The following is a 185,945-nucleotide window of genomic DNA, read 5'->3' on the forward strand; positions in this document are numbered from 1 at the left end:
TATTGGTTTATCGCCTCTTTTATTGAGGATCATTTGCGCTTCCATGCGCAGCATTTGGTGAAGTAACGCCCGTCTGTCGCCCGGTGGCGTAACGCTTACCGGGCCAACAAAGGCTGTAGGCCGGGCGAACGCAGTGCCGCCCGGCAGTTTGCTATCAGAAGCGGTAATCCACCGCCACAAAGTAGCGTCGGCCGTCTTCGTTGTAGCTGTAATCGTCGCGGCTGAGATCTTTATCCAGCAGGTTCATCACCCCGGCACGCAGCTTAACGTTTTTTGTTGCCTGCCACCCGCCACCGGTATTCCAGATAACATACCCACCCGGCGTTGGGCCGTTGGTAGCAATCGCGCGCTTCTCACCGCTGTAGTTCGCCTGCATATAGAACGACCAGTCTTCACTTGCCTGCCAGTCCACTACGCCGTTAGCGGTGTGGAACGGCAGCTCAGACAGCGGTTTATTGCCGCCGTCGCTGATATCACGCCCGTCGTTATAGGTGTAGTTCAGCGTCACTTTCCAGTCTTCCGCCAGCGGGAATTTCAGCTCGGTTTCGAGGCCGCGAATCCGCGCCTTGTTGACGTTGTAATAGCTGAAAATTGGCTTGCCGTCGGGATTGAGTCCAACGAAGTTCGGGTAGTCTTTGGCCTGATTGACGTTCGCGGTACGGCTGACGCTGATCCGATCGTCGACGTCATTCTGGAAGGCGGTGATGCTGCCCTGCACGCCTTCCAGCCAGCCCTCTTCCCCGGCGTAATAAATGCCGAGCTCATAGCTTTCGCTGGTTTCGGGTTTCAGATCCGGGCTACCGACAATTTGGCAGGATCCGCGACAAGAATTCGTTGTCCAGTCCGGGCTGAGTTGCAGCAATGAAGGCGCTTTAAAGGCGTTCGCCCAGCCACCTTTGACGGTCACGGTATCGGTCGCGGAGTAGACCAGATACGCACGCGGGCTCCAGTGGTCGCCATAGGTCTGGTGCTCATCCATACGCACGCCAGTGGTCAGCGCCAGCGGTTCAAAGATGCGCCATTCGTCTTCAATAAACAGCGCGTACTGGCTGGCAGACGTGCTGCCGCTGCCCTTCAGGTTGACCGGATCTTCGAGCTTATCATGTCGCCATTCGCCGCCGACGGTGATCAGCTGATTAATCGCCCCCAGCGGGAGGACGTATTTACCATCAATGGAATTGCTTTCAGAGGTAATCACCCCGGCCTGTTCTGGATTTTTGTTATCGACTTTTTCGCCGTAGAACTTCAGCTCGCTGTTACCCACATCCCAGCGCCCGTTGTGGCTTAAGGAGTAGTTCTGGCGCTCGAGGCGGTTTTTATCCAGCGAATCAGAATCACGGTCCTGGCGGTCGAAACCGTAGCCTGCGGTGAAATCGTGATTGTCGTTCGGCGTCCAGGCGAACTCTACGTTACCGTCGCGGCTGGTATAGCCTTCGATGCGCGGTGATTCCCCGGTGCTGGAGGTAGAGGACTTTTGCTGCTCATCTTTTTCACGTTTGGACAGATTACCGTAGGCCTTCATGCCCAGTACGCCGTCAATCAGCGGACCGCTGGTGAAGAACTGGCCGTTGTAGGTATCGCCGCGATCGCGATGTTCCTGAAGGGTGGAATCAGCAGTCAGTGAGCCGTGCCATTTCTGGCCGATTTTTTTAGTGATGATGTTCACCACTCCGCCCAGCGCATCGGACCCGTACAGGGAAGACATCGGCCCGCGCACCACTTCGATACGTTCGATGGCATCCACCGGGATCCAGTTGAGGTCAAAATCGTTATGACGGAATACCGCATTGCGGGAGTTGACGCGCTTACCATCCACCAGAATCAGGGTGTAGCTGCTGTCGAGCCCACGCAGGCTGACGCCCTTGCGGTTATCACCTTCGTTGGTGAGCTGTACGCCCGGCACGTCCTGTAATACGTCTTTCAGATTCTGCACCGGACGGCGCTGAAGATCCTGCTGGGTGATCACGCTGATGCTGGCGGGCGCGTCTTTGACGCTTTGCTCCGTCGAGGCGGCTGTCACCACCATGGTTTCAGCATCACTGGCGGCGATTACCGGCAGCGCCAGCGTAAATGCGGATGCGCACAATCCGCCCCGAACAAGAGGATTTAACCTGAACATTTCCAATCTCCATGAGGTGAAACAACAACCAAATAAAAAAAGTGCAGATGTGGCTGGTCACCCTGGTCCGTGACGTCCTCGGACAAGATGCGGGGGAGTGGCTTCATCCTGAAAGTGCGAAGATGATAAAGAGAATGATAACAATTATCAATTCAATTGTGAGGAATTATGTCAAAAGGGTATAGCGCGGGCATACAAATAACCGTAGGACCGGTAAGCGTAGCGCCACCGGGCAAAAAAAACCCTCCGACTGGAGGGTTTCTCAAGGACAGTGCTTATTGCTTAAAGCGTTCCGGGAAGTGCATTTCGCTGTAACGTACAAAGCGAGTGCCTTTCGACAGTTTGTAGCCGAACCAGATAACCAGGAACAGCGGGATACCGATGTAGGTTGCCGCCACACCGCCCCAGTCGATGGTATCTTTCAGGAAAGCTTCATAGTTCTGGCCGAGCGTGATAATCAGACACAGAACAAACGCGAAGATTGGCCCCACCGGGAAGAAGCCCGAACGGTACGGCAGATTGTTCAGATCAAGCCCCTGCATCACGTAACCACGACGGAAACGGTAGTGGCTGATAGCAATCCCCAACCAGGCGATAAACCCGGTCATACCGGAGGTATTCAGCAGCCACAGGTAAACGGTCTGGTTACCAAACATCGAGGTCAGGAAGCACAGCCCCGCGACCACCGTGGTCGCATACAGCGCGTTACGCGGTACGCCACCTTTGGAAAGCTTAGAGAAAATACGCGGCGCTTTACCGTCACAGGCCAGGGTGTAGAGCATACGCGTTGAGGCATACATGCCGGAGTTACCCGCCGACAGAACCGCCGTCAGGATGACCGCATTCATCACCGCCGCAGCAGACAGCAGGCCAGCGTGCTGGAACACCAGGGTGAACGGGCTGACGGAAATGTCTTTCACGTCGTTACGCAGCAGGCTCGGATCGGTATAAGGAATGATCAGGCTGATAATCAGGATAGCGAACACATAGAACAGCAGAATACGCCAGAACACCTGACGCACCGCGCGGGGAATGTTCTTCTCGGGATCTTCAGATTCACCCGCCGCAATACCGATAAGTTCGGTGCCCTGGAAGGAGAAGCCGACAATCATCGCCACACCAATCATCGCCGCAAAGCCCCCGGCAAACGGCGCATCGCCCGTCGTCCAGTTGCTCCAACCTACCGGCTGTGCGCCTTTAAAGATGCCGAGGATCATCATCACACCAACGATGATAAAGATAATGACGGTGGTGACTTTAATCAGTGAGAACCAGTATTCCGCTTCACCAAAACCCTTCACCGAGATCCAGTTCAGCAGGAACATAATGCCCATGAACAGCGCACTCCAGATCCAGCCTGGGGTGTCCGGGAACCAGTAGTTCATCACCAGCTGCGCGGCGACGAGGTCAACGGCGATAGTCACCGCCCAGTTGTACCAGTAGTTCCAGCCCAGCGCGAAGCCGAAGCCTTCTTCAACATAGTTCTGGCCGTAGGTCGCAAACGAGCCCGACACCGGCATAAATGCTGCCAGTTCGCCGAGGCTTGTCATCAGGAAGTACACCATCAGACCGATAAGAATATAAGAAAGCAGTGCGCCGCCTGGGCCCGCCTGCGAAATCGTTGCCCCTGAGGCAACGAACAACCCTGTACCGATAGAACCGCCAATCGCGATCATCGTCAGGTGACGCGCCTTGAGTTCGCGGCGGAGCGCGGGCGCTTCTGTGGTTTTAGTTTCGGAAACCATAGGAAAATGCTGTCCTTCCAAAAAATGAGGCGCGATTGTAGCAGACGATCTGCGTTCCTTCCGGTGGAAATGCGCAGTTATAAGAGAGCTTCATGATGACGCGCAAATTATAAGTAAAGCCCTTATAGGGGCGCTTCGCCAGGTCGGTCAAATCTCGCAATAGCGTGAGAAACGCGACAGCGCATTAGAGAGATGTTTCTGCCGATGATGAATACGCCAGAGCATACGTGTCAGGCGCGGGAGCGGAACCTGCAACTCCACCAACGTGCCGCTGTCGAGCTGTTCGGCAATCACTCGCCGCGACAAACAGCTTATGCCTAAGCCGTGACGCACCGCGTGCTTGATGGCCTCGGAGTTGCCCAACTCCATGCCCATATGAAATTCCGGCAGATGCGACAGCAGAAGGTAATCGACGATTTCACGCGTACCCGACCCGCGCTCACGCAGGATCCACGGTGCTTCGGCGAGGCGGGCCAGCGTGACATCCCCGGTCAACAGGGACGATCCCGGGGCAGCAAACACCACCAGTTCGTCTTCCAGCCACGGCTCGGCGATAATTTCCGCGGCGTGGCACGGGCCTTCAATAAGCCCGATATCCACGCGAAAATCGCTCACCGCGTTGATCACGTCCTGGCTATTACCAACGCTTAACTCCAGCGGTAACGCCGGGAAATCCCGACGATAGCGGGCAATTATCTCCGGCAAAATGTAGTTCCCGATGGTGCTACTGGCGAACACGCGAATGTGGCCATTGTCTTCGCGAAACAGCTGTTCGATTTCGGTGGCCTGTTCAAGGGTGGCGAGCGCACGCGGATAAAGCAGGCGGCCATGTTCATTAACCACCAGTCTTTTACCGACCCGGTCGAAAAGCTGAACGCCCAACTGCCCTTCCAGATCGGTCAAGGCCGCGCTAACCGCCGACTGCGACAGTGACAGCATTTGCGAGGCCTGGGTCGTCGACCCGCTTTTCAAAACTTCGGCAAACACTTCCAGCTGGCGTAAGGTGATGTGCATAGAAGACTCTTGCTTATCGGATATATAGATTGATTATAAATATATAATCAATTTTAATTTTAAGCCACCGCGGCGTAACCTTTAACCCAGATAAAGGAGAAGGTTATGACAGCACTCACCCTCAACAGACACCGACATTCACTGGCGCATTTTGTCCCAGGCCTGGCGCTCACCGCCCTGATCACCGGCCTGGCGCTGTGGACCGGCAGCATTCCGGCCATTGCAGGCGCTGGATTTAGCGCCTTAACGATGGCTATCCTGCTCGGCATGGTGCTTGGCAATACGGTTTACCCCAAAATCTGGCAGCGCTGCGACGGCGGCGTTCTGTTCGCCAAACAGCATTTACTGCGTCTGGGCATTATTCTGTATGGCTTTCGCCTGACGTTTTCGCAAATTGCTGACGTCGGCTTCAGCGGAATTGCGATTGACGTCCTGACGCTCACCAGTACCTTTTTGCTGGCGACGTTCCTCGGTCAGAAAGTGTTTGGTCTGGATAAACACACCAGCTGGCTGATTGGCGCGGGGAGCAGCATTTGTGGCGCAGCGGCGGTTCTGGCTACCGAGCCCGTACTGAAAGCCGAATCCAGCAAAGTCACCGTGGCGGTAGCCACCGTGGTTATCTTCGGTACGATTGCGATTTTCCTCTATCCGGCGATGTACCCGGTGCTGGCCCACTGGTTCAGCCCGGAGACCTACGGCATTTATATTGGCTCCACGATGCATGAAGTAGCACAGGTTGTTGCCGCTGGTCATGCCATCAGCCCAGAAGCGGAAAACGCGGCGGTGATTGCCAAAATGCTGCGCGTAATGATGCTGGCACCGTTCCTGCTGATTCTGGCGGCGCGAGTGAAACAGCTGGCCCCTGCGGGCAGTGGAGAAAAGAGTAAAATCACCATTCCGTGGTTCGCTATCCTGTTCATCGTGGTGGCTATCTTCAACTCCTTCCACCTGCTGCCGAAAGCGGTTGTTGATATGCTGGTCACGCTGGATACCGTACTGCTGGCGATGGCGATGGCTGCTCTGGGCTTAACGACTCACGTTAGCGCCCTGAAAAAAGCGGGCGCGAAACCCCTGCTGATGGCGCTGGTATTGTTCGCTTGGCTTATCGTCGGCGGCGGCATGATTAACGTAGCCGTTCATGCCCTGATGGCATAAAGCACTGTATCCCCCTCCTGTTAACCCGCTATGATTAGCACTTGCTATGCACTTCCCCCGGCGGGTTTAACAGGAGTTTTTCTTATATGAAATACATCGGAGCACACGTCAGCGCCTCCGGCGGTGTCGCCAATGCCGCCATCCGCGCGGCTGAACTTGAAGCCACTGCATTTGCCCTGTTCACCAAGAACCAGCGCCAGTGGCGCGCGGCCCCGCTGACCAGCGACGTCATTGACGATTTCAAAGCCGCCTGCGAAAAATACCATTTCTCCCCGGCGCAAATCCTGCCGCACGACAGCTACCTGATTAACCTTGGTCACCCGGTAACTGACGCCCTGGAAAAATCCCGCGAAGCCTTTGTGGATGAACTCACCCGCTGCCAACAGTTAGGGCTGACGCTGCTGAATTTCCATCCGGGCAGCCATCTGATGCAAATCCCGGTCGACGAGTGTCTGGCGCGCATTGCCGAATCCATTAACATCGCGCTTGCCCAGACTGAAGGCGTGACTGCGGTGATTGAAAACACCGCCGGTCAGGGCAGCAATCTCGGCTTCGAGTTTGAGCATCTGGCGGCAATTATTGATGGCGTGGAAGACAAATCGCGCGTGGGGGTGTGTATCGATACCTGTCACGCCTTTGCGGCAGGCTATGACCTGCGCAGCGCGGAGGAGTGTGAAAAAACCTTCGCCGAATTTGAGCGCATCGTGGGCTTTAAATACCTGCGCGGGATGCACCTGAATGACGCCAAAAGCGCCTTCGGCAGCCGCGTTGACCGCCACCACAGCTTAGGTGAAGGAAATATCGGACACGATGCGTTCCGCTGGATCATGCAGGACAGCCGCTTCGACGGGATCCCGATGGTACTGGAAACCGTGAACCCCGATATCTGGGCTGAAGAAATCGCCTGGTTGAAAGCGCAGCAGACCGAAGAGGCTGCGGCATAAACGACAAAAGGGCCGACAATGTCGGCCCTTTTCTTTTAATCACTTACCGTTATGCCGCTTTCGCAACGGCTTCCGCTTCCGGGCGCTTCAGCACCGCGTAAGACAGACCTGCCACCAGCGTACCGACCACAATCGCCAACAGGTAGCCAAGCACCGGGGTGATTGCGCCAGGGATCAGCAGCACAAACAGACCGCCGTGTGGTGCCATCAGTTTCGCGCCCACCGCCATCGAGATGGCACCGGTGATCGCGCCGCCGACGATACAGCAAGGCAGAACACGCATTGGGTCGCGCGCCGCAAACGGGATAGCACCTTCGGTGATGAAGCACAGGCCGAGCACCAACGCCGCTTTCCCACCTTCCTGCTGCGCTTTGTCGAACTTACGACGCGCCACAAGGGTCGCCAGACCGAGTGCCAGCGGTGGCACCATACCTGCCGCCATAATCGCTGCCATTGGGGCATAAGTTTGCGTACTCAGCAGACCGACGCCAAAGGCATAAGCCGCTTTGTTCACCGGGCCACCCATGTCGGTACACATCATACCGCCGAGGATCGCACCCAGCAGAACCGCGTTGGCGGTGCCCATGGTTTGCAGCCAGTGGGTCAGACCTTCCAGAATACCCGCGACCGGTTTACCAATCAGGTAAATCATCCCCAGGCCGACAACCAGGCTTGAGAGCAGCGGGATAATCAGAATCGGCTTCAGCGCTTCCATGCTTGGCGGCAGCTTCAGTTTGGTACTGATCATCTTCGCCACGTAACCTGCAAGGAAACCCGCAATGATACCGCCGATAAAACCAGACCCGGTGCTGACTGCCAGCATACCGCCAATCAAACCCGGCGTCAGACCCGGACGGTCAGCAATCGAGAAAGCGATGTAACCGGCCAGCACGGGCACCATCAGGGCGAATGCGGAACCACCACCGATTTGCATCAGCGCCGCCGCCAGCGTGCCCTCTTCTTTAAAGGCTGTGATACCGAAGGCGAAAGACAGCGCGATACACAGACCGCCCGCTACCACCATCGGCAGCATGTACGACACGCCGGTCAGCAGGTGGCTGTAAGCTCCGCCGCCTTTTTTCTTACCTTCCTGCGCTGTCTGGACGTTACCTGACGGCTGGTACGGCTGAGCTTCCACTACCGCTTTATCCAGCTCCTGCGCGGTTTTCTTCAGCGCCAGACCGGTAGAAGTGCGGTACATCGGTTTACCCGCAAATTTCGCCAGGTCTACTTCGATGTCTGCCGCGACGATAACCAGGTCTGCTTCAGCCACTTCTTCCGGGGTGATGGCATTGCCAGCCCCGACGGAACCGCGGGTTTCAACCTTCACCCACCAGCCGCGTTTTTTGGCTTCGGTTTCGATGGCTTCAGCCGCCATAAAGGTGTGCGCCACACCGGTTGGACACGCGGTAACGGCCACGATGCGTTTGGCACCGCTTTTCGCTACCGGCGCAATTGACGCAGGGGTCACGTACGGTGCCGCGTGCGATTTGGCTTCACCAAGGAACAGTTCCGGGTGCGCCACCGCACGATTCACATCGCCGAGGTAAACCTGTTTGCCGTTCAGCGCGCTATCAGCGGGCAGCGCAGCGCCAAGAACAATCACCAGTTCAGCGTCGTTCGGGTTGTCGATAATCTCAAGACGGGCTTTTGCAGCCGCCGCGCCCAACAGGGTTTTCGCCATATAGGCGCGCGCCTGTCCGAGCCCGGAGTCGATAATCAGCAGCGTTTTCATTATGCCTCTCCTGCTGTCAATTGAAGGGTTGTAAGTCAACGCGCGCCATCATCGCGGCCAACTGGGTACGATCGGTAATGCCTACGTTACTCTGACTGACGGCCAGTGCGGCGACGGCGGTTGCCAGGCGTAAGGTATGTTCACTGGATTCACGCATCAGCAGGCCGTAAATCAGGCCGCCAACCATCGAATCTCCGGCACCAACGGTGCTGACCACTTCAACTGACGGTGGTTTTGCAATCCATTCGCCGGATGCGTTGACCCACAATGCGCCTTCGGCACCGAGTGAAATCACCACATGAGCAATGCCCTGTTCGCGCAGTGCGTGCGCGGCTTCAATCACGTCTTTCATTTCTGGCAGCTTGCGACCGGCCCAGATTTCCAGCTCGCGACGGTTCGGTTTCACCAGCCACGGCGCGGCTTTCAGACCCGCCACCAACGCTTCACGGCTGCTGTCGAAAATGATGCACGGGCACTGGCTGCGCAGACGCGTCATCCAGTCGGTGAACGCTTCCGGGCTGACGCCCGCAGGCAGACTGCCGCTGACGCAGACCATATCGAACTGGCCCAGCCAGGAGAGCGAATCGTTGACGAAACGTTCCCAATCGCCGGGGGTGACATCGAAACCGGAGAAGTTAAAGTCAGTCACTTCGCCATCTTTTTCCGTCAGTTTGACATTGATACGGGTTCGGCCCTGCACCACCTGGAAACGGTTGGCAATGCCCAGCTCGCTGAACAGCTGCTGGAAACCATCCTGGTTGTCTTTCCCCAGGAAGCCGCCGACGGTCACATCGATACCGAGATCTTTCAGCACCTTGGCAACGTTAATGCCCTTACCCGCCGCATGCAGACCGGTGGTACGCACCAGGTTCACTTCGCCACGTTCTACTTCCGGGGTAAACCCAACAAGATCATAGGCCGGATTGAGGGTGATTGTAGCTACACGTCTGCTCATTACGCGCCCTCCCCCAGACCGGAAGCGATGGCTTCACCAATCGCGTTGAGCGCTACCTGCGCGTCTTCGCCCTGGGCGGTGAAGCGCAGGCGATGGCCTTTCTTCACCCCGAGTGCAACCACTTTCATCAGGCTACGGCCATTGGCCGGTTTCCCGCTACCGTCGAGGTTAGTGACGGTAATTTCACTGTTAAATTGTTTGATAGTGTTCACCAGCATGGTGCCTGGACGGGCATGCAGCCCGTGTTCGTTACGGACCACAAACTCCGCGCTCAGCACGTCGGCTGCTGGCGCATCGTCGCTGGTCAGCAACGCTAATAGTGTGGCTGCATCGGCATTCAGCAAACTTTCAGCTTTATTATCAAGCAGCAGCGCGCTCAGACGACGCAGAACGGCAGTTGGCTGTTCATCGGCCATCGCGACGGTCAGCAGCATAGCCACTGACTGATCGTCAGCGCTAAACGGCGTCGCGGCCCGGCTAACGGCTACGGCACTTTTCAGGTTGCCTTCAGCACAGTCATTCAGCCAGATACCCTGACCCAGGTTCAGCGGCTTGTCGTTAATGACATGTGCCACAAATCCTGCATCGACGGCACCGGCTTCTTTCAGACGCCCGGCGTTAAGCGCCTGCAGCGTCACTAAATCACTTGCCGCAACGTCGAGCGTCAGGGTGTCGTTATCCAGTTTCAGCGCATCACTCTGCTTTTCGCCCATCAGCAGTGCTCGCAACTCTTCAGCGGTCGTCGCGGTTTTCAGCTGTTCAGCCACCGCGTCGTCGCTCAGCACGTGCGTCAGCTGACGCAGCAGGCCAAGGTGTTCATCAGAGCTGGCAGCAATACCGATTGCGACGTACGCCGTTTGACCTTCGCCCCAGGTCACGCCCTGCGGGAACTGATACACCTGAACGCCGGTCTTGAGCACCTGATCGCGGGTGTCGGTGGTGCCATGCGGGATGGCGATGCCGTTGCCAAGAAACGTCGAGGTCTGCTGCTCGCGAGCCAGCATACCGTCGACGTAACCGTTGGCCACATTGCCCGCGCTAACCAGCGCTGACGCGACCTGGCGAATCGCCTCTTCTTTATTCCCGGCCTGCTGACCGGGATGGATATCCTGAGTTGATAACTGGAACATGGTTCTCCTCTCGCTGAATTGAATCGTTTCAGCCATTATGAGAAAAAATACGTCACCTGCTTCCCGTAGGATGAAAAGATGACGCTGAAACGTTTCAATCAGTCTGGGTCAGCCCTGTATAATGCGCAAGAAATGTTTATTTTTGGATGTCAGAATTTAGAGCTACTGCACATTTCGTTATCAATCCCCCCTTTTTGCTGACGCGAGAATTGTCTTCAGCCGCTGCGTTCAGCACTTTTCAGCTGGAGTGATTCTTATTATGAAATGCCATTTTGATTTTTTGTGCAGAACTTGATGCATCCACTGTTTATTTCGTGGCAGCCAGCGTAAAATCCGGCCTCTTCCTGATTTCTGATAACCCAACATGTCTAACACTACCGTTATAGCCCCACGGCGGGGATTCGATCTGACCTCATCCGCCTTCCTGCTGGTCGCCTTCCTGACAGGCATTGCGGGCGCGTTGCAGACCCCGACGCTCAGTCTGTTTCTGACCAACGAAGTGCATGTCCGCCCGGCAATGGTCGGCTTCTTCTTTACCGGTAGCGCGGTTATCGGCATTCTGGTGAGCCAGTTTCTCGCTGGCCGTTCAGACCGTCAGGGCGATCGAAAATCGCTGATCGTCTTCTGCTGTGTGTTAGGCATGATGGCCTGCGTGCTGTTTGCCTGGAACCGCAACTATTTCATTCTGCTGTTTGTCGGCGTCTTCCTGAGCAGCTTCGGCTCGACTTCCAACCCCCAGATGTTTGCCCTTGCCCGTGAACACGCCGATAAAACAGGCCGTGAAGCGGTAATGTTCAGTTCGATTCTGCGTGCCCAGGTATCGCTGGCGTGGGTAATTGGTCCGCCGGTGGCGTATGCGTTAGCGATGGGGTTTGGCTTTACGACCATGTATCTTTCCGCCGCCGTGGCGTATGTCATCTGCGGGGTGATTGTGTGGTTATTCCTGCCGAGTATGCGCAAAGTGCGTCCGGCCGCAGGCACGCGCCTGGAGGCCCCGCGCACTAACCGTCGAGACGCACTGCTGCTGTTCGGCATCTGTACGCTAATGTGGGGCACCAACAGCCTGTACATCATTAATATGCCGCTGTTTATTATCGATGAACTGCACCTGCCAGAAAAACTCGCTGGGGTGATGATGGGTACCGCCGCCGGGCTGGAAATTCCCACCATGCTGATTGCCGGATATTACGCGAAGCGTTTTGGTAAGCGTTTTCTGATGCGCATTGCGGTGGTCGCCGGAATATTTTTCTACGTCGGGATGTTGACCGTTCACTCCCCTGCACTGCTGCTGGCGATGCAGCTGCTGAATGCGATTTATATCGGTATCCTCGCCGGAATTGGGATGCTCTATTTTCAGGATTTGATGCCCGGTCAGGCGGGAGCCGCAACCACGCTGTACAGCAACACCACGCGTGTAGGCTGGATAATCGCCGGTTCAATGGCAGGCGTGGTGGCAGAAATCTGGAGCTATCACGCGGTGTTCTGGATTGCGCTGGGGATGTGCATCATCACCACCTTCGGGCTGTGGCAGATTAAAGACGTTTAAGGGGTGGTGAGGACTTCGAGATTGATGAGATAGGTCATGGCCTGCTGTGACGAGGTGCCGCACATCTCGCCAGAAGGCTGGAGCCCGGCGCACACTTTGGGGCGCAACGGCGAGCCAAAGAGTTTGCAACGCAGCCGCTCGTCGAGCTGAATGCAAGGCGTGTTAGCAGGTTTGCCGTGGGGCATTCCCGGGATTGGGCTGGAAATCGAAGGCGCGGTACAACAGGCACCACAGTCCGGTCGGCAATCCATCTTTCACTCTCACATTTATCTGGAAACGCACCTTATCACCTTTTCACAAAACCAGCGAATTCCCCTTGCCTGAAAGCCCCGGCCCGAGTACTTTTACGCGATATTTTAGACTTCCCAGAAACAGGATTATTGCAATGCCAAGAGCGAATGAAATCAAAAAAGGTATGGTGCTGAATTACAACGGCAAACTGCTGATTGTAAAGAATATTGATATTCAGTCACCTAGCGCCCGTGGCGCAGCAACGTTGTACAAAATGCGCTTCGCCGATGTGCGTACCGGAATGAAGGTAGAAGAACGTTTTAAAGGTGACGATATTGTCGATACCGTGAGCCTGACCCGCCGTTTCGTGGACTTCTCGTACATCGATGGCAACGAATACGTGTTCATGGATAAAGAAGACTACACGCCGTACATCTTCACCAAAGATCAGATTGAAGAAGAGATCCAGTTCATTCCTGAAGGTGGGATGCCGGATATGCAGGTTCTGCTGTGGGATACCCAGCTGCTGGCGCTTGAGCTGCCGCAGACTGTGGATTTGGAAATCGTGGAAACGGCACCGGGCATCAAAGGCGCATCCGCCAGCTCCCGTACCAAGCCTGCCACCCTCACCACCGGCCTGGTCATTCAGGTGCCAGAATACCTGACTACCGGCGAGAAAATCCGCATTCACATCGAAGAATGCCGCTATATGGGCCGTGCTGATTAATTCTTAGTCAGAGCGCCCGGCGGCGTTGCGCTTGTCGGGCCTACGGTTCAGATTCCGTAGGCCCGATAAGCATCAGCGCCATCGGGCAAACCATTGATATTCTGACTCGTGATTACAGCAGCTCAGGATATTTGGTCATTTTCAGCGCCAGCTCAACGCCGCGCACTTCCGCCATCCCTTTCAGACGACCAATCGCCGAATAGCCCGGGTTGGTTTTCTTCTTCAGATCGTCCAGCATCTGATGCCCGTGGTCAGGACGGAATGGAATCGGACGCAGGTCACCCGCTTTCTTACGGCGAGACTCTTCAGACAGAATCGCGTCAACCACCGCCACCATATTCACGTCACCGTGCAGATGGGAACCTTCGTGGAAGGTTTTTGGATTGCCTTCGCGGCAGGTCGCGCGCAGGTGGGTGAAGTGAATGCGATCGCCAAAGGTTTCAATCATTTTCACCAGGTCGTTATCCGCGCGAACGCCGTAAGAGCCGGTACACATGGTGAAGCCGTTGTTAATGCTGTCGACGGTTTCTTTCAGCCACTGCATATCTTCAATGGTCGACACGATACGCGGCAGGCCGAGGATAGGACGCGGAGGATCGTCCGGGTGAACGGCCAGGCGCACGCCGACTTCTTCCGCCACCGGTACGATTGCACGCAGGAACACCGCCATGTTTTCACGTAGCGTCTCTTTGCTGATGTGATCATATTCAGCCAGACGCTGACGGAACTGGTCCAGGGTGTAACCCTCTTCCGCGCCCGGTAAACCGGCAATAATATTACGGGTCAGCTTTTCAATTTCTGCCGCGCTCATCGCCTTGAAATACGCCTGCGCCTGCTGCTGCTCTTCCGCGCTGTAATCCGCTTCAGCCCCCGGGCGCTTGAGGATATGCAGTTCAAATGCGGCGAAGGCAATCTGGTCGAAACGCAGAGCTTTGGAGCCGTCTGGCAGCTGGTACTCAAGGTCAGTACGCGTCCAGTCGAGGATCGGCATAAAGTTGTAGCAGACGGTATCAATCCCGCAGGCCGCCAGATTACGGATGCTCTGCTGGTAGTTAGTAATCCAGGTTTTGCAGTCGCCGGACTGGGTTTTAATCTCTTCGTGGACCGGGATACTTTCCACCACGGACCAGGTCAGCCCTTTTTCCGCGAGCAACGCCTGACGCGCTTTAATTTCATCCACCGGCCAGACCTGACCGTTCGGAATGTGGTGTAGCGCAGTGACTACGCCGGTTGCGCCAGCCTGGCGCACATCATCAAGAGAAACAGGATCTTTCGGTCCATACCAACGCCAGGTTTGTTCCATTGTCACACCCTCTTAAGTTGTTATACCAATAATGGAATGGCTAATGACGACTACCATACATGTTTCTGCAAAAGCGTCAAATTCCGCCCCGGCATTGATTGATCCAGCTCACATTCCCGGGATAAATACGGCACACCAATTCAATTTGCTGTCATATAACTTTACACTGCCAATTGTTAATTAATGGTTAAGCAGGTGTTTATATAATGAAGACGATCGCCACCGCCACGCTGCCCGACAACGTGCAATTCCCTCAGTATGACCGACAACAGCTTCGTTCGCGGATTGTCCATTTCGGCTTTGGCGCATTCCATCGGGCCCACCAGGCACTGCTGACGGATCGGGTACTGAATGCCAAAGGCGGTGACTGGGGTCTGTGCGAAATCAGCCTGTTTAGCGGCGATGTATTGATGAGCCAGCTGCGCGCCCAGAACCATCTGTATACGGTGCTGGAGAAAGGTGCGGACGGTAACCAGCCGATTATCATCGGGGCGGTGAATGAATGCCTGAATGCAAAACTCGATTCCCTGGCGGCGATCATTGAGAAATTCTGCGAGCCGCAGGTGGCGATTGTCTCTCTTACCATCACCGAGAAAGGCTACTGCATTGACCCGGCGACCGGTCGGCTGGATGTCACACAGCCGCGGATTGTTCACGATCTTGAGAACCCTTCTGAGCCGCATTCCGCGCCGGGAATACTGGTTGAAGCGTTACATCGTCGCCGCGAGCGCGGGCTCCCGCCTTTTACCGTTCTCTCCTGCGATAACATTCCTGACAACGGCCACGTAGTGAAAAATGCGGTATTGGGGATGGCCAATAAGCGTTCGCCCGAACTGGCACAATGGATAGCTGAACAGGTCAGTTTTCCGGGCACCATGGTCGACCGCATCGTTCCGGCGGCGACCGAAGAATCGTTGGCAGAAATTGCCGCAGCAACCGGAGTCGACGATCCGTGCGCCATCAGCTGCGAGCCGTTCATTCAGTGGGTGGTAGAAGACAACTTCGTGGCAGGTCGTCCGGAGTGGGAAATCGCGGGCGTACAAATGGTGAGTGACGTCCTGCCGTGGGAACAAATGAAGCTGCGGATGCTGAACGGCAGCCACTCATTCCTGGCCTATCTCGGTTATCTGGCCGGGTACGAACACATCAGCGATTGCATGCAGGATAGTGATTTCCGTCACGCCGCGCGTCGTCTGATGATGCAGGAGCAGGCCCCGACGCTGCGTATCACCGGGGTTGACCTCAACGCCTATGCCGACAGCCTGATCACGCGTTTCACTAACCCGGCGCTGAAACACCGCACCTGGCAAATCGCCATGGACGGCAGTCAGAAACTGCCTCAGCGCATGCTGGAAGGCATTCGGGTTCATCTGGAGCGCGACACCGACTGGTCGCTGCTGGCACTCGGCGTGGCAGGCTGGATGCGTTATGTCAGCGGCAAAGACGAACGTGGCAACCCTATTGACGTGCGCGATCCGCTGGCCGATAAAATACAGTCTCTTGTGGCCTCGAGCAGCGAAGCTGAGCGCGTGGCGGCCCTGCTCACGCTGAGCGAAATTTTCGGCAACGATCTGGCGCAGAACCCGCGTTTCGTCAGCCGTGTTCAACACGCCTGGCAGCAATTGACCGATCACGGGGCGCGTCAGGCAATCATTTCCACCCTGAATCTTTAGCACTTCCTGCTCTTTAGCGGACAGATCCCTTTTCTGTCCGTCTCAACACTTCTCTTTTCCGCCATTTTTCGCCAGGATATAACACACCTGTTACATTATTACAGTCGCTATTCTGGAGCCCACGTGACGCTAACAAACCTGATTACCGGCTTTCTCGGCAGCGGTAAAACGACTTCCATTCTCCACTTGCTGGCGAATAAACCGGCGGATGAAAAGTGGGCAGTGCTGGTCAATGAGTTCGGTGAAGTCGGAATTGACGGCGCATTGCTCGCCGACAGCGGCGCGCTGCTGAAAGAAATCCCCGGTGGCTGTATGTGCTGCGTGAATGGTTTGCCGATGCAGGTAGGACTCAATACCCTGCTTCGCCAGGGCAAACCGGACCGTCTGCTGATCGAACCGACGGGCCTGGGCCATCCGAAACAAATTCTCGATATCCTTACCGCGCCAGTATACGAGCCGTGGATCGACCTGCGCGCTACGCTTTGCGTCCTCGATCCTCGCCAGTTGCTTGATGAGAAAGTGGTCAGCAATGATAACTTTCGCGATCAGCTCGCGGCGGCTGACATCATCGTAACCAATAAAAACGACCGTGCGACCCCGGAAAGCCAGCAAGCGTTTACCGCCTGGTGGAACGCCTATGGCGGAGATCGACAGTTTGTCGACACCGCTCAGGGGGTTATCGACGGCACGCTTTTAGATTTACCCCGGCGTAATCTGGCCCCGCTACCGGTGAGTGCCGCACACGCCCACAGCCATCCGTCGAATAAGGGTCTGGCGGCATTGAGCCTGCCTGAGCATCAACGCTGGCGTCGCAGCATTAACAGCGGGCAGGGCTATCAAGCCTGCGGCTGGATTTTTGATGCTGACACGCAGTTCGACACCATTGGCCTGCTGGAATGGGCGCGTCTGGCCCCGGTTTCGCGGGTGAAAGGCGTAATGCGCATTGCCGAAGGGTTAGTCCGCATTAATCGGCAGAACGCCGACCTGCACATTGAGACACAGTCCGTTGCTCCGCCCGATAGCCGCATCGAACTGATTAATGATAGTGATACCGACTGGAATGCGCTGCAGTCCTCGCTGTTGAAGCTTCGTTTAAACTAACCTCGGTATGTTGCCGACGTTAATCCGATTTAAAGAATATGTGATGAAAACTCGAATTACTGGAATTTTACTGCTCAACATTGCCGGTCTGGCTCTTTTTTTTAGTTGGTTCTTACCTGCTAATCATGGCTTTTGGTACTCGCTGGACTCAGGGATTTTCCACTTCTTTAATCAGGGCCTGGCTGAGAGTCGCGCCTACGTATGGTTCCTGGCGGTCACCAACAACCGTGCCTTTGACGGCTGTTCGCTGCTGACAATGGGTAGCCTGATGCTCCATTTCTGGTTAAAGGAACAGCCTCAGGGACGTCGTCGAATTATTATTATCGGGTTGGTGATGCTGCTGGCCGCGGTGATTGTGAACCAGCTTGCTCAGCATTTAATGCCGGTCAAACGCGCCAGCCCGTCGCTATTTTTCCCTGATGTTTATCGGGTCAGCGATCTGTTGCATATTTCGACGAAAGACGCCTCAAAAGACAGTTTTCCTGGCGATCATGGAATGATGCTGCTGATATTTGCCACCTTTATGTGGCGATATTTTGGTCTAAAAGCATTTGCTATTGCCCTGCTTATTGTTGTGGTTTTTGCCTTCCCGCGGGTAATGATCGGCGCGCATTGGTTCACCGATATTGCGATAGGTTCGCTCACTGCCGTGCTGATTGGCATGCCGTGGATCCTCTTAACACCGCTGAGTGATAAGACGATCGCCCTGTTTGATCGCCATCTTCCGCAGGCATTCAACAAAAAATAAACAAGCTCCTAACCTAAATTAATCATTATCATCAGGGTTCGTTTTCGATCCCTGATGGCTCTCTGATGACGTAATATTGATTTTGGTGATGTGTCAGTCCTCAGAATCTGCTTGAGAATGAGATAATTGCCTATTTAACGCGCACTTTTACCCCTATTTTTGCCCATATCTGATTCCCCTCTTTGAACATCACAATTTCTTATAAAAAATCCCGGAAAAGCGCTAGCCAGCCCGGTTTCGATAGGGTAATCTCAATCTCGTTTTGCCCTTCCAGAGATAAATTATTCGGTTGGTAAATAAATTTGTGCGTCACTGCACATTTCTGAACATCACGAATTGTCTCATTGGCGGCAGGTATTTAGTCTCGTCACGGTTGGCATTTTTATAACGGTTTTTATCGTTAAGGACTTCAAGGGAAAATAAACAACATGGTCAAATCTCAACCATTTTTGAGATACATCCTGCGGGCAATACCCGCAGTCGCAGTAGCAGTTCTGCTTTCTGCATGTAGCACAACGAACACCGCAAATAATATGCATTCTGAGACGCATGCTGTGGGTAACGAAGATCCTTCGTCACTGCAAGCCTCTCAGGATGAATTTGAAACCATGGTGCGTAATCTTGATGTTAAGACACGCCTGATGGATCAGTATGCCAGCTGGAAAGGCGTACGTTACCGCCTCGGTGGTGAGACAAAACGTGGTATTGATTGCTCCGCATTCGTACAACGCACCTTCCGTGAACAGTTTGGAATGGATTTACCTCGCTCAACTTATGAGCAGCAGGAAATGGGTAAGTCGATTAAGCGCACGCAACTGCGTACCGGTGATTTAGTCCTGTTCCGCGCCGGGTCGACGGGTCGCCATGTCGGTATCTACATTGGCAATAACCAGTTTGTTCATGCTTCCACCAGCAGTGGTGTGACGATTTCCAACATGGATGAACCGTACTGGAACAAGCGCTACAACGAAGCGCGACGTGTTCTGAGCCGTTCCTGATGTTCCTCTTGCTGTTGGTTTTCCCTTGGCTGACAGCAAGAATAAAAAAAGCACTGCTCAGCAGTGCTTTTTTTTTCTGCATTATCGCCCGTGCCTGCCAGGATGGCTAAATAGACTATGCTGGAATGACGCAGCCCTGCGTTCCAAGGCATTGAATTATCGTTTCAAATATCACGGATAAAGACAGCTATGTTCACGCGCTACTTCTCGCTCGGTCGCAAGATCCTCTTCTCAAGCCTGTTGCTGGGAGTAGCGGTCGCCCTGCTGGCGGGCAGTGCTCAAATGATGATGTTCCATCATAAACGCGGCGAACAGTTCGATATCATCATTAATGATTTGCAAAAATACCTGAATGGCTATTTTGGCGATTTGCTGAATACCGTCGATAAGCTGCAACCTTTAACCGTAAGCCGCTGTGCGGACGTAGCCTCTGATCTGACCTCCCGAGCCGCCTTTAGTATCAACGTCCGGGCGTTTCTGTTGATCGACAACGGCAATGCGACCTGCTCTTCCGCCACCGGTGAAATGAACGTCCCGATGAAACAGTTGGTGCCGCAGTTGGATGTCAGCAAGGCACTGGACATTGCCATTCTGCCCGGCACGCCAATGCTGCCGCAACGGCCCGCATTTGCCCTGTGGGTGCGCAGCCCGCTGCTTGAGAACCGCGGGGTCTTTACCTCGATCAATGCCAGCCTGATGCCGTGGATCCTCTACTCCTCGCGCCAGAATCAGTTCAGCGGCATTGCGCTGGTTGCCAAAGGTACTGCGATCTCAACCTTCAGCCCAGAACCACAGCTGGCAAGCCAGATAAAGGGCCAACCAGTTCGCTCCGCTAAAATCGACGGAGTGCCAATGACGGTGAACGTCTACGGTGAAATCTGGTCCACGGTGAATCTGCAATTCTCCCTACTGATGGGCGTGATGTGTGGCCTACTCTCTGGCCTGCTTTGTTATTACGTTCTTAGCGTCCGCCTGCGGCCAGGCAAAGAAATTACCACCGCCATCAAGCGCAACCAGTTCTCCGTGGTGTACCAGCCGGTGGTTGACGCTGAAACCCTGCAAATCCGTGGCGTGGAAGCGTTAATGCGCTGGAAGCACCCGAGCGCCGGGGATATTCCGCCCGATGCGTTTATCAACTTCGCCGAAGCACAGCAGCTGATTGTACCGCTCACCCGCCATCTGTTTGAGCTTATCGCCAAAGACGCGCCGGTATTGCAAACGCTACTGCCGCCGGGGGCGAAGCTTGGGATCAACATCGCCCCAGCCCATCTACTGGCCGACAGTTTCCAGCAGGATCTGCGGGATCTCAGCGCCATGCTGCCGCCAAACTACTTCCAGCTGGTGCTGGAAATTACCGAGCGCGACATGCTGAACCAGCGGCTGGCGATGAAACTGTTTGAGTGGCTGCATCACGAAGGCTATGAAATTGCCATTGATGACTTCGGCACTGGACACAGTGCGCTGATTTATCTGGAGCGTTTCTCTTTCGACTACCTGAAAATCGACAGAGGTTTCGTCAACGCGATTGGCACTGAAACCGTGACCTCTCCGGTACTGGATGCGGTGCTGACGCTCGCCCGTAAAATGAGCCTGGTTACCGTGGCTGAAGGCGTTGAAACCCAGGAGCAGGCCAACTGGCTGCGCCAGCATGGGGTTAATTTCTTGCAAGGCTACTGGATAAGTCGTCCGCTGACGCTGGAAAAGCTGATCGAGGCCCACGCCAAACCCGAGAATTATTTCACAACCACCTGAACGTCACTTATCATTCAACAAGATGAGTGCTTTGTCCGAAGATGACCGTAGAAGGAACAGACATCGGTGATTGTTGTGCGCATGGGTTTATTGATGCTGGCACTGTTGACCCTGACGGCGCAGGCTGAAAACATCAAAGAGAGCTACGCGTTTGCCGTCATTGGCGAACCGAAGTACGCTTTCAACTTTACCCACTACGACTACGTGAATCCAGCGGCCCCGAAAGGCGGCGCGGTAACGTTGTCGGCCTTGGGCACCTTCGACAACTTCAACCGTTTTGCGCTGCGAGGCAATGCTGCCGTGCGCACCGAATCGCTGTATGACGCCTTGTTTACCACTTCGGACGACGAGCCCGGTAGCTATTATCCGCTGATAGCCGATATGGCTCGTTACGCCGATGATTTTTCCTGGGCAGAGGTGACGATTAATCCGCGCGCCCGTTTTCATGATGGCAGTCACGTCAAAGCAGAAGATGTCGCCTTCACGTTTCATAAATTCATGACCGAAGGGGTGCCGCAGTTTCGCCTGATCTACAAAGGCACCACCATTAAAGCCATCGCCCCGCTGACCGTGCGCATCCAACTGGCGAAGCCGAGCAAAGAAGATATGCTCAGTCTGTTCACACTGCCGGTAATGCCGGAAAAATTCTGGCGTAATCACAAGCTCAGCGACCCGCTCTCTGCCCCCCCGCTGGCCAACGGGCCGTATAAAATCACTACCTGGCGGATGGGCCAGTACGTGGTTTACTCCCGGGTGAAAGACTACTGGGCTGCCGATTTACCGGTGAACCGCGGGCGCTGGAATTTCGACACAATTCGCTACGACTACTACCTCGACGATAACGTGGCCTTCGAAGCCTTCAAGGCTGGCGCTTTTGATTTCCGAACCGAAGGCAGCCCGAAAAACTGGGCTACGCGCTATATCGGCAAAAACTTCAATAGCCGTTACATCGTCAAAGAGGAAGAGAAAAATGAATCTGCTCAGGACACCCGCTGGCTGACGTTCAATATTCAACGCCCGGTGTTTGCCGACCGAAAAGTACGGGAAGCCATCGGCCTGGCCTTTGATTTCGAATGGATGAATAAGGCGCTGTTCTATGGCGCATACAGCCGGACCAACAGCTATTTCCAGAACACCGAGTATGCCGCACGTGGTTATCCGGATGCGGATGAACTGGTGCTGTTGGGCCCGATGAAAAAGGATTTGCCGCCGGAGGTATTTGCCTCCATTTATGAGCCGCCTAAATCCAACGGCAACGGTTTTGACCGGGAAAACCTGCTGAGGGCCGATAAGCTGCTCACGGACGCGGGCTGGGTGCTCAAAGGCCAGCAGCGTGTCAACGCCAAAACCGGTAAGCCGCTGCAATTTGAGCTGCTGCTGCCTTCGGCAGGAAATAACCAGTGGGTCATGCCGTTTCAGCACAATTTACAGCGTCTCGGCGTGACCATGGATATTCGCCAGGTTGATATGTCGCAGGTCACCAACCGAATGCGTACCCGAGATTACGACATGATGCCGCGTCTGTGGCGGGCGATGCCGTGGCCGAGCGGCAGCGACTTGCAGATATCCTGGGCATCGGCGTACATCAATTCATCCTATAACGGTTCCGGTGTCAGCAGCCCGGTTATCGATAATCTGATTGCCCAGATGATCCAGTGGCAGGGAAATAAACAGAAACTTCTGCCGCTTGGACGGGCGCTGGACCGCGTGTTAACCTGGAATTTCTACCAATTGCCAATGTGGTATATGGCCTCGGACAGAATGGCCTACTGGAATAAATTCTCGCACCCGACGGTTCGCCCCGTCTATTCGCTGGGCTTTGAAAACTGGTGGTACGACGTGAACAAAGCGGCGAAACTGCCGGAAGCCCGGCGCTAAGGAGCAACCATGGGCGCTTACCTGATCCGCCGACTGCTATTGGTTATTCCAACGCTGTGGGCCATCATCACCATCAACTTTTTTATTGTGCAGGTTGCCCCCGGTGGCCCGGTCGACCAGGCCATTGCGGCAATTGAGTTTGGCAACAAAGGCAGTCTGCCAGGCAGCGGCGCAGAAGGTATGGGGGCGTCTCATGCGCGGACAGGGGTCGGAAATCTCAACGAAAGTCAATATCGCGGCGGACGTGGTCTTGACCCGGAAGTCATCGCCGAAATCACCCATCGCTACGGTTTTGATAAACCGATGCACGAGCGCTACTTCAACATGCTATGGGACTACGTACGCTTCGACTTTGGCGACAGCTTGTTCCGCAGTGCCTCGGTGCTACAGCTGATTAAAGAAAGCCTGCCGGTGTCGATTACCCTCGGGCTATGGAGCACGCTGATAATCTATCTGGTGTCGATTCCGTTGGGTATTCGTAAGGCCGTGAATAACGGCAGCCGGTTCGACATCTGGAGCAGCGCGTTCATCATCATCGGTTACGCTATCCCGGCATTCCTGTTCGCCATTGTGTTGATTGTGGTGTTCGCGGGCGGCAGTTATTACGACATCTTCCCGCTGCGAGGGCTGGTTTCTGCCAATTTCGACACCCTGCCGTGGTATCAAAAGATAACCGATTATCTATGGCACATTACGCTGCCGGTGCTGGCGACGGTGATTGGCGGGTTTGCCGCGCTGACGATGCTGACCAAAAACGCCTTCCTTGATGAAGTGCGCAAACAGTATGTGGTGACCGCCCGGGCCAAAGGTGTGAGCGAGAAAAATATCCTCTGGAAGCATATCTTCCGCAACGCGATGCTGCTGGTGATCGCCGGGTTCCCGGCCACTTTTATCAGTATGTTTTTCACCGGGTCATTGCTGATTGAAGTGATGTTCTCACTCAACGGTTTGGGCCTGCTGGGCTATGAAGCCACGGTCTCCCGCGATTATCCGGTGATGTTCGGCACCCTGTATATCTTCACCCTGATTGGCCTGCTGCTGAACATCATCAGCGATATCAGCTATACGCTGGTCGATCCGCGCATCGATTTTGAGGGCCGCTGATGCCACGTTTAAGCTCGGTCAATCAGGCCCGCTGGGCACGCTTTCGCCATAACCGCCGGGGATTCTGGTCGCTGGTACTGTTCCTGATTATTTTTGTCTGTAGCCTCTGTGCGGAACTGATCGCCAACGATCGGCCACTGATCGTGGAATACCACGGCGAAGTCTACTTCCCGGCGCTGAAAACCTACAGCGAGAAAGACTTTGGCGGCCAGTTTGCCACCGCCGCCGATTATCAGGACCCATGGCTGCAAAAACAGCTCAGCGAGCATGGTCACGTGCTGTGGGCCCCGATTCGTTTTGGTGCCAAGTCGATCAACTTTTCCACCGATCGCCCCTTCCCTTCGCCTCCTTCGGCGCAAAACTGGCTGGGCACCGATGCCAACGGCGGCGATGTGCTGGCCCGCATTCTGTACGGAACCCGAATTTCGCTGCTGTTCGGCCTGATGCTGACGCTGTGTTCCAGCGTGATGGGCGTGCTGGCAGGGGCGATTCAGGGCTACTACGGCGGCAAAATCGATCTCTGGGGCCAGCGCTTTATCGAGGTGTGGTCCGGGATGCCGACGCTTTTTTTAATCATCCTGCTTTCCAGCGTGATCCAGCCAAATTTCTGGTGGCTGCTGGCGATAACCGTGCTGTTTGGCTGGATGACGCTGGTCGGCGTGGTACGCGCGGAGTTTCTGCGTACCCGTAATTTCGATTACATCCGTGCAGCACAGGCGCTCGGCGTGGGTGATCGCGGCATTATCTTCCGCCATATGCTGCCTAACGCGATGGTCGCCACCCTGACGTTTCTGCCGTTTATTCTGTGCAGTTCGATTACCACCCTGACCTCGCTCGATTTTCTCGGCTTTGGTTTACCGCTCGGATCGCCGTCGCTGGGGGAACTGTTGTTGCAGGGTAAAAACAATCTGCAGGCCCCGTGGCTGGGCATCACCGCCTTCTTGTCCGTGGCGGTGTTGCTGTCGCTGCTGATTTTCATCGGTGAAGCCGTGCGCGACGCCTTCGACCCCAGCAAGGCGGTGTAACATGACGCAGCCATTATTATCGATTGATAATCTCTCCATCGCTTTCAGCGCCCGGGGCGAAGTGCGTCCCGTGGTCAGCGACTTGTCACTACAGGTTGAGGCCGGGGAAACACTGGCGCTGGTCGGCGAATCGGGCTCCGGCAAAAGCGTATCGGCGTTATCCATTTTACGCCTGCTGCCCACCCCGCCGGTGAGTTATCCTACCGGGGATATCCGCTTTCACGGTGAATCACTGCTCCATGCCGACGAGCGCGTGCTGCGTGGGATCCGCGGCAACCGTATTGCAATGATTTTCCAGGAGCCAATGGTCTCGCTCAATCCGTTGCACACCCTGGAAAAACAGCTGTATGAGGTGCTGTCCCTGCACCGGGGAATGCGCAAAGAGGCCGCCCGGGGGGAGATCCTCACCTGTCTGGATCGAGTGGGGATCCGCAATGCAGCTCGGCGTCTGAATGATTATCCGCATCAGCTTTCCGGCGGTGAGCGCCAGCGAGTAATGATTGCGATGGCGCTGCTGACGCGCCCGGAGCTGCTGATTGCCGATGAGCCGACCACCGCGCTCGACGTCTCGGTGCAGGCGCAAATCCTGCAACTTCTGCGCGAGTTACGTCAGGAGTTGAACATGGGCCTGCTGTTTATCACCCATAACCTGAGCATCGTGCGTAAGCTGGCCGATAATGTGGCGGTGATGCAGAGCGGACGCTGCGTGGAGCAAAATGCCGCCCCCGCGCTGTTCGCCAGCCCACAGCATCCTTACACCATCAAGCTGCTCGACAGCGAGCCGACGGGTGAACCAGTGCCACTGCCGCCGGAGAGCGTGCCGCTGTTACAGGTAGAAAATTTGCAGGTCGGCTTTCCTCAGCGGAAGGGCATTTTTCGTCGCATCGTTGCTGAAAACAAGGTAGTGAACAACATCATTTTTACCCTGAGAACGGGCGAAACGCTGGGTCTGGTGGGTGAATCTGGCTCGGGTAAAAGTACCACTGGCCTGGCGCTGCTACGCCTGATTGCGTCGGTGGGCGAGATAACGTTTGATGGGCATAAGATTCAGGGCCGCAGTAGAAAAGAGATGCTGCCTCTGCGTCACCGTATTCAGGTGGTGTTTCAGGACCCGAATTCCTCACTCAATCCGCGTCTGAACGTCCTGCAAATTATCGAGGAAGGCCTGCGGGTGCATCAGCCGACGTTGAGCAGTACGGCGCGGGAAGCCGAGGTGGTCAGGGTGATGAAAGAGGTGGGTCTCGACCCGGAAACGCGCTGGCGTTATCCGGCTGAGTTTTCCGGCGGCCAGCGTCAGCGCATCGCCATCGCTCGGGCGCTTATCCTCAAGCCACAGTTGATAGTGCTTGACGAACCGACCTCCTCGCTCGACCGTACCGTGCAGGCGCAGATCCTCGCCTTGCTGAAATCACTTCAGCAAAAACACCGACTGGCCTATATCTTCATCAGCCATGACCTGCACGTGGTGCGTTCGTTGTGCCATCAGGTGATTGTACTGCGTCAGGGAGAAGTGGTTGAGCAGGGAGAGTGTCAGCGCGTGTTCGCCGAACCAGCGCAGGAGTATACCCGTCAGCTGATCACGCTAAGCTGACGCTCAGAAAGGATTGTTACCCGAGAATGGCTCAGCGATAGCCACGCCGAAATTTTTCAACCGGCAGGTGGCCGCAAACTCGTCCTGCATGTTCACAAACAGGCACGGCTCGCCTTCACACTCCAGCACCGAACTTGGCAGTTCGATGTCGGTTAATGCCTGGCTTAGCTTCTGCATCACCGGCCAGGCGGTATCACCATCCGGGCTCAGTAATTTTAGTGCCACAAGGCAATCATCATCCGCGTTATCGTTTTGCGGAATCGGTTCAACTCTTGAACCCGCAAAACCGGCGGACCAGCGATAGCTCTGCGGCAGTCGGTGTACGATAGAGAGTTGGATTGTATTCACGTCTTTTTCCCCGGAAGCAAGATGCTTCACAAATATTCAAATCCATTTTAACACATCGTTGACAATTCGTCCTGCATCCAGCAAAGGCTACGTACGTTTTTATCGTCACTCGTATGCCGGAGCGGCATAACGGCGCTATATGTACCCGTTTCTGTGATCTAAAACAATCTTTTTGTCTACAACGCTGTGACTTTTTACACTAATTGATTTTACACAATTTAAACAAAGTCGAGCAGGAGAAAAAGCAGAGCGGTTGATATGCATCAAAAAGGGGCGTCGATACGCCCCTTTTTGATCGCCGCAGGCAGGTTATAGCGCTGTCTTGCGAGGTCGGCTAGCGTAGAGATAGAACAAAATGGAGCAAGTTGCACAAAACGCGATGGAAAACAGCATCGGCCAGGCGGTGGTAAAGGTAGCCATCGACAGGAGTGCGCCAACAATCGCGCCAATCCCAAAGCGGAACGTCCCCGCCAACGACGAGGCGGTGCCCGCCATGTGCGGAAATTCGTCGAGAATAACCGCCATCGCATTGGAGGAAACCATCGACACGCAGCCAACAAACGCCGCCACGCCCAGCACCAGCGACCAGAAGCCAACGCCGAACAGGGCGCAAACCACCATCCACGCCGCCATCGCAAGCTGGATCCACAGCCCGGCGCGGAACATATTCAGCGCTCCGACCCGGCGCACAAAGCGGCTATTGATAATGGTCATGATGAACAGGAACACGATATTCAGCGCAAAGTAGTAGCCGAAATGCTGCGGCGAAACATGGTTCAGTTCGATATAGACAAACGGTCCGGCGCTGAGGAAGGAGAACATCCCGGCAAAGCTGAAACCGCTCGCCAACATGTAGCTCAGCACCCGCTTGTGGCGGAACAGCGAGGCAAAGTTACCCATTGTGGTACGGATATGGAACTTCTGTCGGCGCTCCGGCGGTAGCGTTTCATCAATAAAGAAGAAGATCATGGTTGAGGCCAGCAGCGCGGCAATCGCGAGGATCCAGAAAATCGCATGCCAGCTGAACCAGACCAGTACCGCGCCACCGACCATCGGAGCCACCAGCGGCGCAATGGTCGTCACCAGCATGACGAAGGACATCATGCGGGAAAACTCTTCTTTCGGATAAATGTCGCGCATCAGGGCGTTAATCACTACGCTGGCTGCCGCTGCGGCCAGACCGTGGAAGAAGCGCATCACAATCAGCTGTTCAATACTTTGCGACAGCGCACAGGCCACCGCCGCAGCGGCGAATATCAGCGTGCCGCCGAGAATGACCGGTTTGCGACCGATGCTGTCGGCCATCGGGCCGTACAGCAGCTGACCGAGGGCAAAACCCAGGATATAGGTACTGAGCGTCATCTGCGCGCTGCCCGCCGGGACGCCGAACTGCGCAGAGATAACCGGCAGCGCCGGGAGATACATATCAATTGAAAGCGGCATCAGCATGGCTAATAAGCCAAGGATGAACACAATTCCCAGCGATGAGCGCTGCCTGGTAGTCACAAATTCACTCCTGAAGTTAGCGCGGCCCTAGCCCACGCTGGCGATTTCTTCTTCGGTCAGCACCCGGTATTCGCCCGGGGCCAAATCGTCATCCAGTTTAATCCCGCCGATTCGCTCGCGGTGCAGACCCACAACGCGGTTGCCCACTGCCGCAAACATGCGCTTCACCTGGTGATAGCGCCCTTCGCTGATGGTTAGCCGAACTTCGGTTGGGGTAATGACTTCCAGCTGCGCCGGTTTGGTCAACTCTTTCTCATTATGCAGTTGAACGCCGTGAGCGAATTGTTCTGCCGTGTCATCGGCAACCGGCGATTCCAGCGTGACCAGATAGGTCTTCTCACAATGGTGGCGCGGCGACGTAATGCGGTGCGACCACTGACCGTCGTCGGTCATCAGTACCAGGCCGGTGGTGTCGATATCGAGGCGTCCGGCGGCATGCAGCTTGTGTGCCACAGGCTCGTCGAGGAAATACAGCACCGTCGGGTGATCCGGGTCTTCCGTTGAGCACACATAACCCTGAGGCTTGTTGAGCATGAAGTAGCGCGGGCCGTTCTGCTGGGTCAACGGATTTCCGTCATATTCCACATCGTGTTCCGGCTGGAGCTGAAAAGCGGAGAGTTTGACAATCTCGCCGTCCACGGTAACGCGGCTGGCGCGGATCTCACGCCCGGCAATCGCACGGCTGACGCCGAGTTGCTGAGCGATAAACTTATCAAGTCGCATGAAGTATTTTTAGCCTGTTAGAGTGCGGTGTCGGGCGACGCCCGAAAATGAAGCAATATCAGGGTCCAAGTATAACGGCCCTGCTAAGCCACTCAAGCGAAAAGATTCATGGCATACTATTGGGGTGTAAATAATGACGCCTGAAATATGACCTTTACGCTTCGTCCCTATCAGCAGGAAGCGGTGGATGCCACCCTCTCCCACTTTCGTCAACATCAACAGCCTGCGGTGATTGTGCTGCCCACCGGCGCAGGCAAAAGTCTGGTGATAGCCGAGCTCGCGCGCCTGGCACGTGGCCGTGTGTTGGTACTTGCTCACGTCAAAGAATTAGTGGCACAGAACCACGCCAAATACCTGGCGCTGGGGCTTGAAGCCGATATCTATGCCGCGGGGCTGAAGCGCAAAGAGAGCCACGGTAAAGTGGTGTTTGGCAGCGTGCAGTCTGTGGCCCGCAATTTGAACCATTTCCAGGGCGAGTTTTCACTGCTGATTGTCGATGAATGCCATCGCATCAGCGACGATGATGACAGCCAGTACCAGCAAATCCTTGGCCACCTCAAAAAGGTAAACCCTCACTTACGTTTGCTTGGGCTAACCGCCACGCCGTTTCGTCTGGGCAAAGGCTGGATTTATCGCTTTCATTATCACGGCATGGTTCGCGGCGATGAAAAGGCGCTGTTCCGCGACTGTATTTACGAACTTCCGCTGCGCTACATGATCAAGCACGGCTTCCTGACGCCGCCGGAAAGGCTCGATATGCCGGTGGTGCAGTACGATTTCAGCCGCCTGCAGGTGCAGAGCAATGGCCTGTTTAGCGAAGCGGATCTCAACCACGAACTGAAAAAACAGCAGCGCGTGACGCCGCACATCATTAGCCAGATTGTTGAGTTCGCACAGAACCGCAAAGGGGTGATGATTTTTGCCTCCACCGTCGAGCACGCCAAAGAGATAACCGGGCTGTTACCCGCCGGAGATGCGGCGCTGATTACTGGCGAGACGCCGACTCCGGAGCGCGACCGATTGATTGAAGCCTTTAAAGCGCAGCAGTTTCGGTTTCTGGTCAACGTCGCGGTGCTGACCACCGGCTTTGATGCACCGCACGTCGACCTGATTGCAATTCTGCGTCCGACCGAATCCGTTAGCCTGTATCAGCAAATCGTTGGCCGTGGGCTGCGCCTGTCGCCGGGCAAGACCGATTGCCTGATTCTGGACTACGCCGGTAATCCGCATGACCTGTTCGCGCCGGAAGTCGGCGCGCCAAAAGGCAAAAGTGACAACGTCCCGGTGCAGGTTTTCTGCCCCTCCTGCGGCTTCGCCAATACCTTTTGGGGGAAGACCACCGCCGATGGCACGCTGATTGAACACTTTGGCCGCCGCTGTCAGGGCTGGTTTGAGGACGACGACGGCCATCGCGAGCAGTGTGATTTCCGCTTCCGCTTTAAAAATTGTCCGCAATGCAATGCTGAAAATGACATTGCCGCCCGTCGCTGTCGGGAATGTGACACGGTGCTGGTCGACCCGGACGATATGCTGAAAGCCGCGCTGAAGCTTAAAGACGCGCTGGTGCTACGCTGTAGCGGCATGACGCTTCAACACGGCGGCGATGAGAAAGGCCCTTGGCTGAAAGTGACCTATTACGATGAAGACGGGGCTGATGTGAGTGAGCGCTTCCGTCTGCAAACGCCCGCGCAGAAAACCGCGTTTGAACAGCTGTTTATGCGGCCACACACCCGCACGCCCGGCATTCCGCTGCGCTGGATAACCCCGGCGGATATCCTCGCCCAAGAGGTTTTGCTTCGTCATCCGGATTTTGTCGTCTCCCGTAAGAAAGGGCAATTCTGGCAGGTACGTGAAAAAGTCTTTGATTATGAAGGCCGTTTCCGTCGGGCCAATGCGCTGCGCTGAAGGCTTCCCACCAGGTGTACCTAAAGGGTTTCTTCATGCCTGGGATGTAGTTTCCATTGCCCCCGAGGGGATTGAGGGCTATAATCCCGCCCGCTTTTGCATGTGCAAAGCAGATCATTTGCCTGTTGCTGGGTCGCCTGTAACAGGATTACTAATAGAGAGATGTTCAATGTTTACTTTAAACGCAGAAGTACGTAAAGAGCAGGGTAAGGGTGCGAGCCGCCGCCTGCGTACAGCTAACCTGTTCCCGGCAATCGTCTACGGTGGCGACGCTGCCCCAGTAGCCCTGGAACTGGACCACGACAAAGTGTGGAACCTGCAGACTAAAGAAGGTTTCTACACCGAAGTCCTGACCATCGCTGTTGCTGGTGGTAAAGAAGAAAAAGTTAAAGTTCAGGCTGTTCAGCGTCACCCGTTCAAGCCAAAACTGACTCACATCGACTTCGTTCGCGCGTAATCGCTGACAAGTTGTAGAAAACCCCGCCTCGGCGGGGTTTTTTTATATCTGCATTATTTGCTGGTGCGACGCTGGAGCTGGTCGCGCAGATTCGGCGGTGTGCCTTTGATGGTCAACGTATCCGTGGCCGGATCCCAGAAAATACGCTCACCGAGCAGCATGGCATCGAAGTTGATCGTCAGCCCCCCGCCGCTTCCGGCGTATTTGGTTAGCTGACGCAGGGTGCTTCTGTCTGCCGGGAAGCTCTCTTCCAGCTCGTAGCCTTTGTCCGCGGTGAACTCGTGGAAACTAACCTCACTGACGCCCGACAGCTCTTTGGACAGCGACTCCAGCTCTATCTCTTCCCCTGCCTGCAGCTGTTCGTTGCAGTAGGTGTAGACCTGCTGACGCACGTTCTGACGCTCGGATTTATCGAGCTGCGCTTCGGCGGTGAAATCGTCAACGGCCTGTAACAACCCCCGGTTTTGCGCTTTCGCATTCAGCCCTTCGCTGGCCCCCAGGAAATCCATAAAGAAATCCGATACTTTGCGGCCAACCCGCCCTTTCAGGAAGGTCAGATAGCGGCTGGATTCCGGATTGGTTTCCCATTCGGTGAGATCAATACGCGCCACGATGTCGGCGTGATTGATGTCCAGATAGTGTGTTGAGCTGATATCCAGCTGCTCATTGACGCGCATACTGCTCAGGTTGTTGAGCACCGCCACCAGTAAATACTCGACAGCCAGATAGCGATAGTGGCAAAACAGCACGATGCCGCCGTCGGCAAACGGGTATTTTGCAAGCTCATCGCGCAGACGTCCGGTCGCCGCTCGGCTAAAGGCCAGGAAATCTTCCTCACCCTGACGATGCAGGCGCAGAGACTGGGCCAGTTCGCTTTCTTCGTTGAACATGCCATAGGCTTTGTTCTTCGCGCTGTAGACCCGATGCAGCTCAGCCATCATCTCTTCGACCGTTGCCGTCGGCTCCAGCAAAGTATCGCGCAGCACCACCTCAAGGTTATTTTCATCACGCTTGATCATCTGGTGCAGGGCAATCTGGTTGATATCCAGACTCATGTTAAACTCTCCTTTTAGACCGGGCGGTATTCAACCACCGCGGACGCAACTGTGTAAAGTCGAAAAAAAGCGGAAAAAAAGCTGCTGCTACGGTAATATGTTGCCCTTTCATGAACAAACAGATTCTGGATTTATGCCGCAAATCTCCCGCTACAGTGATGAACACGTTGAACAACTGCTGACTGAGCTTGCCAACGTGCTGGAAAAACACAAGACACCAACCGACCTTTCACTGATGGTGTTGGGCAATATGGTGACTAACCTGATTAACACAAGCGTCGCACCAGCCCAGCGCTCGGCGATTGCCCGCTCCTTTGCTCAGGCGCTGCAATCTTCTGTTAGCGACGATCCGGCGCACTAAGCACGAAGGAAGACGACAAACAGTATGGTGACTCATCGTCAGCCCTACCGAGAAAAAGTGTCCCAGATGGTCAGTTGGGGGCACTGGTTTGCCCTATTCAACATTCTTCTGGCCGCCGTTCTCGGTAGCCGTTATCTGTTTGTCGCCGACTGGCCGACGACGCTGTCGGGTCGCGTGTACTCGTACATCAGCCTCGTCGGACATTTCAGCTTTCTGGTTTTCGCCAGTTACCTGCTGATCCTCTTCCCGCTAACGTTTGTCGTTATGTCACAGCGGCTGATGCGGTTCCTGTCCGCAATCCTCGCCACCGTCGGCATGACGCTGTTGCTTATCGACAGCGAAGTCTTCACCCGTTTCCACTTGCACCTCAATCCGATTGTGTGGGAACTGGTCATCAACCCCGATCAGAACGAGATGGCCCGCGACTGGCAGCTGATGTTCATCAGTGTTCCGGTTATCCTGCTGATTGAAATGCTGTTCGCGACCTGGAGCTGGCAAAAGCTGCGTAGCCTCACCCGTCGTCGGCATTATGCGCGCCCGGTCGCCTGGTTCCTGTTTACCGCGTTTGTCGCAACCCATGTGATGTACATTTGGGCCGATGCTAATTTCTATCGTCCAATAACCATGCAGCGCGCCAACCTGCCGCTCTCTTATCCGATGACCGCCCGTCGCTTCCTTGAGAAACATGGCCTACTGGACGCGGAAGATTATCAGCGTCGTCTGGTAGAACAAGGTGACCCGGAAGCCGTTTCCGTGCAGTATCCGCTGAGCGATCTGCGCTACCGCGATATGGGCACCGGTCAGAACGTGTTGCTCATAACGGTAGACAGCCTGAATTACTCCCGCTTTGAGAAGCAGATGCCAGCGCTGAGCAGTTTTGCTCAGCAAAACCTTAACTTTACTCAGCACATGAGTGCCGGTAATGCCACAGACACCGGTATTTTCGGTCTGTTCTACGGGATTTCCCCAAGCTATATGGACGGCGTGCTCTCCGCGCGCGTGCCTGCCGCTCTGATTTCCGCGCTCAACCAGCAGGGTTATCAGTTGGGTCTGTTCTCGTCTGATGGCTTTAGCAGCCCGATGTATCGCCAGGCGCTACTGTCAGACTTCTCCCTTCCGCCGTCTAAATCACAGAAAGATGCGGACACCGCCAGCCAGTGGATCAACTGGCTGGGCAGCTACGCGCAGGAAGATAACCGCTGGTTCTCCTGGATTTCATTCAACGGCACCACCCTGGATGACAGCCAGAAACAAAACTTTACCCGTCGTTATACCCGTGCGGCAGCAGATGTGGATAACCAAATTGAGCGCGTGCTTACCGCGCTAAAAGCTTCTGGCAAGCTCGATAAAACAGTAGTCATTATCACCGCCGCGCACGGCGTTCCGCTGGATAAAGCCGGTGCCAAATTCGAGTGGTCACGCGGACAGCTTCAGGTACCGCTGGTCATTCACTGGCCGGGCACCCCGGCGCAGGAAATCACTACCCTGACCAACCACAAAGATGTGATGACCACGCTGATGCAGCGCCTGTTACACGTCAACACCCCAGCGAATGAATACTCACAGGGTCAGGATCTGTTTATTGCCCCACGTCGCCACAACTGGGTAACCGCCGCGAGCAACTCTGACCTGGCGATCACTACGCCGAGGGTCACCGTGGTACTCAACCATAACGGCAGCTACCGCACGTGGGATCGTGACGATCAGAAGGTCGAAGACGGGAAACCACAGCTAAGCCTGCTGTTGCAGGTGCTGACAGAAGAAAAACGTTTCATTGCCAACTGATTGGTTATTTATCAATCACCTGACGAGTACCGTCTTGCATTCGGCGTTGAAAACGGTAGTATTATTTCTCTGCATCGGCACGTAGCGCAGCCTGGTAGCGCATCGTCATGGGGTGGCGAGGGTCGAGAGTTCAAATCTCTCCGTGCCGACCAATTTAACGCTATAGATCAGGGGTTTAGCCTTGTTGGTTGAACCCCTATTCTACCCGCGTTTTTGTGTATACACAATGCCCGCTCCCATGCTTCCCCTGTTCCGTTATCCCTCACGTTTCAATTAACACAATGTGACATTCCTCACAAAAATAATTCGCCACCATGACGTGCAAGGCTTACGCCTAAGACGCGAACAACGGCTAAAGCCGTGCCAGCCCATACGGGCTTTTCGCTATGCTACTCAGGCTGCGCTACGTGCCGACGCTGAAGAAAACATCCCACTAGATCACATTTTTGGATATGATTTATCAAATGATTTTGTCCTAAGAGGATCTTATTTTGGACTTGAACACACTAAGTTATGAAGAACTTGATGCTCACGCGATGGAACGGCTTGTATTCGACGAAGAAGAGCTATCCCCTATCCTCAAAGGACATATTTTTATTGAAAAGGTCTTAGAAACTCTGATTTCTAAACATCTTGTTGATCCTAAAGCCCTGTTCAAAAACACTCGTTCATTCGAACTTAAGTTAGATTTAGCTTTGGCTATGGGTTTGATTGATACAAAACATTACTCAGCATTCAAGGCTATCAACAAGATAAGAAACAATTATGCTCACAAGCATGTTTACAAAGTAACACTTGAAGAACTTAGCGCTTTAAAATTTGATTGGGTTGAGATTCAAAACAAGGCTTTTAAAGTCGCTTGTAATCAGAGTGTTAGCGAAGGTGCAAGGTTAGCAACTATTTTCCTTTGCTGGAAAGCTATTAGGCTTATCAGTCAACCTAACGATCAGATTTAAAGGATAAAATCCTGTGATTGTGTATAAATACATTGATAGTGCTTCATTGGATCACTTCTTCAAAGATGGCTATATTTCTTTAAAATTTACACCGCACGGTGAATTTAATGATCCTTTCGAAAGCTATGGCTATTCACTCGATGATGAATCAATTGAATCGTTAACAATGCGGCATGTGATTAACTGCAATATTGCTTGCTTATGCTTATCGAAGAATCCGCTTAACGTCTTGATGTGGTCACATTATTCCGACAAGCATCAAGGTTTTGCTGTGGCAATCGACACTGAAAAGGCAGGTTTTGACGATGAATCAAAATGTTTAATCACTGCCCCACAAGGCGATATTGAATACTTAACGGAACGAAGAAAAAGCAAACTAAAAGTAAGCCAAGATAACGTCTATGACACGGATATCATAAGCAAATTATTACTCACTAAATCAATACATTGGCGTTATGAAGAAGAAATCAGAATAATAAAAAAGACTGAGTTTTTAGAAAGGCAAGGCGCTGTTTTAATTGATAAAGTAGTCAACTTAGATGCTGTCACAGAGATCTACATCGGAATTAACAACAAAAATTTTGACAATATAGTAAGAAATAACAAAGAGTTAGAGAGTTTAATTCTCAATAAGACAATAAAACTTTATCAATGTGATTTTAAGAAAAGCACTTGGGATCTAGATAAAGAAGATTACCATTACAGCACCCATCCACATGTGATGGAGAGAATGGAGGTTTTTGACTCTGCCGAAAAAATCTTAAGAGCGATGGAGCGAAATCACATAAACGACTGAAAATAAATATCATTTTATTCTTATAGGCGTTTTAGATCTATTTTGCTATTGATAAGCAGTGAATTCAGTTCAAGGAATTTACTGCTATATACTACCGACGAAACTATCGAGGCGTTTAAACGCTATTCGCAATTGTTCGTTTAACAGTGCATCTCTAATCCGCTCCTTCCCAAAATACTGTAACGCTCCGGGGTTATTCTCAATCCAAACTGCCGTGAGTCTATCTATGTACTTCGCTACGTCCTTTACATCCTTTTGTTTTACCATCGCATTACCTCCTTATAGATGATGTCTCTACGTACTTCCTGTGAAGCATAATCGCTGCATTAACTTGTTATTAACCTTTTGAATTTAGATGTTATTTCATAATCTCCGGTTTGCCTTGTAATCTGGAAACCATCAAATTTAAGTGTTTTGGCAAGTGACCGGCTCCCGCTTTGAATAAAAGGGTTATACAAGAAATAGTTACAGATTATTTACAAGCGATGACCTTTACCTAACTGTCGTACTTGTTCACTTGTCGCTGAGATTATTGGGCATCGGTAAGAATACAAGCGCCTTTTTTAAAGACCTGATTTGCATCCTTTTGTCCGTTATCTACCTTTACGTTAGATAGGCTGTATGTCCATTTGTCTAGTTTTTGAACATAGTTCATCATAATCCCACCGCCTTTGGTTATGTTGCCCTTGTCGTCTAGCTCATGGAATAGGTATGTTTGTTCTATTAATCCATCGTCGTTTGGCATTGAGCCATTTAGATATAATTCAACCCGTGAATGGTAGCCATATTGATCCTTCCACGTCGCGTAAAGGTGGCTACCCTTTTCCCCTTCCTTAGCGGGTTCTTTCTCCCAGCTAACAATAGTTTTGCCACATTTGAAAGCCCACATAGTAGGCGCTGCGCTTGCCATAGTTGTAATCGACGCAGTAAAGAGTGCAATTAATAAACTTTTCATTTCAATAAATCACAATTTTTATCGCTGTAGAGGATTGCCGCTTTACTGGTTAATTGCTTTTCGTAATCCTTCCACGGTTGTGACGGATTAGCCCCTTCCGTGTAATTCTCTCGAGCATTTACCTTCATGCTGTACCACAAAGCGCCCTTAACAAATTCAAAGGATGTGTGATAGTCATTAAGCAACATCCCCCAAATCATAGGGATCTTATCCCAAGCTTCTTTAGTTAATTCACCCTTTGCAAGGGACGCCAAGAAAGCATCTGATTCACGGTTAAAGCCATCGGCTTGAGCCTGTAGAACGTTGTTCGGCTGTTTGGCTTGCTGACCTAGTTGCGCACACTCAGCCAGCCTTACCGCTAAAGTACCGCGCTTAGCAATTTCTAAAGACTGTTCCTTGTTATAAGTTACTGGGGCGGCTTTAACACCAAAGGTGGCTACTACCGCTACAATGACCAATAATTTTTTCATTCGATTACTTTCCGGTATAAATCAAAATCAACCACTTTTCCTACATGGCGGTGTTGAAGTGTCACTGTGTCATTTTTAAACAATAATTGGATAGCTTCATTGTCTGCATTAACATTTGTTTCCCGATATAGCCCCGGCCCCACTTTCTCAACGACCCAATAAACTGAGTTGCTCCCATCTGGTAGAACACCCCAATACCTTAAGCGATTTTTAAACTTATCAGGGCCAACAACCAACGTTTCGAAACTGTATTTTGTATGCTCTGCTTTATAGGTTCCTTCTACGCCTTTAGCGTGTGCTATGGCACTGGTAGAGAGCAATACAAGGAGAACAAGTAACCGTTTCACTTGATAGCTTCCTTCAAAAGGTCGCAGTTTGCAGCGGCATATAATTTTTTAGCTGCCTGTTCTACGGTTTTCAGATCATTTAGGCCGGGCTGATCCCATAATAGAGCTTGCTGAGAGGCCACGTAGCTAGCGTAATCAATCAATATATCTTCCCGCTCCGCTACAGATCCCAAGGACTCAGTAGATTTGATGAACTCATTAGCCCCGGCCTTTAAGAAAAAATGTTCATCGCTGGGCTTGTGATCGTTCATATGCGACAAGTTAGAGTAGAAGCCGCAAGCTACATAGGCTTGTGCCTTAGTGCTATGCTGTGCTGCAACGTCAGCAGCATCAGTGGCGTTAGCCACGCCAGAAAAAGCAGTGACGCAACTTAATATAACTAAGAAAGACATAAGGGTTAATCGTTTCACTACGTATCGCTCTCTCTAATCAATTGTTTCACAAGTGATTGATATTAATTGATAAATTAGTTTTCTTTCGCATTGTTAAAGGATTCTTTGCTCTTAGCATCTGTATCTATCCATTTAGATGATTTTGAACTATAAACCCTTGAACCATCGAGAGAATAATATTTCACAAACACAGAGTTGATAAAACCTTGGTCGGCTAGCTCTTTGGCTTCCCACTCTGAGACAATGAAGTTATCAGAAAGGATGATTACATCTGTAATGCCTTGAACTCCTTTCCCATCAAGATGTGCGGCGTTTTTAGTCCAGCGGTTTGTGTATTCGCTGGCATACAGGGAAGTTAAGCCCTTCACTGTTCTAGCTCGTTTTGCATAATCTTCTATGTCAGGCATCCAAACTGCATCTTTCAGTTGTTCAGCGTGTTGCTTCGCATACTCCACATCTTGAGGGGTAGCATGAGGGCTGTTCTGTATGTCAGCTGCTGTCCAACGGTGCGAGGTCGCATAAAATGCAACGTCCTGAGCGTAGGCCATAAGATTAGCCTTACGGGCTACTTCTTGACGATGATCCTGATACTGGATGTAACCCACGATAGCGACACAAACCAGCACAACTAAACCAAATGCAATACCGATCCCTTTCCACGCTCTGCGGGGCAGTATCTTGATGATTATGATGATTAATAGCACTGCTACCAGAAAAAGCACAAAGCCCAACATACAAACCCCAATTCTTAAAAATGATTATTGCGTATGGTACAGATCCACGCTTACAAAACTCTAGAAAAAATCAAACTATCAGTAGTCAACTCATAGCCTAAAGGACTGATCTATCTTACTAGTCAGTAACCCTAGGGTTATAACCATATGAAAAAAATATAAAAATTTTCTGTTTAGGGGATCAATAAAACTTAGGCGGCCCAATGGGGTTTTTCGTATGGAGGGGCGGGGGTGTCTTTCCGGGGGCGCGGGATGGCACTCAGAAGCCTACGGCGTTGCAGTGTCTACGACACAGGGGGGATCTAAGAGACTGTTAAGCCTTGAGCAGACTACAGGCTAAGCATGGAGGCGCACCTACTATAAGTAGAACAAGCCCGAGATCTAATTAATGACAATGGCAACAGACATCAACAGTCAGTGATATTACCTTTATAAACAATATATTAGACAGTGCGTACACACATACGCAGAGTGTATCAACGCACCTAAGTGCTGGGCTTTGGAGCTATCTAATGTAACTATTTATCTTGATCATGAAGAGTTAACATCCACAGTAATAACGTTAACATCTATGCTCAGTGCATGACCGGAAACACGGTGCGTTTACCGTAGTAAATAACTATTGATAAATAACCCGTTAGAAACTTTGTCTACTCCGTAGCAAATTGTCTCTACAACTCTTATCAATGATGCAGTGAGGGATAACACTCCGTGAGGCTTGGCAACTCACGCGATCAAGAGGCATTTATGGTAGGGGATGGATTATAACTATTTAATTCTGAGTGAAAGGAATAACTATTAAATAGCCCCTATAAATAAGGGGCCATGTTTTTGTTCTTTAATCTCGAAAGGGGGTAGAGCCATATCTCAACGGGATGGTTACAGCTTTGCTATATGGCTCAATCAAGTAAATGAGCTATGTTTTCCGCTTTGATATGGGAATACCGGGAGAGCATAGTGATAGTCTTATGACCACTTACCGCCATTAGCTGAACCGTGCTTAATCCTTTCTCAGCGGCTCTAGTAATGGCTGAATGCCTCAAGCTATGGAAACACACGTTATACACTTTAGCCAATCGTGCAGCCCTTCTGAAAGCCTGTGTGACTGCATACGGTGTAAGAGTAAATAGCTTTGCGTGTTTGTCTCTGCCATCACAAAGTACACGGAGCATTTCACATGCTTTAGTAGACAATGGAACGCTACGCCCTTCCCCGTTCTTTGTCATATCGTCACTGAGTCGAATAATACGTTTATTCAGATCAACCATTGCAGGTGTAATAGCTAAGATCTCATTACGTCTCATAGCTGTTTCATAGGCAAGTTCAATGATCGGTTTACTCTTTTCACTGGCTAAACTAAGGATCATTTGTAGCTGTAGCGGTTCAACAATTACATCCCGTGGCTTTCCTGCTTCTGGAAGCTTCACACCCTTCACTACATCCGTGCAATCAATGCCTTTTTCATCATTGGCCCATCTAAGCAGACGGGATAATAACTGTAGCTCTAGGCGCACTGTAGAGCCGCTTACAACCCCTACCCTTTCATTCCTATATGCCAGCACATCCTCTTTAGTCAAAGTCTCAAGAGACTTACCACGCAATGTACGATTGATAACAACTAAACGAGAATAAGTAGCAACATAGCCGCCTCTTTTCTTTCCACCCCTTACCATGATTTCAGCCATGTACTGATCAGTGATACACGCAACAGTGTGAGCTTTTGGAGCGATTAAACTTTGCTCATACTCTCTTGCGGCTTGCTCACATTCAGCATAAGAATCACGGGTTATTGTCTTTTGGGGGAAGCCCTTAACACGAACTTGCGCATTAAACTTGCCCGATGGTAATTGACGGATTGTAGCCATTAAAAACACTCCTAGTAATGGCCAACTCCTTGAGATATAGTTAGTTAATCTGTCATGGGGTGGCGAGGGTCGAGAGTTCAAATCTCTCCGTGCCGACCAACATTCAATAAAAAAGCCAATCCTTGTCGATTGGCTTTTTTTTCTCTGCAAATACATGAGGTTTTATGCGCATCGGTATCGCCTTTCCTATCCTGTGTTTTGTCGTTGCGGTCGCTTTTTTGGCATGGTTTATCATTGGCGGTTACGCCACACCAGGCTCATAACATCGCCCTTAATACTCCTCTGGCAGCGTCTTATTGATTGACACCAGTTTGCCTTTTTCAACCGTGATGTAGCCGCCCTCTTTCAGGTCGGCCAGCACCCTGAACACATGCGTTCGCGACAGGTTAGTTCGCCGTATAATGAATGCCGCCAGCCCTTCGCGTTCGTTCTTGTGGGTCTGGCTACGATACAGATAACGAAATAGCATCGGTTTGATGGTTTGATAGCTGGTCAGCTGCTTTCGTTCGACATGCAGGTCGAGACTGAAGATAGTCATATAGATAAGAATTTTTGTCAGCTCAATGACGCGCTCCGGGCCTGAGTGAATAAAAATCCGATCGAAATCTGCCTCGGCTAATTTAATCACCACCAGCGGCGTCATACTGGTATATTCAAAATTGAGCAATGGGCAATAGCGTTCCATTAATCCAATTGGCATATATTCAATGGCGTTCCCCACAATTAAACTATTACCGGTTGCCGATATAGCTAATGAGCCTTCAACGATAAAATAGATGTACCCGTCTTCCAGTTCAAGCTTATGGCTAACCGGAAACACAAATCGCTCACCTTTCTCTGTAATATCAGTCAGATGACTATCAATCTTTAGCGTTCGGTAGTAACTGTGTAATTGCGAAAAATCCACGTAGCGCCTCTTTTATTATTTTTAAATTTCTCTGCTCATTTATATATTATAGCAGCAATCACTCGATGACATCTCCTGCACTCCCTTATGGGACTAGTCACGCCCAACATCCCCCCATAAAATAATGAACATCTTTTCGACAGTTCCGATTATCTCAAAAATCTTTTCTGGCACAACACTAAAGAGGCCATTTAATGAAACTCAATAAAATAGCAATGCATTTAGCGATTGCAGGAATGCTGACATCGTTGTCCATTCCTGTAATGGCGAACGTCATGCCGAAAGAGGCAACCGACGCAACGATGAAAGCCAATGATGCGCTTTACCAGAAACTGCCATTTGCCGATCAAACCGATTTCGAGAATGCACATAAAGGCTTTATTGCCGCGCTGCCGCAGGACATTATCAAAGGTGAAAAAGGTAACGTCATCTGGGATCCGGCGAAATATGCGTTCATTAAAGAAGGCGACAAAGCACCTGCGACCGTCAACCCAAGCCTGTGGCGTCAGTCCCAACTGATTAACATCGGCGGTTTGTTTAAAGTCACCGACGGTGTCTACCAGATTCGTAACCTCGATCTGTCGAACATGACCATTATCGAAGGTAAAGACGGCATTACGGTGGTCGATCCGCTGCTGTCGGAAGAACCTGCACGTGAAGCCCTGGATCTGTACTTCCAAAACCGCGGTAAAAAACCGGTTGTGGCTGTTGTCATCACGCACAGCCACGTTGACCACTACGGCGGCGTACGCGGCGTGGTTGACGAAGCCGATGTCAAATCGGGCAAAGTGAAAATCTATGCACCCGCCGGCTTTATGGAAGCGGCTGTAGATGAAAACATCATGGCCGGGACTGCCATGAGCCGTCGTGCCAGCTATATGTATGGCAATCTGCTGAAAGCAGAATCAACAGGTCAGGTAGGTGCGGGTCTGGGTACTACCACCTCTGCGGGTACGGTAACCCTGCTCCAGCCAACTAACTACATCACCCACACCGGGCAGGAAGAGGTTATCGATGGCCTGACCTACGATTTCATGATGGCTCCGGGTTCGGAAGCACCATCTGAAATGCTGTGGTATGTGAAAGAGAAGAAGATGATCGAAGCAGCGGAAGATATCACGCATACGCTGCACAACACCTACTCTCTGCGCGGCGCAAAAATCCGCGATCCGCTGGCATGGTCTAAATACATCAACGCCGCTATCGAGCGCTGGGGTAACGATGCGCAAGTGATCATCGCCCAGCACCACTGGCCAACCTGGGGTAACGACAACATTGTCAAGTTGATGAAAGGTCAGCGTGATATGTACCGTTATATCAACGACCAGACCCTGCGTATGGCGAATGAAGGCCTGACCCGCGATGAAATCGCAGCTAACTTCAAACTGCCGGAAACCCTGGAGAAAACCTGGGCCAGCCGCGGTTACTACGGCTCCGTCAGCCACGACGTGAAAGCCACCTATGTGTTCTATCTCGGTTGGTTTAATGGCAACCCGGCCACCCTGGACGAACTGCCACCGACTGAAGCGGCGAAGAAATACGTTGATTACATGGGCGGTGCCGACAATATCATGAGCAAAGCCAAAGACGATTATGCTCAGGGTAACTACCGTTGGGTAGCACAGGTGGTCAGCAAAGTCGTGTTCGCCGATCCAAACAACCAGGATGCCAAGAATCTGGAAGCGGATGCCCTTGAGCAGTTAGGCTACCAGGCTGAATCTGGCCCGTGGCGTAACTTCTATCTCACCGGCGCACAAGAATTGCGTAATGGCGTGATGAAAGGTGCAACTCCGAACACCGCCAGCCCGGATACCGTGCGTGCGATGACCCCGGAAATGTTCTTCGACTATATGGGCGTTCACCTGAACGGCATTAAGGCGGCCAACGCGAAAGCGCTGATCAACTTTGACTTCGGCGAACAAGGCAAATACAAAGTTGAACTGGAGAACGGCGTACTGAACCATACCGCCGATACTCAGGCACAAGATGCTGATACAACGATTTCCATGTCTCGCGATACGCTTAACCGTATTATCCTGAAACAGGAAACCGTGCAGCAGGCGAAAGCGAACGGTGATATGAAAATCACTGGCAACGCCGCTAAGCTGGATGAACTGATGAGTTACATGGACAAGTTCGACTTCTGGTTTAACATCGTCACACCATAACACCCCTTCCCTGCGGCGCTTCGTCGCAGGGATTTTTTTTCCCTTCCTCACTACCTTCCATCAGAACATATCACTGTCACTTATTAAAATATGGGTAAATTCTGCTTATCATTCAGCTCAGGAATGTTACGATCCGCCTGTTGCTAACTGATCAAAAGGATTAACAGTGAAAAACGCATCCAAACTTGCCGCCGCCGTATTCTCCCTGGCGTGTGTGTCCGCTAACGCCTTTGCGGCCAATACCCCACTGGAAAAAGTCGCGCCATATCCACAGGCGGAAAAAGGCATGAAGCGTCAGGTCATTACGCTACCGGAGCAGAAAGACGAGTCTGGTTACAAAGTGGAACTACTGATCGGTCAAACGCTGGAAGTCGACTGTAATCAGCACCGCCTGGGTGGCGAGCTGGAGAGCAAAACGCTTGAAGGTTGGGGCTACGACTACTACGTATTCGACAAAGTGACTTCGCCAATGTCGACCATGATGGCCTGCCCGGACGGCAAAAAAACAGAGAAGTTTGTGACGGCATATCTTGGCGACGATGCGATGGTACGCTACAACAGCAAGCTGCCGATTGTGGTTTATACCCCGGAAAATGTCGACGTCAAATACCGAATCTGGAAAGCGGAAGATACCGTGCAGAATGCCGAAAAACGCTAAGCCTGAAGACAAAAAAGTCCCGTAGACCGGGACTTTTTTATCATTACAGGGCGATGTCTGCCACAGGTTTGAGTTCCATTCGCGGGGTGGCCGTGAACTGAGGCGCAGGAACCGGGTCGACTGGGGTTTCAGCCTCGTAACGCAGACCTAACACTTCGCTGGTATGCGCCAGCGTCTGCTGAATCGCCTGCGGGTCACCGCTCAGACGGCTGCCGTAAGTCGGCACCACCGAGCGCAGTTTTTCCTGCCACGCCGCGCTGGTCACCTTCTCTTTAAAGACCTGCTCCAGCAAATGCAGCATGATAGGGGCCGCCGTAGATGCCCCCGGTGATGCGCCGAGCAGCGCCGCCACAGTGCCTTCATCATCGCTCACCACTTCGGTGCCCAGGCGCAATACGCCGCCTTTGTTCGCATCGCGCTTGATAATCTGTACTCGTTGCCCGGCCTGCCACAGCCGCCAGTCGCCTTTCTTCGCCAACGGATAGTATTCCTGCAACGCCGCCAGACGGTCTTTATCTTTCTGCATCACCTGACCGACCAGATACTTCACCAAATCGAAGTTATCGAGACCCACGTTAATCATCGGCAAGATATTCGATTTATGGGTTGAACCTAAAAGGTCCCACAGCGAACCATTTTTCAGGAATTTAGTGGAAAACGTCGCAAAGGGTCCGAACAGTACCGCGCGTTTCCCGTCGATAATACGGGTGTCGATATGCGGGACAGACATCGGTGGCGCACCGACCGACGCCTGGCCGTATACTTTCGCCAGATGGTGATTGACCACGTCCGGGTTTTCACACACCAGGAACTGACCACCTACCGGGAATCCGGCGTACTCTTTGGCCTGTGGAATGCCGGTCTGTTGCAGCAGTTTCAGCGCCGCGCCGCCTGCGCCGATGAAGATAAATTTCGCCCGGATGGTGCGGCGAATTTTGCGGTCATTAGCGTCACTAACCGTCACCGTCCAGCTATTATCGGCATTACGTTTGAAGCGGCGCACCACGGTATTGAGCTGTAATGAGAAATTGTCGTGGCGGCGCAGGCCCGCAATCAGTTGGCGGGTGATTTCCCCGTAGTTGACGTCGGTGCCAATTTCGGTGCGCGTCGCGGCCACTTTCTGCCGCGGGTCACGGCCTTCCATCACCAGCGGTGCCCACTTTTTGATTTGCTCAAGATCTTCGGAGTAACGCATTCCCTGGAACAGCGAGTTTTGCTGAAGTGCGGCATAGCGGGCGCGCAGGAAATTGACGTTATCTTCGCCCCACACAAAGCTCATGTGCGGCACGGTGTTGATGAAGGTTTTCGGCTGTTGCAATACGCCGCGAGTGACCTGATGCGCCCAGAACTGGCGCGAGATCTGAAAGGCTTCATTAATCTCGATAGCTTTGTCGATGCTGACAGAACCGTCCGCCTTTTGCGGGGTGTAGTTCAGTTCCATCAGGGCGGCATGGCCGGTACCCGCGTTGTTCCAGCCGTTGGAGCTTTCCTCGGCGACGCTCTCCATACGTTCGACCAGGGTAATAGACCAGTCTGGCTCCAGTTCCTGAAGCCAGGTTCCCAGCGTGGCGCTCATGATGCCACCGCCGATCAACAATACATCCGTCTCATGCTCGTTACGGGAGTTGGAGTGGTCTGCCAGAGGTTCAGCATGCAAACCAACCGCCTGTGAGCTGCGTACGGCCATCTTTTTAGTCATCGTAATGAGCCTTACTGTACTCGCGTTTTTTGTTTTAGCGCAGGTGAAACGATTCGGGGAAATCCACGTTATCACTGACGGTGAAAGATTTAAATATTGTTTAAAGTTTAAGTTCTGTTTTGATAACTGTTATAAAAATGTTTAATAATTGTGTCACGTAAATGAGTATTGGTACTGGCGAAATGTGACGCAACGCGGTAATATCGCCCGTTTTGTGACGCGACGCACATCACGCGCCTTATCGTAAACCGGTCATCTATAACCTGACTCTTTCTATGCCTGATACCTCTTCGACCTTAAATAATGCTGAACAAGGCACACTTGCGACCATTGTGCGTTCCCCCGCCCTTTTGCTGCGTGAATCGCTGGCAGGCGTGATTACCGCGCTGGCGCTCATTCCGGAAGTGATTTCCTTTTCGGTGATCGCAGGCGTAGACCCTAAGGTCAGCCTGATTGCCTCGGTGGTGCTGTGTCTGGCGATGTCGGTTTTAGGCGGGCGTCCGGCGATGGTCACGGCGGCAGCGGGCTCGGTGGCGCTGGTGATTGGCCCAATGGTGCATCAGCACGGGGTGGCGTATATCCTGCCTGCGGTGGTGATGGCGGGCGTCATCCAGATAGCTTTTGGCGTCTTCGGCATGGCGAAGCTGATGCGTTTCATCCCTCAGGCAGTAATGACCGGATTTGTAAACGCTCTGGGGATCCTGATTTTCTTCGCTCAGGTACCGCATTTCTGGAGTAAAAACCCACTTATTCTGGCGCTGTTTGCCGCCACGCTGCTGATTGTCCTGTGGGTGCCGAGGGTGATTAAGAGCATTCCTTCTCCGTTGATTGCTATCGTGCTACTGACGCTGTACACCGTGTTCAGCGGACAAATCCTTCCAACCGTCGGCGACGAAGGGTCGATGACCGGCGGTTTACCGGGCTTCACCCAGCTGCTGGTGCCGCTCAATCTGGAAACATTGCAAATCATCTGGCCCTGCGCGTTAAGCATCGCTTTCGTCGGGCTGATGGAATCGCTGCTGACGGCAAAACTGGTGGATGATCTCACCGTCACGCCATCGAATAAAGCGCGGGAAAGCGCCGGGCTCGGTATCGCCAACATACTTTCGGGTTTCTACGGCGGGATTGCCGGATGCGCGATGATCGGTCAGACCATCGTTAACGTTGAGATGGGTAAAGGCCGCAGTCGTGTTTCCACCCTGGTGGCCGGACTGGTGCTGTTACTGCTGGTAACCGGGCTGAGTAACGTGATGGCCAAAATTCCGATGGCGGTACTGGCCGGGATCATGGCGATTGTGGCGGTGAAAACCTTTAGCTGGCATAGCGTTCAACCCACGACGCTAAAACAGACGCCGTGGTCGGTCACGCTGGTCATGCTGGTGACGGTGGTTGCCACTGTCAGTACGGGGAATCTGGCGATTGGGGTGCTGGCCGGGGTTGTTGCCCTGGTGCTTATTCCAAAACGCATTCGCCGCCATCACGCGGCTAAAGCAGAAATATCGTCGCCAGACCCAGAAAAATAAAGAATCCGCCGGTGTCGGTGATGGCGGTAATCATCACGCTAGAACCGACTGCCGGATCGCGTCCTAACTTGGTCATGATCATCGGGATCAGCACCCCCATCAGCGATGCCACCAGCAGGTTGAGCACCATCGCCAGCATCATCACCCCGCCAAGGTGCGGATCGTCATACAGCCACCAGGTCACGCCGCCCATAATCCCGCCCCATACCAGGCCGTTAATCAGCGCCACGCCCATTTCACGTAAGATCAGGAACGAGAAGTTACCCGGCTGAATATGCTGCAGCGCCAGGGCACGGACGATCATGGTAATGGTCTGATTGCCAGTATTACCGCCGATCCCCGCGACAATGGGCATCAGCGAGGCCAGCGCCACCAACTGTGAAATGGTGTGCTCGAAGCCATCAATCACCCGGGAAGCAATAAACGCGGTGCAAAGATTGACCGCCAGCCAGCCCCAGCGTGTTTTTACCGCTTTGCTGACCGGGGCGAAGACATCCTGCTCGTTGCTCAAGCCACTCATCTGGCGAATGTCGTTATCGGTCTCTTCGTAGACCACATCAACAATCTCATCGATGGTCAGACGCCCGAGCAGTTTGCCTTCGGCATCTATCACCGGGGCGCTGAGTAAGTCGTCACGTTCAAAGGTACGCGCAACTTTTTCCGCATCTTCTTCAGGGTGGAAGGTGACCGGCTCCGCCTCCATCACCTCGTTAACCCGGCGCTGTGCCGGGTTGAGCAGAATGGTTTGCAACGCCAGTTCACCCAGCAGCGTTTTATCGCGGGTGGTGACAAACAGTTTGTCGGTGTTGCCCGGCATTTTCCCCAGCCGCCGCAGATAGCGTTGTACCGCCCCGAGCGTGACGTCCGGGCGAATGACGATCACCTCGAACTCCATGATCGCCCCCACGCTATCAGGGGCGTAATTCATCACCTGACGGACGCGGGCGCGTTCTTCCGCCGGAAGGGTGGCCAGCAGCCGACCGGTCAGGTTACGAGGAAGATGCTGAACCAGATAGATTTTTTCATCAATATCGAGGGTATCGAGCGCATCCAACAGCGCTTTGTCACTCATGCCCTCAATCAAATCTTCATAGACGCTTTCCGAGGCCTCCAGCAACACGTTGCCGCGTTTGCTGTCTTCCACCAGGCCCCAGAGCGCATGGCGTGCATCGGAAGGCAGCGCCTCGAGGGTATCGGCCAGATCGGGCGCGGGCAGATGCGCCACTAGCGCGCCGACTTCCGCGATGTCATCCGCCAGCTTCCCCGCGTCATATTGTTCGACCAGGGTCAGTTTGTTGGTCAACGCCGAGGTAATGGCTTTATCGGTGGTCAAGAGCCAGATTAGGCGCGCACGTTCCTGGTCGCGTAATTTGGCGCTGTTTTTATGAAACACGGACATCGGTTGGCAATCCTTAGGCAGTACGGGCCACCGCGTCGCGGGAAGCCGCATCGCGCTCGTCGCCTGTTAGCTCGCTGAGCTTGCCGTTGCGCATTTCCAGCAGGCGATCGGCGTGAATGAAGTAATGGTCATCGTGGCTGATGGCGAAGACGGTTTTGCCCATCTCCTGCATCAGCGGCAGTAGCACCTGATAAAACTCGCGACGGAAATGCGGGTCCTGATCGGCAGCCCACTCATCGAGCAAAATAATGTCTCGCTCTTCCGCCAGCGCCAACAGCAGCGCCACACGTTTTTTCTGCCCTTTCGACAGCTTGAGGTCGAGAATTTTACCGTTATCCAACTGCAGCTTGTGACCCATCTTCAGGTGTTCAAGCCATTTGGCAATCAGCTCCGGCTTCGCCTGCTGCCCTTCCGGCCCCAGCAGTCGGTCAAACAGCCAGACATCGGTAAACACCGCCGAGAAAAGCTTACGATAATCTTCCGGTTTTTCCACTGACAACGGTTGTCCGTCAAGGAGGATTTGTCCGGAAACGGGCTGATACAGCCCGGTAAGCAGCATCGCCAGGGTCGATTTCCCGCTGCCGTTGCCGCCAATCAGGAACACCAGTTCCCCACGTTTGAGGGTCAGATTGATAGGCCCGACGGCGAACGTTTTATCCTGATAGTGGAATTCTACGTCGCGCAGTTCCAGAGTTTGCCAGTGCGGATGCGCTTCCGGCTTTGGAAATGCCGCGCGGTACGGCGCAAGTGAAAATGTATTGAGTTTGTTGAACGCCACCTGTGCGCTGAGCAGCGTCGGCAGTGCACCCACGGCAGAGAGTAGCGGCGTGCGCAGGAACAACAGCGTCAGGGAATACGTCGCCGCGACGTTAGTATCCGCCCAGCCGAGACTGTTTGCCATCCAGAAGACCAGGCCAATCGCCCCGAGCATCATAATGTTCGACCAGTTCACCGCACTGAGATGATAGGTATCCGCCCGAACGATGTGATGGCGATACTCTTTGGCATCCGGAATGTACAGGTTATTGAAGATATGCTCCGCACGCTCGCGGTTGAGGGTAAGTTCTTTACGCCCTTCCAGCACCGTCTGGTAATCGTGATACAGCTTATCTTCCGTTTCGCGCAGGGTCGCCATGTGTTTATACACTCGCGCCACCAGCACAAAACCGCCCCAAATGGTCAACGCCATCCACAGGGCGGTGATCACCAGCATTTTGCCCGACAGGAAAAACAGATATGCCGCTGAACCAAAGGTCAGAATGATGCCCTGCACCAGTTCTGGCAAACGCACGAAGGCGATGGTGATGTTCCGAATGTCGCTAGTCAATCCGGCGAGCAGTGCGGCACTGCCCAACTTTTCCACCTGCTCAATGTGGGTGTCGAGGATCCGTTTGATAAATTCGCTGCGCAGGCGATAGACGAAGTGGTGGCCGAGAATGGTCAGCGCCAGCTGGGAACCCAGGGTAACCGCCATCAGCAGCAGCAGCAGGCCGAGGAATTCCGGCAACACCGCCAGCGAAACATCGACGCTTTCAATCAGGCGCATATTAATGAAGGTGATCAGGCCAATGCCAAGCGCGGCGCTCAGCAGACTCAGCGCCATCACGGCGATAAAGGGCCAGCGGTACTGCCGCCAGACCAGAAGAAGAAGTTGCATACAAATCATTCCGGACAGCCAAAACAGCCAGCAGTTTAAACGGCTCGGGCGCTACATCAAGAATAATTCTTATTTTTATTGCTGTTTCAGGTGTGACGGAAAGTCAGGTTGTAGCGAAAGGCACCGGTCACCGGATGATGCCCCTCTTTCAGCGGCTGAATGCCGTGATAGTACAGTCGGGATTCACCGCCCCATACCACCACGTCGCCGTGTTCCAGTAGCACCCGTTGCAGCGGATCGTTACGTTTCAGACCACCGAACTGGAACACTGCCGGAAGCCCAAGTGACACGGAGACAATCGGTTCCCGCAGCGCTTTTTCGTCTTTGTCCTGATGCAGCGACAGCTTCGCGCCCGGCGCATAACGGTTAATCAGGCATGCGTCAGGTTGAAAATGGTCGTATCCAGCTTCACGGGCACAGGCCTGGGCGAACGGCAAAAAGGCCGGCGGCATCGGCGGCCAGTGCTGCCCGGTATGCGGATCGACTCCGGCATACAGATAGCCGTGCATATCGGTTGTCCAGCCCACCGTCCCGCAGTTGGTCATCGCCACCGACATGGTATAACCGCCGGGGGTGACCATCTGGCGAAACGGCGATTGCGCTGACACGCTTGCAATGCCGGACAACAGAGCATCGGCTTCGGCCAGCGCACGTCGACGAAGGATAGTCGCCCCTGGCCCCAACGGTTCCTGCCAGGGCGGCGTATCAGCAAATAAATCGAGCATCGTTAAGGTTCCTGTTTCGCTTCGCGCTTGAGCAATTCGGCTTTACGCGCCTCGCCCCAGCGATAGCCCGACAGCGCCCCACTTTGCCGGACCACCCGATGACACGGGATTACCAGCGCCAGGGTATTGGCCGCGCAGGCATTGGCCACCGCGCGGGCTGCGTTGGGTTTATGGATACTGTCTGCCACCTGCTGATAGCTACGCGTTTCCCCGGCAGGAATATCACGCAGCGCCTGCCAGACCTGTTGCTGAAAGGCCGTGCCGCGAATATCCAGCGGTAGTTGCAGGGTCGAGCGCCGCCCGTCCAGCAATGCAATCACCTGCGCCACCTGCTGTTGGAACGCGTGATCCGCTTCTTCACGCTGCGCGTTGGGGAAAATCTGCGCCAGCTCAGCGATCAGCGCCGCATCACTATCGCCCGGTAACACAGCGCAAATCCCACGGGAGCTGGCTGCCACCAGACAGCGCCCGAGCACGCAGGATTGCAGGGTGAACCGCACCCGCTGGGTATCCCCCCCGCGACGATACTGTCTGGCAGTCATGCCCAGCGTGCTGTCCGCCTGACGATAATAGCTACTGCTGGCAGGAAAACCGGCAGCCAGCACCGCATTGGTTACCGTTTCACTGGCGGCCAGCGTCTCCCGCAGCTTACGGGCACGCCAGGCCTGCTGCCAGGCGCGGGGCGTCATCCCGGCTACGGATTTGAATAAGCGATGGAAATGATACGGACTGACCGCCACCGCCTGCGCCAGTTCGTCCAGCGTCAGGGTACGTTCCTGCTCGAGCAGACGGCAGGCTTCGGTGACTTTATCGATGCGTTGTTGCTGTGGGTCGGCTTTATCCGGCTGACAGCGTTTGCAGGGACGAAAACCCGCGGCCTGGGCGGCGCTGGCATCGGCATAAAAGCGGACATTCTGACGCAGGGCGTGGCGCGCCCGACAAGACGGGCGGCAAAAAATGCCAGTGGTCAGCACCGCAAAAACGAACTGACCGTCGGCATGGGCATCTCTGTCGAGCACCGCCTGCCAGCGGGACTCGTCATGTAGGGTGGGATTAGGTTTCATACACACTCCGGCTCTGTATTTAGGGTAGCCTGAGTCTGGCGCAGAAGGCAGCTAAAAAAACCGCCATTCTTGCTTTTTAATTTTTTCCGTTCACCAGGAAGGTTTCGAACTGCGGTGACATCCAGGTTTTAAAACCTTCGCCGTCTTTGATTATCATGTACACCGCCAGCCCCTGCTCACGCACCACTTCTTTTGCCTTCTCCGGGCCTAATACCATCAGTCCGGTATCCCAGCCGTCCGCTTCCAGCGCCGTCGGGGAGATGACCGTCACCGACACCAGTTTATGCTGGATAGGCGTCCCGGTTTGCGGATCGATAACGTGGGAAATACGCTTCCCGTCCAGCTCGTAATAGTTGCGATAGCTGCCCGAGGTGCTGATGCCGTGGCCGTTGATATCCACAATCGCCTGTACCGCATTTTCCTTGTCGGTCGGCTTCTGAATTGCCACGCGCCATGGTTGTCCATCGGCATTCATGCCACGGCTTGCCAGCGCGCCGCCTACCGAAACCAGATAGCGGGCAATCCCTTCCTGCTCCATTAAGCGCGCCAGATGATCGGCGGCATAACCTTCCCCGACGGTAGAGAGATCGACGTACAGATCGGGCAGATCTTTTTGCAGATACTGGCTGCCGGACTGGTTAATCACCCGCAGATGTTGCAGCCCGGTGCGAGCTTTGGCCTGATCGATCTGCGTCTGAGTCGGGGTTTTTACCGGCTGTTTATCCGGGCCGAATCCCCATAAATTGACCAGCGGGCCAACGGTGATGTCCATCGCCCCCTGCGTTTTCGCCCCGATACGTAACGATTCGGTGACGATATCCGCCATCGCTTCGCTGACCGGCCACGGCGCGGTACTGGTCGCACGGTTGAAACGCATCAACGCGGAATCATTTTTCCACGTGGAGAGCAGCTGATCGTCCCCGTCCAGCTGGCTTTGTACTTTCTGGCGCAGGGCGCTGGCTTTGTCGTTATCCAGATTAATGACGCTAACGCGCCAGAACGTCCCCATCGTCTTGCCTTCAAGCACGGTGACGGGCGCTTTTTGCGCGGTGGGAGTGGGTGTGCTGTTATCGCAGCCAGAAATGACGAGAGCGACGGCCATCAGTGCCGCGCGGAAGAAATTGATATCCATAAATAATGCCCCTCATGTTTGCGCGCAAGGGTACACCAATCAACGTAAACAGGGGATAAAAAAAGGGTCCCGAAGGACCCTTTTTTCAGCTTAACAGTCGATTAGAACTGGTAAACCAGACCCAGTGCTACGATGTCATCGGTAGAGATGCCAGCGTTACGGGTGAAGTTGTTTTCGTCCAGCAGGTTGATTTTGTAATCAACGTAGGTAGACATGTTTTTGTTGAAGTAGTAAGTCGCGCCAACATCAACATATTTCAGGATGTCCTGGTCGCCGTAACCGTTCTCGATATCCTTACCTTTAGACTGCAGGTAAGAAACGGACGGACGCAGACCGAAGTCGAACTGGTACTGGGCAACCACTTCGAAGTTCTGAGCTTTGTTAGCCCAGCCCAGAGAACCGATGCGGGTTGCATTGTAAGTCTGGGTGTACTGAGTTGCCAGGTAGACGTTGTTCGCGTCGTATTTCAGGCCACCGGTGTAGGTTTCAGCGCGATCGCCTTCACCATAAACAATGCCATTTGCGCCAGTAAATGCGTCGTTCTGAGCGGTAGTACGTTTGGAGCTGGATACTGCACCACCGATACCGAAGCCTTCGCCCAGATCGTAAGTTACAGAACCGCCGACGCCGTCGCCGTTCTGTTTCAGAGCGCCACGGCCGTTGGCAGTTGCGCCTTCGCCGCTTGTGCTACCGTTTTTACCCTGGTACTGGATAGCAAAGTTCAGGCCATCAACCAGACCGAAGAAGTCGGTGTTACGGTAGGTCGCGTAACCGTTACCACGCTGCTGCATGAAGTTGTCAGAACCGTAGGTGTCGCCGCCGAATTCTGGCAGAACGTCAGTCCAGGAAGTTACATCGTAAACAACGCCGTAGTTACGACCGTAGTCGAAAGAACCTGCGTCTTTAACACGGATACCTGCGAAAGCCACACGGGTCCAAGCCTGATCGGAAGAACCTTCTACGTTGTTCGCCTGAACGTTGTATTCCCACTGGCCGTAACCGGTGATTTGGTCATTAACCTGAGTTTCGCCTTTGAAGCCCAGACGAATGTAGGACTGGTCGCCGTCTGCGCCTTTGTCATCAGAGAAATAGTGCAGGCCGTCTACTTTACCGTACAGATCTAATTTGTTGCCGTCTTTGTTATAAATTTCAGCCGCATTTGCTGCGCCTGCTACCAGCAGAGCTGGTACCAGGAGGGACAGTACTTTAACTTTCATGTTATTAACCCTCTGTTATATGCCTTTTTATATGCCACTGCTTACTGATTAACCCTCAATCAGTCGGCAAACCCATTGTGCTGCAAAATCCAGAAATATCCAACAAGAAAATGATACGAGAACTTTTAAGATGTTTCAAATTACGCACAAGATGTTTCAACATGTAAATTCAGTGGAACTTTTTCATGCCACGAAAAGCTTAAAAATATAGCACCAAAAATCAAAAATAATAAAAAACACAATTAAATCAATGACGTGCCATCGTGTTTTGGTATAGCACTGAATGACAAAACAAAATCGTCGACAATCTCTAAAATAATCAGCGCTATCATCATTAACTTTATTTATTACCGTCATTCAGTTCTGAATGTCTGTTTACTCATATTTCTACCGGGTGCTTCGCATCCGGTTTTTTTTTACCTTTCTTTACGTAACAGAATTAGTTTTGTACTACCCTCCTGAAATTATAATGACTATTAATTAATCATCCTGACTGGCAAAACCCCCTGAACGTACTACTAATCCAATAATCTCTTGTTATTTCGTGCTATTCTCACGCTGTCTGGCGTAAATATTTGTACAGAAAATGTAACCATGTACATCTTTGTGTAGCCTGTGTGGAGATTGCTCAGAAAGGCAGCAAAGGCCCCGATAATGTGGAAATTAGCGCATTACCCTTTATACTGCCTGCTGGCGTAGCCTTGACAAACTGGATTACACACACGAATGAGTCATTCCGACACGACTTTCTCAACCAAGTTTTCCCTTATCCCTGGGAGCATTAACCGTTTCTTTCTGCTGCTAATCGTGGTGCTCTTAGTCACGATGGGGGTAATGATCCAAAGCGCAGTGAACGCCTGGCTTAAGGACAAAAGCTATCAGATAGTCGATATGACCCATGCTATCCACAAACGCATCGACACCTGGCGCTACGCTACCTGGCAGATTTATGACAACATCGCTGCGTCGGCCACCGCGTCGTCTGGCGGCGACGGCTTACAGGAAACGCGTCTGAAGCAGGATGTTTACTACCTGGAAAAACCGCGCCGTAAAACAGAAGCGCTGATCTTCGGCTCCCACGATGGGGCGACGCTCGACATGACGCAGAAAATGTCGAACTATCTCGATACGCTATGGGGTGCCGAAACCGTTCCGTGGTCGATGTACTACCTTAATGGTCAGGACAACAGCCTGATCCTTATCTCTACCCTGCCGCTAAAAGATTTATCCGCTGGATTCAAAGAGTCGAGCGTGGGCAGCATTGTCGATTCCCGCCGGGCAGAAATGCTCCAGCAGGCCAATACGCTGGATGAACGCGAAACCTTTTCTTCCCTGCGCCGACTCGCCTGGCAGAACGGGCATTACTTTACCCTGCGTACCACCTTTAATCAGCCGGGCCATCTGGCTACCGTGGTGGCCTTCGACTTACCGATTAACGATCTCATTCCACCGGGCATGACGCTTGATAGCTTCCGCCTGGAGCCAGACCCGTCGCAAAAGAATCTGCGCAGCCAGGATAAAGAAGCTGCCGACAGCGTGAGTATCAATTTCAACAGCTCGCGTATTGAGATTGCGTCTTCGTTAAATTCGACGGGGATGCGCCTGGTGTGGCAAGTGCCGTTCGGTTCGCTGCTACTTGATACGCTACAGAACATTTTGCTACCGCTGCTGCTCAACATTGGTCTGCTGGCGCTGGCGCTGTTTGGCTATAACACCTTCCGTCATTATTCCGGTCGTCGTCAGACCGATATCGCCTCACCGGCATCGGCGAACAACGAACTGCGCGCGCTGAAAGCAATTAATGAAGAGATTGTCTCGGTCCTGCCGCTTGGACTGCTGGTACATGACCAGGAATCTAATCGCACCGTTATCAGCAACAAAATCGCTGACCACCTGCTCCCGCACCTGAATTTGCAAAACATCACCAGCATGGCGGACCAGCATCAGGGCGTCATTCAGGCGACCATTAATAATGAACTTTACGAAATACGACAGTTCCGCAGCCAGGTGGCCCCACGCACCCAAATTTTCATTATTCGCGACCAGGATAAAGAAGTACTGGTGAACAAAAAACTCAAACAGGCGCAGCGTCTGTACGAGAAAAACCAGCAGGGTCGTATCGCGTTAATGAAAAATATGGGTGATGCGCTGAAACAACCGGCCATCACACTGGCAGAAGAAGCCGCCTCACTGCCGGGTGTCGAGCATCAACGACTCGCCCAGCACGCTGATACCCTCGTGCGTCTGATTGATGAAATCCAGTTGGCAAATATGCTGGAAGGCGACGGCTGGAAAGGGACTTCGGCCCTGTTCTCTATCCAGGATTTAATTGACGAAGTGGTGCCGGAAGTGTTGCCGGTTATTAAACGCAAAGGATTACAGCTGCTCATCAACAACCATCTGGCAGCCAGCGAGCAGCGTCATGGCGATCGTGAAGCGCTGAAACGCATCCTGCTGCTGCTGATCCAGTACTCCGTAACCACCACCCAGATTGGTAAAATCACGCTTGAGGTGTCCGAAGATGAATCTGCTGAAGACAGGTTGACCTTCCGCATTCTGGATACCGGTAACGGCGTATCGAACAGCGAAATCGACAATCTGCATTTCCCGTTCCTCAACGAGACCCAAGAGGACCGATTTGGTAAAGCCAATGCCCTCACCTTCTGGCTGAGCGATCAGCTGGCGCGTAAGCTCGGTGGTCATCTGAACATTAAAGCCCGCGAATCCCTGGGGACCCGTTACTCGCTGCATGTCAAAATGGCACCACGGGAGGAGGAAGTCGAGGCGGAAGAGAAGCTGCTTGATGAGGTGGTCGCGATGATAGACATTACCTCCAGCGAAGTGCGCAGCGTCGTGGTCAGACAACTGGAAAACTGGGGTGCGAGCTGTATTTCCCCGGATGAGCGCCTTACAAGTCAAGAATATGATCTGTTTTTGACAGATAATCCGTCTAATCTTACTGCGCCAGGCTTGCTTTTAAGCGATGATGAGCCCGGTGTCCGTAAAATTGGCCCCGGTCAGCTGCGGGTCAACTTCAATATCAGTAATGCCATGCAGGAAGCCGTGCTGCAACTTATAGAAGAACAACTGGCACACGGAGAGTTACTGGGAACACCTTCGGGTGTAAATGAGAACGCCGAGCTCCATGCCAGCGGTTATTATGCGCTGTTTGTTGATACGGTTCCGGATGATGTTAAGCGGTTGTATACTGAATCAGCGACAAAAGATTTTGCCGCGCTGGCGCAGACGGCGCATCGCCTCAAAGGGGTGTTTGCCATGCTTAATCTGGTACCCGGCAAGCAGTTATGTGAAACGCTGGAGCATCTCATTCGTGAGAAGGATGCCCCCGGCACAGAGAAATATATCAGCGACATTGACGCCTACGTCAAAAGCTTGATGTAGCAAGGTAGCCTAATACATGAACAATATGAACGTTATTATTGCCGATGATCATCCGATTGTACTGTTCGGTATTCGCAAATCACTTGAGCAAATCGAGTGGGTGAATGTCGTCGGCGAATTTGAAGACTCCACTGCGCTTATCAACAATCTGCCAAAACTTGACGCCCATGTGCTGATCACCGACCTCTCCATGCCTGGAGACAAATACGGTGATGGCATTACGCTGATCAAATACATTAAACGTCATTTCCCGGCTATTTCGATTATTGTTCTGACCATGAACAATAACCCGGCCATTCTGAGCGCCGTACTGGATCTGGATATTGAAGGGATTGTCCTGAAACAGGGTGCGCCAACCGATCTGCCTAAAGCCCTCGCGGCCTTACAGAAAGGGAAGAAATTTACCCCGGAAAGCGTTTCTCGCCTGCTGGAAAAAATCAGCGCGGGCGGTTACGGCGACAAACGTCTGTCACCGAAAGAGAGCGAAGTGCTGCGTCTGTTCGCAGAAGGTTTCCTGGTAACCGAAATTGCCAAGAAGCTCAACCGCAGCATCAAAACCATCAGTAGCCAGAAGAAGTCGGCGATGATGAAGCTGGGCGTTGAAAACGATATCGCCCTGCTGAACTACCTCTCATCTGTCACGCTGAGCGCGTCAGACAAAGACTAAGCAGTCCACTCCCCCGGCAGCCGCCGGGGGAAATCATTTTACTCCCTGGATTTTCTCACCCGCGCGGCATACACCGCCAGCGTCTGCTTCAGCACGTCCAGCGTCACCGGTTTCGACAGGCAACTGTCCATCCCTGATTCGATACAACGCTGTTTCTCTTCTGCCAGCGCATTCGCGGTCACCCCCACCACCGGCAGCGTCAGGCCAAGCTGTCGAATTCGCTGGGTCAGGCGATAACCGTCCATGTTAGGCATGTTGACGTCGCTGAGCACGATATCAATGTGGTTCTTACTCAGCACGTTCAGCGCATCCACGCCGTCGTTGGCGGTCTTACACTGATAACCCAACGATCCGAGCTGATCGGCCAACAGGCGGCGGTTGATAGGGTGATCGTCCACCACCAGAATCATCATGTCGTCATTGGCGGCAGCGGTATTTTCTGCCGATGGCAGCGCACCGTGGTTATCGCTATTGTCGACTTCAATACTGTAGATGCGACCCAGTAATGCCAGCAATTCATGCGGCGAGGCGACGCTGTGAATCCACTCGCCCGGCACGCGCTCCAGCGGAATGCCGATATGGCGACGGCAGAAAATGACAGCCCCGCGTCCAGCCCACGGCTGCGTAAGCTCATCATCGGAAATGAGCATATCGTCTGCGTCCGGCGTTTGCCCTTCATAGCGCAGCACCTCCACGCCGTGTCGCGTCAGCAGCGATTCGATAAACTGTGCCAGCGACGCATTGCGTACCGCCAACCAGCAGCGCTTGCCCGCCAGCCCTTCAATGGTCGCAGGTGTCAGATTTTGCGCGCCATACAGCGGAATCCGGATCGTGAACTGGCTGCCCATCCCCGGCTCGGTCTCCACCGAAATGTCGCCGTCCATCATGCTGACCAGCTTCTCGCAGATAGCCAAGCCCAGCCCGGTTCCCTGGAAGTTACGCTGCACGCCCGTGCCCACCTGGAAGAACGGGTCAAACAGGCGAACCACTTCTTTGGCGGGGATCCCCACGCCGGTATCGCGCACGGTGATGCTGAGATAGTTATCATCGCGACGCAGATGCAGAATGATGCAGCCAATATCGGTGAATTTGATGGCGTTGCTCAGTAGGTTAGAAATCACCTGCTGCAGACGCATCGGATCGCCCGACAGCTGCTGAGGTACATCGGGTTCGACGAAGCAATACAGTCCCAATTGCTTACGCACCACCAGCGGCAAATAGTTGGCGGTGATGTGGCTCATCACTTCTCGCGGGGAAAACTCACGCGGCTCAATTTTCAGCTGTTCAGATTCAATCTTCGAGAAATCGAGAATATCGCTGATGATTTTCAGCAGCAGGCTCGAGGAGTTATTCATCGCCGTCACCAGCCTGTCGACGCCCTTCGGCAGCTCTTTGGTCTGCAAGAGATCGAGGTTACCAATGATGCCGTACAGCGGGGTACGCAGCTCATGGCTCACGGTCGCCAGGAACATCGATTTCGACTGGCTCGCCTGCTCGGCGGCCTGCGCCATGTCCTGCAACGACTCTTCCATCTTCACGCGCGAGGACACATCCACCAGCACGCAGATAGCCACGTTCTCGTTCCGGTAGCGGGAATGCACAAAGCTGATTTGCAGATTAGTGTTGTTGCTGGTCAGCACATCGACGAAGTTGACCTGCTGGCCGCAGATTATTTGCGTTAAACGCTGTCGGTCTTCATGCGTCAGCATATTCAGGTAGTTGTGCGCCAGTTCGTTACTCAGAATGTTGGTCCCATCCTGGGTACGCAGGATACAAATCCCGACCGGGGCGGAGGCGACGATCTTACGGTTAAACTGTTCGTGCTCTTCCAGACGCTGGGCATCCGCTTCCGCAGGTAGGAAGATGCGACGCTCGTACAAGCGCGCCATGGTAAACAGAGCTACGCCGCTGAGAATGTTTAGCAGCACCGCGTTAAGAATAAGCATCCGGATGCGTTCCAGCACCAGATCGACCGGCACGGAATAGACAATGCTCAAGGAGGACGGTGGCAGGCTTTTCTTCAGCACCAGCTCACGGAAACCCGAGGTATAGCCAAACCACGCGCGCTCCTGCATCCACTGCGGGTCAATCTTAAGTTTGTTTTCCCCGCCGGTGAGCGCAATTAACGGCTGCCCTGACTCGTCGAGAATGGTGACGCCCATCGGCATCGTGCCCGGCGTGAAGAAGTTCTCCATCCGCACGGTCTGCTCGATGCCCAACAACGCCTGCAGACGATTCGCCAGATACACCGGCGTCAGGGCATAAAAATACCCTACGCCCGGACGCGGCCCCTGGCTTATCCAGAACAGATTGTTGCCGCGTTCATCCTGCGGTGCGTTGCGGTATTTCATGATCCGCTCGTGCAGGATTTTCAACGCCTGGTCGCGCTCCATCGGCATGTCGCGCAGGCCAAAGTTAGCCATGCACAGATTGTCGCTGCCGATCAGGAAAACCCGATTCAAATCGTAAGCCGCCGAGAAATTATCGCGCCAGTAGCGCATGAACCACGCCATCGACTCAAGCGAACCGCGCCAGGAATTGCTCAGCGCGCCGCAGTCGGAATCCTGGAACAGCGGCTCAAACTCCGGCACGTCGGTTTCGTCTCTCATCCCGCGTGAAGAAAGCACACCATTTTCTGCGGTCAACCGATTTTCAGCGATGTACTTCAGCTCTTTCATGACATCTGAGGTACGCTGAATATAACGCTGCGCCTGATCGTAGCTGAGATTAAACTCCTGACGGATCTCCGCTTCTTTGCTATGTAGCGCGTTGACGATGTAGAAAACGGACACAAAAGCGATAAGCAGCCAGAGCAACAGCGCCAGCGCCCGAAAAAGATAGCGAGAGACTTTCAGAGTCGTGCGAAAGGAGACAAGGTATTTCAACGTTTGGCCGTGTGCGTGCAAAAAGATGGGATTAAGGTAGCGGTAAATCACCACACCCGCAATATTCAAACAAAAAGGGCCAGTTTTCACTGGCCCTTTCACGATAACGTCAGGCGATTAATTCAGACGATTACTCGTCTGCATCATCGGCTGCGTCATCGGCAACATCGTCGTCAGACTCAGTTTCTGCGGCGATTTCATCTTCGCCTTCTGCGACGCTACCGTCGATAGCATCCAGCTCTTCTTCGTCAACCGGTTCAGCCACACGCTGCAGGCCCACTACATTTTCATCATCCGCAGTACGGATAAGGATAACGCCCTGGGTGTTACGACCGACCACGCTGACTTCCGACACACGGGTACGCACCAGCGTGCCGGCATCGGTGATCATCATAATCTGGTCGCTGTCCACAACCTGCACCGCGCCGACCACAGAACCGTTACGTTCGGTCACTTTGATCGAGATAACGCCCTGCGTGCCGCGTGACTTGGTTGGATATTCGGTTTCAGCCGTACGCTTCCCGTAGCCGTTCTGGGTCACGGTCAGAACCGCACCTTCACCGCGTGGGATAATAAGTGAAACAACCTTATCTTCACCCGCCAGCTTAATGCCGCGAACACCCGTTGCCGTACGGCCCATGGCACGCACTGCACTCTCTTTAAAGCGCACCACTTTACCGGCGGCAGAGAACAGCATCGCGTCATCGTTACCGTTGGTCAGGTCAACGCCAATCAGTTCATCGTCTTCTTTCAGGTTCACCGCGATGATCCCGGCAGAACGTGGACGGCTGAACTCAGTCAGCGCCGTTTTCTTAACGGTACCGCTGGCGGTCGCCATGAAGACGTTAACGCCCTCTTCGTATTCACGCACCGGCAGAATGGCGGTAATACGTTCGTTCGCTTCCAGCGGCAGCAGGTTGACGATTGGACGTCCACGCGCACCACGACTTGCTTCTGGCAGCTGATAAACCTTCATCCAGTACAGACGACCGCGGCTGGAGAACATCAGGATCGTGTCATGGGTGTTGGCCACCAGCAGGCGGTCGATAAAGTCTTCTTCTTTAATACGGGCAGCCGATTTACCTTTGCCGCCACGGCGCTGAGCTTCGTAATCGGTCAGCGGCTGGTATTTCACGTAGCCCTGGTGAGACAGGGTCACCACAACGTCTTCCTGATTGATCAGGTCTTCGATGTTGATGTCTGCGGTATTGGCAGTGATTTCGGTACGACGTGCGTCGCCGAACTGCTCGCGAACGAGTTCCAGTTCTTCACGAATCACTTCCATCAGACGGTCAGCGCTGCCCAGAATGTGCAACAGCTCAGCAATCTGCTCCAGCAGCTCTTTGTACTCGTCGAGCAGTTTTTCGTGCTCAAGGCCGGTCAGCTTCTGCAAACGCAGATCCAGAATCGCCTGAGCCTGCTGTTCAGTCAGGAAGTATTTCCCGTCGTGAATACCGTACTGCGGCTCCAGCCACTCAGGACGCGCGGCGTCATCGCCTGCACGTTCCAGCATCGCGGAAACGTTGCCGAGATCCCATGAACGGGCGATCAGGCCTGCTTTCGCTTCGGCAGGCGTTGGCGCACGACGGATCAGTTCGATAATCGGATCGATGTTCGCCAGCGCAATTGCCAGTGCTTCAAGGATGTGCGCCCGATCGCGGGCTTTACGCAGTTCGAAGATAGTACGACGCGTCACGACTTCGCGGCGGTGACGCACGAACGCAGAAAGAATGTCTTTCAGGTTCATGATCTTCGGCTGGCCATGGTGCAGAGCAACCATGTTGATACCGAAAGAGGTCTGCAGCTGAGTCTGGGAGTAGAGGTTGTTCAGCACCACTTCACCCACCGCATCGCGTTTGATTTCAATCACGATGCGCATCCCGTCTTTATCAGACTCGTCACGCAGCGCGCTGATACCTTCCACGCGTTTCTCTTTCACCAGCTCGGCGATTTTCTCGATCAGGCGCGCTTTGTTCACCTGATACGGAATTTCGTGGACGATGATGGTTTCACGACCGGTTTTCGCATCGGCTTCGACTTCCGCACGGGCGCGAATGTAGATTTTACCGCGACCGGTACGATAGGCTTCTTCAATGCCGCGACGGCCGTTGATGATAGCAGCGGTCGGGAAGTCTGGGCCCGGAATGTGTTCCATCAGCCCTTCTACAGTGATGTCTTCATCATCAATGTACGCCAGGCAGCCGTTAATGACTTCGGTGATGTTATGTGGCGGAATGTTCGTCGCCATGCCGACCGCAATACCCGACGAACCGTTAACCAGCAGGTTCGGGATCTTGGTTGGCATAACGTCTGGAATACGTTCGGTGCCGTCGTAGTTATCGACGAAATCAACGGTGTCTTTTTCCAGGTCGGCCATCAGTTCATGGGCGATTTTCGACATACGGATTTCCGTATAACGCATCGCTGCGGCGGAGTCGCCGTCTACTGAACCGAAGTTACCTTGGCCGTCGACCAGCATGTAACGCAGGGAGAATGGTTGCGCCATACGGACGATGGTGTCGTACACGGCGGTATCACCATGAGGGTGGTATTTACCGATGACGTCACCCACGACGCGGGCAGATTTTTTGTAGGCTTTATTCCAGTCATTGCCCAATACATTCATGGCGTAAAGTACGCGACGGTGTACCGGCTTGAGTCCATCTCGGACATCTGGCAGTGCACGGCCGACAATAACCGACATCGCGTAATCCAGATACGAGCTCTTTAGCTCTTCCTCAATGTTGACCGGTGTAATTTCTCTCGCAAGGTCGCTCATCTAACCGCTATCCCTCTACTGTTTCCCGGATTCAAAGGTCGCAAATTATAACACAGCCGACGTGATTGAGGTAAACCTATAGTACCTGCTCGGCGCTTTATTCGCGCCGGGGTGCTGATATACTCACAGGCCTGATGAAAAAAGGAGTCAATGCGCCCATGAATGCCGAAAAACCGCCGGTGGCTAACGTCGATCACGACGAAATCGCGAAATTCGAAGCTGTCGCCTCACGCTGGTGGGACCTGGAAGGAGAATTTAAACCGCTGCACCGTATCAACCCGCTGCGTTTAGGCTACATCGCCAACCGTTCCGACGGCCTGTTTGGTAAGAAAGTGCTCGACGTCGGCTGCGGCGGCGGGATCCTCGCCGAAAGCATGGCGCGTGAAGGGGCTAACGTTACCGGGTTGGATATGGGCTTTGAGCCTTTACAAGTGGCGCGCCTGCACGCCCTGGAGACCGGGATTCAGGTCGATTACGTCCAGGAAACCGTGGAAGACCACGCGGCGAAACACGCGCAGCAGTACGATGTCGTTACCTGCATGGAAATGCTCGAGCACGTTCCCGACCCACAGTCGGTGGTCAACGCCTGTGCGAAGCTGGTGAAACCGGGCGGTCAGGTGTTCTTCTCAACCATCAACCGGAACGGCAAAGCGTGGCTGATGGCGGTGGTGGGCGCGGAATATGTGCTGAAAATGGTGCCCAAAGGCACGCACGACGTGAAGAAATTCATCAAGCCCGCCGAACTGCTGGGCTGGGTCGATCAAACCTGTCTCCAGGAGCGCCACATCACCGGCCTGCACTACAATCCGGTCACTAACCATTTCAAACTCGCGCCGGGCGTTGATGTTAACTACATGTTGCATACAACGGCAAAAAACGTCTAACGTCATAGCTTATTCTTATAAAGTTTGCGCAGCATTGCGTTGCGCAAATCACCTTCCCGTTGAAGAAATCAGCACTCGATCAAATTTTCATTTTTTTTATTCGAATATTGACAATCTCGCCAGGCCTTACAAACCGTGGACTTAGCCTACGCTACCCTTTTGCAACCTTAAATTAACGTCAAAATCAACTCTTGTACTCAAATGAATCCTTACTAGAATACTCACCATATAGCGTTTCACTTATCGCACAACCCCTATATATAGTATTTATCCACAGAGTTAGTCACAACGACGTTCTGTGGATAAATGGGGGATATTTTTCTTTTCACGGACAGGTACAACTCACATGAATCAGAGTCTGATGGTGACTAAGCGTGATGGCGGGACTGAGAAAATCAATCTCGATAAAATTCATCGCGTGCTGGACTGGGCAGCCGAAGGGCTGAACAACGTTTCCATTTCTCAGGTTGAACTGCGCTCTCATATCCAGTTCTACGACGGCATCAAAACCTCTGATATCCACGAGACCATCATCAAGGCTGCCGCCGATTTAATCTCTCGCGAGGCACCTGATTACCAGTATCTGGCTGCACGCCTGGCGATTTTCCATCTGCGTAAGAAAGCGTATGGCCAGTTTGAGCCACCGGCGCTGTACAACCACGTTGTGAACATGGTTGAGCTGGGTAAATACGACAGTCATCTGCTGGAAGACTACACGGAAGAAGAGTTCAAGCAGATGGACGGTTTTATCGACCACTGGCGCGACATGAACTTCTCTTATGCCGCGGTAAAACAGCTGGAAGGTAAATACCTGGTTCAGAACCGCGTCACGGGCGAAATCTACGAGAGCGCCCAGTTCCTGTACATTCTGGTTGCCGCGTGCTTGTTCTCTAACTATCCGCGTGAAACCCGTCTGGATTACGTGAAGCGTTTTTATGACGCGGTATCGACCTTCAAGATTTCACTGCCGACGCCAATTATGTCCGGCGTGCGTACCCCGACCCGTCAGTTCAGCTCCTGCGTACTGATTGAGTGTGGCGACAGCCTCGACTCCATCAATGCCACCTCCAGCGCTATCGTGAAATACGTTTCCCAGCGCGCCGGGATCGGTATCAACGCCGGTCGCATCCGTGCGCTGGGTAGCCCAATCCGTGGCGGGGAAGCGTTCCACACCGGCTGTATCCCGTTCTACAAGCACTTCCAGACCGCGGTGAAATCCTGCTCTCAGGGTGGCGTTCGTGGCGGCGCGGCGACCCTGTTCTATCCGATGTGGCATCTGGAAGTCGAAAGCCTGCTGGTGCTGAAAAACAACCGTGGGACCGAAGCGAACCGCGTGCGTCATATGGACTACGGCGTTCAGATCAACAAACTGATGTACACCCGTCTGCTGAAAGGTGAAGACATCACCCTGTTCAGCCCGTCCGATGTGCCGGGCCTGTACGACGCGTTCTTCGCCGATCAGGACGAGTTTGAGCGTCTGTACGTGAAATACGAAAAAGACGACAGCATCCGTAAGCAGCGCATTAAAGCGGTTGAACTGTTCTCGCTGGTGATGCAGGAACGTGCCTCTACTGGCCGGATCTACATCCAGAACGTTGACCACTGCAACACCCACAGCCCGTTCGATCCGGTTGTGGCTCCGGTGCGCCAATCTAACCTGTGTCTGGAAATCGCGCTGCCGACCAAACCGCTGGACGACGTTAACGACGAAAACGGTGAAATTGCCCTGTGTACGCTGTCAGCGTTCAACCTCGGTGCTATCGACAGCCTCGATGACCTGGAAGAGCTGGCTATCCTCGCGGTACGTGCCCTGGATGCCCTGCTCGATTATCAGGATTACCCAATTCTGGCAGCCAAACGTGGCGCAATGGGCCGTCGTACCCTGGGTATTGGGGTGATTAACTTTGCTTACTATCTGGCGAAGAACGGCAAGCGTTACTCCGACGGCAGCGGCAACAACCTGACCCACAAAACGTTTGAAGCCATTCAGTACTACCTGCTGAAAGCCTCTAACGAGCTGGCGAAAGAGCAAGGCGCGTGCCCGTGGTTCAACGAAACCACCTACGCGAAAGGCGTGCTGCCAATCGACACCTATAAGAAAGACCTGGATGCGATTGTTAACGAGCCGCTGCATTACGACTGGGAAGGTCTGCGTGAATCTATCAAGACTCATGGCCTGCGTAACTCCACGCTGTCTGCCCTGATGCCGTCTGAGACCTCATCGCAGATCTCAAACGCCACCAACGGCATTGAGCCGCCGCGCGGTCACGTGAGCATCAAAGCGTCGAAAGACGGGATCCTGCGCCAGGTGGTGCCGGACTACGAAAAACTGCAGAACAGCTACGAGCTGCTGTGGGAAATGCCGAATAACGACGGCTACCTGCAATTGGTGGGGATCATGCAGAAGTTTATCGACCAGTCGATTTCTTCGAACACCAACTATGACCCGACGCGCTTCCCGTCAGGTAAAGTGCCGATGCAGCAACTGCTCAAAGACTTGCTCACCGCCTATAAATTTGGCGTGAAAACCCTGTACTATCACAACACCCGTGATGGCGCAGAAGATGCGCAGGACGACATGGCCCCGTCCATTCAGGACGACGGCTGCGAAAGCGGCGCATGTAAAATCTAAGCTAGTTGCCGGGTGGCGCTCTGCTTACCCGGCCTACGATTTTGTAGGCCCGGCCACGAACATGCCGCCGGGCAATAAAATCTCAACAGGACACATTCATGGCTTATACCACTTTTTCACAGACGAAAAATAACCAGCTGCTGGAACCGATGTTTTTCGGTCAGCCGGTCAACGTGGCACGCTACGATCAGCAAAAATATGACATCTTCGAAAAGCTGATTGAAAAGCAACTCTCCTTCTTCTGGCGTCCGGAAGAAGTTGACGTGTCCCGCGACCGTATCGACTATCAGGCGCTGCCTGACCATGAAAAGCACATTTTCATCAGCAACCTGAAGTACCAGACGCTGCTCGACTCCATTCAGGGACGTAGCCCGAACGTTGCGCTGCTGCCGCTGATTTCTATTCCAGAACTGGAAACCTGGGTGGAAACCTGGGCGTTTTCAGAAACCATTCACTCGCGCTCTTACACCCATATCATCCGTAACATCGTCAACGATCCGGCGACCGTGTTTGATGACATCGTGACCAACGAGCAAATCCAGAAGCGTGCTGAAGGGATCTCCCATTACTACGACTCGCTGATCGAACTGACCAGCTACTGGCATCTGCTGGGTGAAGGTACGCACCACGTTAACGGCAAAACCGTGACCGTGAACCTGCGTGAGTTGAAAAAGAAACTGTATCTGTGCCTGATGAGCGTCAACGCGCTGGAAGCGATTCGCTTCTACGTCAGCTTCGCCTGCTCGTTTGCGTTCGCTGAACGTAAGCTGATGGAAGGCAACGCCAAAATCATCCGCCTGATCGCCCGCGACGAAGCTCTACACCTGACCGGCACCCAGCACATGCTGAATCTGCTGCGCTCCGGCCAGGACGACCCGGAAATGGCGGAGATTGCCGAAGAGTGCAAACAGGAGTGCTATGACCTGTTCGTGCTGGCGGCGCAGCAGGAGAAAGAGTGGGCAGAATACCTGTTCCGCGACGGTTCGATGATTGGTCTGAACAAAGACATTCTGTGCCAGTACATTGAGTACATCACCAACATCCGTATGCAGGCGGTGGGCCTGGATCTGCCGTTCCAGACACGCTCTAACCCGATTCCGTGGATCAACACCTGGCTGGTGTCTGATAACGTCCAGGTGGCACCACAGGAAGTTGAAGTCAGCTCGTATCTGGTCGGTCAAATTGATTCCAATGTCGATGCCGACGACCTGAGCAACTTCCAGCTCTGATGGGCCGCGTGACCCTTCGTCTGACTGGCACCGAGTTAGTGTGCCAGGAAGAACACCCCTCGTTACTGGTAGCGCTGGAGTCGCATAACGTGGCGGTTGAATTTCAGTGCCGGGAAGGCTATTGCGGCTCCTGCCGCTGTCGACTGGTGTCCGGCCAGGTCGATTGGCTGACCGAGCCGCTGGCATTCATACAGCACGGTGAAATACTGCCCTGCTGCTGTCGCGCCAAAGGCGATATTGAAATCGAGATGTAATTGTCATTGCGAAACGCCCGGCGGCGCTGCGCTTGCACGGGCCGACGTGCCAAGTAGGCCCGGTAAGGCGTAGCCGCCACCGGGCGCTAAAACTCAACTCCCGCGTTTGGCCTGTATCTCCCGATGATGTTTGCGCTCGCCGACCATCACCACCAGCAGTAAAACCACCGCCAGAATGCTGCCGCCGATCATCACCATAAAGCCACCATCCCAGCCGAAGAAATCGACGGTATACCCGACGATGGCACTCGCCGCGACGGAACCGCCAAGATAACCAAACAGCCCGGTAAATCCGGCGGCTGTGCCGGCCGCTTTCTTCGGTGCCAGTTCCAGGGCGTGCAGACCAATCAGCATCACCGGACCGTAAATCAGGAAGCCGATAATAATCATACAGGCCATATCCACACCCGGATTACCCGGCGGATTGAGCCAGTAAACGATGGTCGCAATGGTTACCAGAATCATAAAGAATACCCCGGTCGCCCCGCGATTTCCCCGGAACACTTTGTCCGACATCCAGCCGCACAGCAGCGTGCCCGGGATCCCCGCATATTCATACAGGAAGTAGGCCCAGGATGATTTATCCAGCGCGAAATGCTTCACTTCTTTCAGATAGGTCGGGGACCAGTCGAGAATGCCGTAGCGCAGCAGATACACGAACACGTTGGCGACCGCGATATACCACAGTAGTTTATTCGGCAGCACGTACTGCATGAAAATCTGCTTAGCCGTCAGCTCTTCTTCGTTCTTCTCGCTATAGTCATCCGGGTAATCGTTTTTATACTCTTCAATTGGCGGCAAACCGCAGGACTGCGGGGTATCGCGCATCAGAGCAAAGGCAATAATCGCCACCAGGATCGCGCCAAACGCAGGCATATACAGCGCCGCGTGCCAGTCGTTAAACCACGCCATCCCCAGCAGGAACAGCAGCGGCGGCAAGCCACCGCCAACGTTATGCGCGCAGTTCCACACCGACACGATTCCGCCCCGCTCTTTCTGTGACCACCAGTGAACCATGGTGCGTCCGCACGGCGGCCAGCCCATACCCTGGAACCAACCGCAGACAAACAGCAGCCCGAACATAATCATGATGCTCGACGTCGCCCACGGCACAAAGCCCATAAACAGCATCACCACCGCCGCAAGGATCAGCCCGGCGGGTAAAAAGACGCGCGGATTCGAGCGGTCAGAGACCGAACCCATAATGAATTTTGAGAAACCGTAGGCGATGGAAATCCCCGACAGCGCGAAGCCCAAATCGCCGCGCGAGAACCCCTGTTCAATCAGATATGGCATGGCTAATGCGAAGTTTTTGCGCACCAGGTAGTACGCCGCATAGCCGAAGAAAATCCCCAGGAAAATTTGCCACCGCAAACGGCGATAGTGCGAATCGATCTGCGCATCCGGCACTCTCGCCGTGTGCGCGGCAGGTTTGAAAATACTGAGCATAGTCGCCTCCGTGACCATCATTATCAGGCGAGTCTCACCGGGGTGGTGCGCTCGCCATACTTATCTGCGGCTGGATGGTAGGCAAAGTGTTGGCCCTGTACTGTGAAATGTCGCACAAAATGTTACAGATTTATGACAGAGATTCCATTTTGAGCACGGAATCACGTTTCATTTTCGTTTTATGCTCGAATATGCTCGCAATCAAACAAACCACAGTCTTGTTGTGGCTTAATGGAATAAAACGAACATTGAGGGAATAGCATGACTCTTTCCACGGTCAGTGAAGCCGATGTGATAGTGATCGGCGGCGGTGCCACCGGTGCCGGGATAGCCCGCGACTGCGCCCGCCGCGGCCTGAAGGCCATTCTGGTTGAACGCGACGATATCGCCACTGGAGCCACGGGGCGCAATCATGGCCTGTTGCATAGCGGGGCACGTTATGCGGTTACCGATCCGGAATCTGCCCGCGAGTGCATCGCCGAAAACGCCATCCTGAAACGCATCGCCCGCCACTGCACCGACGCCACGGAAGGTCTGTTCATCACCCTACCGGAAGATTCGCTGGACTATCAGCACACCTTTATCGAGGCCTGCCTCGCGGCAAACATTGACGCTCAGCCACTGACCCGGGCGCAGGCGCTGGCGATGGAACCTGCGGTGAACCCGAATGTGATTGGCGCGGTAAAAGTGCCCGATGGTACCGTCGATCCTTTCCGTCTCACCGCGGCCAACATGCTGGATGCCCGCGAGCACGGGGCTGTCATCCGCACCGGCTGCGAAGTCACGGGGCTGATCCGTCAGGGCGAACGCGTCTGCGGCGTAAACGTCTGGGACCGCACACGGCAAACCAGCGAACAGCTTTATGCCCAGGTGGTGGTCAATGCGGGTGGGATCTGGGGGCAGCGCATCGCCGAATACGCCGAACTGAGCGTACGCATGTTCCCGGCCAAAGGATCGCTGCTCATTTTCGACCATCGCATTAACCAGCACGTGATTAACCGCTGCCGCAAACCGGCTGATGCCGACATTCTGGTGCCCGGTGATACGATTTCGCTGATCGGCACCACCTCCACGCACATTGATTATCGCGACATCGACTGCAACCGGGTGACGGCTGCCGAAGTGGATATTCTGCTGCGGGAAGGCGAAAAACTGGCCCCGGCAATCGCCACCAGCCGTATTCTGCGCGCCTACTGCGGGGTACGTCCGCTGGTTGCCAGCGAGGATGACCCGAGCGGGCGCAACGTCAGCCGTGGCATCGTACTGCTTGACCACGCCGCGCGCGATGGCCTGGAAGGGTTCATCACTATCACCGGTGGCAAGCTGATGACCTATCGTCTGATGGCTGAAATGGCCACCGACGCAGTGTGTCGCAAGCTGAACCACAACGCGCGCTGTACTACCGCTGAGACGCCGCTACCCGGCTCACAGGAACCGACTGAAAAATCACTGCATAAAATCATCTCCCTGCCCGCCCCGCTGCGCGGTTCGGCCATTTATCGTCATGGCGACAGAACCCCCGCCTGGCTCGGCGATTCGCGCCTGCACCGCAGCCTGGTTTGTGAATGCGAGGCGGTGACCGCCGGAGAAGTGCAGTACGCGGTCGAAAATCTGGCGGTGAAAAATCTGCTCGATTTGCGCCGTCGTATCCGCGTGGGCATGGGCACCTGTCAGGGAGAGCTGTGCGCCTGTCGCGCCGCCGCCCTGTTGCACCGCTATCAGGTTACGACCCCCGCGCAGTCGCTGAATCAACTGTCCGAATTTCTCAACGAGCGCTGGCAGGGCGTGCAGCCCATCGCCTGGGGCGATGCGTTACGCGAAAGCGAATTTACCCGCTGGGTATGGCAAGGGTTGTGCGGTCTGGAAAAGGAGCATCACGATGAAATTTGATACCGTCATCATCGGCGGCGGACTGGCGGGTTTACTCTGCGGGCTGTCACTCACCCGGCAAGGGTTACGCCCCGCCATTATCAGCCGGGGTCAGAGTGGGCTGCACTTCTCTTCCGGCTCGCTGGATTTGCTGGGCCACGCCACATCACAGACGCTGGACGCGGCGCTCGACACCTTGACCACAGAAGAACCTCTTCACCCTTACAGCCTGCTCGGTAAAAACGCGGTGCTCGACTACGCGCGTCAAACCGAAACGCTGCTGGCCGAGTGCGGAATCGCTATGCTGGGGCAGGTCAACCAGCCGCATCGGCGTATTACACCGATCGGCACCCTGCGTCAGGCGTGGCTCACGCCGCCGGATATCGCTCTCGCCCCGCAGCAAGGGGAACGGATTGCGGTGGTCGGTATCAGCGGATTTATCGATTTCCAGCCCCATCTGGTAGCCGCCTCTTTACGTCAGACCGGCGTCACCGTCGAGGCGCTGGAGATTGTGCTTCCGCAGCTGGATGTGCTGCGCGACAACGCCTCTGAATTCCGCTCGGTAAATCTGGCGCGGATGCTCGACGACGGTGAACAGTGGCGCAGCCTCCACGCAGCGCTGCTGCCGCTGGCCACTGACTACGACAGGCTGCTGCTGCCCGCCTGTTTCGGATTGCAGGATAACAGCCTGTGGCACTGGCTGAATGAAACCCTGCCCTGTGGGCTGGCGTTACTGCCCACCCTGCCGCCGTCGGTGCCGGGTATCCGACTGCATACGTTGCTGCAACGCCAGTTCGTAAAAAATGGCGGGGTGTGGCTGGCCGGAGACGCGGTAACAGACATTGCCCATGACGGGCAAAACATCAGCGCCATCTCTACTCGCAATCATGGCGATGTCCCGCTGCACACCCGTTTTGCGGTGCTGGCCAGCGGCAGCTTCTTTAGTAACGGGCTGATTGCCAGCCGGGAAGGCGTGTTCGAACCGCTGCTGGGGCTGGACGTGCTGCAATCTGCCCCACGCGAAAGCTGGACCCGGCGCGATTTCTTCGAACCGCAGCCGTGGCAGCGGTTTGGCGTGCAGACGGATACCTCCCTGCGCGCGCTACGTCACGGCAAACGCTTCGATAACCTGTTTGCCATTGGCGGTGTGCTGGGCGGTTTTGACGGCATTACGCAGGGCTGCGCCGGGGGCGTCAGCGCCGTCACCGCCCTGCATGTCGCCCGCCAGATTGCCGAACTCGCCGGAGGTCAGCCATGAGTGATACCCGTTTTGAAAGCTGCATCAAATGCACCGTCTGCACCACCGCCTGTCCGGTCAGCCGTGCGAACCCACGCTATCCTGGCCCGAAACAGGCCGGGCCGGACGGCGAACGTCTGCGTCTGAAAGACGGCGCGCTGTACGACGAGGCGCTAAAATACTGCATCAACTGCAAACGCTGTGAGGTTGCCTGCCCGTCAGACGTCAGGATCGGCGATATTATCCAGCGCGCCCGGGCGCAGTTCAGCCAGCAGAAACCGACCCTGCGCGATGCCATCCTCAGCCACACCGATTTAATGGGCAGCCTGTCGACGCCGTTCGCGCCGATCGTTAATGCCACCACCGGGCTGAAACCGGTTCGCCGCCTGCTCGACAGCGTGCTCAAAATCGACCATCGCCGCACCCTGCCGAAATACGGCTCGGGCACCTTCCGGCGCTGGTATCGCCAGGTGGCGAAGCAGCAGGCACAGTACCCCGAGCAGGTGGCGTTTTTCCACGGCTGCTATGTCAATTACAACAACCCGCAACTCGGCAAAGATTTGCTCAAGGTGCTCAACGCACTCGATATTGGCGTGCAACTGCTGGAAAAAGAGAAGTGCTGCGGCGTGCCGCTGATCGCCAACGGGTTTATCGACAAAGCGCGCAAACAGGCGCAGGTTAATACCGCCTCGCTGCGTAAAGCAGTGGTGGAAAAGCAGCTCCCGGCGATTGCCACCTCCTCCACCTGCGCCTTCACCCTGCGCGATGAATATCCGCATCTGCTGGACATCGATAACCACGATGTGCGCGACCATATCGAACTGGCCACCCGCTGGCTGTGGAAACAGCTGGATGGCGGAAAGTCGTTGCCGTTGCGCCGTCTGCCGCTGAAAGTGGTGTATCACACGCCCTGTCACATGGAAAAAATGGGCTGGGCAATTTATACCCTTGAACTGCTACGTCAAATCCCTGGGCTGGACGTGATGGTGCTGGACTCACAATGCTGCGGCATTGCCGGAACCTACGGTTTTAAAGCGGAAAACTACGATACGTCACAGGCGATAGGCGGCCCGCTGTTTCGTCAGATTGAAGACAGCGGCGCGGACCTGGTGATCACCGACTGCGAAACCTGCAAATGGCAAATCGAGATGTCCACAAGCAAACGCTGTGAACATCCGATCAGCCTGCTGGCGCAGGCGTTAATCATGCCAAACTAATCAGTAGCTGTTTTTCACGACGTATGCGGCTGGCGTGGCTTTGAACTGCGCCAGCCGCTGGTCAAGCGCCTCGGTATAAAGCATCGTATCCACCCCAACGGCGACAAAGTTTGCCCCCCATTGCAGGCAACGCTTCGCCATTTCCGGGTCAACGGCGAGGATCCCCGCCGCTTTTCCGGCCTTGCGGATCCGACCAATACTCTCCTCAATAATGCACTGTACCTCAGGATGCCCGGCGTTATCCGGAAAGCCTAACGAGGCCGAAAGATCGGCAGGCCCGATAAATACCCCGTCAATACCGTCCACTTCCAGAATCGCATCGAGGTTATCCAGCGCCGCTTTGGTTTCCACCTGAATCAGCACGCACAGTTCCTCGTTGGCCTGCGCCATATAGTTTTCGACGCGTCCCCAGCGGGCAGCCCGGGCAACGCTGGCTCCCACGCCGCGGACGCCCAGCGGCGGATAGCGGGTGGCGCTGACAATGTCGCGGGCCTGTGCCGCGCTTTCAACCATCGGGATCAGCAGCGTGCGGGTGCCGATATCCAGCACCTGTTTAATCAGGCTGCGATTATCGTCCACCGGACGGATAACCGGCTGGCTGGCGTAAGGGGCTATCGCCTGCAGCTGGTGGTACAAATCCTGCACGGTGTTGGGCGCATGCTCGCCATCAATCAGCAGCCAGTCATAGCCCGAGGTGGCGGCGATTTCCGCCATATACGCCGAGGTCGAACTCAGCCACAGGCCAATCTGCGTTTCCCCGCGCTGAAGTGCGGCTTTAAACGGGTTCGCTAAAATCGTGTTCATAGTCATCCTTTGCAGTCAATTAGGCAGTACGTTAATCAGGCAACCCGTCAGGCTGAGTGGCCGGGCGTGAAACATGCAGTGAAAAAATCAGCAGGGTCCCGACCATGGCGACCGCCGCCAGCGTCAGTAAGCCCGCCGAACTGCTGGCAAACAGTGTTTCAGCCTGTACGCGCAGAATAGGCGCTATAAACCCGCCCACCGCACCGAACAGGTTCACAAAACCGATCCCCGCCGCCAGTGCAGTGCCCGACAGCAGTTGTGTCGGCATGGTCCAGAACACCGGCTGTACGGCGATAAACCCCACCGCCGCGACGCACAGTGCCACGATGGCCAGCACCGGCGACACCAGGCCCGACACGCCGATGCCAATCGCCGCAGCCAGCAATGTCAGCGCCGCAACGTTGCGTCGTTCGCCGGTTTTGTCGGAATAGCGCGGAATAAGCCAGGTGCCAAACAGGGCGAAGACCCACGGGATAGCCGTCACCATCGAAGCATAAAAGCCCACTTTAGTCCCAAGCAGGGCCGCGACCTGGGTCGGCAGGAAGAAGATCAGGCCGTAGACCGCCACCTGAATGCAGAGATAAATCATCGCTAACTGCCACACCCGCCCGTTACGCAGCGCATCGCTAAGCCTGGAGGCGACCTTGTGTTCTTCTTCGCTGGCTAACTGCCGGACAAGCGCCTGCTTTTCTTCGGCGCTCAGGAAACGTGCCTTCTGCGCCGTATCGTCCAGCCAGAAGAAAGTGAAAATCCCTGCGCCGACAGCCAGCACGCCTTCGATTAAAAACATCCAGAACCAGCCGGGATGGCCGAGAAAACCGTGCATCTCCAGCAGCGCACCGGACAGCGGTGAGCCGAGCGTCAGCGCCAGCGGCGCGCCCATGTAAAACAGCCCCATGATGCTGGCGCGGTTGCGCTGTGGGAACCACTGGGAGGTGAGGTAAATCATGCCGGGGAAGAAGCCTGCCTCCGCCGCGCCCAACAGCGTACGTACCAGCAGAAATTTGGCTTCGGTGTCGGCCCACGCCATCGCGGCGGAGAGACCCCCCCACAATAATGTGGTGCCGCCAATCCAGTACCGGGCCCCGAACTTGCGCATCAGCAGGTTGGCCGGTACGCCGAGAAAGGCATACACCACGAAGAAGATCCCGGCCCCGAGCGCATATGCCTCGTTGCTCAAACCGGTATCCAGCTGATACGTCTCTTTCGCAAAGCCGATGTTTGAGCGATCGAGGAACGCCAGCACGTACAGTGCCAGCATGAACGGGATCAAACGCACGCGGTTTTTCTTCACCACGCGCTCAATCAGGGTGGTATTCATCGCATTATCCTCAGGAAACCTGCGCCACGACTCACCGTGACGCAGCGGTTTAGTGCTGGATGAGTGCCGGCTTAGTGGCTGTATGGACGGGTCAGGTGGCAGTCGCGATTCAGCTCCACGCCAAAGCCCGGTTTATCCAGCACGCTCTTGTGCATCCGACCGTTCACTGGCACCGGCTCATCAAGCAGGATCGGGTCAAACTGTGGACGCAGGGTCGAACAGTCCGGACTGGTCATCAGGAATTCGCTGAATGGGGTATTGGTGAAGGTGATAACGGCGTGGTGCGAGTAAACCGACGACCCGTGCGGCACCACCAGCTGTCCACGCGATTTAGCGATAGCGGCGATTTCCACCAGCGTCGTCAGGCCACCGCACCAGCCGACGTCCGGCTGCATGATGTCAATCCCGGTTTCCGCCAGAGTACGGAACGATTGCAGCGAGCCGTGATGTTCCCCGCTGGTAACCATCATTCCCGCCGGGGCGTTACGCTTCAACTCCCGATAGCCCTCGTACTGCTGTGGCGGCAGGCATTCTTCAATCCATTTCAGGTTGTACGGGGCGCAGGCGTGGGCCAGCTTTGTGGCATAGTTCACGTCCTGGCTCATCCAGCAGTCGAGCATCAGCCAGAAATCCGGGCCGCATTTTTCGCGATACTCGGCAACCATCGCCGCATCTTTGCGGATCCCCGCATCGCCATCATGCGGGCCAAAATGGGTAGGCATTTTACCGCCGATGAAGCCCATCTCCTTCGCCAGATCCGGACGGGCACCGGTGGCATAGAACTGAATCTCGTCTCGCACCGCGCCGCCCAGCAGTTTGTACACTGGCAGGCCGACAACTTTGCCGAACAGATCCCATAACGCCAGATCGATGCAGGAAATGGTGTTCATCACCAGGCCGCCAGAGCCGGAATAGTACATCGTGGCATTCATCATCTGGTCATGGATAAGCTTGATATCGCTCACACATTTGCCTTCGATAAAGCGGTTCAGGTGTTTCTCGACGATAAAGCAGCCCATTTCACCTGCGGTGGAAACTGCAAATCCGGTTTGCCCGTTTTCAGCCTCGACTTCCACCACTAAGGTGCCGAGCACGTTAATGCCGAACGACTGTCGGGACTGCTCATACTGTTTATATTTGCTCATTGGCGTGGCGATGTGATCGTCAATCCAGTGATCCGCGCCCTGGTCATGATAATCGCCGCCGCCAGCGCCTTTTTCTGCCGTGGCACCGCCCAGAAACCAGGCCCGGATATGTTTAATTTTCGGTAAGGTCATGATGTTCTCCTGTTATGAGGCTTGTTGTTGTTCAAAGGGGCTTTTCCAGCCCAACAGACGGGAAATGTCTTTCGCACAGGCAATCGCTTTCCCGGCGAGATAGTCGCGGTTGTCGTCGTTGATTTGCAGGCGCGTACCGACCACGGAAATAGCGGCCGTAAGCTGGTTGCTGGCGTTAAACACCGGGGCGGCTACGCAGCGTACATCGGGATAATCTTCGCCGTTATCGAAGCTCCAGCCGCGGGCACGAATGCGGGCCAGCTCTGTATGCAGACCGTCAGCAGTGGTGAGGGTCGTCGGGGTGGCCTGCTGCCAGTCGAGCGTGGAAACAACGGCCTCGCGGACGTTTTCCGGCTGCCAGGCCAGCAGGCATTTGCCTATCCCGGAGCGATATAACGACAGGCTTTTGCCTTCGTGCGAGCGCACGCTGATGGTCGAGGAGGATTCAATCTTGAGGATGTAATACGCGTTTTCGCCATCAATGATCCCGAGATGGCACAACAGGCCGCACTCGTCCATTAGCTGCGTCAGACGTGGACGCGCCAGTTCACGCAGGTCCATTTTCCCCAACGCCTGCCCGGCCAGCTCCACCAGCCGGGTCCACAGACAATAGTTATCGCGATTATCCATGCGCAAAAAACGCTGCTTCTTCAGTTCGCCGAGCAGCAGATAAGCGGTGCTTTTGGGAATAGCCAGCTCATCAATGATGGTGGCGGCGCTGCACGGGCCGATGCGCCCGATCAGGTCGAGAATTTGTATGGCGCGGGCAAGCGCCGGGACTTTGCTTGATTCCAACATACTGGACTCCAATCCTGAATACTGGAATCAGTGTTACGGCTGAGCCTCGGTCAAAGTGTGAACGCGGTCATAGTCCAAACGGTGTCCGCCCAGTTGAGCTTTTCCTGAACTAAATATGGGAGATAACGCACAGATTTTTTTAAGAGGAGTACAACCGGTTGGACAAAATGCGTGCCGGACGGGCTCCGGCACGCGGGGATGCAGAATTTAGGGCAGGAACAATGAATCGACGACATTCACCCAGCCGTGCCCGGTGGTCATCTCTTTCCCGTGCAGCCAACGACGCAGAAGGTTCAGGGCCATCATGGCGCAAACTTCCTGCCGTATGGCCAGACTGTGGCGTGAGGTGCTGAATTTCACCTGTAGCGCATGGGTGCCTTCCGGGGTCGAGAGCGCGAAGTTCAGACGATCCTGCTCCAGCCCACTGACGGCTAACGCCAGCCCGGCAAAGTGTTTCACCCGCCGTTCTGCGGTCCAGTGCGCGGTCTGCGCCAGGGTTTCCTCCTGACACGGCACCACTTCACTCGCCAGCAGCGGCGCGTTTTCGCGTCCCAGCTGTAACGCGATCAGTCCGGAAGTGAACTGCTCGCTAAGCGTGATGCTCAGGGTGCTTTCCTGTAGGGTGCGCGCAATTTGCGCCGCCAGCCCCTCGGTGCCTTCAAAAATCAGACTTTCGCCCGCGACCTTTTGCACTTCCGGCCACAGGGCGAGCATCGCGTCGCGTTCCGAGGCAGGCCCGGTCAGCTTGAGTTCAATTATCGGCATCGATGAGCGGTAGCCCATCGTGACACCCGGCGGCATAACCAGTGGGTCAAGCTGCTGCGCCAGGTCGCTTTCAGAACGGCCAAAGGTGGTTAAACGCAGGCATAGCGGCGGTTCGCTCAGGGCAAAACGCGCACGCAGACGCGGCAGGATCTGGTCGGTGACCATCACTTTGAATTCAGACGGCACGCCTGGGGTGAAAAACATCAGACAGCGATTAAGCTGAAGCGCGAATCCGCAGGCGGTGCCGACCGGGTTATCAATCATTTCCGCGCTGGCGGGGATTTCAGCCTGCTTGCGGTTGCTCGGGGCCATCACCCGACCACGTTCGCTAAAGAATTTCTCCATCTGGGTGAGCCATGCCTCATGCAGCACCAGCTCTTCCCCTTTGGCGGTGGCGGCGGCCAGCGCGCTGAGATCGTCACTGGTCGGCCCAAGGCCGCCGTTGACTATCAGAATATCGGCATGTTGACTGCGTTCGCGCAGGACCGACACCAGTGCATCGAGGCTATCGCCAACGGTATTGCGCCGGGTTAACGGCAATCCCTGGGTAAATAAGTAATCAGCAAGCCATGCCGCATTGGTGTCAATAATTTGCCCATGCAGCACTTCGTCACCGGTGGACAGCATCTCCACGTTTATCATCGTTTTCTCCTTACAAGAGGACGATTTACTATAGCGGAGGCGAGGGAGAAAAGGAAAACAGGCGCGACAGAATGCCGCGCCGGAGGATCAGAACGCGGCGCTTACACCAACGTACGGGCCGTCTGCAATGGTGTTGTCGCGGTTGCCATCTTTGCCCGCAAGGCTCAGATAGCGGTAACCCGCTTCGATGCTGATTGGACGCATGATAGTCCAGCGACCACCGGCGTTCGCTTCCTGATAGCTCTCTATGCCGCTGGAGAGCGAGTCCGGAGAGTAATAGTACTCGCCGAACAGACGGAAGCTGTCGCCAATCTGCCACTGCAGACCCCCACCCACCGCGGCGGCATAGCCTTCGTCGCCGTCATTGGGATTGGTGTAAATACCTTTCCCACCGACGGTGGCAATAAACGGCCCCAGCGGAATGTTCAGACCCAAACCAAGGCTGGCGGCGTCGCCGTCGTTATCACTGTGAGTCCAGTTACCGCTCATTGCCAGACCGGTAGATTCCGTTCCAAAACCGACGCCCAGGTTGGTGTAGTGTTCACCTGCCTGACCGCTGACGCTGATAGCGTTGGCGGCGGCAGACACAAACAGCAGTCCGGACAGACCTAACAAAATACCTTTTTTCATTTTTTACGTTCCAGCAAACACAAATTAATAAAAACTCCCGAAAACGGCTGAATTGTACTGCTGAACGCACAGGAATCAATGCACTATCAAAGTGAACTCCCACAGGATTGTAACCAGTTGCTACCTGAAATCGTTTTGAGGCGCAATTATTTCACCCACAGACGAATGCTGATCCTCGGCTTTGTGCTGGGAGAAATGCTGGAGCAAAACCTGCGCCGCGCGCTGACTATCAGCAACGGCAGCGTCGGTATCCTGTGGCAAAACGGGGTGGCGATAACGCGGCTGATACTGGCGAGAGTGGTTATCGTCATGCCTCTGGTGCTGCGCCTGATGCGCAAACGCCGTCAACGCAAAGCGGTGGTTGCAGCGAGTTAACCGCGCAGCGTGGCATTGACCCACGCCAGTAATGCCCGGCGGGAAATTTTTATCCCGCCGGTTTTCAGACTGGCGGGCAGCATTAACCAGCACACTGGTTGCTGAAAACGCGCCAGTTTGTCCTCTGCCCACTGTGGCATCTGCGTGACATCAAACCCGTCACTGCCTTCCACTACCGCCACCGGACGCTGACCAAACTCAGCGTCGTCCAGCGGCACAATAAAGATTTGTTCGACCTGCGGATGACGGCTAATCACCCGCTCCACTTGTTCCGGCTGAATGCCTTCCCCGCCGCAGAAAAACAGGTTATCCATTCTCCCCAACACCGTCAGACGCCCGTCGTGCAGTTCGCCACGATCGCGGGTGGGAAACCAGCCTTCGGCGTTAGTGAGCGGGGTCAGCGCACCGTTTCGCCAATAGCCAGCGGCCATGCTGTTTGCCCGCAGCCAGATTTCACCGTTGACGATTTTGACTTCCCGCCCCGGCAACGCACGGCCCACATCCGCTTCGCCGTCGGTTTCTTTGGCGCACACCGTCGAGGCAAATTCCGTCAGCCCGTAGCCGCAAAAGGTGCGGATCCCATGCGCACGGGATTGCTCCGCCAGCTCAACTGGGATCGCCGCTCCGCCGAGCAGCACCGAGTTGAGCGTCAGCGGTTCGCCGTCGTTCAGCAGTCGCCAGAGTTGCGTTGGCACCAGCGAGGCGTGGGTGCAGCCCGCCAGCATTTGCGCCAGCGGCAGGCGTTCACGCACCGTCAGCCGCGCACCGTTGTGCAGCCAGCGCCAGAGAATGCCCTGCCCGGAGACGTGAAACAGCGGCAACGACAGCAGCCAGTCGTCGGTGTCGCGGTAGGGAATTAGCGCCAGCACCCCTTCGGCGCTGGCCAGATGGGCAGCAAACGTATGCCCCGCCGCTTTCGGTAAACCGCTGGAGCCGGAGGTCAGGGTCAGGGTCGCCAGCTGCTCTGCCTGCCAGGCGACATCCGGGGCGTGTGCCGCTTGTTGCAAGGAGAGCGTCGTTAAATCGGCAAACGGTATGTCACCGCTTAGCAATACGGCATGACGCAACGAAAACTGTGGCAGTAGCGCCGCCACCAGCTCACGCGGCAGTTGAGGATTCACCGGTAGAACGCGCGCCCCACACTGCAACAGCGCCAGCCATGCCAGCAGGGTCTGCGGATGGTTGTACGCCCGGAGTAACACACCGTCGTCCGGGTGTACGTTCTGTGCGGCAAACCCAGCGGCCAGAGCGTCAACCCGCTGACACAGCTGCTGCCAGCTTAGCGTTTCGTCGCCCAGACGCAGCGCCTGGGCGAGCGGTCGCTCAGCGCACCAGTGCCGCCACGGATAATCAGCGAAAATCATACCAGCGGATCCAAACTCTCGCAGCTGAGGCACGGTAATTGACTGTTCGGCCAGCGGCGAATCAATTGTGCCTGCATCAGGTTCAGCGTATCCAGCCCCGGCAGGGTATCCGGCGTCAGCCACGCGGCAATTCGCGCCAGCTGTGTCAGGCCCAAACTGGATTCAATCGATGAGCTGATCACCGCCGTTATGCCCTGGGCATGCGCCGCCGCGACCTGTTCACGGACTTTTTGCAGGCTGCCAGTGAGCGTCGGTTTGATCACTACCGCCTTGACGCCAGGCTCAGCGGTAAAGGTGAAATCGGCTTCGCGCAGGCTTTCATCCCAGGCGATAGCTATCCCGGTTTGCTGGGCAAACGCGCGGGAGTCGTTCCGGGTCCGGCATGGCTCTTCGATAAAAGCGATGCGCGGGCGGTATTGAGGATCTACATATTTGGCGAACTGCTGCGCTTTCAGCGGCGTCCACGCCCGGTTGGCGTCGAGTCGCAGCTGTAAATCGGGAATGGCTTCCAACAGCAGGTTGACGACCATACCGTCGCGGACCGCTTCCCACAGCCCCACTTTCACCTTCGCCACCTTCTCGCCGGGCATCGCCTCAAGGACCGCAAACAGTTCGTCCGGGTCGCCGGTACACAGCGGGGCCGCACGATAATCCGCCGCCTGCGGTAATTCGTCGTGCAGCTCTGCCAGCGCACAGCTCAGGCCAAACGCGGCAGAAGGCAGCTGCGGCAGGTCGGGATTGCCACCGTCACGCCAGGCGTTGGCCCAGGCGAGAACCGCCGTCTGGGCCTGCTCCAGCGTTTCTTCGCTGAATCCTGGCAAGGGCGAAATCTCGCCCCAGCCTTCGGCATCGCCCTGGCGTAGCTGAACCAACAGCCCGTCGCGGGTTTTCAGTCGCCGCTCGCGCAGAACCACTCCCGCGTCCATGGGGATCTGCCAGCGATATACCTGGGCGTGTCGCATTATGGATTCCGTTTGAATTTGCTGAAATCAGGCTGACGCTTCTGGTTGAAGGCGTTGCGGCCTTCCTGCCCTTCTTCAGTCATGTAAAACAGCATGGTGGCATTGCCCGCCAGCTCCTGCAGACCGGCCTGACCATCGCAGTCAGCGTTGAGGGCTGCTTTCAGGCAGCGCAGTGCCATCGGGCTGTTTTCCAGCATTTCACGACACCAGCGCACGGTCTCTTTTTCCAGATCCGCCAGCGGTACCACGGTGTTGACCAGGCCCATATCCAGCGCCTGTTTAGCGTCGTACTGACGGCACAGGAACCAGATTTCACGCGCTTTCTTCTGCCCCACGATGCGGGCCATGTAGGATGCGCCCCAGCCGCCGTCGAAGGAGCCGACTTTCGGGCCGGTCTGGCCGAAAATAGCGTTGTCCGCGGCAATGGTCAGGTCACACATCATGTGCAGCACGTGACCACCGCCGATGGAATAGCCTGCCACCATGGCGACAACCGGTTTCGGGCAGGTGCGGATCTGACGCTGGAAATCCAGGACGTTCAGGTGATGAGTGCCCGCATCGTCCTGGTATCCGCCGTAATCGCCGCGCACTTTCTGATCGCCCCCGGCGCAGAAGGCTTTGTCACCTTCGCCGGTGAGAATAATCACCCCGACATTGTCGTCATAACGGGCATCCGCCAGCGCCTGAATCATCTCTTTGACCGTCAGCGGACGGAAGGCGTTGCGCACCTGTGGGCGATTGATGGTGATTTTGGCAATGCCGTCAGAGGATTTCTGATAACGAATATCTTCGAAACCTTCGGAGCAGTCCTGCCAGTCAACCGGGGCGTACAGCGTTTTTTCATCAGGGTAAATCATAATAAGTCCTGTCGTCAGTCGTTCAGAATTTGTGTCAGAAAACCGGCCACCGCCGCGGGGTTTTCCCGGTGAGCGTTGTGTCCGGCGTGAGGAATGAGGTGGCATGGCGCAGCCAGCTGCTCCGCGATAGCGCGGAATTTGGCATCACGTTCACCACACAGATACCAGAAAGCATAGTCTCTGGCAGGCGCGGTCAGCGCCGGGCGTAAATCAGGCTGCACCGCCAGAGACGTGGCGAGCAGCATATCCGCCAACTGTGGGCCGTTATTTTTCGTGCGTAGCGCCACCAGTTCATGGCGCTGGGCTTCGCTCAGTGAGGCGAACACCGGCTGGCGATACCAGGCGTCGAACACGTCCGTGAGAGATTCATGGCGAAAGCGCTGTGCCCATTGCGCATCGGATTGCTCGCGCGCCCGGCGGGCGGGTTCATCTTCCAGACCGGGATGCCCGCCTTCAACAATCAGTCCTTTCAAGCCGGGCATTTCCGTCTGGCTCGCCGCAAACATCGCCACGCGCCCACCCAGCGAATAGCCCACCAGCCAATATTTAAGGATGTTGTAACTATCCAGCGTAGCCTGCAGTTCCCGGCAGACATCTGTAAAACGGGTCACCGGGATCGCCGCCGATCCGCCGTGACCAGGCAGGTCGACATACAGTCGGGAGAACGCACCGAGCTGTTCGCCCACCGGCTGCCATTCCCGGCTATCACCCGAAAAGCCGTGCAGAAAAACCAGCCACGGCTGGTCAGTGTCCCCGCTTTGCGCCACGGCGTGCAGGGTCATAGCTGGCTGACCTCTGCCAGTAAATGCTGCAACGTCTGCGCCCCGTCAGTGTCGTTCACCACCAGTTCGATAACCGTGGTCACCGGCTGACGCCATGCGCCCCGCATCGCCTCGTCCAGTGCCGCCCAGTTTTCCGGGCGATGGTAATGCAGGCCGAACATCTTCGCGGCGTGTTCAAAATTGACGTTTTGCGGCATCAGATAGAAGCGTTCGCGTTCTTTCGCCGGGGTCGGTAGCAGGGAGAAAATCTGCCCGCCGTTGTTATTCACCACAATCAACACCAGCGGGGCCGAAACCTGACGCAGCAGCGCCAGACCATTAAGATCGTACAGCGCCGACAGGTCGCCGACGATCGCCAGCGTTGATTTCGCACTGCCGCGCTGGACGCCCGCAGCGGTTGAAATCAGCCCGTCGATACCGCTGGCCCCCCGGTTGCTGAACACCGGATATCCGGCGGGTAGCTGACCAAGCGCGTCAATCAGGCGCACCACTAAACTGTTGCCGACAAATAATTGGCCCTGATCGGGCAGGTAATCGCTGATGCGGTGGGCCAGTTGCGCTTCACCGAAGGTATCTCGCAGCACCTCGGTTTTCTGCCATGCCTGGCGGGACAGGTCTGGCACATCCACACACCAGCTTTGGCGCGGTTCAGCCGGATGTAAATCCAGCCACCTGTCGATGTGGCACACCAGCCGCCGACCACGATGATGGGCCGGGTCGAGCCGTCCGGGCAGATTATCCACCAGCCAATACTCATCCGGCTCGCAGCTGGCCTGCCATTGCAGGAGACGTTTCCCGGTCAGGTTGCTGCCGAGCTGGACCACGATTTGTGCCTGAGAAAGTTCGGTCACCGCTTTGGCGTTGCCGAGCCATAAATCCGCACACGGCAGCGGTTGACCGGTTTGCGACAGGACATCGCCAATCAGCGGCCAGCCGAGGTTTTTCGCCCATTCAGCCACTTTCTTGCCTTCCGCGGCGCTCATGCGCCCGGCCACCACCACCCCGCGTTTTTGTCGCCAGAAGAACCAGTCGCGCTGCGGTTCACTTTCCAGATGCAGGGCTTCGCGCAGCCATGGCTTGTCGCTTTGCCACCAGTTGCCCAGCGCCTGCTGCCAGTCGAGGCCGGTGTCGTCCATTTCGCCATACAGCGGTTCGGCAAACGGACAGTTGATATGCACCCCGCCGCTGTGCAGCTGGCCCAGCGCGTTGTCAATCGACGAGACCAGCCAGCGGGCCGGAATATCTTGACTCGGACGCGGGAGCGAAAGCGTTTGAGAAGGATGAGAGCTGAAGATGCCCGCCTGGCGAATGGCCTGATTAGCGCCGCAGTCGATCAGTTCCGGTGGGCGGTCAGCGGTCAGTAGGATCAGTTTTTCACCGGTCAGCCCGGCTTCAATCAGGGCGGGATAGAGATTTGCCACCGCAGTACCGGAGGTGACAATGACTGCCACCGGCTGTTGGCTCGCTTTTGCCAGCCCCAGCGCCAGGTGACCAAGGCCACGCTCGTCAAAATGGGTGTGAGCTATCAGGGCGCGGTTTTCAGCCGCCGCCAGCGTCAACGGGGTCGAACGCGACCCCGGCGCAATGCAGACGTGCTGCACGCCGTGGCGGGTTAATGCTTCAAGGATTACCGCCGCCCAGCGTCGGTTAAATGCGCTTACTGACATGATATTGTCCAGTATCAATTTTGCTGATTATTATAGATGAGTGATAGCGACAGGTTATTGATATGAGTCGGTTATCTGTTATTCGGAAAGCAGTAAAGAGCGTAGCCCCGCCGCTTTTTGGGTGATTTCCTGCCATTCCTGCTCAGGATCAGACCCTCGAACAATACCCGCCCCGGCATACAGCCGCGCGACCTCGCCGGTGACTTTCGCCGACCGCAGCGCTACGCAGAACTCACTCTGCGCCAGGCTGAGATAACCAGCAGAACCGGCGTACCATTCCCGGACGAAGGGCTCGTGATTTTCAATAAACCGACGCGCCTGTTCACGCGGTAATCCGGCGACTGCCGCCGTGGGCTGGAGTTGGGACAGGCAGCGTGTGTCGTCAGGTTTTTTCAGCTCGGCCAGGATACAGCGCCGTAGATGCTGCACCTTTCGCAGGCGAATGACCTGCGGGGGCAGCACTTCGAGGGCGTTGACGTCCTGCTGTAAACGCTGGCAGATGTCTTCCACCACCAGCAGATTTTCACGCTGGTTTTTATCATCGTGCATCAGCCAGTCGGCAAAATGTCGGGCCTGTTTTTCATCAGGATGGCTCGCCACCGTGCCCGCCAGCGCTTCCGTTTTAAGCTGGGTGCCCTGCCGCCGCCAAAGCCGTTCCGGGGTCGATCCCAGAAATGCGCTTTGCGCCCCGAAGGCCATCAGAAAGTGGTAGCAGTTGAGATTCACGCGACGGCTGGCGGCCATCATCGCTCCGGCGTGCAGCGGGGTGGCAAAACGTAAATCGGTGGCGCGGGCGAGGACCACCTTATCGAGCGCACCGCTCGCAATGGTGTCGGTGGCGGCGTCTATCAGCCCCACCCATCCCGCGTGGTCAGGGAAATGGCGCTCGCCTTTTAGCTCACCACTGAGGGTGGGCAACGTGCGTGAAGGCAGTAAGGTGGTTAAAAATTTGCTGGCCTGACGAGCATCCTCTTGCAGGGAAACGTCACTACTGAGCGTCAGGCGTAATGTTGCTTTCCCGGCATCGCGTCGCCATTCCAGACGCGGCAAAAACAGTTGTCCGTTTTCGGGTTCGAAGGCATTCAGCCCCCAAATACGCAAAGTCGGTTGATCCTGCAGGAGGAAAGCATTGGCCTGCGTCAGTGAAGTGAACTGTCGCACCGCCCCCAGGGCCGCGACTTCTTCATGACCGTTGCGATGTTGCCAATAAAATTGCGGGAATTGTGTCTGACTGCAAAGCCAGCTTAGAGGATCAAAGGCGTCATTCAGAGGGAAGGATGTATCGAAAATTCGCGAACCAGGCGCTTCAGGCATGTCATCGGACAGAAAACCCAACAGGTTTTCCAGCGCAGCGGTAATGGAATGCACGCGAACCTCCCTCAGATAAAAACCACAAATTATATACTCTACATAAATTCAAACAGCAGGAAGGCGGCAAATCTGCGAGTTCCCGGGAGCTTACATAGGTAAGTGACTGGGATGAGCAGACGTAGCCAACGCACATGCAACTTGAAGGATGACGAGTATAAAGGGTACTGCCTGAAAAATGCAGTACCCATGAGGAGGGAGCGGTTTTTATCGACGCGCTAACAGCAGACCCAGAACCAGCCCGACGGCAGCCCCGACGCCAATTCCCTGCCACGGTTTTTCGTGAACATAGTCGTCTGCACGATTCACCGCCTGTTTGGCGCGGTAGTAATAGGTGTCCGACGCCTGACTAACACGGGCCTGGACCTCCTGCAATGCCTGCTCAGCACGCAGCTTAAGCTCAATGTATTTCTGATCGGCCGGATCGCCTGAGGAGCTTAACACTTCTTCCAGAGTCTCACTTAGCAGGGCCAGATCGTCGTCGATACGTGATTCATAAGAATGATATGCCATCAGTTTTCTCCTTGGTTAAACCTGTCCGCTAACTATAGACAATGGTTTACGAGTTCGCTTCTCGCGCCATGCCGATATGTGGGATACCGTCTTCGTCATAAACGTCGGTGACCGGAGCAAAACCGAAGCGGGCATAGAACGGCTGGAGATGGGCCTGCGCGCCCAGGTACAACGCCTTCTGCGGCCAGTGTTGCAGGCAGCTGGCGAGGGTGTGTTCCATCAGCTGAACGCCGAGTTTTTCACCCCGAACCGCCTGGCTAACAATCACCCGACCGATAACCACTGGCTCAAATTCGGCCTCGCTTTTCAGAATCCTCGCATACGCGACCAGCTCGCCGTCGCGCCAGCCGAGGATGTGTCGGTTCTCGCCGACCAGGTCGTCGCCATCGACATCCTGATAAGCACAGCGCTGCTCCACCACAAATACCTCACAGCGCAATTGCAGTATCGCGTACAGCTGTTGAACGGTTAACTGGCTGTGATGAAGATCGTTCCACTGAATCATATTGTGCTCCGTTATACTGTCTTTTTTATTTAACGCTTTGAGGTGATTGCGTTATGGAATTGATTTTTCTCGGGACATCCGCAGGCGTACCCACCCGTCACCGTAATATGACGTCGATGGTCCTGAATTTGCAACAGCCAAACCTTTCGCAGATGTGGCTGTTTGACTGCGGGGAAGGCACGCAGCACCAGTTTCTGAAGACCAGCCATCATCCGGGCAAGCTGGATAAAATTTTTATTACCCATTTGCATGGCGATCATCTTTTCGGTTTGCCAGGTCTGCTGTGCAGCCGTTCGATGCAGGGGAATCCGTCGCCGTTGACGATTTATGGCCCGAAAGGCATTCGTGAGTTTGTTGAAACCGCCCTGCGCCTGAGCGGGTCGTGGACTGACTATCCGCTCAGCATCGAAGAAATCGGTCCCGGCGTGGTGTTTGACGACGGTTTTTTTAAGGTCAGCGCTTATCCGCTCAATCACCCGGTGGAATGTTATGGCTATCGCATTGACCAGCATGATAAGCCCGGCCCGCTCGATGCCGCCCGCCTGCTGGCCGATGGTATTAAAGCCGGGCCGCTGTTCCAGCAGCTAAAAAAAGGGCTGACGGTGGAAATGCCCGACGGGCGCAGGGTGAACGGTCAGGACTATCTTGGCCCCAGCACCCCGGGTATCAGCCTGGCCATTTTCGGCGATACCGCCCCCTGCCCGGCCGCGCTTGAGCTGGCAAAGGGTGTCGATGTGATGGTGCATGAAACCACGCTCGAACAGGAGATGGCAGAAAAAGCCAACAGCCGCGGGCACTCCTCCTCCGTTCAGGCCGCGCAGCTGGCCCGCGAGGCGAAGGTCGGCAAGCTCATCATTACCCACGTCAGTTCTCGCTATGACTGGCACGGCTGTCAGCGCCTGCTGGCCGAATGTCGCAGCGTGTTCGAGCCCTGCGAACTGGCAGAAGATTTCAGCGTGTTCCCTTTGGTTTAACTTTTAATGATATTTGCCGATAACAGAGTAAAGGCACGACCTGACTGTTTACTCTGAGGGCAAGATGGATAATTTCCAGAAAGATATCGACGACAGGGCCAATCTGACGCTGTCGAACCGCTTTGAACTGCTGCTGTTCCGCCTGGGAGCGTCGGCTGATGGTGACAAGTCCGAACTGTTCGGCATTAACGTGTTTAAACTGCGCGAAATCGTGCCGATGCCCTCGTTCACCAAACCGGCGGGCATTAAGGCTCCGGTGATGGGGATGGTGAATATTCGCGACCAGATTATCCCGGTGATTGACCTGCCGTCGGTGCTGGGGTGCAAAGCAGAAAGTGGGCTGAATATCCTGCTGATCACCGAATATGCCCGCAGCGTGCAGGCGTTTGCGGTGGAGTCAGTGGAGAACATCATTCGCCTCGACTGGACCCAGGTGCATACCGCAGAAAAAGCGGTGAACGGTCAGTACATCACCAGCATTGCCTGTCTGGATAATGAGCGAGACAGTAATAACCTGGCGATGGTTATTGACGTGGAGCAAATCCTGTATGACATCGTGCCAGCTGACCATGATTTGCACGCCACCCGCCTGACCGCGCCGAAGCAGCGCATCAAACCGGGTGCCACAGCGATTGTTGCTGAAGACTCGAAGGTCGCGCGGGCGATGCTGGAGAAAGGCCTCCAGGCGATGGAAATCCCGGCGAAAATGCATATCACCGGACTGCAGGCGTGGGAGACGATTGAAAAGCTGGCGAAAGAAGCGCTGAACGAAGGCGTGCCGGTGACCGATAAGATTGCGCTGGTGCTGACCGACCTTGAAATGCCCGAGATGGACGGCTTCACCCTGACGCGCAAAATCAAATCCGACCCGCGCCTGAAGGCAATCCCGGTGGTTATCCACTCGTCTTTGTCAGGCAACGCCAACGAAGATCATATCCGCAAAGTGAAAGCCGACGGCTACGTCGCCAAGTTCGAAATTAACGAGCTGTCATCAGTGATTAAGGAAGTGCTGGAGCGCGCCGACCGCCGCGAAGAGGGGCCGCTGATCAGTCGATTACAGTCGGTGTGATTTTTTAGCGGCCTGATACCCTCTCCCACAGGAGAGGGAGTACAAACAAAAACGGTAACCCTTGGGTTACCGTTTTTGTTTTACATCATTGGCATTGCCATCTGAACAATCGTTATCAGCGGCTGAGGATAGATACCGAGGATCAGCACCAGCAGTGCGGAAATCAGTACCACGATACCACCCGCGCTGTATTGCCAGTTTGATGGCGCATCGCGATTCAGCTGCTGTGGCGCTTCCAGATACAGACTTACCGCTACGCGCAGGTAGTAGTAGAGACCAATCGCGGAACCCACCACCACTGCCGCCGTCAGCCACCACAGGTGAGCCTGAACACCGACCGCCAGCACGTAGAACTTACCGATAAAGCCGAGCGTCATCGGGATACCGGCCAGAGACAGCATCATCACCGTCATAACGGCGGACAGGATCGGACGATGCCAGAACAACCCACGGTAGGAGTACAGAGAATCTGCATCCGGGCCACGGTACGGGCTCGACATCAGGCTGACCACGCCGAATGCGCCAAGGCTGCTGAACAGGTAACCGGCCAGATACACGCCAACGGTTTCCATGGACATCTTGCCACTGTGCAGCGCAATCAGTGCCACCAGCAGATAACCCAGGTGCGAGATGGAGGAGTAACCGAGCAGACGCTTGATATTGGTCTGGCTCAGGGCCATCAGGTTACCGAAGATGATGGAAACGAAGGCAATTACGCCCAGCACCACACGCACGGCTTCACTGTCGCCCACCGGGGCGTACAGGAACAGACGCATGACCACGCCAAAGATAGCGATTTTACTCGCGGTCGCCAGGAAGGTAGAGACCGGCGCAGGCGCACCCTGATACACGTCTGGCGTCCACAGGTGGAACGGCACCAGAGAAAGTTTAAAGCCGAGACCAACAATCATCAGACCCAGACCAGCCAGCAGCAGCGGCTCATGCAGCATGTTGTCGGCCAGTGCTTTACCCAGGGCCAGGAACGACAGGCTGCCGGAGTTCGCGTACACCAGCGCCATACCGAACAGCAGGAAGGAAGACGCTGCGGCAGACAGAATGGTGTATTTGATGCTGGCTTCCAGCGAGCGCTTCTGGCGGTAGGCATAACCAATGAGGCCGAACAGCGGCAGCGAGATAAGCTCGATCCCGAGGAACAGGGCCGCCATGTGGTTAGCGTTTGCCAGCAGAATGCCACCCAGGGCTGCAATCAGCACCAGCAGGTAGAACTCTTCTTTGTTGTCGTAGTAGCCCTCAAGCCACGGATAGGCAAAGGTACAGGTGGCGAGACTCGCCAGCAGCACCAGCCCGGTGTAAAGCATGGCATAACCATCGACGCGCATCAGCGGCGTCACGTCCATTGCACCCGCGTGACCTACGAACCAGAGCGACAGCAGGGCGACGTTCAGGCCGATAACCGACAGCGTGGCATTGAAGAAATGATTGCGTCGCCACGCAATGGAGAGCATCACAACCACCACCGTCAAGCCGACGATCAGCAGCGGTAGCAGTGCGATCAGTTGTTGTGGAGTTATTGTCATGGCGATTTACGGCCTTGTAGTAGAAACAGAATTAACAAACCACTGCTGGATATTGCCCATCGCAGCATGTGAGGTGTCGAGGATCGGCTGTGGGTAGAACCCGAGCAGAACCAGCAGCACCACTAACAGCAGGATGATAAACAGCTCGCGCAGCGACATCCCTGGCAGTTCTTTGGCCGCAATTTCGCTTTTCGCTTTACCGAAGTAAGCGCGATGCAGCATCGCCAGCGAGTAAACAGAGGCGAAGACCAGACCGAAGGTGGAAATCACGGTGATACCCGGCACTACGTGGAACGCGCCGAACAGGATCATGAATTCGCCGACGAAGTTACCGGTACCCGGCATCCCCAGCGTGGCCACTGCGAAGAACATCGACAGCGCAGGCAGCCATTTAATTTTGCTCCACAGGCCGCCCATCATACGCATGTCGCGGGTATGCAGACGCTCGTACAGCTGACCACACAGAATGAACAGACCCGCTGCGGACAGACCGTGCGCAATCATCTGAATCACTGCCCCCTGGTATGCCAGCTGGCTACCGGTGTAAATCGCGATCAGCACGAAGCCCATGTGCGACACGGAGGTGTAAGCAATCAGACGCTTGATGTCGTACTGAGTGAAGGCCATCCACGCGCCGTAGAAGATACCGATAACACCCAGCCACATGGCAATCGGTGCGAACTCGGCGGACGCGTTCGGGAACAGCGGCAGCGCGAAACGCAGCAGACCATAGGCTGCGGTTTTCAGCAAGATACCGGCCAGGTCAACCGAACCGGCGGTCGGTGCCTGGGAGTGCGCATCTGGCAGCCAGCCGTGCAGCGGAACCACCGGCATTTTCACCGCGAAGGCGATGAAGAAGCCAAGCATCAGCAGATATTCCACGTTGTGGGCCATCGGCGTTTTCAGCAGCTGCTCGTAGTTGAAGGTCCAGACGCCGGTCGCGTTGTAGTGTACGAACACCAGCGCCAGAATCGAAATCAACATCACCAGACCACTCGCCTGGGTATAGATGAAGAACTTGGTTGCCGCCGTGATACGCGTTTTACCGTCGGAGGCTTTGTGGCCCCACAGCGCGATCAGGAAGTACATCGGAACCAGCATCATCTCCCAGAAGAAGAAGAACAGGAACAGGTCGATGGCGAGGAACACGCCGATCACGCCGCCCAGGATCCACATCAGGTTGAGGTGGAAGAAGCCCTGGTATTTTTCAATTTCACGCCAGGAACAGAGCACTGCCAGCACGCCGAGCAGCCCGGTCAGCACCACCATCAGCAGCGACAGGCCGTCGATAGCGAGGTGAACCGTAATGCCAAAGCGTGGGATCCACGGCAGAATAAATTCAGACTGCCATTGCGGGATGCCAGCGGCTTGCGTCAGAGAATAACCGCCCTGCAACCACAGTTGCAGGGACAGGGCCAGCGTCAGTCCCATTGTAATCAGCGCAATCCAGCGCGGCATCTTCACGCCGAAGCGTTCGGTCTGCCAGCATAAGAAGCCGCCGATAAACGGGATTAGTATCAACCAGGGTAATAACATAGCTACGTATGTCCCTTATATTTACTCCTGCTCAGGCTATCTCGCTCGCCTGTACTTCAGGAACAGATTTTCAACGAATTCTAAAAATAACGTTGGGTCATTATGTCGGATGGCGACCTACGATTCTGTAGGCCCGGTAAGCGCAGCGCCACCGGGCAAAACAACCCCAATCCTCAAACTCAGCGCAACACCATCAGCAGCGCGAGTACAACCACCGCGCCAATGCTCATGGATGCCACATACCAGCGCAGATAACCGTTCTCGCTGACCAGCAAGCCTTTACCTGCAAAGCGGGAAAGAATGGCCGGGATATTCATCAGACTATTCAGCGGATCGCGTTTCAACAGCCACGCAATACCCAGATACGGTTTGACGAAAATCATGTCATACAGCCAGTCGAAGCCCCACGCGTTGTACCACCAGGTTCCGAGCAGACGGCCCGGCGCGCTGTTGGCAATCGCGGTAACCAGCGTACGTTTACCCAGCCACAGCCATGCGGCAATCAGAATGCCAGCAATCGCGACGATCCCGGAGGTAATTTCCAGCGTCAGCACGTGGCTATGTTCAAGTTCAGTGGTCTGCGGCAGGACGCCCTGCAACGGCGGCACAATCATCGCGCCCACAAAGGTGGACAGAATGAGCAGCACGATAAGCGGCAGGTGATGCGTAATCCCCTTCCCTGCGTGAGCATGAATCTGCTCTTTGCCGTGGAACACGATGAAGATCATGCGGAAGGTATACAGGGAAGTCATGAACGCCCCTACCAGACCCGCCACCATCAGATTGATGTGACCGTTCGCCATGGCTCCGGCAAGGATTTCATCTTTACTGAAGAAGCCTGCGGTAATCAGCGGCAGCGCAGACAGCGCGGCCCCCCCGACCAGGAAGCAGACATACACCAGCGGAATCGACTTACGCAGGCCGCCCATTTTGAAGATATTCTGCTCGTGATGGCACGCCAGGATAACCGAACCAGACGAGAGGAACAGCAGCGCTTTAAAGAACGCGTGCGTCATCAGATGGAAAATCGCTGCATCCCACGCCTGTACGCCCAGCGCCAGGAACATGTAACCAATCTGGCTCATGGTGGAGTAGGCAAGTACGCGTTTGATATCGGTTTGCACCAGCGCGGCAAAACCTGCCAGCACCAGGGTTACCGCCCCGATAATCCCCACCAGATGCAGAATTTCCGGCGTCATCAGGAACAGACCGTGAGTACGGGCAATCAGGTAGACACCCGCGGTGACCATGGTCGCGGCGTGGATCAGCGCTGAAACCGGCGTTGGGCCAGCCATTGCGTCCGCAAGCCAGGTCTGCAACGGCAGCTGTGCCGATTTACCGACCGCACCGCCCAACAGCATCAGCGTCGCCCAGGTCAACATGTTGTTGCCCGCTTCGAAGTGCTGAGGAGCCAGTTCAACCATTTCGCGGAAGTTCAGCGTGCCCAATTCGTTGTAGAGAATGAACAGCGCGAACGCGAGGAACACGTCACCGACACGGGTCACCACGAAGGCTTTCATCGCCGCAGCGCCATTCTTCGGATCGGTATAGTAGAAACCGATCAGCAGATAGGAGCACAGGCCTACGCCTTCCCAGCCCAGATACATCAGCAGCAGGTTATCACCCAGCACCAGCACCACCATGCTCGCGATGAACAGGTTGGTGTAGGCGAAGAAGCGGGAGTAACCCTCTTCCCCGCGCATATACCAGGAGGCGAACATGTGGATCAGGAAGCCAACACCGGTGACCACAGAGAGCATGGTCAGCGACAGGCCATCGAGCACCAGGTTAAAGCCAACGTTGAAATCACCGACCGACATCCAGTTCCACAGCGGAACGCTGACGGCCTGTTTGCCGTTGGCGAAGAAATCAGCGCCAACATAGGCGGTGACCAGCGCTGCTAAGCCGACAGACCCCATACCGATGGTAGCGGAAACGTTTTCCGACCAGCGGCCACGGGAGAAGGAGAGCAGCAGGAAGCCAATCAATGGCAAAATAATGGTTAAGGCAAGCATGTTCATCCACGCAACTCACTTACTGAATCGATGTTCAGGTTCTGGCGGCGACGGTGGAGCTGCAGCAGCAGCGCCAGGCCAATACTCGCCTCCGCAGCCGCGAGGCTGATAGCGAGGATATACATCACCTGACCGTCGGTCTGGCCCCAGTAGCTGCCCGCAACCACAAAGGCCAGCGCGGCGGCGTTAATCATGATTTCCAGACCGATCAACATAAACAGCATGTTGCGGCGGATAACCAGACAGGTCAGACCGAGAACGAAGAGGATCGCGGCGAGGATCAGTCCATGTGTTAAGGGGATCATGCTTGCTCCTCCGGTTTTCTTTTCGCGCTATCGTTCACACGGTTGCTCAGCACTTCCCCGGCACGATCTTCACGTCCCAGATGGAAGGCTACCACCAGGCCCGCCAGCAGCAGCATGGAGGCCAGCTCCACCGCCAGTACGTACGGACCAAACAGAGCGATACCCACTTCTTTCGCGCCGATGGCGTTGCCGTCGATGCCCTGGTCGCTAACGCCCAGGATACCGTAAACAATCACCGCCAGCAGAACCACGGACAGTACGCCAGGCCCAATCCACACCTGCGGCTTCAGCCACTGACGTTCCTGCTCGATTTCGGCTCCGCCCAGGTTGAGCATCATTACCACGAACACGAACAGCACCATGATGGCCCCAGCGTAGACGATTATCTCCAGCGCACCGGCGAAGTACGCGCCGAGCGAAAAGAACACCCCGGCAATCGCCAGCAGGGAGATAATCAGGTACAGCAGCGCATGCACCGGATTGGTGTGCGTGATGACCCGCAGCGTGGCCAGGATGGCGACCAGACCACAAATATAAAATGCGAATTCCATTGCCCCTCTCCTTACGGTAACAGGCTCTTGACGTCGATAGGCTTGGCTTCGTTCTCTGCTTCGCCCTTATCTTTGCCGTCGATTGCCATACCCGCCATCCGGTAGAAGTTATATTCCGGGTATTTGCCCGGACCGGAAATCAGCAGATCCTCTTTCTCGTACACCAGATCCTGACGCTTGTATTCACCCAGTTCGAAATCCGGGGTCAACTGAATCGCCGTGGTCGGGCACGCTTCTTCACACAGACCGCAGAAAATGCAGCGTGAGAAGTTAATGCGGAAAAACTCTGGATACCAGCGGCCATCTTTGGTCTCTGCTTTTTGCAAAGAGATACAACCAACCGGACAGGCTACCGCACACAGGTTACAGGCTACGCAACGCTCTTCCCCGTCCGGATCGCGCGTCAGCACGATACGGCCACGGTAGCGCGGCGGCAGATAAACCGGCTCTTCCGGATACATCTGCGTTTCGCGTTTGGCGAACGCATGCATCCCGATCATGCAGATACTGCGAACCTGGGTGCCAAAGCCCACTAATAATTCTTTTAAGGTCATGGTCTATTCGCCCCTTATTGCGCCTGCCAAAGAATGACAGCCGCCGTTACCAACAAGTTGATCAGCGTCAGCGGCAGGCAGACTTTCCAGCCGAAGGACATCACCTGGTCATAACGCGGACGCGGCAATGCAGCACGGATCAAAATGAACATCATCATGAAGAACGCGGTTTTCAGCGCGAACCAGATGAACGGTGGTAAGAACGGACCCTGCCAGCCACCGAAGAACAGCGTCACGATCAGCGCTGAAACGGTGACAATACCGATATATTCACCGACGAAGAACAGACCGAACTTCATGCCGGAATATTCAATGTGGTAACCGTCGGCCAGTTCCTGCTCCGCTTCCGGCTGGTCAAACGGGTGACGGTGACAAACCGCAACGCCCGCGATAGCGAAAGTGATGAAGCCGAAGAATTGCGGAATCACGTTCCACAGATGCGCCTGGTTATTGACGATATCGGTCATGTTGAAGGAGCCTGCCTGTGCTACGACGCCCATCAGCGACAGGCCGAGGAACACTTCGTAGCTCAGGGTCTGAGCAGACGCACGCATTGCGCCGAGCAGTGAGTATTTGTTGTTACTCGACCAGCCCGCGAACAGTACGGCATAAACCGCCAGGCCTGCCATCATCAGGAAGAACAGGATACCGATGTTGAGGTCAGCGACCACCCAGGTCGGACTGACCGGGACAATGGCGAACGACAGCAGCAAAGAGGTGAACGCGATTACCGGTGCAAGGGTAAAGATAACCTTGTCGGTAAATTTCGGAACCCAGTCCTCTTTGAAGAACATCTTGATCATGTCTGCCACCAGCTGGAGTGAACCACCCCAGCCTACGCGGTTCGGTCCATAACGGTTCTGGAACAGACCGAGCAGACGACGTTCACCAAAGCTCATGAACGCCCCGCAGGTGACAACCACCAGCAGAATAACAACCGCTTTCAGGATGCTTAACAGAATGTCGATAACATCCGGTGTTAACCAACTCATGCTTTCGCCTCCTGCAGATTTTCAATATGCGCACCCGCCAGTACTGGCGCAATACCTGGCATCCCCATTGGCAGACCGACCTGCCCTGCTGTCAGTGCGTCGGAAAGCACCAGCGGCAGGTTGAGGGTCTGACCGTCGTAGCTGATGGCCAACTGCGCACCCGCGTTAACGCCAAGCTTCGCAGCATCGGCCGGGTTAAGCTTGATGTACGGCTGAGGCATACGTTGCTGGAAGATAGGCGAACGCTGTGACAGTTCGTCACTCCCGAACAGGTGATAGTACGGTGCGATACGCCACTGACCGTCCTGCGCTTCGAAGCTCGCCGGAACATGGTCAAAGTAAGCCAGACCGTTTTCAGAGGCTTCAATCAGACGCACTCCCGGATCGCCGTTACGCAGATGTCCACCCACTTCCGCCTGGAACTTGTTCCATGCCTGCGGGGAGTTCCAGCCTGGAGCCCACGCAAATGGAATTTGCGACCGGGCGGCGGTTGGCTGGTTGTTCCCTTCCATTGAGAAGGCGAACATGGTGTCTTTATCCTGCGGCTGACGCGGTTCGTGTACGCTGATATTCGCGCGCATGGCGGTACGACCGCTGGAGCGAATAGGCGAACGGGCCAGCTTCTGACCACGAATACGGAACGAGGCATCCGGGGCCGCATCTTTGATGCCAGCCAGCTGCGGCAGCGCAGCCACGGCAGCGTCAATCACGTGATCCAGCTGCGTCCAGTCCACTTCACGGCTTTCCAGGGTGCTGTGCAGAGAGTGCAGCCAGCGCCAGCTTTCCAGCATGATGACGTTGCGGTCGTAGTAAGCCGGGTCGTAAACCTGGAAGAAACGCTGGGCGCGGCCTTCGTTGTTAATCACGGTGCCGTCGCTTTCCGCGAAGCTCGCGGCGGACAGCACCAGATGGGCTTTGTCCATGATAGCGGTACGCTGATGGTCGATAACCATCACCAGTGGCGCTTTAGACAGCGCAGCATCAACGCGGGCGGCAGAAGCGTGACGGTGCAGATCGTTTTCCAGCACCACTACCGCATCGGCAGAACCGCTTTCCAGTTCGTCAAGGGCTTCTTCCAGCGAGCCACCGCCAATCATGCCGAGGCCAACGCTGTTCACCGCGCGGGCAATCATGGTCACGCCGACGTCTGCGCCACGGCCCTTCAGGGCTTTGGCCACGTTGGCTGCGGCCTGAATGATTTCAGCGCTACCGGAGTTGGTGCCGGAAATAATCAGCGGTTTTTTCGCACCGGCCAGAGCCTGCACGATCACGTCCACTTTACCTTTCAGGTCATTGCTCAGGCCGTCTACCGCTGGGGCACTGTCATCCAGTGCATGGGCGATGGCGAAGCCTAAACGCGCCTGATCTTCTACCGGAGCGCAGTAGGTCCACGCCGCGATGTCGTCCAGACGCGTGTTGTCGACATTGGTCACGAACAGCGGATGTTTCGCACGCTGACCGATGTTGAGGATTGCCGCAATCTGCCAGTCAGCCACTTTCTGTGCCGCGGACATTTCACGTGCTTTCCCTTTCACCGCCTGGCGAACCGCCAGCGCAACGCGCGCGCCGGTCTGGGTGATGTCTTCCCCGAGAACCAGTACCGCATCATAAGATTCGATATCACGCAGCGCAGGGGTGTGAATCCCGCCTTCGCGCAACACTCTCAGGGCCAGCTGCAGACGTTCCTGCTCGCCTTTGGCGATACCGGTATAGAAGTTCTCTGCCCCGACCAGCTCACGCAGCGCGAAGTTGCTTTCCACGCTCGCACGCGGAGAACCGATGCCGATAACTTTCTTCGATTGGCGCAGAATATCGGCCGCGCCCTGCATCGCCTGTTCGGCGTTGAGGGTGATGTAGTCATCGCCACGACGTTGAACCGGCTGACGTGGACGGTCTTTCAGGTTCACGTAACCGTAACCGAAACGACCCCGGTCGCAGAGGAAGTAGTGGTTTACGGTCCCGTTGTAACGGTTTTCGATACGACGCAGTTCGCCGTAGCGCTCACCCGGACTGGTGTTACAACCCAGAGAACACTGCTGGCAGATGCTTGGCGCAAACTGCATATCCCACTTACGGTTATAGCGCTCGGAGTGGGTTTTGTCGGTGAAAACGCCGGTTGGGCAGATTTCAACGAGGTTACCGGAGAATTCGCTCTCCAGCGTGCCATCTTCCGGACGACCGAAGTAGACGTTGTCGTGCGCGCCGTACACACCCAAATCGGTGCCGTCAGCGTAATCTTTGTAGTAACGCACGCAGCGGTAGCAGGCGATGCAGCGGTTCATCTCGTGAGAGATGAACGGCCCCAGATCCTGATTGCGGTGGGTACGTTTAGTGAAACGATAGCGACGGAAGCTGTGACCGGTCATGACGGTCATATCCTGCAAGTGGCAGTTGCCGCCTTCTTCACAGACCGGACAGTCGTGCGGGTGGTTGGTCATCAACCATTCCACAACGCTTTCACGGAACTGTTTCGCTTCGTCGTCATCAATAGAGATAAAGGTGCCATCGGATGCCGGAGTCATACAGGACATCACCAGGCGGCCACGCGTGTCTTCCGCGTTTTGATATTGCTTCACCGCGCACTGGCGGCAGGCACCAACGCTTCCCAGCGCCGGATGCCAGCAAAAATAGGGAATATCAAGGCCATGAGAGAGGCAAGCCTGTAACAGGTTGTCCGCTCCGTTGACCTCGTATTCTTTGCCGTCTACATGAATCGTAGCCATTAGCGTGCTTCCAGTTGGCCCCATCGAAACGGGGCGTTAATCAAAATTCTTAGGTCGTTACCAGCGTGCTTTAAGCAGGTTAGGCTGAATACCACCAATCGCGTGGGTATTACTGCTCGGCTGCTTGATGCCTGCTTCGAATTCGTCGCGGAAATACTTAATCGCGCTCTGCAGCGGCTCGACCGCGCCTGGCGCATGCGCACAGAAGGTCTTGCCCGGCCCGAGGAATCGACACAGTTGCTCAAGTGTCTCGATATCGCCCGGCTGGCCTTCACCACGCTCGATAGCACGCAGAATTTTTACGCTCCACGGCAGACCATCACGGCAGGGCGTACACCAGCCGCAGGATTCGCGGGCGAAGAACTCTTCGAGGTTACGCACCAGACCCACCATGCCAATTTCATGGTCAACGGCCATCGCCAGCGCAGTACCCAGACGGCTACCCGCTTTGCCGATGCTTTCAAATTCCATCGGTAAGTCGAGGTGCGCTTCGGTCAGGAAGTCGGTCCCTGCCCCGCCCGGCTGCCAGGCTTTAAATTTAAAGCCATCGCGCATACCGCCCGCGTAATCTTCCAGAATTTCACGCGCGGTGGTGCCAAACGGCAGCTCCCAGACGCCTGGATTCTTCACGCGGCCAGAGAAGCCCATCAGCTTGGTGCCCGCATCTTTGCTTTTCGAGATGTTCTGGTACCACTCCACGCCGTTGGCGAGGATGGCCGGGACGTTGCACAGGGTTTCTACGTTGTTGACGCAGGTCGGCTTACCCCACACGCCGGAGCTCGCCGGGAACGGCGGCTTGGAACGCGGGTTGGCACGGCGGCCTTCAAGGGAGTTAATCAGCGCGGTTTCTTCCCCGCAGATGTAACGCCCTGCACCGGTGTGCACGATCAGTTCGAAGTCGAAACCGGAACCGAGAATGTTTTTCCCGAGCAGACCGGCTTCAGTCGCTTCGGCAATCGCACGACGCAGGTGAACCGCCGCTTCGATATATTCGCCACGCAGGAAGATGTAACCGCGATAGGCTTTCAGCGCGAACGCCGAAATCAGCATGCCCTCCACCAGCAGGTGCGGCAGCTGTTCCATCAGCAGGCGGTCTTTATAGGTGCCCGGCTCCATTTCATCGGCGTTACACAGCAGGTAACGGATGTTCATGGATTCGTCTTTCGGCATCAGGCTCCACTTCAAACCGGTAGAGAAGCCCGCGCCGCCACGGCCTTTCAGCCCGGCGTCTTTGACCTGATTGACGATGTCGTCAGGTGCCATGCCACCGAGCGCTTTACGCGCCCCGGCGTAGCCATTTTTCGCCTGATATTCGTCAAGCCAGACCGGCTGTTTATCCTCGCGCAGACGCCAGGTCAGCGGATGCGTCTCAGGAGTCAGGATAATATCTTTCATTATTTGTACTGCTCCAGCAGGTCAGGAATCGCTTCCGGCGTCAGATGGCTGTGAGTGTCCTCATCAATCATCATGGTCGGCCCCTTGTCGCAGTTGCCCAGACAGCAGGTTGGCAGCAGGGTGAATCGACCATCAAAAGTGGTCTGGCCCGGCTTGATATTCAGCTTCGCTTCGATAGCGGACTGAATGCCCTGATAACCCGTGATATGGCACACCACGCTGTCGCAGTAGCGGATCACGTGGCGACCTACCGGCTGACGGAAGATTTGGCTGTAGAACGTGGCCACGCCTTCGACATCGCTTGCCGGGATACCCAGCACGTCGGCGATGGCATAAATCGCCCCATCCGGCACCCAGCCGCGCTGTTTCTGAACAATCTTCAGCGCTTCAATGGACGCCGCACGCGGGTCTTCGTAGTGATGCTTTTCGTGCTCGATAGCGTCACGCTCGGCCGCACTCAGCTCAAAAGCCTCGGTTTGTGGTTGTTGATTCTCGTGCATAATTAGCGGTCCACATCTGACATAACAAAATCGATACTACCCAGATAAACGATCAGGTCGGATACCAGGCTTCCGCGGATCGCCGCCGGGATCTGCTGCAGGTGCGCATAGCTCGGCGTACGGATACGGGTGCGGTAGCTCATGGTGCTGCCGTCGCTTGTCAGGTAGTAACTGTTGATGCCCTTGGTCGCCTCAATCATCTGGAAGGATTCGTTGGCCGGCATAACCGGTCCCCAGGAAACCTGCAGGAAGTGAGTGATCAGGGTTTCGATATGCTGCAGCGTGCGCTCTTTCGGTGGCGGCGTGGTCAGCGGGTGATCCGCTTTGAACGGGCCTTCCGGCATGTTCTTCAGACACTGCTCAAGAATGCGCAGGCTCTGGCGCAGCTCTTCCACCTTCAGCATCACGCGGGTGTAGCAGTCGGATACACCACCGCCCACCGGGATTTCGAAGTCGAAGTTTTCATAACCAGAGTACGGACGCGCCTTACGGATATCGAAGTCGATCCCGGTAGCACGCAGGCCAGCCCCCGTGGTGCCCCACTCCAGCGCTTCTTTCGCGGTGTAAGCGGCAACGCCCTGAGAACGACCTTTCAGAATGGAGTTACGCAGCGCGGCTTTCTCGTAAGACGCCAGACGTTTCGGCATCCAGTCGAGGAATTCACGCAGCAGACGATCCCAGCCACGCGGCAGGTCGTGCGCGACGCCGCCGATGCGGAACCACGCCGGGTGCATACGGAAACCGGTGATCGCTTCGACCAGATCGTAGATTTTCTGACGGTCGGTAAAGGCGAAGAATACCGGCGTCATGGCACCGACGTCCTGAATGAAGGTCGAGATGTACAGCAGGTGGCTGTTGATACGGAACAGCTCAGAGAGCATGACGCGGATAACGTCGACGCGCTCAGGCACTTTAATGCCTGCCAGTTTTTCAACTGCCAGCACGTATGGCATTTCGTTCACGCAGCCGCCGAGATACTCGATACGGTCAGTGTACGGAATGTAGCTGTGCCAGGACTGACGCTCGCCCATTTTCTCAGCACCACGGTGGTGATAGCCGATATCAGGCACGCAGTCGACGATTTCTTCGCCATCCAGCTGCAGGATGATACGGAACGCACCGTGTGCGGATGGGTGGTTAGGACCGAGGTTGAGGAACATGAAGTCCTCGTTCTCGCTGCTGCGCTTCATGCCCCACTCTTCCGGCTTGAAGGTCAGTGCTTCCATCTCCAGATCCTGTTTAGCTTTGGTCAGCTCAAACGGATCGAATTCGGTGGCGCGCGCAGGGTAGTCTTTACGCAGCGGGTGCCCTTCCCAGGTATCCGGCATCATGATGCGACGCAGATTCGGGTGGCCCTGGATGTTGATGCCAAACATTTCCCAGGTTTCACGCTCATACCAGTTGGCGTTCGGGAAGAGTTTGGTCAGCGTCGGCACATTCAGATCGTTCTCAGACAACGCCACCTTGAGCATGATGTCGCGGTTGCGGTCGATAGAAATCAGATGGTAGAAAACGGAAAAATCCGCGGCGGGTAACCCGTCACGGTGAGTGCGCAGACGCTCGTCCATGCCGTGTAAATCAAACAGCATGACGTAAGGTTTCGGCAATTTCTTGAGGAAATCGACCACTTCCAGTAACTGTTCACGCTTAACCCAAACAACAGGTACCCCGGTGCGGGTCGGCTGAACGGTAAAGGCATCCGGCCCAAAACGGTTGCGCAGTTCGCCAATCACCGGGTCGTCGAGATGATCCCGGGTCTGCCATGCGGCGGCTTCATGCGCGGTTAAATCGGTCATATTGTTCACCATTGCAAAAGTTCCGTGGTGACTGTTGGGCGTGGCTCCGCGCTATTAATTTTGATATGCGAAGGCTTAGTCCACTGCCCACAGGCGCAAAGTTAAATCTCGTCGGGTGACCGCAGATTCGTCACAGCAATACGTTCGCCGCGTTTACGCTCGCGCTCAGATTGCATATTGGCGCGATACACGCCCTGATCGCCAACCACCCAGGAGAGCGGACGACGTTCTTTACCGATGGATTCCTGCAGCAGCATCAGAGCCTGCATGTAGGCTTCCGGACGCGGCGGGCAGCCAGGGATGTAAACATCGACCGGGATAAACTTATCGACGCCCTGCACAACAGAGTAAATGTCGTACATGCCGCCAGAGTTTGCACAGGCACCCATGGAAATAACCCACTTCGGCTCCAGCATCTGATCGTACAGGCGCTGAATAACCGGGGCCATTTTGGTGAAGCAGGTTCCTGCCACGACCATCAGATCGGCCTGACGCGGGGAAGCACGCAGTACCTCTGCGCCAAAACGCGCAACGTCATGCACCGCAGTGAATGACGTCACCATTTCAACGTAGCAGCAGGAAAGGCCGAAGTTGTAAGGCCAGATTGAGTTCTTGCGACCCCAGTTGACCATGTCATGCAGGGCATGCTCGAGCTTGCCCATGTACACGCTTTTGTTTACTTCCTGCTCAAGAGGGTCGGTTACGATCTCCTGTTTCTGCAGGGGGTAACGGTCGTTCTCACCGTTAGGATCTATGCGGGTGAGCGTATAATCCATCTTATTGCCTCGCTTTTACTGCGTATGACGATTAGTAGTACTGTCGGTTTCCGGGTTGACCAGCGTGCGACGGGAACGCGCAGGCGTCCAGTCCAGTGCGCCGATGCGGACGAGGTAAACCAGGCCTGCCAGTAACACTAAAATGAAAATTGCGGCTTCCACAAAGCCCACCCATCCGCTTTCGCGAATCGACGTAGACCATGCGTAAAGGTAAAGGGCTTCCACGTCGAAGATGACGAAGAACATGGCGACCAGGTAGAACTTCGCCGAGAGACGTAAGCGAGCTGTGCCCACAGAGTCGATACCCGACTCGAACGGGGTGTTCTTGCTACGCGCGCGTGCGCGACCGCCGAGATACCAACCGCCAACAAGCATCAGACAGCAGAGGCCGATGGCAATGATGAGAAATATAGCGAATGCCCAGTGATGAGCGATGACTTCAGTGGATGTTGACATACGCATTGCTTAACCAAAATAAGTAGCGCTGAACTCTGCTCTGGCAGGCAGATGAACGCCACATGATTCATGGGGAGGAATTAAAAAACCACAAAAAGTGTGCCACAAATAGGCTTAAACGTCTAAATGATGTGGTTTTTTACTCCTTTCTATAACCTTTTGTCAACTTTAACAAAAGTTTCCTCACATTAATTTACACCGAACACCTTTCATTAACATTAAATGCCCTTTAGCCTTTTCGACGCGAAAAAACAGTGAGGATTTACGGTTGGTGAATCGTGTCCGTCTGAGGCTTAAACACGAATTACCCTGCTATTTTGACAGGAATCGCCTGCGATTCCTCCCCCCATTGGGGAGTATTTTCTTGATCTGAGACACGCTTTTGTTAATTCACACTGAAAAACGGCAACAATACAGCCGTTTTTTTAACATTAGCAGGAAGTGGGAAGTTGTCAGGGTAAAGAAAGGCAAAATATGACGGGTTAAGATTAACTCATTGAAAAACAAAAATAATAGGCAGACTACCAATAAAGGTGATTGCTCTTTGTTCAAAAAAAAGGCCGCAGAGCATAATTTATGCATCAGCGGCCTTTTTTTACACTTACAAATTGTTACCAGATTGCGACAGCTTGCTTACTCTAAATCCTTCTCAGCAATAAGGGTATCGTCTCCCCCTTCGGAGGTATACACCCCGTACTGATACCAGGGATTATTGACACTGTCGAGAGACTGAAAAATGGCCTGCACCAGCTCATTCGAATTCTGGCTGTTGCACGTTAAGAGATACTCGGTGTCAGGCAATTGCGGTAAACCGTCACTTTTACCCAATACGCGCAGTTCGGGGCTCATCATCTCTACCGGTCGCGCCGTAACGCCTAATCCCGCTTTTACCGCCGCACGCACCGCAGAAAGCGTTGAGGCAACATAGGCCAGACGCCACGGTATATGCGCTGCATTCAGGGTATCAATAATCATGTCGCGGAATGGGCTGGGATCGTCGAGCAGCACCAACGGGACCGCTTCGCCAGGGGGCAGCAGGTAATCCGCCGCGCAATACCAGAGCGTTGGCGAGACGCGCAATGAAATCGATTCGAACTGCACCAGACGATGCGTGGTTAACACCAAATCCACTTCGCCGGTCTGGAGCATGTCACCCATTTCAGCATGACGTTTAACCCGGACATCAAGCGCCAGTTTCGGATACACCGAAGCGATGCGATTGAGCAGAAAAGGCAGGATCGTATCGGCAGATTCGTCAGACGAGCCGATAGTCAACATCCCCTGCAACGAGCTAAACATCAGCGAGGTACAGGCTTCATCATTGAAGCGTAAAATTTTACGGGCATAGCCCAACAGCTGAATACCGTGTTCGGTGAGCAGTTTATTACGCCCGTGACGAGCGAATAGCTCTTTGCCGACCAACTGTTCAAGTCGCTGCATTTGCTGGCTTACCGCCGACTGAGTCCGGCATACGGCAACCGCCGCAGCGGCAAAAGTGTTCAGATCAGCGACTGCAACGAACGTTCTCAGCAGATCGAGATCGAGATTTAATATCGGACGATTTGCGTTAATCATATTTATTCACTTACAGGTTGCTTGTGCTGACCTGCCCGGTTTTGCTTACACCTGAAAATGAGTTAATTATTTCAGGTGCTTTATGTGAGATCTTTCAAAAAAAACTGTTACTTTCATTCTGAGTTGATGAAGCACAGTCAGTAATAATGTCAAATTTGAAACAGGGTTCCGATCTGACAAAAATACAAGTAATAACAAAAGGTTATATTGTTTTAGCAAGCTAAATCATCACTTTACGCAAGATAGCTGAGCATGCTGTCCGGGGTATCCTACCGTAAAAACATTATACTTATAAGTGTTATTAAGCTTTATCTTACATAATTTTTTAATAGAAATTGGCTATTCTGGAATAAATTAACAAACAGAAGAGATAACTTTGCAATTAATGAAAAATTAGAATTGTTTAAATATGATTTCATTAACAAAACTTAACAATGCGTTCACAGTCAGCCGTAATAAGTATCATGCAAACGATAGCAGCAGGCGACCTTACAGCATCTCATTTTTCACCACACGACCCAATGAGCCAAACAGTAGAGTTGTCGGCCACAGAATTTACTTTAGTTAATAATTCACACTCAGCCATAAATAACGACATTTATCACCACACCTCATCACAAACATGGTGATTTAGGCAGACGAAGCGGCCCATTGCCAGACAAACAGATCGCATATTCATCATCTATTGTGCAAAATATTGTCCTGCCAACCCTTCAAAATACCCCGGATGGGGAGTACCTTATTCCGTGCTGACTTCCACGGCAGGGAGTGGCGAACTAGCGAAAAGGTCAAGATTCATGTCCCCCATCGAAAAATCCAGCAAATTAGAGAATGTCTGTTACGACATCCGTGGCCCGGTACTTAAAGAAGCTAAGCGTCTTGAAGAAGAAGGCAACAAGGTTCTTAAGCTGAACATTGGCAACCCTGCTCCGTTCGGTTTTGATGCGCCTGACGAAATTCTCGTCGATGTCATCCGCAATCTTCCAACCGCCCAAGGCTACTGCGATTCCAAAGGCCTGTATTCGGCACGCAAGGCCATCATGCAGCACTACCAGGCGCGTGAAATGCGCGACGTGACGGTGGAAGACATCTACATCGGCAACGGTGTGTCTGAGCTTATCGTCCAGGCAATGCAGGCGCTGCTTAACAGCGGCGATGAAATGCTGGTTCCGGCTCCGGATTACCCGCTGTGGACAGCGGCAGTCTCGCTCTCGAGCGGAAAAGCGGTGCATTATCTTTGTGATGAATCGGCTGGCTGGTTCCCTGACCTGGACGACATTCGCAGCAAAATCACCCCGCGCACCCGTGGGATTGTGATCATTAACCCGAATAACCCGACCGGCGCGGTGTACTCCAAAGAGCTGCTGCTGGAAATCGTCGAAATCGCTCGTCAGAACAACCTGATTATTTTTGCCGACGAAATCTACGACAAGATTCTGTATGACGAAGCCCAGCATCATTCGATTGCCGCCCTGGCTCCCGATCTGCTGACCGTCACCTTTAATGGCCTGTCCAAAACCTATCGCGTTGCGGGCTTCCGTCAGGGCTGGATGGTGCTGAACGGGCCGAAGAAACACGCAAAAGGCTATATCGAAGGTCTGGAAATGCTGGCCTCTATGCGTTTATGCGCCAACGTACCGGCTCAGCACGCGATCCAGACCGCACTCGGCGGCTATCAAAGCATCAGCGAATTTATCGCGCCGGGCGGACGGTTGTACGAACAGCGTAATCGCGCGTGGGAGCTGATCAACGACATTCCAGGCGTGAGCTGCGTGAAGCCGAACGGCGCGCTGTACATGTTCCCGAAGATCGACAGCAAGCGTTTTAACATTCACGACGACCAGAAAATGGTGCTCGATTTCCTGCTGCAAGAAAAAGTGCTGCTGGTTCAGGGCACGGCCTTCAACTGGCCATGGCCGGATCACGTGCGTATCGTTACCCTGCCTCGTCTGGATGACCTTGAAATGTCTATCTCACGCTTTGGCCGCTTCCTGTCGGGCTACCGCCAGGCCTAACGCCGCCGACCGCCGGGGTTTGCATCCGGCGGTCAACTCAGCGCACAATGGGTGACCTGCTGTTACGCACCAAGGAACCCCATGAGCCAGAGCCATTTCTTTGCCCACCTTTCCCGTCTAAAGTTAATCAACCGCTGGCCGCTGATGCGCAACGTGCGCACCGAGAACGTCTCCGAACACAGTTTGCAGGTGGCCATGGTCGCTCACGCCCTGGCGGCGATTAAAAACCGCAAGTTCAATGGTAACGTGAACGCGGAACGTATTGCCTTGCTGGCGATGTATCACGACGCTTCAGAAGTGCTGACCGGCGACCTGCCAACACCGGTGAAATATTTCAATTCGCAGATTGCCCAGGAATATAAAGCTATCGAAAAAATTGCTCAGCAGAAATTGGTTGATATGGTGCCGGAAGAACTGCGCGATATCTTTGCCCCGCTGATCGATGAGCATCAGTACAGCGAAGAAGAAAGGCTGCTGGTGAAACAGGCCGATGCGCTGTGTGCGTATCTGAAATGTCTGGAAGAGCTGTCGGCGGGAAACAACGAATTTCTGCTGGCAAAGGGACGACTGGAAAAAACCCTCGAATCACGTCGCAGCCCGGAGATGGATTATTTCATGCAGGTGTTTGTGCCAAGTTTCCAGCTGTCACTGGATGAGATAAGCCAGGACTCGCCGCTTTAACTTTTGAGCTGCCCGGCGGCGCGTCGCTTGCAGTGCCTAAACCTGTAGCGCTCGCATCGCCGGGGACACAAATTAAAACGGGAACAGCACCGGGATCAGCACCACGCACACCGCCATTACCAGCACGGTAAACGGCACGCCAATCTTCACGAAATCGCTGAAGGTGTATTTTCCTGGCCCTAGCACCAGGGTGTTCACCGGCGACGACACCGGGGTCATAAACGCAGCCGAAGCGGCCATGGCGACCATCATTGCGAACGGATATGGCGACACGCCCATTGATTTGGCGGCTGCCAGCGCGATCGGGGCCATCAGTACCGCAGTCGCCGTATTGGAAATAAACAGGCCAATCGTGGCGCACATCACGAACAGACAAATCAGCATCAGGTAAGGCCCCTGCGCGCCGCCGACTTCCATCAGCCCTTTCACCACCAAATCGACGCCACCGGTTTTTTGCAACGCATGTGCAAACGGCATCATCCCAACGATGAGAATAATACTCGGCCAGTGGATGGCTTTATAGGCACTTTCGGCATTGATACAGCGGAATTTGCCCATCAGCAGACAGGCAATAATGGCGGCAATCGGGTTAGGAATTTCATCGGTCAGCATCAGCGCCACCATCAGCACCAGGCAAAATATCGCATGGGGTGCCTGGCTATGGGCCGGGGAAGCGTCGTTAACTTCAATCGGCATGTTGAGCACCACGACATCACGCCCGCGCTGGGAAAGTAGCGCTATCTGCTTCCAGTTGCCGACCACCAGCAGGATGTCACCAAGCTCGATAGCCAAATCCACCACTGAACCCTCTACCGCTTTACCGTCGCGTTTCATCCCCACTACGTTCAGGCCAAAACGGCTGCGAAACTCCATTTCACGCACCGTTTTACCCACCAGCTCCGAATCAGGGATAAGCGATACCTCGGCCATTCCCACATCCAGCGCCTGATCGGAGAAATACTCTCCGCGCAGCACCATCGGCTCTAGCAACTGTTCACTACAGAACTGGCGCAGATCAACGTCTGCGGAAGACATATCAATCAACAGAACGTCACGCGCATGGAATTCCGAGACACCGTTCACGTTGACGATCACCCGACGAAAACGCCGCCAGCGCTCCACGCCTATCACGTTAGCACCGTACTTCTCGCGCAGCTTGAGATCGTCCAGACGCTGACCAATCAACGGTGAACCCGGGCGAATTGCCAGACGGCGCGCCCGGCCGTTCAGACGGTATTCTTTAATTAGATCGCGGAAGGTGCGACGCTTATCCGTCTTGAGCGGGTCTTCATTGCCCGGCAGCATAAAGCGCATCAGCAGCATGTAGCCGATCCCCAGCACCAGCACCACCAGACCAATCGGCGTCACGCTGAAAAAGCTGAATCCGTCGAGCCCTTCGCGCAACAGTTCGCTGTTAATAACCAGATTCGGCGGGGTGGCGACCAGAGTCATCATGCCGCTGATAAGCCCGGCAAAGCTCAACGGCATCATCAGTCGCGACGGCGAGGTGTTCATCCGCATACACACGCTCAGCACCACCGGAATGAAGATCGCGACCACGCCGGTCGAACTCATGAACGCCCCGAGCCCTGCCACCGTCAGCATCAGGAATACCAGCATTTTGATTTCGCTGTTACCCGCCACTTTGACCAGCCACGTGCCCATGCTGGTGGCGACCCCGGTGCGCACCAACCCGTCGCCGATGATAAATAGCGCGGCGATGAGGATAACGTTCGGATCGCTAAAGCCGGAAAAGGCTTCGCTTAAGGAGAGCGTGCCGCTAAGCACGAAGGCAACAATAACCAGCAAGGCGACGGCATCCATGCGCACTTTGCCAGTGGCAAACAGCAGCACTGCCACCGCCAGCAGGCACAGTACCCAAATCAGTTCACCGTTCATAACATGTCCTTGTCAGAAGAGAGAGTGAGTAGTCTGGCATAAAAAAGCCCCGCCGAAGCGAGGCTATATCATGCATTTAGTCTTTCAGGCGTACGGCAACATTCCCGTCAGGCTGCCGGGTGACGTCCAGCGCTTCCAGAGTGGTGAGCACGTAATCCGCCTCGTTCAGGCGCGGTGCATCGGCAGGAACGTTAACGGCGATGACATGACAGCCCGCCGCCAGACCCGACAACATGCCAGCAGCGGCATCTTCAACCACCGCACATTCCGCAGGGGCAAACCCTAAAAGCTTAGCCCCGAGCAGATACGCATCCGGCTCCGGCTTGCCGCGCTTGACCTGCTCGGCGGTCACAAACACTTTTGCTTCCGGCAAACCCGCCGCACGATGCCGGGCATGGGCGATAGGCACCGTACCCGAGGTCACAATAGCCCACGGGATCCCTGACTCATCCAGATGATTAAGCAGCGCGACGGCACCTGGCAAGGCGGTTACCCCTTCCAGATCCTGCGCTTCAACCTGCTCAAGCCAGGCAAATTCAGCCTGGATCTCTGCCTCGGTTTTAGTCGCGAGGAAGTGACGCAGCGAGGTAATCGCCTGTTTACCATGAATGAAATTCAGCACCTCGTCATGGCTCAGGTCATGGCGATCGGCCCAGCGACACCAGGAGCGCTCCACCACTGGCAGTGAATCGACCAGCGTCCCATCGAGGTCAAACAAAAAGCCTTTGCACTGCACGGCGGCCTCCATCAGGCGTTGATAATCTGATTAATTTCGTTGCTGCTCAGATGATACTGACGCGGGCATGCGTGCCATGCGCCCAGCATACGCTGGTATTTTTCCCACATTGGGGTCTGCGCGTTGAAGCCGTGGGTGCCCGCATCAAAATGGGTATAACGGCCTTCGGTGTTGACCATAAAGCGCACGTAGCCAAGATAACGAGCTTCCGTTGCAGCGTCGAAACCGAGGAAGGTGACACGGCGTTCATCAATGGTATTGGCGTCTTTCTGGTTGGTCCAGGACACGTGCAGAGCGTGGTACATCTCCATGATATCGATGATAGTGCGGCAGGTTTCTTCGGTCAGTTGGCCGAATTCGCGGTCCAGCTCGCGCATTTGCAGGCCATAGCCACGCTCGATGATGGTTTGCAGGCGGCGATAGCGCTCTGCGTTGTCGGGATCCATCATGGTCATCATTTTGTACTGATTAGACAAAATCAGACGTTGCGCGTTGGTCATTTCCATTTTTCGACTCCTGTTGCACTTACGGCAAGAAAAAAGAGGGCTTACAAACTGTATGCCCTCTTTTATATGCGTTTTTGATGGTTAATTACAAATCATCAAGGAAAGTTTTATCCAGTTGTTTGAAGGCGCGCTTAAGCGTGTCAGCTAATGCCTGATAATCCGGTTTGCCTTCCACCGGGGTCAGCGCCTGGCCGGACTCCTGCAATTTTCCGCGTACTTCATAGAACCAACTCAGAATGGTCGGCGGTAAAGGCGTCACCGAACGTTTACCAAGCCACCACATGCCCTGCATCGGCAGACTCAGCGCAAACAGCGCGGTCGCGACGGCTGGGCCAAGCTGGCCGCCAAGGGCGATTTGCCAGCACAGTGTAAATACTGCCAGCGGGGGCATAATGCGAATGGCATAGCGCGTGGCGCGGATCACGCGGTTCTCAACAAACACGGGAGCAAGGCGCTTTTCTAACGGCCACGTCTTAGCGTAATGCTGCCCACGGCCAAACAAACTCAAAAAGTTAACCGGGCGGTTCTCGGGTGTCGACATGGCGTTACCTCAACTTCACAGATAAAAAATCAAAATTTCGTGCAAAACAACAACTATGCATGACAACGTTCAAAACATTTTGGCAATAACGGCGGCATTCAGGTATCCTGTGCGGCCTGAGATGGGCGTAGACCCGTTCTCGTGATTCGTCAAATTATTGCACATTCTTCCATTGGATGAAAATTGTGCAAAACTGAATCCTGAAACACCCGATTTTTCTTCGTCATGCCAGAAAATGTATCAGGCATGATGTTAATCATAAATGTCAGCGTCATCATGCGCTACGCTCTTTGACTCACTGACGTTTTTTTAGCCACATAAGATTAATAGGTACTTCCATGTCGAGTAAGTTAGTACTGGTTCTGAACTGCGGTAGCTCCTCACTGAAATTCGCCGTTATTGATGCGGTAAACGGTGAAGAATACCTCTCTGGTTTAGCCGAATGTTTCCATCTCCCAGAAGCACGTATCAAGTGGAAAATGGATGGCGGCAAACAAGAAGCGGCTTTAGGTGCAGGCGCCGCTCACAGTGAAGCGCTTAACTTTATCGTTAACACTATTCTGGCACAAAAACCAGAACTGTCAGCCCAGCTGACTGCCATCGGCCACCGTGTTGTTCACGGCGGCGAGAAGTACACTGGCTCCGTGGTTATCGACGATTCCGTTATTCAGGGTATCAAAGATGCAGCCTCTTTTGCACCGCTGCACAACCCTGCGCACCTGATTGGTATCGCGGAAGCGCTGAAATCCTTCCCGAATCTGAAGGACAAAAACGTCGCTGTCTTCGACACCGCGTTCCATCAGACCATGCCAGAAGAATCATACCTGTATGCTCTCCCATACAGCCTGTACAAAGAACACGGCGTTCGTCGCTACGGCGCACACGGCACCAGCCACTTCTTCGTGACTCAGGAAGCCGCTAAAGTTCTGAACAAACCGGTTGAAGAACTGAACATCATCACTTGCCACTTGGGCAACGGTGGTTCCGTTTCTGCTATTCGTAACGGCGAATGTGTTGATACCTCCATGGGTCTGACCCCGCTGGAAGGCCTGGTAATGGGCACCCGTTCTGGTGACATCGATCCGGCTATCATCTTCCATCTGCACGACACCCTGGGCATGAGCGTTGATGCTATCAACAAAATGCTGACCAAAGAGTCTGGCCTGCTGGGCCTGACCGAAGTCACCAGCGACTGCCGTTATGTTGAAGACAACTACGAAACCAAAGCTGACGCTAAACGTGCAATGGACGTTTACTGCCACCGTCTGGCGAAATACATCGGTTCTTACACCGCGCTGATGGATGGTCGTCTGGACGCAGTCGTGTTCACCGGTGGTATCGGCGAAAACGCCGCAATGGTTCGCGAACTGTCCCTGAGTAAACTGGGCGTTCTGGGCTTCGACGTTGATCATGAGCGCAACCTGGCTGCCCGCTTCGGCAAGTCTGGCTTCATCAACAAAGAAGGCACCCGCCCTGCCCTGGTCATTCCGACCAATGAAGAATTGGTTATCGCACAAGACGCAGCTCGTCTGACTGCCTGATTCCACACCGCCAGCCTAGCTGGCGGTGCTGTTTTGTCACCCGCCAACCCTTGGCGGTAACGAAAGAGGATAAACCGTGTCCCGTACAATTATGCTGATCCCTACCGGAACCAGCGTCGGCCTGACCAGCGTCAGCCTTGGCGTTATCCGAGCTATGGAACGCAAAGGCGTTCGTCTGAGCGTCTTTAAGCCAATCGCGCAGCCGCGTGCTGGTGGCGATGCGCCAGACCAGACCACGACTATCGTCCGTGCTAACTCCAATCTGCCAGCGGCTGAACCGCTGAAGATGAGCCACGTTGAGTCTCTGCTCTCCAGCAACCAGAAAGACGTGCTGATGGAAGAGATCATCGCCAACTACCACGCTAACGCTCAGGATGCTGAAGTAGTGCTGGTTGAAGGCCTGGTCCCAACCCGTAAGCATCAGTTCGCGACCTCCCTGAACTACGAGATTGCCAAGACCCTGAACGCGGAAATCGTGTTCGTGATGTCTCAGGGCACCGACACTCAGGAACAGCTGAAAGAACGCATCGAACTGACCCGCAGCAGCTTCGGCGGCGCGAAAAACACCAACATCACCGGCGTTATCGTTAACAAACTGAACGCACCGGTTGATGATCAGGGCCGTACTCGTCCTGACCTGTCTGAAATTTTCGATGACTCTTCCCGTGCGAAAGTCGTGAAAATCGATCCGGCAGAACTCGCTGCCTCCAGCCCGCTGCCAATGCTCGGCGCGGTGCCATGGAGCTTCGACCTGATTGCGACCCGTGCCATCGACATGGCGCGTCACCTGAATGCCACCATCGTTAACGAAGGTGACATCAACACCCGTCGTGTGAAGTCTGTGACCTTCTGTGCGCGTAGCATTCCGCACATGCTGGAACACTTCCGTGCAGGTTCCCTGCTGGTGACCTCTGCTGACCGTCCTGACGTGCTGGTTGCCGCGTGCCTGGCAGCGATGAACGGCGTTGAGATCGGCGCTATTCTGCTGACCGGTGCTTACGAAATGGATGCACGCGTGAGCAAGCTGTGTGAACGTGCGTTTGCGACTGGCCTGCCGGTATTCATGGTAAACACCAACACCTGGCAGACCTCCCTCAGCCTGCAGAGCTTCAACCTTGAAGTGCCGGCTGACGACCACGCGCGTATCGAAAAAGTGCAGGAGTATGTGGCCAGCCACATCGATGCTAGTTGGATCGAGTCCCTGACCGCGACCTCCGAGCGCAGCCGTCGTCTGTCTCCGCCAGCCTTCCGCTACCAGCTGACCGAGCTGGCGCGTAAAGCCGGCAAACGCGTGGTTCTGCCAGAAGGCGACGAACCGCGTACCGTGAAAGCGGCTGCCATCTGTGCAGAACGCGGCATCGCAACCTGTGTGCTGCTGGGTAATCCAGAAGCCATTAACCGCGTTGCAGCAGACCAGGGTGTTGAACTGGGCGCTGGCATCGAAATCGTCGATCCTGATGTGGTACGTGAAAGCTACGTAGCTCGCCTGGTCGAACTGCGTAAGAGCAAGGGCATGACCGAAGCCGTCGCTCGCGAACAGCTGGAAGACAACGTCGTACTTGGCACTATGATGCTCGAGCAGGACGAAGTTGACGGTCTGGTTTCTGGCGCGGTTCACACCACTGCCAATACCATCCGTCCACCGCTGCAGCTGATCAAAACCGCACCGAACAGTTCGCTGGTTTCTTCTGTGTTCTTCATGCTGCTGCCGGAACAGGTTTACGTTTACGGTGACTGTGCGATCAACCCGGATCCGACCGCTGAACAGCTGGCCGAAATCGCTATCCAGTCTGCAGATTCTGCGGCTGCATTCGGTATCGACCCACGCGTGGCGATGCTCTCCTACTCCACCGGCACCTCCGGCCAGGGCAGCGACGTTGAGAAAGTGCGTGAAGCCACCCGTATCGCGCAGGAAAAACGTCCGGACCTGGTTATCGATGGCCCGCTGCAGTATGACGCCGCCGTGATGGCTGACGTTGCGAAATCCAAAGCGCCGAACTCGCCGGTTGCAGGTCGCGCTACCGTGTTCATCTTCCCTGATCTGAACACCGGTAACACCACCTACAAAGCGGTACAGCGTTCAGCAGACCTGATCTCCATCGGGCCAATGCTGCAAGGTATGCGCAAACCAGTGAACGACCTGTCTCGTGGCGCGCTGGTAGACGACATCGTCTACACCATCGCTCTGACCGCGATCCAGTCTTCCCAGCAGGATTAATCCTCGCGGGTTCACTGAAATGTTAAAGGCAGCCAAATGGCTGCCTTTTTTAATGACTAAATTTATAATGGCTAGCAATCATTCCAGCAGTTCTTTCGCCGCTTTGACTATCTCATCTGCCGTCAGGCCATATTCCTGTTGCAGGAAGTCCTGGGTGCCGACCTGACCGTAACGCTCCTTGACCCCCACGCGACGCATCGGCACCGGGCAGGTTTCAACCAAGACTTCTGCCACCGCAGAACCCAGCCCGTTATGGATGCTGTGGTTTTCGCAGGTGACAATACGCCCGGTTTTCTCGGCGTAGTTCTTCACCAGCATCCGGTCGATCGGTTTCAGGGTAAACATGTCGATCACCGCCGCGCTAACGCCTTCCCTTTCCAGCCGACGCGCCGCTTCCAGCGCTTCCGTCACCATGATCCCGTTGGCGATAAGCGTGATGTCGTCACCTTCGCGTAGCACGTTGCCTTTGCCAATGGTAAAAGTGGAGCCCGCCTGATATACCGTCGGGGCCTGTTTACGAATGGTACGCACCCAGTAAAACCCCTCAAGGTCGATCAGTTGGTTAAGGATGGCCTTAAACATGGTGGCATCAGTCACTTCAATCACCACCGAATTCGCCAGCCCGCGCACGATGCCCATATCCTCGAAGGACATATGCGTCCCGCCGTTGTGACAGGCAGTGACGCCCGCATCCGAGGCAATAACTTTGACGTTATTGCGCTGATAATCGAGCGACATAAACAGCTGGTCGAAGCAGCGACGGCTGGCGAACGCGGTAAATGTATGCACAAAGGGTTTGCGGCCGGTGAGCGACAGCCCGGCGGCGGTGCCAATCACATTCGCCTCCATGATCCCGCAGTTGATCACCTGCTGCGGGTATTTTTTCTGCACGCCGTCCATTGCCATCGAGCTCATTAAATCGGCTTCAAGGGCGATGATTTCGCTGCCAGCGTCAATCTGCTCCGCCACAAAACCGGCATAGACTTTACGCATCTCGATGGCGTCTTTTTCTCCGGCAGGTGCGACCTTAATCATGTGCGGCCTCCAGTTGGGCAATGGTATCGTTGAGAATGTGCTTCACATCATCCGTCAGGCGCAGGTGATGCGAGTTCCCCAGTTGTTCGAGGTACGGCACGCCCTGCCCTTTGATGCTGTCGAGAATAACCAGCCGGGGCCGGGCATCTGCCGCAGGCACAGGCTTCACCGCCGCCAGCAGACCGGGAATATCGTCTCCTTTCACCGTCACCACATCAAAACCAAACGCGGAGAATTTCGCCGGTAAATCGAACGCACAGATGATTTCATCCAACTCGCCGTCGAGTTGCTGTTTATTCCAGTCGACGAACACCGTCAGGTTATTCAGCTTATGGTGAGCGATAAACTGAAACGCCTCCCAACACTGCCCCTCGTTCAACTCGCCGTCGCCGACGATGCAGAACACCCGATTGCTGCGTCCGGCCAGCTTGTGCGAGAGCGCCATGCCCCCCGCGATAGAAATTCCCTGTCCCAGCGAACCGGTGGTGGCATCGACACCGCGCGTTTTTAGCCTGTCCGGGTGGCTCGGCAGCTTAGTGCCGTTCTGGTTAAGAGTGCCGAGTTCTTCCTGCGGGAAGTAGCCTTTAATCGCCAGAGTGCTGTACAACGCCGGGCCAGCGTGGCCTTTGGACAGCACAAAGTAGTCGCGCCCTTGCCAGTCCGGGTCGCCCGGGTCAATCCGCATGACATCGCCGTACAGCACCGCCAGGGTTTCCACCACCGACATACTGCCACCGTAGTGACCAAAGCCGAGGTCAGTCAGGGATTTGAGGGTCGCAACGCGAATATCGCGTGCCAGGCGGGTTATCTCTGCAACTGTTGTCATCATTTGGCTCCTGTATTTTGCGGTGAATCGTTACCGGCCACTTTGCCCTTGGCCAGATAGTTGAACAGCACCAGCAGCGCAAAAATCACCACGACCAGCCCGGTAATGGCCATTGGCGAGAGGAAGCGTGCCAGGTTGCCCAACACGATGCCTACCGCGCCGAAATCGGCATCCGAGAAGGTGGTATTGGCAAAGCCCAAAGCGCCAAGCACCGGGAGCAGTGAAACAGGCAGGAAGGTGATCAGCAGACCGTTCGCGAAGGCCCCCATCATCGCCCCGCGGCGTCCACCGGTGGCGTTACCGAACACACCCGCAGTTGCCCCGGTGAAGAAGTGCGGTACCACGCCAGGCAGGATAAGCACCCATTTGAACTGGCCACACAGGAACAGGCCAACCAGTCCGCCGAGGAAGCTGAACAGGAAGCCTATCAGCACGGCATTCGGGGCGTAGGGATACACCACCGGGCAGTCGAGGGCCGGGCGCGCGTTGGGCACCAGTTTTTCCGAGAAGCCGGTAAACGCCGGGACAATTTCGGCCAGAATCAGGCGCACGCCCTGCAGGATGATGAACACACCCGCCGCGAAGGTGATCGCCATAATGATGGCGTAGACCAGATAGTTTTGGCCGCCGCTGAACTGGGCTTCAACGTACTCCCGCCCCGCACACACCGCCATGATCAGGTAAATGATCATCATGGTCAGTGAAATCGAAATTGAACTGTCGCGCAGGAAGCTGAGATTTTTCGGCAAGTTCATCTCTTCGGTCGAGCGAGACCCCTTCCCGACCTTGCTGCCGATCCAGCCGGACAGCACATAGCCGAGGGTGCCGAAGTGACCGAAGGCAATATCATCGTTCCCGGTGATGCGTTTCATGTAGCGCTGCGCAATCGCCGGGAAAAAGGCCATGATAAGCCCGAGGATCAGCGACCCGGTAAAGACCAGACCGATGCCTTCAAAGCCCGCTACGGTGAGGATCACCCCAATCATGCATGCCATGTAGAAGGTGTGATGCCCGGTGAGGAAAATGTATTTCAGGCGTGTAAATCGTGCCACAACGATATTCGCTACCATGCCAAAGGCCATGATCAGCGCCGTGGCCGCCCCGTATTTCTCGAGCGCAATGGAAACTATCGCTTCGTTATTCGGGATGATGCCCTGAATGCTGAACGCGTGTTCAAACATCCCGCCTAACGGATTCAACGAACCGACCAATACACCCGCGCCACCGCCCAGCACAATAAAGCCCAGAATGGTTTTTACCGTGCCTTTAACGACATCTGAAAATGATTTTTTCTGTGCGACCAGTCCAATCAGTGCAATTAAACCCACCAGCACTGAAGGAACTTTTAAAATATCTACCACAAAGTTAAGCGTTTCGAGGATAAACATATCTGCCCCTCACTCAAAGTGGAGTCATGATTAACGGCTGGCGAAATAAGCGCTGAGCTTATTTTCCAGTTCATTGATGTCGATAATATTATTAATGACCACCAGTTGGTGGTCCGGCACGCTGGCGCTCAGGGCAATATCCTTTGCCATGACAAACAGGTCAGCCGCACCCGGCGTGGCTGATGACAGGTCCGAGTGCTCAACCTCCGCATCAATATTGAGCTTCTTGAGGACTTTTTTAATATTCATCTCGACCATAAAACTACTGCCGAGACCGGATCCGCAAATCGCCATAATTTTCATTATTGTCACCATTTTTTGGTAAAGTCAGCCCGCACTTTACCCGCAGGTAAAATGTCGGAGGTCAGGGGTAAAACGAAAAAAATCAGAAACGGGAAATTATATTTTTTATCTCCTCTCGGGTTTTCGCCTGGTGTAGCAACAGCATCTCTTCATCACTGGAAAATAACGCTGCCAGTGACGAGATCATTTCAATGTGACTGTGTTTATCCGGAGCTGCCAACATAATAATCAGATCAACCGGATCGTGCTCTTGCGAGCCAAAACTGACACCGTGTTGCAGCTTCAGTAATGAAAGTCCTAACCCTCTGGCCCCCTCTTCCGGTCTGGCATGGGGCATCGCAAGCCCGGGAGCCAACACGTAATACGGGCCCAGTTTGTGATGGCTTTCGATAATCGCCGTTACGTATTCCGGCCCTATCGTGTGCGCCTTCAGCAGCGGCTGAGCGCAGATTTCCAATGCCTGTGACCAGGTGTCGACCTGCTCCTGCAATAGGATGGTTTCCTCGTGGATCCATTGACTCAGCATGGTGTTCTCCAGCAATGGGGGGTGGACAAACTTTATGCAAGGTCCAGAGTACTGACTGTGATGATACTCACAAAGATAGCGCTACCAAAAAAGCAGGTAAGAGATTTGTGATAGCGCTATCAAAATGTGAACATCCTGTAATAACTCAGCAAAAGGAGGGATTTCCGGCGTATACTGCATGCACTTTCAAAACGAGATTTCAATCAGGAAGAAGCATGTCTCTGACCCGAAAACGTCGTAGCACCGGCAAAGTCACCCTCGCCGATGTGGCGCAGCTGGCTGGCGTGGGAACGATGACCGTTTCCCGGGCGTTGCGTACGCCGGAGCAGGTCTCCGATAAACTCCGGGAAAAGATTGAAGCGGCAGTTCAGACCCTGGGCTATATGCCCAATATGGCGGCGAGTGCGCTGGCTTCGGCGTCATCGTGGACCATCGGCATGGTGGTGCCGAGCCTGGCGGAAGCCGGTTGTTCAGAAATGTTTGCCGGGTTGCAGCAGGTATTGCAGCCTGCGGGCTATCAAATCATGCTGGCGGAATCACGCCATCATCTCGATCAGGAAGAGAAACTACTGGAGACGCTGCTGGCGTCTAACATCGCCGCCGCCATTCTGCTCAGCGTGGAGCATAGCGACACCGTACGGCAGTGGCTGGAAAACAGCGCCATTCCGGTGATGGAAATCGGGGCCAAGCGCACCGACCCGCTGGATATAAACATCGGGATTGATAACGTCGCGGCGATGTTTGAACTGACGCAAATGCTCATACAGCGCGGCTATCAGAATATCGGTCTGCTGTGCGCTAACCAGGAGCAATGGATTTTTCAGCAGCATTTGCAGGGCTGGTACAAAGCGATGCTGCGCCACCATATGTCGCCCAACCGGGTGATTAACGCCGCGGAACCGCCCACCTTTTCCACCGGCGCGGCACAACTGCCCGAGTTTTTACTGGCCTGGCCGGAACTGGATGCGCTGGTCTGCGTGTCGGATGAAATGGCGTGTGGTGCGCTGTATGAATGTCAGCGTCGGCGGATTAAAGTACCGGAGGATTTGGCGGTAGTGGGCTTTGGTGGCAGCGATGTGAGCCGGGTGTGCCAGCCACCGTTGACCACCATTTCTGTGCCGCATCGCCAGATTGGGATTGAAGCAGGCCGCGCGCTGCTGGCGCGTCTGAATGATGATGAATGGGAAGAAAACACCGCCATCGCCGCAAAACTGTGTTTGCGGGATAGCTGCTAAACCTTACTCGGTTTCTTCTTCTTTCGCTGATTCGTTGTTGGCATTGCGAGTCATCCACAGCGCCAGCGCTTTTAGGGAATCCGGGGTGAACTCATCGCAACGCGCGGTGATCTCTTCCGGTGTCAGCCAGCATACTTCACTGACCTCTTCTTCCTGCAACGCAAACGGTCCGTGAGAAACACAGCTAAAGAGGCTGCCCCACACGCGACAATGTTTGTCTTCGAAATAGAACTGACCGTGGTCAGCAAACGGCACGCCAGCAATCCCCAACTCTTCTTCCGCTTCACGACGGGCTGAATCAAGCAGCTGTTCATCGGACTGTACAACCCCACCCGCAGTGGCATCCAGCATACCCGGCATGAAGTCCTTGGTTTCTGTGCGACGTTGCACCAGAATTTTCCCCATACCGTCGTGAACCACAATGTAGGTCGCGCGATGACGCAAGCACTGCGCGCGCATTTGCTCGCGGCTTGACTGTGCGATGACCTCATTGTCTTCGTTGACGATGTCCACCCATTCTGTGCTTGCCAAGTTCTGCTCCACCATCAGAAAACCTTCTCTCTATAGCGCTCTCGCGGCGCGTTTACGGTTGTCGGGTAAATTACGGATTAATTGCAACCTCTGCAATAACCCGTTGATCATTGAGTGCTAAAACCCGCAATTTATTCCCCTCCATCATCCCGTAGCTGGCGCTAAAGCCCCCTTTTGGAATGCTGACGGAACCCGGGTTGAAGTGGAAGATATCACCTTTGCGTTCTGCAACCGGAATATGAGTATGACCATAAACCAGCACATCGCCAGCGGAAAGCGCAGGCAGGTTATCAGGGCCGAACAGATGCCCGTGGGTCAGGAACAGGCGCTGCTCTGCGGTTAATACCTGCTGCCACGGCGCAGTGATGGGGAAATGCAGCAGCATCTGGTCAACTTCACTGTCACAGTTGCCACGCACGGCAATAATCCGCTCTGCCAGCGTGTTTAATCGCTCCGCGACTTCAGCGGGGGCATAGCCTTCCGGCAACGCATTGCGCGGGCCATGATTAAGCACATCGCCCAAAATTACCAGATAACGTGCGCCACTCTGCGCAAACAACGACAGTACGCGTTCAACGGCGGGCAAAGACCCGTGAATATCTGACGCAAACATCAGTTTCATCAATCATTCCTCCACGATAAACCGCACTATCATAACGGATTATTACCGCCTGTTCAGCCAGCGTGTTTAGCGGAGAGCGCGATATAGCGCTGAACGGACGCACGCTGCCACTGGAAGGCGGCATAATCTGCGAGCGGTTCAGGAACATCATCCCCGTTCAGCACCAGTCGATTAAGCATTAATGCCAGGTCAGTATCAGCAATGGACCATTCACCAAACAGATTCGGCTTGCCGTGCGCCAGCAGCGCATTAGCGGTATCGAACAGTTTCGCGGCGGCTTTCTGCCCTTCAGCGCTGAGAGACGGTTTTTTCACGCCGCCGAACACCACATCGGTGGAACGTTCTTCCCGAATCGGCATTAAATCACTGCGCAGCCAGGCCTGGATCTGGCGGGCACGGGCACGCTTTTCAATATCATGCGGATAAAGACGCTCCCACTGCGGCGGAGCAAAACGCTCGTCCAGATATTCCGTAATGGCCGAGGATTCGCTCAACGCAAAAGCATCAACTTCCAGTAAAGGTACGCGGCGGGTAACGCCATACCCTTTCCAGTCGGTGTTGAGATGTTCACCCTGATTTAAATCGACACTTTTCAGGCTAAAAGCCAGCCCTTTTTCCTGCAATGCAACATACACGGACATCACGTACGGCGAGTAAAAATGGGCATCGGACCACAGCGTAATCACGGGACGAGTCATAGCTTCCTCAACGGTTTGCGGGTGAAAACCTCAACATATCGTGTCTGTGTCATACTGTCACTTGATGAAAACTCACACAATTGAACTAAGCACCTATACTCCAGAAGTCATGAAAATAGCCCAGGCCCAGGAGTTAAAATGATTGACCTCTATTATGCCCCTACCCCGAATGGCCATAAAATTACGCTGTTTCTGGAAGAAGCCCAGATGGCGTACCGCCTGATTCGCGTGGATATCAGCAAAGGCGATCAGTTCCGTCCTGAGTTCCTGAGTCTCTCACCGAATAATAAAATTCCAGCCATTGTCGATCATGTACCCGTCGACGGTGGTGCGCCGCTCAGTTTGTTTGAGTCGGGTGAAATCTTGCTGTATCTGGCGGAAAAGTCAGGAAAATTGCTCAGTGGTGAACTGCGCGAACGCCATGTCACGCTGCAATGGCTATTCTGGCAGGTCGGCGGTCTGGGCCCAATGCTGGGGCAAAACCATCATTTCAACCACTTTGCGCCACAGCCGGTACCGTATGCGATTGAACGTTATCAGGTTGAAACCCAACGCCTGTACCACGTACTGAATAAACGGCTGGAAATATGCCCGTGGCTTGGCGGCGAGCATTACAGCATTGCCGACATCGCCTGCTGGCCGTGGGTCAACGCCCATCAGCGCCAGCGCATTGACCTGCAAAATTTCCCAGCGGTGAAAAACTGGTTCGAACGTATTCGTCAGCGCCCGGCAACCGAACGCGCGATGCAGAAGGCCCACGCGAATTAAAACGACTTTGTTGTATTATGACTGGGATAACAACAAGGAGAAGCCTGCAATGTCCCAGCCAGATGCCATTATTCGTATTAAGAACCTGCGCCTGCGCACCTTTATCGGTATCAAAGAAGAAGAAATCGCTAACCGTCAGGATATCGTCGTTAACGTGGTTATCCACTATCCTGCGGAAAACGCGCGCAACAGTGAAGACATCAACGATGCGCTGAATTATCGCACCATCACCAAGTACATCATTCAGCATGTCGAGAATAACCGTTTCTCTTTGTTGGAAAAATTAACTCAGGATGTGCTCAACATCGCATGCGATCATCATTGGGTCACCTATGCTGAGGTAGAAATCGACAAACTTCACGCGCTGCGATACGCCGATTCGGTCTCAATGACCATGAGCTGGCGACGCTAGGCGCAACCCGGACGGAGGTTGCATGAAGATCCTGATTACCGGCGGTACTGGCCTGATTGGCCGTCATTTGATTCCACGTCTGCTTGAACTCGGCCACAGTATCATTGTGGTGACCCGCAGCCCGGAGAAAGCCCGCCAGCTGCTCGATGCCCGGGTTGAACTCTGGAAGGGGCTCAGCGAATGCAGCAATCTGGACGGTATCGATGCGGTGATCAATCTTGCGGGCGAACCCATCGCCGACAAACGCTGGACCAAAGAGCAAAAACAGCGTTTATGCAACAGCCGCTGGCAAATCACCCAGAAGCTAGTTGAACTTTTTGCCGCCAGCAGTCAGCCGCCAGGCGTATTCATTTCAGGCTCTGCGGCGGGCTACTATGGTGACCTCGGCGAAGTCGTTGTCACCGAAGATGAGCCGCCACACAACGAATTTACCCACAAACTTTGCGCCCGCTGGGAACAAATTGCCTGCGGGGCACAGAGCGACGCGACCCGCGTTTGCCTGCTGCGAACCGGAGTGGTGTTAGCCCCCAAAGGCGGGATCCTCGGGAAAATGGTGCCCCCGTTCAAACTCGGACTCGGTGGCCCAATTGGCAACGGCCGTCAGTATCTGGCGTGGATCCACATTGACGACATGGTTAACGGCATTCTTTGGCTGCTGGATAACGCTCTGCGCGGCCCATTCAACATGGTTTCACCTTATCCGGTTCGCAACGAACAGTTCGCCCATGCCCTGGGTCATGCGCTGCATCGCCCGGCGGTGTTACGCGCCCCGGCCACGGCGGTCAGGCTGTTGATGGGGGAATCATCGGTATTAGTGTTGGGCGGACAACGCGCGTTACCTAAGCGCCTGGAAGACGCTGGCTTCACTTTCCGCTGGTACGATCTCGAAGAAGCATTGGGTGACGTGCTGGCCTGATTCTGCTCGTTCTTATCGCCTTCATCCCCCTATTCCAGTGTAATCGTTGCAAACACACTGGAATACTGCTCGCATCCCTGAAATTCTCCTTTCATCTTTCTCGCCAGAACACCATTAACGGCTCGCGTCAGGCGTAATCTCTGCCTCTGCACAGCGATTGTTTTCTCGCATGCGACATGTTGACATCGGTCAACACCCCATTCATACTGCACAGGACATCGAATGATGAAGGAACATCCTGATAAACATATTCGGGCAGCTGTCCACTATGCCGTGTCACAAGGCTGGATTTTTACCTGCGGTGGAAACAGCTCGCATTGTTATGGACGGCTAAAATGCGGGATAGCAGAACATCATCAACATATGATGAGCGTATGGTCTACACCCCGATGCCCGCAGAATCACGCCCGCCAGATTGTCAGGAAAGTCGATAGCTGTACCCCACGGCAATCCTTGCTTAAAGAATGGCTGGTTGACTGAAATAAGGAACCCCTATGTCGCTTTTCAATTTTACTCTGACGCTGTCAGGCGTGACCTCAGATACCTCTGGTCTCGAAGATGCCTTGTTTGCCGCAGGCTGCGACGATGCTCTGGTGTGCTTTTACGGCACGGCGGTGTATCTCGAATTCGATCGTGAAAGTGAAAGCCTGGCCCAGGCCGTACTTTCTGCCATCAATGATATTGAAACCAGCGGGATCGGTGCCCGTGTCGAATCGGTTGACTCTACCCTCGTTGGGCTTAGCGATATCGCCGAGCTCACGGGTCTCACCCGCCAGGCCATTGCGTTGCTAAAAGACGGTGCCCGCGGTTCACGTCAATTTCCCGGTCCGGTTCAGCGCGTAAAAGGCAACTCCCCACTCTGGCACTGGCGTACCGTGATTGACTGGCTGGCAAGCGAAGGGCGTATTGCGGCTGATTCTTCACTTATCGCCAATGCTCATATTCTCGATAGCATGAATCTGGCTTTACAGCTCCGCTCGTCACTCGAAAAGAACACTGTGATGCACTATCTTCATCAGCTGGAGCAGCAGCACACCTCATCCCTCGCACAATGATGCCGGAGAAAGCATGCCCGTTTTGACCACCTCGCGCCTTACCCTGACATCGCTCTGTGAAAGCGATTGGCCCTGCTTTCTGGCGTTACGTACGCATCCGCAGGTCATGCGTTTTATGGGGGGATGCCTTCCCGAGCAGAGTCTTCGCCTGAAATTTAATTCGCGTCTTGCGGGCAACGTTTTCGCCATTCGGGAGAGTCAGGGAGAGTGCGTGGGTGATATCGGGCTGCAGGTGAGTCCACACAACCCGCAGGAAGCCGATATTGGCTATGCGCTGCTTCCGCAGGCGCAAGGCAAGGGATTCGCGCAGGAAGCGTTAACGGCGGTCTGTGATTATGGTTTTACGTCGCTGGGTCTGTTGGCGATTAATGCCTGGGTGCTGGCTGATAACATCGGTTCGGTGCGATTACTGGAAAAAAATGGATTTAAACGTGGGCAGGTGCTTGAGAAAGCTTTCGAGATAAACGGGGAGTTTTATGACGACTGGGTCTATCGACTGGAGCGCTAAACTCCCCCCGCCCCAAGGGCGAGGGGATTATCTTATTTCAGCGAGCCCTTGAGGAACTGCTGCAGACGGGCGCTCTTCGGATTGCCGAACACCTCATCTGGATGGCCTTCTTCTTCAATCAGCCCCTGATGCAGGAAAATGACGTGAGAAGACACACCGCGGGCAAAGCCCATTTCATGCGTAACCACCACCATCGTTTTCCCCTCTTCCGCCAGCTTCTGCATGATGCGCAGCACTTCGCCCACCAGCTCAGGATCCAGCGCAGAGGTTGGTTCATCGAACAGCAGCACCTCGGGTTCCATCGCCAGCGCACGAGCAATGGACACGCGCTGCTGTTGCCCACCGGACAGATGCACCGGATATTTGATTTGCTGCCGCTCATCAATCCCGACTTTCAGCAGGTACTTCACCGCCCGCTCGCGCGCTTCCTGTTTGCTGAGGCCCAGCACCTGAATCGGTGCTTCCATGACGTTTTCCAGCACCGTCATATGGCTCCACAGGTTGAAGTGCTGGAACACCATCGTTAAACGGGTGCGCAGCAGGCGCAGCTGATTTTTATCAGCCACTTTCAGCTGGCCGTCTTTATCCCGCACCAGGCCAATGTTTTGCCCGCTGACCACAATATTGCCTTCACTCGGTTTTTCGAGGAAGTTAATGCAACGCAGGAAGGTACTTTTCCCCGAGCCGGACGAGCCGATAATGCTGATAACATCACCGGCGTTGGCCTTCAGTGACACCCCTTTCAGCACTTCATGTTCGCCGTAGCGCTTGTGCAGGTCGATAACGTTTAATTTATTGTCAGGCATGATGTTCTCAGTGTGTCGAAGAGGGTTTCACATGTTGCAGCCAGCGTTTTTCCGCCTTGCGGAACAGGCTAATCAGCACATAAGAGATAATCAGATACAGCACCGCCGCAATCCCAAACGCGGTAAACGGCTGGTAAGTGGCAGAGTTGATATCACGGGCGATTTTCAGCAGATCCGGCACCGTGGCGGTAAACGCCAGCGCGGTTGAGTGCAGCATTAAAATCACCTCGTTGCTGTAGGCCGGAAGCGCGATACGCAGCGCCGAAGGTAAAATGATGCAGCGATAGAGCTTCACGCCTGAAAAACCGTAGGCGCGCGCGGCTTCAATTTCACCGGCCGGAACGGAACGAATCGCGCCGGCAAAGATTTCGGTGGTGTACGCACAGGTATTCAGCGTCAGCGCCAGCACCGTACAGTTCAAACCGCTGCGGAAAAAGGCATTCAGCAGTTCGGTCCCTTTGACGATTTCCAGCGTATACATCCCGGAATAGAACACCAGCAGCTGCACATACAACGGCGTGCCGCGAAAAATGTAGGTGAATAACCAAATCGGGAACTGCACGTATTTGTTGCTGGATACGCGACCAATCGCCAAAAACACCGCCAGAACGCCGCCCATCACCACCGAAGAGATCAACAGCCACAGGGTGATGGCCACGCCTGTAAAGCGGTAGCCGTCGGTCCACAGCAGGGACTTCCAGTATTCCTGAATAATCTCGATCACAGGTCAGCCCTCTTCACACCCACGGAATAACGACGCTCAAGCAGCAACAGCACCCCATTTGAGAGCGTCGTAAATACCAGATAAATCAGACCGCAGACGACAGCGAAGTAGAATGGCTCCCAGGTACTTTTCCCGGCAAGCTGCGTGGCCTTGACCACATCTTCCAGCCCTAACAGCGATACCAGGGCGGTCGCTTTCAGAATAACCTGCCAGTTATTGCCAATGCCCGGCAGCGCAAAACGCATCATCGCCGGAAACAGAATACGCACGAAAGTCTGACGAGAGGTAAATCCGTAAGCCGTGGCGGCTTCGATATGCCCTTTCGGTACGGCCATAAAAGCACCGCGGAAGGTCTCAGTGAAGTAAGCTCCATAGATAAAACCGAGGGTAATTATACCGGCGATCATCGGGTCGATATCAAACTGCGTCATCCCCAGAGCATCGGTAATGCTGTTGAGCGCAATTTGCAGACCGTAGAAAATCAGCAGCATCAGCACCAGATCCGGCACGCCACGGATCAACGTGGTGTAACCTTCAAAAATCAGCGCTAAGGCTCGATTGCCAGAGAGTTTACCCGCCGCACCGGCCAGGCCGATAAGCACCGCCAGCACCACGGAGCTGAGGGCCAGCTCAAGGGTGACCAGCGCGCCCTGAAAGATAACTTGCGAAAACCCGTACAGCATTGAGCCTGTCCTGTCTGTCCAACACCGCCAGCCCCGGGAACGACGGAACCGGCCAGTGTAAACGGCAATTATTCGCCGTATACGTTAAAGTCGAAATACTTCTTCGCCAGCTTGTCGTAGGTGCCGTCGGCACGCATTTCAGCAAAGGCTTTATTCAGGGCAACACGCAGTTCGTTATCCTCTTTACGCAGGCCCATACCGGTGCCTACGCCGAACAGTTTTTCATCCTTAATGGATGGGCCACCAAACTGATAATCTTTGCCGATAGGCTGCTTGAGGAAACCTTCGCTTGCCGCCACTTCATCCTGGAATGCAGCATCGATACGGCCTGCCGTCAGGTCAGAATAGATATTGTCCTGGCCCTGATAGGAGACGATTTCGATACCTTTCGGTGCCCAGTGCTCATTGCCGTAGGTTTCCTGCGTGGTGCCCTGCAGCACGCCCACGCGTTTGCCTTTGAGCGTGTTCAGGTCTGGCGTAACCGGGCTGCCTTTTTTAACCACCAGGCGGGAATCTGCGGCATAGAGTTTGTCAGTGAACGCTATCTGCTGCTGGCGTTTTTCCGTAATGGAGAGTGAGGACATGATGGCGTCGATTTTTTTCGCCTGTAGCGATGGGATCAGCGCATCCAGCGGGTTCTCGACAAAGGTACATTGCGCTTTAATACGCTTACACAGCTCTTTTGCGAGATCGATGTCAAAACCAATCAATTCCCCCTGCGCATTCTTGGATTCGAAGGGAGCATAAGTCGGATCTGTGCCAATACGTACTTTCTGCGGAATGGCTGCGAAAACCGTAGAAACGCTGGAAAGTACCAACGCAAGAGAAAGAGACAACGCCACTTTTTTCATAACTATCCTCAACAGACTGTCATTTAACGGGTATTCAGAAGTATCAGAACAGTTATCGTGCCACCTTTTATGCGGATAAGGCAAAAGGTTATCGCGGTTAATACGCACTTTTTTGCATCAATAATGCTTAACTATTCAGTTGCGCACCATAACGGTGCAACCATTGCACCAGCAAAAAGCATTATCGCGTAATGCCACACATGTATAGATAACTGCTCAGCCCGAAAGGCCCGGTTTCCCGGGCCCGTACAGTCTTAGTCACCGTAGACGTTAAAGTCGAAATACTTCTTCGCCATCTTGTCGTAGGTGCCGTCTTTACGCAGTGAGTCGAAAGCTTTGTCGAAGGCCGCTTTCAACTCGGTATCGTCTTTACGCAAGCCCACGCCGGTGCCGTCACCGAAGTATTTCTTGTCTTTGACAGACGGGCCCGCAAAGGCGAACTCTTTCCCTGCTGGCTGTTTCAGGAAACCTTCGCTGGCCGCGACTTCATCCTGGAATGCCGCATCAAGACGTCCGGCTGAGAGGTCAGAATAGATAAGATCCTGGTTCTGATAGGCCACCACGTCGATGCCTTTGGTACGCCAGTTGTCGTTGGCATAGGCTTCCTGAGTCGACCCCTGCAGCACGCCCACGTGTTTACCTTTCAGCGATTCCAGAGTCGGGACAATCGGTGAGCCTTTGCCGGCGATCAGGCGGGAATCTGCCGCATACAGCTTGGCGGAGAATCCGATTTCCTGTTGGCGTTTTTCAGTGATCGACAGTGAGGAGATGATGGCGTCAATTTTCTTCGCCTTCAGGGACGGGATCAGAGAGTCGAAATCGGTGCCCACCCAGGTACATTTCACCTGCATGCGCTTGCACATTTCGTTACCCAAATCGATATCAAAGCCAACGAAATCCCCTTTCGCATCCTTGGAGGAGAACGGCGCGTAAGTGGCGTCAGTACCGATACGAACAGTCTGCGGCAGCGCGGCAAATACGCTGGAAGCACTGCTTATCCCCAGCATTAAAGAGAGAGCCAGAACCGTCTTCTTCATACATTACCCTTAAGTGTCGTGATGCAGTTGCGTGTTATGTAATCTAGCGTGTTGTGTGGTGTTGCTGTCCAGCTCTGCACGTTTTATGCCACCTTAACGACTGCTCGAAAAAACAGCGTTAAATGTGTTAATGAATAGTTGCAGAGTTGTCTCAGGAATGAAAGATAACAGCTCTAACGGATAAACCGCAGCGCTAAACGGCGAAAAAGGAGATTAAATGTTGAGGATTTGATCGCGATTGCAAAATCGCCTGGCAGACGTACACGCACCAAAAAGATGCACTATCTTAGTGCGTCGATTACGCGCCCTGCCAGCGGGTAAACAGGTCTTCGGGCAACGTGATATCGAACTGGTCGAGGACGCGATTAACGGTCTGATTAATCACATCATCCAGCGTTTGTGGCCGGTGATAAAAGGCCGGAACCGGTGGCATGATAATCGCGCCAATTTCTGCCGCCTGCGTCATCAGACGCAAATGACCCAGATGCAGTGGCGTTTCACGTACGCATAACACCAGCGGGCGGCGCTCTTTTAACACCACGTCAGCCGCCCGGGTCAGCAGGCCATCGGTATAGCTGTGGACAATGCCGGAGAGCGTTTTGATTGAGCACGGCAGAATGGCCATCCCCGCCGTTTTAAACGAGCCTGAGGAAATATTGGCGGCGATATCGCGCGCGTCGTGGACCACATCGGCCAACGCCTGCACATCACGTAAAGAAAGGTCCGTTTCGAGGGCCAGCGTTTGACGCGCTGCCTGGCTCATGACCAGATGGGTTTCCACGCCGCCGACGTCACGCAGCACCTGCAACAGCCGTACGCCATAGATAGCGCCGCTGGCACCGGAAATTCCAACAATGAGTCGTTTCATGATTGTGCCCTGTCATCGTACTGGGGCTGACTTTGCCGTATTTCAGAGGGAGTTGCAAGGAAAGACGCCCTCTCGCAGCGAGAGGGCGTGAAGACGCTTAACCTTCGTTGTGCATCTCGAGGTTTTCAACTTCGTTCTGACGCGCCAGCGCTTTGCTGTCGTCGTTACGCAGGGTGTCGAGATAATCGAGGTACTGCTGGTTAACGTCTTTGGTGACGTACACCCCGTTAAAGACAGAGCATTCAAACTGCTGAATATCCGGGTTCTCGGCGCGGACCGCATCGATAAGATCGTTAAGATCCTGGAAGATAAGCCCGTCGGCACCGATTATCTGGCGGATCTCATCCACTTCACGACCGTGAGCGATAAGCTCGGTCGCGCTTGGCATATCGATCCCGTAGACGTTCGGGAAACGAATTTCCGGTGCAGCCGACGCCAGGTACACTTTCTTCGCCCCGGCTTCACGGGCCATCTCGATAATCTGCTCTGATGTCGTGCCGCGCACGATGGAGTCATCTACCAGCAGCACGTTTTTATCACGGAACTCAGCGCGGTTGGCGTTCAGCTTACGGCGCACCGATTTACGGCGCAGCTGCTGGCCCGGCATGATGAAGGTGCGGCCAACGTAGCGGTTCTTCACAAAGCCCTGACGATACGGCTTGTCGAGAATACGGGCGATTTCCAGCGCGATATCGCAGGAGGTTTCCGGGATCGGGATAACCACGTCGATGTCCAGGTCTTCCCATTCGCGGGCAATTTTCTCGCCGAGTTTGGTGCCCATGTTCACACGTGCGCTGTAAACCGAAATTTTATCGATAAACGAGTCCGGGCGCGCAAAGTAAACATATTCGAACAGGCACGGATTGCTCACCGGGTTGTCAGCACACTGACGGGTAAACAGCTGGCCTTTTTCGGTGATGTAAATCGCTTCACCAGGTGCTACGTCACGCAGGAATTCAAAGCCCAACGTATCAAGCGCCACGCTTTCAGAAGCCACCATGTATTCGGTGCGCCCATCGCCGATGTCACGCTTACCGAGTACCAGTGGACGAATGCCATTCGGGTCACGGAAGGCCACCATGCCGTGACCGATAATCATCGCCACACAGGCATACGCCCCGCGGATCAGGCGATTAGTGGCAGCAATGGCGGCAAAGATATTGTCAGCTTCCAGCGGATAATGGCGGAAGTTGTCCAGCTCGCTGGCAAAGATGTTGAGCAGGATTTCAGAATCGGAGGTGGTGTTGATATGGCGGCGCTTCTCTTCAAACAGCTTCTTGCGCAGCTCATGGGCGTTAGTCAAATTGCCGTTGTGCGCAAGGGTGATGCCATAAGGTGAGTTAACGTAGAAAGGCTGCGCCTCGGACGCGCTGGAGCTGCCAGCAGTAGGGTAGCGGACGTGGCCGATACCCATATTGCCCTGCAGACGCTGCATATGCACAGCGCCAAACACATCGCTCACCAGGCCGTTGGCTTTACGCAAACGGAAGCAGTTGTTTGCATCAATGGTGATGATGCCCGCGGCATCCTGCCCACGGTGCTGAAGCACCGTTAACGCGTCATAAATCGACTGGTTTACCGGCATAACACCGGCGATACCGACAATACCGCACATACGTCATTTTCCTCGTTCAGAACTCCCCAAAGCTTATGCTTTGGGCAAGAAACTTGACGAGCTTTGCAGATAGTCAAAAAACATCCGGATGACGACGCTGAACTGCGGGATAAGCTGTGACTTTTGCCAGTCATCGCTTTTCGAAAAGCCGGTGAAGGTATCGAGGAAGAACAGTATGGCGGCAACGATAAGCACTCCACGCAGCGCACCAAAACAGATCCCAAGCACCCTGTCGGTACCCGACAGGCCCGTCTTTTCAACCAGCGTACCGATAACATAGTTAACGATAGCACCGACGATTAGCGTCGCGACAAACAACAGCGCGATAGCTATCCCGTTTCGAACCAGTTCGTCTTCAAAGCCCGTAAACCAGACAGACAGATAAGTGTAGTAATGACTGGCAACAAAGAAAGCACAACCCCACGTTACCAGTGACAATGCTTCACGAACAAAGCCGCGGATGAGGCTTACCAAACAAGAAAAACCAATCACCGCAATAATGGCGTAATCAATCCAGACCATAGTTGTCCCACGATTTTACGCCCTGTCGTCCAGTTCGGGGCGCATTCTAACAGAAAAAGAAAACGTTTGCGTAGGGATTTCCTTTCCCCGCCCAAATAAAAATGGCGCTGAAAAAATGCTCAACGCCGGGTGGACTTTTGGCCTCTGAGGGCACTTTTCAGCCCATGTCGATTCTCATCGATTCGGTTCTCTACCCGACGTTGCGTCGGGTATTTAAAATGCTAGTTAGGGCTATAGCCCATCACCACGCCATTAAGACCAGACAACTGTTTCAGCTCGCCAAGCGAACCTTTCATCTTGTCTTTCGAGGCGTCTGGCCCCACCAGGATACGGGTGATTTTACCCTGTACCGGTGTGGAAGGGGCGGTAAATACCCGGTATCCCGCGCCGCGCAGTTTGCTAACAATTTCATTGACCTTGTCGGCGTTCTTCAACGCACCCAGTTGCACAACATACGCTTTGCCGGTTGGCACCGGTTTATCGTCGGCTACCGGTTTCTGTTGCGCTGGCGGCGCTTCAGACGCGGCGGCCAGCTGCGCGCTGGTGTTATCCCGCGGTGGTTTGGTCTGCGTCTGTACCTGCGGTTTCGGCGCTACCGGTTTTGGCTTCGGCTGCACCGGCGGCGGGACATCATCTATCCCATTCGCGCCGCTGTTCGCCGCATAACGCGACGCATCCAGCGACGGCGCAGCCGCATCACCCGCCCTGACCTCTTCCGCTGCACCTTCTGGCGGCTGGGAAGGCAGTGCCTGCGTCACCGCAGGCAGCATATCCGGCTCATCCTTATCGCCCGGTTTTGGCACCAGCGGAATAGCGGCAAACTCGTCCTGGTAATGCTTTTTCTGACCATCCAGCAGCCCCGGAAGCACAATGACTCCTAATGCCACCAGCGCAATGGTTCCGACTAAACGATTCTGAAACTTACTCGCCACCGGTTCTCCCCGCGTCCATCTCTTCCATTACATGGGCTACCGTGTGGAACGAACCACACACCAGCACCGTATCTTGTGAGCGGGCATCAGCCATCGCGGCGTGCCACGCCTGCGCTACAGTGGCATAGACTGCGCCGTCGCGCAAATGTTCCACCAGCTGTTCCGCCGTCGCGCCACGGGGGCCTTCCAGCGGGGCGCAATACCAGCTATCGACCACATCTGATAAACAAGCCAGGGTGCCAGCAATATCCTTATCATGAAGCATACCAATCACTGCCAGCGTGCGCCCGGTTGTAGGCTGTATTTTCAGACGTTCCGCCAGATAAGCCGCCGCATGGGGGTTGTGTGCCACATCAAGGATCAGCCGTGGCTGGTCGCTCACCACCTGGAAACGCCCCGGCAGCATCGCATTGGCAATGCCGTCGCGCAGAGCCTGCTCGCTGATAGCCAGCCCGCTGGCGCGCAACGCGGCCAGCGCCGTCGCCGCGTTTGGCTGTGGCACCTGCGGCAGCGGCAGATGGGTCAGCTCGCCCTGCGCATCGCGGAACTGCCAGCCGTTGTCGTTCACGTCGAACTGCCAGTCAACACCGCGACGCAACAGCACTGCGCCCTTCTCTTGCGCGACCTCAGCAATCGTCTGCGGCATATCCGGTTCACCGACCACCGCCGGTTTGCCAGCGCGAAACACGCCCGCTTTCTCGCGACCAATGCTTTCGCGATCGGGCCCCAGCCAGTCGGTATGATCCAGCGCGATGCTGGTCACCACCGCCACGTCCGCATCGACGATGTTCGTCGCGTCCAGACGGCCGCCAAGCCCCACTTCGAGGATAACCACGTCGAGCTGCGCCTGCTTAAACAGCCATAATGCAGACAGCGTACCGAATTCGAAATAGGTCAGGGAAATCTCGCCCCGGGCCTGTTCGATTTCAGCAAACGAGGCGGTGTGAGCCGTTTCAGCCAGCTCCCCCCCCTGCACACGTACGCGCTCAGTGTAACGGACCAGGTGCGGGGAGCTGTAAACACCGACCTTAAAACCTGCGGCTATCAGCACCGATTCGAGGGTTCGGCAGGTGGTGCCTTTGCCATTGGTTCCCGCCACGGTAAACACGAACGGAGCCGGTTTCAGGACGCCCATCCGCGCGGCGACCTCGCTTACGCGAGCCAGCCCCAAATCGATGGTTTTACTGTGCAGGTGTTCCAGATAAGAAAGCCACGCAGCAAGGGGCGACGTGGCGAGAGGAGTGAGTTCTTTTTCCATGATACCCGCGATAGTTAACGGTTAGCACAAGCAAAAAGGGCAGCGCCGTCTGGCCCTGCCCTTTGCATTATCAGGCCTCTGGTTCCTGATCCGGTACCGGCGGTACCACCACGGCTTCACGTGGTGCATCCGGGTTTGGTGCCGGGAGATTCATCAGCTTCGCCAGAATGCTGGCAAGCTTAAAGCGCATTTCCGGACGACGGACGATCATGTCGATCGCGCCTTTCTCGATCAGGAACTCACTGCGCTGGAAGCCCGGCGGCAGTTTTTCTCGCACGGTCTGCTCGATAACGCGTGGACCGGCAAAACCGATCAGCGCTTTCGGCTCAGCGATATTGAGATCGCCCAGCATGGCGAAGCTTGCGGAAACGCCACCCATGGTTGGGTCAGTCAGGACAGAAATGTACGGCAGACCGCGTTCCTGCATTTTCGCCAGCGCCGCAGAGGTTTTCGCCATCTGCATCAGCGACATCAGCGCTTCCTGCATACGTGCGCCGCCGGAGGCGGAGAAGCACACCATTGGGCAGTTATTTTCCAGTGCGTATTCAACGGCACGGACAAAGCGAGCGCCAACTACAGAACCCATTGAGCCACCCATGAAGGAGAACTCAAACGCAGCGGCCACGATCGGCGCGCCAAACAGAGTGCCTTTCATTACGACCAGCGCGTCTTTCTCGCCCGTTTCTTTCTGAGCAGAGGCCAGGCGATCTTTGTATTTCTTGGAGTCACGGAACTTCAGCAGATCTTTCGGCTCAAGCTCGCTACCCAGTTCCACCAGCGTACCTTCATCCATCAGGCTATGCAGGCGGTTACGCGCTGACATACGCATGTGGTGATCGCACTTCGGGCAAACCTCCAGGTTACGCTCCAGCTCGGCGCGATAGAGAACCTGTCCGCAGCTGTCACACTTGGTCCATACCCCTTCCGGAATACTCGCCTTGCGGGTGGGGGCTATGTTGCTTTTAATTCGTTCAATCCAGCTCATTGATAACCTTTCTGCCTGAACCTGGTCGATGCCAGTTTTTGCTGTAAGCGGCGAATAATGCCATTTTAAGGGCTTACAGACCATGAAATGTTGCACATTAAAACATAAGAGCCCTGAACATGGGATAAAAAAGTGGTCGAACCGGTGCCACTTTACGCCATTCTCAGGGCTTTTGCTTATTTTGCCTGCTTTGCTGCGGCGCGCTTATGGCGGATTATCTCGATAACGCCCGGCAGAACCGACAGCACGATGATCGCCACGATCAGCAGTTTCAGGTTTTCCTGCACAATCGGCAGGTCGCCGAACAGGTAACCCGCGTAGGTAAACAGCAGCACCCACAGCAGCGCGCCAATCACGTTATAGGCCGCGAAATGACGATAGGACATGTGCCCCATGCCCGCCACGAACGGTGCGAAGGTTCTGACGATCGGCACAAAGCGCGCGAGGATAATGGTTTTACCGCCGTGCTTTTCATAGAACTGGTGCGTTTTATCCAGATAGCTACGACGGAAGATTTTCGAGTTCGGATTGCTAAATAGCCGTTCGCCAAATACCCGCCCGATAGTGTAGTTCAATGCATCACCGACAATTGCCGCGATGACCATCAGCACCACCATCAGATGGACGTTCAGGTCGTTAGTCGGCAGCGCAGACAATGCCCCGGCAACAAACAGCAGCGAATCACCGGGCAGGAACGGCGTCACGACCAACCCTGTCTCACAGAACAGGATCAGGAACAGTATTGCGTAAACCCAGACACCGTACTGGGCGACCAGCTCAGCCAGATGCACATCAATATGCAAAATAAAATCAATCAGAAAGCGAATCAGATCCATAGTGACTTAACCTTAAGTGACTGCATTCAGTCCGCCAGAAACAGCGGACCCATAGGCGGCTTGGGAAGGTTGAACCTGTCCGGATAATCCACAGAGACCAGATACAACCCTTCCGCTTTTGCCGTCGCTGCCGCCAGCGTTCTGTCCTTCGCTGCCAGTAGCTCTGCAATCCAGCTCTCCGGCTGGTTTCCGGCACCTACTTCCATCAGGCTGCCCACAATATTCCGCACCATATGATGAACAAAAGCATTGGCTTTGATATCCACCACCACATAGGCACCGTAACGTTCGACGTTAATGTGCATCACGTTTCGCCACGGCGTGCGCGACTGGCACTGCACCGCACGAAACGAGGTAAAGTCATTCTCACCGAGCAGGCACTGCGCCGCACGCTGCATACGTTCTGCATCAAGCGCCTGGTGACAATGGGTTACGCCCTGGTTTAAGACCGCCGGACGAAGACGATGATTGTAAATCACGTAACGATAACGACGCGCGGTGGCACTGAAACGCGCGTGGAAATCGTCCGGCACAGCTTTCACCCAACGCACCGCGATGTCTCCAGGTAAATTCGCATTTACGCCGAGCGTCCACGCCGCGTCTTTGCGCAACGCACGCGTTTCAAAATGCACCACCTGGCCGGTGCCGTGTACGCCTGCGTCGGTACGCCCGGCGCAGTAGACGTGAATCGGCTCGTTCGCTACCTGCGACAGCGCCTTTTCCAGCTTTTCCTGCACGCTGCGCACTTCATTCTGCCGTTGCCAGCCGTAGTATTTGCTGCCGTCGTACTCAATGCCGAGCGCGATTTTAAAGACTGGCAGCGCTTCCACTTCAGACATCAGTACATATACTCCTGAACCAGTTTCTCAGCGATTTTCACCGCCATCAGTGCGCCGCCAAAACGGACGTTATCGGCCACGGACCAGAACTGGATTTGCTCCGGCATCCCATAATCGTTACGCACGCAGCCAATCGACAGATGCGCGCTACCGGAGGCATCGGCTACCTGTGTCGGGAACTCGCTTTCTTCCGACAGGGCAATGTCCTCGTTGCGGGTAAAGGCATCACGCGCCTCTTCCGCCGCCAGCGGACGCATCGCTTCGAAGCTCACCATCTGCGCATGACCGTAAAACACCGGTGCGCGAACGCACTGGGCCGAAATCATCAGGCCTTCGTCCTGCATAATCTTACGCGCCTGGTCGACGATACGGCGCTCTTCCGCCACGCTGCCTTCGCGGTCTGCCAGCATCGGCAGCATGTTAAAGGCCAGCTGACGACCAAAGAAATCGTCGTCGTCAATCGGAATGCCGTTGAGCAATTTGGCGCTTTGACCGGCCAGCGCATCCACCGCTTTCTTGCCTTGCGCAGAGGCTGCCATCAGGCAGGTGACGCCGATACGCGCCAGGCCGCCGTCGTCAATCAGTGGCTTCAGCGCGGTCAGCAGTTGGCTGGTCAGGCTGTCCGGCACTGCGACGATGTTACGGTTGCGATAATCTGCCAGCACGAACGGGTTCACATCAGGCACGACCAACGGTACGTCAGGCTCGAGGGCGAACAGGCCACTCATATCGATAACCAGACAGCCTGCGTTAGCGGCTTCTTCCGCCCAGGCCGCAGAGGCTTCGGCTCCGGCGGCAAAAAACGCTAACTGAACCTGGGTCCAGTCAAATTCTGCAACGTCCTGTACGCGAACGGTTTTGCCTTCGTAGCGCAGAGACTCGCCGGCGCTTTCGCTGCGCGCCAGGCCATAAATCTCTCCCACCGGGAACTGACGCTCTGCAAGAATTTCAAACAGGGCTTGACCTACGGCGCCCGTTGCGCCCAGTACGGCAATATTCCAGCCTTCAGACATGGTGGTTTACTCCAGAAATAAAAAATAGCCGCCCCGCCAGAGTATCTGGCCGGGCGTATTAAGAAGACATTAACGCGCTGCGTGATGAACGGCGTTGAATCCTAAATTTTTCAGTGTTTCAGCCGTCCGGGCATCGTCACACAGGACGTTTAACGAAGACCATTCGCGGCGCTCAAGATAGTTTTTACGCAGCTTGTCGAACTCGCCGGGGATCCCCGCCACTTTCCGCAGCGGCGCATCATCGCGGCGCACATCATACACCAAATGCACCAGCCTTTTTAGCGTCGCCTGATCCAGTTCACCGTGCAGGGTAATTCGGCCAAACTCCGGGGGGGGGAGCAGCGTCTCCAGCGCAACCTGATGACGTTGACCAATAAATTCACTATATGCCTCAAATACCTGGGTGGTTCCGCGCGCTTTCCCCTCCAGCGTATAGCCCGCAATATGCGCGGTGCCGACATCAACCAACGCCAACAGATCGGTATTCAGTTCTGGCTCGGGCTCCCAGACATCCAGCACCACGCGTAAATCCTGCCCCGTCTGCAAGCATTTGAGCAGTGCGGCGTTATCCACAACGGGTCCGCGACAGGCATTAATCAGAATAGTGCCAGGCTTGAGGCGTGAAATCAGCGCTTCATCGGCCAGATGTAGCGATTTGTACGGTCCATCCTTGAACAGCGGGGTGTGGAAGGTCAGCACATCGGCTTCCTGTACCAGTTCATCCAGGCTGCGGAAATCGCCTTCGTCGCCGTTATCCGCGCGTGGGGGATCGCACAGCAGGGTGCGAATACCCAGCGCTTCCAGACGTTTTTGTAACCGCCCCCCCACATTGCCGACGCCGACGATCCCGACCGTGCGGTCAGCCAGCGCAAAACCGTCACGCTCCGCGAGCATCAACAATGACGAGAAAACATACTCCACGACGGCAATTGCATTACAGCCGGGTGCGGCAGAAAAGCCGATCCCGGCCTGCTTCAACCATGCCTCATCGACGTGGTCAGTCCCCGCCGTCGCGGTGCCCACAAATTTAATGCCCTTCCCGGCCAGCAGCGCTTCATTCACTTTGGTGACCGAACGCACCATTAGCGCATCCGCATCATCAAGCTCATGCTGTGGAATCGGACGACCCGGAACGGCCTTCACATCACCCAGGCGGCTAAACAGCTCGCGGGCATAGGGCATATTTTCATCAACAAGGATTTTCACGATACAGTACCTGTCTGGAACGAGAGTTAACCGGGGAAGTGTGCCATAATCTCGCGGCCAGGAACACTGAGCCTTGAGAACACCGACCGACATTCAGGATTTATCATGACGCAACCTATTTCAGGTATGCCCGCCCGCCCTCCAGGGGAAACAGCGGTCACTAACAACATCGGCGAGCAACCCCTCTCCACCCAGCAACGCACCGTGCTCGAGCGGCTGATCACGCGCCTGGTCGCGCTGACATCGCAGCAGAGCGCCGGGGTGTGGGCCGGCATGAAGCACGATTTGGGTCTGAAGAATGATGCGCAGCTGCTCTCAAGGCATTTCCCGGCGGCGGAACAGAACCTGAATCAGCGTCTGGCTACCGCCGAGCAAAGCCAGGCGGTGCGCCAGGTGGTCTCGCAGCTGTCCGAGCTGTTGAGTCAGGGGAACAACCGTCAGGCTGTTAGCGATTATATCCGTCAGCAGTACGGTCAGACGGCGTTGAGCCAGCTCACGCCCGATCAGCTCAAAAACGTGCTGCATCTGCTGCAAAAAAATGAGCTGACTATTCCTCAGCCACAGCAGCGTCCCGCCACCGACCGGCCGCTCCAGCCTGCCGAACACAACACCCTGAATCAGATGGTGACCAAAGTGGCGGCCGCGACCGGTGACTCGAGCAAGATGATCTGGCAGTCGATGCTGGAACTGTCCGGCGTCAAAACCGGGGAGCTTATTCCGGCGAAACATTTCAGCCCGTTGATGACATGGCTGCAGGCGCGTCAAACGCTTAGCGACCAGAAAGCCCCCACGCTGAACACGTTGCAGGCCGCGCTAAAACAGCCGATGGAAACGCAGGAATTCAACGCCCTGCGCGATTATGCCCAGCAAACCTGGCAGGCCACGCCGCAAACGGTGCTCACCCCAGCCCAGGTGCAGGACTTATTGAATCAGGTGTTTCTGCGCCGCGTCGAGCGCTCGCAGGACACGCTGGATACCCGCTACGTGCAGCCTATTTTCAACCCGTTCACGCCGCTCATTGAGAACCTGAAGGCGATGTCGGCGCGACCGGGCCTGATGCTGATCGCGCTTATCGTGATCATGATTCTGGTGTGGATCGTGATTTAAGCCCGACGGAAAGAGAGTAGCGTCACCACAATCCCGGCGACGGCAGAAATCGCCCCGGCAAGAAAGACTGAAGAATAACCCCACGACGTGGCGAGCAGTCCGGCAAGCGGGGCCGTCACACCATATGAGATATCCTGAAACGCCGCATAGCCCCCAAGCGCCGTGCCACGCACCTGCTGCGGCACGCGCTTCACCACCTCAACCCCCAACGCCGGGAAGATAAGCGAACAGCCCGCCCCGGTGAGCGCCGCCCCTGCCAGCGCCACCCATGCACCGGGCGCTTGCCACAGCAGCACCAGCCCAACGGTTTCCACCAGCAGTGACACCGTGGCGACCTTCACGCCGCCGAAACGGTCCGGCATCCAGCCAAACAGAATACGCATCAGCACGAACGCGCCGCCAAACGCGGTCAGGGTAAAGCCCGCCATCGCCCAGCCGTGGCTCATGAAATAGAGCGAAACAAAGGTGCCGATAACCGCGAAGCCCACCCCCTGTAACGCCAGACCGAGGCCCGGTTTCCAGATAAGACCCACCACGCTCCACAGCGATGGACGCTCCCCCGGATGGGTGGCCACTTTCCGTACCGAGCCGTTAAACGCCCAGGCCAACAACGGCAGCACCATGGTGGTGCCCGCCAGCGCCGCAAAACCATAATGGCTATGGATGAATAAACCCAGCGGCGCTCCGGCCGCCAGTGCGCCATAAATCGCCATTCCGTTCCACGACATCACCTTGCCGGATCGCGTCGGGCCCACCAGCCCCATGCCCCAGGTCAGGGTGCCAGTCAGGAGCTGACTTTCGCCAAAGCCGAGGATCAGACGCCCAACAATCAGCAATGCGAACTTGCCTTCGACGCTTATTGGCAGCAGTGCCGCAAGCAGCCAGGCCGCACCCGCCACCCCACAGGCAAGCATCCCCTGCAATGCGGAGCGCTTTGCCCCGCGCTGATCCGCCAACCGCCCGGCATAGCCGCGCGTCAATACGGTCGCAAGAAACTGAATACCAACGGCAATGCCGACCATGGTATTGCCGTAACCCAGTTCGTTATGCACGAACAACGGGATAACCGGCAACGGCAGGCCAACCGTCATATAAGTGAGGAATACCGCGAAGGCGATACGAAACAGCGAGGTATTTGCTGATGAGGTTTTTACAGATCCATTAACTGTAGACATGTGTGACTCCATGACGAAAAAAAAGGAGCCTTTCGGCTCCTTTATATTCTACAAGAATTCGTTACGCTTTCAGCTTACGCATCACCAGCGTGGCGTTGGTGCCACCGAAGCCGAAGCTGTTGGACATCACGGTGGTCAGCTGACGCTCGGTCGGCTCGGTCACGATGTTCAGGCCTTCAGCCTTCTCGTCCATCTCGTCGATGTTAATGCTTGGTGCCACGAAACCGTGTTCCAGCATCAGCAGAGAATAGATAGCTTCCTGCACGCCTGCGGCACCCAGAGAGTGACCGGTCATCGCTTTAGTGGCGGAAATGGCTGGGGTATTGTCACCAAACACTTCACGAATCGCACCCAGCTCTTTCACGTCACCAACCGGGGTAGAAGTACCGTGGGAGTTCAGGTAGTCGATTGGGGTATCAACCCCGTCCATCGCCAGCTTCATGCAGCGCACTGCACCTTCGCCAGAAGGAGCAACCATGTCGGCACCATCAGAGGTTGCGCCGTAACCAACGACTTCAGCGTAGATGTGTGCGCCACGCGCCAGAGCATGTTCCAGCTCTTCTACTACCACCATACCGCCGCCGCCAGCGATAACGAAACCGTCACGGCTCGCATCGTAGGTACGGGACGCTTTGTCCGGCGTTTCGTTGTATTTGGTGGACAGTGCGCCCATCGCGTCGAACTCACAGGCCATTTCCCAGCACAGCTCTTCGCCGCCGCCAGCAAAAACAATGTCCTGTTTGCCGAGTTGAATTTGCTCAACCGCGCTGCCGATACAGTGCGCAGAAGTGGCACACGCGGAGCTGATGGAGTAGTTCACACCGTGAATTTTGAACGGAGTCGCGAGGCAGGCGGAAACCGCAGACGCCATCGCTTTGGTCACAACGTAAGGACCGACCGCTTTCAGGCCACGCGGGCTACGCATTGCGTCTGCGCCGAATACCTGAGATTTAGACGAACCACCGGAACCTGCAATCAGGCCCACGCGTGGGTTGTTTTGATAAACATCTTCTTTCAACCCAGCATCTTCTACCGCCTGCTGCATTGAGAGGAAAGCATAGATAGAGGCATCGTTCATGAAACGGACCACTTTACGGTCAATCAGACCGGTGGTGTCCAGTTTAACGTTACCCCATACGTGGCTACGCATACCAGAATCTTTGAATTCTTGAGAGAAAGTGATCCCCGAGCGTCCTTCACGCAGAGATTCCAGGACTTCCTGCTGGTTGTTACCGATGCTGGAAACGATGCCCAGGCCAGTAATCACTGCACGTTTCATTCAATACCTCTGTAAGTCATATACTATTTTTAAGTTTCGAGTGGCACAATAGCGTACACTTGTACGCTGAACAAGTCCGATCAGACAAATTAAGTATAAATTTGCGCCACCCGGCACACATCGCTAAGATCCCCGGACGCCTTGCATTGCGAGTAACTTACGTGAAACAAAACGCCATACAACCTGCCAACCTTGAATTTAACAATGAGGGTACACCTGTTTCCCGAGATTTTGATGATGTCTACTTTTCCAACGATAACGGGCTGGAAGAGACAAGATACGTTTTTCTGGGCGGAAACCGGTTACCTGAACGCTTTGCCTCTCATGACCGTTGCCATCTGGTGGTGGCCGAGAGCGGTTTTGGTACCGGATTGAATTTCCTCACGCTCTGGCAGGCCTTTAACGCGTTTCGCGACTCGCACCCTGACGCTACGCTGCAAAGATTACATTTCATCAGTTTTGAAAAATTCCCGTTGCGCCTGGCAGACCTTGTCCTGGCGCATCAGCATTGGCCGGAACTGGCCGAATTCGCCACGCAGTTACAGGCGCAATGGCCCCTGCCCTTCTCCGGCTGTCACCGTCTGCTGCTGGACGACGGTCGCGTCACGCTCGATTTATGGTTTGGCGATATCAATGAGTTGGTCGACACCCTTGATGACTCCCTGAATCAGCAAGTGGACGCCTGGTTCCTCGACGGTTTTGCGCCGGCCAAAAATCCCGATATGTGGACGCCAACGCTGTTTAACGCGATGGCCAGACTGGCCCGGCCCGGCAGCACAGTGGCGACCTTTACCTCCGCAGGTTTTGTGCGCCGTGGGCTGATAGACGCCGGTTTCGGTATTCAAAAAAGCAAAGGCTTTGGTCGCAAACGAGAAATGCTGACCGGGTATCGGGATGACTCTCATCCCGACCACGCCCGTGCCCCGTGGTTTGCCCGTACCGGCTCGGACCTGCGTGAAACGGCCATTATCGGCGGTGGAATTGCCAGCGCATTATTGGCCCTGGCCCTGCTGCGTCGCGGCTGGCAGGTGACGCTGTATTGCGCAGACAGCGCCCCGGCACAAGGCGCATCCGGCAACCGTCAGGGCGCGTTGTACCCGTTGCTCAGTGCTCACGATCCTGCCCTGACCCAGTTCTTCCCGGCGGCATTTACCTTTGCCCGCCGTCTGTATGATTCCCTGCCCGTCGAGTTTGATAGTGCCTGGTGCGGCGTGACGCAGTTGGGTTGGGATAAAAGAAGCAGCGATAAAATCGCCCGAATGCTTGACCTGGGGCTGCCTGCGGAAATTGCCATCGAAGTCGATGCCGCAGAGGTGGCTCGCAGCGCGGGTGTGGACACGGGCTGCGCGGGCATCCAGTACCCGCTTGGCGGCTGGTTGTGCCCGGCACAGCTCACCGCCGCAGTGATTGAATATGGCTGCCAGCATGGCCTGAAAGTGCACTGGAACCATCGCTGTGAAACGCTTGCTGCCCAGGACCACGGCTGGACGCTACATTTTGCCTCCGGCGAAACACAGAATCATGCCAATGTAGTGCTGGCCACGGGTCATCAACTCGCACATTTCGCCCAAACGGCAGAGTTGCCGGTCTCCGCGGTCGGCGGACAGGTCAGCCATATTCCCACTACGCCTGCGTTAGCAGAGCTGCGCCATGTGTTGTGCTATGACGGTTACCTGACACCGCAGAATCCGAATAATCAGCAGCACTGTATCGGAGCCAGTTACCATCGCGGGCAAACCGAGGTCGCCTACAGCGAAGAGGATCAGCGGAATAACCGCCAGCGTCTGATTGACTGTTTCCCGCAGGCCGACTGGGCGCAGGAAGTGGACGTGAGCCAGGGTGACGCGCGAGGCGGCATTCGCTGCGCCACCCGCGATCATTTACCGATGACGGGCAACGTGCCGGACTACCAGCAAACACTCGACACCTACGCCACGCTTGCTGAAAACAGCGAAAATGCAGCTGTTGCACCGGTACATAAGAACCTGTTTATGCTGGGCGGGCTGGGTTCTCGCGGCCTGTGTACTGCCCCGCTGACGGCGGAAATACTGGCCTCACAGATGAGCCACGAACCCCTGCCGCTGGATGCCTCGACGCTCGCCGCGCTTAACCCCAACCGCTTCTGGGTGCGCAAACTGCTGAAAGGGAAAGCGGTCGTTAAAGCAGATTGACGCGCTGCTGCGCCAGTTTCCGATACTGCAACGGCGTCTGGCGCATCATGCGTTTAAAGCAGGTAATGAAATAGGTCGCCTCCTGAAACCCCACTTTGGCGGCGATCGCATCAACACTCATTTCCGTCGTGCGCAGCAAATCACAACTGCGCTTCAATCGCCTCGTGAGCAGGTATTCATGAATGCTGCCGCCGGTCTGCTGGCGGAAGATGCGTGAGGTGTAGCTGCGTGAGAGTCCGATATCCCGAGCCAGATCCTCCAGTGAAAACTTCTCGCCGTAATGGACTTCCAGCCACTGCATGATTTGCGCCGAGGCGGTTTGCTGCTGCGGGACGCTGGTCGACGGCAACGCAGGTAATAGCGACATTATCTGCATCACCAAAAAAGCGACCTCGTCGACGGGATAGTGTTCCTTCGATTCAAGCGCGGCAAACTGCGCCAGCACGGTCTCCATATACGCCGCGTGTTCATTCAGATCGTACGCCTGAGCCGGGGCATGGCTGGCCGCTAAACGGGAAAACTGCGCCTGAAAGCGCGGAAACTGTTGCAGATTGCTCTCCACCGCCGACTGCTCGATGTGCATTGTGGAACGGTGATACTGGTTCTGTTCGCTGTCATCGACATGCACTTTGTGCAGACGAAACGGCGGGAAGATAAATAGCCTGCCGGGGCGCGCGGTGTAGTGCTGATTATCCACTACCACAATGCCGTAGCCCTGAGAAATAAAAAGAAACTCCACGCACTGATGCCAGTGGTAATACAGCGCGCTGGAACCCCACATCCGATTAAATGAGATCGCCTGCCGTTCGAGGGTGATCCTTTCCAGTAACTGCGAATCGCTCATTCCGCCACCATGACAACAGAATTAAATTTTTAGCCTACGGTTTGCAATTTATTGCCCTGCCTTTCATGAAAATCCAGCGAATTTAAAATAGCGGTTCAGTTTTGTGAAGCGGCTCACTCAGCGGCCGGGAAAAAAGCGGCTAGTCTTGGTTCGCCGCCTGCTTCTGGCGATAAAAAAGTCCCATAACAATAACGTTAATTTTCTCGTATCTGACGGGAGGACCTTGTGCAACCCGAACATATTACCTTTGAAAATCCCCTACAAAAACGAAGTGACCTCACCCTGTGGGTGAATGAAATACTCAATGCGGTCACGCCCTTTTTCAAAAATAACGCCAGCGGCATCGACCTGGCGAATTTCACGACCCATTACGGCCAGCGCATTGCCAATATGGAGGCCTTCTCCCGCTTATTATGGGGCGTCACACCTTTGCTGGCGGGCGGTCAGGAGCCGGAACAGCTGTCGCTCTATATTCAGGCCATCAAGAACGGCACCCACCCTGCGCACCCGGAATATTGGGGGGAAGTCGGTCCCAGCGATCAGCGGGTGGTGGAAATGGCGGCCTACGGACTGTTGCTCGCTCTCGCGCACAAACCGCTGCTGGCACACTTTAATGAGCAGGAAAAGCAGCATCTCTGGCAATGGCTGAAGCAAAGCGAAACGGCCACCATTCCGGACAACAACTGGCACTTCTTTCCAATTTTGGTGCAGGTTGGTTTCCATCACGCCGGACTGCCCGTCAATCACGAAGCGATTGAACGCCATTTTGCCGCCATGGAACGCTACTGGCTCGGTGACGGCTGGTACAGCGATGGCCCGGACCGCCCGCGTGATTACTACATTTCAATGGGCTTCCATTTCTACGGCCTGATCTACTCCCACCTGATGAAAGACATCGACCCCCAACGCTGTGCCACTCTGCGCGAGCGGGCCACGGTGTTTGCCGCTGATTTCATTCATTTCTTTGATGACGATGGGGCCGCGATTCCCTTCGGTCGCAGCCTGACTTACCGCTTTGCGCAGGCGGCGTTCTGGAGCGCCGCCGCCTTTGCCGGGTTGAACGTTTACTCTCCGGGGGTGATTAAAGGGCTGGTGCTGCGTCATCTGCGGTGGTGGATGCGTCAGCAACCGTTCGATCGCGACGGCGTGCTGAGCGTCGGTTACAGCTACCCGAATCTTGTCATGGCGGAAGACTACAACGCGCCGGGTTCACCGTACTGGGGCCTGAAAACGGTGCTGGTGCTGACGCTCGGCGAAAACAGCGACTTCTGGCAGGCCGAAGAAGAACCGCTTCCACCACGTCAGACGCCGCATTCCATCGCCAAAGCGGCACAGATTATCGTCCACCAGCCGCATCATTTATGGCTGCTGACCGCCGGGCAGCTAGAGCGGAATAACTTCGTCAATACCGAAGCGAAATACTGCAAATTTGCCTACTCCGCACGATTTGCCTTTACCGTCGAACGCGGACGTTTTGGCCTGCCACACGCTTCGCCGGACTCAATGCTGCTGCTCAGCGAAAAAGACAACTACTGGCGCGGTCGTCGGGAATGCCTGACGGTCAGCGTGAATGAGAACGTTATCTACAGCCGCTGGCAGCCGTGGCATGACGTCACCGTCGATAGCTGGCTGGTAGCCCTGGGCGACTGGCACGTTCGCGTGCATCACCTAGATACCGCCCGGGAACTGGACAGCACCGAAGGCGGCTTCAGTCTCTGTTTCCGTCCGCAACCGGAACAGCAGACCGCAAAAGGTATCAGCCATCTGAGCGGAGACAAAGACACCAGCATGATTGCCTGTCTGAGCCCACATCTACGTCAGGGCGAGGTGGTGCTGACCCCGCCGAACAGCAATCTGTTATTTGCCGACCGCGCCGCCGTGCCGGTGCTGCGCGGGGAACATTCCCCCGGCACGCATCTGCTGATCAGCGCCGTCTGGGCTGGCGATCCACAGGATTTCAACGCCGCCAGCGCCCCACAGGCCCGTCTGGATCAGGGTGTCGTTCTCCTGACATCGGCGACACATCACACTCACATCACCCTGACTGAACTGCCGTCAGACTGAGGAGAGCATCATGACCGCGACCACCCCGCGCAGTGCGCAAATCAAGATGAGCAGTTTTATCTTTCTCTACTTCTTCACCTGGTCATCCAGCTTCGGGCTTTACGCTCTGTGGCTAAGCCAGAAGGTCGGTCTGGACAGCATCACCATTGGCAGCGTCTTCGCCATCAACGGCGTGTTCGCGGTGATCATGAAGCCGGTTTACGGCTACATCATGGACAAAATCGGCATGAGCAAATGGCTGCTCTATTTTGTGTGTGCCGTGTCTGCGCTGATGGCCCCGTTCTTTATCGTGGTCTATCAGCCGTTATTGCTGAGCCACACCACCGTCGGGATTATTGTCGGCGCGCTGTATCTCAGTCTCGGCTGGTATGCTGGCGTAGCGGCATCGGAATCCTATGCTGACCGCTTTAGCCGCCTGTATAACCTCGAGTTTGGCAGGATCCGCATGTGGGGATCGCTGGGCTGGGCGCTGGCGGCATCCGTCTCTGGCGTACTGTTTAATCTGACACCGTTGGCGAACTTCCTCGTCAGCAGCGCCACCTCAGTGTTGATGCTGCTGGTGTTAATCAGCCTGAAAATCGGTGATGAGCAGCTGCGCAGTAACAATGTCATCTCTGAAAATAAAATCGTTTTTAGCGACGTCATTCTGCTGTTGAAAAACCGCAAATTCTGGATGTTCAGTCTGTATGTGGCGGGCGTGGCGTGGATGATGTTCATCGCCGAGCAGCAGTTCCCTCGCTACTTTGTTTCGTTCTTTGCTACCAAAGAACAGGGCAACGCCTGGTACGGTTACCTGAGCATGATTCAGTCCGGGACCGAATTCGTGATGATGATGTTCATCCCTGTCCTGGTTAACCGTTACGGGGCGAAAAAAGGGTTGTTACTCTGCGGTCTGGTGGTCGGCGCACGTCTGATCGCCTCCGGCCTGACGACTGACCCGCTGGCTATTTCGATTATCAAACCGTTGTACGGCATGGAAATCGCACTGTTGCTGGTGTCGGTATTCAAATACATCGCCGAGCATTTCCATAAAAAGGTGAACGCCACCATGTATCTGCTGGGCTATCAGGCGATGATTTACGTCGGCTCAGTGGTGGTCGCGCCACCGGCTGGCTACCTGTACGCCAAAATCGGGTTCGAGCAAACCTACCTGATGATGGGCTGCTGCGCCCTGTTCTTCACTCTGGTTTCCAGCTTCACCCTTTCACGCTGCCGCTCTGACCGCGATCCTCATCCCGAGGACGCCCAGACGCTGGACGCGGTATCCATTGCCCCTGCTAAAAGTCATTAAGGAGACGTTATGACCCGTTCCGTTGTTACTGAGCCGTTGCGCCCGGTTGAGCTGTACGCCATCGACCGGCCTGCGCTGCGTCAAAGTCTGGACGCCGCGCTGACCCGCATCACACAAAAACTGGATACCAATATTGCCGCATTTGGCGATAGCTTCCCGGGTGAAGCCTGTGAAAACGGCGTCTGGCCGCGCACTAAAAATGTCGAATGGACCACCAGTTTCTGGACCGGACAGCTGTGGCTGGCGTGGGAAATGACCGGTGAGGTTCGTTTCCGTGAAGCCGCAGAGCGCACTTTGCCCTCTTTCGCCGAACGCATCGAGCAGCGCATCGACACCGCCACGCACGATTTAGGCTTTCTGTATTCACTCTCCTGCGTCAGCGCCTGGCGGCTGACCGGAAATGAAGCCGCGCGTCAAAGCGCCCTTCAGGCAGCCGATGCCCTGATGGAGCGCTTTAACCCAACGGCGAAAATCATTCAGGCATGGGGCGATTTGAATGACCCTGAACAGCAGGGCCGCATGATAATCGACTGCAACATGAACCTGCCGCTGCTGTACTGGGCCAGTGAACAAACCGGCGACCCGTGCTATGCCGACGCCGCCACCGCGCACGTCGAACAGGCCGCGCGCTACATTGTGCGCGATGATGCGTCGACCTGGCACACCTACTATATGGATGTGGTCACCGGTGAGCCGCGTTTCGGTAATACCCATCAGGGGTATAGCGACACCTCCTGCTGGTCTCGCGGCCAGGCGTGGGGGATTTACGGTTTCCTGCTGAGTTATCTGCATACCGGCGACAGCAGCATGGTCGAACTTTCCCGCAGCCTGGCACACTACTTCCTCAACCGCCTGCCGGAAGATGAGGTCTGCCACTGGGATTTAGCCCTGCTCGGCACCGACGCGGTGCGCGACAGTTCCGCTGCCGCCATTGCCGCCTGTGGCTTGTTGGAATTGGTTAAAGCGCTGCCTACACTCGACCCGCATCGCGCACATTATGAAGAAATGGCGCTGCGTATCATGAAATCCCTGACCGACAACTATCTCGCTCGCGACGACGAAGCGTGCGAAGGCTTGCTCAAGCATTCGGTGTATCACATGGCGAGCGGCAAAGGCGTCGACCAGTGTTGCAGCTGGGGCGACTATTTCTATCTCGAAGCGATGGCCCGCCTGCGCCAGATTTGGCCGCTGTACTGGTAATAAAAAAGCCCCCGGTTGCGAAATCGGGGGCTTTTTCGTCGGGTGGCGCAGCGCTTACCCGACCTACATTTTTGGTCTCACTTGAATTTTGCCTGCTGGAACAGGGTGTCCCACATGCCGAGGACCAGCGCCTGATCGCGCGGGTTCAGTTCCCCGGCATGGATGGCTTTTTGCAGGCTCTGGGTCACTTTTTCGTAGACCGCTTCTGGAGAGTGATCGTCCCCTGCTTCCAGGTCTGCTACCGCGAGCGTCAGGTGGCCGCGCAGATAGCCGCTGGCAAACAGTTCATCGTCACTGGCGTGCTCTACCATGTCATCAATCAACGCCAGAATGCGCGATTCAAATTCTGCGATCATCTTCTTTCCTCAATTTAGATCTTCCGGCCAGGGGAAGTGTTCCGCCGTTAACGTCGGCGTTTGATAATAATCTTGTAATGCCGCGATGAAGCGCGCCGGACGTGCCGGGATCCCTTCTGCGAGATAGGTCATCACCTGCGCATGCACCCGACGCTGGAACACGATGCGGTCAGGCTCAACATCCCCTTCGAGATTGTCGCAGCTGACGTTGAACGGGAAACCCGCCGCGGCACAAAACAGCCAGTCAAACGCCTGGGGTTTGACTTCCACATCTTCGAACTGGCCCTGGGTTTTGGCATCCCGCCCATCCGGGCAATACCAGTAGCCAAAATCCACCAGCTTGCGGCGCTCGGCACCCGCAATGCACCAGTGCGAAATCTCATGCAGAGCGCTGGCATAAAAGCCATGCGCAAAGACGATGCGGTTGTACGGCACATCGGCATCAGCAGGAAGATAAATTGGTTCGTCCTCGCCTGAAATCAGACGGGTATTAAAATCATCAGCAAAGCAACTGTCGAAAATGTCGATCAGCTGCTGATAATGGTGTTGTTGTTGCATTAATGAATTCCCAACCACTGGAGGATCTCCGCCCCGTGACTGTCATAGAGAAGTTTTGCGCTCATTACCGCCGAAACGATGACGATCATCGGCCGGATCAGCGTTTGTCCTTTGCTGAGCACCAGTCGCGATCCCATTCGCGCCCCTAAAAATTGTCCTGCCATCATCACAAAACCGGTTCCCCAAATCACCTTGCCGCCGATGATAAACAGCAGCAAACCGCCGACGTTTGAGGTGGCGTTAAGCACTTTGGCGTGCGCGGTGGATTTGGCGAGATTAAAACCGGCCAGCGTCACAAACGCCAGCGCATAAAACGAGCCCGCACCGGGGCCGAAAAATCCGTCATAAAAGCCGACGCAGCCGCCTGACACCAGCGCAAACGGCAACCCGTGCAGGCGACGCTGACGGTCTTCCTCGCCAAGCTTTGGCATCAGCAGGAAATAGAGGCCAATGCCGATCACCAGCAGCGGCAGAATTTGACGCAGAATGTCTGACTGCACGTGCTGTACCAGCAGCGCGCCGCTCATCGAGCCAATAAAGGTCATCAGGATATTGAGCTTCTGGTCAGCCAGGCTGACCACTTTGCGCCGTATAAAATAGAGCGAGGACGATAGCGACCCACCGCAGGCCTGCAGTTTGTTAGTGGCCAGCGCATTTGCCGGTGACATCCCCACAGCCAGCAGCGCCGGGATGGTCAGCAGACCGCCGCCCCCGGCCAGGGAATCAATAAACCCGGCCAGCAGCGCGATAAAGAAAAGTGCCACCAGCAGCAGCGGTGACACCATAAATATCTCAGTGAAATGTTCCATCAGAGGACATGCTCATCCAGTAGCGCCTGGCAGGAAGGCGGCAACGGCGGTGGCGTCTTCTTCACAGGTTTGGTGGTTCCCGGTTTCGGTGGCTCAAACCAGCTTTGTAACTCAGCCCCACAGCCATCGCCTGCCGGGGGCGCGACCTGGTCTTCACACTCTACGCTCCCGGCCGGGCAGCGTAAACGCACGTGCATATGGGCGCGATGTTGGAACCACGGACGCACTTTTCGCAGCCAGTCGCGGTCGGTTCCCGCATCCAGGCACAGCTGCTGTTTAATCGCCGGGTTGACGAAAATACGCGTCACGTCGTTATCTTTGGCGGCCAGTTTAATCAGTGCGCTGATGTGCGGCGTCCACAGCGACGGCACCACACGCTTGCCATCAGCCGCCACCAGATCCAGCGCCTGCGGTTTAAGCAGCTGCGCAGAGGTCCAGCGGGTTTGTGGAAGTTGCAGGAAAATGTCGACGTCCAGCCCGGATTGATGGCTGGCGTGACCGCCGTTAAAGCGCCCGCCCGCAGGCATCCCCATATCGCCAATCAGCATCGTGCCAAGTCCCAGATTATGCACCTGGTTGCTTAGACGCTGAATGAACAGGACAAGGTCCGGATGACCGAAGTAGCGACGCTGATCGGTACGCATCACCTGATAGTTATCGGAACGCAACGGCAGCCCTTCCGCCCCGACGATACAGCCGTTGGCAAAGGCACCAATCGACTGCGCGGTACCCGGAATCGGCTGGGTGATTTTTTGCCACGGCGTGGCGGCGTGTCCCACGCTGCTAGCCAGCAAGGCCAGCAGCGCAATAACGGTTTTTTTCATTTTCCCGCATTTCCCTGGAGAGAACTACCAGCGAGGAAGCGTGGTGGTCACATCGGCATTTTGCGCACGCTGGCGCAGCAGATGATCCATCAGAACGATCGCCAGCATCGCTTCCGCGATAGGCACCGCGCGGATCCCAACACAGGGATCGTGACGGCCTTTGGTGATCATCTCGACTTCTTCGCCAAAACGATTGATGGTACGACCCGGTACGGTGATGCTGGAGGTCGGTTTCAGCGCCATGTGAGCAATGATTTGCTGTCCGCTACTGATCCCGCCCAGTACGCCACCGGCGTGGTTGCTCTGGAAACCGGCGTGGGTTATCTCATCCCGATTCTGACTGCCGCGCAGGCTGACAACGCCAAACCCGTCGCCAATCTCAACGCCTTTCACCGCATTGATGCTCATCAGCGCGTGAGCAATGTCTGCATCGAGACGGTCAAATACCGGCTCGCCGAGTCCCGGCGGTACGCCGTCAGCGACCACGGAGACCTTGGCTCCAATCGAGTCGCCTTCTTTTTTCAGGGCGCGCATCAGTTCGTCGAGCGCCTCGATTTTATCCGGATCCGGGCAAAAGAACGGGTTCTGTTCCACCTGCTCCCAGTCTTTGATTTCCAGTGGGATATCGCCCATTTGGGTCAAACAACCGCGGATAACAATGCCGAATTTCTGTGCCAGGTATTTCTTGGCAATCGCACCGGCGGCAACGCGCATCGCCGTTTCACGGGCAGAAGAACGACCGCCACCGCGATAGTCGCGCAGACCGTATTTTTGCTCGTAGGTGTAATCGGCATGACCCGGACGGAAAACGTCTTTAATGGCACTGTAATCCTGAGAGCGTTGATCGGTGTTCTCAATCAGCAGGCCAATGCTGGTGCCAGTGGTCACGCCTTCGAACACCCCAGAGAGGATTTTCACCTGGTCCGGTTCGCGGCGCTGGGTGGTATAGCGCGAAGTGCCAGGACGGCGACGGTCGAGGTCGTGCTGCAGATCCGCCTCCGTCAGAGGAATGCCCGGCGGCACACCGTCCACGATGCAGCCGAGGGCCACGCCGTGGGATTCGCCGAAGGTGGTTACGCGAAAGAGTTGTCCAATTGTGTTTCCGGCCATCACGGCTCCATCGTATTTTAATTAGTCTTTATAGATGCTGAAGTGTTCGCGGGCAGCCACAAGCTGCGCTTTGGTGAGCATAAAGACGCCGTCACCGCCGTTATCAAACTCAAGCCAGGTGAACGGAACGTCAGGATACTGCTCTATCAGATGTACCATGCTGTTACCGACTTCACAAATCAGAATGCCGTCGTCAGTCAGGTAATCCGGTGCGTTGCCCAGGATACGGCGTGTCAGTTTCAGGCCATCAGAACCGGATGCCAGACCCAGTTCCGGCTCGTGGCGATATTCGTTCGGCAGGTCGGCCATGTCTTCCGCGTCAACGTAAGGCGGATTGGTGACAATCAGGTCGTACTGCACTTTTGGCAGGTCGCGGAAGAGGTCGGAACGGATGGGGGTCACGTGATGGATAAGACCGTGCTCTTCGATGTTTTGCTCGGCTACGGCCAGCGCGTCGGCAGAGATATCCACGCCATCCACTTCCGCTTCCGGGAAGGCATAGGCGCAGGCGATGGCGATACAGCCACTGCCGGTACACATATCCAGAATATGCTCAGGCTGATGAGAAATCAGGCCGGAAAAACGGTTGTTGATAAGCTCACCAATCGGCGAGCGCGGCACCAGCACGCGTTCATCCACATAAAATTCGTGGCCGCAGAACCAGGCTTTGTTTGTCAGATAGGAGACCGGAATACGCTCGTTGACGCGGCGAATCACGCGCTCAACGATGCGATGTTTTTCACTGGAGGTCAGACGCGCGCTGCGCATGTCTTCAGGAATATCCAGCGGTAAATAGAGTGAAGGCAGCACCAGCTGAACGGCCTCGTCCCACGGGTTGTCCGTGCCATGACCGTACCAGATCCCCGCCGCGCTAAAGCGGCTGACTGACCAGCGCAACATATCCTGAATGGTATGCAGCTCATTGACTGCTTCATCGACAAAAATTTTATCCACTTTCCCCTCCAGGGCCCATCGCTGAAATTCGGCGGCTAGTTTGCCATGAAGACGCCGATAAATCAGCTTTCTTGCATCGCAGGATGGGAGAAATTGGCGTTTTCTCTGCCCGTGCGCCCCAAGAGTCGGGTAAACTGCCGCAAAGCGAAAATGAGAAGAGAAGATGAAGAAGAAAACCTCACTCAGCGACGAGGATCAGGCGCTGTTCCGTCAGCTGATGACCGGCACCCGCCAGATTAAGCAGGACACCATTGTCCATCGCCCGACGCGTAAGAAAGTCAGCGAAGTGCCGGTGAAGCGTTTGCTTCAGGAGCAGGTCGATAACAGCCACTATTTTTCCGATGAGTTTCAGCCGCTGCTGAATACTGAAGGCGCGATGAAATACGTGCGCCATGACGTCAGCCATTTTGAGGCCAAGAAGCTGCGTCGCGGTGATTATTCCCCGGAGCTGTTCCTCGATTTGCACGGGCTGACGCAGATGCAGGCGAAACAGGAGTTAGGCGCGCTGATTGCCGCCTGTCGTCGAGAACACGTGTTTTGTGCCTGTGTGATGCACGGGCATGGGAAGCATATATTGAAGCAGCAAACACCGCTGTGGCTGGCGCAGCACCCGCACGTGATGGCGTTTCATCAGGCACCGAAAGAGTACGGCGGAGATGCCGCGTTGCTGGTGTTGATCGAAGTGGAAGAGTGGCAGCCGCCGGAATTACCTTAACGCTAACTATTCAGCGTTAAAGGTGGCGGAAAAGAGACGGGGAAAAGTGGCGGGAAGCGCACGGCTCACCCGCCTCTCACTTAGATGGCTTTAGCCATCTTCAGATTGCACGGGCTCATTTGCCAGTTAAAATGGCCTTGCCCGCTGGCATCCAGCGTGACGTTGGCAATCGCGGATGTCGAGAACATTGGCGGTGTTTCGCCTGGGCAGAGCTCGGAAACCAGGTAGCCCACCAGCGGCAGGTGAGAAACCACCAGCGCAGAGGCAACACCTTCGTTTGCCAGCGCCTGTAGATAGGCGCTTACCAGCCCTACATCGCCGCACGGCGTGAGTTCCGGCAGGACATCGATCTCTTTTGGCAGGTTCATGCACTCCCCCACCACATCCAGCGTTTGTTCTGCTCGTAAGAACGGGCTGACCAGAACGCGCTCAATATCCACTTTTTGACCTTTCAGCCAGTTCGCCATTTGACGGGATTCATCGCAACCACAGGTAGTGAGTGGACGAACCGAGTCGCTGGCTGCATCGAGGGCAGCGTCGCCGTGACGCATGATAAAAACTTGCATATTGCACCGCTTTTGTTAACCAGAAGCACCGAAGTAAACCCAACGTAAGATAACGCCGCCTACTCAGTGGCCGGGCATTGTGCCTGATCCATTCGATGAATGAAACGCTGTTTTTTACCTTAATGGCGTAAGTATAGTCAATCTTTGTTTACAAAATAGCCATCCAGCAGCGTTAACCCATGTCAGGATTTACCTTTATTTGACCTCAACGTAACGTCTCAGTTTCATTTTCGGGCCAAAAGGCCAGGCCCTTTTCTGCCATCCTTGTTAGTGCATCACACGGCGTGAACCGTGGCCCAAATTGGGCGGCGAGGCGTTGCAGTATCGCCACGACTTCCCCCGCACCGAGGCTATCCATATAGCGGAACGGGCCGCCTAAAAACGGCGGAAAACCAATACCAAACACCGCCCCGATGTCGCCATCGCGGGCGCTACGAACAACCTGCTCATCAAAGCAACGTGCGGCTTCGTTCAGCATCATCATCACGCAGCGCTCGACAATCTGCTGGCCGGACAGCGTGCCCTTCTGCCCACGCCCAATAAGCGTATAAATTGCAGGGTCAGGCTGTTTTTTGCTTTTACGCCCTTTTGCGTCGTAAAGATAGAAACCACGACCATTTTTTCTGCCTTTGCGATCGTCATTCAAAATTGCGTTAATGATATTTGCAGGCGCACTAAAACGATCCCCATACGCGCTTTCCAGCACTGGAATAATTTTAGTCCCGGTATCAATTCCCACCTCATCCAAAAGTTGGATTGGCCCCACCGGGAAGCCAAATTGGGTCAACGCGCCATCAATCTGTTCAATGGATTCGCCTTCCGTCAGCAATCGTATCGCTTCATTAATATAAGGTGCCAGAATACGGTTGACGTAGAAGCCCGCTTTATCAGCCACCACGATCGGCGTTTTACCGAGCTGTTTCGCCAGCTTCACGGTGGTGGCAATGGTCGTTTCCGAGGTTGCCGCATGCGGGATCACTTCCACCAGCGGCATTTTTTCCACCGGGCTGAAGAAATGCAGGCCAATTACCTGCTCCGGACGCTGAGCCTGCGCGGCAATATCACTAATCGGTAACGACGAGGTGTTAGACGCAAAAATAGTGTGTGGGGCAAAATTCGCTTCCACGTCCGCCACCATCTGTTGTTTCAACGATAAATCTTCAAACACCGCTTCGATGACCACATCCCGATGCGAAAAACCGCGATAGTCAGTCGTGCCGGAAATCAACGCCAGTTGAGTGTCACGCTCACTCGATCGGATATGGCGGCGGCGCACCTTTTTATCAAGCAGCTCCCAGCTGTACTTCAACGCATGGTTAATGCCTTTGGCATTGATATCCTTTATACGTACCGGCAGTTTCGCCTTACTGGCGGTGACAAAGGCAATTCCGCCGCCCATCAGGCCGCCACCGATCACCGCGACAGAATGCAGCGGCTGCGGCTCGGCGCTGGCCGCCGGGTCCTTCTTCACCTCAGTACTGGCAAAGAAAATCGAGCGCAGGGCTTTGGACTGCGGAGTCATCGCCAGTTCGCCAAACGCCCGCGCTTCCGCCTCATACCCGCTGCTGCTGCCCTGCGACAGCCCGGTTTCCAGTACCTTCAAGATACGTCCGGTAGCCGGATAGTTGCCGTGCGTTTTCTGTTCGGTTTTTTTCGCCGCCATGCTGAATACCAGGCTACGTCCCAAAGGACCGGCCAGTATACGTTCGCGCACCGGCAGTCGACGGCTGGTCGGGCGCTCCTGCTTCGCCAGCTCAACGGCGGCCTCCAGCAGAATGGAGTGCGGGACCACATCGTCAACCAGCCCCACTTTTAAGGCCTGACGCGCCCGAAGCTGCTTGCCGCTAAGGATCATGTCCAGCGCGGTGCTGATCCCGACCAGGCGCGGTAAGCGTTGCGTGCCGCCCGATCCCGGTAACAGCCCGAGCTGCACCTCCGGTAAACCGAGCATCGTTTTGGCATCGTCGGAACAGATACGGCTATGACAGGCTAACGCCAGTTCCAGACCACCGCCAAGACAGGCTCCGTGAATCGCCGCCACAACGGGGATCGGTAGCGCATGGATTTCCGCCATGATCTGTTGCCCCTGACGCGCCAGGGCTTCGGCTTCCTGCGCCGTTTTGCATTCGCCGATCATGTTGATATCGGCCCCGGCAATAAAGTTATCCGGCTTGGCGGAGATAATCACCACCCCACGCAACGCTTTGTTTTCACGGATTTGCTTGAGGATAGCCCGCACCTGAACGCCAAACTCAGCTTTCAGGGTATTCATTTTTTCGCCGGGAACGTCAATCGTGATAACGGCCACGTTATCGAGGCGCTCAGTAAGGGTAAATGCAGATGTCGTTTCCATTATTCGGCCTCCAGAACCATCGCCGCGCCTAAACCACCCGCCGCGCAGGCGGTCACCAGACCGAAGCCACCGCCGCGACGACGCAGCTCGTTCAGCGTTTGGGTGATCATACGTGCGCCTGTCGCCGCGAAAGGGTGACCGTAGGCAATCGACCCACCGAGCACATTGAATTTACTGTCATCGACTTCACCGGTCGCATGGCTGCGCCCCAGCACGTCGCGGGCAAAACGCTCACTCGCCATCAGCTGCAGGTTCGACAACGTCTGGGCGGCAAAGGCTTCATGCATATCAAACAGGGTTAAGTCGGCCATCGTCAGCCCGGCGCGTTCCAACGCCAGCGGCGTCGACCACGCCGGACCCAGCAGCATATCCTGCCACACATCAATCGCGGTAAACGCATAGCTACGCAGATAGCCGAGCGGCTTGAGGCCCAGCTCTTTGGCGCGAGATTCGGTCATCAGGATAACCGCCGCAGCGCCATCGGTCAGAGGGGTGCTGTTGGCCGCCGTCACCGTGCCATGCTTACGATCGAACGCCGGGCGCAGTTTGGCGTAATCCGCCAGCGACGAATTGGTGCGCACATTGTTATCCTGCTCCAGCGGCTCACGGAACGGTGGCGCATAGGCCGTCATCACTTCGTCAGCCAGCTTGCCTTCAGCCCAGGCTTTCGCCGCATGCAGATGGGAACGATGCGCCAGCGCATCCTGCTGTTCGCGGGTGATGCCCCACGTTTTCGCCATTTGCTCTGCGGTGTCGCCCATACGCAAACCCGTGGAATATTCCGCCACCGCTGGCGGAACCGGGGCCAAATCTTTCAGCCGCAGACGCGAGAAGAGTTTGAGTTTCTGCCCCATCGTGCGGGCTTTGTTGGCATCCACCAGGGTGCGGGCCAGCGTTTTACTCACGCCTATCGGCAGAACGGAAGAAGAATCCGCGCCACCGGCAATTCCGGCGCGGATGGTGCCCGCCATCAGGCTTTCCGCCACGTTGGCGACCGCCTGAAAACTGGTCGCACAGGCGCGGCTGACGCTGTAGGCGTCGGTGTGCACGCTCATGCCGGTGCCGAGCACGATTTCACGGGCGATGTTGGGCGCTTCCGGCATTTGTACCACCTGGCCAAACACCAGTTGTTCGATGACTTCGGGGGGAATTTCGCTGCGAGCCAGCAATTCACCGACGACCATCTTGCCCAGATCGATCGCCGGAATACCGTGAAACGCCGTCGCCTGACGAGCAAAAGGCGTACGTAACCCGCTGACAATAGCAATACGATCGCCCTGACGGGTGATAAGCGGTAATGCCTTACTCATAACCTTCCCCTGATAATGTAAAAAAAGTGGTCTGACCTGATAACAGTCTTAACTAATTTTTTACATCCAGCCAATCAGGGAAGCCTAAAAGTGGGAGCCAAAACACACTGAGATAAAAAAGAAAATGCCCCTGCATGGCAGAGGCATTTGAGAGAAGGGATTAACGCAGACCGAGCTGGAAAATCAGCGTTTCGGCTTCACAGCTAAACACGAAATCAATATCCAGTTGAACGCCACCCTCTACCTCTTTAAAGGTTGGGGTAATAACGCAGGGTTCGGACTCCACGCCACGCGCTCTTTCAGTCAGCGCAGCCAGAGTTTCTTCAGCTTCAGCACGGTTAGCAAATACGCGGCTATAAGACGCGGTGCAATCGGTGTTGTCCATAATGGTGCCAACATCCATACAGCAGCAAACCGGGGTTTCATCAGCACTGCATTTACTCATGGTAGATATCCTCTGTAATTGCACCTGGGGTGCCAGACAAACAATGCGGCTATTTTACGCCCCTGCTGTCAGCCTCTCCAGTTGATATTAATTTGAACGGCCATAAGTGACCTAAATCACAATTAAAAATGATCTAAAACAAAAACCCCCCTTTCAAGGGAACTTTCCTGACCCCAATTTTGCCAAGCGGATCGCGTTTCTTAGATCACAATTGAAAAAACTTATAAACATACTTGCAACATCCCATCTGGTCAGACCTATACTCTCGGCACTGGTCTGATTTCTCTGACGTAACACAGACCCTACACTTCGCGCTTCTGTTACGGCATGTAACAAATTTTGCATAAAAATAACTCGATTGAGGTTATGGTCATGAGCCAAAAAACCCGTTTTACGAAATCTGCTCTCGCAGTTGCAGTGGCACTTGTTTCCTCTCAGGCCTGGTCAGCAGGCTTCCAGTTAAATGAATTTTCTGCCTCTGGTTTAGGCCGTGCTTATTCTGGTGAAGGCGCTATCGCCGACGATCCGGGTAACGCCAGCCGTAACCCAGCATTGATTATGATGTATGACCGCCCGCAATTTTCTGCCGGTGCTGTCTATATCGATCCGGACGTGAACATCTCCGGTAAATCGCCAACCGGTAAAAGTACCGATGCCGATAATATCGCCCCGGTTGCCTGGGTGCCGAACTTACACTTTGTCATGCCTCTTAACGAACAATTTGGTTGGGGGGCTTCCGTTACCTCTAACTATGGCCTGGCAACCGAATTTAACGATAGTTACGCCGCAGGTAGCATGGGGGGTAAAACTGACCTCACCACCGTTAACCTGAACCTGAGCGGTGCCTATCGCCTGAACAGCAACTGGAGCTTCGGCGTGGGCTTTGATGCGGTCTATGCGAAAGCCAAGATCGAGCGCTATGCCGGTGACTTAGGTCAGATTGTGGCAGGCTCTGGCGCACTGCCGCCTGCACTCGCCGGTCAGGTGGCACAGATCCCTGCTGATACCCAGATTGCGCACCTGAAGGGTGATGAATGGGGCTTCGGCTGGAACGCCGGTATCCTGTATGAACTGGATAAAAATAACCGTTACGGCTTTACCTACCGTTCCGAGGTCAAAATCGACTTCGACGGCGATTATAAGAGTAACCTGCCGTCGGCCTACAACCAGATCCTCGGCAACTTCGGCCTGCCGTTGGGCACCGATGGCAATACCACCAACGGTTCTCTGACGCTGAACCTGCCGGAAATGTGGGAACTGTCAGGCTACAACCGCGTTGCGCCGCAGTGGGCTATCCACTATAGCGCTACCTACACCAGCTGGAGCCAATTCCAGGAGCTGAAAGCCACTGGCAACAGCGGCGAAACCCTGTTCTATAAAGATGAAAGCTTTAAAGATGCATGGCGTCTGGCGCTGGGTACCACCTATTACTATGACGACAACTGGACCTTCCGTACCGGTATCGCCTTTGATGACAGCCCGGTTCCCGCCGATCACCGTTCTATCTCTATCCCGGATCAGGACCGTTTTTGGCTGAGCGCAGGGGCAACCTATGCGTTTAACCAGGATGCGTCTATCGACGTGGGGGCGTCCTACATGCATGGTCAGAACGTGACCATCGAAGAAGGTCCTTACACCTTCCGCTCTGAAGGTAAAGCGTGGCTGTTCGGCTCTAACTTCAACTACCGCTTCTGATAATTTCTTATCAGGCATAAAAAAAGGTGAGCGCGATGCTCACCTTTTTTATTTCCTCCCCCGATTACTGAGAGTCGATATCTTTCAGCTCGTCCTCGATTGCCTTGGCATTCGGGTTATCTTCCGTACTCAGCTTACCGCCGTTGGCAATAAAGTCATGCTGCTGGAAGTAGGCTTCACGCACGGTGATATACGGATCCGTCGACTGGCGCAGCAGGCCATCAGAATTCAGCAGTTGCGCACGGGTTTCAACCCCTTCGACCATCCATTTACCGATAGACATCGGCCAGGTTAGCCATGACAGCACCGGATAGAGGTCATCCGCCATGTCGCCAACATCTTCACGCACGGTGAAGCTGCCATAGAACGGCAATTGCAGATACGGGCCATAACCCACGCCATAATGCCCCATCGTGCTGCCGAAACGGTGCGGCTGAACACGCTGCAGTTTCTGATTCGCCAGACCCGCAACATCAATGAAACCACCCATCCCTAACACCGTGTTCAGGAAAAAGCGCGTGAAGTGAACCATCCCCTGATACGGGTCGCCCTGCAGGAACATGTTGACCATGATCGCCGGCTCTTCGAGGTTACTGGTGAAGTTGCCGATGCCGTTACGCGCAGGCTGCGGGACATAGTCTCGCCACGCCACAGCAACCGGACGAAGCACATACGGATCTAACACGTTGAAGTTGAAATCGTACATCGTACGGTTAAATCCTTCGAATGGATCCGAACGCCCCTCTGGCTGATCACCCGTGCTGGCGCATCCCACCAACAGCGTCGCGCTCAGCGCAAGCGCAGACAGGCGAAAATTCATAAATATCTCCCTGTAAAGAAATCACTGCTCTTACTGATTTTATACACATTTTGAAATAGACGTATCGCTATTCATGTCATAAGCCAAAATTAAGATTCTGGAGTGAGGAGCGGCCCGATAAAACCCGCTACGCTTTACCGAGGATCAACAGACTAAGGTAACGCGCCGGATGGACAATACAGACAAAGAGAAAATCGACAACCATACCGAAGAGTTGGAAGTCGAGAGTGATGAGAAGCAGCGCGGCGATAAGATCGAAGTCGATGAGGACCGCCTGCCTTCAAGGGCGATGGCCATTCATGAACATATTCGTCAGGATGGTGAAAAAGAGCTTGAGCGCGATGCAATGGCCCTGCTGTGGTCGGCGATTGCGGCCGGGCTGTCGATGGGAGCCTCGTTGCTGGCAAAAGGGATTTTCCACGTGCAGCTGGAAGGTGTGCCCGGCGGATTTCTGCTGGAGAACCTCGGTTATACCTTTGGTTTTATCATCGTGATTATGGCCCGCCAGCAGCTGTTTACCGAAAACACGGTCACTGCTGTTTTACCGGTGATGCAAAGCCCAACGGCGGGAAATTTTGCTCTGCTTATGCGGCTGTGGGGGGTGGTGTTATTGGGGAATATCATCGGCACCGGCGTCGCCGCCTGGGCCTTCGAATTCATGCCTATTTTTGATGAACCTACCCGCGATGCTTTCACCAAAATCGGCATGGACGTGATGAAAAACTCGCCCCTTGAGATGTTTGCCAACGCCATTATTTCCGGCTGGTTAATTGCCACGATGGTATGGATGTTCCCCGCCGCTGGTGCGGCCAAAATCGTGGTGATTATCCTGATGACCTGGCTGATTGCCCTGGGTGACACCACGCATATTGTGGTCGGCTCGGTGGAAATTCTCTATCTGGTGTTCGGCGGCACCCTGCAATGGCACGACTTCTTCTGGCCTTTCGCCCTGCCGACGCTGGCCGGGAACATCTGCGGTGGGACGTTTATTTTTGCCCTCATGAGCCACGCGCAAATCCGCAATGACATGAGCAATAAACGCAAAGCCGAGGCCAAAGCCAAAGCCCAGGAACAAGAAAAAGGTTAACTTAATGGGGGCGATGGCGACACTTTGAGCAGTCAGTTGGCTATGTGCTTAACGTGCCTGCCAAAAAACGCTATACTCGTGCCGCTTCGTCCCCTTAGTTAAATGGATATAACGAGCCCCTCCTAAGGGCTAGTTGCAGGTTCGATTCCTGCAGGGGACACCATGGTTCCCCTCCCCCGCTTAAAAACCAACATCCAAAACTAAATCAAGATTTAAATCTAAACCTCCGGTATGGCTTGTCGTCGCGTGTAGGATGGCGGGTTTTCGCTCATTGGCGGCCTGTTTGCCCCCTCCGGATTTCTATGTATACCAAAATACGTTCCTTATTCATTATTACCTTCGGGTTCCTTCCCGTGCTTGCCCTGGCCCAGGCAGGCACGGTCAAAACCAATCAAGAAAAGTCGGATGATGACCCGACTAAAGTCACCACCAAAGTCGGCGTGGCGTGGTCAGATAACTACGATATGGACGACAGCGATGTGCAATTTTCCGGATCTCTGGCGCTGGATGAAGCCCGGAAAATCAATGTCAAAATCAACAGTGATGCCAGTGAGTGGCGCGTCGGCGGCTCGTGGCTGTTTCCGATTGGTATTTTTAACTTTAACTTCGGTAAAAACGATCTCCCCAACGGGGCATCGCAAACCAACTATTCGTTGGGGACGTTTATTCCCCTGAGCTATTTCGGTTTCCAACCCGCAGGTTTCCAGTTCTTCCCTATGGCCGGATACTCCTACAACACCGGGGACACCTTTGGCTGTGATAAAGGTAAAAATAAAGCCTGCGCTCAGCCTGGTTTTAGCGGCTCTCCGTCTGAGGAAAACGGTTTTGACCTGATGGACACCTCGGGCAGCAGCGGTTATATCGGGCTCTTTATGCTGAAACCGTTGACCAGCAATTTGCGCTTACTCAGTGTGGCAGCGGGCTCTTATGGCTCGAAAAATGATGACGGTGATAATTACAAAGGCTATTTCGCCGGGGTAGGTCTGGGCTATTCCTTCGATAAGCACAACTCTGTCAGCGCCTTTACCTACATCCAGGACAACAACACCTACATCGCTGATGCCGATAAGCGTTTTAAAATCGCCTATAAATATCAGTTCTAACGCTCCTGTCTGAGTCTCACTGGCGGTCAGCACCTTGCTGCCCGCCCCCTCTTTTGTTTTAAAAACCCTATAATTTCAATGTGGTACTAACTGCCCGTTTTGGGGTTCATTTTGGCGTCGCTAAATCTGCATTTATTGCACAATGAAATTAATGTGTCGCCGTTTCACGACAGTCGTAAGTAACTAAAAATTAATAAAAAAATCATACTTGTCACCCTCCATTTTTAAGCGTACATTAGCGCCGTCTGTAGCACATGAAGCACAGAATTTTGAGGTGGTGCCGAAGGGTAAAACGGGACAAATCCCAATTTTATTCGAGGCGGTGTCAACTCTCTATACTCAGTCAGGATTGTTTTCATTTGGGCGTATCACGTAATACGCGGAGTGATGTGACGTGAAATATTTTATTATGGGCATCTCTTTTATGGTCATCGTCTGGGCAGGCACCTTCGCCCTGATGGTTTAACCCTGAGCTTGCAGTAAAAAAAACAGGAGCCAAATGGCTCCTGTTTTTGATCGTAGACTACCTGTCACTTATTAATTCGCAGGCAGTAAACCGTCGGCGCGGAACATCGCTTTGATGCCGCGGATGGCCTGGCGGATACGGTCGCGGTTCTCAATCAGGGCGAAGCGCACATGCGTGTCACCATAGTCGCCGAACCCAATCCCCGGCGAAACGCAGACTTTCGCTTCCTGGAGCATTTTCTTGGCAAATTCCAGTGACCCCATCGCCGCGTACTGCTCCGGGATTTTCGCCCACACGTACATCGACGCCTTCGGCATTTCTACCATCCATCCGGCTTCGTGCAGGCCTTTGACCAGCACATCACGACGACGCTTATACTGCTCGGCAATATCATGCACGCATTGCTGATCGCCTTCGAGGGCCGCTATCGCTGCGACCTGCAACGGAGTGAAGGTGCCGTAGTCGTGATAGCTTTTGATACGCGCCAGGGCGTTAACCAACACCGCGTTACCGACCATAAAACCGATACGCCAGCCTGCCATGTTGTAACTTTTAGACAGCGTGAAGAACTCTACCGCCACATCGCGAGCGCCGGGAACCTGCATGATTGACGGTGCTTTCCAGCCGTCAAATACGATATCGGCATAGGCCAGATCGTGGACCACCAGCACGTCGTAGCGTTTCGCCAGCGCGACTACTTTTTCAAAGAATTCCAGCTCCACGCACTGCGCGGTAGGATTCGATGGGAAGCCCAAAATCATCATTTTCGGTTTGGGGTAACTTTCGCGTATGGCACGTTCCAGCTCATTGAAGAAATCAACGCCTTCCACCAGCGGCACAGAACGAACCTGCGCCCCGGCAATCACTGCCCCATAAATATGGATGGGATAGCTTGGGTTTGGCACCAGCACGGTGTCGCCATGATCGAGCGTGGCCAGCATCAGGTGCGCCAGCCCTTCTTTAGAGCCGATGGTGACAATGGCTTCAGTTTCGGGGTCGATCTCCACCTCATAGCGCTCCTGATACCAGCGCGAAATCGCCCGGCGCAGGCGTGGAATGCCGCGTGAAGTGGAATAGCCGTGAGTGTCCGGGCGCTGGGCCACGGTACAGAGTTTTTCCACAATGTGGGGCGGTGTCGCGCCGTCAGGATTCCCCATGCTGAAATCGATGATATCTTCGCCGCGCCGACGCGCAGCCATCTTCAGTTCAGCGGTAATGTTGAATACGTAGGGGGGAAGCCTGTCAATACGCGTAAAACGGCGTTCAGGAGTGAACTCAGCCATAGATTCCTCGGATAACGTGAGCGCCCGGACCGTCCGAGCGACGTTGCCACCTGTGTGGCATGCTTTGAAAATAACCTGATTAATTTCCTGCTGTCGAGAGGCTGAGTGAAAAATAATCTCAGGACTTAAATGAGGAAGTGTTGACCGGAACAATAAAATTCACGCTGCCCGTTATCGATAATATTGTTGGCATTGCTTTACATAATGATATCAATTGATTTACTTGAAATCGTCGCCTTCACCTTTAATGCAGCTAATTTCAGCTCGGGGCAAGTAATCCCCTTTTAAAAGTGCGACTTTTCCCTGTTCCACATTACGCACGATAACTGGCTATCCCCCGCCAGGTTTTTTATCATATTACTTTCAGTGATACATACGGCGCACTCATGCACGACATCTTTAACATGCTGCTGGCGGTCTTTGACAGGGCTGCCCTGATGCTGATTTGCCTGTTTTTCCTTATCCGCATCCGCCTGTTCCGCGAGCTGCTGCATAAGTCGGCGCATACGCCGAAAGAGCTTCTGGCCGTCACCGCCATCTTCTCTCTGTTCGCGCTGTTCAGTACCTGGTCCGGAGTACACGTCGAAGGTTCTCTGGTCAACGTCCGCGTCATTGCGGTAATGTCCGGCGGCATTCTGTTCGGCCCTTGGGTCGGCGCTATCACCGGTTTGATTGCCGGGACGCACCGCTATCTGATCGACATTGGCGGCGTCACGGCGGTGCCATGCTTTATCACCAGCATTGTCGCCGGGCTGCTCTCAGGCTGGATCAACCGCAAAATCCCCAAAGCCCAGCACTGGCGCGTCGGCATTCTGGCCGGGATGCTGTGCGAAACGCTGACCATGATCCTCGTGGTGGTCTGGGCACCGACGGTCTCACTCGGGCTCGATATCGTGTCAAAAATCGGCGTGCCGATGATCCTCGGCAGCGTCTGCATTGGCTTTATCGTGCTGCTGGTTCGCAGCGTCGAAGGGGAAAAAGAGGCCATCGCCGCGCGGCAGGCTAAGCTGGCGCTGGAAATCGCCAATAAAACCCTGCCATTGTTCCGCAATGTGAACAGCGAATCTCTGCGTCAGGTGTGCGACATCATCCGCAAAGATATTCACGCCGATGCGGTGGCGATTACCGATAATGAGAAAGTGCTGGCCTACGTCGGCCTCGGCGAAAAAAATTACAAACTGAACGATTTGGGGATTAGCCCGCGTACTCGCCAGGCACTAAGCGACGGAAAAATCATTATCCGCAATGATGACGTGGCCTATCGCACGCCGGAGATCCACTCGATAATGATTATCCCGCTGTGGGAAAAGGGCGTGGTCACCGGCACGCTAAAAATCTATTACCGGCCCGCCCACCAGATTACCTCTTCGTTGCAGGAGATGGCGGTCGGCCTGTCGCAGATTATCTCCACTCAGCTGGAAGTGTCCCGCGCCGAACAGCTGCGGGAGATGGCAAATAAGGCAGAACTGCGGGCGCTGCAAAGCAAGATTAATCCCCATTTCTTGTTCAACGCGCTCAACGCCATTTCCTCGTCTATTCGCCTCAATCCAGACACCGCGCGGCAGCTGATTTTCAACCTGTCACGCTATCTGCGCTATAACATTGAATTGAAAGACGACGAGCAGATCGACATTCGCAAAGAGCTGTATCAAATCAAAGATTACATCGCCATCGAGCAGGCGCGGTTTGGCGATAAGCTGACGGTGATTTACGACATTGATGACGAAGTGAACTGCGTGATCCCGAGCCTGCTTATCCAGCCGCTGGTCGAAAACGCAATTGTCCACGGCATTCAGCCCTGTAAAGGCAAAGGCGTAGTCACGCTGAGCATCACTGAGAGCGGCAATCGGGTGCGGGTAAGCGTGCGCGATACCGGACACGGTATCGATCCGGCGGTGATCGCCCGCGTGGAAGCCAACGAAATGCCGGGCAATAAAATCGGCCTGCTTAACGTGCATCACCGCGTGACGCTCCTGTATGGCGAAGGCCTACATATTCGTCGGCTGGAGCCCGGCACCGAGATTGCGTTTTACGTACCGAATCGGCGCACGCCGGTTACGGCCACCGCTGGCCTGCTGTCATAAGGACGTTATATGAAAGTCATCATTGTTGAAGATGAAGTGCTGGCCCAGCAGGAGCTGACCTGGCTGATTAAAGCGCACAGTGAGATGGAGATTGTCGGCACCTTTGACGACGGGCTGGACGTGCTGAAATTCCTGCAACACAACCGGGTCGACGCCATTTTTCTCGACATCAATATTCCTTCGCTCGATGGCGTGCTGCTGGCGCAGAACATCAGCCAGTTCGCGCACAAACCGTTTATTGTGTTTATTACCGCGTGGAAAGAACATGCGGTGGAAGCGTTTGAGCTGGAAGCGTTTGATTACATCCTCAAGCCGTATCAGGAATCGAGAATTGAGACGATGCTGCACAAGCTGGAAAATGCCTGGCAACAGCAATCCGGGGCAGCCAGTAGCGCGGTTGCCCCGCAGCGTGAAAACGATACCATTAACCTGATTCGCGACGACAAGATTTTCGTCACCTCTATTCACGATATCTATTACGCGGAAGCGCACGAGAAGATGACCTTCGTGTATACCAAACGCGAGTCGTGGGTGATGCCGATGAATATCAGCGAATTTTGCAGCAAGCTTCCGGCAGCGCACTTCTTCCGCTGCCATCGTTCATACTGCGTCAACCTGAATAAAATTCGTGAGATAGAGCCGTGGTTCAATAACACCTACATCCTCCGACTACGGGATCTGGATTTTCAGGTGCCGGTAAGTCGGAGCAAGGTGAAAGAATTTCGCCAGCTCATGCATCTGTAAAAAAGGCGCAGAAGCGCCTTTTACATTTCAAAGGTTTTTCATCTTAAAGAACGTGGCCTAACGACTGACGCAGATGCGCTCCGGAACCAATCAGGCCCGGGTTGTCGTGTACGATCAGGTACACCGGAATGTCCTGCACGTAGGATTTGAAACGCCCTTTGTCCTCGAAGCCACCGCGGAAACCGGACGCTTTGAAGAAGTCTAAGAAGCGCGGCACGATGCCTCCGGCAATGTACACCCCGCCAAAGGTACCGAGGTTCAGCGCCAGGTTGCCACCGAATCGGCCAAGGATCACACAGAACAGCGACAGCGCCCGACGGCAGTCAGTGCAGGAGTCGTCCAGTGCGCGTTCGGTAATGTCTTTCGGTTGCAGATTCTCCGGCAGACGACCGTCAGATTTTACAATCGCACGATAAAGATACACCAGGCCCGGGCCCGAAAGCACACGCTCGGCGGAGACATGGCCCAATTCAGCACGCAACTCTTGCAGAATGATCCCTTCTTCTTCGCTGTTCGGCGCGAAATCGACGTGACCGCCCTCGCCCGGCAGGCTGACCCAACGTTTATCGACGTGAACCAGATGCGCCACGCCCAAGCCGGTGCCCGCGCCATACACGGCAATCGGTTTGCCTTCCACCGGATCGCGGCCGCCGAATTGAATCAGATGTTCTTTCTTCAACATCGGAATCGCCATCGATACGGCGGTAAAATCGTTAATAATTTCCAGATGCGTGAAGTTGAGATTTTTCTTCATCTCTTCGATGGAGAACGCCCAGGTGTGGTTGGTCATCGCCACCCAGTCGCCGGTAATCGGGCAGGCAATCGCGATGCAGCCCTCTTTAACATCCCGCTTTTGCTCATCCAGATAAACGCGCACCACCGCTTCAAGGCTTGGGTAATCCAGCCCGGAGTAGGTTTTGGCGTGGGAAATTTCGCCGCTGTCTAAATCGACCAGCGCCAGACGGGCATTGGTCCCGCCTACATCACCTGTTAATGCAAACTTTGTCATTCTGTTACTGCTCCGCTAAAGTCAGAATAAGTCTTTGGCACACTGTAAATTCATGGCGGCATAACAACAACGACCACGGTGGCAGTGCCCACAATTAATCGATCCCGGTCACACAATAACTTTACCGTTTCAGCACCATTTGCAATGCAGGTTTCGTCATTTGGCGGCAAAGTGTTGCGCGCTCAGAGTAAAAAGGAAATCACTATGCTCCATCCGCGAGCCAGAACCATGTTGCTGTTATCGGTTCCCGCCCTGATAATTGGTATTGCCTCCAGTCTGATTCTGGTGGTTGTGATGAAAATTGCCGCCGTAATGCAGCAGTTACTGTGGTCTACGCTACCTGGCAGTTTAGGGGTTAACGTCGACTCAAGCCCCTGGATAATCGGTATGCTGACCGCCACCGGTATTGCGGTGGGTTTAGTGATTCGATACAGCCCCGGCCACGCAGGCCCCGATCCGGCCTCCGAGCCGTTGATTGGTGCTCCGGTGCCCCCTTCCGCGCTGCCGGGCTTAATTCTGGCGCTGATTATTGGTCTGGCGGGCGGCGTGAGCCTTGGACCTGAACACCCGATTATGTCGGTCAACGTCGCCCTCGCGGTCGCCCTTGGGGCGCGGTTCTTCCCGCGCGTCGGCACCATGGACTGGACCATTCTGGCGGCATCAGGAACCATCGGCGCGCTGTTCGGTACCCCAATCGCCGCTGCGCTGATTTTCTCGCAGATGCTAAGCGGCAGCGACGATGTGCCCCTGTGGGATCGCCTGTTCGCCCCGCTAATTGCCGCCGCGTCCGGGGCGCTGACGACCAGCCTGTTCTTCCATCCGCAGTTTTCATTGCCCGTCGCCCAATATACCCATATGCGGCTGGTCGATATTTTCAGCGGGGCGGTGGTCGCCGCAATTGCCATTGCGGTGGGAATGGTGGCGGTCTGGTGCCTGCCGCGTCTGCATACGCTGATGCACAAGCTGAAACACCCGGTGCTTATTCTCGGTGCGGGCGGTTTTATGCTTGGCGTGCTCGGCGCATGTGGTGGGCCGATCACCTTGTTCAAAGGCCTGGATGAGATGCAGCAGTTGGCTTTCAGCCAGACGCTGGGCTCAACCGATTTTCTGTTTATTGCGGTAATGAAACTGGCGGCACTGGTGATTGCGGCCGCCAGTGGTTTTCGCGGTGGGCGCATTTTCCCGGCGGTGTTTGTCGCCGTGGCTCTTGGGCTGATGCTGCATGCGCACGTCGAAGCCGTACCTGAGGCTATTACCATTTCCTGCGCGATTATGGGGCTGGTGCTGGTAGTGACACGTGATGGCTGGCTGAGTCTGTTCATGGCCGCCGTGGTCGTGCCGGATAGCAACCTGCTGCCGCTGCTGTGCATCGTGATGTTGCCCGCCTGGCTCCTGCTGGCGGGCAAACCGGTGATGATGGCCAAACCCCCTCACGAATAATCGCTATTGCGCACTGTTGCGGGCTTCAAGCGCCTGGGTGACTGCCCGCAACAGGTCCGGTATTTCCAGCTTCGGCAAGACCACTTCCACAAAGCTCAGCCTCTCGCGACGGGAGGCCAACTCCAGCACTTCTCGCAGCTGAACCGTTTGTGTTACGCGCCAGCTCTGCGCCTGGCAGTCCAGATTCAGCGCCTGAGGCAACTGAGTCCAGTTCCACAGGGCGATATCGTTGTATCGCTGTTCTGGCCCATGAATCGCCCGTTCAACGGTGTAACCGTCATTATTTAACAGCAAAATCAACGGCGTCTGACCATCTCGCAGCATCGAGCCCAGTTCCTGAATCGTCAACTGCGCGGCTCCATCACCGACCACCAGCACCACGCGTCTCTCCGGGGCGGCGGTTTGTGCGCCAAACGCGGCGGGCAGCGTAAAGCCAATCGACCCCCACAGCGGCTGAACAATCAGCATGGCATCCGCTGGCAGAGTCAGAGAAGCCGCGCCAAACGCAGCTGTCCCCTGATCGGCCAGAATAATATCGCCCGGCAGGAGTGCCTCCTGGAGCACCTGCCAGAAACTCTCCTGGGTCAGTGTGGCGCTGTACTTGCCCGGAGCCACTTGCGACCGGGACGCGGGTTTTTTCCAGTCGGCAGACAATTCTGTGCAGAGCGATTGCAGCGCCCACGCGGCCTGCTCCATCGGCAGCCCGCTGAACCAGCGTTTGCCGACCCGAGCCGAGAATGGCTGTAGCTCAATGGTTTTTTCTAGCGGAATGGATTGGGTAAACCCGGCGGTAATGGTGTCGGTAAAGCGGGTACCGATACACAAAATGGCATCGGCATCTTCGATAGCGACGCGGGTGCTATCCAGGCTGGCGGCCCCACTGTAAGTGCCCGCATAGCCCGGTAGATGCTCATCAAAAAGCCCTTTCCCCATCAACAGCGTCGCAAATGCCAGCGGTTGGGAGGACACCCAGTTACGCAGCATCGGCTGTAGACCATAACGTTGGGCGAGAAAATCCGCCAGCATCGCCACGCGTTTGCACGGAGTCAGCATCTCCCGCGCCTCAGCGACAAACGCCGCCAGCGCATTCTCATCCACCTCAGCAGGCTGCACCGTAAGCGCGTTCACCGGAGCGATAGCCGGGGCTTTGGCGACATCCGCAGGCAGCATCAGATAAGCCGGGCGGCGCGCGGTGAGCATTTCCCGTAGGACGCGGTCGATCTCCTGGCAGGCATTGCTGGCGGTCAGTTTTGCACGGGCAACGCTCAGTGGAATGCTCATCTCAAAAAAATGGCCAAAATCACCGTCGCCCAGCGTGTGGTGTAACAGTTCCCCGCGCTGCTGGCTACCGGTTCCCGGGGCACCCACGATATGCAATACCGGAACATATTCGGCATAGCTCCCGGCCACCCCGTTCAGTGCACTCAGCTCCCCGACGCCGTAGGTTGTCAACAATGCACCCGCCCCATGAACCCGGGCGTAGCCATCCGCCGCATAGGCCGCATTTAATTCATTAGCACAGCCCACCCAGCACAGACTCGGATGGTCGATGACACTGTCGAGGAACTGCAAATTATAATCGCCCGGCACGCCGAACATATGGTCGATCCCGCACCCGGCAAGACGATCCACCAGATAATCCGCGATTGTGTAATTCGATTGCATAGCCATCGTCCTTTCGCCGCATAGATATTCTGAGTATTAGAGATGCGCGAAGTCTGTCCAGAAGGATAAGATTTTCTTTGTGGAAAGTAGGGTTTACAGCGTTAAAGAGTGTACGTCAAAGGCAACATTGATTAGTGTAAACGTATACACACCCTGTCCCTACTGGAGGTTTTGATGGTTTATCAGGCAAATCCGACGCGCTACGAGACGATGGAATATCATCGCTGTGGCCGAAGCGGACTCAAGCTCCCCGCCATTTCGCTGGGCCTTTGGCACAACTTCGGCGATGAAACGTTAGTGGAAACCAGCCGTCAATTGCTGCGCCATGCGTTCGATCTCGGGATCACCCATTTTGATCTCGCCAATAACTACGGCCCACCGCCGGGCTCAGCCGAGAGCCATTTTGGGCGCATTCTGCGCGAAGATTTTCTGCCGTATCGCGATGAGCTGATTATTTCCACTAAAGCGGGTTACACCATGTGGGACGGTCCCTACGGCGACTGGGGTTCACGAAAATACCTGGTGGCAAGCCTCGATCAGAGCCTGAAACGCATGGGGCTGGAGTATGTCGATATTTTCTATCATCACCGCCCTGACCCTGATACGCCGCTGGAAGAAACCATGCGCGCGCTGGATCACGTAGTGCGCCAGGGTAAAGCCCTGTATGTCGGGCTTTCCAATTATCCGGCCGATCGCGCACGTGAAGCATTGGCGATTTTGCAGGGTCTGGGTACGCCGTGCCTTATCCATCAGCCGAAATACTCGATGTTCGAACGTTGGGTTGAACAGGGCCTGACCGACCTGCTTCAGGAGCAAGGCGTCGGCGCGATTGCCTTCTCCCCGCTGGCTGGCGGACAGCTCACCGACCGTTATCTGAATGGGATCCCGGCTGATTCACGCGCTGCCAGCGGGAGCAAGTTCCTCAGCGCCGACAGCATCACCGAAGAGAAGCTCAATAAAGTGCGCCAGTTGCATGAGATTGCAAACTCGCGCGGTCAGAAATTGTCACAAATGGCGCTGGCCTGGGTATTGCGTAATGGCAAAATCACGTCGGTGTTGATTGGTGCCAGCAAGACCGCACAGCTTGACGACGCGGTAGGTATGTTGAGTCATCGTCAGTTCACGGAACAGGAAATTGCCGCCATCGACGCCATTCTGAACGGAACAAAATAACGCCATTTTTAGCAAAAAGTGCTGTGACCTGGGTTTTAGGAGTTGCTCCAATCCTACGCGGTTGTAACACCTCGTAAGATTGCGTTAACAGGCCCACTTAGGCCCCGATAGTGAGGAGAAACGCCATGTTCAGGTCACTGATTCTGGCTGCAGTATTACTGGCAAGTGCCCCAATGGTGGCGAATGCAGGCGAAATCACCCTGCTGCCATCGGTTAAATTACAAATTGGCGATCGCGACAATTACGGCAACTATTGGGACGGCGGCGGTTGGCGTGACCGCGACTACTGGCGTCGTAACTATGAATGGCGCGATTCGCGCTGGCATCGTCATGATAACGGCAGGCACCGCGGTTGGGATAAGCATAACGCCTATGAACGCGGTTACCGTGAAGGCTGGAACGATCGCGATGACCACCGTGGCGGTTGGGGTCGCGGTCCGGGCCGTGGCGGGCACGGACATGGCCACGGACACCATTAAAAAAGCAGCCTTCGGGCTGCTTTCTCATTGCTTGCTACACAACATAGCATAGCGCTTTACAACCCCAGCAATGTACCTACCAGCAGCCAGCCGTTCAACGCCACGACCAGTGCCACGATAACCCATCCCGTGCGTTTCACGAGTCGGGTATTCACCAGGTCGCCCATCAATTTTTTATCGCTGGTAAACAGCAGCAACGGCACCAGCGCCAGCGCAATACCAAAGCTGAGTAACACCTGGCTCATCACCAGTATTCGCGTGGGATCCAATCCGAGCAGGATAACCACAAACGAGGGCAGCATGGTTACCGCCCGACGAAACCACAGCGGAATGTGGAAACGGATAAAGCCCTGCATCACCACCTGCCCGGCCAGCGTCCCAACGACGGTTGACGACAGCCCGGCAGCCACCAGGCTCAGACCGAATATCGTGGCGGCGGCGTGGCTCAGCAATGGCTCGAGTGTCAGATAAGCCTGATCCAAATCGGCAATACCGGTATGGCCGTTGAAGTGAAACGCCGCCGCTGCGGTCGCCATCATCGCCAGATTAACAAACCCGGCAATGGTCATCGCCACCCCCACATCCCATTTTGTGGCACTGTAGCGTTCCTGCCGCGAGCCGCCATGAAGATGTTGGGTCAATGAGGAGTGCAGATAAATCACGTGCGGCATGATGGTGGCGCCGAGCACCCCCGCCGCAAGGAACACCGCTTCTGATGTCGGCAGAGAGGGAATAATCATCCCTTTAGCCAACGGCGCCAGCGCAGGTTGCGAGAAAATCAGCTCCACAATGTACGCCACCGCGACAAACAGCAGCAGACCGCCGATGACTTTCTCCAGCGGCTTCTGTCCACGGCTTTGCAACATCAGGATCAGGAAGGTCGCGACCCCGGTTAGCACCGCGCCCTGCAACAACGAAACGCCGAGAATGAGTTTGAAACCAATCGCCGCGCCAATGAATTCGGCCAGATCGGTCGCCATGGCGATAATTTCTGCCTGTACCCAATAGATCCACACCAGCGGGCGCGGATAGTGGTCACGAATTTGTTCGGCCAGGTTTTTGCCGGTGGCAATCCCCAGCTTGGCAGACAAGACCTGGATCAGCATCGCCATCAGGTTGGCCCAAACGACGACCCACAGCAGTTGATAGCCGTAACTGGCACCCGCCTGAATATTGGTAGCAAAGTTGCCCGGATCGATATAACCAATGGCAGCAATGAACGCAGGCCCCATTAATGCAAACCGCATCTTGCGCGCTGCGCGACTGCTGCTACTCTCAACGCGACTGTTTGTCATTTTCTGCCTCTGGAATATAGCCTTTGCTATGTTTCACTTTATCAAAATGAGAATGATTATCAAGTTCATTTAGTATGGTGATAATGATTTCTCTGATAGATGGAAACGATAGCTGCGGGTCAAGCAACAGCCATGTTATCGGGAAGAGTACCGTCAGGATGCTTTACCAGTCAGACTAGTACATTAACGCAACTTTTAACACCTTTACATAACATAACAGATTTGTATGGTTGATCACCTTTTTTGAGATTGCTCACAGGTTCTAACTATAGTGAGGCATGGATCTCGTTTTCTTTTATGTTGTTGCATAGAATGTGCACGGAAATTTAACCTGCCTCATATTTGGAGCAAATATGGACCGCGTTCTACACTTTGTCCTCGCGCTTGCCGTGGTTGCGATTCTGGCGTTGCTGGTCAGTCACAATCGTAAAGAGATCCGCATTCGCTATGTGATTCAATTGCTTGTTATTGAAGTCCTGCTGGCCTGGTTCTTCCTGAACTCAGATGTCGGCCTGGGATTTGTGAAAGGATTCTCCGAGATGTTCGAAAAACTTCTCGGATTTGCTAACGAAGGGACAAATTTCGTCTTCGGTAAAATGAACGATGAAGGCCTGGCATTCTTCTTCCTGAAAGTGCTGTGCCCGATTGTATTCATTTCCGCACTGATTGGTATTTTGCAGCACATCCGTATTCTGCCGATTGTGATTCGCGCAATTGGTACCGTGCTGTCTAAAGTCAACGGTATGGGTAAACTGGAGTCTTTCAACGCGGTTAGCTCCCTGATCCTCGGTCAGTCCGAAAACTTTATCGCCTATAAAGACATCCTCGGTAAGATGTCGCGCAACCGCATGTACACCATGGCGGCGACCGCAATGTCTACCGTATCGATGTCCATCGTCGGCGCGTACATGACCATGCTGGACCCAAAATATGTGGTTGCCGCACTGGTCCTGAACATGTTCAGCACCTTTATCGTTCTGTCACTCATCAACCCGTATCGCGTTGAGCAGAGTGAAGAGAATCTGCAGATGTCTAATCTGCACGAAGGTCAGAGCTTCTTTGAAATGCTGGGCGAGTACATTCTGGCAGGCTTCAAAGTGGCAATCATCGTTTCCGCTATGCTGATCGGCTTCATCGCCCTGATTGCTGCGCTGAACGCCCTGTTCTTCACGGTCACCAGCTGGTTTGGCCACGGTATCTCCTTCCAGGGGATCCTCGGCTACATCTTCTGGCCAGTGGCTTGGGTGATGGGCGTGCCTGCCAGCGAAGCATTGCAGGTCGGCAGTATTATGGCGACCAAAATGGTCTCTAACGAATTTGTTGCCATGATGGATCTGCAGAAAGTGGCCAGCACACTGTCTCCGCGTGCAGAAGGTATCCTGTCCATCTTCCTGGTTTCCTTCGCCAACTTCTCTTCTATCGGTATCATCGCCGGTGCGATTAAAGGTCTGAACGAAGAGCAGGGTAACGTGGTTTCACGCTTCGGCCTGAAACTGGTTTACGGTTCTACCCTGGTGAGCGTGCTGTCTGCGTCCATCGCGGCGCTGGTCCTGTAAAAAACGGTCAAAAAAGCCGGGCGATGCCCGGCTTTTTTATGCCCGCAGTTCCTCAATTGGACGCGGTTTACCTATCAAATACCCCTGCAAATAATTGACGCCCATTTTATACAGCAGCGTTCTTTGTTCCTCGGTTTCAACAAATTCTGCCACCAGGGTCAGATTTTTCACCCTCGCCAGATCGCAGATAGAATTGACGATCATCTTATCGACCGGGTCAGTGAGTATATCCCGCACAAAACAGCCATCGATTTTAACGATATCCGCTTCCAGCCGTTTCAGGCGCTCGTAGTTCGCATAGCCAGTGCCGAAATCATCAATCGCGATTTGGCAGCCATATTCCTGAAGGCGGCGAATATTCAACACGCTGATTTCCGAACCGGAAAATGCCTGCTGCTCGGTTATCTCAATGGTCACAAGCTTCGGCGAAATGTCATATTGGCTGAACAGCTCCAGAATTTTATTGGCACTCTCTTTTTGCATCAGGGTGAACGGCATCAGATTCACCGAGAAACGCTCACCGGGTAACGTTTTCATCTCCCGGAATAATGTCTCTACCACCAGCAGATCAAAACGCTTGCTGAGGTTGAATTGGGCGATAACCGGGATGAATTGATCAGGGGTAATAATCTCCCCATCCCAGACCATCCTGGCGAGGATCTCGTGATAACGATCACCGGACTGGCTGACTATTGGTTGGGCATACAGCCGCACCTCTCCTTCTGCCAGCGCCTTTTTCACCCGGTTGAGCTGCATTACGCGCTCGGTCGTATTGTCAGACACTGTCGCCAGGCTGTTATCGAGCGCCAGGACGCGTCGGGCACCGCAGGCCTGCTCTGAAAGCCAGCTCAACTGTCCCAGCGTGTGGTGTAGCGCTTCGCCCTCACCTTCTATCACGCCCCATGCAGCACCGAATTCCAAATCCAGGGCATCACCCTGCCAGCAAAATGGCTGACTATTAAGGTAATCAATAATATAGGCCAGACGAGCCGCCGCTTCCGAACCGTGGAGGACCAGTAGCAATTCACTGCCCGGAAGCTGGAAAAGTTTCTCCTCCGGGCCGAGCAACGGTTGCAGGCTGCGGGTGACCATCCGCTTGCAGTGAACGCGCATCATCATGCCGTAATGGCGGCTTAAAAATTCCAGATTATCCATGCGCAGACAGCACACGCTGACCCGAGGATATTGCACCAGATAGTTTTCAAACGCCCGCAGATTGGGCAAACCGGTCAGCGGATCCTGCCAGGCCTGATTATGCCATTTGCGCCTGATGGCATTACTCCGCGCCTGAATGTTTCCCATATACAGCAGACAAATGGTGATGGAGATTAGCACCGACAGCACAAACGCCAGCGCGAAAGCGTTGCTGACACCCTGTAAGAAGTTGCGGTTATACGCCACAAGGAAAAAGGCGCTGACGCCCCACATCAGACTCATGAGGGGGTAGCTAAAGCGATTGATAACAATGAAGAACAGAATAAAAATCAGCGGCACCAGGTAACCGGCAATGTAGCTCGATTGAAACGGTGCACAAAGCAGGATTAATAAAGCCGTCACTGCCAGCAGCCAGTTCACGGTGAACAGCCATCTCCCTTGGGCAAACACGGGCACAATATGACGCCGCCAGAAGCGGCGAGCATAACGGGGATTAAGCGCCATCCGGAGCAGGTAATAACAGGGCAGAGTAAATATCAGTGCGGCGCAAATCAGGCTCTGGATATCCACAATACTGTAGAGCACCGAGCCTGAGTCGAAAAATCCAGAAACCGAAACCGGAAAATGAAAATAGTGCCCGGCCAGATACATCGTGACCTTCAGCATCAGCGGGGCAAAAAACCCCGCCCAAAAAATTCTCGCGCCCATATGACGATTGGACAATCCGAAGCGCCAGCGCTTACCCAACGTCCAGCGGAGAATACCGCAGGCCAGCACAGGGGCAAACAGCTGGCAAAACAGCAGTATCGCAGACTGAAGCATGGGGAGCGGCTGCATCCACACATTGGTCAACATAAAGGCAATCAGCAGCGGCAGGATGGCCTGACGGCCTAACAGGAGCAGCATCGCCAGGGTAACACTCAACGGCAGCCAGGCCAGATAGATGGCATTACCATCAATCACGGTTGCTGGAGAGAGAAAACGAGCAAAGGGAATCGAGAAAAGGTTAAAGGTTAGTGCCAGCAGAAAGAGTTTGGCTGAGGCATTTATTTTCGACTTCATTATGATTGGAGGAACGTTCCGGCTGAGCACATGATAGCAACAGGGAAATATTATGTTTATTAATTGAGCGAAGCAAGTTCCCGAGAGAGAAAAGTCTCAGTGTTTATAAGGTATTTAACAAATTGTAGCGCATTGACGTCAATAAGAGGCTTGTTTACAAATTTGCAGGCTCAGAAAAGCAAAACCCCCGCCGAAGCGAGGGTTTGAATTTTGGTGGAGCTAAGCGGGATCGAACCGCTGACCTCTTGCATGCCATGCAAGCGCTCTCCCAGCTGAGCTATAGCCCCACAATGTTACGTCTTGTAACGTTACTTCACGTACCAAATCTGATGGGAGCAGAATTTGGTGGAGCTAAGCGGGATCGAACCGCTGACCTCTTGCATGCCATGCAAGCGC

Annotated in this window: 165 protein-coding genes, 3 tRNA genes and 1 pseudogene (1 of these 169 only partly in view); 65 read left to right on the top strand and 104 right to left on the bottom strand. The window is 54.8% G+C overall.

What is annotated here, in order from left to right; genetic code table 11:
- Positions 1 to 66, top strand: the end of a protein-coding gene (gene fghA / locus SIK69_RS12610) for an S-formylglutathione hydrolase (protein WP_319786219.1). The gene continues 771 nt to the left of window position 1, outside the view; the window shows 66 of its 837 coding nt (coding positions 772-837); the start codon falls outside the window, past its left edge; its stop codon occupies positions 64 to 66.
- 88 nt (positions 67 to 154) lie between these two features.
- Here fghA and cirA read toward each other — a convergent pair whose 3' ends face one another.
- From cirA to yieE, 3 genes are all read right to left on the bottom strand, one after another.
- Positions 155 to 2,119: a catecholate siderophore receptor CirA gene (gene cirA, locus SIK69_RS12615; protein ID WP_319628916.1), complete on the bottom strand. Its 1,965-nt coding sequence runs from the start codon at positions 2,117 to 2,119 to the stop codon at positions 155 to 157.
- Positions 2,120 to 2,394: 275 nt separating this feature from the next.
- Positions 2,395 to 3,864: an amino acid permease gene (locus SIK69_RS12620; protein ID WP_319628915.1), complete on the bottom strand. Its 1,470-nt coding sequence runs from the start codon at positions 3,862 to 3,864 to the stop codon at positions 2,395 to 2,397.
- 147 nt (positions 3,865 to 4,011) lie between these two features.
- Positions 4,012 to 4,878, bottom strand: coding sequence for a DNA-binding transcriptional regulator YeiE (gene yieE / locus SIK69_RS12625; RefSeq protein WP_319628914.1), 867 nt, complete (start codon positions 4,876 to 4,878; stop codon positions 4,012 to 4,014).
- Positions 4,879 to 4,983: 105 nt separating this feature from the next.
- On the opposite strand from yieE, the gene SIK69_RS12630 reads away from it, so the two are divergent.
- On the top strand, positions 4,984 to 6,033 hold the full coding sequence (locus tag SIK69_RS12630) for a YeiH family protein (protein WP_319786220.1): 1,050 nt from the start codon (positions 4,984 to 4,986) through the stop codon (positions 6,031 to 6,033).
- Positions 6,034 to 6,119: 86 nt separating this feature from the next.
- Positions 6,120 to 6,977, top strand: coding sequence for a deoxyribonuclease IV (gene nfo / locus SIK69_RS12635; RefSeq protein ID WP_319786221.1), 858 nt, complete (start codon positions 6,120 to 6,122; stop codon positions 6,975 to 6,977).
- A 49-nt stretch (positions 6,978 to 7,026) separates the two neighbouring features.
- On the opposite strand, the gene fruA is transcribed toward nfo, so the two are convergent.
- From fruA to fruB, 3 genes are read right to left on the bottom strand one after another with little or no spacing between them, the layout of a single operon-like run.
- Positions 7,027 to 8,712 carry a PTS fructose transporter subunit IIBC gene (gene fruA / locus SIK69_RS12640; RefSeq protein ID WP_319786222.1) on the bottom strand — a complete coding sequence of 562 codons (1,686 nt, stop codon included), beginning with the start codon at positions 8,710 to 8,712 and terminating at the stop codon, positions 7,027 to 7,029.
- Positions 8,713 to 8,728: 16 nt separating this feature from the next.
- A complete protein-coding gene (gene fruK / locus SIK69_RS12645; protein WP_319628910.1) occupies positions 8,729 to 9,667 on the bottom strand; it encodes a 1-phosphofructokinase in 939 nt (312 codons plus the stop codon).
- The gene (gene fruB, locus SIK69_RS12650; protein ID WP_319786223.1) at positions 9,667 to 10,797 is read right to left on the bottom strand and encodes a fused PTS fructose transporter subunit IIA/HPr protein; all 1,131 of its coding nucleotides are present in this window, start codon (positions 10,795 to 10,797) and stop codon (positions 9,667 to 9,669) included. Before fruB ends, fruK begins: the two co-directional genes overlap by 1 nt.
- Before the next feature lie 364 nt (positions 10,798 to 11,161).
- Between fruB and setB the strand changes: the two genes are divergently transcribed.
- Entirely contained in the window at positions 11,162 to 12,343 is a 1,182-nt protein-coding gene (setB, locus tag SIK69_RS12655; protein ID WP_319628908.1) for a sugar efflux transporter SetB, read from the top strand.
- Here setB and SIK69_RS12660 read toward each other — a convergent pair.
- The gene (locus SIK69_RS12660; protein WP_319628907.1) at positions 12,340 to 12,594 is read right to left on the bottom strand and encodes a YkgJ family cysteine cluster protein; all 255 of its coding nucleotides are present in this window, start codon (positions 12,592 to 12,594) and stop codon (positions 12,340 to 12,342) included. The genes setB and SIK69_RS12660 overlap by 4 nt on opposite strands.
- 134 nt (positions 12,595 to 12,728) lie before the next feature.
- Between SIK69_RS12660 and yeiP the strand changes: the two genes are divergently transcribed.
- Positions 12,729 to 13,301 (top strand): elongation factor P-like protein YeiP, encoded by a 573-nt coding sequence (gene yeiP / locus SIK69_RS12665; protein ID WP_319628906.1) that lies wholly within the window; start codon positions 12,729 to 12,731, stop codon positions 13,299 to 13,301.
- A 112-nt stretch (positions 13,302 to 13,413) separates the two neighbouring features.
- Here the strand turns inward: yeiP and uxuA are convergent, their stop codons facing one another.
- Positions 13,414 to 14,604 carry a mannonate dehydratase gene (gene uxuA / locus SIK69_RS12670; RefSeq protein ID WP_319786224.1) on the bottom strand — a complete coding sequence of 397 codons (1,191 nt, stop codon included), beginning with the start codon at positions 14,602 to 14,604 and terminating at the stop codon, positions 13,414 to 13,416.
- Positions 14,605 to 14,810: 206 nt separating this feature from the next.
- On the opposite strand from uxuA, the gene SIK69_RS12675 reads away from it, so the two are divergent.
- From SIK69_RS12675 to yejF, 9 genes are all read left to right on the top strand, one after another.
- Positions 14,811 to 16,277: a mannitol dehydrogenase family protein gene (locus tag SIK69_RS12675; RefSeq protein ID WP_319786225.1), complete on the top strand. Its 1,467-nt coding sequence runs from the start codon at positions 14,811 to 14,813 to the stop codon at positions 16,275 to 16,277.
- 123 nt (positions 16,278 to 16,400) lie between these two features.
- Entirely contained in the window at positions 16,401 to 17,378 is a 978-nt protein-coding gene (locus tag SIK69_RS12680; protein WP_319628903.1) for a CobW family GTP-binding protein, read from the top strand.
- Between the two features lie 43 nt (positions 17,379 to 17,421).
- Positions 17,422 to 18,126, top strand: coding sequence for a phosphatase PAP2 family protein (locus tag SIK69_RS12685; RefSeq protein ID WP_319786226.1), 705 nt, complete (start codon positions 17,422 to 17,424; stop codon positions 18,124 to 18,126).
- Between the two features lie 428 nt (positions 18,127 to 18,554).
- Positions 18,555 to 19,124 (top strand): bifunctional murein DD-endopeptidase/murein LD-carboxypeptidase, encoded by a 570-nt coding sequence (gene mepS, locus SIK69_RS12690; protein WP_319786227.1) that lies wholly within the window; start codon positions 18,555 to 18,557, stop codon positions 19,122 to 19,124.
- A 189-nt stretch (positions 19,125 to 19,313) separates the two neighbouring features.
- Positions 19,314 to 20,876, top strand: coding sequence for a cyclic di-3',5'-guanosine monophosphate phosphodiesterase PdeN (gene pdeN, locus SIK69_RS12695; protein WP_319628901.1), 1,563 nt, complete (start codon positions 19,314 to 19,316; stop codon positions 20,874 to 20,876).
- A 69-nt stretch (positions 20,877 to 20,945) separates the two neighbouring features.
- A complete protein-coding gene (locus tag SIK69_RS12700) occupies positions 20,946 to 22,754 on the top strand; it encodes an extracellular solute-binding protein (protein WP_319629014.1) in 1,809 nt (602 codons plus the stop codon).
- Positions 22,755 to 22,763: 9 nt separating this feature from the next.
- Positions 22,764 to 23,858, top strand: coding sequence for a microcin C ABC transporter permease YejB (locus tag SIK69_RS12705; RefSeq protein WP_319628900.1), 1,095 nt, complete (start codon positions 22,764 to 22,766; stop codon positions 23,856 to 23,858).
- On the top strand, positions 23,858 to 24,883 hold the full coding sequence (locus SIK69_RS12710) for a microcin C ABC transporter permease (RefSeq protein WP_319628899.1): 1,026 nt from the start codon (positions 23,858 to 23,860) through the stop codon (positions 24,881 to 24,883). The genes SIK69_RS12705 and SIK69_RS12710 overlap by 1 nt, the downstream gene beginning before the upstream one ends.
- 1 nt (position 24,884) lies before the next feature.
- On the top strand, positions 24,885 to 26,474 hold the full coding sequence (gene yejF, locus SIK69_RS12715; protein WP_319786228.1) for a microcin C ABC transporter ATP-binding protein YejF: 1,590 nt from the start codon (positions 24,885 to 24,887) through the stop codon (positions 26,472 to 26,474).
- Between the two features lie 3 nt (positions 26,475 to 26,477).
- On the opposite strand, the gene SIK69_RS12720 is transcribed toward yejF, so the two are convergent.
- The 3 genes from SIK69_RS12720 to rsuA all read right to left on the bottom strand — a co-directional run bounded on the left by SIK69_RS12720 (position 26,478) and on the right by rsuA (position 29,051).
- Positions 26,478 to 26,822, bottom strand: coding sequence for a YejG family protein (locus SIK69_RS12720; RefSeq protein ID WP_319628897.1), 345 nt, complete (start codon positions 26,820 to 26,822; stop codon positions 26,478 to 26,480).
- A 309-nt stretch (positions 26,823 to 27,131) separates the two neighbouring features.
- Positions 27,132 to 28,328: a Bcr/CflA family multidrug efflux MFS transporter gene (locus tag SIK69_RS12725; RefSeq protein ID WP_319628896.1), complete on the bottom strand. Its 1,197-nt coding sequence runs from the start codon at positions 28,326 to 28,328 to the stop codon at positions 27,132 to 27,134.
- A gap of 27 nt (positions 28,329 to 28,355) precedes the next feature.
- On the bottom strand, positions 28,356 to 29,051 hold the full coding sequence (gene rsuA / locus SIK69_RS12730) for a 16S rRNA pseudouridine(516) synthase RsuA (protein ID WP_319628895.1): 696 nt from the start codon (positions 29,049 to 29,051) through the stop codon (positions 28,356 to 28,358).
- A 147-nt stretch (positions 29,052 to 29,198) separates the two neighbouring features.
- On the opposite strand from rsuA, the gene radD reads away from it, so the two are divergent.
- Both radD and rplY read left to right on the top strand, forming a co-directional pair.
- Positions 29,199 to 30,956, top strand: coding sequence for a DNA repair helicase RadD (gene radD, locus SIK69_RS12735; RefSeq protein WP_319786229.1), 1,758 nt, complete (start codon positions 29,199 to 29,201; stop codon positions 30,954 to 30,956).
- 169 nt (positions 30,957 to 31,125) lie between these two features.
- A complete protein-coding gene (gene rplY, locus SIK69_RS12740) occupies positions 31,126 to 31,413 on the top strand; it encodes a 50S ribosomal protein L25 (protein ID WP_319628893.1) in 288 nt (95 codons plus the stop codon).
- A 53-nt stretch (positions 31,414 to 31,466) separates the two neighbouring features.
- Here rplY and yejK read toward each other — a convergent pair whose 3' ends face one another.
- Positions 31,467 to 32,468 carry a nucleoid-associated protein YejK gene (gene yejK, locus SIK69_RS12745; RefSeq protein ID WP_319628892.1) on the bottom strand — a complete coding sequence of 334 codons (1,002 nt, stop codon included), beginning with the start codon at positions 32,466 to 32,468 and terminating at the stop codon, positions 31,467 to 31,469.
- 133 nt (positions 32,469 to 32,601) lie between these two features.
- On the opposite strand from yejK, the gene SIK69_RS12750 reads away from it, so the two are divergent.
- The 5 genes from SIK69_RS12750 to SIK69_RS12770 all read left to right on the top strand — a co-directional run bounded on the left by SIK69_RS12750 (position 32,602) and on the right by SIK69_RS12770 (position 36,366).
- Positions 32,602 to 32,829, top strand: a complete 228-nt coding sequence (locus SIK69_RS12750) for a YejL family protein (RefSeq protein ID WP_319628891.1) — start codon at positions 32,602 to 32,604, stop codon at positions 32,827 to 32,829.
- A gap of 24 nt (positions 32,830 to 32,853) precedes the next feature.
- The gene (gene yejM, locus SIK69_RS12755; RefSeq protein WP_319786230.1) at positions 32,854 to 34,614 is read left to right on the top strand and encodes an LPS biosynthesis-modulating metalloenzyme YejM; all 1,761 of its coding nucleotides are present in this window, start codon (positions 32,854 to 32,856) and stop codon (positions 34,612 to 34,614) included.
- Between the two features lie 75 nt (positions 34,615 to 34,689).
- Positions 34,690 to 34,766 (top strand) — tRNA-Pro (locus tag SIK69_RS12760).
- A gap of 339 nt (positions 34,767 to 35,105) precedes the next feature.
- A complete protein-coding gene (locus SIK69_RS12765) occupies positions 35,106 to 35,570 on the top strand; it encodes a hypothetical protein (protein WP_319786231.1) in 465 nt (154 codons plus the stop codon).
- Positions 35,571 to 35,583: 13 nt separating this feature from the next.
- Complete coding sequence (locus SIK69_RS12770) at positions 35,584 to 36,366, top strand: DUF2971 domain-containing protein (protein WP_319786232.1); 783 nt, start codon at positions 35,584 to 35,586, stop codon at positions 36,364 to 36,366.
- 529 nt (positions 36,367 to 36,895) lie between these two features.
- Here SIK69_RS12770 and SIK69_RS12775 read toward each other — a convergent pair.
- The 6 genes from SIK69_RS12775 to SIK69_RS12800 all read right to left on the bottom strand — a co-directional run bounded on the left by SIK69_RS12775 (position 36,896) and on the right by SIK69_RS12800 (position 41,129).
- Positions 36,896 to 37,321 carry a hypothetical protein gene (locus tag SIK69_RS12775; protein WP_045364376.1) on the bottom strand — a complete coding sequence of 142 codons (426 nt, stop codon included), beginning with the start codon at positions 37,319 to 37,321 and terminating at the stop codon, positions 36,896 to 36,898.
- Positions 37,318 to 37,791, bottom strand: a complete 474-nt coding sequence (locus tag SIK69_RS12780) for a hypothetical protein (protein ID WP_045364379.1) — start codon at positions 37,789 to 37,791, stop codon at positions 37,318 to 37,320. The genes SIK69_RS12775 and SIK69_RS12780 overlap by 4 nt, the downstream gene beginning before the upstream one ends.
- Complete coding sequence (locus tag SIK69_RS12785; RefSeq protein WP_045364382.1) at positions 37,788 to 38,138, bottom strand: hypothetical protein; 351 nt, start codon at positions 38,136 to 38,138, stop codon at positions 37,788 to 37,790. Before SIK69_RS12785 ends, SIK69_RS12780 begins: the two co-directional genes overlap by 4 nt.
- A complete protein-coding gene (locus SIK69_RS12790) occupies positions 38,135 to 38,548 on the bottom strand; it encodes a hypothetical protein (protein ID WP_319786233.1) in 414 nt (137 codons plus the stop codon). Before SIK69_RS12790 ends, SIK69_RS12785 begins: the two co-directional genes overlap by 4 nt.
- A 56-nt stretch (positions 38,549 to 38,604) precedes the next feature.
- Entirely contained in the window at positions 38,605 to 39,264 is a 660-nt protein-coding gene (locus SIK69_RS12795) for a hypothetical protein (RefSeq protein ID WP_045364388.1), read from the bottom strand.
- An 899-nt stretch (positions 39,265 to 40,163) separates the two neighbouring features.
- Entirely contained in the window at positions 40,164 to 41,129 is a 966-nt protein-coding gene (locus SIK69_RS12800; protein WP_319786234.1) for a tyrosine-type recombinase/integrase, read from the bottom strand.
- A 164-nt stretch (positions 41,130 to 41,293) separates the two neighbouring features.
- Here SIK69_RS12800 and SIK69_RS12805 point away from each other — a divergent pair, with 164 nt between their 5' ends.
- Complete coding sequence (locus tag SIK69_RS12805) at positions 41,294 to 41,392, top strand: YoaK family small membrane protein (RefSeq protein ID WP_319628889.1); 99 nt, start codon at positions 41,294 to 41,296, stop codon at positions 41,390 to 41,392.
- An 8-nt stretch (positions 41,393 to 41,400) separates the two neighbouring features.
- Here the strand turns inward: SIK69_RS12805 and SIK69_RS12810 are convergent, their stop codons facing one another.
- The gene (locus SIK69_RS12810) at positions 41,401 to 42,036 is read right to left on the bottom strand and encodes a helix-turn-helix domain-containing protein (protein WP_319786235.1); all 636 of its coding nucleotides are present in this window, start codon (positions 42,034 to 42,036) and stop codon (positions 41,401 to 41,403) included.
- A gap of 194 nt (positions 42,037 to 42,230) precedes the next feature.
- Here SIK69_RS12810 and SIK69_RS12815 point away from each other — a divergent pair, with 194 nt between their 5' ends.
- Together SIK69_RS12815 and eco are read left to right on the top strand one after the other, a co-directional pair.
- On the top strand, positions 42,231 to 44,204 hold the full coding sequence (locus tag SIK69_RS12815; protein ID WP_319628887.1) for an alkyl/aryl-sulfatase: 1,974 nt from the start codon (positions 42,231 to 42,233) through the stop codon (positions 44,202 to 44,204).
- Positions 44,205 to 44,370: 166 nt separating this feature from the next.
- Entirely contained in the window at positions 44,371 to 44,862 is a 492-nt protein-coding gene (gene eco, locus SIK69_RS12820; protein ID WP_319786236.1) for a serine protease inhibitor ecotin, read from the top strand.
- 43 nt (positions 44,863 to 44,905) lie between these two features.
- Here eco and mqo read toward each other — a convergent pair whose 3' ends face one another.
- Positions 44,906 to 46,561, bottom strand: a complete 1,656-nt coding sequence (gene mqo, locus SIK69_RS12825; protein WP_319786237.1) for a malate dehydrogenase (quinone) — start codon at positions 46,559 to 46,561, stop codon at positions 44,906 to 44,908.
- Positions 46,562 to 46,836: 275 nt separating this feature from the next.
- On the opposite strand from mqo, the gene SIK69_RS12830 reads away from it, so the two are divergent.
- Entirely contained in the window at positions 46,837 to 48,084 is a 1,248-nt protein-coding gene (locus SIK69_RS12830) for a SulP family inorganic anion transporter (protein ID WP_319628884.1), read from the top strand.
- On the opposite strand, the gene mgtE is transcribed toward SIK69_RS12830, so the two are convergent.
- The 6 genes from mgtE to SIK69_RS12860 form a co-directional block, all read right to left on the bottom strand.
- Complete coding sequence (mgtE, locus tag SIK69_RS12835) at positions 48,047 to 49,483, bottom strand: magnesium transporter (RefSeq protein ID WP_319628883.1); 1,437 nt, start codon at positions 49,481 to 49,483, stop codon at positions 48,047 to 48,049. The two genes, SIK69_RS12830 and mgtE, sit on opposite strands and share 38 nt — an antisense overlap.
- 13 nt (positions 49,484 to 49,496) lie before the next feature.
- Entirely contained in the window at positions 49,497 to 51,140 is a 1,644-nt protein-coding gene (locus SIK69_RS12840; protein ID WP_319786238.1) for a multidrug ABC transporter permease/ATP-binding protein, read from the bottom strand.
- 86 nt (positions 51,141 to 51,226) lie between these two features.
- Entirely contained in the window at positions 51,227 to 51,865 is a 639-nt protein-coding gene (alkB, locus tag SIK69_RS12845) for a DNA oxidative demethylase AlkB (RefSeq protein ID WP_319786239.1), read from the bottom strand.
- 2 nt (positions 51,866 to 51,867) lie between these two features.
- On the bottom strand, positions 51,868 to 52,929 hold the full coding sequence (gene ada / locus SIK69_RS12850; protein WP_319786240.1) for a bifunctional DNA-binding transcriptional regulator/O6-methylguanine-DNA methyltransferase Ada: 1,062 nt from the start codon (positions 52,927 to 52,929) through the stop codon (positions 51,868 to 51,870).
- A gap of 76 nt (positions 52,930 to 53,005) precedes the next feature.
- Positions 53,006 to 54,061, bottom strand: a complete 1,056-nt coding sequence (gene apbE / locus SIK69_RS12855) for an FAD:protein FMN transferase ApbE (protein ID WP_319628879.1) — start codon at positions 54,059 to 54,061, stop codon at positions 53,006 to 53,008.
- Between the two features lie 101 nt (positions 54,062 to 54,162).
- Positions 54,163 to 55,278: a porin OmpC gene (locus tag SIK69_RS12860; protein WP_319786241.1), complete on the bottom strand. Its 1,116-nt coding sequence runs from the start codon at positions 55,276 to 55,278 to the stop codon at positions 54,163 to 54,165.
- Positions 55,279 to 56,004: 726 nt separating this feature from the next.
- Between SIK69_RS12860 and rcsD the strand changes: the two genes are divergently transcribed.
- Together rcsD and rcsB are read left to right on the top strand one after the other, a co-directional pair.
- Positions 56,005 to 58,680 (top strand): phosphotransferase RcsD, encoded by a 2,676-nt coding sequence (gene rcsD, locus SIK69_RS12865; protein WP_319786242.1) that lies wholly within the window; start codon positions 56,005 to 56,007, stop codon positions 58,678 to 58,680.
- 16 nt (positions 58,681 to 58,696) lie between these two features.
- Complete coding sequence (gene rcsB, locus SIK69_RS12870; RefSeq protein ID WP_319628876.1) at positions 58,697 to 59,347, top strand: response regulator transcription factor RcsB; 651 nt, start codon at positions 58,697 to 58,699, stop codon at positions 59,345 to 59,347.
- Between the two features lie 38 nt (positions 59,348 to 59,385).
- Here the strand turns inward: rcsB and rcsC are convergent, their stop codons facing one another.
- A complete protein-coding gene (gene rcsC / locus SIK69_RS12875; protein ID WP_319786284.1) occupies positions 59,386 to 62,232 on the bottom strand; it encodes a two-component system sensor histidine kinase RcsC in 2,847 nt (948 codons plus the stop codon).
- 130 nt (positions 62,233 to 62,362) lie between these two features.
- Entirely contained in the window at positions 62,363 to 65,011 is a 2,649-nt protein-coding gene (gyrA, locus tag SIK69_RS12880; protein ID WP_319628875.1) for a DNA topoisomerase (ATP-hydrolyzing) subunit A, read from the bottom strand.
- 158 nt (positions 65,012 to 65,169) lie between these two features.
- Between gyrA and ubiG the strand changes: the two genes are divergently transcribed.
- From ubiG to yfaE, 4 genes are all read left to right on the top strand, one after another.
- Positions 65,170 to 65,895: a bifunctional 2-polyprenyl-6-hydroxyphenol methylase/3-demethylubiquinol 3-O-methyltransferase UbiG gene (gene ubiG / locus SIK69_RS12885; protein ID WP_319786243.1), complete on the top strand. Its 726-nt coding sequence runs from the start codon at positions 65,170 to 65,172 to the stop codon at positions 65,893 to 65,895.
- 346 nt (positions 65,896 to 66,241) lie between these two features.
- Complete coding sequence (nrdA, locus tag SIK69_RS12890) at positions 66,242 to 68,527, top strand: class 1a ribonucleoside-diphosphate reductase subunit alpha (protein ID WP_319628873.1); 2,286 nt, start codon at positions 66,242 to 66,244, stop codon at positions 68,525 to 68,527.
- Positions 68,528 to 68,625: 98 nt separating this feature from the next.
- Entirely contained in the window at positions 68,626 to 69,756 is a 1,131-nt protein-coding gene (nrdB, locus tag SIK69_RS12895; protein ID WP_319628872.1) for a class Ia ribonucleoside-diphosphate reductase subunit beta, read from the top strand.
- Complete coding sequence (gene yfaE, locus SIK69_RS12900) at positions 69,756 to 70,010, top strand: class I ribonucleotide reductase maintenance protein YfaE (RefSeq protein WP_319628871.1); 255 nt, start codon at positions 69,756 to 69,758, stop codon at positions 70,008 to 70,010. Before nrdB ends, yfaE begins: the two co-directional genes overlap by 1 nt.
- A 93-nt stretch (positions 70,011 to 70,103) precedes the next feature.
- Here yfaE and glpT read toward each other — a convergent pair whose 3' ends face one another.
- A complete protein-coding gene (gene glpT / locus SIK69_RS12905; protein WP_319628870.1) occupies positions 70,104 to 71,459 on the bottom strand; it encodes a glycerol-3-phosphate transporter in 1,356 nt (451 codons plus the stop codon).
- A gap of 261 nt (positions 71,460 to 71,720) precedes the next feature.
- Here glpT and glpA point away from each other — a divergent pair, with 261 nt between their 5' ends.
- The 3 genes from glpA to glpC are packed head-to-tail and all read left to right on the top strand — an operon-like array spanning position 71,721 to position 75,782.
- A complete protein-coding gene (gene glpA, locus SIK69_RS12910; RefSeq protein ID WP_319786244.1) occupies positions 71,721 to 73,349 on the top strand; it encodes an anaerobic glycerol-3-phosphate dehydrogenase subunit A in 1,629 nt (542 codons plus the stop codon).
- Positions 73,339 to 74,586, top strand: a complete 1,248-nt coding sequence (gene glpB, locus SIK69_RS12915) for a glycerol-3-phosphate dehydrogenase subunit GlpB (protein ID WP_319786245.1) — start codon at positions 73,339 to 73,341, stop codon at positions 74,584 to 74,586. Before glpA ends, glpB begins: the two co-directional genes overlap by 11 nt.
- A complete protein-coding gene (glpC, locus tag SIK69_RS12920; RefSeq protein ID WP_319786246.1) occupies positions 74,583 to 75,782 on the top strand; it encodes an anaerobic glycerol-3-phosphate dehydrogenase subunit GlpC in 1,200 nt (399 codons plus the stop codon). The genes glpB and glpC overlap by 4 nt, the downstream gene beginning before the upstream one ends.
- Here glpC and yfaU read toward each other — a convergent pair whose 3' ends face one another.
- The 6 genes from yfaU to SIK69_RS12950 form a co-directional block, all read right to left on the bottom strand.
- Positions 75,783 to 76,586, bottom strand: a complete 804-nt coding sequence (gene yfaU, locus SIK69_RS12925) for a 2-keto-3-deoxy-L-rhamnonate aldolase (protein ID WP_319786247.1) — start codon at positions 76,584 to 76,586, stop codon at positions 75,783 to 75,785. It abuts the gene before it with no gap.
- A 31-nt stretch (positions 76,587 to 76,617) separates the two neighbouring features.
- Positions 76,618 to 77,907, bottom strand: coding sequence for an MFS transporter (locus tag SIK69_RS12930; RefSeq protein WP_319786248.1), 1,290 nt, complete (start codon positions 77,905 to 77,907; stop codon positions 76,618 to 76,620).
- Positions 77,908 to 77,978: 71 nt separating this feature from the next.
- Complete coding sequence (rhmD, locus tag SIK69_RS12935; protein ID WP_319628865.1) at positions 77,979 to 79,184, bottom strand: L-rhamnonate dehydratase; 1,206 nt, start codon at positions 79,182 to 79,184, stop codon at positions 77,979 to 77,981.
- Between the two features lie 12 nt (positions 79,185 to 79,196).
- Complete coding sequence (locus SIK69_RS12940; RefSeq protein WP_319628864.1) at positions 79,197 to 79,982, bottom strand: IclR family transcriptional regulator; 786 nt, start codon at positions 79,980 to 79,982, stop codon at positions 79,197 to 79,199.
- A gap of 207 nt (positions 79,983 to 80,189) precedes the next feature.
- Positions 80,190 to 81,389, bottom strand: a complete 1,200-nt coding sequence (locus SIK69_RS12945; RefSeq protein WP_319786249.1) for a nicotinamide mononucleotide deamidase-related protein YfaY — start codon at positions 81,387 to 81,389, stop codon at positions 80,190 to 80,192.
- Between the two features lie 87 nt (positions 81,390 to 81,476).
- Entirely contained in the window at positions 81,477 to 82,019 is a 543-nt protein-coding gene (locus SIK69_RS12950) for a YfaZ family outer membrane protein (protein ID WP_319628862.1), read from the bottom strand.
- A gap of 132 nt (positions 82,020 to 82,151) precedes the next feature.
- On the opposite strand from SIK69_RS12950, the pseudogene SIK69_RS12955 reads away from it, so the two are divergent.
- Positions 82,152 to 82,394, top strand: a pseudogene (locus SIK69_RS12955) (tripartite tricarboxylate transporter permease); the annotation flags it as partial.
- On the opposite strand, the gene menE reads toward SIK69_RS12955, so the two are convergent.
- The 8 genes from menE to SIK69_RS12995 all read right to left on the bottom strand — a co-directional run bounded on the left by menE (position 82,391) and on the right by SIK69_RS12995 (position 90,412).
- Positions 82,391 to 83,758 (bottom strand): o-succinylbenzoate--CoA ligase, encoded by a 1,368-nt coding sequence (gene menE, locus SIK69_RS12960; RefSeq protein WP_319786250.1) that lies wholly within the window; start codon positions 83,756 to 83,758, stop codon positions 82,391 to 82,393. The pseudogene SIK69_RS12955 and the gene menE overlap by 4 nt on opposite strands.
- A complete protein-coding gene (gene menC, locus SIK69_RS12965) occupies positions 83,755 to 84,720 on the bottom strand; it encodes an o-succinylbenzoate synthase (protein WP_319628860.1) in 966 nt (321 codons plus the stop codon). Before menC ends, menE begins: the two co-directional genes overlap by 4 nt.
- Complete coding sequence (menB, locus tag SIK69_RS12970) at positions 84,720 to 85,577, bottom strand: 1,4-dihydroxy-2-naphthoyl-CoA synthase (protein ID WP_319628859.1); 858 nt, start codon at positions 85,575 to 85,577, stop codon at positions 84,720 to 84,722. Before menB ends, menC begins: the two co-directional genes overlap by 1 nt.
- 14 nt (positions 85,578 to 85,591) lie before the next feature.
- A complete protein-coding gene (gene menH, locus SIK69_RS12975) occupies positions 85,592 to 86,359 on the bottom strand; it encodes a 2-succinyl-6-hydroxy-2,4-cyclohexadiene-1-carboxylate synthase (RefSeq protein WP_319628858.1) in 768 nt (255 codons plus the stop codon).
- Positions 86,356 to 88,026: a 2-succinyl-5-enolpyruvyl-6-hydroxy-3-cyclohexene-1-carboxylic-acid synthase gene (gene menD, locus SIK69_RS12980; protein ID WP_319628857.1), complete on the bottom strand. Its 1,671-nt coding sequence runs from the start codon at positions 88,024 to 88,026 to the stop codon at positions 86,356 to 86,358. The genes menH and menD overlap by 4 nt, the downstream gene beginning before the upstream one ends.
- A gap of 78 nt (positions 88,027 to 88,104) precedes the next feature.
- On the bottom strand, positions 88,105 to 89,394 hold the full coding sequence (gene menF, locus SIK69_RS12985) for an isochorismate synthase MenF (protein ID WP_319628856.1): 1,290 nt from the start codon (positions 89,392 to 89,394) through the stop codon (positions 88,105 to 88,107).
- A 207-nt stretch (positions 89,395 to 89,601) separates the two neighbouring features.
- Positions 89,602 to 89,907, bottom strand: a complete 306-nt coding sequence (gene elaB, locus SIK69_RS12990) for a stress response protein ElaB (protein ID WP_319628855.1) — start codon at positions 89,905 to 89,907, stop codon at positions 89,602 to 89,604.
- Between the two features lie 46 nt (positions 89,908 to 89,953).
- Positions 89,954 to 90,412 (bottom strand): GNAT family N-acetyltransferase, encoded by a 459-nt coding sequence (locus tag SIK69_RS12995; protein WP_319628854.1) that lies wholly within the window; start codon positions 90,410 to 90,412, stop codon positions 89,954 to 89,956.
- Between the two features lie 53 nt (positions 90,413 to 90,465).
- Between SIK69_RS12995 and rnz the strand changes: the two genes are divergently transcribed.
- Positions 90,466 to 91,386: a ribonuclease Z gene (rnz, locus tag SIK69_RS13000; protein ID WP_319628853.1), complete on the top strand. Its 921-nt coding sequence runs from the start codon at positions 90,466 to 90,468 to the stop codon at positions 91,384 to 91,386.
- A gap of 64 nt (positions 91,387 to 91,450) precedes the next feature.
- On the top strand, positions 91,451 to 92,455 hold the full coding sequence (locus SIK69_RS13005; protein WP_319628852.1) for a chemotaxis protein: 1,005 nt from the start codon (positions 91,451 to 91,453) through the stop codon (positions 92,453 to 92,455).
- An 80-nt stretch (positions 92,456 to 92,535) separates the two neighbouring features.
- On the opposite strand, the gene nuoN is transcribed toward SIK69_RS13005, so the two are convergent.
- The 14 genes from nuoN to lrhA form a co-directional block, all read right to left on the bottom strand.
- Positions 92,536 to 93,993: an NADH-quinone oxidoreductase subunit NuoN gene (gene nuoN, locus SIK69_RS13010; protein ID WP_319628851.1), complete on the bottom strand. Its 1,458-nt coding sequence runs from the start codon at positions 93,991 to 93,993 to the stop codon at positions 92,536 to 92,538.
- Positions 93,994 to 93,999: 6 nt separating this feature from the next.
- On the bottom strand, positions 94,000 to 95,529 hold the full coding sequence (nuoM, locus tag SIK69_RS13015) for an NADH-quinone oxidoreductase subunit M (RefSeq protein WP_319628850.1): 1,530 nt from the start codon (positions 95,527 to 95,529) through the stop codon (positions 94,000 to 94,002).
- A 179-nt stretch (positions 95,530 to 95,708) separates the two neighbouring features.
- Positions 95,709 to 97,550 carry an NADH-quinone oxidoreductase subunit L gene (gene nuoL / locus SIK69_RS13020; protein WP_319786251.1) on the bottom strand — a complete coding sequence of 614 codons (1,842 nt, stop codon included), beginning with the start codon at positions 97,548 to 97,550 and terminating at the stop codon, positions 95,709 to 95,711.
- A complete protein-coding gene (gene nuoK / locus SIK69_RS13025; protein ID WP_319628848.1) occupies positions 97,547 to 97,849 on the bottom strand; it encodes an NADH-quinone oxidoreductase subunit NuoK in 303 nt (100 codons plus the stop codon). The genes nuoL and nuoK overlap by 4 nt, the downstream gene beginning before the upstream one ends.
- Complete coding sequence (gene nuoJ, locus SIK69_RS13030; RefSeq protein WP_319628847.1) at positions 97,846 to 98,400, bottom strand: NADH-quinone oxidoreductase subunit J; 555 nt, start codon at positions 98,398 to 98,400, stop codon at positions 97,846 to 97,848. The genes nuoK and nuoJ overlap by 4 nt, the downstream gene beginning before the upstream one ends.
- A gap of 11 nt (positions 98,401 to 98,411) precedes the next feature.
- Complete coding sequence (gene nuoI / locus SIK69_RS13035) at positions 98,412 to 98,954, bottom strand: NADH-quinone oxidoreductase subunit NuoI (protein ID WP_015365590.1); 543 nt, start codon at positions 98,952 to 98,954, stop codon at positions 98,412 to 98,414.
- 14 nt (positions 98,955 to 98,968) lie between these two features.
- Positions 98,969 to 99,946: an NADH-quinone oxidoreductase subunit NuoH gene (gene nuoH, locus SIK69_RS13040; protein WP_319628846.1), complete on the bottom strand. Its 978-nt coding sequence runs from the start codon at positions 99,944 to 99,946 to the stop codon at positions 98,969 to 98,971.
- Complete coding sequence (gene nuoG, locus SIK69_RS13045) at positions 99,943 to 102,669, bottom strand: NADH-quinone oxidoreductase subunit NuoG (RefSeq protein ID WP_319786252.1); 2,727 nt, start codon at positions 102,667 to 102,669, stop codon at positions 99,943 to 99,945. The genes nuoH and nuoG overlap by 4 nt, the downstream gene beginning before the upstream one ends.
- 57 nt (positions 102,670 to 102,726) lie before the next feature.
- Positions 102,727 to 104,064, bottom strand: coding sequence for an NADH-quinone oxidoreductase subunit NuoF (gene nuoF / locus SIK69_RS13050; RefSeq protein ID WP_319628844.1), 1,338 nt, complete (start codon positions 104,062 to 104,064; stop codon positions 102,727 to 102,729).
- The gene (gene nuoE / locus SIK69_RS13055) at positions 104,064 to 104,564 is read right to left on the bottom strand and encodes an NADH-quinone oxidoreductase subunit NuoE (protein WP_319628843.1); all 501 of its coding nucleotides are present in this window, start codon (positions 104,562 to 104,564) and stop codon (positions 104,064 to 104,066) included. Before nuoE ends, nuoF begins: the two co-directional genes overlap by 1 nt.
- Before the next feature lie 2 nt (positions 104,565 to 104,566).
- On the bottom strand, positions 104,567 to 106,372 hold the full coding sequence (gene nuoC / locus SIK69_RS13060) for an NADH-quinone oxidoreductase subunit C/D (protein ID WP_319628842.1): 1,806 nt from the start codon (positions 106,370 to 106,372) through the stop codon (positions 104,567 to 104,569).
- An 89-nt stretch (positions 106,373 to 106,461) separates the two neighbouring features.
- Positions 106,462 to 107,136, bottom strand: coding sequence for an NADH-quinone oxidoreductase subunit NuoB (gene nuoB / locus SIK69_RS13065; RefSeq protein WP_052284914.1), 675 nt, complete (start codon positions 107,134 to 107,136; stop codon positions 106,462 to 106,464).
- Positions 107,137 to 107,151: 15 nt separating this feature from the next.
- The gene (nuoA, locus tag SIK69_RS13070; RefSeq protein WP_319628841.1) at positions 107,152 to 107,598 is read right to left on the bottom strand and encodes an NADH-quinone oxidoreductase subunit NuoA; all 447 of its coding nucleotides are present in this window, start codon (positions 107,596 to 107,598) and stop codon (positions 107,152 to 107,154) included.
- A 627-nt stretch (positions 107,599 to 108,225) separates the two neighbouring features.
- Positions 108,226 to 109,167: a transcriptional regulator LrhA gene (gene lrhA, locus SIK69_RS13075; protein WP_319628840.1), complete on the bottom strand. Its 942-nt coding sequence runs from the start codon at positions 109,165 to 109,167 to the stop codon at positions 108,226 to 108,228.
- Positions 109,168 to 109,964: 797 nt separating this feature from the next.
- On the opposite strand from lrhA, the gene alaA reads away from it, so the two are divergent.
- On the top strand, positions 109,965 to 111,182 hold the full coding sequence (alaA, locus tag SIK69_RS13080; protein ID WP_319786253.1) for an alanine transaminase AlaA: 1,218 nt from the start codon (positions 109,965 to 109,967) through the stop codon (positions 111,180 to 111,182).
- An 81-nt stretch (positions 111,183 to 111,263) separates the two neighbouring features.
- Complete coding sequence (gene yfbR / locus SIK69_RS13085; RefSeq protein WP_319628838.1) at positions 111,264 to 111,863, top strand: 5'-deoxynucleotidase; 600 nt, start codon at positions 111,264 to 111,266, stop codon at positions 111,861 to 111,863.
- 72 nt (positions 111,864 to 111,935) lie between these two features.
- Here yfbR and SIK69_RS13090 read toward each other — a convergent pair whose 3' ends face one another.
- From SIK69_RS13090 to yfbV, 4 genes are all read right to left on the bottom strand, one after another.
- A complete protein-coding gene (locus SIK69_RS13090; RefSeq protein WP_319786254.1) occupies positions 111,936 to 113,762 on the bottom strand; it encodes an SLC13 family permease in 1,827 nt (608 codons plus the stop codon).
- Between the two features lie 76 nt (positions 113,763 to 113,838).
- Positions 113,839 to 114,498: a sugar phosphatase gene (locus tag SIK69_RS13095; protein WP_319786255.1), complete on the bottom strand. Its 660-nt coding sequence runs from the start codon at positions 114,496 to 114,498 to the stop codon at positions 113,839 to 113,841.
- A gap of 11 nt (positions 114,499 to 114,509) precedes the next feature.
- Positions 114,510 to 115,004 carry a YfbU family protein gene (locus SIK69_RS13100; protein ID WP_319628835.1) on the bottom strand — a complete coding sequence of 165 codons (495 nt, stop codon included), beginning with the start codon at positions 115,002 to 115,004 and terminating at the stop codon, positions 114,510 to 114,512.
- A gap of 85 nt (positions 115,005 to 115,089) precedes the next feature.
- Entirely contained in the window at positions 115,090 to 115,545 is a 456-nt protein-coding gene (yfbV, locus tag SIK69_RS13105) for a terminus macrodomain insulation protein YfbV (RefSeq protein ID WP_319628834.1), read from the bottom strand.
- A 338-nt stretch (positions 115,546 to 115,883) separates the two neighbouring features.
- Between yfbV and ackA the strand changes: the two genes are divergently transcribed.
- Together ackA and pta are read left to right on the top strand one after the other, a co-directional pair.
- A complete protein-coding gene (gene ackA / locus SIK69_RS13110) occupies positions 115,884 to 117,086 on the top strand; it encodes an acetate kinase (protein ID WP_319628833.1) in 1,203 nt (400 codons plus the stop codon).
- A gap of 76 nt (positions 117,087 to 117,162) precedes the next feature.
- Complete coding sequence (gene pta / locus SIK69_RS13115; protein ID WP_319628832.1) at positions 117,163 to 119,304, top strand: phosphate acetyltransferase; 2,142 nt, start codon at positions 117,163 to 117,165, stop codon at positions 119,302 to 119,304.
- A gap of 78 nt (positions 119,305 to 119,382) precedes the next feature.
- Here the strand turns inward: pta and SIK69_RS13120 are convergent, their stop codons facing one another.
- The 5 genes from SIK69_RS13120 to SIK69_RS13140 all read right to left on the bottom strand — a co-directional run bounded on the left by SIK69_RS13120 (position 119,383) and on the right by SIK69_RS13140 (position 123,382).
- Positions 119,383 to 120,339: a transketolase family protein gene (locus SIK69_RS13120; protein ID WP_319628831.1), complete on the bottom strand. Its 957-nt coding sequence runs from the start codon at positions 120,337 to 120,339 to the stop codon at positions 119,383 to 119,385.
- Complete coding sequence (locus SIK69_RS13125; protein WP_319629011.1) at positions 120,332 to 121,165, bottom strand: transketolase; 834 nt, start codon at positions 121,163 to 121,165, stop codon at positions 120,332 to 120,334. Before SIK69_RS13125 ends, SIK69_RS13120 begins: the two co-directional genes overlap by 8 nt.
- Positions 121,165 to 122,553: a PTS ascorbate transporter subunit IIC gene (locus SIK69_RS13130; RefSeq protein ID WP_319786256.1), complete on the bottom strand. Its 1,389-nt coding sequence runs from the start codon at positions 122,551 to 122,553 to the stop codon at positions 121,165 to 121,167. Before SIK69_RS13130 ends, SIK69_RS13125 begins: the two co-directional genes overlap by 1 nt.
- 30 nt (positions 122,554 to 122,583) lie before the next feature.
- On the bottom strand, positions 122,584 to 122,856 hold the full coding sequence (locus SIK69_RS13135; protein WP_319628829.1) for a PTS sugar transporter subunit IIB: 273 nt from the start codon (positions 122,854 to 122,856) through the stop codon (positions 122,584 to 122,586).
- 82 nt (positions 122,857 to 122,938) lie between these two features.
- On the bottom strand, positions 122,939 to 123,382 hold the full coding sequence (locus SIK69_RS13140; protein WP_319786257.1) for a PTS sugar transporter subunit IIA: 444 nt from the start codon (positions 123,380 to 123,382) through the stop codon (positions 122,939 to 122,941).
- Positions 123,383 to 123,597: 215 nt separating this feature from the next.
- Between SIK69_RS13140 and SIK69_RS13145 the strand changes: the two genes are divergently transcribed.
- On the top strand, positions 123,598 to 124,617 hold the full coding sequence (locus tag SIK69_RS13145; RefSeq protein ID WP_319786258.1) for a LacI family DNA-binding transcriptional regulator: 1,020 nt from the start codon (positions 123,598 to 123,600) through the stop codon (positions 124,615 to 124,617).
- Positions 124,618 to 124,620: 3 nt separating this feature from the next.
- Here the strand turns inward: SIK69_RS13145 and yfcD are convergent, their stop codons facing one another.
- The 3 genes from yfcD to yfcF are packed head-to-tail and all read right to left on the bottom strand — an operon-like array spanning position 124,621 to position 126,468.
- Positions 124,621 to 125,163: an NUDIX hydrolase YfcD gene (gene yfcD / locus SIK69_RS13150; RefSeq protein ID WP_319628826.1), complete on the bottom strand. Its 543-nt coding sequence runs from the start codon at positions 125,161 to 125,163 to the stop codon at positions 124,621 to 124,623.
- A 55-nt stretch (positions 125,164 to 125,218) separates the two neighbouring features.
- On the bottom strand, positions 125,219 to 125,770 hold the full coding sequence (gene yfcE, locus SIK69_RS13155; protein ID WP_319628825.1) for a phosphodiesterase: 552 nt from the start codon (positions 125,768 to 125,770) through the stop codon (positions 125,219 to 125,221).
- A 53-nt stretch (positions 125,771 to 125,823) separates the two neighbouring features.
- The gene (gene yfcF, locus SIK69_RS13160; RefSeq protein ID WP_319628824.1) at positions 125,824 to 126,468 is read right to left on the bottom strand and encodes a glutathione transferase; all 645 of its coding nucleotides are present in this window, start codon (positions 126,466 to 126,468) and stop codon (positions 125,824 to 125,826) included.
- A 138-nt stretch (positions 126,469 to 126,606) separates the two neighbouring features.
- On the opposite strand from yfcF, the gene yfcG reads away from it, so the two are divergent.
- From yfcG to SIK69_RS13190, 6 genes are all read left to right on the top strand, one after another.
- Positions 126,607 to 127,236, top strand: coding sequence for a GSH-dependent disulfide bond oxidoreductase (gene yfcG, locus SIK69_RS13165; RefSeq protein ID WP_319628823.1), 630 nt, complete (start codon positions 126,607 to 126,609; stop codon positions 127,234 to 127,236).
- Positions 127,237 to 127,285: 49 nt separating this feature from the next.
- Positions 127,286 to 127,648, top strand: a complete 363-nt coding sequence (gene folX / locus SIK69_RS13170) for a dihydroneopterin triphosphate 2'-epimerase (protein ID WP_319786259.1) — start codon at positions 127,286 to 127,288, stop codon at positions 127,646 to 127,648.
- A 22-nt stretch (positions 127,649 to 127,670) separates the two neighbouring features.
- Positions 127,671 to 128,564, top strand: a complete 894-nt coding sequence (locus SIK69_RS13175) for a TIGR01777 family oxidoreductase (protein WP_319786260.1) — start codon at positions 127,671 to 127,673, stop codon at positions 128,562 to 128,564.
- 225 nt (positions 128,565 to 128,789) lie between these two features.
- Positions 128,790 to 129,044 (top strand): hypothetical protein, encoded by a 255-nt coding sequence (locus tag SIK69_RS13180; RefSeq protein WP_319786285.1) that lies wholly within the window; start codon positions 128,790 to 128,792, stop codon positions 129,042 to 129,044.
- A 14-nt stretch (positions 129,045 to 129,058) separates the two neighbouring features.
- Positions 129,059 to 129,619, top strand: coding sequence for a DNA-binding protein (locus SIK69_RS13185; protein ID WP_319786261.1), 561 nt, complete (start codon positions 129,059 to 129,061; stop codon positions 129,617 to 129,619).
- A 13-nt stretch (positions 129,620 to 129,632) separates the two neighbouring features.
- Positions 129,633 to 130,127, top strand: coding sequence for a GNAT family N-acetyltransferase (locus SIK69_RS13190; RefSeq protein WP_319628819.1), 495 nt, complete (start codon positions 129,633 to 129,635; stop codon positions 130,125 to 130,127).
- Positions 130,128 to 130,159: 32 nt separating this feature from the next.
- On the opposite strand, the gene hisP is transcribed toward SIK69_RS13190, so the two are convergent.
- The 15 genes from hisP to pdxB all read right to left on the bottom strand — a co-directional run bounded on the left by hisP (position 130,160) and on the right by pdxB (position 144,302).
- Positions 130,160 to 130,933 (bottom strand): histidine ABC transporter ATP-binding protein HisP, encoded by a 774-nt coding sequence (gene hisP / locus SIK69_RS13195; RefSeq protein ID WP_319786262.1) that lies wholly within the window; start codon positions 130,931 to 130,933, stop codon positions 130,160 to 130,162.
- Between the two features lie 7 nt (positions 130,934 to 130,940).
- Positions 130,941 to 131,657, bottom strand: coding sequence for an ABC transporter permease (locus tag SIK69_RS13200; protein WP_319628817.1), 717 nt, complete (start codon positions 131,655 to 131,657; stop codon positions 130,941 to 130,943).
- Positions 131,654 to 132,340: a histidine ABC transporter permease HisQ gene (locus tag SIK69_RS13205; RefSeq protein ID WP_319628816.1), complete on the bottom strand. Its 687-nt coding sequence runs from the start codon at positions 132,338 to 132,340 to the stop codon at positions 131,654 to 131,656. The genes SIK69_RS13200 and SIK69_RS13205 overlap by 4 nt, the downstream gene beginning before the upstream one ends.
- Positions 132,341 to 132,408: 68 nt before the next feature.
- Entirely contained in the window at positions 132,409 to 133,191 is a 783-nt protein-coding gene (hisJ, locus tag SIK69_RS13210; protein ID WP_319786263.1) for a histidine ABC transporter substrate-binding protein HisJ, read from the bottom strand.
- A 254-nt stretch (positions 133,192 to 133,445) separates the two neighbouring features.
- Positions 133,446 to 134,228 carry a lysine/arginine/ornithine ABC transporter substrate-binding protein ArgT gene (argT, locus tag SIK69_RS13215; protein WP_319786264.1) on the bottom strand — a complete coding sequence of 261 codons (783 nt, stop codon included), beginning with the start codon at positions 134,226 to 134,228 and terminating at the stop codon, positions 133,446 to 133,448.
- A 298-nt stretch (positions 134,229 to 134,526) separates the two neighbouring features.
- Positions 134,527 to 135,096: a UbiX family flavin prenyltransferase gene (locus tag SIK69_RS13220; protein ID WP_319628813.1), complete on the bottom strand. Its 570-nt coding sequence runs from the start codon at positions 135,094 to 135,096 to the stop codon at positions 134,527 to 134,529.
- Positions 135,097 to 135,193: 97 nt separating this feature from the next.
- Positions 135,194 to 136,711, bottom strand: coding sequence for an amidophosphoribosyltransferase (gene purF, locus SIK69_RS13225; protein ID WP_319628812.1), 1,518 nt, complete (start codon positions 136,709 to 136,711; stop codon positions 135,194 to 135,196).
- A gap of 33 nt (positions 136,712 to 136,744) precedes the next feature.
- Positions 136,745 to 137,233 (bottom strand): colicin V production protein, encoded by a 489-nt coding sequence (cvpA, locus tag SIK69_RS13230; RefSeq protein ID WP_097161729.1) that lies wholly within the window; start codon positions 137,231 to 137,233, stop codon positions 136,745 to 136,747.
- Between the two features lie 221 nt (positions 137,234 to 137,454).
- Positions 137,455 to 138,165, bottom strand: a complete 711-nt coding sequence (gene dedD, locus SIK69_RS13235) for a cell division protein DedD (RefSeq protein ID WP_319628811.1) — start codon at positions 138,163 to 138,165, stop codon at positions 137,455 to 137,457.
- On the bottom strand, positions 138,155 to 139,423 hold the full coding sequence (folC, locus tag SIK69_RS13240; RefSeq protein WP_319786265.1) for a bifunctional tetrahydrofolate synthase/dihydrofolate synthase: 1,269 nt from the start codon (positions 139,421 to 139,423) through the stop codon (positions 138,155 to 138,157). The genes dedD and folC overlap by 11 nt, the downstream gene beginning before the upstream one ends.
- A 70-nt stretch (positions 139,424 to 139,493) precedes the next feature.
- Positions 139,494 to 140,408 (bottom strand): acetyl-CoA carboxylase, carboxyltransferase subunit beta, encoded by a 915-nt coding sequence (accD, locus tag SIK69_RS13245; RefSeq protein ID WP_319628809.1) that lies wholly within the window; start codon positions 140,406 to 140,408, stop codon positions 139,494 to 139,496.
- A gap of 176 nt (positions 140,409 to 140,584) precedes the next feature.
- Positions 140,585 to 141,244, bottom strand: coding sequence for a DedA family protein (locus SIK69_RS13250; RefSeq protein WP_133460430.1), 660 nt, complete (start codon positions 141,242 to 141,244; stop codon positions 140,585 to 140,587).
- A 26-nt stretch (positions 141,245 to 141,270) separates the two neighbouring features.
- Positions 141,271 to 142,083, bottom strand: coding sequence for a tRNA pseudouridine(38-40) synthase TruA (gene truA / locus SIK69_RS13255; RefSeq protein WP_319786266.1), 813 nt, complete (start codon positions 142,081 to 142,083; stop codon positions 141,271 to 141,273).
- A complete protein-coding gene (locus SIK69_RS13260) occupies positions 142,083 to 143,096 on the bottom strand; it encodes an aspartate-semialdehyde dehydrogenase (protein WP_319628807.1) in 1,014 nt (337 codons plus the stop codon). The genes truA and SIK69_RS13260 overlap by 1 nt, the downstream gene beginning before the upstream one ends.
- 69 nt (positions 143,097 to 143,165) lie before the next feature.
- Entirely contained in the window at positions 143,166 to 144,302 is a 1,137-nt protein-coding gene (gene pdxB / locus SIK69_RS13265; RefSeq protein WP_319628806.1) for a 4-phosphoerythronate dehydrogenase PdxB, read from the bottom strand.
- Positions 144,303 to 144,407: 105 nt separating this feature from the next.
- Between pdxB and flk the strand changes: the two genes are divergently transcribed.
- The gene (gene flk / locus SIK69_RS13270; RefSeq protein WP_319628805.1) at positions 144,408 to 145,409 is read left to right on the top strand and encodes a flagella biosynthesis regulator Flk; all 1,002 of its coding nucleotides are present in this window, start codon (positions 144,408 to 144,410) and stop codon (positions 145,407 to 145,409) included.
- Here the strand turns inward: flk and SIK69_RS13275 are convergent.
- Together SIK69_RS13275 and fabB are read right to left on the bottom strand one after the other, a co-directional pair.
- Positions 145,406 to 146,584 (bottom strand): MFS transporter, encoded by a 1,179-nt coding sequence (locus tag SIK69_RS13275; RefSeq protein WP_319628804.1) that lies wholly within the window; start codon positions 146,582 to 146,584, stop codon positions 145,406 to 145,408. The genes flk and SIK69_RS13275 overlap by 4 nt on opposite strands.
- A gap of 61 nt (positions 146,585 to 146,645) precedes the next feature.
- Positions 146,646 to 147,863: a beta-ketoacyl-ACP synthase I gene (fabB, locus tag SIK69_RS13280; RefSeq protein ID WP_319628803.1), complete on the bottom strand. Its 1,218-nt coding sequence runs from the start codon at positions 147,861 to 147,863 to the stop codon at positions 146,646 to 146,648.
- 161 nt (positions 147,864 to 148,024) lie between these two features.
- Here fabB and mnmC point away from each other — a divergent pair, with 161 nt between their 5' ends.
- A complete protein-coding gene (gene mnmC / locus SIK69_RS13285) occupies positions 148,025 to 150,034 on the top strand; it encodes a bifunctional tRNA (5-methylaminomethyl-2-thiouridine)(34)-methyltransferase MnmC2/FAD-dependent 5-carboxymethylaminomethyl-2-thiouridine(34) oxidoreductase MnmC1 (RefSeq protein WP_319786267.1) in 2,010 nt (669 codons plus the stop codon).
- On the opposite strand, the gene SIK69_RS13290 is transcribed toward mnmC, so the two are convergent.
- Complete coding sequence (locus SIK69_RS13290; protein WP_319786268.1) at positions 150,021 to 150,878, bottom strand: AraC family transcriptional regulator; 858 nt, start codon at positions 150,876 to 150,878, stop codon at positions 150,021 to 150,023. The genes mnmC and SIK69_RS13290 overlap by 14 nt on opposite strands.
- Before the next feature lie 225 nt (positions 150,879 to 151,103).
- On the opposite strand from SIK69_RS13290, the gene SIK69_RS13295 reads away from it, so the two are divergent.
- From SIK69_RS13295 to SIK69_RS13305, 3 genes are read left to right on the top strand one after another with little or no spacing between them, the layout of a single operon-like run.
- Positions 151,104 to 152,942: a DUF2264 domain-containing protein gene (locus tag SIK69_RS13295; protein ID WP_319786269.1), complete on the top strand. Its 1,839-nt coding sequence runs from the start codon at positions 151,104 to 151,106 to the stop codon at positions 152,940 to 152,942.
- A 10-nt stretch (positions 152,943 to 152,952) separates the two neighbouring features.
- On the top strand, positions 152,953 to 154,233 hold the full coding sequence (locus tag SIK69_RS13300; RefSeq protein WP_374941338.1) for an oligosaccharide MFS transporter: 1,281 nt from the start codon (positions 152,953 to 152,955) through the stop codon (positions 154,231 to 154,233).
- Positions 154,234 to 154,242: 9 nt separating this feature from the next.
- Positions 154,243 to 155,433: a glycoside hydrolase family 88 protein gene (locus tag SIK69_RS13305; protein ID WP_319786270.1), complete on the top strand. Its 1,191-nt coding sequence runs from the start codon at positions 154,243 to 154,245 to the stop codon at positions 155,431 to 155,433.
- Positions 155,434 to 155,510: 77 nt separating this feature from the next.
- Here the strand turns inward: SIK69_RS13305 and SIK69_RS13310 are convergent, their stop codons facing one another.
- From SIK69_RS13310 to prmB, 6 genes are read right to left on the bottom strand one after another with little or no spacing between them, the layout of a single operon-like run.
- Positions 155,511 to 155,789 (bottom strand): YfcL family protein, encoded by a 279-nt coding sequence (locus SIK69_RS13310; RefSeq protein WP_319628798.1) that lies wholly within the window; start codon positions 155,787 to 155,789, stop codon positions 155,511 to 155,513.
- 9 nt (positions 155,790 to 155,798) lie between these two features.
- Complete coding sequence (locus SIK69_RS13315) at positions 155,799 to 156,347, bottom strand: elongation factor P hydroxylase (RefSeq protein ID WP_319628797.1); 549 nt, start codon at positions 156,345 to 156,347, stop codon at positions 155,799 to 155,801.
- On the bottom strand, positions 156,347 to 157,156 hold the full coding sequence (locus tag SIK69_RS13320; RefSeq protein ID WP_319628796.1) for a sulfite exporter TauE/SafE family protein: 810 nt from the start codon (positions 157,154 to 157,156) through the stop codon (positions 156,347 to 156,349). Before SIK69_RS13320 ends, SIK69_RS13315 begins: the two co-directional genes overlap by 1 nt.
- On the bottom strand, positions 157,156 to 157,980 hold the full coding sequence (mepA, locus tag SIK69_RS13325) for a penicillin-insensitive murein endopeptidase (RefSeq protein ID WP_319786271.1): 825 nt from the start codon (positions 157,978 to 157,980) through the stop codon (positions 157,156 to 157,158). Before mepA ends, SIK69_RS13320 begins: the two co-directional genes overlap by 1 nt.
- A 24-nt stretch (positions 157,981 to 158,004) precedes the next feature.
- Positions 158,005 to 159,090 carry a chorismate synthase gene (gene aroC, locus SIK69_RS13330; protein WP_319786272.1) on the bottom strand — a complete coding sequence of 362 codons (1,086 nt, stop codon included), beginning with the start codon at positions 159,088 to 159,090 and terminating at the stop codon, positions 158,005 to 158,007.
- Between the two features lie 21 nt (positions 159,091 to 159,111).
- Positions 159,112 to 160,044: a 50S ribosomal protein L3 N(5)-glutamine methyltransferase gene (prmB, locus tag SIK69_RS13335; RefSeq protein WP_319628793.1), complete on the bottom strand. Its 933-nt coding sequence runs from the start codon at positions 160,042 to 160,044 to the stop codon at positions 159,112 to 159,114.
- Between the two features lie 163 nt (positions 160,045 to 160,207).
- On the opposite strand from prmB, the gene smrB reads away from it, so the two are divergent.
- On the top strand, positions 160,208 to 160,759 hold the full coding sequence (gene smrB, locus SIK69_RS13340) for an endonuclease SmrB (protein ID WP_319628792.1): 552 nt from the start codon (positions 160,208 to 160,210) through the stop codon (positions 160,757 to 160,759).
- Between the two features lie 80 nt (positions 160,760 to 160,839).
- Here the strand turns inward: smrB and sixA are convergent, their stop codons facing one another.
- From sixA to SIK69_RS13360, 4 genes are all read right to left on the bottom strand, one after another.
- Positions 160,840 to 161,325 (bottom strand): phosphohistidine phosphatase SixA, encoded by a 486-nt coding sequence (gene sixA, locus SIK69_RS13345; protein ID WP_319628791.1) that lies wholly within the window; start codon positions 161,323 to 161,325, stop codon positions 160,840 to 160,842.
- A 205-nt stretch (positions 161,326 to 161,530) separates the two neighbouring features.
- Positions 161,531 to 163,678, bottom strand: coding sequence for a fatty acid oxidation complex subunit alpha FadJ (fadJ, locus tag SIK69_RS13350; protein ID WP_319786273.1), 2,148 nt, complete (start codon positions 163,676 to 163,678; stop codon positions 161,531 to 161,533).
- Positions 163,678 to 164,988, bottom strand: coding sequence for an acetyl-CoA C-acyltransferase FadI (gene fadI, locus SIK69_RS13355; protein WP_319786274.1), 1,311 nt, complete (start codon positions 164,986 to 164,988; stop codon positions 163,678 to 163,680). The genes fadJ and fadI overlap by 1 nt, the downstream gene beginning before the upstream one ends.
- A gap of 160 nt (positions 164,989 to 165,148) precedes the next feature.
- Positions 165,149 to 165,433 carry a YfcZ/YiiS family protein gene (locus tag SIK69_RS13360; protein WP_319628788.1) on the bottom strand — a complete coding sequence of 95 codons (285 nt, stop codon included), beginning with the start codon at positions 165,431 to 165,433 and terminating at the stop codon, positions 165,149 to 165,151.
- Positions 165,434 to 165,799: 366 nt separating this feature from the next.
- Here SIK69_RS13360 and fadL point away from each other — a divergent pair, with 366 nt between their 5' ends.
- Positions 165,800 to 167,128: a long-chain fatty acid transporter FadL gene (fadL, locus tag SIK69_RS13365; protein ID WP_510463472.1), complete on the top strand. Its 1,329-nt coding sequence runs from the start codon at positions 165,800 to 165,802 to the stop codon at positions 167,126 to 167,128.
- 64 nt (positions 167,129 to 167,192) lie between these two features.
- On the opposite strand, the gene mlaA is transcribed toward fadL, so the two are convergent.
- The gene (gene mlaA, locus SIK69_RS13370) at positions 167,193 to 167,948 is read right to left on the bottom strand and encodes a phospholipid-binding lipoprotein MlaA (RefSeq protein ID WP_319628786.1); all 756 of its coding nucleotides are present in this window, start codon (positions 167,946 to 167,948) and stop codon (positions 167,193 to 167,195) included.
- 169 nt (positions 167,949 to 168,117) lie between these two features.
- On the opposite strand from mlaA, the gene SIK69_RS13375 reads away from it, so the two are divergent.
- From SIK69_RS13375 to ypdK, 4 genes are all read left to right on the top strand, one after another.
- A complete protein-coding gene (locus SIK69_RS13375) occupies positions 168,118 to 169,035 on the top strand; it encodes a formate/nitrite transporter family protein (protein ID WP_319628785.1) in 918 nt (305 codons plus the stop codon).
- 88 nt (positions 169,036 to 169,123) lie between these two features.
- Positions 169,124 to 169,198: transfer RNA gene (locus SIK69_RS13380), tRNA-Arg, on the top strand.
- Positions 169,199 to 169,337: 139 nt separating this feature from the next.
- A complete protein-coding gene (locus SIK69_RS13385; RefSeq protein ID WP_319786275.1) occupies positions 169,338 to 170,138 on the top strand; it encodes a hypothetical protein in 801 nt (266 codons plus the stop codon).
- Positions 170,139 to 170,532: 394 nt separating this feature from the next.
- On the top strand, positions 170,533 to 170,604 hold the full coding sequence (ypdK, locus tag SIK69_RS13390; RefSeq protein ID WP_110509655.1) for a membrane protein YpdK: 72 nt from the start codon (positions 170,533 to 170,535) through the stop codon (positions 170,602 to 170,604).
- A gap of 71 nt (positions 170,605 to 170,675) precedes the next feature.
- On the opposite strand, the gene alaC is transcribed toward ypdK, so the two are convergent.
- On the bottom strand, positions 170,676 to 171,887 hold the full coding sequence (gene alaC / locus SIK69_RS13395; protein ID WP_319628783.1) for an alanine transaminase: 1,212 nt from the start codon (positions 171,885 to 171,887) through the stop codon (positions 170,676 to 170,678).
- A 386-nt stretch (positions 171,888 to 172,273) separates the two neighbouring features.
- Here alaC and SIK69_RS13400 point away from each other — a divergent pair, with 386 nt between their 5' ends.
- On the top strand, positions 172,274 to 173,971 hold the full coding sequence (locus SIK69_RS13400; protein ID WP_319628782.1) for a LytS/YhcK type 5TM receptor domain-containing protein: 1,698 nt from the start codon (positions 172,274 to 172,276) through the stop codon (positions 173,969 to 173,971).
- A gap of 9 nt (positions 173,972 to 173,980) precedes the next feature.
- Entirely contained in the window at positions 173,981 to 174,715 is a 735-nt protein-coding gene (locus SIK69_RS13405; protein WP_319628781.1) for a LytR/AlgR family response regulator transcription factor, read from the top strand.
- 43 nt (positions 174,716 to 174,758) lie between these two features.
- Here SIK69_RS13405 and glk read toward each other — a convergent pair whose 3' ends face one another.
- Positions 174,759 to 175,724: a glucokinase gene (gene glk, locus SIK69_RS13410; protein WP_319628780.1), complete on the bottom strand. Its 966-nt coding sequence runs from the start codon at positions 175,722 to 175,724 to the stop codon at positions 174,759 to 174,761.
- Positions 175,725 to 175,928: 204 nt separating this feature from the next.
- On the opposite strand from glk, the gene SIK69_RS13415 reads away from it, so the two are divergent.
- A complete protein-coding gene (locus SIK69_RS13415; RefSeq protein WP_319786276.1) occupies positions 175,929 to 177,164 on the top strand; it encodes an ion channel protein in 1,236 nt (411 codons plus the stop codon).
- 3 nt (positions 177,165 to 177,167) lie between these two features.
- Here the strand turns inward: SIK69_RS13415 and SIK69_RS13420 are convergent, their stop codons facing one another.
- Positions 177,168 to 178,829 (bottom strand): alpha-keto acid decarboxylase family protein, encoded by a 1,662-nt coding sequence (locus SIK69_RS13420; RefSeq protein ID WP_319786277.1) that lies wholly within the window; start codon positions 178,827 to 178,829, stop codon positions 177,168 to 177,170.
- Positions 178,830 to 179,003: 174 nt separating this feature from the next.
- On the opposite strand from SIK69_RS13420, the gene mgrA reads away from it, so the two are divergent.
- Positions 179,004 to 180,002 (top strand): L-glyceraldehyde 3-phosphate reductase, encoded by a 999-nt coding sequence (mgrA, locus tag SIK69_RS13425; RefSeq protein ID WP_319786278.1) that lies wholly within the window; start codon positions 179,004 to 179,006, stop codon positions 180,000 to 180,002.
- Between the two features lie 125 nt (positions 180,003 to 180,127).
- Positions 180,128 to 180,481, top strand: coding sequence for a DUF2502 domain-containing protein (locus SIK69_RS13430; RefSeq protein WP_319628776.1), 354 nt, complete (start codon positions 180,128 to 180,130; stop codon positions 180,479 to 180,481).
- Positions 180,482 to 180,537: 56 nt separating this feature from the next.
- On the opposite strand, the gene SIK69_RS13435 is transcribed toward SIK69_RS13430, so the two are convergent.
- Positions 180,538 to 181,776, bottom strand: a complete 1,239-nt coding sequence (locus tag SIK69_RS13435) for an Nramp family divalent metal transporter (protein ID WP_319628775.1) — start codon at positions 181,774 to 181,776, stop codon at positions 180,538 to 180,540.
- Positions 181,777 to 182,129: 353 nt separating this feature from the next.
- Here SIK69_RS13435 and SIK69_RS13440 point away from each other — a divergent pair, with 353 nt between their 5' ends.
- Entirely contained in the window at positions 182,130 to 183,332 is a 1,203-nt protein-coding gene (locus SIK69_RS13440) for a NupC/NupG family nucleoside CNT transporter (RefSeq protein WP_319786279.1), read from the top strand.
- A 36-nt stretch (positions 183,333 to 183,368) separates the two neighbouring features.
- Here the strand turns inward: SIK69_RS13440 and SIK69_RS13445 are convergent, their stop codons facing one another.
- Both SIK69_RS13445 and SIK69_RS13450 read right to left on the bottom strand, forming a co-directional pair.
- A complete protein-coding gene (locus SIK69_RS13445) occupies positions 183,369 to 185,549 on the bottom strand; it encodes an EAL domain-containing protein (RefSeq protein ID WP_319786280.1) in 2,181 nt (726 codons plus the stop codon).
- Positions 185,550 to 185,760: 211 nt separating this feature from the next.
- Positions 185,761 to 185,836: transfer RNA gene (locus SIK69_RS13450), tRNA-Ala, on the bottom strand.
- Between the last annotated feature and the right edge of the window lie 109 nt (positions 185,837 to 185,945).

Source organism: Scandinavium lactucae (genome assembly GCF_033843265.1).
Classification (GTDB): domain Bacteria; phylum Pseudomonadota; class Gammaproteobacteria; order Enterobacterales; family Enterobacteriaceae; genus Scandinavium; species Scandinavium lactucae.

Coding starts and splice junctions, on each gene's coding strand:
- cirA (WP_319628916.1), bottom strand. CDS start 2,119: ATGTTCAGGTTAAATCCTCTTGTTCGGGGCGGATTGTGCGCATCCGCA.
- SIK69_RS12620 (WP_319628915.1), bottom strand. CDS start 3,864: ATGGTTTCCGAAACTAAAACCACAGAAGCGCCCGCGCTCCGCCGCGAA.
- yieE (WP_319628914.1), bottom strand. CDS start 4,878: ATGCACATCACCTTACGCCAGCTGGAAGTGTTTGCCGAAGTTTTGAAA.
- SIK69_RS12630 (WP_319786220.1), top strand. CDS start 4,984: ATGACAGCACTCACCCTCAACAGACACCGACATTCACTGGCGCATTTT.
- nfo (WP_319786221.1), top strand. CDS start 6,120: ATGAAATACATCGGAGCACACGTCAGCGCCTCCGGCGGTGTCGCCAAT.
- fruA (WP_319786222.1), bottom strand. CDS start 8,712: ATGAAAACGCTGCTGATTATCGACTCCGGGCTCGGACAGGCGCGCGCC.
- fruK (WP_319628910.1), bottom strand. CDS start 9,667: ATGAGCAGACGTGTAGCTACAATCACCCTCAATCCGGCCTATGATCTT.
- fruB (WP_319786223.1), bottom strand. CDS start 10,797: ATGTTCCAGTTATCAACTCAGGATATCCATCCCGGTCAGCAGGCCGGG.
- setB (WP_319628908.1), top strand. CDS start 11,162: ATGTCTAACACTACCGTTATAGCCCCACGGCGGGGATTCGATCTGACC.
- SIK69_RS12660 (WP_319628907.1), bottom strand. CDS start 12,594: ATGGATTGCCGACCGGACTGTGGTGCCTGTTGTACCGCGCCTTCGATT.
- yeiP (WP_319628906.1), top strand. CDS start 12,729: ATGCCAAGAGCGAATGAAATCAAAAAAGGTATGGTGCTGAATTACAAC.
- uxuA (WP_319786224.1), bottom strand. CDS start 14,604: ATGGAACAAACCTGGCGTTGGTATGGACCGAAAGATCCTGTTTCTCTT.
- SIK69_RS12675 (WP_319786225.1), top strand. CDS start 14,811: ATGAAGACGATCGCCACCGCCACGCTGCCCGACAACGTGCAATTCCCT.
- SIK69_RS12685 (WP_319786226.1), top strand. CDS start 17,422: ATGAAAACTCGAATTACTGGAATTTTACTGCTCAACATTGCCGGTCTG.
- mepS (WP_319786227.1), top strand. CDS start 18,555: ATGGTCAAATCTCAACCATTTTTGAGATACATCCTGCGGGCAATACCC.
- pdeN (WP_319628901.1), top strand. CDS start 19,314: ATGTTCACGCGCTACTTCTCGCTCGGTCGCAAGATCCTCTTCTCAAGC.
- SIK69_RS12705 (WP_319628900.1), top strand. CDS start 22,764: ATGGGCGCTTACCTGATCCGCCGACTGCTATTGGTTATTCCAACGCTG.
- SIK69_RS12710 (WP_319628899.1), top strand. CDS start 23,858: ATGCCACGTTTAAGCTCGGTCAATCAGGCCCGCTGGGCACGCTTTCGC.
- yejF (WP_319786228.1), top strand. CDS start 24,885: ATGACGCAGCCATTATTATCGATTGATAATCTCTCCATCGCTTTCAGC.
- rsuA (WP_319628895.1), bottom strand. CDS start 29,051: ATGCGACTTGATAAGTTTATCGCTCAGCAACTCGGCGTCAGCCGTGCG.
- radD (WP_319786229.1), top strand. CDS start 29,199: ATGACCTTTACGCTTCGTCCCTATCAGCAGGAAGCGGTGGATGCCACC.
- rplY (WP_319628893.1), top strand. CDS start 31,126: ATGTTTACTTTAAACGCAGAAGTACGTAAAGAGCAGGGTAAGGGTGCG.
- yejK (WP_319628892.1), bottom strand. CDS start 32,468: ATGAGTCTGGATATCAACCAGATTGCCCTGCACCAGATGATCAAGCGT.
- SIK69_RS12750 (WP_319628891.1), top strand. CDS start 32,602: ATGCCGCAAATCTCCCGCTACAGTGATGAACACGTTGAACAACTGCTG.
- yejM (WP_319786230.1), top strand. CDS start 32,854: ATGGTGACTCATCGTCAGCCCTACCGAGAAAAAGTGTCCCAGATGGTC.
- SIK69_RS12775 (WP_045364376.1), bottom strand. CDS start 37,321: ATGAAAAGTTTATTAATTGCACTCTTTACTGCGTCGATTACAACTATG.
- SIK69_RS12780 (WP_045364379.1), bottom strand. CDS start 37,791: ATGAAAAAATTATTGGTCATTGTAGCGGTAGTAGCCACCTTTGGTGTT.
- SIK69_RS12795 (WP_045364388.1), bottom strand. CDS start 39,264: ATGTTGGGCTTTGTGCTTTTTCTGGTAGCAGTGCTATTAATCATCATA.
- SIK69_RS12800 (WP_319786234.1), bottom strand. CDS start 41,129: ATGGCTACAATCCGTCAATTACCATCGGGCAAGTTTAATGCGCAAGTT.
- SIK69_RS12805 (WP_319628889.1), top strand. CDS start 41,294: ATGCGCATCGGTATCGCCTTTCCTATCCTGTGTTTTGTCGTTGCGGTC.
- SIK69_RS12815 (WP_319628887.1), top strand. CDS start 42,231: ATGAAACTCAATAAAATAGCAATGCATTTAGCGATTGCAGGAATGCTG.
- mqo (WP_319786237.1), bottom strand. CDS start 46,561: ATGACTAAAAAGATGGCCGTACGCAGCTCACAGGCGGTTGGTTTGCAT.
- SIK69_RS12830 (WP_319628884.1), top strand. CDS start 46,837: ATGCCTGATACCTCTTCGACCTTAAATAATGCTGAACAAGGCACACTT.
- mgtE (WP_319628883.1), bottom strand. CDS start 49,483: ATGTCCGTGTTTCATAAAAACAGCGCCAAATTACGCGACCAGGAACGT.
- SIK69_RS12840 (WP_319786238.1), bottom strand. CDS start 51,140: ATGCAACTTCTTCTTCTGGTCTGGCGGCAGTACCGCTGGCCCTTTATC.
- alkB (WP_319786239.1), bottom strand. CDS start 51,865: ATGCTCGATTTATTTGCTGATACGCCGCCCTGGCAGGAACCGTTGGGG.
- ada (WP_319786240.1), bottom strand. CDS start 52,929: ATGAAACCTAATCCCACCCTACATGACGAGTCCCGCTGGCAGGCGGTG.
- apbE (WP_319628879.1), bottom strand. CDS start 54,061: ATGGATATCAATTTCTTCCGCGCGGCACTGATGGCCGTCGCTCTCGTC.
- SIK69_RS12860 (WP_319786241.1), bottom strand. CDS start 55,278: ATGAAAGTTAAAGTACTGTCCCTCCTGGTACCAGCTCTGCTGGTAGCA.
- rcsD (WP_319786242.1), top strand. CDS start 56,005: ATGAGTCATTCCGACACGACTTTCTCAACCAAGTTTTCCCTTATCCCT.
- rcsB (WP_319628876.1), top strand. CDS start 58,697: ATGAACAATATGAACGTTATTATTGCCGATGATCATCCGATTGTACTG.
- gyrA (WP_319628875.1), bottom strand. CDS start 65,011: ATGAGCGACCTTGCGAGAGAAATTACACCGGTCAACATTGAGGAAGAG.
- ubiG (WP_319786243.1), top strand. CDS start 65,170: ATGAATGCCGAAAAACCGCCGGTGGCTAACGTCGATCACGACGAAATC.
- nrdA (WP_319628873.1), top strand. CDS start 66,242: ATGAATCAGAGTCTGATGGTGACTAAGCGTGATGGCGGGACTGAGAAA.
- nrdB (WP_319628872.1), top strand. CDS start 68,626: ATGGCTTATACCACTTTTTCACAGACGAAAAATAACCAGCTGCTGGAA.
- yfaE (WP_319628871.1), top strand. CDS start 69,756: ATGGGCCGCGTGACCCTTCGTCTGACTGGCACCGAGTTAGTGTGCCAG.
- glpT (WP_319628870.1), bottom strand. CDS start 71,459: ATGCTCAGTATTTTCAAACCTGCCGCGCACACGGCGAGAGTGCCGGAT.
- glpA (WP_319786244.1), top strand. CDS start 71,721: ATGACTCTTTCCACGGTCAGTGAAGCCGATGTGATAGTGATCGGCGGC.
- glpB (WP_319786245.1), top strand. CDS start 73,339: ATGAAATTTGATACCGTCATCATCGGCGGCGGACTGGCGGGTTTACTC.
- glpC (WP_319786246.1), top strand. CDS start 74,583: ATGAGTGATACCCGTTTTGAAAGCTGCATCAAATGCACCGTCTGCACC.
- yfaU (WP_319786247.1), bottom strand. CDS start 76,586: ATGAACACGATTTTAGCGAACCCGTTTAAAGCCGCACTTCAGCGCGGG.
- SIK69_RS12930 (WP_319786248.1), bottom strand. CDS start 77,907: ATGAATACCACCCTGATTGAGCGCGTGGTGAAGAAAAACCGCGTGCGT.
- rhmD (WP_319628865.1), bottom strand. CDS start 79,184: ATGACCTTACCGAAAATTAAACATATCCGGGCCTGGTTTCTGGGCGGT.
- SIK69_RS12940 (WP_319628864.1), bottom strand. CDS start 79,982: ATGTTGGAATCAAGCAAAGTCCCGGCGCTTGCCCGCGCCATACAAATT.
- SIK69_RS12945 (WP_319786249.1), bottom strand. CDS start 81,389: ATGATAAACGTGGAGATGCTGTCCACCGGTGACGAAGTGCTGCATGGG.
- SIK69_RS12950 (WP_319628862.1), bottom strand. CDS start 82,019: ATGAAAAAAGGTATTTTGTTAGGTCTGTCCGGACTGCTGTTTGTGTCT.
- menE (WP_319786250.1), bottom strand. CDS start 83,758: ATGATTTTCGCTGATTATCCGTGGCGGCACTGGTGCGCTGAGCGACCG.
- menC (WP_319628860.1), bottom strand. CDS start 84,720: ATGCGACACGCCCAGGTATATCGCTGGCAGATCCCCATGGACGCGGGA.
- menB (WP_319628859.1), bottom strand. CDS start 85,577: ATGATTTACCCTGATGAAAAAACGCTGTACGCCCCGGTTGACTGGCAG.
- menH (WP_319628858.1), bottom strand. CDS start 86,359: ATGACCCTGCACGCCGTGGCGCAAAGCGGGGACACTGACCAGCCGTGG.
- menD (WP_319628857.1), bottom strand. CDS start 88,026: ATGTCAGTAAGCGCATTTAACCGACGCTGGGCGGCGGTAATCCTTGAA.
- elaB (WP_319628855.1), bottom strand. CDS start 89,907: ATGGCATATCATTCTTATGAATCACGTATCGACGACGATCTGGCCCTG.
- SIK69_RS12995 (WP_319628854.1), bottom strand. CDS start 90,412: ATGATTCAGTGGAACGATCTTCATCACAGCCAGTTAACCGTTCAACAG.
- rnz (WP_319628853.1), top strand. CDS start 90,466: ATGGAATTGATTTTTCTCGGGACATCCGCAGGCGTACCCACCCGTCAC.
- SIK69_RS13005 (WP_319628852.1), top strand. CDS start 91,451: ATGGATAATTTCCAGAAAGATATCGACGACAGGGCCAATCTGACGCTG.
- nuoN (WP_319628851.1), bottom strand. CDS start 93,993: ATGACAATAACTCCACAACAACTGATCGCACTGCTACCGCTGCTGATC.
- nuoM (WP_319628850.1), bottom strand. CDS start 95,529: ATGTTATTACCCTGGTTGATACTAATCCCGTTTATCGGCGGCTTCTTA.
- nuoL (WP_319786251.1), bottom strand. CDS start 97,550: ATGAACATGCTTGCCTTAACCATTATTTTGCCATTGATTGGCTTCCTG.
- nuoK (WP_319628848.1), bottom strand. CDS start 97,849: ATGATCCCCTTAACACATGGACTGATCCTCGCCGCGATCCTCTTCGTT.
- nuoJ (WP_319628847.1), bottom strand. CDS start 98,400: ATGGAATTCGCATTTTATATTTGTGGTCTGGTCGCCATCCTGGCCACG.
- nuoI (WP_015365590.1), bottom strand. CDS start 98,954: ATGACCTTAAAAGAATTATTAGTGGGCTTTGGCACCCAGGTTCGCAGT.
- nuoH (WP_319628846.1), bottom strand. CDS start 99,946: ATGAGTTGGTTAACACCGGATGTTATCGACATTCTGTTAAGCATCCTG.
- nuoG (WP_319786252.1), bottom strand. CDS start 102,669: ATGGCTACGATTCATGTAGACGGCAAAGAATACGAGGTCAACGGAGCG.
- nuoF (WP_319628844.1), bottom strand. CDS start 104,064: ATGAAAGATATTATCCTGACTCCTGAGACGCATCCGCTGACCTGGCGT.
- nuoE (WP_319628843.1), bottom strand. CDS start 104,564: ATGCACGAGAATCAACAACCACAAACCGAGGCTTTTGAGCTGAGTGCG.
- nuoC (WP_319628842.1), bottom strand. CDS start 106,372: ATGGTGAACAATATGACCGATTTAACCGCGCATGAAGCCGCCGCATGG.
- nuoB (WP_052284914.1), bottom strand. CDS start 107,136: ATGGATTATACGCTCACCCGCATAGATCCTAACGGTGAGAACGACCGT.
- nuoA (WP_319628841.1), bottom strand. CDS start 107,598: ATGCGTATGTCAACATCCACTGAAGTCATCGCTCATCACTGGGCATTC.
- lrhA (WP_319628840.1), bottom strand. CDS start 109,167: ATGATTAACGCAAATCGTCCGATATTAAATCTCGATCTCGATCTGCTG.
- alaA (WP_319786253.1), top strand. CDS start 109,965: ATGTCCCCCATCGAAAAATCCAGCAAATTAGAGAATGTCTGTTACGAC.
- yfbR (WP_319628838.1), top strand. CDS start 111,264: ATGAGCCAGAGCCATTTCTTTGCCCACCTTTCCCGTCTAAAGTTAATC.
- SIK69_RS13090 (WP_319786254.1), bottom strand. CDS start 113,762: ATGAACGGTGAACTGATTTGGGTACTGTGCCTGCTGGCGGTGGCAGTG.
- SIK69_RS13100 (WP_319628835.1), bottom strand. CDS start 115,004: ATGGAAATGACCAACGCGCAACGTCTGATTTTGTCTAATCAGTACAAA.
- yfbV (WP_319628834.1), bottom strand. CDS start 115,545: ATGTCGACACCCGAGAACCGCCCGGTTAACTTTTTGAGTTTGTTTGGC.
- ackA (WP_319628833.1), top strand. CDS start 115,884: ATGTCGAGTAAGTTAGTACTGGTTCTGAACTGCGGTAGCTCCTCACTG.
- SIK69_RS13120 (WP_319628831.1), bottom strand. CDS start 120,339: ATGATTAAGGTCGCACCTGCCGGAGAAAAAGACGCCATCGAGATGCGT.
- SIK69_RS13125 (WP_319629011.1), bottom strand. CDS start 121,165: ATGACAACAGTTGCAGAGATAACCCGCCTGGCACGCGATATTCGCGTT.
- SIK69_RS13130 (WP_319786256.1), bottom strand. CDS start 122,553: ATGTTTATCCTCGAAACGCTTAACTTTGTGGTAGATATTTTAAAAGTT.
- SIK69_RS13135 (WP_319628829.1), bottom strand. CDS start 122,856: ATGAAAATTATGGCGATTTGCGGATCCGGTCTCGGCAGTAGTTTTATG.
- SIK69_RS13140 (WP_319786257.1), bottom strand. CDS start 123,382: ATGCTGAGTCAATGGATCCACGAGGAAACCATCCTATTGCAGGAGCAG.
- SIK69_RS13145 (WP_319786258.1), top strand. CDS start 123,598: ATGTCTCTGACCCGAAAACGTCGTAGCACCGGCAAAGTCACCCTCGCC.
- yfcD (WP_319628826.1), bottom strand. CDS start 125,163: ATGGTGGAGCAGAACTTGGCAAGCACAGAATGGGTGGACATCGTCAAC.
- yfcE (WP_319628825.1), bottom strand. CDS start 125,770: ATGAAACTGATGTTTGCGTCAGATATTCACGGGTCTTTGCCCGCCGTT.
- yfcF (WP_319628824.1), bottom strand. CDS start 126,468: ATGACTCGTCCCGTGATTACGCTGTGGTCCGATGCCCATTTTTACTCG.
- yfcG (WP_319628823.1), top strand. CDS start 126,607: ATGATTGACCTCTATTATGCCCCTACCCCGAATGGCCATAAAATTACG.
- folX (WP_319786259.1), top strand. CDS start 127,286: ATGTCCCAGCCAGATGCCATTATTCGTATTAAGAACCTGCGCCTGCGC.
- SIK69_RS13175 (WP_319786260.1), top strand. CDS start 127,671: ATGAAGATCCTGATTACCGGCGGTACTGGCCTGATTGGCCGTCATTTG.
- SIK69_RS13180 (WP_319786285.1), top strand. CDS start 128,790: ATGAAGGAACATCCTGATAAACATATTCGGGCAGCTGTCCACTATGCC.
- SIK69_RS13185 (WP_319786261.1), top strand. CDS start 129,059: ATGTCGCTTTTCAATTTTACTCTGACGCTGTCAGGCGTGACCTCAGAT.
- SIK69_RS13190 (WP_319628819.1), top strand. CDS start 129,633: ATGCCCGTTTTGACCACCTCGCGCCTTACCCTGACATCGCTCTGTGAA.
- hisP (WP_319786262.1), bottom strand. CDS start 130,933: ATGCCTGACAATAAATTAAACGTTATCGACCTGCACAAGCGCTACGGC.
- SIK69_RS13205 (WP_319628816.1), bottom strand. CDS start 132,340: ATGCTGTACGGGTTTTCGCAAGTTATCTTTCAGGGCGCGCTGGTCACC.
- hisJ (WP_319786263.1), bottom strand. CDS start 133,191: ATGAAAAAAGTGGCGTTGTCTCTTTCTCTTGCGTTGGTACTTTCCAGC.
- argT (WP_319786264.1), bottom strand. CDS start 134,228: ATGAAGAAGACGGTTCTGGCTCTCTCTTTAATGCTGGGGATAAGCAGT.
- SIK69_RS13220 (WP_319628813.1), bottom strand. CDS start 135,096: ATGAAACGACTCATTGTTGGAATTTCCGGTGCCAGCGGCGCTATCTAT.
- purF (WP_319628812.1), bottom strand. CDS start 136,711: ATGTGCGGTATTGTCGGTATCGCCGGTGTTATGCCGGTAAACCAGTCG.
- cvpA (WP_097161729.1), bottom strand. CDS start 137,233: ATGGTCTGGATTGATTACGCCATTATTGCGGTGATTGGTTTTTCTTGT.
- folC (WP_319786265.1), bottom strand. CDS start 139,423: ATGGAAAAAGAACTCACTCCTCTCGCCACGTCGCCCCTTGCTGCGTGG.
- accD (WP_319628809.1), bottom strand. CDS start 140,408: ATGAGCTGGATTGAACGAATTAAAAGCAACATAGCCCCCACCCGCAAG.
- SIK69_RS13250 (WP_133460430.1), bottom strand. CDS start 141,244: ATGGATCTGATTCGCTTTCTGATTGATTTTATTTTGCATATTGATGTG.
- truA (WP_319786266.1), bottom strand. CDS start 142,083: ATGTCTGAAGTGGAAGCGCTGCCAGTCTTTAAAATCGCGCTCGGCATT.
- SIK69_RS13260 (WP_319628807.1), bottom strand. CDS start 143,096: ATGTCTGAAGGCTGGAATATTGCCGTACTGGGCGCAACGGGCGCCGTA.
- flk (WP_319628805.1), top strand. CDS start 144,408: ATGACGCAACCTATTTCAGGTATGCCCGCCCGCCCTCCAGGGGAAACA.
- SIK69_RS13275 (WP_319628804.1), bottom strand. CDS start 146,584: ATGTCTACAGTTAATGGATCTGTAAAAACCTCATCAGCAAATACCTCG.
- fabB (WP_319628803.1), bottom strand. CDS start 147,863: ATGAAACGTGCAGTGATTACTGGCCTGGGCATCGTTTCCAGCATCGGT.
- SIK69_RS13290 (WP_319786268.1), bottom strand. CDS start 150,878: ATGAGCGATTCGCAGTTACTGGAAAGGATCACCCTCGAACGGCAGGCG.
- SIK69_RS13300 (WP_374941338.1), top strand. CDS start 152,953: ATGACCGCGACCACCCCGCGCAGTGCGCAAATCAAGATGAGCAGTTTT.
- SIK69_RS13305 (WP_319786270.1), top strand. CDS start 154,243: ATGACCCGTTCCGTTGTTACTGAGCCGTTGCGCCCGGTTGAGCTGTAC.
- SIK69_RS13310 (WP_319628798.1), bottom strand. CDS start 155,789: ATGATCGCAGAATTTGAATCGCGCATTCTGGCGTTGATTGATGACATG.
- SIK69_RS13315 (WP_319628797.1), bottom strand. CDS start 156,347: ATGCAACAACAACACCATTATCAGCAGCTGATCGACATTTTCGACAGT.
- SIK69_RS13320 (WP_319628796.1), bottom strand. CDS start 157,156: ATGGAACATTTCACTGAGATATTTATGGTGTCACCGCTGCTGCTGGTG.
- mepA (WP_319786271.1), bottom strand. CDS start 157,980: ATGAAAAAAACCGTTATTGCGCTGCTGGCCTTGCTGGCTAGCAGCGTG.
- aroC (WP_319786272.1), bottom strand. CDS start 159,090: ATGGCCGGAAACACAATTGGACAACTCTTTCGCGTAACCACCTTCGGC.
- smrB (WP_319628792.1), top strand. CDS start 160,208: ATGAAGAAGAAAACCTCACTCAGCGACGAGGATCAGGCGCTGTTCCGT.
- sixA (WP_319628791.1), bottom strand. CDS start 161,325: ATGCAAGTTTTTATCATGCGTCACGGCGACGCTGCCCTCGATGCAGCC.
- fadJ (WP_319786273.1), bottom strand. CDS start 163,678: ATGGAAACGACATCTGCATTTACCCTTACTGAGCGCCTCGATAACGTG.
- fadI (WP_319786274.1), bottom strand. CDS start 164,988: ATGAGTAAGGCATTACCGCTTATCACCCGTCAGGGCGATCGTATTGCT.
- SIK69_RS13360 (WP_319628788.1), bottom strand. CDS start 165,433: ATGAGTAAATGCAGTGCTGATGAAACCCCGGTTTGCTGCTGTATGGAT.
- fadL (WP_510463472.1), top strand. CDS start 165,800: ATGGTCATGAGCCAAAAAACCCGTTTTACGAAATCTGCTCTCGCAGTT.
- mlaA (WP_319628786.1), bottom strand. CDS start 167,948: ATGAATTTTCGCCTGTCTGCGCTTGCGCTGAGCGCGACGCTGTTGGTG.
- SIK69_RS13375 (WP_319628785.1), top strand. CDS start 168,118: ATGGACAATACAGACAAAGAGAAAATCGACAACCATACCGAAGAGTTG.
- SIK69_RS13385 (WP_319786275.1), top strand. CDS start 169,338: ATGTATACCAAAATACGTTCCTTATTCATTATTACCTTCGGGTTCCTT.
- alaC (WP_319628783.1), bottom strand. CDS start 171,887: ATGGCTGAGTTCACTCCTGAACGCCGTTTTACGCGTATTGACAGGCTT.
- SIK69_RS13400 (WP_319628782.1), top strand. CDS start 172,274: ATGCACGACATCTTTAACATGCTGCTGGCGGTCTTTGACAGGGCTGCC.
- SIK69_RS13405 (WP_319628781.1), top strand. CDS start 173,981: ATGAAAGTCATCATTGTTGAAGATGAAGTGCTGGCCCAGCAGGAGCTG.
- glk (WP_319628780.1), bottom strand. CDS start 175,724: ATGACAAAGTTTGCATTAACAGGTGATGTAGGCGGGACCAATGCCCGT.
- SIK69_RS13415 (WP_319786276.1), top strand. CDS start 175,929: ATGCTCCATCCGCGAGCCAGAACCATGTTGCTGTTATCGGTTCCCGCC.
- SIK69_RS13420 (WP_319786277.1), bottom strand. CDS start 178,829: ATGCAATCGAATTACACAATCGCGGATTATCTGGTGGATCGTCTTGCC.
- mgrA (WP_319786278.1), top strand. CDS start 179,004: ATGGTTTATCAGGCAAATCCGACGCGCTACGAGACGATGGAATATCAT.
- SIK69_RS13430 (WP_319628776.1), top strand. CDS start 180,128: ATGTTCAGGTCACTGATTCTGGCTGCAGTATTACTGGCAAGTGCCCCA.
- SIK69_RS13435 (WP_319628775.1), bottom strand. CDS start 181,776: ATGACAAACAGTCGCGTTGAGAGTAGCAGCAGTCGCGCAGCGCGCAAG.
- SIK69_RS13440 (WP_319786279.1), top strand. CDS start 182,130: ATGGACCGCGTTCTACACTTTGTCCTCGCGCTTGCCGTGGTTGCGATT.
- SIK69_RS13445 (WP_319786280.1), bottom strand. CDS start 185,549: ATGAAGTCGAAAATAAATGCCTCAGCCAAACTCTTTCTGCTGGCACTA.